Genomic DNA, 230,686 nt, shown 5'->3' with positions numbered 1-230,686 from the left:
TGCTTGCGGCTCGCGTAGTCGATGTAGGCCACGTGCACCTGGGTCAGCACCGCCATGTTCAGCGCCAGCCTCTGCTCGCGCGCCAGGTCGTACTGCGCCTTGGCCGCCGCCTTGATATGCCTGGCGCTGAGCAGGTTGAGCAGGTTCCAGCTGACCTGCAGACCGGCGTCGCGCCACTCGTTGTTGACCAGGAAATGGTTGCTGTCGTAATGCGCACCGGCCGATAGCTCGATGCCGGGCAGCAGCTTGGCCATGGCCTTGTGCGTCTCGTTCAGGCCGATGCGCTCGTTGTAGCTCGCCTCGATCAGCTCGGGGCGGTTGAGCAATGCGGTCTCTTCCATCTTCTCAGGCGCGATCGCAAGTCGGGGCTCGGCGAAGCCGTCCGGCGGTGCCAGCTCGAACTGCCTGCCAGGCTCGAGGTTCATGATGGAGGCAAGCTTGGGCTTGGCCTGGGCCAATTCGTCGCGAATCGATTCCAGTTGCAGCACCAGGCTGAGCAGCTCGCGCTGGTAGCCCAGCGATTGCAGCGGGTCCTTCAGGCCCTGTTTTTCGATCGCCTGCGAATCGCCCAACGCCTGCTGCGCCTGCGTGAGCAGCGGCTCGATCTGCGCCTGCAGCTTCTGTGCGCCGGCGGCCTGCCAGTACGCCTCGCGGGTCTGCTGCATCAGCAGCTGTACCACCTTGCGCCGGCGCTGTTGCGCGGCCAGCACGCGGTCGGCCTGCTGGCGGGCGCCGTAGTAGCTCACGCCGAAGTCCAGCACGTTCCAGGACATGCCGAGGTCGGCACGCCGCGCGTTCTGCTCGCTGGAGGTCGAGGGCACCAGCGACTGCTGGCCGGTGACAATGTCCTGAGAGGAAGAGGCGAGCACGTTGTCGCGCGTGGTGTAGCCGGCCGCTGCGGTGAGTTGCGGCAGCAGGTCGAAACTGGACAGGTCCAGCTGCTGTTGCGCCAGTGCCTCTTCCATCATCTTCACGCGATGGTCGAGGTTGTACTTGAGCGCGCGCGCCATCGCCTCGTCCAGCGTGATCGGGCCGCTCACCGGGGTCTGACCGTTGAACATCACCTGGCTGTCAGCCGCCAACGTGGCACGGCGCTGCTCGAGCGTAAGCGGCCGCGGATGGACGGCACACCCGGCGAGGATCAGGGTGCCGAGCGCGGCGGCGAGCGCTTTCTTGGGAAACACCAGGGTCGAGGGCAAGGCGGAGCTCTCCTTAGCGGAAGGAATGGAGGCGTTTTGGTAGGAAGGGGTAGGGATCACGGATGCGTCTTCGCGGAAGCGGCATGGCGCTGGGCTATTGCCAGCTGGCGCAGCAAGGCGGCATGGTCGCCGCCATGGCGGTGGATACCGAACTGCAGGGCCAGCGCGGGCTTGGCCGCGGCTGCCGGCCGGGCATCATGCGATACCTGGACGGTTTTGGTTGCGGACAGCTGCAGTGGCACGTCGTGCACCTGGCCGTGGCTGTCGCGGACGATGAGCACCAGCGCCAGCGTGCCGTCGAAATCGCGCGGCGGCGTGCCCGCCAGCGTGCCGGCCACCGGGTCGAACACGAGCCACGGGGGCAGGGGGCGGCCATCGACCGCGCTTACCTGCAGGATGTTCAGGCCGGGAAGCGGCACGCTGAAGGCCGTGTTCGCCTCGATCGGCAGCAGGCCTTGCCAGTCGAGCTCGGCCCACTGGGCGCTGTCCGGCATGGCCTGCGGCCGGGTCGCCAGGATGGCCAACCCGTCGCGCAATGCGCCGCCGGCCGATAGCGACTGATCGATGCTGCGCGGCGGCGCCGCATCGCCGTAGTAGATCGTTGGCAGGTCCACTGGCGACACCGTCGTCAGCACAGAGACGGCCTGGTCGTGTGCAGGTGCGTTCGTCGTCGGCATCGGCGTCACTGGCGGCAGCACGGTCGGGCTGACGCCGCCGACCACGTAGGCAGGTCCCTGGGCGCCGGCAGTCAACGCGTTGCCGGCCGTATCGGTGATTCCGCTGCCGTCGGCGACCAGGCCGAGCTGGAGATTGCCGGTACCGCTCACGCTGCCCAGGTGCACCGTATAGGTATGGCCGCCCACGCGGGTCACGCCGGCGACGACGGCATGCGCGTTGCCCGTGGTGGCGAGCGTGAAGTCCGAGGCGTCCACGCCGCTGACGTCCTCGTCGAAGGTCACCGTGTAGTCCAGGCCCTGCCGGCCGGTGCTGGGGCTGGCATCGGTGCGATCGATCGCGGCGACCTGCGGCGCCCGGGTGTCGACGGCATAGGTGTTCGACGCCGTTGCGCCGCGGCCTGCGTTGCCGGCGGCGTCGGCCACGCGGGTCAGGTCCAGCGTGATCGCGTTGCTCGCAGCGGTGACATCGGCCGCCGGCGTGAAGGTCGCCGCCCAGGTAAGTCCGCCGTCGGAGGAAACCAGACCGCTCAGGCTGCCGTTGGCGACGGTGAAGTCGTCGATGGTCAGACCGTGGACCGCCTCGCTGAAGGTGATCGTGACCTGGCTCGTCTCGCCCGCCTTCAATGCGGTGTCGGCCACCACGATGCTGGCCGTCGGCGCCAGGGCATCGACGCGCACACCGGCGGTGGAAGCCACGCCATGAAGCGTGTCGACCTCGGCATTGCCCACCGCATCGTGGATGCCGCCGCCGTTGACCTGGATCGCTCCGGCCAGGGTGATGCCATCCGGGTCGGCCTGGCCGTCGGCGACGGTGTAGCGGAACAGCAGGGCGGTAGTGCCGCTGCCCGAGACGTAGTCCGCGTACACCGTTCCGCCGGTGGCCAGGGTCACGGCGATGCGCGGCGTGCCGCCGCTGGTATCCACCGTCACCGCCTCGCTGTAGTTGACCGTGAAATCGAGCGCCTGGCCGGCGACGTAGGTCCCGTTGGCCGGAGCGCCCACGGAGACGACGGCAGGCGCGACGCCGTCCACCACGATGGCGTGCTGCCCGGCGATGGAGGCGCCGCTGCCGGTGGCCGGCAGGGTCAGCGCCGCGTCGATACCCTGCGCGCTGCGGATGTTGCCGCCATCGAGCGAGAGCGCCGCGGTCGAGGCATAGTCCAGATCGGCGTTGACATCGCCTGCCTGCACGACATAGGCGAAGGTCAGCGTAGTGCCGCCTGAACCGGAGACGTAGACCGCGTCGTGGTCGACGCCGCCGGTTTCCATCTGCAGCATCGGCGAGCCGCCAGAGGTGTCCACCGTGACCGTCTGGTCGAAGGAGACCGTAAGGTAGATCGTGTCGCCGGCCTTGTAGCTGCCATCAGGTGTCGTGCTGCTGACGTTCGTGACCTTTGGCAGCCCCAGCAGGTCGACCGTGTCGGTGGCCACCGCGCTGGTCTTCGTGCCGTCGCTCGTGGCGAAGGCGATCGTACGGTTGCCGTAGCTGGTGCTGGTGCTGGAGAACGCCACCGCCGACAGCGCGTCGGACCACTGCGCATCCGTCGCCGTCGCGCCGGCCGAGGTCAGCGTCAGCACGCCCGTCGCCGCGTTGTACGAACCGACGATGTTGCCGAACGTGGCCGAGCTCGTGTTGACGAACGTCAGCGTATCGCCGCTGTGGAAGCCGCCCGCGATCGATACCGTCCCGCTCGACTGCGTCGTGTTGTCGAGGTCGGTGACGGAGATGCCGCCGTCGATCATTGTCGCTGGCGCGCCCGCCACGTAGTTCGTCGTGCCGCCCGTCACGGTCACGATAGGCGTTTGGTCGGTGTCGGTCACCGTCACCGTGCGCGTGGCCGTATTGCTCGTGACGGCCGCTGCATCCACTGCCGCAAAGCTGATCGTGCGCGTCGCCGTGCTCGGCGTCACTGCCGTGTCGGTGTACGTGACCGCGTCGAGCGCCGCCTGCCATTGCGCAAGCGTCGCGGCGTTGCCCGAGGACGTGAGCGTCAACACGCCCGTGGCCGCGTTGTACGACGCGGCGATATTGCCGTACGTCGCCGCACTCGTGTTCGTGAACGCGAGCACGTCTTCGCCCGAGTGGAAGTTGCCCGTGATCGCAACGGTCGCCGTGGACAGCGTGGGCGCGGCGCCGTCGGACAGCGTCAGCCCCGAATCGATCGCGACGGGTGTCGATGCCGCGTTGTCCCCCGCCACGAACGCCGCCGACCCAGAATCGGTCGCGATCGTCGGTGGGCCGAGCACGCTGACGGTGTCGGTTGCCACGGCGCTCGTCTTCGTGCCGTCGCTGGTCGCAAAAGAAATCGTGCGGTTGCCCGGCGTGGCGCTCGATCCTGCCGAGAAGGTCACCGCCGACAACGCGTGCGACCACTGCGCGTCCGTGGCCGTAGCGCCCGGCGAGGTGAGCGTCAATACACCCGTGGCCGAGTTGTAGGAGCCGAGGATGTTGCCGAACGTCGTCGAGTTCGAGTTGGCGAAAGTCAGTACGTCCCCGCTGTGAAAGCCGCCAGTGATCGAGGCCGTGCCGCTCGATTGCGTCGTGTTGTCGAGGTCGCTGACTGAAATCCCGCCGTCGATCGTTGCCGCCGAGGCACCCCCGACATAGTTCGTCGTGCCGCCCGTCGTCGTTACGATCGGCGTTTGATCGGTGTCCGTTACCGTCACCGTGCGGGTGGCCGTGGTGCTCGTATTGCCCGCCCCATCCACGGCCGAAAAGCTGATCGTACGCGTCGCGTTGTTCGGCGTTACCGCCGTGTCCGTATAGGTCACTGACCGCAACGCGCTCTGCCATTGCGCGAGCGTCGCCGTGCTGCCCGAAGACGTGAGCGTCATCACGCCCGTCACCGCATTGTACGAAGCGGTGATGTTGCCCATGGTCGCGCCGTCGTTCGTGAACGACAGCACATCCTGGCCGCTCACGAAGCCGCCCGTGATAGCCACTGTCGTCGACCCGAACGTCACTGCACTTCCGTCGGTCACCGTCAAGCCTGAGTCGATCGCCACCGGCGTGGATGTCGCGTTGTCGCCTGCGACGAACGCAGCCGATCCCGCATCGGTCGTGATGACCGGCGGCGCCGTCATACTGACCGTGTCCGTCACTTGCGTGCTGTTCTTCGTGCCGTCGTTCACCTGGAACAAGATGGTGCGGATGCCGTACGACGTGCTGGTGCTCGAGAATGTCACGGAACTCAACGCGCTGGCCCACTGCGCGTTCGTGGCGGTGCCGCCGATGGAAGTCAGTAGCAGCACGCCCGTTCCGGCGCTGTACGACGCCTGGATGTTGCCCATCGTCGTGCCGTCGTTCGTGAAACTCAGCACGTCCCCGCTCTGGAAACCCGTCCCGACCGCGACGGTCGCCGACGTTTGCGTCGAGTTGTCCAAATCGCTCACGGTGACATGGCCGTCGATCGTCACGCCAGGCGACGCGCCGACATAGTTCGTCGTGCCGCCCGTCGTCGTCAAAATCGGCGTTTGATCAGTGTCGGTGACCGTCACCGTGCGCGTGGCCGTGGCGCTCGTGTTGCCCGCCCCATCGACGGCCGAGAAGCTGATCGTGCGCGTCGCGTTGTTCGGCGTGACCAGGGAATCCGTATAGGTCACGGAGCGCAATGCACTCTGCCATTGCGCCAGCGTTGCCGTCGCGCCCGATGAAGTCAGCGTCATCACACCCGTCGCCGAGTTGTACGACGCCGTGATGTTGCCCATCGTCGAGCCATCGTTCGCGAACGCGAGCACGTCTTGGCCGCTGTGGAAACCACCGGTGATCGCCACCGTCGTCGACCCGAGCGTCGTCGCGCTGCCGTCGGTCACCGTCAAGCCCGAGTCGATCGCCACCGGCGTCGACGTCGCGTTGTCGCCCGCGACGAATGCTGCCGACCCCGAGTCGGTCGTGATGACCGGCGGCGCCGTCATGTTCACCGTATCGGTCGCCGCTGCGCTCGTCTTCGTACCGTCGCTCGTGGCAAACGAGATCGTCCGGCTGCCGTACGTCGTACTCGTGCTGGAAAACGTAACGGCCTTGAGCGCGGCAGCCCACTGCGCCGTATCGGCCGTAGCCCCGGCAGACGTCAAGGTCAGCACGCCCGTCGCCGCGTTGTACGAGGCCGTGATGTTGCCCATCGTCGAGCCGTCATTGGTGAAACTCAGCGTGTCGCCGCTGTGGAACCCCGCCGAGACCGACACCGTGCCCGACGATTGCGTCGTATTGTCCAAGTCGCTGACCGAGATGCCGCCATCGATCCTCACGGCCGAGGACGCGCCCACATAGCTCGTCGTACCTCCCGTCGCCGTCACGATCGGCGTTTGATCGGTCACTGTCACGGTTACGTCGCGCGTGACCGTGCTGCTCGTGTTGCCGGCGCTGTCCACGGCCGAGAAGCTCACGGTGCGCGTGAGCGCATTCGGCGTCACCGCCACGTCGGTGTATTTGATCGAATCGAGCGCGCTGCGCCATTGCGCGAGCGTGGCCGTCGAGCCGGCCGACGTGAGCGTCAATGCGCCGGTGATCTGATTGAACGAGCCGGCCGTGATGTTACCCATCGTCGAACCGTCGTTCGTGAACTGCAGGAAATCCTCGCCGCTCGTGAAGTTGCCCGAAATGGTGACGGTCGCCGATGACAGCATGCCGGTGGCGGTATCGCTCACCGTCAACCCCGGATCGACCACGACCGGCGCCGACGGGGCGTTGTCGCCGGACACGAACGACGCCGCGCCCGAATCCACCGTCAGTCGAAGCGGGTTCACGACGTTGATCGTATCGGTCGCAGCCGCGCTGGTCTTCGTGCCGTCGCTGGTCGCGAACGAAATCGTGCGGCTGCCGTAGGTCGTGCTCGTGCTGGAAAACGTGACCGCCTTCAACGCGTCGGCCCATTGCGCGTCGGTGGCGGTCGCGCCCGCCGAGGTCAGCGTCAACACGCCCGTCGCCGCGTTGTACGAGCCCGCGATGTTGCCCATGGTCGCGCCGTCGTTCGTGAAGCCCAGAGAATCGCCGCTATGGAAACCGCCCGAAACCGACACCGTTCCCGATGACTGCGTCGTATTGTCGGAATCGCTGACGGTAATCGCGCTATCGATCCTGACCGCCGCGGCACCGTCGCTGTAGGTCGTCGTGCCGCCCGACGTCGTGACGATCGGCGTTTGATCGGTTGCCGTGACGGTGACGTTCTTCGTGGTGGTGTTGCTCGATGAATAGTAGGCGTCGGTCGTCAAGGTGAAACTGACGGTGCGCGTCGCCGTACTCGGCGATACCGCCGTATCGGTATAGGTCACCGCCCGGAACGCGCTCTGCCACTGCGCGATCGTCGCGGTGCCGCTTGCCGATGTCAGCGTCAATACGCCGCTGCCGCTGCTGTAGGTGGCTGAAATGTCACCGTACACCGAGGAGCTGGTATTGCTGAACGCCAGCACGTCCTGGCCGCTCGAAAAGTTGCCTGTGATGCGGACCGTGCCTTGCTTTGCCGTGTTCGCATCGCCATCGGTCAAGGTGAATCCGCTGTCGACCGCGACGCGCGTGGAGGTCGCATTGTCCGCTTCGACGAAAGAAGTGCTGCCGCCGCTCGCGGTCACGACCGGCGGCGACGACAGGTCGACATAGGTGAAGTTGTTCAACGTCGGCGTCAGAAAAGCCGAGTCGACCTCGCGGATTCTCAGGCTCTTGATGCCCGCAAACGCCGAGTTGCCCGACACATCGACATGAAACACAGAGTTGCCGCTCGTCGCAGTGTCGAGCGTCAGCGTGCCGACTACCGTTCCAGCGCCATTGAGGGCCTCGACCGCCACACGAGAGGGCAGGTTGATGTCGATGTCGAAGCTCTGGACGGCCATGTTATGGCCGTCGGCCAGCGTCATTGTCATTGAATTCAGCGACGTGCCTTGCACGTTGCCGAACAGCACCCCGTCGCCTGGGCCGGTGCTCAACGGCGGAGGTCCGAACTGATTGACGGTCGTGCTGTCGACGGCGAACTCGGCGGCCTGATCCAACGCGTACGTCATGCCGTCGAGCGTGAACGAGGTAACGCCCGCCGCCCCGCCGGGCGTGTCATAGCCGATCTGGCTGTCGTACGTTTCGTTGGTGACGGCCAGCAATGCGCCGTATTGCTGCTCCGCGGCGTGCGAAAAGACCACCGACGTATGCACGGCGCCCGCATCGTATTCGAGCGACCAATCGCCGCCGAGCGCCGCCGCACCGGTGGCATCGGTCGATGCCGCCACGTTCAATCCGGAGATCGAGGCAATTTGCTGCACGAGCGCCTTGCCGTCGGCGCTTTCGGCGACATTGCAGCCGTAGATCAGGAAATCGCCACCCGCCTTCATCGCACCGCCGATCTGCACGAAATCGGCGCTGTACGCCGAGAAGTCGGCTTCGTTAATCCACGTGCTGCCGACCTGGAACTCGCCCGTGGCCCCGTGCGACACGAGGTGGATGGCGCTCACGCCAGGATGTGCCTGCAGGTACTGCTCGATCTGCAGGAGCCCGTTTTTCGTCGAGTCGAGCAAGACGTACTGCCCGCCAGCGGGCAAGCCGGCGACGAGCGACCGGAGATCGGCGACATTGGAATTGATAAAGACGACTTGCTTGTCCGTCGCTTGAGCGGCGGTATCGCGGGAACCGTCCAAGGCACGCGGCTGCGGGCCGGTAACGCGAGCCAGGGTTTCGCCGGAGAACTTCAGGTCCCCATGACCCGCTTGGACGTGGGTGCTCGTTGGGGCGGCATCGCGCTCGGTGAGTTCGGCCAGCGGGCCGACATAGGCCAGCCCCTTGCCGGGAGCACCCGTATCGCTGACGTAGATCTGGATGTTTCCGCCGGGCTTGAGGTCGGCCCCCATGCGCTGGATCTCGGCAACATGCGTGCGCAGATTGGCCGCTGAAAGGTAGGTGTTGCCCAGCCACAGGTCACCGTCGTGGCCGTGGGCGAGGATCTGCACCGAATCGGCACCCGGATGCGCGTCGAGGTAACCGCGCATCTGCGCCAGGCCGTCGTCGCCCTGTAAATAGACCACCTCAGTTCCGGCTCGGGCGTGGGCGAGCAAGGCGGCGGCGTCCCGGACGCGCGCGTCGACGAACAACACGTTGCGAGAGGGAGTGCCGCCGGCGGGTTCGTGGTCGGCGAGCCTGGCGTACGGCGTCACGCCATCCGCCCATACCGCCGCGGGACGATGCGCCGCTGCGTGCGTCGCGTCGCCATGCACGGCCGGACCGGCATGCGCAGCCGGCTCTGGCCGGAGCGTGACCGCCCCGGCGACGGCCGCACCGTCGAACATGACGCGCGCCTCCAAGGCCATGACCAGCGGCCGGCGCGCAGGCAGGGCAGGGACGCCCACGACCGGAGAGGGGGACTTGCCCCGAGTGAACCACGCCATCTCTGTTTTTCCCCTGTCGCGTCCGAAAACGACTCTTTAGGTCAATCCGTTTGCATCGACTGCGTCATACCCAGGTTCCACCCCTCACGCCGACGCGTCCGTCGACACGCCCAGCGGGGCGCGCCAAACACTCACCGTGTCCGCCCGCCAGCACAGATGCCACGCCTCAGGCGCGCATCGAACGCCGGCGTAGCATGGCCTGTAGCAAGAATCGTGCTCGATCGTCAGGGAGCCAGCTTGAGTACCAGGGTAGAGCTCTTTCAGTGCCGACCATGCGACCCCCTGCCACGCTGTTTCGCGGGCCCCCAGGGACGACCGTCCGGCTGCATGCGATGTTGCGCGATTTCATCTTTTTTGAACAGCAGGCCCGCCGCCAAGGGGCGGCCGGCAGCCATACGGCCAGACGCTAGAACCGCTTGCCGACAGACCGAGCGATCACCCGGGACGGAAGCGCAGATTCTTGCGCATTGGAGTCGGCCGCAAGGTCGCGCTCGGTGGCGGCGAACGCGGGGCAACGCGTTAGGTCTCGCGGTGTGGGTTGGGGAAATGGCCCAGTTATCGGGGTTGGCCGCATGCAGGCTGCAGGGACTCAGTGACAGGGCGCTCGCCCCTAATAGTCGCCCTCGCAGATCTCGCTTCCGGCAGGCGTCTTGCCGAGTCCTGGCCAGGCCCGCGGTTTGAGGTGTGCGTCGATCGGCACGTTAAGGGTCCAGTCCAGCGGGGGATCCTTGCCGGCCCGGTAGTCCTGCCAGGGTGTGGGGATCGCCACGTCTGGCCGGATCAGGTTCTCTGCGCCCGCCGTGAAGCGATACAGGCGGGTGGAGTAGCGCGCCACCCATTTCGAGTGGGGCAGCACCATCTCGCGTGCTTCCTGATAGCTGTTGGGTTTCTCGCCGATGGGATCGCCAACGAGGATGGCGTGGGTGAGCTGGCGGAAGTGCACGGCGTTCGCCATCGCAGCGGAGAACGAGCGCGGCCCGATCAGCACGAACAGGTGACCGTCCTGATTGATTGCCGGCCGCGCGCGGATCGGATCGACCAGGTACTTCAACCCCAAGCAGAAGTCACCGCCGTCGTTGCGGCGAAAGTCGACGATCAGTCGCTGTGGATGCGCACGGTCGATCTGCGCGAGCATGCGCGGCGCATCCGTCGCCAGCGTCCTGTACGAGCGGAAGTTGCAGTACATCGCTTGCTGCGCCGGCAGTTCGGTGCAGGCCAGGGCGAGGTCGGGGTGCTGCAGGGACAACGGTGGCGCAGCGGGCAGCTCGTGCCAGGTGGTCGGTGCCGGCCCGGCGGGCAGACGGATCTCCCGGCGCGTGCCGTCGTCCGCCTGCAGGGTGTAGCGGGCCACGGCGCGGTCGGTGATCAGGCGCAGGCCGTGCAGAATCAGCCCGTTGACCAGCAGGTTGGTCGCACGGACGTCACGCAGGGGCTGCGTCTCACCGGCGGGCGTCAGGCTCAGCAGCTGGCGCTGCGCTTCGGCGATCGGCGTGTCACCCACCTTGACCAGCCGCGCTCCCAGCATCGCGGCTGGGGCGCTGCCAGGCGGCGCGGCGATCAGGCGGTAATCGGTGCCGAAGCGGAAAAAGCGCAGCGGGAAGGTCGGCGCATCCTTGGGGATGCGGATGTAGGTGTGCCCGTCCCCGATCGCGTTCTCGATACGGTCCATGCCGACGAAGATCTGGTCGGGATCGAGCGCGGGCAGGCGCCGGTCAAGGTCCGTCACCTCGCGCTCGAACTGCTGCCGCGAGAGGCGCCAGAAGGGTGCGACGTGGCGCTTGGGAAGCTCGGTGGCCAGGTAACGCAGATCCGCGCGCCACTGCGCGGTGATAGGCGTCGGAGCAGCCGCTGCGGCGTCGTGCGCAAGCAGCGAGCCGGCGGCGAAGAGCAGGGCGAGCAGGCTCGCCAACGTCGCGCGAGTCCGAGGGACGCACGCAGGAGAGGAGATGCTCATGGGGACGTTGCGGGTGGCCATTGTTGCCTCATGGTCGAATCGGATGCTGCCTGTAGGGCCGAGCGTTCCGGCGTCGCTCTAGGTACGCAGCATGTGGCTGCGCAGGCCGCGCGGACGCCACTTCAGGTTCACACCGAGCGTCCCCAACACGATCAACGCGACGCCTGCCAGCTGTATCGGCACCAGTCGGTGTCCGTACAGCCAATAATCCAGCAGCAGCGCCACCAGCGGGTACACGAACGCCACCACGACGATGGTCACCAGGGGCAGGCGCGGGTAGGTGGAATAGAACAGCACGTAGACGATGCCGCTGTGGATCACGCCCAGGCCGATCAACCACATCCACTGCAGTCCCCAATGAAACACGCCGGCGTTGCTGAAGCCGCCCAGCATCAGCACGCCTACCCAGCACTGGATCAGCACCAGCGCCAGCGGGCGCTGCTTGCCCACCTGGCGCGAGATCAGCAATGAGGCGCTCCAGAGCAAGGCCGCGAGCAAGGCCAGGCCAACGCCGATCAACTGGGCCGTGTCGGCATGGCGGTAGATGCCGGCGGGGTCGCTGGTGCAGACCACGCCGACGAAGCCGAGCAGGGTCCAGGCAAGGTCTACCGGTTGCGTGCGCTCGCCCTGAACCAGCGCCGCCAGGATCAGCGTGATGAACGGGAAGCAGTGATAGACCATGGTCGCCAGGCCGATCGACGAGCGCGCCATGCCGGCGAACAGCGCCACCCAGTTGAGCACCAGCAGCACACCGCTGAGCACGGCTCCGCGCAGCAGCGTGCGGTCCTGCAACAGGCCGCGCAGGTGCCCGCGCGCCGCGGCCCAGCCGAGCAGGAACAGCCCGCCGAACAGGCAGCGGTAGAACACGGCGGTAACCGCGTCCTGCCCGCTTTCATGCACGAACACGCCTACCGAGCCGATCAGCACTTCCGCGAACAGCAACTGGAGCAGCGCGCTGCGCGTGCCAGGGCGCTCGGTCGGGGGGCTCATGCGGTTTTTCTCGAGGGTAGGGATGGCCAGCGTAGGGCGGTCGCCGACAGGGATACAGATTCAGATAGACTCGAATTCGACAAGTACAGATGGATCGGACCCATGCTGCTTTACGAACGCGTTGCCGCGACCTTGCGTGCTCAGATCACGCGGGGCACCTTGCGTGCCGGCGAGCGCCTCCCGTCGGTCCGGCAGCTGGCCCAGGGGCATGGCGTGAGCACCGCCACGGCGGTGCAGACGTATCTGCAGCTGGAGCGCGAGGGGCTGGCGGTGGCGCGGCCGCGTTCGGGCTTCTTCGTGCGCGCCGCCACGCCAGCGGCGCCGGCGGCACGACTGCCAAGGCGGCGTGCGCCGGGCGAGGTCGACAATCCGGCGTTGCGCAGCGTGATGGAGCTGCTCGCCCGCAGCGACCTGCTGCCGCTGCACAGCGCCACCCCCGCGCCCGACCTGTTGCCGCGCGCCGCGCTGACCGGATCGCTATCGCGCTGCCTGCGTCGCACGTCCGCGGCCGCGCTCGATTACGCGCCGCCGCAAGGGCACTTCGCGCTGCGGCGCCTGCTCGCGCAGCGTTATGCGCAGGTGGGCGCGGAAGTATCGGCGGAGGAGATCGTGCTCACCGGCGGGGCGATGGAGGCGATAAACCTGTCGCTGCGTGCGGTCACCTCGCCGGGTGACGTGGTGATCGTGGAGACACCGACCTATCACGGCATCCTGCAGGCGGTCGCGGCGATGCGCCTGAAGGTGCTGGAGGTGCCCACACGCCCTGGTCAGGGCATCGACGTGGCGCGCTTGGAGCAGCTGCTGCAGCAGACCGCAGTGCGAGCGGCCGTCCTGGTGCCCAACTTCAACAATCCGCTGGGCAGCCTGACCTGTGATGCCGACAAGCGGGCCCTGGTGGAAAGCTGCGACCGGCACGGCACGGTGATCATCGAGGACGACATCTACGGCGACCTGGCCTGGTCCGGGCAACGCCCGTCGCCGCTGCGCCGCTGGGATGACGGCAGCACGGTAATCAGCTGCGGCTCGTTCTCCAAGGTGCTGGCGCCGGGCCTGCGCCTGGGCTGGGTGGCGGGCGGGCAGTGGAGTGAGGTGCTGGCGCGCGCCAAGTTCTTCACCACCGTCGGCGGCAACAGCCTCACCCAGCTGGCGATCGCCGATTACCTGCAGCGTCACGACCTTGAGCGGCACCTGCGCCGGCTGCGCCGCACCCTGGCCGACAACGGCCAGCGCCTGCACGACGCCATTGCGCGTTACTGGCCGGCGGAGACCCGGGTGAGCGAGCCGCAAGGCGGCCTCTCGCTCTGGGTGGAGCTGCCCGGGGGCGCCGACAGTCGTGTGCTGTTCGAGCAGGCGCTGAACAGGGGCATCGGCACATCGCCGGGTGTGCTGTTTTCCAGCCACGGCGACTACGTCGACTGCCTGCGGCTCAGCTGTGGCCTGGTATGGGACGAGCGCATGGATCACGCGATGCGGGAGCTTGGCAAGATGGCGGCAGCGAGCTCCAACTGCCCTTCGCTTTAGTACGTTCCACTTGGTAACGTGGTCTGGAAGCACATGACCGCCCGACCTTCTATCTGCACGGAGGCGGGTGACCCAGATTCAGCGCTCACAGTGACATCCATCCAACCGCCGCGCCCGTTGGCCGCGGCCTGGCGCGCCCTGTAACGTACGAAGCCACTTTCGACGGCAAGCAGGCTGTGTCTGACCAGGTAAGCCCCGAGCGGCCCGTTTGCGTTGCCTGTCACAGGGTCTTCCGCGATGCCGATAGCAGGAGCAAACATTCGACCCCACGTATAGGCCTCGTCATCTCCTGGCGTATCTAGGGTAAACGCGAAATACCCTTTGGTCCCAGCCGCTTCTGACAGTGCAGTAAGTCGTCCGAGATCGGGAGCCAGCTGTTGCAGAGTCTTGCGCTCGCGCAGGCCGATCAGAAGCTTCCCATGTCCAGTACTGACAAATTGCAACGGGCATCGGGGGTCGACCGCACCGAAGTCCACACCGAGCGCGTCCAACACATCGCGGGCGACATCTGGCGGCAGCGGGGAAGTGAAGACCGGTTGGTTCTGTTCGATCGTGACAAGGTAGTCGTTGTCGGTCTCGCTGACGCGAACGCGCTGGACGCCCGCACCCGTAAGCTGTCGATAGCTACCGGTCGGGCGACCCTCCAGCGCCATGACGTAATGTGCGGCGAGCGTTGCGTGCCCACAGACCGGGACTTCGCTCGTGGGCGTGAAGAACCGCACGTGTAGATCGTGGTCATCGGAAGTCGGCTTGAGAACGAAGGCAGTTTCGGAATTGTTGAGCTCGCGAGCGATCTCTTGCATATGCGGCACGCTCAAACCATCCGCGTTGGCGACCACCCCCGCCGGATTGCCCTGGTAACGAGTGGTGGTGAAAGCGTCGATTTGGTACACCCGGAGGTCCATCAGGATTTCTCGTCGAAGACAGCTTTCAATGTCAAGAGCGCAGATCGGATGGATGGGCCGCTGGCATAAAACGTCAACTGCAGGATTGCTTCGACCAGCTGCTCCTTCGTGGCCCCCAGTCTGCGGGCCGCCTCCGCATGCGCGCGTAACTGCAAAGGAGCATGCCCAAGCGTCGTGCATGCTGCCACGAGGAGAAGTTCCCGGGTTAGCAGGTCCAAACCGGGGCGAGCAAGTATTCCGCCGAGCGCCCACTCGATGGTCATGTCCACAAAGGCGGGGGCGATGTCCTGCATTTCGGCGGCCAGCGCTGAAGCGGCGTCTTGGCCGTGAAGTTGCGCGAGCAGTTCTTCACCTCGCTTGGCTGAGCCTAGCGGGTTGTCGTGCGCCGCGTGTCCACTCACGGTGGGCTGTCCGGGGGGTGATTCATTCATGGTGATGCCCTTTTCTATCGGCTGAACGGGTCAACACTCGCTCGGCCGGCATCGCTTGGGTTACGCCGCGCGGACATTCGATCCTGCCTGCATCTGTATCTCCATGCTCATCCTGCCGCCGCCAACTGACCAGTCGGAAAAATCGTTCTCGACGAGGTAGATGAAAACATCTTCCGGGCGAATGTCGGCAGCCCGACCGAGGTGTAATGTGATGTTTTCGTAGAGGTTGCGCTTCATCGCGTCACTGCGCCCGCGGCGCAGAGTGATCTGCACGACCACCATTTGATCGGAGCGCAAGTGGCCCAAGAAGGAACGGTCGAAGTGGAAGTCGCCTGGCTGGTACTCGGACAACAACTGGAAGAAGTCGTCCTCGGGAATGGCGATTGTCGCCACCATCGCCGCGTGTACTGCACGCGCAATGGAAGCCTTTTGCATCTGCGGAGTTCCCGCGGGAATGGCGACGCGAGTAAAAGGCATAGGAGGTTCCTTGGAGAAGGCCTGGGGGCGAAGAGCAAGCAAGCGTTCGGGTGCCGCAGCCGTCCGAGGCGAGCAGGGCTGCAGCCTATGCGCTTGCATCGTTTCGGATAACTACCAAAACCGCTGAAAGACCTTAAACAGGTGATTTGCAATGGGTGATCGTGTCGCCGAAGTGGGGCTCTTCCTTCGGGTGCTTGACCTAGGTTCCATAAGCGCCGCAGCCCGAAGTCTGGACATCTCGGTGGTCGTGGCGAGCCAGCGCCTCAAACGGCTCGAGCGCGAACTGGGCGTGCGGCTGCTGCACCGAACCACGCGACGACTTCACCCGACACCCGAAGGTATCCTGCTGGCCGAGAAAGGGCGCGCGCTCATCGAAGAGCTCGACTCGTTGACTGAAGGGCTGCGGAGCGCGGCCGGCGAGGTTTCGGGCACGTTGCGAGTGACCGCTCCGGCGACATTCGGGCGCCAGCATGTTTCACCCCTGTTGCCGCAGTTCCTTGCTGCCCATCCGAAGTTACGCTTGAGCATTGACCTGACCGACCAAGTGGTCGATCTAGTGAGTGCTGGTTACGATCTCGCCATACGATTCGGTGGGCTCGTCGATTCTTCGCTAGTGGCGCGAAAGTTGGCCACAAATCGCCGGATACTTTGCGCTTCGCCGGGATACCTGCGTGTTCATGGAGCGCCACAAACTCCGGCGGAACTTGCTAATCACGCCTGCATTTTACTGTCGGGCGCTCGAGGGAGGCGCGATGTCTGGTGTTTACGCGACCGTCAGGGCAAGGAAACGGTCGTGCACGTCTCCGGGCGAATTGAAAGCAACTATAACGAGGTGATCCGCGATGCCGTCCTGGCGGGGCTTGGTATTGCCTTGCATTCGATGTGGCACGTCTACGACGATTTGCTCGCCGGGCGCATGCAGCGCGTGCTGCCGGAGTACGAAGTTCCCGCCAGCGAAATCTACGCCGTCAAGCCGGGGCGGGGCCAAGTTCCACCTCGCGTCCGCGCATTTGAGGACTTCCTCATCAAGCACTTCGGCCACGAGCCCTCGTGGGACCGCGTGGACGGGGCTTGATACACACGAAGCGGGGGCTCTTTGCCACCAAGCCGCTGGCAAGAATTAGACCTGGGGCCTGACCACCTGAGGAAGGCGGCTGGGTTGTGCGGTTTGAAATGAAGCCCCCGGATGGAGTTGCGCGGGGGATGAGTGCCGCGCCGCGGAGGCGCCAGCCGGCCCAGGGGCCTTCAAGGTCGATCCTGCATTCTGTACGTGCGTGGATCTTGCCCGCGATCTCATGCAGGGTTACGCAGCGTTCGCTCGGAGCTAAGAATTCTTGAGTGTCGTCGTCGTACTGCCAGTTCAGACGCCGCTTTGGCACGCGAGCTCTTCCTGGAATCGGCGAAAGTCGTAGGTGGTTGGCTTCATAAGGCGGCGGGCTAGGCGATGGATCTTGCATTGAGCAAGGTGAGAAGAACGAACAATCTCAAAAGTTGAGCGTCACCGTGACTACGTCGCTGTAGGTCCCTATATACGGATTCTGGCCGGCAGGGACACTGCCATAGACGGCATAGTCGGTATTGGTGCCGGCGCCGCCCACGGTCACGCTGTTGCCGGTGCCGTCGCCCCATACGCTGGCGTGGGCGAGATCGGTGTAGAGGTTGTAGGCCAGTTGGTGAGCGCCGCTCTGCATGATGCGCGAGGCAAAGGTGCCGGCAAGGCCAGGACTCAATACGATGGTATAGGGCGTGCTCACGTCGCAGGTCACGGTGACGTGCCCCACGCTGTCCAGATTTTGGCTGTTCTGGAAATCGTAGCTGCCGAAGTCCACGCCTTGAGTGTTGAGTCCGCATGTGGCGGCGCCCAACGGTGCAACTGCCATCATGGCAATCATTCCGAGAGTCCACGTGGCGGTGCGAGTGGCCCTGAGAGAGGGCTCAATGTAGGTGGAGCATCTCATGGGCGCACGCCTCTGCAGATAAGGGGGCCGATGCGTGGCAGCGGATCATTTGTGGCTGGAAGCGCTGCTGTCATGGTGCAAGATTGGCCGCGCCAGCTCGCGTGCAGCCGGTTGGCGGCACTGAGCCCGGTCAGGTAGGCCTCGCCTTGGAAGCCGACCGGAAAAGGCGTGGGGTTGCCTTCCAGGGTGATGGTAGCGCCTGCGGGGATAAAGCTGCCGTCCTCGAGTTTCACCACGACGATGGCCCCACGCGCCGCTGTTACCGGGAAGGTCAGCGCGACGGCGCTGTGGCTGTACGGCACCGCATCCAGCTGCAGGCCCTGGATGTCTGCATCAAGCGGAAGATCGGCCTGCTCGATGCGGATCGGGTTGCGCTGGTACGGGCGCAGGCGGGGTATCAGCGCATAGCCTTTTTCGTCGGTGACGGCGACTGGCTGGTTGTCCGCGTAGACCCGCACGCCTGAAAAGCCGGGGACCTGCACCACGGCAAAGCTGTCGTCGATATGGCGGCTGGGATAGACGCGATTGGCGAGCAACGCGAGACCACCCCGCACGGAGGCCTGGTAGGCGCGCTGCCCCTGACTCTGCGCCGCGCCGAGGGTGTAGGTGCCCACATCGTTCTGCAAGGCGAGCTCGGCCAGGCTGGGATCGTCGGGGGAAAGGCCCGCCTGCAGGCGCCATCCGGCACCGCTGCCTGCAGGTAGATTGTGCTGGTATTGCAGGGCGCCGCCGGACGATCCGGCGTGCACCTGGCCATTGAGGCTCACGCTGTCGGTCGGGCCCAGCGGTGCAGTGAACGTCATCGACACCAGGGTGGAACCGTCGCCGCCAAGAAAGCGCAGCGCCGAGAGACTCATATAGCCAAGTCGACCCAATGCACGACTGTAGCTTGCGCCAAGTAACTCGACGTCTTCGCGCTCGCGGTAGGCCTGGTGCGTGTAGCTCATTCCGAACGAACCGAACCGGGGCGCACCCACGCTGAAGTAGGCGGACGACATTTGCTGGGGCGGACATGCCGGGGCCTCGTATCCCAGTTGCGTGAAGCCCGGCGTGGTGACCTGTGAGCGCGCGCCCCAGCTGAAGTAAGCCGATTGGCGCTGGAAACCCAATTCCATCAGGCCACCCCGCCCGTCCTGGTCGTGGCTACCTGCTGCCGAGAAGCTCAATACACCAAGGTTTCCGATCAGCAGTTCTCCGCTCAGGCCTAACGTCTGCTGGTCCGGCAGCCACTCGGCATGCGCTTCTCCGGTGAAGTGACTGGACAGACCGCGTCGTTCGGTCGCCACCGCCATCGGCTTGCCGTAGTCGTTGCTCGATACGCCGTAGTTCCTCCGCTCGAAGCCCAACTCATAGGAATAGTCGCGAAGCCCTTTGGCGAGGATGCCACTGCTTGCGTAGAACGGCTGCGAGACCACCTGCTCACGCCCCAACAGATCGCGTACGACCATGCGAACTTCGCCGGCACCCGTGACGACCGGAAGATCCTGGATGGTGAAAGGGCCGCTAGGCACTTCGCGTCGCAGGCGCAGCGCGTCATTCACGTAGTAGTCCACAGTGGAGGGAGCTGCCGCGACGCCATCCACCGTCGGCAGCGGGAACGTGACGAAGGTCGGCCGCGTGGAAAAATTGGTTGCCCATTGCACGCCCCCCATACGCACCGCCCGTCCCCATGCGCTGCCACTGCTGATCGTATCGCCCAGGCGCAGGGAGGCCATGCGGTCCGGTTGGTCGCGGGTGAAGCTGGTATCCAGCCGGATCGTCTGCGAGAGGCTGCCGCCCTGGCGTGACAGTATGGTGTTGGTGCCGCTACCCCAGCGTCCGAATACGCCGGTATCGAGCGCTGCGCTGGTCGAAGTGGGGCCGTGGTCTTCGCGGCCAGCGAAAACGTCGTAGTTGAGGTAGGCGCCCGGGGGAGAGGGAGTCGGCTGATCGCTACCGAGGGACATGCCGCTCAGATGGTTCTCGGCGAGCAACGTGGCCGGGACACTGACCGACAGCAGGCCAAGGGATTCGTCGACGTGATAGGTCAGCCCCTTGACTTCGGAAAGCGGGCAATAGCTGATCCCGCCATGTTCTATCTTCTTGCCGCACGTGACATTCAGGCGCCACCGCTGCAGGTCATCGGGCTGCACGAAAATCGCGCCATCGTTTCCCTTCAGGACCATTGTGGTGTCCTGCGGCGTGCCGTTGACGTGCACTTCGAACCATGCCTCGGCCAGGCCCGCCGGCGTCTGCCCGGGAGAAGGCACGGGGGAGGGGGCGGGAGTGGCCGGCGCCGGCGCAGCCTTCACGACCTCGGTGGACTGCGGCGGCACTTTCGTCGGCGGTGCTGCGGGCAGCGCCTGCTCAGGGAATACGTCGATTACGAGACGTTGGCCATGGCCAGCGCCGGGCGCCAGGTAGAAGAGCTGCGGCTCGACGGAGGCCGGGGCAAGCAATTGCATCCGCGTGCCCGATGCGTCGCGCTCGATCCGCACTGTCGTCAGATAGGGATTGGGTCGGATCTTTCCGGGCAGGTCGAGCAGCGCCTGGTCCAGCCGCACGTCGCCCAGTTCAATCGATAGCGCCCCCGGCGCGGTGGGGCGCACCACGCGGGCCGTTATGGGGCGATCGGATTCGAGCACCAACCGCACACGGTCGGCGGCGATACCCACCCGGGTGTCCAGGATACGCGCGCTGCGGCCATCTCCTTGCTCCGCAAGCGGCGCCAATGTGTCGGAGGCCAGGGCGATTCGTGCTGGGATCGACGCGACGGACGCCGGATTGGCAGTCCGCCTGGTTTCCGGGTCGGCGGGGAACACATCCAGCACTAACCGGTCGCCAAAGCCGTCATCCGCCTTCAGGTTGAACAGCCGCGTGCGCACGGCCCCTCGCGTGGGCAGCACCAGCCGTACACCGTTCGCGCTTTTCTCGACGGAGGCGCCGAGCAGAAAAGGGTTGTTCGCGCCGATGGCGCGCGCCAACCCGGCGAGCACGCGGCCGGTGTCGACGCTGTCGAGTTTTATCTGAAGCGAGCCGCCGCTTCCTTCATCGGTCATGTGCGCCCGGATAGGCTGATCCGACTCGATCACCACGCGCGTATGGCTCGGATCCATGCCGACACGCACGGCCCGTACGTGCACCGCAGCCAGCAGCGGTCCCGGCGATGCAGCCAACAGTAATAAGGTGGCGCAGGCCGCATGGCGGTAGAGCCGGGCGGGACTACGGCTGGAAGGAGCATCCGCTGGTAACGACGAAAGCCCGGGGGCGCGTGATGCGCCTCGCGATGCCTGGAGCGACAACACGCACCGCCTTGCGCTCCTGCCGTTGGCGGATCGTCGTCGCACGTGGGTTATGGGCCGGAGACCGCCACGTCGGTTTGCAGGGCCTGGTTGTCGGAGTCCATTGCCAGCTCGAGGTGGTCACCCTCGGCCACTGCCGTATCCACCACCCATTCGTGGTTGCTGCCGGCCAAGATGTACACGGCCTTATCCGACATCGGCAAGCGCTTGCCGCCTTCGCCGGACAGCACGAGATGGCTCAGGTGCGCATGCTTGGTGCCGCTGTTGTCGGCGGTGATCTTCAGATGGCCCGCATCGATGCGAGTGGCGCGCCAGTGCAGGTTCGCCGCGATCGCCGCAGAGGGTTGGACGAACACTGGCAGGCTGATCTGCAGCACCACGTGCAGCCCCTGGAATCCGGGTCGCGGCGCCGGCGGCACTTCGCGCAGGAACAGCCGGTAGGTACGCTCCTGCTGTGCATCCGGCGCTCGCCGGGAACCGACGCGTATGACCTGAGAGCCACCGGCAGGAACACTGAAAATCGGCGGCGTCGCAAGGATGTCCTCCGCCGGGGCGAACACGTCCTTGCCGCCGGACTGCGACCAGACCATCACCTGGAGCTGGATGGTGGCCGCAGCGGCACCGGTGTTGCGTACCGTCAAAGCGGCGACCCTTTGGTCGGCAGACAGCGTCGCGCTCACGGGGCCAACCTGGAAGCCGGCCCAGGCGTGACCGACGGCGAGAAAAAGAAACGCCAGGCCGCAAGCGGCCTGGCGTACGAGTGAACGCTTCATGTCAGAAGGTGACGGTCGCAACGACGGTATCCGAGTAGCTGCCGGAGGGGACATTCTGCCCCGCGGTAATGAGTCCGTACACCGTGGTGCTCACGACAGTGCCCGTACCGGTCACGGGGGCGCCGGTGCCGGCGGTGTTTCCCCACACGGTGGAGCGGCCCGAATCGGAATACAGCTGGTAAGAAAGATAATCCGAGGCACCGCTCAGCATGCGCCGAACCGGTGCAGCGTCGCTCGACCCTGTATCGGCGTTGGCGCCCTGGCCGAGCGTGACCGTCACGGAGGCACCATTGGTGCAGGTGGTGTCGATGGTGCCCTGGCCGGTCAGGTCGGTGCTTGCGTTGGTGACGACCGGATCGTATGCGCCGAAGGCGAGGCCGCCACTGGCGTCGATCGTGCAGGTGGCGGTCACGCTGGCGGACACCGGTAGGTCGGAGGTAGCAGTAGCGGCATAGGCAGTACCACCCAGCGACGAAAGCGCAATGAGCACAGCGGCGGCCAAGGCGGACTTGAAGATCTTATTCATTGGGACTGTTTTCCTGAAAAGCGCGCGAAGGCGCGGGCAATGTTTGTCGACGAGCAAAAGGTTTTGCACGATGCGCCCCCTTGTTTGTTCGCTCGATGCAGACAAGGCAATGGCTGTGCCAGCAGTCCGGTACCTATGTGTAAAACGCACCCAAACCATGAGCAGTTGTGATCGACCTCACATCTCCTGACGAAATGCGCAGGCCGATCACTCGATCAACCGACGCCGATATGTTGACGTCTGGAACAACAAATTGACGGTTTGGACACGTCCCGCTTTAAGAAAACGTCCATACGTGATGGCCGTCACATTTACTCCGTGTGACGATCGTCACGCTTTTCCACGTATTCGATGCATCTATCGATGCCTGACTCAGCCCCGACCGCTTGAGGTGCCTTCGACGCCGCAGCGGGGCTGCTTGCGCCCTCAAGCCGTTGGCGCGAGTGCCGACACGGGAGCACAGCGTGGCGTTCCGTGTTTGCACGGCGGTCTGGCACGCCTCTTGCGCGCGAGTATGGGCGCCGCGTTCCTTTCGATACTCTCGGCCACGCTAAACCATGTCACTTGCCGCAACACCGCTGGACGCCCAAGTCATCCTCGACTCCCTGCCGTTGTCCGTGATCTTGCTCGACCAGGAGGGCAGGGTTCGCCATGCCAATGCGGCCGCCCGCCGGCTTGCCTCGGTGGTGAGTGCGGGCGTGACCGAGGGACTACTCAGCCTAGTGGAGGGACCGCCGCCCGAGGTTCGGGCGAGACCGCAGGCCGCCGGCGATGGGTGGGAAGACCGCAGAGCGTGCGCGCTCGAGGGCGGCGGTTCGCTGGGGATCGTACGCCAGTGGAGGCCCTGTGCCGATGGATCGGAATTGACCAGCGTAACGATTCGTCCGGCCAGTGCGGTCCAGCCGCCGGGAGCGATGGCCGGTCCAGAACAGGAAAAGCAGTTGCTGGAACGGCAGAGCCTCGTTCACGCCGAAAAACTCGCCACCGTGGGACAGCTGGCCGCCGGCATGGCTCACGAGATCAACAATCCCATCTGCTACGTGCAGTCCAACCTGGGATCGTTGCAGGACTACGTCAACAAGCTCTTCGGCTTGGTCGAAGTGTGCGAGGAAATCATCCGAGAGGAAGGCAGCACGACTGCGGGCAAGCTGACCACACTGGATGCGCGCAAGCAGGCCATCGACTTTCCGATGATCGTGGAAGACCTGCCGCTGCTCCTGGCCGAATCGCGGGAAGGCGTGGAACGTATCCGCCAGATCGTGCAGAACCTGCGCGATTTTTCCCGCATCGATGCCACCGAAGGGTTTCGGCTCTTCGACATACACCGGGCCATCGAGACGACGCTTGGCATCGTGCGCAGCCTGAGTGGAAACTCGATCGGTTTCGCGACCTATTTCGAAGAACTGCCCCTGGTGGAGTGCAACCCGACGGAATTGAACCAGGTGCTGATGAACATCCTGGTCAATGGCACCCAGGCCGTTGGACAGAACGGCCTGATCGAGATCCACACTGGCAGGGGGCCGCACCACGTGTGGATCGAGATCAAGGACAACGGTTGCGGCATCGAGGAGCACGTCCTGCCACGGATCTTCGAGCCGTTCTTTACCACCAAGGAGGTCGGCCGTGGCACCGGTCTTGGACTTTCCATCAGCTACGGCATCATCAAGAAACACGGCGGCGACCTGACGGTTCGCTCGCGCGTCGGCGCAGGGACCGTTTTCCTGATCACGCTCCCGGTCAAGCAGGCCAGGGGCAATCCAGCGTTCACCGAGTGAGAACATGACCTACAAATTGCTGCTCCTGGATGACGAACCGGCGATCCTCAGCGCGCTCTCACGCGTAATCAACCGTATCGGCGCGGAGCGACTCGGCGCTCCCTGCCGCATCAGCGCGTACACCGACGCCTCGCTGGCGCTGACCAGTCTGCAGAGCGAGCCTTACGATCTGGTCATCACAGATTTCCGCATGCCGGCCATGAGTGGCTTGGACTTCTTGCGCGAGGCGATCCGATACCAGCCGGACATCGCTCGCATCATCATCAGCGGTCATGCTGATTTGCCCACGATGGTGGCGGCGATCAACGACACTCAGGTCTTTCGCTTCGTCGGCAAACCCTGGGACGACAACGAACTGCAGCTTGCGGTGATCCAGGCGCTGCACGTCTATACGCTAAGCCGCGAGAACCAGCGGCTGGCGGATCTGGTACGTGTCCAGCAGGGCACCATCTCGCGCCAGGAAGCCGAACTGCGCCAACTGGAGTCCGAGTGCCCCGGCATCACTCGGGTGGAGCGCGACGAACGTGGCGCGATCTACCTGGACGAGGACAATCTCTAGTGCGTTGCGCGCACCGGAACTCATGACGAGCGCTGGCCACCTGCATGGCTCGCCGCGTTACCCTGAGGTTCGCGGCGGGCCGCGGAAACGGCATCGCGGATCACCCTGCGAAGATCGTCGTCGACCCACGGTTTGGTGAGGAAGCGGTACACGGCTCCTCCGTTGATGGCCTCGGTGACCGCGCCGATATCCGCGTAGCCGCTGAGGATCATGCGAATCGTGCGCGGATGGGTTTCCTTCACCTTGCCGAGGAATTCGGTCCCACGACCCTCGGGCATCCGATGGTCGGAGACCACCACGTCGACCGCCGCGTTACCAAGGATCTCGAACGCTTGCAGGAACGTCCCGGCGGTGTGGATCGTGTACCCGTCGCGGCGGAGCAACCGAGCGAGGGCGCGCAGGACGTTCTGCTCGTCGTCCACCAGCAGGATCGAGCCGGCGTCGCCCCGGTGGGCACCATCGGCGTTCTGCAGCGACGGATTGCGCAGCCGCGCAAGCATGCCTTCCGCACCGACCGGCTCGCCCAGATGATTTCCTTGCGCGAATTCGCAGCCGTTGCGTTCGAGGAACCCCAGTTGCAACGCCGTTTCCACGCCTTCAGCGACCACAGTGCAACCGAATTCGTGCGCCAGCCCGATGATCGCGCGGCAGATACGGGCTGCCCCGATGTCATTGGGCACCGCGGATACGAAGGTGCGGTCTATCTTGAGCCGGTTGACCGGAAAACGCTGCATCAGGCCGAGACTGGAATGCCCGATGCCGAAGTCGTCCATCGAAAGGCTCACGCCGATCTTGCGCAGTTCGCGCATGAGCGATGCGACATGGTCGGGATCACCCATGATCGCCTTCTCGGTCAATTCCAGTTCCAGGTAGCGTGGCGGCAGGCGTGCGCCGTCCAGGGCGCGGCTCACGTCTTCGATGACCTGCTGCCCGCGCATCTGCAGACCCGATACGTTGACCGAAAGGACGAAATCGCCGACGCCGCAATCGAGCCAGCGGCGCGCCTGCTGGCAGGCCTGTACCAGCACCCACTGGCCGATGTCCGAGATCAGTCCCAGGTCCTCGGCCAGGGGAATGAAGCGGTCCGGCGTCACCAGCCCGAGCTGCGGGCTGCGCCAGCGCACCAACGCCTCCATGCCGGTGATCTCCCGCTTGGCCGCATTCACCACCGGCTGGTAGGCAAGTTCGAGCTCGCCACGCGCCACCGCGCCCCGCAGGTGCGCGCCCATATCCATGCGGTCCTTGAGCAGCTTGCGCTGGCGCGTATTGAACACGTGCACGCGATTGCCACCGCGCTCCTTGGCGGTACGCGCGGCCAGCGCCGATTGCTGCAGCAGATCCTCCGCACTGGCCGCGGTGTCGGGGAAGCAGGCGATGCCGATGCTCGCGCCAAGGCGCACTTGGACGGTGCCCAGCGACATGGGTTGCTTCAGTTCGTCGAGCAACTGCTGGCCTACCTCGAGCATGTCCGCGTCGCCGGTGGCATCGATGCCACCGACGATGAACTCGTCGCCGGCGATCCTGCTCACCAGGGCAACGTCCCGCCCGCCGTCGACCAGGCGATCGGCGATCTGTCGCAGCAGCCGGTCGCCCGCCTCGAAGCCGTCTGTCTCGTTGAAGGCGCCGAATTTGTCGATGTCGACGTAACAGACGAACAACCGGTGGCACTGGGTGACGGCGCGCACCAGTTTCGCGGCAAGGTTGTCCTTGACCTGCCCGGGACGCAGCAGGCCCGATACCGCGTCATGGCTGGCAAGAAACGCACGCGCCTGCTCGGCGGCGACACCTTCGGTCACGTCATGGACGGTAACGATGGCCCGCGCGAGCCGATCGTCCGCATCGGCCACGGGGTGCGCCACCAGCTTGCACCAGCGAAGCTTGCCATCGAGGTCGATGGGGCCGGTGCACTCGACCACTTCACCGCCGCGAAGGTCGGCCTCGATGTCATCGAGCCACGGCGGCTGACCCAGTGCACGGTGCCAGCTGACACCCTCCACCGTGTCAGCGCTGCGGCCGAAGAACCGCTCGTATGCCGGATTGACCCGGGAGATGCACAGGCCGGCCGACGCGACCTCGAGCACGATCACGGGTGCATCGACGCATGCGTAGCACAGTTCGAACAAGGGGTCGCTGGTTGTTCTCGTCATCGGCACTTTGGCGACCGGACCTTTGTGGTATATCGGCGCGCTTGGGGCGAGCTTGAGGGAGGGGCAGGGCGCCGCGCCGTGGTCCACGCATGTCCCCGGCGCAGCTGTTCAAGTCTTCATCAGACCGTGCCGATATTGTGTGCAAGCTATCAAGCTCTGCCGCTTCGTGTGAAAAAGCAGATGCCCCACGCCGGCATGCGTGCCCATCCTCCTGCCACGGCTATCTATGCTTCACCCGATCCCGATGCCCCCTGACGTGGGGGGAGAACAGGGTGCCCTGGCACCACTCGAGCGATTTGCACTGCAGCGTCTGAATACGCCCTGCCTGGTGGTGGATTGGGAGGGCACGCGTGTCGCCGTGCTGGGTGATGCGGTGGCGGCCGGGGTTTTGCCCGCGCCGGGTGTGGAAGAGGTCGCGCGCTGGGTCGGCCGCCCGCTGTCGATGCCGGACGGTACCGTGGCAGGACGGCTGTGGGCGCCGCAGGGCGCCGACAAGTCCGGCCTGCGCGAAGTGGCGGACCTGTTCGCCCAGGCACTCGCCATGAGGGCGGAGCGGGAGCTGCTCGCGCGGAAACTGCGTCGTGTGGAGCGCGCCGTGCGCGCGGCCAACGTGGGCCTGTGGGAATGGGACGTGCGCAGCGGCCGTGCCTATTCGGAAAACGACTGGCCCTCGTTGCTGGGCTATGGGCCCGGCGACGTGGAGATGAGCTACGCCGGCTGGGCATCGCTGGTGCATCCGGATGATCTGCCAGGCGCCGAGGCCGCCTTGCAGGCATTCCTCGTTGCGGCCGAGCCGATGCGGCTGCGGATCGAATACCGCCTGCGCCATCGATCGGGGGAGTGGCGCTGGACGCTCTCGCTCGGCGACGTGATCCAGCGCTGTGCGGACGGCAGCCCGCACATGGTGGCCGGAACCCACCAGGACATCCACGTGCAGAAAGCCTCGCGCCTTGCACTGAGCGAGAGCGAGGCCTATGCACGAAGCTTGTTCGATTCGAGCCCGGACTCGATCACCGTGGTCGGTCTGGACGGCACGATCCAGGACGTCTCACCCAGTGGCCTCAGGCTACAGGGCACCAAGACACGCGAAGAGGTGATCGGTACGGACTGGCTCGGACGTTGGTTGCCGTCCTACCGCGGGCTGGCCGAGCAGGCGCTTTCCCGTGTCGCCGAAGGGGACGCCAGCCGGTTCCGTGGCGCAGCGATCATCGCCGGCGAACAGCGCTGGCGCGACGTGTATGCCGCTCCCTTGCGCGATGCGGACGGTTCGATCCGGCGCGCACTCGTGACCTCGCGCGACATCAGCGAGCAAGTGTGGACGGAAGAAGAACTGCGCCGCCTCACCAGCAGCATGGGGGAACTGGTGCAGCGGCAGACCGCCGAGATCCGCGACAACGAAGCGCGGTTGCGCTCGATCCTGTCCAATCTCGATGGCATGGCCTACCGCTGGCAGGCGATCGAGGGGCGACCGGTTCATTTCGTCAGCGACGGTGCCCGGCAGTTGCTGGGCATCGAAGCGGGGACGATTCTCTCGGCCGACGAGGTCCTCCAGCGCTTCGTGCACGAGGAGGACCGCGCACGCGTGAACGCTGCCTGGGCAGCGGTGTCCGAAGCGGGCGTGCACCAGCACGAATTCCGCATCGTCGTTGCCAAGGGACGCCATCGCTGGATCCACGAACGCCTGTGCGTGGTCCGCGCGGGGGGCCGGAACACCGACTGCGTGGACGCCATGCTCACCGATGTGACCGAGCGGCGCGACATGCTGCGCTCGCTCACGCTGGCCAACCATACCCTGGAGGAGTCGCTGGTTTCGGTGTTCTGGCTGGACGAACACGGTCATGGCCTGCGCGCCAACCGGGCCACCGCCCGGCTGCTCGGCTATAGCAACCAGCAGCTCGAACAACTGGACCTCACGCGCATCCATCCCGGTCTCGGCGGCGAGCGCTGGGGTCAGCTGCGGCAGGTGATCCAGACCCAAGGACCGCAACAATTGCACGTGAAGCTGCGGCGCAGCGACGGCCGTGAGCTGCCGGTGTTCGTGTTTCTCACGTCGGTTCAGTTCGAAGGCCGCGAAATCTACGTCGGCTTTGCGAGCGACGAATCGCGCCGGATCGAGGATCAGCAGGCGCGCCGTGACAGCGACCTGCTCAGCCGCGCGGCGCTGGGCGCACTGTCGTCGCGCATTGCGATCCTCGATCGCACGGGCAAGGTGCTGGCGACCAACCGTGCATGGGAGCAGGGCAATCCGGCGACCCGCGACCGGCCTCGAGCCGTGGTGGGATCCAACTGGCTGGAAAAGATCTCGTTGTCGACCCACCCCGAGGCGCCGGTCATCCACGCGGGCCTGTGCGCCGTGGTCCAAGAACAGGCGGAGACCTTCGAGCGCGAGTACGTCTATACCGGGGGAGACGACCCGAACCCGCTCTGGATGCAGATGCGGGCGACTCGGTTCGGCAGCGGCAGCGACCTGCGCATGGTCGTGGCCATCGAGGACATCTCCCGGCACAAACAGATCCAGTTCGCGCTCGATCGCAGCCGGCGCCTGTTCGAAACATTGTGCATGGCCGCGCCGGTGGTGATCTTCCAGGCCGATGGGGAAGGGGCGTGCCGTTACATCAGCAGCCACTGGGACATTCTCACCGGAAGGCACGCCTCGGACGATCTCGGCTACGGCTGGCTGCACGCGATCCATCCGGAAGACGCCCCGCCGTTTCGCCAAGCGTGGGTTCGCACGCGCGAGGGCAGCGACAGCTTTGTTGCCGAATGCCGATTGCACCATGCGGATGGAAGCGAAATCCAGGCGCTGATCCAGGCCGTGAGGCTGCGTTCGTCCGCCGAGCAGGATGATGAACCGGGCTGGGTGGGAACCATTACCGACCTTACCCGGGTCAAGGCTGCGACGCGCGAACTGGCCTGCGTGGAGCAACGGCAGCGCGAAGTGTTGCAATCGTTGCCGGCATTCGTCTACGTGTTGCGGCCCACGGCCGATTGCGCGATCGAGCCGGTGTGGCTGTCTTCCAAGGTGGACCCCTTCGGCCACCGCTTCGAGGACGAGCTTCCCAGCAGCACGTGGTGGGCCGAGCACGTGCACCCGGACGATGCCGAGCGCGTGCTTGCCGAGTTCAACGGCAAATTGGATACGCACGATCGCTGGTCCTACGAATACCGCCTGCGCCGCGCTGACGGCAGCTATGCCTGGGTCGCCGACCACCTGCACGCCATCCGCGACGAGGGCGGTGGCCTGGTCGAGCTGATCGGCAGCATCATCGATGTCAGCGACCGCTATGCCGCCGAAGCGGCTTTCCGCGAGAGCGAGGCGCGGCTGCGCGTCACCTTCGAACAGGCGGCGGTGGGCATGGCCCATCTCGAAGGCGGCCTGGCCCTGCTTCCCAATCGCCGGCTGCTGGAGATGGTCGGCCATGCCGGCAGCGACCATGCCCCTCGGGCCTGGTCCGATTGGACCCATCCCGAAGACAGGCAGCGGGACGAGGCACTGCTGAGGCGGTTGCTGCAGAGGGAAGCCGCGGCCGGGTCGCTGGACAAGCGGATGCTGCGGGCGGACGGCAGCGACTTCTGGGTGCACGTGACCTACTCGGTGATCGATGTCGAGGGCGAGAACGCGCCGCGCATCTTCACGGTCGTCGAGGACACCTCGGAACGACGCCGCATCCAGGGCGCGGCCAACCAGGCGTTGAGCACCCTGGATGCCATCGAGGAGGCGACGTTCAGTTTCGATCCCGACACGCTTCAGATCTTCTACGTGAACGAGGGGGCGTCCCGCCAGAGCGCCTACACGCGCACAGAGCTGCTTTCGATGACCCTGCTCGACCTGCAGGATCCCCACATGCGCCCGCGAGTGATGGCGCTGCTTACATCGGCCGCGGCGCGGCCGGACAAAGGACACCGGCTCGAGACCGAGCTGGCGTGCCGGGACGGTTCGCAGTTGCCGGTGGAAATGGCGGTGCAACACATCCATCCTGCAGGCCAGCCTCCGTTCTACGTAGCCGTGACGCGCGACATCACCGAGCGCCGCGACGCGCACCTGCGGCTGGAGCAGCTCAATGCGGAGCTGGAAGAGCGCGTCGAACAACGCACGGATGCTCTTTACGCGACCAATCTCCTCCTGCGCAACAAGGAAGAACAGATCCGCGCGATCGTCGAGAACATTCCCAGTTGCGTGATCACGATTGATCGCGACGGGATCATTACGAGCGCGAACGCCGCGGTGACGCCAGTCTTCGGCATGCCGGTAAACGCTGCCGTGGGCCGCGACCTCAGGGAACTGATACCGGGTCTTTTCGAGCAGATATTCCGGGCCGACCTGTGGAAGGACGGTGCCGACCACGGCGCCGGCGAATCGCTGCTTCTGAAAGGATCCTTTGAGGGCGTGGCAGCCGACGGCGACCCACGTTCGCTGGAAGTGTCGGTGAGCTTCTACCAGTTGCATGGCGAGCCCCAGTACGCAGCAATCATCCGCGACGTACGCGAGGAGCTGGCGGCCAAGCACGAGTTGATGCGAGCGCGGACGGAAGCGGAGCAGGCCAGCCGCGCGAAGTCCGCGTTCCTCGCGACCATGAGCCACGAGATCCGCACGCCGATGAACGGCGTGCTGGGCATGTCCGAATTGTTGTTGCAGAGCCCCCTGCCGCGCAGCGACCGCGAGATGGTCGAAACCATCCAGCAGTCAGCGTCGACGCTGCTGGACCTGCTCGACGACATCCTCGACTTCTCCAAGATCGAGGCGGGCAAGCTCGATCTTGAAATCCAGCCGGTCGAACTTGAGCGCATGGTTGAAGCCGTCTGTGCCACGCATGCGGCAGTCGCCGACGTCAAAGGCGTAGAGATGCGCGCGTACGTCTCGCCCTCGGTACCGCGGACCATCGAGGCGGACCCGATCCGCGTCCGGCAAATCCTGCACAATTTGGTGGGTAACGCGATCAAGTTCTCCGCCGGGCGCAAGGGCATCACCGGCCGAATGGCGTTGCGCGTCGATGCGCGTCCCTGCCAGGGCCAAAGCCTGGAGGTGACCATCGAGATCCGGGACAACGGCATCGGTATGACCCAAGAGGTCCTCGGCCGGGTGTTCAGCCCGTTTACCCAGGGCGAGGGCACCACGACCCGCCGTTTCGGCGGCACGGGGCTGGGACTTTCGATCTGCAAACGCCTGGTGGAACTAATGGAGGGTGAGATCGTCTGCCACAGCCTCCCGGATGAAGGCACTGTGTTCACTCTTACGTTCCGCTTCCACAAGGGGGCGTGGACGCCAACCGAGCTACCGGCCGACAGCGTGCGCTCGCTGCATGCATTGGTGGTCTCGGACGACCAGGCATTCCTGGCGGACGCGTCTACTTGCCTGCAGGCGTTACAGGTGCCTTACCAGGTCTTCGGCCGGGGCGAAGACATGGCGCGCTGGCTGGGGAGTGAACTCGACGCGGGCGTCACGCCCAACGCAGGCAAGCCTTTCGTGCTCGCCGGGCCCGGTGCGGAGGATTGGCGACAGCTCCGGCGCATGACCGATGCGGCCTGCGACCAGCAGGTGCCGATGGTGGCCTGGTTTCCCGGCCAGCTCCAGGCAGCCGGGGCGGTCGACGCCGGGGTCGTTCCACTCAGCCGCACGGTGCTGAGCGCGTTCGGCCTCGAGCAGGCGATGGCAACCATCCTGGGGCAACGGCCGGTCGAAGCTCCCGCTCCAGCCGCCATGCAGGCTTTCTTCGTGAGCGAGGGCGTGCGCCTGCTGATCGCTGAGGACCACGAAATCAATCAGCGGGTCATCCAGCGCCAGCTGCATCGCCTGGGCGTCCGCGGGGAAATTACCGCTGACGGCGAGCAGGCGCTGAACGCGTGGCGCAGGGGAGGCTACGATGCAGTCCTGGCCGATCTCCACATGCCGCACATGGACGGCTATACGCTAGCCCGCACGATCCGCGAGGAAGAAGCCCGCAGGGGTCTGCCGCGGATTCCGATCATTGCCTTCACTGCGAATGCCATCATCGGCGACGAGGTCCGGTGCTACGAGGCGGGTATGGACGACGTGGTCACCAAGCCGGTCGAATTGAATCGGCTGCGGGAGGTGCTCAACCGGTGGCTGCTCTCGTCACCGCCGATGTGTAAGGAAAGCCGTTCAGCCGACCCCGTGGAAGCTGCCGCCGACGCGCTTTCGCCGTCCCGGCATGTGGACATTCGCGTGTTGCAGCAACTGGTGGGAGACGAGCCCGAGGTAGTCGCCGACTTCCTCAACGAGTTCCAGCAGGGCGCTACGCGCCTGATGCTCTCACTGCATGCGGCGGTGACCACCGAGAGCTGGCGTGATGCCATGAGCATCGCCCATCGTCTGAAGTCGTCGGCCCGCTCGGTCGGCGCTGGGCGGATGGGCGATCTTTGCGAACAGATGGAGCAGCTGTGCGCAGATGCCGAAGCCGAAAAGAAGCAGGCCTCCGCTCTTCTGATCGACTTGCAGGAAGAGTGGCAGCTCGTCGACAACGAAATCACCAGAGCGCCGATCGGACGACATGACGCCTAATCCAAACGCCCACCAGGTTCTCGTCGTCGACGACGACGCCTTCAGCCGCAAGTTGCTGTTGGATGCGCTTCAGCGCCATGGCTTCGTCGCCAAGGGGCTGGCGCACGCGCGTGATGCGCTTTCAGAAGCATTGGGTGGGCACGCGCCCGATTTCATCCTTTGCGACCTCGCCATGCCCGAGATGGATGGCATCCAGTTCATCGAGGCTCTTGGAACGGCGCGCTGGAAGGGAGGCCTGGTGCTGGTCACCGGCGAGGGGGCGCGCCTGTTGCAAGCAGCCACCAAGCTCGCCCGCGCGTTGCGACTCAATGTCCTCGGGAGCCTGCCCAAGCCGGTCGATCCACGCAAGCTCGCAGAACTGCTTGCGGATCATCGGCACGCCCCGGCCAGGCCAGCCCAGCACGCCGGGGTAATGGTGGCCAACAAGTACAGCGAGACCGAACTGAGTCGGGCGATCGAGCACGGGCAGATGATCTTGCACTACCAGCCGCAGGTCCGGATGGCCGATGGCGAGCCCTCGGGAATGGAATGCCTGGTTCGCTGGCGGCACCCCGAGGAGGGCCTGGTGTATCCCGAGCGTTTCGTTTCGCTGGTGGAGGATTACGGGCTGATCGATGCGCTTACCGACCGTGTGATCCTGCTTGCAACCGAACAGCTCCGGTCCTGGCGCCAGCAGGGCATCAAGCTGCCGCTTGCGATCAACCTGTCGATGGATACGCTGCAAAATCCCACCGTCGTCGAACGGCTGCAGGAGCTCGTGGAAGCAAGCGGGTTGACGGCGTCGGACATCGTCTGGGAGGTGACCGAAAGCCGCATCATGCGAGACCTGACGGCCACCCTGACTGCGCTCAGCAGGCTGCACCTGAAGAAATTCGCGATTTCGATCGACGACTTCGGGGTGGGGCATTCCTCTCTCGCACAATTGCGCGACCTGCCGTTTGCCGAGTTGAAGATCGACCGCAGTTTCGTCCACGGTGCCTACGCGGATCAGGTGCACGGGGCGATCGTGGAAGCCAGCGCGCGCATGGCGGCCAGCCTGGGCATGATCTGCGTCGCCGAGGGCGTGGAGTCGCCCGAGGACTGGGCGTTCGTCCGCAAGGCCGGCTGCACCCATGCGCAAGGGTGGGCCATCGCACGGCCTTTGCCCTCTGCGGCCATCTCGTCCTGGCTGGAGCGCTGGCCGGTCGACTTCCAGGCGCTCAACCATGCAGCAAGAACACGCGCATGAGCGGCATCGATGTCAATGGCAAGATCTTGGTCGCTTCCGACCAGAGGGGCGAGGCGGAGGCCCTGCAGGCCCAATTGGCCACCGACTATTCCAACATCTCGGTGTCCTACGACCCCGAGCGCTACGTGGAGGACTTCGAGCGCCTTCGACCGGACGTGCTGTTGCTCGTCTTCAACAGGATCGAGGACGCCCAGAGCTATTACCTGGGCCTGTACCGCTTCGGCTCCGCCGCTCAGCAGCACAGCCATCGCACCATCGTGTTCTGCGGCAAGGAACAGGTGAAAAAGGCCTTCGACCTGTGTCGCAAGCAGTACTTCGACGACTACGTCCTGTTCTGGCCGACCCCGTATGACGGCAGCCGTCTGCCGATGTCGATCCACGTGGCATTGCGCGAGCTCAAGCAGGCCCGTGGCCTGTCCTTCAACGAGCGGCAGCTGGGCGACTACGCGCGCAAGCTCGACGATTTCGGACGTACGCTGGACCGACGTCTGGCGGAAGGCGGCATGCAGGCCGAGTCGGCCGCTGCGCAGCTGGCACGCAACGGGGAGCGGCTCGGCGAGGCGATCACCCATCTGCGTGACCGACTTGCCCACGGCGGCCTGGACGATGCGGTCGCGGTGCGCGACGCACAGAAGCTTGAGAAGGAATTCGGTGCCCTGGTCGAACAGATCGGGCCGTTGGTCGAGTCGGGTCGGGTCGCTACCGAACCGCTGCGCCAGTGGGCGAGCGAGCTGCAGCGCGAATCCTCGGCACAACTGGAGCAGGCACGCTCGCTCCTGAAGGTATTGGGTGGGTCGGTGGCCCGACGGGTACTGGTGGTCGACGACGACGAATTCAGCCAGAAAGTGGTTGCAAGGATCCTTGAACGGGAAGGCTACGAAGTGATATTCGCCGGGTCCGGAACGGAGGCACTGAACCTTTTACGGAAGGTGAAGCCCTCGGTGATCCTGATGGATTACATGCTTCCGGACCAGGACGGCGTAGAGACGACGCGGAAGCTGAAGCAGACCGACTCGAGCGATATTCCGGTGATCATGCTCACGGGGCAGAGCAGTCGTGACACCCTCATCCGGAGCTTGGCCGCCGGTGCCGTCGATTTCGTCACCAAGCCTATCAGTCCCCAGGTGTTGCTCGCCAAGGTCGGCAAATACCTGGAGCTGTGAGGACGCCAACCGCAGTCGAAATCAGAAGATGTGACGTTCATCGCAAATTTGGGGAAGGGACGGGCGAAAGTGCGCGCAGGTAGGCAAAACTTGGGCGCCGGTTGCCTCGGCCGGGCTGATGCCTACCGGTAGACACGCAATTGGGACATGTAATGGGGTTGGGTTCTTTCGGTCAGGGCGGACTGTTCGCATGATGACCCTGTCGGTATTGGTGTTCGAGCTGGATTCGTACCGCCTGGGTCTGCCGTTGGCGGCGGTCGAGCGTGTAGAGCACGCATGCGAAGTGACGCCCTTGCCCGGAGCGCCGGCAGCCGTGCCCGGCGTGATCAACTTGCAGGGGCGTATCGCCGCCGTCGTCGACCTGCGACGCCGCTTGGGCCTCGTGCCGCGCCCGGTAGTTCCTTCGGACGCGTTCATCGTGCTGCAGCTGCCGCAACACCTGTTCGCGCTGCCGGCGGACGAAGTCGAAGGCGTGCAGGAAGTCGATCTGAAACACCTGGTACCGGCCGACACCCTCGTCGGCGGCCTCGCCAAAGTCCAGGGGGTGGTGAAAACCGCGCAGGGATTGCTTCTGATCGAGGATCCGCAGCAGTTCCTCGATGTGCACGACATGCGCGCGCTGGATGATGCTCTGGACGCGCAAACAGACAGGGGATCGACGTGAGCATCCCCTGGGACAGTGTCAGCGATGCCGTGGAACGCGTCTTCGGGTTGCATCTGCGGGAAGGGCGGCTGCCGGATCTGAAGCGCGCGTTGAAGGGCGCCGCGGCCGAGCTCGGCCATCCCGACTCCTCGGCGTGTGCCCAGCTTCTGCTCTGCAGGGACCTCGATGCAACCAGCACGGAAGTCCTGGCCAGTCATCTCACCATCGGCGAAACCTATTTCTTCCGCGACAGCGACGCGTTCACTGCGCTGTCCACGCGGATTCTCCCCGAGCTGATCGCAGCCCGCCGACGCGCGGGGGACCTGCGTCTGCGCATCTGGAGTGCAGCCTGCTGCACGGGTGAGGAAACATATTCCGTCGCCATTCTGCTCAATCAGCTGCTGCCCGATATTGCCAACTGGCAGGTGACCTTGCTCGGCACCGACGTCAATCCGCGGTTCCTGCGCAAGGCGTCCGAGGGCGTATACGGCCAGTGGTCGTTCCGCACCGTCGCGGAGGATGTGCGCGAACGCTATTTCCGCCGACTGGCGGGCGGCCGGTATGCGCTGCTGCCGGCGATCCGCCGCATGGCGACCTTCCAGGTGATGAACCTGGTCGACGAAAGCACACAGACCAACGTGCACCACGGCGCCTTCGACCTGATTCTTTGCCGCAATGTGTTGATGTACTTCACGCACGCGCAGGCGACGAAAGTGGTTGGCAACCTGCACCGCGCGCTGCATCACGACGGCTGGCTAGCGGTCGCGCCATGCGAGGCTTCACAGTCGCTGTTCAACCGATTCCAGCCGGTACACTGCAACGGCGCCATCTTTTACCGAAAGAACCGCCTGCCACCGCAATCGGAACTGCGGCCGCCAGTTGCTGGCAGCAGTTCTGTCCGAGCGGTCCGATCAGCGGCCGTCGCGAACTCGCCTCTCTGCAAAGATTCGCCGGCGCCCGCACTGCAGCGGCCGCCGGCCTCCGTGGGGCCGACCACGAAGAGCCCTGATGCGGGACTGACCGCGCAGGCCTTGGCGGCGCACGCGCGGGAGCTGGCCGACCAGCGCCGCATGAGCGAAGCACTGACGTGGTGCGATCGGTGGATCGACGCCGAGAAGCTCGATCCGGATGCGCATTACCTGCGCGGCATGATTCTCGCCGAAAACGGCGACGTGCCGGCAGCGTGCGCCGCCTTCGAGCGCAGCCTGTTCATCGCGCCCGATGGTGTGATGGCCAGCCTCGCGCTGGCTGGTCTGGAACGCGACCGCGGGCGTGAGGGTAGGGCGGCCCGGCTCTATCGCAATATTCTGACGATGCTCGATCCGCTGCCGCCTGACGCGGGCATCGAGCACGCCGAGGGTGTTACGGCACGGCAACTGGCCGCGCTGGTCAGGGATCTTCTCAAGGGGAAACAGGCGTGAATCCGCTCGAAAAACCCGACGCCGCTGCTCGCGCCGTGTTGCGCACCCGTGCGCAGCAACTAGCGCGCGTGCCAGCCAGCCAGCCCACGGATGCCACGGTCGACGTGCTCGAGTTCGGCCTGGCGTCGGAACGCTATGCGCTTCTGGCCAGCAAGGTGCACGACGTGCAGCCGCTCAGGGAACTCACTCCGCTGCCCTGTACGCCGCCGTTCCTGCGCGGCCTGGTCAACATCCGGGGGCGGCTGGTTCCCGTGATCGATCTGAAGAAATTCTTCGAACTGCCTGAGCGTGGCATCACCGACCTGCACAGGGTGTTGCTCTTGCGCAACGCCGAGGTCGAGATCGGCCTGTTGGCCGATACCATCGAAGGCGTCTTCGCCCTAGGTACACACGACATCCAGCCGCCACCGGCCACGCTCGCGGGCATCGCGGCCGAATACATCACGGGCGTGACGGCGGAGCGTCTGGTCGTACTGGACGCCGACGCCATCCTGGGCGATCCGCGTCTGGTCATCGAGGAGGAGGTCATTTCATGAACGACGGGCGCCACGTGAGGGGACTGCCATGAGCTGGTTCAACAATCTCAAGACCGGTACGAAGCTGGTACTCGGCCTCGGGCTGATGGTGGTGTTGCTGGCGGTGATGTGGGTCACCGCGCAACGTGCCATGGCGGCGATCGTGCAGAGCCGTGCCGTCGCGGTCGAGGCGACCTCGCTCGAAGCGTCGCTCAATGCCGACCGCGCGGTCGTCCTGACGCTGATTTCGGCAGGGGACGCGGCCATGCGCGACAGCCTGTTCGACGAGGCTGCGGCGAACGGGCGTGAGGCGACCGCCAATCTGGCCGACATGCGGGCGATCGCGCAGAGCGAGCCCGACTTGCGCAACCTGATCGATCAGTTTGCCGAACAGTACCGGGCGTATGCGCAGGTCCGTGACGGCCAGACCCTGGCGCTGCTGCGCAAGGGCCAAGTCGATGCGGCGCGCGGCGTCTCGCTGGGCGAGCAGAACCGTCGCTACCTTGCCTTGCGACCCCTCGCACACAGCCTGTCCGATCAAGCGTTGGCGATCGGCACGGGCCAGGCCAAGAACGCGCGCACCACTTTCGTCGTGGTGGGCGTGTTGGCGGTGATCGTCGCCCTGTTGACCGGCTGGTTGCTGACCCGGGCAATCTCCGACCCCCTCCGCTCGCTGACTGCGGCCGCCGAGCGCATTGCGGTCGGCGACTTGCCACCAGAGGAAACCGTACTCGTCCGCGGCGACGAAGTGGGCGCGCTTCACCAGGCCTTCGCCCGCATGGGGCGCACGTTGCGGCAGATGGCCACGGTGGCCGGCAGCATTGCCGAGGGCGACCTGCGTGTGCGGGTCGAACCCCAATCGGAACGCGACGTGCTAGGCAAGGCGTTTGCCCTGATGGTGGAGAATCTGCGAGGGCTCACGCGCGAGTTGCACGAGGGCATCAGCGTGCTGAGCACTTCGGCGACCGAAATCTCCACGTCGACCAGCGAGCTTGCGGCGAGCGCCACGCAGACCGCCGCGGCCATCAGCGAGACCACCACTACTGTGGAAGAGGTGCGGCAGACGGCCCAGATGTCCAGCGAGAAGGCGCGCGCGGTCTCCGATTCGGCGCTGCGAGTTGCTTCCGTCTCGGAAGAGGGACGCAAGGCCACGGATGACGCTGCGGCGGGCATAGCACGCATCCAGCAGCAAATGGAACTGATCGCCGAAAGCATGGTGCGTCTGAGCGAGCAGAGCCAGGCGGTCGGCCAGATCGTGGCCACCGTCGAGGACTTGAGCGGCCAATCCAAACTGTTGGCGGTGAACGCATCGATCGAGGCGGCCAAGGCCGGCGAACACGGCAAGGGTTTCGCAGTCGTTGCGCAGGAGGTCAAGAGCTTGGCCGAGCAATCCCGCCAAGCCACCGCACAGGTACGCAGCATCCTGGGCGACATCCAGCAGGCCACAAGTGCGGCGGTGCTGGCGACCGAGCAGGGCAGCCACGCTGTCGCCGAAGGCGTCAGGCAGTCCACGCAGGCAGGGCACTCCATCCAGGCGCTGGCCGGTAGCGTCGGTGAAGCATCGCAGGCGGCGGTGCAGATCGCGGCGTCGAGCCAGCAGCAGCTGGTCGGCGTGGACCAGGTGGCCACGGCCATGGAGAGCATCAAGCTGGCCAGCGCCCAGAACGTGGACAGCGCCAAACAGATGGAATCGGCGGCGCACGGGCTCAAGCTGCTGGGCGAGAAGCTCAGGCAGATCGCCGTGGGTTATCGCGTGTAACGATGAGTCGACACGAGGCCGAGTTCCTGCAACGCCTGCGCGCCGCCTTCCTGGTGGAGGCGCGCGACCACCTGCTCGCCATCGGCACAGGCCTGCTGGCGCTGGAGAAGGGCGCTTCGCTCGCCGAGCGCGGTACCCAGCTCGAGGTCGTGTTCCGTCATACACACAGCCTGAAGGGAGCGGCCCGTGCGGCCAGCTTTCCGCGCATCGAATCGATCTGCCAGGCGGTGGAGGAGATCTTCGCAATCTGCAAGCGGCGCGGCCGGGTGTTGTTGGCTCCCCATTTCGATGTATTGCATCGGGCCTTCGACCTGGTGGGTAGCTATGTCGACGCTGGCGGCCACCTGGAACCGGGCGCGTCCCCTGATGCGGGGACAGCGGTGCTGGGCGAGCTTCAGGCGATTATCCGTGGCGATCCGGGCGTCGAGTCGGCGACACCGCCTCTCTTGCCCGCGAGCGGGGACCTGCCGCCTGCTGGCGAAGCCCTAGTCACGTCTGAAAGCCATGGTGGCATTCGTGGACCCCGGCCTGCGATAACCGAGACCGTCCGTGTCCAGACCCCGCGCCTGGATCGCGTGCTGCTGGCGGCCGAGGAGCTGTTGACCGTCAAGCAGGCCCAAGGCGAACTGGCCGACGAGCTGCAACAGCTGGAAGCGCGCTTCGGCGTTTGGTCCAAGCGATGGCTGGCGGCGCAGCCTGCGCTACGCCAGCTGCGCGGCCTGGCCACAGCGCAGGAGGCAGTTGCCGCAGCACCGGCAGCCCGGACCTTGGAATTCCTCGAATGGAGCTATGGCTACGTGCGCTCGCTGGAAAGCGCCGTGCGTGCGCTTGCGCGCTCGGCCGCACGCGGCGGTCATCTTGCGAGCCGCCAGATCGACGAGTTGTTGGAGGACTCCAAATCGCTGCTGATGTTGCCTTTCTCGGCGCTGACCGAGACCCTCCCCAAGCTGGTGCGCGATCTGGCGCGGGATCAAGGGAAAAAGGTCGACCTGGAGGTGTCCGGCGAGAACGTGCAACTGGACAAGCGGATGGTCGAACTGCTGCGTGACCCGCTGATACATCTGGTGCGAAACGCGCTGGATCACGGGATTGAGCCGCCGGCCCGCCGCAAGGCCGCCGGCAAGGCCGACCGGGCCACCCTGACGATCCGGGCGCGACTGCTGCACGGCAACCAAGTCGGCATCGAGGTCGTCGACGACGGTGCCGGACTGGATCCGCAGCGTCTTCGTCAGGCGGCCGTCCGGTCGGGCGTGGTGAGCGAGGATTCCGCCGGCCAGCTGGATGAGGGCCAGGTGCTGGAGCTGGCATTCCGCTCCGACGTCTCCACCAGCCCGATCATTACCGAGATATCGGGGCGCGGTCTCGGCCTGGCGATCGTGCGCGAACAGGTGGAGAAACTGGGTGGCCGGATTGAAGTGGAAAACCGGGCACCGCATGGCGCGTGTTTCTCGATCGTGCTTCCGCAAAGCATGACGACCCTGCGCGGCTTGTTCGTGGAAGCAGGCGGTCAGGTGTTCGTCATCCCCAGCGCCCACGTGGAAAGGGTGACACGGGTTCTGCCTGCCGGCCTGAAGACCGTCGGCCGACACGAAACGGTAACCATCGACGGCCAGGTCGTGCCGGTGGCACGCCTTCACCAACTGCTGGAAATTCCTGCCAGCGCACCACCGGGGGCGCTATTGCCGGCCGTGCTGGTCGGAGGCGGGCAGCAACGCCTGGCGCTGCTCGTCGAAGAGGTCCTGCATGACGAGGAAGTGCTGGTCAAGCGCCTGCAAAGGCCGCTCGTGCGCATCCGCAACGTGGCGGGAGCGACCGTGCAGGCCTCGGGCAAGCCGATCCCCATCCTCAACGTGGCCGATCTGATCAAGTCGGCCAGGGGAAACGGCCGGCAGGAAACACGAGTGGCAGTTGCCGGGGCGGAAGGCCGGGCGCTCGCGTTACGGGTGCTGCTTGCCGAGGATTCCATCACCTCGCGGCTGCTGCTCAAGGGCATCCTGGAGTCGGCCGGCTGCGAGGTGAAGGCTGTGGCCGACGGTGTCGAGGCGTTTACCGCGTTGCGCAGCGAAGCGTTCGATCTGCTGGTCTCCGACATCGAGATGCCACGGCTGAACGGTTTCGACCTCACCGCGCGTGTTCGCGCCGACCGCAAGCTGGCGGACCTGCCGGTGGTCCTCGTGACTGCACTTTCCCGGCGCGAGGACCGAGAGCGGGGTATCGACGTGGGGGCGAACGCATACATCGCCAAGGGGAGCTTTGACCAGCGCGAACTGCTGGAAGCCGTACGCCGGCTCGCCGTCACGCGAGAGCCGACGTGAGCCCAGGACCTATTCGCGTCCTGATCGTGGACGATTCACAAGTCACCCGGATGCTGTTGGCGCACCTGATCGAACAGGATCCCTCGTTGCAGGTCGCCGGCGCGGTGGGTCGTGGCGACCAGGCCGTCGCCTTCGTGCAGGCCAGCCCGCCGGACGTCGTGCTGATGGATATCCACATGGACGGCATGGACGGCTTCGAGGCAACGCGCACCATCATGGAGAGCCGCCCCGTCCCCATCGTGATGTGTTCGGCGGTCACGGACGTGCATGCCGTGGCAACCGCCTTCCGTGTCTACGAGGCGGGGGCGGTCGCTCTGGTGGAGAAGCCAGTGGGCAGCGAACATCCCGACCACGCCCGCCTTGCGAGGGAACTACTGCAGACCCTGCGCCTGATGTCCGAGGTCAAGGTGGTCCGACGTTGGGCGCGCAAGCCGCTGTCCAAGCCAACTCTGCAACCGCCGGCGCCTTCATACGGCATCGAGTTCGTGGCTGTCGGTGCCTCGACCGGCGGTCCCCCCGCGTTGCAGACGCTCCTGGGCGGATTGGACAAGGACTTCCCGGTTCCCATCGTCGTGGTCCAGCACATCAGCGCCGGGTTCCTGCCCGGCCTGTCCGAGTGGCTGGGGCAGACCACCGCCTTGCAGGTGCAGATCGCCGCCCACGGGATCGAAGCGCGTCCAGGGCATGTCTATCTCGCGCCCGATGACGCTCACCTCGCCGTGGGCGAGAAGCGCAGCCTGCGGCTGGAGCGCGGCGTTCCAGAAAACGGCCTTCGGCCCGCCGTCGACCATCTGTTCCATTCCGTCGCAAGATGTTGCGGACACCACGCAGTAGGTATTCTCCTGACGGGCATGGGCAGAGACGGCGCAAGGGGGCTGCAGGCGATGCACGAATTGGGCGCGACCACGCTCGTGCAAGATAAGGCCAGCTCGGTGGTGTTCGGAATGCCGGGTGAAGCAGTGGCTCTGGGGGCCGCAAGCCAGGTACTGCCGTTGGACCGGATCGCCGACGCGCTGCTGCGCGTAGTCAAACCACACTCCGAGTCCAGGGCGACATCGTGAACAACAGTCAGATGGGCCGTGAGGCCGTCCAGATCCTCGTTGCCGAGGACAGTTCCACGCAAGCATTGAGCCTGCAGTATCTGCTGGAACAGCAGGGGTACGGCGTCACTGTATGCGAGAACGGCCGCTTGGCGCTGGCCGAGGCAAAACGACGCAAGCCGACCTTGGTCATCAGCGACATCGTCATGCCGGAGATGGACGGTTACAGCCTGTGTCGTGCGTTCAAATCCGATGTCGATCTGAACGATGTCCCGTTCCTGCTGGTGACCACGCTCAGCGATCCGGAGGACGTGCTGCGCGGACTCGAGGCAGGCGCCGACAGCTTCATCCTGAAGCCTTATGACGATCCGTTCCTGCTCAATCGCGTGAGCTTTGTCCTACTGCACCAGCGTATGCGACAGACCGACCGCGCCGAAATGGGCGTAGAGATCACTTTCAAGGGACGCAGGCATTTCATCACCTCAGATCGACTGCAAATCCTCAACCTCCTGCTATCCACCTACGAGGCTGCCATCCAGCGCAACGACGAACTGCGTCGGTCGGAAGAGGAGCTACGCGAGGCCAACAACGCGTTGAGCGCGGCCAACGCGCGACTGGAGGAGGAGATCCGCCAGCGCCAGACGGTGGAACGCCAGCTGGCGGCTGCCAAGCAGCAGGCCGAGGCGGCCAACGAGGCGAAGTCCGCCTTCCTGGCAACCATGAGCCACGAAATACGCACGCCGATGAACGGCATCGTCGGCATGGTGGACGTGCTCGCGCACGGGCAGCTGTCCGAATACCAGGCCGACGCGCTGCGTACGATCAAGGATTCGGCGTTCGCCTTGCTGCACCTGATCGACGACCTGCTCGACTTTTCCAAGATCGAAGCCGGCAAGCTGGAGCTGGAACGCACGGTGGTAAGTCTCTCAGAAGTAGCCGAAGGCGTATGCGACACCCTCAGTGCGCTCGCCGACCGCAAAGGCGTGGACCTGTTCGTATTCGTTTCGCCAGACGGTCCGTCGCAGGTTCTGAGCGATCCGGTGCGCCTGCGCCAGATTCTCTACAACCTGGTAGGAAACGCCATCAAGTTCAGCGCCGATCGCCCCGAGCAGCGAGGTCGCGTCGAGGTCCGCGTCGAGTTGGCGAGCGAGGATCCGCTGCAGGTCGCGTTCATCGTCAGCGACAACGGGATCGGTATCTCGCCGGAAGCGCGTGCGCATCTGTTCGAATCGTTCCGCCAGGCGGAAATTTCCACCACGCGACGTTTCGGGGGCACCGGGCTGGGCCTGGCCATCTGCAAGCGCCTGGTCGACCTGATGCATGGCACGATCCAGGTCGAGAGCACGCTGGGTTCCGGCACGATATTCACCGTGAAGGTGCCTCTGGAGCCGGCCGCGGACGCGGGCGCACTGGCGCTGCCGAACCTGTCCGGCGTGGACTACGTCGTCGTTGGTGGATCGAACGCGCGTGCGCACGACCTGTGCGCCTACCTGGGGCATGCAGGAGCGCGGGTGATCCTGGCTGCCGATCCTGACGAGGCCGTGAGCTTGTGCATGAGGATGGCCGCGCCGATCGTGGTGCATGGTGGCATCGACGAATCGCGGCGGAACGAATGGATGGCGCGCTTCGATGCCTTGCCGCACGTGCGTCATCTGCTGGTATCGAGGGGACGTCGCCGCGTGGGAAGGTTGACGGGCGCCGGTGTGATAACCGTGGACGGCAACTCGTTGCGTCGGCGCTCGCTGCTCAACGCGGCTGCAGCAGCTGCGGGGCTGGCCTCGCCTGCAACGGAACAATGGCGCTCGGCCAGTCAGCCCGAGCTCGAGGTGACCGCGCCGACCATTGCCCAGGCGCGCGCACGCGGCCAACTCATCCTCGTCGCGGAGGACGACAGTACCAACCAGAAAGTGTTGCTGCGGCAGCTCAATCTGTTGGGCTACGCAGCCGAGCTGGCCAGCAATGGCGAAGAGGCTCTTAGCCTGTGGCGCCGCGGCAGCTATGCGATGCTGCTGACAGACCTGCACATGCCCAAGATGGATGGCTACGCCTTGACTGCGGCCATCCGTCGCGAGGAGGCGGGGCAGGGGCACTTCCCCATCGTTGCGTTGACGGCAAACGCGCTTCGCGGTGAAGCAAACCAGGCATTCGCAGTCGGCATGGACGATTACCTGACCAAGCCGCTTCAGCTACCTGCATTGCGTGACGCGTTGCAGAAGTGGTTGCCACAGGGACGTGGCGAAGACGTGCCCGCGGACCACCCACAGTCGTCAGCCACGCCCGCGCACGCCCGCGAAGTGCTCAATCTCAATGTGCTCAAGGGGTTCATCGGCGACGACCCCGTGCCGTTGCGGATGCTACTGGAAGACTTTCACGCCGCCTTGCTGGCGGGAGCCGCCAGCATCCGTGCGGCGGCGACAACGGGGGACTACAGCGAGGTGGCCGCACTTGCGCATCGCCTGAAGTCCTCCTCGCGCAGCGTCGGCGCGATGGCGCTTGGTGATGCCTGCGCAGAACTGGAAAATGGCTGCCGCCTTGGCGATAGCGCCATTGCCTCGGCTGCGGTTGGCAGCTTCGAGACCGCTGTCGAAAACTTGTTGCCCCAGCTGCAAGAGCACTTGAAAAAGGACGATTGAAGGTCTGACGACGCGAGCGGAAGCGAACACCACTTGCCTGGAAGGGACACCGATGAAAATCCTCCTGATCGATGACGATCCGTTCGTCCTGAAGTTGCTCTCGATCCAGTTGCGTGCCTTCGGCCTGGAACGCCGCGGCTTTGTCGATGTCGTTTGTAGCGAGAGTGGGCGGGCCGGCCTTGACCTGCTGGAGCAGGATCCGCGAGTCAAGCTGGTGTTCTGCGACCTACAGATGCCAGAAATGGATGGCGTGGAATTTGTCCGCCACCTCGTTCGACTGGGCTACGCCGGCGGCTTGGTTCTTATCAGTGGAGAGACGCCTCGCACACGGCAGGCGGTTGAGCAGTTGGCTCGTGCCCATGGACTCAACGTGAGTGGCACGCTGGGCAAGCCGGTCAGCTCGGAGTCGCTGCTGGAGGTGCTCGATGCAAGCATTCCGGCAGGCAAACCGCCGCATACGGCCCAGCCGACGCCCGCCTACACCCCGGCGGATCTGCAGCTCGCCATTCAACACGGCGAACTGCTGAACCATTACCAGCCGAAGGTGGATCTGGCGACGGGTAGGGTGATTGGGGTGGAAGCCCTGGTGCGATGGCAACACCCGCAGGACGGCCTGGTGATGCCCCACCACTTCGTACCGATGTCGGAGGAACATGGTCTCGTCGGCTACCTGGGCGTCGAGGTGATGCGGGAAGCATTGCGCGACCTCCGTCGCTGGCTTGATGCCGGACATCAGCTGGACATGGCGGTCAATGTCTCTCTCGGAAGCGTTTCGTCGCTCGACTACCCCGACTTCCTCGCCGAACAGGCTCACGCTGCTGGGATACCGCTGCATCGTCTCATCCTCGAAATCACCGAAAGCCGCCTGATGGACAACCCGCAGGTGCAACTCGATGTGCTTACCCGGCTTAGGCTCAAGCAGGTAAAGCTTTCGATCGATGATTTCGGCACGGGTTACTCCGGCCTTGCGCAGCTATGCGACCTCCCATTTGACGAACTCAAGATCGATCGTGGCTTCGTACACGGATCGAGCAGGAACCCAGCTCTCCGGGCCATCCTCGACGCAAGTCTCGGTCTGGCTCGCGAACTCGGCTTGCGCACCGTCGCGGAAGGTGTAGAAACCCAGGAAGACTGGCAGCTTCTCCAAGCTTCAGGCTGCGACATGGCGCAGGGTTACTTCATAGCCAAACCCATGCCAGGGTCACACATGGACGACTGGCTCGCGGCCTGGGAAGCCCGACGGCGCATGCTGGTAGGTGAAACCCTTTCCTCGGGCCAAAGTTAAATCGGTCGGTGAAACAACCGCTGCGGGCTCGCTGCCACAAACGCCTTACGAGGGCTTCAAGGAAAAGCACTTCGAAGCTGCGGATCCGGAAGGGGCGTCAAACGGCGCACGGGCGACCAACCCTGTCGCTGTGGCCCGAACCACGGGTGCGCGATGCAGCGCCGCCGAGTGATTAGGCCAAGTTATCGCAAGTAGAAATCCCATAGGGCAGGAGCCGATCGAGGAGACCATGGCATGCCGCGCGGAATCACCCAGGACCAGGTCAACACCGCTGCCGATGCCATCCTCGGCGCCGGCGAGAATCCGACCGTCGAAAAAGTGCGCACTGAGCTCGGGACTGGCTCGCCCAACACGGTGACGCGCATGCTCGACGTGTGGCGTAGCCACCTCGGCGAACGATTGCGCCAGCTCAGTGCCTTGCCGGATCTGCCGACGCCGGTGGGGCAGGCGATGATGACGTTGTGGCAGCTGGCCACCGAGCACGCGAGCCAAGCGATCGCCGGGCGCTTTGCCGAGGAGCGGGCGGCGCTGGAGACCGCCCGGAGCGCCTTGGCCACCGAACGCCAAGACTGGACCACCCGCCTGGAGGCGACAGAGACTGATCGGGCTGTTGCCCAGGCGGCCAAGGATCTAGCCGAGCACGCCTGTGCCACCCTGGATGCGCAACTGCAGGACAGTCACGCCCTTCGAACCGACCTCGTCCGACAACGGGATCGCCTGCAGGCGCAGTGCGATCAGCTGGCGACAGAGGTCCAAGGGTTGCGAGCTCAATTTGCGGAGCAACAGCAGGCCGCAGCCGAGGGGCGCGCACGCCAGGAGGCATATGTGCGCAACCTCGAGGACCGTGCCCACCAGGAAGTCGATCGGCTTCGACAGGATGCCAAGCAGTGGCAGCAACGGTTGGAGGCCACCGAACGGACGCATCGGGACGCCGAGACGACCCTCAAGAACGAGCTTGGCGCGGTGCGCGACCAGCTGCGCAGCGCCGAAAAGGAGATCGCACGCCATGTCGGACAGATCGCGGGGTTAGAGAAGGCCCTAAGCAAACAGGCTCAACCGAAACCCAAGAAGGCACGCCAGCCCGGCCGCTCCCAACGAACAGCAGGCGCCAAGAAGGAGCGGACCTAAATTTTGGCAAGCAGACCGGCGGAAACCTCCTCATCGTACGAGCGCCCCACGCCGAGCCCCATGGAGAGCCTGCGATTCAAGCGGGCTAAATCACAGGATTAGTTGGGGAACCTGCTGTCAACAGATGACGCGGTTACATGGGGTGACGCGCTTAAGTAGCCAGGTGACACGGTTAAGGGGACGACGACACGGGCGGTGTCGTTGCCCAGTTAATTATGTCCAGTCAGCGTTACATAGCTAAAACAGCTATTTAGAACACTATGCTGTCCGTCGGAGTTATGCAGCCCGACAAAACCGGACACGATTAAGCGGCTAAAACGTAAACGTTGACATATTAAAGCGGGCGTCCTCAGCAGCACACGGTGCATTGCAGAACATCGATCTCGTTCCTCACAAGGGGGGGCGATTCTGCGCATGCGGCTTCTCACCGCTGCCACCTCCCTCCATCCACTACTAAAAGCGCGTCCTTGGTAGAGCCGCAGGGCCTGCCAAGGACTAGCTCGCGGCTAACTGGCTCGTTCTGACGCCTGGCGGGCGGACCCAGTGCAATTTCCCATGACTAAATGACCATTATCGGGCGCCCAAGATCATCATATTGGGCGCCCAATTATGATTTTTTGGGCAGCGCTTATAGTTAAGCGCGCAGAAAAAGTCTCTTCTGCCTAACCCTGGTTATTGAACGAGGATATTTTTTATAGTCTCATCAAGCTCGCTGGCCCTCGCGCGCCGGGCGATGGCCTGTGCTCGTTTGAGGCGACGCATGCCCGGGAATGAGCCCGCAGCCGGTGGTCAGAGCTAAGGGACAGGATCACTGCGTGTGTCAGACAGGCACGCGCTTCCCGGTGCGATGACCAGGCCCGAAGGCCCGTGGAACTCTGCCCCCAGGGGTTAACCCATTCGGAGGAGACTCAGCCATGACTTAGCCCCTAGACCGACGGTTTTACGGGCTTTGAAATAGAAGAAGGTCCCGCACGCCAATGCGAGACCTTCCATGTAAGGCGGTTTAGAGTAGGCCGCGCATCTATCTTCAAAGCTCCCAAGGTGCATGTCAAGCCAGCGCGGCTGTTTGCTCAGCCTGCGACGGGCGGCATGTCCGACGGTCCGGCCCTGTGGGGCCGCGACGAGCCCGTGAAGCCACGGGCTCGGGGAGATCGCTATGAGTAAATACGTACCCGGCAGCCGCTGGCTGCTCAATGACCGTCTCGTCGAGGTAGACGGTCCTCTTTCGCTCAACCAGGTTCAAGTTCGCGACATAGAAACCGGGCTCTTGCAGTCCGCGGCTCACGCCGAGCTGACACTGGAGCCCACGGAGAAGACGAAGGGGCAGCTGACGAACATCATGAAGGCGGAATGGGACCGTGCGCTTGCCATGGCGCGGGCCTTTGCACCCCATACCGCGTCGGCCTCCCTTCCCCAGGACGTCACCAGGGAAGTGGCCGAGCGGTTCGGTTTTTCCGAGCGTCAGGTGCGACGCTACCGAAAGAGATACCAGGTAGTGCCACTGGTCACCACGCTCGTTCGCGCATGTGGGGGGCGACCGCGAGGGGCGCACCTGCTTGAGCCTCGAGTGGAGGCCCTGATCCTGCATGTGATCAACAAACATTATGCCTGCAGGGAACGCGCCTCCAAGCAAGAGATCTGCGAGCGAGTGCGGCTTCTGTGCATACGCTTGAAGTGGGCGCCACCCAATGCCAAGACCATTAAGGCGCGTATCCAAGAGCAGGAGGGGTATCCGCTAGCGCGCAAGCAGCTCGGCCCCAAGAGTGCTCGCCAGCGCTTCGAGCCCCGTCCCGGCAAACTCGTTGTTGAAACCGCGCTCGCTCTGGTTCAGATCGACCATACGCTGGCCGACTTGGAATTGATCGACGCCGTGGACCCTTCGCGCGTGATCGGTCGGCCTTGGTTGACTCTGGCCATTGATGTCGCCACCCGAGTTGTCCTGGGCTACTACCTAAGCATGGATGCGCCCTCGGCCGTCTCAGTGGCCATGTGCATTGCGCACGCGATGCAACCTAAGCCTGAGGATCGTCTTTCGCCGGGTCGCTGGCCGATGTATGGCAAACCGGTGTGCATCCTGGTCGACAACGGCAAGGATTTCCGCAGCCAAGCCCTGCAGCGTGGCTGTGAGCAGCACGGTATCGAGTTGCGTTGGCGCCCGGTGCGTACACCGCACTATGGCGCCCACATTGAGCGGCTGATGGGCACCTTCATGCGCATGGTCCACACGCTGCCGGGGACCACCTTTAGCAACGTCAAAGCCCGCGGCGACTATCCCAGCGAGGCAAAGGCCTGCTACACCTTGGAAGACTTTCGGGGTTGGCTGGTGGAGCGTATTTGTCATACCTATCACGTCAGTCGCCACCGGACGCTTGGTGAGCCGCCGTTGATTGCATGGGAGCGGTCCTTCAGGAATGAAGACGGGACTTTCAGAACACCACCGTTGCCCGCGGGCGCGGACACGCTCCGGTCGGACTTTTATCCGTTCGAGTACCGCCGTATGCAGCGCACCGGCGTGCAGTTTCGATGCTCGCGCTATTGGAACGACGCACTGGCCCCGTTCGTCCATCCCGAGCGGCAGCTGGCAGTCCATTACCATCCCAACGACGCTTCGAGGGTATGGGTTCGCACGGAGGAGGGCGCCCTGATTGAGGCGTTGCCTGTTGCCGGTCGTGCGGTGGCAGAGCAGCGACAGGTCACACTCAGTGCCCAAGACATGGAGCGGCTCGATGCGTTGAAGGCGGAAGGCTATGCAGAGAGCGACGCGATCAAGGAGAGGGCACAAGGCCGAGCACGTCAGCGGTCTTCGTCGAATCCTCAGAAGCGCAAGGCAGCTGGTGCCGGCGCCAGGCCTTCATCGACACGCGAGCGTCCCAAGCCGCCGCTCAACCGCGCCTCGATTAGCGTGGAGGTGCTCGACGTATGAGCACTTACTCTCACCTAACCGAACTGGCGCGACAACAACTTGAGCTACCGGACAACAAGCGCGTCGAGACGCTTTTCCACGGGCGCTTCATTGCTCACGAGCGGGTCGCGGAAATCATCCACCATTGCGAGCACCTGATGCACAAACCCCGCGGGACACGGCCGGTGGGGCTATTGGTCTTCGGGCCCAATGGCTCTGGCAAGACTGCACTAGGGGATGCGCTTCAGCGCCGTAACGCCTCGTCAGGGGCCACCCTCAACCAACCCGCGACACAGCCCACACTTTGCTTTTCCATGAGTGGTGCCCGTGAGGCAAGGGAGGTCTATACGCGCTTGTTGTTGGCCCTCAGATGTCCTCACATCCGAACGCTCACGGGCGATCAGCGGCGAGAGATGGGGCTGACATTGGCCAAAGCGGCTGACCTGCGTTTGCTCATCGTCGACGAAATCCAGGATGTGCTTCTGACGACACCGCGTCAGCAGGCGCTCGCGTTATTGGCTGTCAAAGACATCATGAATTCCCTCAAGGTGCCAGTACTCGCGTTGGGCACCGAAGACGCCCGGATATCGCTCGAGGCGGATCAACATCTCAAAGCACGGTTCAAGATGCACAAGTTGCCCATCTGGCAGTGCGACGAGTACCTAGGGAATTTCCTTTCTCTCTACGAAGCCACCCTTGCCCTAAAGAAGCCCTCGCACCTTTGCGGTCACCTGATGATGAAGCTCATCGTGAAGGAGACCGGGGGCCAACTGACGGAGATCGTCGAGCGCCTCCAGTATGCGGCGGCGCTTGCCGTTGAAAGCGGTCAGGAACGCATCACCCAAGAGCTCTTCCGCGAGGCCGAATTTGCGATCCCCAAGACCGACTTGTCGGAGTGCCAAGGATGAACCGGGGGCACCACACACCGGAAGGTGCGGACACCCGCTGGTGGATCGCGGGGCCGGGGCAGGATGAGTCCTTACGCTCTATCGTGGAGCGCGCCGAGCGCTTGTATGGTGGGCCAGGTGACGCCTTTCGACGTCGACTTAAGCCTCGCGCGACAGTGCCCGAGCGCGAAACCGACTTAGACTCGCTTTCCTCTCGGGAACTTTGGGTCCTGGCTCATACTGTGGGCGTTGCGCCGAGCGACCTTTTTGCTCACCGCTTGGCCGATAGCCCTTGGCTACTGCATGCGTTGCAGCGCCGGGCCTATTGTCCGGTTTGCTGGAAAGAGGACCACCGTGCAGGTCGCCCACCGGGATTTCGGCGCACTTGGGCTGGCGTGTTTGTCTTGAGGTGTCCCGACCATGACGTGTCGCTGCATTGGCACGCGCCTCATCAAAGCATCGACCTTGCCCTGAACGTGCCGTTGCGTCCGCGGGGCAGACGGGCTGCTCGCTTGGTTCGCTTGATCGACGAATTTGCCCGTCGTTTCGAACGCGCCCTGCGCGGGTCAGAGCCTTGGCCGCCTCGTTGGCACGGAAACCCCTCCACGGCGCGAGCGTTGCTTATGCGTTGCGCGGCCAACCTCGGCCGTGTTCCCGAGTTGCCACCGTTTTCCAGCGTGCGCGGGCCACCGGTGCTTGGGGGCTTTGTAAGTGTGCCGACCCGCCGAGTGGAGCCGTTGGGTGACTCGCCTTGGGAGTGTGTGCGCGCTATGGGGCTGCCGGCTTGGCGGCGGGCGGCACTGTGGATGGTCGCGTCTTACGTGGTTCCCGCACTCAAGGACACGGATCGGCCGGAAGGACTACCTGCCCGGCCCTTCGCGGCCATTGATGCGCAATGGGCGGGGATGGAACCGCATGCGAGAGGTTTGCGCAGAACGCGGCGTTATCGGGAGGCACTGCAAGCGGCCTGTCGACGTTTCGAGGAAATGGAAGGAGGCCCACCTTAGATAGGCCCAAGATGCCAACACACTGCTCTTAAGAAATTGCCGCCCTCGCCGATAGGAAGGAAGCGCTGCGTCAAGGACGATTGGCATGATCGAACAACTCAGTACCCTACCGGCGTGGGTGCCTGCGATCTTGAAGCTCGCAGGCATCTTGAGTGTCCTAGTTTGGTTGCGCGTACGTAGCGGTTCCGACCATGTATTGCGGAGCCGCGTGTGGTCCCTCGTGCAAGGCCGACCCCAAGCGGGTGATCCAGTTATCCAAGGCTTCCTCGCGCAACGCAGCACGTTGATGCAGTTCAGGGTCGTTACCGGTGTACGTGTCCCGACAGTGGTACATACCCATCGATTGCTGGCCTGGCTCGACGAGCACGAAGAGGAGGTGGGTGAGGTCGCCCGTTGTGGTGATCACTTCGACGTTCGGTTACCCGGGCTAGTGCCTCGACTACCCTCCAAAGCATGGCTGGTCTTTGTGACGCTGGTTTTTCTCGCGTGTGCCGGCATCACCATGCTGGCAGGCCTGACTATGCTGTCCGACCGGGGGCTCGTCAGCGTGCGAGGTGGAAGCGGGGCGATGATCTGGCTGGCAACCAGCGATGCGAGCCGGTGGGGTAGCTTCGAGCACTTCGGGCCGGCCGACTGCGATCAGCGCGCTCCTACGGCCATCGGCGCCCGTGTTGGCCTGCCAGCGAACGAAGTGGCTACTGTGTGCCGCTGGTTTACCGATCGCAACGTGCCCCGGCAAATCCGCGCCACGGTCCGTCAACAACGGACCGCGTTGCTCATTATCATCGCGCTCGCCTTGGGTTACGGTGTACCGGCCTTCAGCGCATCCACCACCGCGAGGGCTGCCAGAGCCATGCGGGCACGGTTGGATCGGCGGCGCGCCTCAAGCTCGGCCCCTATGGAAGAACAGCGCACCCTGGAACCGGCGGGGGTGTCGACCGGCGTCTCGGTTGAGGTTGGAGTAACGGGCTCATGAGGACAAAACACGTGCACGCTTGCCTTGCTGGGCAAGGCCATGTTTGATCTCCCCGTGCAGCTAGGCGAGAACGAGGTGCAGGGCGCGATCCGCGCCTCGCTGGAAGTGTATGCCGAGCGCCGTGGCATCACCGCCCAATTTTTCGAGCCTTACGCCAACCAGCAGGGAGGCGGTCCGGGCCGCTTCGCAGCTGACCTGGTGGGCGTGTTGGACAACGCACGCATCCTCATGCTCGAGATCAAGGCTCTCGATGTACCGCACTACACGCTCGTGCGCTTCAACGCTTCCCAGCACGCCACCTGCCTCGCGCTGGAAGATGCGGGATTGCCCCTCGCCTATGCCTTCAATGGAACCGAGCATCTAACCTATTACGATCGACTTCGAGCGCAAAGTTGGCCCTTCGACACGTTAGCGGCTATCCACCGAGCGCTACCTTCGCAGTTGCCCGGCCGCGTTCCCGCTCGGTCGCATCCGTCGCTCCTCCACTGGCTGGAGTCCGGGCAGGGGACGAATGTTGCCAGCGAACTGGGCGGGTTGCTCGGCGCTGGCGTCACCCGGCCCCGCGCCTGGACGAACGCCGCCCTGACACTTGTCTACTCCACGGCCGCGGACAAGCTATTGAGCTTTGGGCCCAACGATGCAGAGGGGCTCGTCAGCTCACTGTGGTCACTCGCCGAGGCGAACGAGCACTACCAGTCGCTGCTGCTGCCCTTATTCGAGAAATTCGAAAACACGCTCGCGGTTTCGCCCGTGGAGGATGACGCTGATACGGACTCGCCCTTCAGTCCACCACGGCCGCGCGGGCCACGTCCGTAGTCCTTGTAACCCAAGGCACATCGGGTAGAGCAGGCCGCCAGTCCTGTACCGTTCCCGTGACCGATGCGTTCGCGTGGGGATCCAAGCAGGGGGGGTAATTCTGCGCAGGTCCAAGCGTCATAGGACGCTTCTTCTGCTGCGCGGGGCAGTGGATCGCGCTAGGCTGCAGTGCCTGAGAAAGACCACAGCCACCGGCAGGCTCCCTATGACACCCACCGACCCGTTCGCCTGGCTGGATGATGCGTTGCGTCAGGAGATCTTGGCTGCACTGCATCCGGGCGAGTCCTTGCAATCCTTCGTTACCGCCGCCGCGCAGCGGCAGCTCGCGCATCGGCGATGTCGTCGCGAATTCCTGAGCCGAGCCATAGCCTCCAGTGCCAATGCCCAACAAAGCGGGCATTACATTCCTGCCGGCGACGTCCTAGCTCGGCTGGAGGGCATTCTGCAGTCGGCAGCCAATCCTTTGCGGCCTGAGCGGTGACTCCCACGCTGCAAGACTTCGCGGAAGCCGCCAAGCGCAGTGCCGCTGCGGAGCAGCAGTTCCTGACCGCGTTGCTGGACGCAACGGTCTATGTCCACGTTCCGGCCACGCCGCCTCCCTCAGGACGCCTGCAGCTTCTCCAGTTCACCCGTCCGGACAATGGGCAGATGGTGTTGCCCTTCTTCAGCGACCAAGCCAAGGCCCAGCTTGCGGGCTTGGGGCAGGTCGGGGTGCAGGCACTACCCGCGCGCCAGCTCCTGGAGCTGACCCGGGGCGCCACTCTCATGCTCAATCCCACCGACGAGGGCTACGTCCTCTATCCGGAGGAAATCGCAGCGTTGCTGGCCGGGCAACCCATCGGCAGTTTCACCACCGAGCACACGACCGAGGATGAGAGAGTGGGCATCGCTACTCCCAGCGTGCCCACCGAAGCATTGCGCACCGTGCTCGCCGCTTACTGCGCGACGGAGCCGCTGATTACGGCCGGCTACTTGGTCCAAGTGCACCGCGGGTCCAACTTGGAGGAGGCGTCACTGCTGGTGGACCTGGTCGTTCCCCAAGCGGCGGCGGAGCGTGTGACACGGGCATGCATTGCGGCCGTGCAGCCCGTCGTCTTCTCGCTCGCGCTACCACTTCTCTTGACGTGCCACGACCTCGAGGAGCCGCTTTGTTATGAGGGCTCAGCTTGCTTTTACCGCGCAGAGTAGGTGTGGCGTTCGTAGGAGCACCCCGAACGTCAGGCGTCCCCTCGCGGTGGTGGCCGACAAGTTGGGTAGCGAACCGCGGCCGTGGTTTGTGACGGCCCCGCTCTGGCGGGGCCGTTTTCTTTTGGTCGCGCCCCTCTCAGGGCTAGGCTGGGTGGTCGAGAGCCCGGATGAGCTCCTCGAAAGCGCGTTCACCCCAGCCGGTGAGAACGTCATGGAGTGCAGCGCTTAGGTGTGAGCGCGGCAATGCCCGAATGCGGCTGTACTGGGTATCCCATCCTTTGGCGATGGCAATCTCGCCGCGTTCGCGGGTTCGCTTGAGCATCATCGCTGTGACCTGTGCTCGCGAGACCGGAAATTTCGTACGGTAGTCGTTCGCCGATTGGACGCCACTGTAGATGTAATACCAGCATTTGCCGACGGAGCAATGCTCGAGCAACTCCCTAAAAAGAGCACGTGCGTCAGTCGCATTGGGAGGGTCGAGATTTCGTTCGTCAGCCAGGTGCTCCATATACGCAACACATTCTTCAACCGCGAGATCTCTCGATAGCGTTTCCGCGTGGGAGTTCCAATGAGCCGGCCAATCGCCTCGAGCCAGATCCCTGAGGTCTCGCTGGAGGGCAAGCGTGTGAGGCGACACTAACCAGTGCACGCGCCCAAGGTGATAGCGGAGGGTCCCCCCATCCACCACAAAGGCACTCTGGGGCGTGCAGTCTGCGATTCGGATGATGCCTTTCCTGACCAAGCCGAACAGTGCCGAGCAAAAGCGGTCGGTCGGCTCGAAGGGGATTGAGCTGTTGTCAAACGGCGTCAACGTCCATGTGGAATGGTCCAATTCACTGGCGCGCAGCAAAGCAAGAAGGCAAGCGGCTTCCACCAGGGAAAGTTCCGCAGCACTGAACGGGTGTTGGCCAAGCGGAGGGAAGGCCGATAGTTCTCGACGAACAAAAGCTTGCTTGTCGGTGGCGGCCTGCTGTTGCTTGGCCCGCGTGAGAGCGGCTCGTACGTGGTCGCGGGTCTTGCTCCATTCCTCGCTCTCACCGGCACGCTCTTCGAGTGCGGGCAGCATGGCCTCGATGGCCTCTGGGTTGGCTCGGGCAGCGTGGACCAGGGCCAGGTTCCAGTAGGCAGACCGATGATCAGGATTCTCATCGAGAACCGCTTCATACATGGCCCGCGCTTGCTCATAGTCCCCCAGCTCGTGGCGTGCAAGGGCACCATAGAAAAGTGCGCTTTCGTCGTTTTCCGTACGCGCCGCAACGAAGTCGGCAAAGCGCTTGAGCTCCCCGTAGCACTTTTTCCCGTACAGAACGGTAGCCAACTTTCCAAGCAACAGTTTTCCGTTGCCGGGCTGTTCGGAGTCACCCGAGGCAAACCCTTCGGCAATCCCTTCCATCAATTCGCTCAGTTGCTCAGCACTGAGCTTGTCGAAATCAAACTCATCCAGTTCCGCGTACGCGCCTGCCGTTCGCTCGGCATAAAGGCAGTGCTGAGCGAGCGCCTCGCCGGCGCCGTAGAAGTCAGCTTCCTCGGAGGTCATCAGAACGCTGGCGACCGTCCCGGCCGCCCAATCGGGTGCAAGGCTGGACCCGAAGGCGGCGATGACTTCTCGGGCGTCCGCGTCGGCATCGTTCACAAAAATGATGGTGCGCAACGCGTTGAGTAGCTCCCAATGAACGCGGTCATTCGTCGACAGAGAGTTTGCCACCAGCGGATCGAGATATCCGGCGCCAAAGTCGGCTTCGTGAGTCAAACGACTTAGCCACATCATTTCGTGTGTTGGGGAGTACTCCGTTGCGCTTCCGTCCGACCAGTAGGCTTCGATCAGCCAACTGACCGACCTGCGAATGGCGTCCTGATCTTTGAGGTGGACCGCAAGTGCCAAGTGCAGTTTGGCAGCAAAGAGAACTAGCCTTTGGGTGTCATGCCGCGGCTCGTCAGCAAGTGAGCGCAGCTGATCGGCCACCCTGCCGACAGATTGGAGCGCAAGAGCTGCGGTGTCGGGGGCGCCCGCCACGGCACGGCGAAAATCCACATAGGCCCGCAATAGCGTCAGGCCCATCGCGAAGGTGGGATCGTCCTCCCGGCACAGCTTGCCGTCGAAGACATCCAAGGCGGCATGGGCGCGGTCGTAACGGAATAGTGCGATTGCTGTCTCGAACGCCTCTTCGACGTAGTCATCCCAAGGCTCTTCGGGCATTTCATCGAACATCGTATCCAGCGCGGCCGCTTCCGGTCGGCCCAATGTGCGCAAAAGCAGGACGCGCCACAGAAGCATGGCGGGAGACTTGTATAGACCTAGCGCTCGCTCAGCCACGGCGAGCGCAGCTTCGCGGTCGTTGTGCCAATCGTTGAGGTCTTTGTAGGCAAAAAAGGCAAGCAACGCCGGCTCGTCGGCCTGGAGCGCACGCTTCACGAGCTGAGACACCTGTTCGCTGCGGGCTCGCGCCTCCACTCCTTTCGGTCCGAAGCCGCCACGCAACTTCGGACGCCCCCAACCGCCTGCGACAACCACGGCAAGCATCGCCAGTTCCGACGAACTCGAGCCGCACGTTTCCGGCGTTAGCAGGCCTTCGGCCTCATCGAACTGATCCAAGGCCGCCAGACACCACCCCCGTTTTGCGCGGACGTGGTCGGTGCATGGTGAACAGGCTGCGTAGGCCTCTGCCGCCGCTTCGAATTCGCCGCGGGAGAAGTAGTGATCCCCTTGTTCCTCGGGTGTACCGCTTTTCTCACCCATCGGGCGTCGGCGGCGCCACGCATCGAGGCAGGCTTGCAGCGAATAATCCGTCACGTCGAAGGCCATCCAGGTCGAGGTTCGGGCGGTTATCACCCCCGACGCCTCCCAGAGGAACGGGGCAACCACCGCACCCGATCATATCCCTCGCCGTAGGGGCGGTGCCGGCCCGAGCGCTGCTCTTGGGGTGCCAGGAGTGAAAGCAGCCGTTGCACCTCAATCCAGGCTAAACGGACCTGTACGTCCCTTTGGTCGTGGCGCGCCCGTTCACATTTTTCGGTTTGGGCTTCCTTGCAGGCGCCTTTCTTGCGGGGGCGGGAAGCACTTCACACGCGACAATGAGACGTTCGGCGTAGAAGAACGCCGCTTGCCGTACCCTGCCCTGGGTGAAATACAGCAGCCAGAGGAGGGCCATGCACACCGCGGTGAGCACAGTCGCCACTTCCCCGGCGCTCAGAACGGATTCCAGATCGGGAGCCGCAGCGACGCGCTGTTCGAATGCCACAAGACCGTGCCGAAGGAAGGTCCAAGCAATGACGGCGCCGCAGATTCCTAACCCGAGCCACCTCAGCCCGTAACCATTACGGCGGTACCCGTAGTTGACGTTGGCGCCGAACAAAAGAGCGAACTTCTTCTTATCTCGCGTCGCCTCTCTCAACCAGGTGCAGCCAGCCGTATACACCTCATCGGCAGCGGCCGGGTTGGCCCGCTCGTCTGCTGCCGACGGGAAGTCGGTTTTGATCTTTTTCGCCAGAAACGCGTGGTAGCGGCCTTTGGTCACCGCGTCGAACACGTCGTTGCGGTGGCGCAACACCTGGGTGCTTGGCGGACCGCCCCAACGCGCCGACAACTTTTTTTCCTTCGCCTTGCCCAGGCTCCGCGCCACATCAGCGAGCAGGTACATGACGCCCACGGTGACCGCGAGGCTGGCCAGGCTCCAAAGGCTCCAAAGCTGGCTTGAATACAGGGCAACGGCCATGACCATGGCGGGCGCCAGGCATAGGAACGCCGGCGACAGACGTGCCTGGCGCTCGTAGGGATCGAGCACCAGGGCGGCTTTGGTCATCCAATTGCTGGGCAGGCGAGGGGTCATTCGTCACCCTCCTGAGCGAAGGGCACGTAGCTGAGCGCACCGTAGCCCTCACGAGGAGGCATGCCCACACGAAATCGTATGCGGGTGCCCTTCGTTTGCGCGACTTGGAAGCCGCGACGGATGAAGGCGTTGGTCACGGAGCGCTTCGGATGCTTGGGTGCCTTCTTGGACGCGGACACGAAGGCCATGCGGGTGGGCCGGTTAGTCTCAGGCACAGGGCAGCCAACAATGCGGTTGAGTACCTCGGTCGACACGTTATGGCGGCCACCATGGTGGGGGATCTGGACAAACGTAAGTTGCGCCGGCAACTGGATACCTTGCGCTGCCGCGAAATCCGCAGCGGCCGCGAGTGATGCCACCCCCGCGTCTCCGGTCAGTAGGTAACCCCGGCGGTCGTAGTGCGCGTAGAGAATGGCGCTGCTCTCGTTTTCTGCGCTCGTGCTGACGTTGCTTGGCAGGTACTCCGATTCCCAGGCGCTGTTCTGGTCTTCCATGGTGATGCGTTCGGCCGTTTCCAGCACGCTTTCCACCTTAAGTTGGGGCGTCTTTTCAAACGCCGGCACCAGCTCATGGATGTAGCGGGTCCTGCCAGGCGATAGCACCTGAAAGATGCCCACCGTGGTGCCCGCGAACGGCTCATACACGGGAATGTTCCGCTTGAGCGCGGCGTGCTCCAAGCGGTACGCCGCGCTCATTTTCTTCTGCAGGCGTTCTCGCAGGCTGGTGTCGGTCATGCGTCCATCGTGGAAGTACTGCCGAATCTGCGTGGAGTACTCCCAAGGGCGATGCATCCACACCTCGCCCACGGAGAGGTTCTCCACGAGGTGGACAAGCCCTGCGGCGTGATCATTGTCCGGATGGGAATTGACCAGGTAGTCGATGTGGTCGGTGCCGTAGTACGTGCCGATGTGCTCAGCCAGCTTGCGGCCGTACTCCGCCGTGCCGCCGTCGTAGACCAGGACACGGTGCGTATCCCCCTCGCGCCACCGCATCGCGATCGCGTCGCCGCAATGCTCGCCGTCGCCGACGGGCAGGAAATCAATTTCGAAAGCGTAAGTCATCGTCCCATCTCATACTTGCTGCTGTAGAGGCGAGCGCCTCTGAACCGGCAAGACGTCTCACGGAGACCTTGCCCACGAAAGAGCTTTTAGACATCGCACGGGCAGGGCATCAGAGCACTTGGCCCAGGGCGACACTGACCTCGCCATGCGCGCCAGCGATCACCATGACTGAGGGCACGCCATCGGCCGCTAGCGCGCAGGCGAGCTGGCCGAGCAGTTCGGCGTCGGTGGTACTTGGGGTAGCTCCAACCCCTGGGGGATGGGAGTGCCATTCGCCCACGTAGTCGACCTGCCCCTGGGTGCGGTTAAGGCAGGCCTGGCGTGTTTGAACGACCCCTTGCGTGCCACGAATGAAATCGTGACGGGTGGCCTGGCTGTCGCTGGGCGCAGGGCAGGCCTCGACCAAGTGGATGGTGTGAAGCTTGTGATCGACCACGCCCAACAGGATGCCTCCTGTTTCGTGCGGAAGGGCGCCTTTGCGCATAGACGCAAGATCCGATTCCAAGCCCACATCCCAATAGATCGTCCATCCACCCAGCACCTGCTGGCGTCCCTCGAACACGGGCGCCTGGTGGAATGCCACCGCGCCGGTGTTCGGGTCTGCCGTCCACACGTGGATGGTGGCCGCGTCGTTGGCTACCGAGCGCTGTATTGCCTGATCCAGCAAGGCCGCGTGCAAGACGATCTGCGCGGCCGAGATCACGAATGAGCGATCACGGCACCCCGCTCCTACACGCACCGCGCCCTGGAGTTGCAGATGCTCGGCGCCCCAGGGTTCGCGTAGCACGGCGCGGTAATACTGCGCCTCCAGGGCCGCCATACGGGTGGCACGGAAGCGATCCTCAAGCAGCAAGGCCGATCCCCGCCCCGAGGGCGTGAGGAAGACCGAAGCAGTACGTGGCAGGTCGGTGGCTGACCAATCCCGTGGCACGTCCAGTGTGGTGGTGGCATCCACGAGCAAATCGGCCCCTGCGAGGACACGCTGCAAGGCCGCATTGTCTTGCGCGTTGGCGCTCGCCTGAATGGCTTCGGTGTCACAAGGCTCCCCAAGGATGTCCTGCGTTAGGGCTTTGACCACGGCGACTTTGGGCAACCCGATGTGCGGGTCTCTGGCGAGGTGGCGCACCACGTTATGAGGCTCGACGATGTCAGGGTCGACCAGGTGCCAGCGCCCCCATCCTTCACGCGCCCAGAGGTCCGCCAACGCACTCCCCAAGGCCCCAAGGCCGGCCAGCACTCCTCGCGGCCCCTCGTCCAAGCTGGCCAAGCCGGACAACAGGCGGGCCGTACAGGTATCGACGCGGTAACGGATATGGATTGGATCCAGGGCGAGCGATCGCCATGCCTCGTCCCTGGTCGCCGGCTCTTGGAGCTCGGAATGCATCGTCGCGAACGCAAACGCCGCTCCTCCGGGCTGCACCTGATGCAGGACACCCAAGCGAAGCCCCAACCCGGCGATATCGCCTTGAAGCAGGAAGCCGACAACATCAACACGCTCAACATCTCCCGCCCGTAGCCGGGGCACACGCACGAGCAGCAGTACATGTGCGTTTGCGTACTCCCTGGCGGGAGTGAGTCCGTCCTTGGCTGCCTGCCGGATGGCATCCGCCAGGGCAGGAAACAATGACGAGTCAGCTTGTTCCAGCCGCGCCTGCAGTTCGCCCAGAGAACGGGGTGGGGACTGGATCGGCGGGTGCGCAACACCCGGGACCTCGCAGAGCAGCGGTACGAACGCAAGCCCCGGCGAGGAAGGTCCATGGTCCGAGCCAAACGACCCGATTAGGGTCGTGTGCGGTGGCCCTTGGTGGGCTAGGCGCAACCGCAGGCATGGGTCGGGAAGGGCGGTGACGCTGCGGAAGACCGCAGGCAGAACCAGGTGGACACCGGCGTCGTAAAACAACTGTTCCAGTGCTTGATCGTCGGCATGAAGGGAGCCATCGGCCGTTCGCTCAAGCCACTGCAGCATTCGGGTCAGAAACTTGCCCGCCGTCCAGGAGCGCTCGAGCGCGGACCATGGCTGGTCATATAGGCACAAGGAGCGAGGCTCGTCCGCAGCGACCGAATGTTGATGCAAGGTTTCGGGAAAGTCGCGGCGTAGCGCACGCACTTCGAACGGCATCGCGGCCGCCGGTCTGTACACCAAGGCGAGCCGTTCGCGGCGCAAGATGCCGACCGTGTTTCCGGGCGCTACCGTGCCATCGCCCGCGTCCACCACGATAGCTAGACCTGGGGGATCGCCCGGCACGCGCCGCAGCTCGACCATCTCCACATCGGGATGCTCGGTACAGGCGCGCACCAGCGCCTCGAGGGGCGGCTCTAACAACTGATCCGAGGCCGCTCCCGGGATCAGCTCGCCCCACTCAACGAAGCCCATGCGTCCCCGCTCGCGGAGCCGCCGCGGCGGCCACGGCGGCTACGCCCCGCGCACGTGCGGTCTTCTTCTTCGCGCCCGCCGCCGTGATTTCGATCTCCAAGGGCTCGGGGGCAGACCTATTGGGCTCTTCCCCGGTGCACAGGAACAGGCCGCCCGGGCGGGACAGGATGGACTGATATTCATGCTTAGCACGGATGCAGGGCGGGTCGCAATCGTCGTCCTGGATGGGTTTGGAGCTGGCAATGATCAGCGCCCCGAACTTGGCCTGTGCCAGCGCCGAGCGGGCGTCCGGGGCCACCTTCGCCTGTTCGCGCAAGGCTGACCAGCTGTCGTAGGAGAGTGAATGCCATGAACAATGATGGGGCGCCAACAAGACGTCGTAGGCCAGGACCTCCGGAGTGGCCTGATAGCGGCGCCACAGGCGCTCCCAGATGGCCACTTCGGCATCACCGGCGGTGAGGAAGTGGCAGCTATCCTGCCGGAGCAGCGACGACGCCAGCCGCATGTTGAGCACGGTGCTGGAGTGGTTCTTCGAGAGGAGCGCTTCGTCGTCCTCCGGCTGCCGGGGCAGCGGGCCGAGCAAGTGGGCCTGAAAATAGCTGTTGGCCCGCCCGTTGATCGCGCTGAAGGTGTTGCCCGTCCGTACGAGAATCGCCGTCAGCGCATCGGTCTTGCCGTTTTCGTCCTCGCCCAGGATCAACACCCGCTCGCCATCGATCAGCGGCAGCCCCTCTTTGAAACGCTGGACACGGCGCTTGGCTTCCCGGTTGAAGGCCTTGGCGTCCTCGCACAACGTGTGCGTTCGCGAGGCGCGCCGGAAGACCATCGGCGATGACCAGATCTCGCGAATGACGATTTTCTTCAGATGATCGGGCGCCTTATCGTCGGGGTAATCCGCGATCGGACCCAGGTGGAAGTGGTTCTGCAGCCCGGTGCAGTGGTCCTTGTCCGGGTGACTGAGCAGAAAGGCGTCCACATACGGTCGGCCGCGGTCATCACGCGGGAGCCGTGCGCGTAGATCCGCCGCCACGTCGCGGATGGGGTCGTCCGGATCATCCGCGGCGCCGCGGATGTTCACGTCGATCAGGATGTGGGTGGCCGGCTCATCGGCGAGGCGGACCAGCGCCATGTCGCCACAGCCGACGGGGAAAAAGGTGATCATGGCGCTCATTGGTGATCCTTCCGGCAGGCAGGCCCTAGGGTGTACGTTCAGTATACAGCTAATTTCTATACGCGTATAGTTACTATGCGTGAAATCACGTTCACACGGTAAGCGCATGAAACACAAAGAGATCGACAAGCCGACCGCCCGCAGGGGACGCTGGGGTCAGGACAGGCGCTTGGAGTTCATCGATCACCGGCTTACCTGGGAGGGGCGTCTGAACCGGACTGCCCTGACCGATTTCTTCGGGATCTCCATTCCCCAGGCATCGCTGGATCTGGCGCGCTACATGGAACTGGCCCCGGGCAACACCGAGTACGACTTGTCCCAAAAGACCTACGTGGCGTTGCCGACCTTTCGGCCGCTTTTTGTCGACGCGAGCAGCGGGCGCTACCTGGCCGAACTCTATGCTCTGACGACCGGCGTCTTGTTGCCCGACGTCAGCTTTATCGGCACGGCGCCCCCAGCCGATGTGGTGCGGCACCCGACCCGAACGGTGGCCGCACCGCATCTGCGGCTCGCGCTGACGGCCATACGAGAGGGACGCCAACTAGTGATCGGCTACCAAGCCGTCAGCCGGCCGGAACCGACTGAACGGATCGTCAGTCCCACGGCTTTTGCTTACGACGGCTATCGGTGGCACATGCGTGGGTACTGTCACTTGCGCAACGCGTATCGGGATTTTGTGTTTGCTCGCATCCTGAGCATGGTGATTGGGGACCGATCGGACCGAACCCTCGCCCACGATGAAGCCTGGCATCGCATGCTGGATGTGGTGATTGCGCCGCACCCCGCGTTGGCCGAAGGTCCCCGCCGTGCCATTGCGTTGGACTACGGCATGGAAAACAACCAGCTTACAGTTCCCACGCGCCAGGCCCTGGCCTACTACCTTCTCAAGCGCCTGGGCCTGGCCACGCCATCGGCGCTACCTGCCACGGAGCAGCAGATCGTGTTGGTGAATCGCGAGGCCCTTGTTCCCTATCTGCCTCAATTGACTCACGACGCCGACGTATCCCATGCAGCGCCCCACCCATAGGCATCGTGTCGCAAGGCCGCCTGGTCGCACACCGCGAGTAGTAGCTGGAAGAGCGCCAACGGCACACCCCTACGGTGACAGATGGCAGCGGTGTTTGGTTGATGAAGGTACATCCCGCAAAGCGGAGGGAATGCTCAAGCGGATCCCTTCGGACGTGTTGGCAGGAGAGCGAGTTTGGCCGTAATGATTCCCAACTGTGGACCGGCTCCCAAGGCCAGTCACGCGGAACAGGAGGTCTATCACCTCATCAGAAAGCAGTTGGACGACGACTTCACGGTCATCCACAGCCTCCCGTGGCTGAGCGCCGCAGTCCGAGAGATTAGCGGCGTCAAAGCGGTCACCGGCGAAATCGACTTTCTGGTGGTGCACGCGGCGCTGGGCGTACTCGCGATTGAGGTGAAGGGCGGCGCGCACAGCGTGCAGGGTGTGGCCTTCGTGCACATCGAATCGGGGACACAAACCCGCGCGCTCGAGCAAGTACGAGCCAGTACGCATGGGCTGGCGAGGTGGCTGGGAGGTCGGCCTGGCATCTACCTGCGGATCGGTTACGCGCTGGCGTTTCCGCACAGCGACTTCGAGGGTCAGGTGACGAGTCCGGGGCTAACCGATCTCAGCGTTGAGCCCCCGCAAACGATCGTAATCGACCGACCCGACTTGCCACAGATTGGTCGGCGGATCGTGGAGATCATGACCTATTGGCGCGGGGCACTGCGCAATCCGCCGTTGGGCGAGGCGCGGATGCGTGCACTGGTCAGCGCCATATGCCCCGCCTTCGATGGCACCCCGTCGTGGGGCGCGCGGGTGGTTTGGGATGACAAAACGTGGCTGCGTCTGACCCCCGAGCAGTCCTCCGTGATTGACGACATTGTGGTCGGCCGCTCGATGGTGATCACAGGATGGCCAGGCACAGGAAAAACCCTCCTGCTGATGGGTAGCGCCAGGCGTCTGCTCCAGAACGGCCAACGGGTGTTGGTCCTAACCTTCAATACGCTTCTTGCGCAGTTCATTCAGAGGCAGCTCGGACGTCATAAGCGGCTCAAGGTGGCCACTTGGCACGCGTTCTGCGGATCTGCTGCTGGGAGACCAAAAGGGGGAGGGGAACGGGACACAGGCTGGCTGGAGCAGGGCTGTGTGGAAGATATTCAGCACGCTGCCTCGCAAGGGGAGCTCGAACCCTTCGATACCATCCTGATCGACGAAGCGCAAACGTTCCGGCTGGCTTGGATTCAATGGTTGAGCACCTGGCACGCTGATCGCCAATTGGTGGCGTGCTGCGACGAAACGCAAGTGTTTGCCTTCGAGGAAGAGCGCGTTTCCCTCGCGCAACTTTGCCGATCCCTCGGCGTGCCGAAACCGTTTGGTCTCACGATTGCCCTGCGCGCACCTGGCGCCGTTTACCGACGGCTTAGAGGGGTTAGACGGCCGGATTACCAGCTCACCACGCCGCGTGACATTGAGGCGGACACCTTGCAAGAGGTGTTAGTTGTGGGCATGCCCGAGGCCTTGCACCGAACCTTGGACATGCTTGCTGAGAAGGGAGTGCCGGAGTCGGAGATTGTGGTGTTGGAAAAATACGGGTGGATTGCATCGAACGATGAAGCCGCACCGGTTCGCTTCTACTCGGTCTCCCGCTTCCGTGGGTTGGAAGCGCCGGTCGTGATCGTGCTGCATGCCGAGCAGATGGACGATGCGGAACTCTTTTGTGCGTATTCCCGCGCTACGACGCTGTGCATCGCGCTCTATGACGCCGAGGTGTTGGGCGTGAAGGGAGCCGACGGCGTGGACAGCCTTTTCCAGCAAACGCTATTGGCCATGCCAGGCAACAGCGCGCAAGCCGAAGCGGCGCGTCTGGAGGCCCACACCGGCGAAATCCTTCGAGGACACTTCGAACTACAGTGGCTCGGCCTCCTAAGCGCTCAGATCGCGTGGTTACCGGAATGGGGGGCTTGGCTGCTTGTCGCGCAGGGGGATTTGTCCCAGTTTTGGATCGACTATTTGGCATCCCACTACCCATGGCCCATCTACTACTGGATCGGGGCTTCCTTGCGCGACATTTGGATGGCATCGCCTGTGCGCGACGTCGCACGGGAGAGCCCGGGTGGCTCACCGCACCGAGTGCGGTTGTGTCAGCGCTGCTCGTTTATCACGCCCCAACGCCTCAACCCACTGTCAAGTGAAGAGTGCTGGGAATGTTCTTTATGCAGTCGAAATCACGCAGCGCCAGTCCCACTGCCTAATCAAACTGTCCTTGAGCTGCGAAGGGTCGATCCCCTCGTGATGGCGGACGATCCAAAAGCACTGAGCGAGGTCGAAAAAAAGTCGCTCCCGCTATCCCTCGCAGCCGGGGCCGCGTGGTCGTTTGCTGCGCGCAGCGCCCACCACGACCTGGCAGGCCTTGGACAGATCGGTGGAGGGCGCGTCTCGTATCACGCGGCTGTCGGTTTCATGTACTCGTGGATCAACCTGTGGCCTCCCCATCGGAAATTAGAGGTTCGACGTATCGCCGCAGACCTCTATGCGCGCTACTTGCCGCCAAAGGGCTTGACGCTAGAACAATGGCAGCGCGATTTTGCGGCCGCGTTCGGCGTGGCGTACAAACGGGGACATTTGAGCAAGGTGGTGAAGGGGATCTATGCCATCACACCGAGGTAAGCAGAAGTTCCCGATCAAATCGAGAGTTGTGAGCACGCCGGTACATCGATTGCCCATGCCCGGTCCACCGCCTGGTGGACGCTTGGGAAGAAGCTCATCTGCGCTGGAAGCGCGCTCCGCAAGCTGGGACCCGTTGGTCAGATCCATTGCCGGCTACACACCCTCGTCGGGCACCAAGGGCCCCTTGTAGCGCTGCGCCATGTCGACCACCGCGTCAAGCACGCGCTGCGGCTTGGCGCGCCCGCTAATTCTTTTTAAGACCTCGTGTTGGACATAAAACCTGGAGCGCATTTGGGGGTTGTTGAGGTTTTCCAGTCCTTCCCGTGAGCACGTGCGTAGTGACTCCACCACGGCGGCTTCCAGTGCGCTGTTGGTGAGCTCGATTTCCGCAGCCAAGTGCTCGTGGCACCGTCCGTCGATGATCTCGTCGATCACGCTGGCGTGCCATACCGTGCCGATTTGCGGATCGCGATCGTTTCGCACGCCCATCCTGCCCACATAGATGCCTGCCAGAATGGCGGCCTCGCGATCAAGGTGCATGGTCATGCCCCCAATGCGTACCACGCCCTTTGCGTTGTAGTACACGACCGGTGCTCCAGACATGCCGCTTTGCGAGGCGCTGTCGATGAGGAATTTGCGCTCACCGTTCCAACCGGCCTGGACGGAAGATGCAACCGTCGCCCGCTTCCATACCGGCTCGGCCAGATGGCTCTGAATGTTGAGCGGGTAACCGGGGATAAACAGTTCCTCGGTCACGTCTACGTCGTTGATCCACGCCGTGGCTACGTGATCCGGCACCAAATATCTCTGCACCGGACAGATTTCAGCCGCTGGTCCGCTGGCGGCAGCGAGGCGGATACCCTCGCGCATCACCTCTCCGTTCGACAACACCCCCTCCAACGAATGCTCGGCGGCAGGGTCAAAAGGAATGGCGACCACATCGACCCGTGGCCAGTTCACCGGATGTATATAAAAGAGCGCCTTCTCTTCATCCGCCAACGGCAGGGTCAAGGGAAGGCGGCCGCTCCCCATGCCCGGCCATACCGCCACGATGCTCGCGACAATATTGTCCGGTATGGCTAGGTGTTTGTTTAAGGGACGCAAGGTCTCCGAATGGAGGCCGGTGACGTTGTGCCAAGCGGTGATAATGAAAAACTGGCCGAGGCGTTCGTACAACAAACCGGTACCATAAGACAGCACGGTATCACCGAATCGCATGACCAGGTGCACGATTGAATTGCTGACAGCGGCCATCGGGCTTCCTTGGACATCAAAGAGGGGACAGCGCGCGCTACCGGCACGCCGGGGTGCAGATGGCGCGGCGGTACTGGAACATCATTCGCCGTCCTCCAGCATCCGGGCGGCGGGATTGCTGGCTACGCCGCCGGCCTGGAAGTAACCCACAACGCTGGCCACCGACCGGTGTTCGGTCATCGCCATCAGCGCGGGTAGGGCGATCCCTTGGCGCCCGCCTTCGGTGACAAAGCCCGAGCGCAGGCTGTGCCCAGCAAAGTCACCCTCCAGCCCGGCTTGACGCGCCCGCCGCTGCACGATGGTGGCCACCGCCTTGGGCGAGAGGCCCGGCCCGATCCGGCTGCCCCACAGCCGCCGAAAGATCGGCCCCTCGGTCAGCCCGCTGGCGGTGAGCCAGGCGGTGAGCGCGGCGGCCGCCACGCCCAGGAGCGGCTTGTCCGGCGTCGAGGTGGCGCTCGGACCGGCCTGCTGGGTCTTGCTGTGCTCCAGCCGGTAGACGTAACCGCCCTCGGGCAGCGCCCGCAGATCGCCCAGATCCGCCGCGGCAATCTCGCTGCGCCGTCGCCCGCCGCTGGCAAAACCGAAGTAGAGCAGGGCGCGATCGCGCAAGCCCTCGAGCGAGCTATCGCAGGTGGCCACCAAGGCGGCCAGCTCGGTCTTGGTAATCGCGGTCTTCTTGCGCGGTCGTTCGCCGCGCTTGACCGCGGCGCGGCGCCCCCGGGCCAGCAGGTGGCGTACCGCCGACGCCTCGCACGGGTTGGCCAGTTTCTTCAGCTGATGGGCTGTCGAGAGCACGGCGATCCGGTGCACCACCGTGCTGAGCTTGAACGGCCCGGGACGCTGCTTGAGCTTGGCCGCGACCAGTTGAGTGTCCAGCGCGGCGGGCAACTCCCAGCTCAGCCCCGCCTTGCCGCGCCGGGCCAGGTGGTCGACCAGGAATTGCACCACGGTGGCCTCGGGCAGCGGCAAGACAAACGGCTCACCGTAGCGGCCCTGGAACCAGGCGGCCCAGTAGCGCAGGGCGGTGGCGTAGCTGCGCTGGGTGTTGGCGGCAGCCGCTTCGGCCAGGAGCTCGCGCACCGCGGCGGCGGCCTGCTCGGCGAGCACGGCCGGCTGCAGCGCGGGCAGCGTGTCGGGGACAGGTACCACCGCGTTTGATTTCATATGTACTATGTACGAAATAACACGAAATAGGGCTTCTAGTGCCGATAACTATCCCTTATCGGCCGTAGAAAGCCAAGCGGGTAGGGCACCGATCGAGGAGACATATCCCATGCCCAAAGGCATCACCCAAGACCAAGTCAACGCCGCCGCCGACGCGCTGGTGGCCGCCGGCGAGAAACCCACCGTCGAACGGGTGCGCCAGTACCTGGGCACTGGCTCGCCCAATACCGTCACACGCATGCTTGAGGCCTGGCGCGGCACCTTGGCGCAACGGCTAAAGGAGGTGCTCACGCTCCCGGAGGTACCGGCGGAGGTCGGGGAGGCGGCCGTCGCGCTCTGGCGCGTAGCGTTGGCTCACGCCGAGACCCATGCCCAGGCGGGTTGGACGCAAGCCCACGCCGACTTGACCGCGGCCCGGGAAGCGCTCGCGCAGGAACGCGCAGCGTGGGACGCCCAGCTGCAGGCCGCAGCCGCCGAGCTGGCTCAGGCCCGCGCCGCCCGTGACCTGGCCGAACACGCCTGTGCCACCCTGGATGCTCAATTGCAGGACAGCCACGCAATGCGAGCCGATCTGGTGCAACAACGCGACCGACTGCAGGCGGCGTGCGACGCTCAGGCGAGCGAGATTAAAGCGCTGCGCACGCAGCTGGACGAGCACCAGGTGTCGCTCCAGGCAGAACGAGCGCGCCAAGAGGCCTACGTGCGTGGCGTCGAAGACCACGCGCATCAGGAGATCGACCGCGCTCGACAAGACGCCAAGCACTGGCGCCAACAGTACGAGACGTCCGACCACTCCCATCGCGACGCGGTGGCGGCGCTGCAGACGCAGCGCGATGGGTTGCGCGAGCAGTTGCGTCAGGTCGAGCAGGATCTTGCCGGGTATATAGGCCAGGTGACTGCTTTGGAAAAGGCCCTCACCAAGGCCCGAACCGCAGCAAGGCCGGCCATCGCTGGCCGTCGCAAGGCAGCCACGGATGCCAAGGCGCGGCCCGGCCGCTCGAAACCACGAACCCGATGAGCACCGGAATCTAAGGCGTGCAATGGTGGACACGTTTATGCGGTGGACCTGGTTAAGCGGTGGACCTAGTTAACTGGTCGGCCACCTGACACAGATACGACCGAGATTGTTCGCCACATCGAGCAAATAGCTACTGATCACGGACCGAGATCAAGCCCTAAGCGTCAATTGAAGAAATACATGACACGGTTACGCGGGTGGACAGGGTTAGCTGGTCGGTGGACATGGTTAAGTGGGCGACGACAGCCATGCCAAGGGCCAGAAGCAGCAACAAGTGCGCATAATGTCTATTATGTCAAATCACACGCGGTGGGCGCGAAGCCTTCACTCCTCCGCTGGGTAGCGGCTACGAGTCGGGGACGCACCGAGGTGCCAAGACTGCCACCAGCGGCCCTTGCAAACGCAACTCGTCGCCAAGGAGCGGCTGCGTTCCGTGGCTCACGGATTGAGAGTAACGCCCGCCCCGCCCTCGATAACTTCAAGACTTTCCGCACCGACCTCGTGTTTCCCTGCTGTAGCCAACGCCGCGCCAAAACACGAGCGTGCTCCCGCGTCCACTACATCATGGGGCCGACAACTGTTCGCGTGCATAGCGTGCAGGCGGCATGCCGACGTGGCGGCTGAAGGCAACGCTGAAGGTACTCGCTGAGCCGTAGCCAACACGCCGGGCGACGTCCGCGATAGCGACGCCCTGGTTGCGCAGCAGCTTCTTGGCCAATGCCATCCGCCAGGCCAGCAGGTACTCCATGGGCGTCACTCCTACGGCGCGGTTGAAACGCTCGAAGAACGCCGAGCGCGAAAGCGCTGCCTCCTTCGCCAGGTGCGCCACCGTCCATGGGCGCATTGGCATTTCATGCATGCGTCTTATCGCGACAGCGAGGCGTGCGTCGGCCAGGCCGCGCAGCAATCCGGGCGACGCAGCGGTCCCCGCGGTGGATCGCAGCGCTTCGATCAGCAGCACTTCCAGCAGGCGTGTAAGGATCAACTCGCGGGCGGGCCGTTGTCCGCGCGATTCCTCGTTCACGAATTGCACCAGCGTGGCGAGCCGATGCTCGCCGCGCACGTGCACCAGCTGCGGCAACAGCGAAACCAGCATGTCAGCATCCGGCGAGCCGAAGGCGCAGTAGCCGACCATCATGCGCACCTGCGGCGCCCCTTCGAGCGTGCCGAGGCGGAATTCACCGTTGGGATGGACAAAGGGTGGCGCCTCCGGGCCGTCATCCGGCGGGTCGATGCTCGAGGTCGCGAAGTTATGCGCGGCGGGGATCAGCACGAAATCGTCAGCTTGGAGCACCAGCGGTTCGTGCCCTTCCACGGCAAGCCGGCAGGAGCCTTCAAGTACCACGCAATAGAACGGCCGCCCAAGCTCGGTGCGGCGCACCCGCCACCGGCCAGCACCGTTGACCACCTTGGAAAAAGCGGCTTCGGGCTGAAGCAGCGTGACGACTTCGGAGAGTGGATCGGCCACGATTGGACTATAGCTAATAAAATATGGACCTTCTATGGTAGATGATCCTGGGGCCGGCGCCTATCGTGGACACGTCACCCCGCCACCCCACGCAGGACCTTTATGAAAACCGTACTGATTACCGGTTGTTCGTCCGGCTTTGGCCTTGAGATCGCCAAGGATTTCCTCGGCCGCGGCTGGCAAGTCATCGCCACCATGCGCACGCCGCGCGAAGACGTGTTGCCGCGCTCCAAGCGCCTGCGCGTGCTGCCGCTCGACGTGACCGACCCGCGGAGCATTCGCGCTCTCATCGATGCAGCTGGTCCCATCGACGCGCTCGTGAACAATGCCGGCATCGGCTTGCTCAATGCGCTGGAAGGCACCTCGATGGATGCCGCTCGCGACGTGTTCGAAACCAACACCCTGGGCACCATCGCGATGACCCAGGCGGTATTGCCGCAATTCCGCCAGCGTAGGGGCGGCGTGATCGTCAACGTCACCTCCTCAGTTACGCTGAAGCCGCTGCACCTCCTGTCCGTCTATACCGCCAGCAAGGCGGCCGTGAACGCGTTCACCGAATCGCTGGCGCTCGAGTTGGAACCGTTCAACGTTCGGGTCCGGCTGGTGCTGCCGGGGAGAGCACCGGAAACCCGTTTCGGCGAGAACGCCCGATCCCGCGTGCAAGGTGGCTTCCCCGAGGCATACAGCGGGCTGGTGCAGAAGGTTTTCGAAAGCTGGTCGCAATCGACCGATCCGGTGACGCACACCTCCGACGTGACCGAGGCGGTGTGGTGGGCAGTCAACGATCCAGCGAGCCCGGTACGCCTGCCGGCGGGCGCCGATGCCGTGGCCTTGGCCGCGGCGTGAGGTCTCGCCCGAAGCGACAACAAGGACGTGCTTGCCGTGTTCCCGCACAGGCAAGCACGTCGCATAGGCATCGCGCGCTTCGGCGGATGCACTGGTATTCGTTTCGCTGGGTATGGCGGTCTTTGCTGCCTAGGTGACAGCGCCCGATACCGTCCGTTGGAGCACGTGCCACGGTCGAGCTGAGCGACGCGCGCCGGCAGCGGCCTCAGCATCTCTCCGTTTCCTGCGCGGCAGATTTCAGTACGCCGCGTCGCGCTGCGAGGCAATTGTCGGGACCGGCATATTTGCGGTCAATCGGTCGCACACGGTATCCACGTCGCCCTCGGCGAGCAGGTCGTAGGCCGAGCGTCCGCCGAAGGCGCGCTGGTGCATGCACATCCAGCGCGCAGCGCGCTGGCGATCGCCGATGGACTGGATCACCAAGTGCGCGATGGCGGCATGCTGCTCCTCCAGCACGCTGAAAGCGCGCTGGACGGCGGCGTCGCGGACGCGATCCAGCCCTCGCAGTTCCTCGCTCACGTTGCGCAGGCTGTCGCTGGCCTTCGACGAACGGACGGCCTGTCTCATTGCAGCGTCCTCCGCTCGGAGCGGTCGATTTCGATGGCCGCACGGAGGAAGGCGAGCACCGCATGTACCCTGCCCTCCTTCACCAGTTCCGCCGCGGTGAGCCCGTCCAGCACGGCGAGGGGCACGCTGCGGTACCAGACCATGGCCTCCACCGGATCGGGTTCCAGCGCCGCGGCCATCCGCAGCACGGCCAGTGCCGCCGTCCTCGCGTCGTCCACCGGCGAGATAACACGCTGGTGCGGCGTTGCCGGCTGCGCTTTCGCCGCCAGCCGTACCAGAGATGTTGATCGCATGGGACACCTCCTGCGAATCGCTTTGGAGTAACGGTAGTCAGTACGGACGAGAGCCGATCTTGGATGCCCGTTCCCGCTTGCCTTCAGGCCGGCATCTTGCGGAAGGCGATGGCGAAACGGTTCCAGCCGTTGATGGCGACGATCAGCAGCGTCAGGTCGGTGATCTCCTCCGGCGAGAAATGGCCGTGCACGGAAGACCACACGCTGTCCGGCACGTGTTCCTGGCTGACCAGGGTCACCGCCTCTGTCCACTCCAGCGCGGCACGCTCGCGCTCGCTGAAGAACGGCGCCTCGCGCCAGGCGCTCAGTGTGGCCAGGCGGCGCTCGTTCTCGCCGGCCTTGCGGGCGTCGGCCGAATGCATGTCAAGGCAGAACGCGCAGCCGTTGATCTGCGAGGCGCGCAGGCGTACCAGTTCGATCAGGGGCTTTTCGAGCGAGCTTTTGGCAATGCGCTGTTCGAGCGCCACCATTGCCTTGATGGCATCGGGGCCGGCTTTGTAGAAGTCCAGTCGTGCAGTCATGGGTCGTTCTCCGGTGAGGGGCATGGTCGCCATGCCGTTAGGGGGAAGTCTCGGCGGCCCCGCCACTCACTTGGGACTGCGAGGCGACGGCGCTGGCGCCGGGGACTTCGAGCAGCGAAAGCAGGCGATCGATCGGAAGCGCGTGCGGTGAAGGATCGCGCCGGGTGGCAACGTCGAGCGACGTAGCCACGCGTTCGTGCATGGCTCGGCCGCCCGCGGTCAGGCTCAGGGTGGCGCGGCGGCGGTCGTGTTCGTGCCTCGTGCTGCCGAGCAGCCCGCGCTTGATCAGGCGCGTGGTGGCGCGCGACAGCGAGCCGGGATCGCGCGCGAGTCGACGCGCGACGTGCGTTAGCGGGGCATCACCGGCGGCCAGCTCGCAGACGATCAGCCACTCGGCCAGGGCCAGCTCCTCGTGCACCAGCACGCGGTCGATCGACTGGGACAGTTCCTTGTGCAACCGCTCCAGCAGCAACAGCGCCAGGCGCACCCGCGCCGCGGATACGCCAGCGTCGGCCCCGGGCCGTACTGCGTTCATCGGAAGACCCGCTGCAGCAGCGTCACGCCCACGCCGAGCACACCCAGCACGGCCACCGCGGCAAAATGGTCGATGTTCGCCAGCATGGCCGACTGCTGCGCCAGCATCTGTGCGACGCGCGCGGCGGCGATGGGTGTCGCCTGCGCCGGGCCGACCAGGTGCGCCAGGCTGTCGCGCAGCGGGCCGAACACGGCCTCGTAGGCCGGGCTGCCGGGCTGGACGCGGTTGTCGAGCACGGCGTAATGCACCGCCGTGCGCCACTGCTGCCCCAGCGTGGCGAGCGCGACGCCCAGCGCGATGCCCGCCTGGGCCAGCATGTTCTTGAGCTGCTGGGCGTTGGAAAAGGCCGGCTCATCCTGGTCGACTTCGCGGAAGGACTGCATCGCCGCCACCGGCAACACGGTGAGCAGGAACACGCTGTAGCACGCCAGCGCGGGCAGCACGTCGCGCCACAGGTCGGCGCCGGTGTTGATGCGCGCCAGCGCAAAGCCGAACAGCGCCAGCGCGGCGAACCCGGTGGCCAGGTACTTGCGTGGCGCCGGATGGCGCGGCAACAGCGAGGTCACCACCGTGAACGTCAGCACCGCCACCAGCAAGCCGATCGCTTCGATGGCGCCCACGGTGTGCCAGCCGAAGCCGAGCGTGCGCTGGAGCATCACCGGGATCACGTAGTTATTGGCGCCGAGCATCAGGTAGCCGAAGTTGAACAGCGCCAGGCCGGCCAGGTAGCGCACGTGAAGCAGCTGGCGCACGCGCAGCAGCGACCGGCGACCCCGCTGCTGCAGCCAGGCGTAGCCGAGCAGCGCGGCACCGCCAAGCACCGCCAGCAGGAGCAGTAACCCCGCATCGCTGAAAAAGTCGTAGTAGAAGCGCTGCAGCGCATAAAGCAGTGCGAAGCTGCCGGCCACCAGCAACAGCTGGTGCCAGGCACGCGGCACGTGCGTCCCTTTCGGATCGAGCGGAATGGGCGAGAGCGTGATGCCGGCCAGCACGAAGGCCAGCCCGCCCAGGCCGGCAATGATCCAGTAGATCGCGCTCCAGCTGTCCGCCGCCACCGCCTCGGCGGCAATCCATGGACCGGCGGCGATGCTCAGCGCCAGGCTGGTGCCCAGCGCGCGGATGCCGGCGAATCGGCGCGGGCCGGCCAGCAGGTGGTGGATGATCATGCGCGCGGAGGTGAACAGGGCGCCGCCGCCGATCGCCATCACTACGCGCCCGCACAGGAACGAACCGAAGTTGGTGCTGGTGGCACACAGCACCGAACCCAGCAGCGAGATGGCGGTGGCGCAGCGGATGAACCGGCGCCCGCCCAGGCGCTCGACGAACCAGCGCTGCATCGAGATCACCAGGATCGCCACGCTCGCATACACCGCGGCGACCAGGCTGAAATCCTCCGGGCTCATGCCCAGCTCGCCCATGATCGGGCCGGCCGCGAAGGCAGTCATGCTCAGCTGCAGGAACTCGATCGCGGTCAGCGCCGCGATGGTCACGCACAGCATGCGTTCGGAGGCCAGCTTGTTCACTTCGACACCTAGCGGTTCGCCTGGATGACCTGTTGCACCAGCGCGTCGGCATCGGCCAGCTGATGGGCGAACACGTCGGTGTGATAGCCGTGCGCCGGCGTGCCGGTCGAGGCCAGTCGCTCGCCGTTGCGCTCGCGGGTGTCCACCGTCACGCGCATCGACAGGCCCAGCTGCAGGGGATGGGCCGCGACCTGGCGTGGATCGAGCGCGATGCGGATCGGCACGCGCTGCACCACCTTGATCCAGTTGCCGGTGGCGTTCTGCGCGGGCAGCAGCGAGAACGCGCTGCCGGTCCCTGCGTCCTGACCGACCACGGAGCCGTGATAGATGACCTCGCCGCCATACACGTCGGCGGTCAGCGTCACCGGCTGGCCGATGCGCAGGTGGCGCAGCTGCGATTCCTTGAAGTTGGCCTCGACCCAGAGGTGGTCCAGCGGCACCACCGACATCAGTGGTACGCCCGGGGCGATCTTCTGGCCGAGCTGCACGTGCCGCCCGGCAACCATGCCGCTAACCGGCGCCGGGACGTCCGTGCGATACGCCGCGACGTAGGCGTCGCGCAGTTGCGAAGCGGCCGCCAGCACGTCCGGCTGGGTGGCGATCGAGGCACGGTCGACCAGCGCGCGGCTGCCGGCCAGTTGCTCGCGGGCGGCGTCGCGGGCAGCCGTGGCGGCACGCACCGCCTGCTCGGCATGGCGCACTTCCTCGCCGGAAATGGCGCCGCTGGCGAGCAGTTCATGGCGGTGCGCGAGATCGGCCCTGGCGCGCGCCAGGTCGACCTCGCGCATGGCGAGGTTGGCCTGGGTCTGGCCGACGGCGGCGTATTGGGCACGCACCTGGCGGACGGTGCGGGCGAGCTGGGCCTTGGCCCGGGCGAGCGCAAGCCGCGCGTCCGTGTCGTCGAGCAGCACGAGCGGATGGCCGGCGCGGACAAAGTCGGTGTCGTCCGCGCGGATCGCGGTGACCACGCCGCTGACCTGGGCGGTCACGCTGACGACGTTGCCGTCGACGTAGGCGTCCTCGGTGGATTCGCGAAACTGCCCGACGGTCAACCAGTAGACCGCCAGCGCGACGGCAGCGGCCAGGCCCAGCACGCCGAGTGCGACCCGGCCGAGCAGCGCTGAACGCGGCGGCGGGCCGCCGGGAGGAAGGGTGGCGTCTTGCGATTTCATGGTGTGGCACTCCGCGTGAGCGATGCCTGGGCGGTCGCGGCCGGTTCGTAGCCGCCGCCCAAGGCCTGGACGAGATTGAGGCGAAGCTCGCGTTGCCGCGCCTGCGAGGCGATGACCGCCTGCTGCTGCGCCAGCACCTGGCCTTCGGCGCTGAGCACCTGCAGATAACTGGCCAATCCGGCGCGGTAGCGGGCCTGCGCAAGCGCATAGGCATGCCGGCTCAGGACCAGCGCCTGCGCTTCTTCGCGCTGCCGCTCGTCGAGCCAGCGCAGCGAGACGAGCTGGTCGACCACCTCGTGCACGGCGGCCAGCACGGCGGCGTTGTAGCCCTCGACCGTGGCGTCGTAGGCGGCCTGGTGCAGCGCCAGGTTTCCGCGCAGGCGGCCGCCGTCGAAGATCGGCAAGGAGATCGCCGGGGCGACGCCCAGCACGCGGCTGCCGGCGGACAGGAAATCGGCGAAGCCCAGCCGCTGCAGGCCAACGAAGGCGTTGAGGCTGATGTCCGGATAGAAGCGCGCCTTGGCGACCTTGATGTCATGCCCGGCCGCCTCGACGCGCCAGCGTTGCGCCACCACGTCAGGGCGGCGGCCGACCAGCGCGATCGGCAGGTCGGCGGGCAAGGCGATCTGCCCAACCGGCGCCAGCCGCGGCCGTGAGATCGCCAAGCTCGCATCCGGCCCCTGCCCCTCCAGGGCGGCGATCTGGTTACCGATGCGTGCGATTGCTTCGTTGGCCGCGCTGATCTGCTCGCTTGCTGCGGGCAGCGCCGCTTCGGCCTGGGTGAGCTCGAGCGAGGAGTCGAGCTGCGCGGCGACGCGCCTGCGGGTCAGCTCCAGCGTGTGCTGGCGTTGCGCGAGCGTGGCCTGCGCCAGGTCGCGTTGCGCGTAGGCTGCGTCGAGCCGCAGGTAGGCGCGCACCAGCGACGTGGTAAGCATCAGCCGGGCCGCCTGCAGGTCCACCTGCGCGGCATGCGCGCGGTCCAGTGCGGCTTCCACGGCGGCGTGGTTCTTGCCCCAGAAGTCCAGCTCGTAGCTTGCACCCAGCGAGACGTCGTTGACGGTCTGCCACGAGCCGGCGATGGGCGGCGGCACGGTGCCGTGCTCGCTGAAGCGCTCGCGCGTGCTGCGGAGGCTGGCATTGACCTGCGGTTCCAGCGAGGCACCGGCGACGTCGGCGACGGCCTCGGCCGCGCGCAACCGCGCCTCGGCGATGCGCAGCCGCGGCTGCCCCGCCAACGCGCGACCGACCATCCGGTCGAGCTGCGCATCACCGTAGTCGCGCCACCAGTCCCGCCGCGGCCAGGCGGCCTCCGACAGCGCGACTCCCGCCAGGCTGCGTCCCGAAGCAGCAATCGCCTGGGGATCGCCCATGCGTGCGTGGGTATGCAAGCCGGCCATGCTCGCGCAACCGGACACGAACAGCCCGGTCGCAAGAAGCGGCGCCAGCAGGCGGGCTCTCGCGGGAAAGAATTTGAAGCGGACGGAAGCGGTCATCTCAGCACCTGAATGGCTTCGGTCGCAAAATCGGCCTAGGCAGATATATGGTCGTGCAAGGCAACGGATTTCGATTGCGCGAAACAGCTGCGTTTTGTGCAAACCTGTCAGGAAGTGCGGGCGGCGTTGGCAAGCAGCTGCTCCAGCGCGAGCTTCAGCGCCGCGGCCTGCGCCTCGTCGAAGCCGGCCAGGAGCCGCTTGAAGACCGTCTGCACGCGGCGCTTGGCCTGGGGAAACAGCGCCTTGCTCTCGGGGGTGAGCTCGAGCAGGAAGCTGCGCCGGTCTTCCGGATTGGCCACCCGGCGGACCAACCCCTTCTTCTCGATGCGATCGAGCAGGCGGGTCATGGCGCCGGAGTCGTAGCCGAGCAGGCGGCAGAATTCGCCGATCGTGCGGCCCTTGCCCAGCGCGATGCTGTTGAACACCACGAACTGCGCGGCGGTGATGTCCAGCGGCTGCAGCTCCGCTTCGATCGAGCTCCAGATCGTGCTGCGCACGGCGCTCACCAGGAAGCCGAGCTCGCCGCCGCTGAGCGTGTCGATGGTGTCGGGCTTGGTCTTCTTCACGGCAGTGCGCCTTCTGGCCTGGTTGCCGTGCAATGTATCTGCCTAGTCAGAATTTGCCAACGGCAGAATTATCCCGGTGACCGTACCGGACCGTTCCCCCGCGGAACTTTTGCGGATTCAGGGCGTGCTGCCGGTCGCTGCGCCAGGGCATGCCGGCGGCCCCGAGGGCAACGGCTGGTAGGCCGCCATGTTCCGTTCCAGCGATTGCTCGGCCGTCTCCCACAGCAGGCCCCTGCCCGCGCAATCGGCGCCGAAGTCGAACAGCCGGCGCATGCTTGCCGGGCGGAAGTCGACGAAGCTCTCGTACGGATAGGCCGGCGGAATCTCGGTCAGGTGCAGCTGCATGTGCCGGCTGCGCGAGTAGATCACCGCCAGCAGCAGCGCGTCGCGCGACTTGTAGGTGAAGTCGGCGGAGAACGCGCGCGCCAGCATGCCGATGGTATTGACCGGCGTGCGGCGCGGGGCCGAGGCCAACTTGCCGTTGATGACCACGTACAGGTTGGCGCGCGGAAGCGCGGGCGCGGGCCGGGGAAGCAGTTGCGCCGTCAGGGGCGCGGCGAACAGCGACGTGGTCACGCCGCCGTCGACGTGCATTTCCTGGTAACGGTGGCCGCCCTCCTCCACCGGGATCAGCACGGGCGGGAAGACCCCCGGCACGCTGGCCGATGCGACCAGCACGTCGCGAAAGAGTTGGCGCGCCCGTTCGCCTCCGTGCGCCGCGATCGCCCCCATGTTCCACAACACGGTTTCCTGCTTGTCCAGGTCGGTCGTCGCCACGAACAGCAGGCGGCCCTTGGCGTACTCGTGCGCGACGGCCCCGATCATCGACGGCGTGACATAGCGGTCCACCAGCTTGAACAGCGTGCTGCCGCCGGGCCGTCCCAGCGGAAGCAGCAGACGCCTGAGCACCGCCCAGGTCTTCGAGTGGATCAGTTGCAAGCCGTTGGTACCCTCGAATGCCGATGCCAGCACGGCATCCCACGAGGGCCCCAGGTATGCAAACGGAGCGATGAGCGCGCCGGCGCTGACCCCGGTGACGACTTCGAACTGCGGGCGCCGGTTGGCGCGGGAGAGGCCCACCAGCGCCCCCGCACCGAAGGATCCGCCTGACCCGCCGCCCGACAGCACCAGGTAGTCGATCGTGCCGTCGGTGGCAGCCTCGCCGATACGACCGAACAGCCGGGGCGCCCGTGCATCGAAGGTCGCGCGGTCGGTGGTCACCAACCGGACCTCGGGGCCGAATCCCTCAGGCGCCGCATGGTCTATCAGGTCGGGAGGCGGTGGCCTTCGTGGTGCCACGGAGCAACCGGCCAGGATAGCGAGGCAAATGAAAATGCTTGCAGCGCGGCACCGAGTCATTGTGGTCGTCCGACGAGCACGCTAGCCGGAGAGTGTACGGCCGGCGAAATCCAGCCGCCATGGTTGCCAGGCCTTGGAGATGCACAGCCAAGCGCGCCGGGCGCGTCGCCTATCCCGGCATGACCTGGCATCCACGTGGCAAGGCGTTAGGATGGATTGAATCGATCCAAACCAGGAGGCTCTCCATGCCGTCGCTCGCTCGCCGATGTGCGCTGTGCTTCGCCCTCGCCTTCCCTGCCCTGGCCGCGCACGCGGCGCAGGTCCCTTGGTGGAAGCACGCCGTGATCTACGAGATCTACCCGCGCAGCTTCGGCGACAGCAATGGTGACGGCGTGGGCGATCTTCGCGGCATCGCGCAGCATCTGGACCACCTGCAGAAGCTCGGCGTCGACGCCATCTGGATCGCGCCGATGTATCCCTCGCCACAAGTGGATTTCGGCTACGACATCGCCGACTACCGCCGGGTCGATCCCCAGTACGGGTCGCTGGCCGACTTCGACGCTCTGCTGCGGGACGCCGGCAAGCACCACATCCGGGTGATCCTGGACATGGTGCTCAACCACACCTCGGACAAACACGCCTGGTTCGTCGAATCGGCGAGTTCACGCGACAATCCGAAGGCCGACTGGTACGTCTGGAACGACGGCGTCGATGCGGACGGACCGGCCGTCACACCCTTCCAGAAGCGCTTCGAACACGACGGCAAGGTGCCGCCGAACAACTGGGAATCGGTGTTCGGCGGTTCGGCGTGGGAGTGGGTGCCGGCCCGCAGGCAGTTCTACTACCACCGCTTCTACCGCCAGCAGCCAGACCTCAACTGGCGCAATCCGGCGGTCGAGAAGGCCATGTTCGATGCGATGCGCTTCTGGCTGGACCGGGGCGTGGCCGGCTTCCGGCTCGACGCGATTTCGACCTTGTTCGAGAATCCCCAGCTTCGCAATGACCCCGAGCGCCCCGGCACCAACGCCCAGGGCGACCCGAACCTGCATTCGCAATTCAGCGACAACCTGCCCGAGGTACACGACGTGATCCGTCGCATGCGCGCCATGGTGGACACCTACCCGGGCGACCGTGTGCTGATCGGCGAGACCTACACGGCGGACGTCGCCGACCTGGATTCCTGGTACGGCGGCACTCGCCACGACCAGCTGCAGCTGCCGATGGACATGTTGGTCGGCTTCGGCTGGGGCGCCAAGTTCGACGCCGGATGGTTCCGCAAGACGCTGGAGGACGCGCAGACCGTGCCCGGGCAGCCGCTGATCGTCTTCGATAACCACGACAACCCGCGTTCGATCGACCGCTTCGGCGATGGCAGCCACGACGTGCAGCGGGCCAAGGCGATCGCGACGCTGTTGCTGACGACGCGCGCCACCGCCCTCACCTACTACGGCGCACCGATCGGCATGACCACCGCCACGCCGACGCGCAAGGAGGACGTGCGCGACCCGATCGGCATCACCGGCTGGCCGAAGGAAAAGGGCCGGGACGGCGAGCGCACGCCGATGCAGTGGACGCCGGGACCGCAGGCGGGTTTCTCGACCGACCCGCACACCTGGCTGCCGGTCAATTCCAACCACGTCACGGTCAATGTGCAGACCGAATCCGCCGAGCCTGATTCGCTGCTCAGCTGGTACCGCACGCTGATTGCCGTGCGGCGCGCGAATCCGGCGCTGCGCGACGGCCGCATGACGTTCCTCGACCGCGATGATCCGAACGTACTGGTCTATCGGCGTGACGGTGCTGCTCCGGTCACCGTGCTGGTCAACTTCAGCGGTCAGCCGCAGCGTGTGAAGACGGACCTCGTCCGGGGGGCCATACGCACGCTGGCTGCGACGGATCCGGCCCTCGCCAAGGCGACGACGCTGGATGGCGCGACGCTGCCGCCGTATGGAACCTGGATTGTCGAGCCGACGAAGTAGCGGCAAACCACGCAGACCACGCTGGCCAACGCTCGCCAGGGGCGCTTCTGACGCAGGGGCGCGAAGGCCGCGCCCTTGGGTGCAACAGCGGCCTGGGGCTGTGCGGGGCGTCCGTTGTCCGGACGCCCCCTAGACGATCGGCACCTGGCTGACGTTGTTCTTCGGGTCCATCCAGAACGCCTCGTTCACGAAGCGGGCGAAGATCTCGCGCGGCAGTATGGAGGTGCGCTCGATCGGCTCGATCTTTGGCCGCACGGTGTGCAGCCCTGGCATGCCGACGCGGGCGTCGAACTCGTCGGCGTTGTACGCGATGTGGTCGAAGTCGTGCTCGAACCAGGGCTCGCCGATGAACTGGTAGACCGCGCGCATGGCGGCCGAAGGGTTGCGCACCAGGCTTTCGTAGGTGAGCACCAATAGACGGCCCGGCGCGTACTGGCCGTAGAACGCATCCTTGGTGGCCTGGAAGGCAAAACCCACCATGCCGCGCGGGTCGGTCAGCGCCTCGACGCGGGAGTACACGGTGGTGTTGGTATCGAAGCGGAACACCTTGCTGACGCTCACCGGTTGCCGGCGCACCAGCCGTTCCATGCTGTCCAGCACCCAGGACAGCTGGCGCACGCAGGCGATGACCTTCGCCTCCGGCAACAGTGTGTCGAGCAGCTGCATGCGGCTGCACCACAGCCGGCTGGTGTCGAACACGACGCCGGCGTCCGCCTGCCCTGCGTAGAAGCTTTCGACCAGGCCCCGCAGCATGGCCACGCGCTGCTCGTCGGAGACGTCGAACGAAAAGTCGTTCTTGCTGCTTGCCTCCGCCATCACGGCGCCCATGATGTCGGCGAGCGGGCTGGTCATGCCCGCGCGAAATCGCGGATTCTGGTTGAGGATGGCCGCCAGCAGCGTGCTGCCTGAGCGTGGCAGCCCGGAAATGAAGTGGAATTTGCGGGCCGGCTTCGCGACGTCGTGTGCGGCAGACATGCACTCTCCTCGGGGTCGGTAGTGTGGATGGCGCAGGCGCCCCTGTCGGGGTACCGCGGGATGGTACGCGACGCAGACTACGCGGCCGGCGCCGTGGAGGCGCGGATGCGCATCTGGTAGTCGACCTCGACCATCCGGGCCTCGCCCTTGTTCAGCACGCGAAGCAGCAGTTCCTGGGTGGCGCGGCGTCCCATTTCGCGCACGGGCTGGTGGACGGTGGTGAGCGGCGGCCACACCTGGGTCGCCATGGTCGTGTCGTCGAAGCCGCAGATCGAGATGTCGCGGGGAATCGACACGCCCGCTTCCGCGGCGGCCCAGATCGCGCCCACGGCCATGTCGTCGTCGCCCGCGAAAATGGCGGTCGGCCGCTGCGGCAGCGCCAGCAACTGCCGCATGGCCGCGACGCCGGACTCGAAGGAAAACCGGCCCTGGACCATGTACGCCGGATCCTCCTTCAGCCCGGCGCGCCCAAGGCCGTCGCGGTAGCCCGCCAGGCGCCAGATGCCGGCGCCGTGTTCGAGGTCGCCGATGATGTGGGCGATGCGGCGATGGCCGAGCGACACGAGGTGTTCGACCATCGCCGCGGCGGCCTCGCGTTCGCGCAGCATCACGCCGATGCAGGCCTCGGGGTGGCGCGGCGCGATCGAGGCGAACGGCACGTCCTGCTTGCGCAGGCACTCGAGCAGCTGGGCGTGATCGGTGAGCGGCGGCGTCAGGATCACGCCATCGGGCCGGTGCCGCGACAGGATGTCCTCGACCCGCTCGACGAAGTCCGGCGCGGTGGAGACCAGCGGCTGCACCATCATGCTGTAGTGCTGCGCCTCGCATGCCTCCTGCACGCCGGCCTGCACTTCCATGATGTAGCTGGGCGAACGGTTGTCGTACAGCAGGCCGATCATGAAAGAGCGATTGGCCGCCAGGCTGCGCGCCGAGGTGAGCGGCCGATAGTTGAGCGCGGCGACCGCGGCCACGACGCGCTGGCGCATGGACTGGCTGACGTTCGGATCGTTGTTGAGCACCCGCGAGATGGTCTTCTTCGACGTGCCCACGGTACGGGCGACGTCGCTGATGGTCACGCGTGTCATGGATGCCTGGCCTGGTTCAAAGGGTGTTTTCCTGTGGGGCGACGGTCGGCTTCCGGATGGCGGCCGGAACGCTTCGGGTCGAGACGTTCCATCCGCTCACTTCCACGACCGGTGTGCCGGCCCCCTGCCCGGCGAAACGCGCAGTCAGGGTGAGCGATTGGCCGGGCCACAGCGTAACGTCGTTGTCGCTCCACAGGATCGGCAGTACGGGCTTGCCATGTGCCGACTGCCTGACCGAAACGTGCTGGAACAATGCCACGGCCTTCGAGGACGACGGGACCGTCAGCGTGACCGCGACCATGTCGTCGTCACCGAGGTGTTGCAGCGTCGCGCGGATCTCGCTCGTCGCGGTCGGTAGCGACTGCAAGGCGGTCAGGTCCGCATATTGCGTCACGGGCGTGAGGTACCAGTTCGAATGCGCCCAGTCGAGCTTGTCCGGCTGCGTGGGCAGCCAATACACGTTGCGGCTGATCGCCTTGCCATCGGCGGAGGCCAGCTCGAGCTCGATGAAATAGGTACGCGACAGGCCCGCTGGCGTCGGCAAGGTCGCCAGCTGCCGCGTGCCGTTGCCGGCGAGATCGATGTCCTGCAGGCGCCGTTCGTAACGCACGCTGCCGTCCAGGTTGCGCATGCGGATGGTCGCCTGAAGGCCATGCCGGTCGGTGAGCGTCTGGTTGACCAGCACGATCGCGTGCGTGTCGTAGGCGTACTGGATGTGCAAAGGCTCGTTGGCCTTCTTGGCACCGAAGTACGCGCCGGCCGGGTTCAGGAAGTAGTCGTACAGGTGCCAGTGCAGCGAAGGCCAGGCGTTGTTGAGCATCCAGTAGATCACGCCTGTCGAAGGCCTGGCCGCGTCCCTGTGCGCGTTGTAGGCCTCGAACTGCGCGCGGACGTTGTCGTAGTTCTCCAGCTGCGCCTTGGCCACGTAGTCGGCAAGGTTCCGCAGCGCGCCATAGCGCTTGACCAGCGCCGTGTGGAACGGCTCGATGCTGGCGAACGTCGACCAGTCCGCGGAGGCGTGGTACTGGCGCAGCTTCGGGTACTTCCAGAGCGCCTCGAGCTCCTGCGGCGACAGCATGCGGGTCAGGTCTTCCAGCCGGGGGATGTCCGCTCCTGCGCTGGTTTCGGAATTGAAGCCGAACGCGCCGCCCTGCTTGTCGGCGTACCAGTAAGCGGGCGGAACCCATGCGTAGGGACCGGTCATCTTCATGCCGGAAGGTCCGGTCTCGGCCGTGGCCTGGTCGACGGCTGCCGCGATGATCGGCAGATTCCAGTGCGCGGCCTTCAGCGTATCGACGTACATCCTGGCCAGAGCCGGCGGCGGTGCGTTGTCGCTGCCGATCAGGAAGCCGATCACGGACGGGTGGTTGCGCAGCAGGCGCGCCTCGCTCGCCATGGAGGCCTGGGCCACCTGCTCGTCCGCCGCGTCCCATGGCCCGCCGCCCGTCTTCGCCGCGGACTCCCATTTGTCGCAGCACTCCCAGCCGGCCAGGATCATGATGCCTTCGCGGTCGGCGAGCTCGTAGAAGTGCGAGGTCTCCAGCTTGCCTTCGCTGCGGATGGTGTTGAGCCCGAGGTTGCGGACGTAGCTGAATTCGGCCTGCATGCGCGCGGGGTCGTCCCGCAGGAACATGTCCGGCGCCCATCCCGCGCCGCGGATCAGCACCGGCTTGCCGTTGATGGAGAACTGGCGATAGCCCTGGCTGGTGAGCCTGGAACTGACGCTGCGGATACCGAAGGTCGTGCCGGCCTTGTCCGAGGTCGAGCCATCGACGGTGGCGGTCATCTGCAGGGAATACAGCGGGTGAGCGCCCATGCCGGCGGGCCACCAGACCTTTGGATGGTCCAGATCCAGGCCGGCGTCGGTCCTGGGCGAAAACGACAGGGTCTGCGTCTGGCCCGGAGCGAGGTGGATCGTCTGCCGCAGTGCTACGCCGGCCACCTCACCCGTGATCGTGGCCTCATGCGCCACCGTGTCGAGGTTGCGGGCCTCCACCTCGACCGTCAGTGCGGCGTGCGCGAGATCGGGCAGCGACAGCGCCGAGGTCACATGCGGAAAACGCAGCTGGACGGGGCCGGTCTGCACGATGTCCACGCCCCGCCACGGGCCCATGTTGTTGTCCGGCGGCGTCGGGTTCCAGTCGACCCAGCCGATCGACAGGCTCCTTCGCGGGTCGGCCGGGTGCACGCGCAGCGCGAGGATGTTGCTGCCCGCGTGCACCCAGCGGGTCACGTCGAGCTCATGCACGGGATAGGCGCCGGCAACGCTTGCCCGGTCGGCGACCAGGTGCCCGTTCACCCATACGTCGGCGCTGGCGATGATGCCGTTGGTGCGCAGCAGCGTGTGGAGTCCTCGCGTGCCTCCGGCAAGGGTGAACTCGGTGCGGTACCACCAGGGGTTCACGAACAAGGTGCCGCTGCCGTCGGGCACCTGCACTGCCCTCAGGTTGTCGCTGTAGAACACGTCTTCCCTGTAGGCGCCGTTCTCCAGCAGTCCTGCCATCACCGTGGCGCGACCGCTCACCGGGTACCAGTCGTGGGTGGAAAAGTCCGCGGAGGAAATCGTGTTGCCGTCCTGCTGGGCCTTGTCGCTCGACTGGATCTGCCACCGCGCGACGGCGGTCGTGGAGCCGGCGCCGCCAGCCACCCGGGTAGGCGCATAGGGGGCTGCGGCACGTGCGGGCGACGCGGCAGCCGAGGCGGCCAGCGTCATCAAGGCGATGAGGGCAAGAATGCGCATGGCGTCAGTCACTCCCCAGATAGGCTTCGCCGATTTCCACGGGCGCGAACGGCCACGACCGGTTGACCCTGGCCCAGATCGCGAACACCACCAGGCCGGCCACGATCCACGCACCGGACAGGACCAGCGCCGTCGCGGACGCCGACACGTAGACGTAGATCCAGCCCAGTAGCGCGATCACGCAAGGTACCGGGTAAAGCCATTGCCGGTAGGGCCGTGGCAGCTCCGGCTGGCGCCGCCGCAGCACCACCAGCGCGGCGATCTGCGCGATGGACTGCACGATGATCGTCGCGGCCAGCAGCATGTTGATGACCTCGGTCAGGTCGAAGAACGTGCCGATCGCCGTCACCACGCCCATGGTGAGCAAGGCCACGTGCGGAAAGCCGTGCTTCGCGTGAAGCTTGCCGAACACGGACAGGAACACCTTGTCGTGTGCCGCCTGGAACGGCACGCGCGAGCCGCCCAGCAGACCGGCGAACACCGAGGCGAACGCGGTCACGATGATGAGGATGGTCATGACCGCAGCGGCCATGTGCCCCCAGCTGTGCTCCACCACCATCGACGCCACCGATCTGGACTGGGCGATCTGCTGCCACGGCGCCACGCCGAGCACGCTGATGTTGAGGATGAGGTAGACGAACATCATCGCGATCACCGAGATGATGATCGAGCCGGGCATGGTGCGGCCCGGGTCGCGCAGCTCGTCGCCCATGTAGGCGGTGGTGAAGTAACCGAGGTAATCGTAGATGCCAATGATGAGCCCGGCGCCCAGGCCGACGAAGAAGTGCGGGCCGAACGCGCCGGGCGGATAGGTGAAGGCGTATTCGGGATGGAAATCCCAGAACCCCGCCGCCGAAACGCCGACGACCGAGAACAACATGATCACCCACAGCGCGAGGGTGATCACCCGGATCGATTCGATCCGCCGGTACAGAAGCAGGGTGACCAGGCCGGTCGCCGCCAGGCCGATCAGATGCACCGGCCACCAACCCAGGCGCGGGAAGAAAAAGCCCAGGTACTCGACCATGCCGATGATGCCGGTCGACATCAGCAAGGGGATCGTCAGCAGCACGGTCCAGATGAACAGGAACGGCATCAGTTTGCCGGTGCGGTACTGGAAGGCTTCGCGCAGATAGACGTAGGTGCCGCCGGCGCCGGGCATGGCTGCACCCAGCTCCGCCCAGACCATGCCGTCGGCCACCGCCAGGATGGCGCCGGCGATCCAGCCCACCACCGCCTGCGGCCCGCCCATCACGGCGACCATGATCGGGATGGTGATGAACGGCCCGATGCCGCACATCTGCGTCATGTTGATCGCGGTGCCCGAGAACAGTCCGATGGAGCGGCGGAAATGCCCGTCGCGGGTGGAGGGTGTGGCTTGGGGATCTCGCATGTCAGCCCTGTCGTTGTCGGATGCAAACGGGTAAAGCGTGTCACTGCTTCTGCGACGTGTTGTCCGCATCCGCGGCGTGCGTCAGTGTCGGTCGCCGATGGCGGCGCAGCCGGCGTGCAAGCGCAGCAGCATGGGCGAAGCGGTTTTCCGTGCCGGTAGGCCGGGCGCCGCGTCGCGCCCGGCCCGATGTACGCCTGTTCCCCTCACCACTGGCCGCGGATGCCGACCATGAACATGCGCTCGGAGAAATTCGAGTGTGCCGGCTGGTCGGGCCACACCAGGTAGTAACGCTGGTATTCGTTGGTGAGGTTGGTGCCGTCGACGAACAGCTCGGCATGCTTGTCGAACTTGTATGAGATCGACGCGTCCAGGTACTTCTGCGGCGCCTCGTACATCTCCATCCCGGTGATGCCGCCCACGTCCTCCGATACCGCACGCTTCGAGCGGTAGTTGTAGGCGAGGCGCGCCTGGAACCGGTCGTTCTGGAACCACAGGATGAGGTTGCCGGACTTGGTCGAATTGTCCTGGAACGGGATCTTGTGCCCGGCCAGGTCGGTGGCTCCCGAGTCGCTCGGCGCGTAGGTGGCGTTGATCTCCATGCCGGTCTTGGAAAGGATGCCGGGCAGGAACGTGAACCCCTGGCGGTAATCGAACTCCGCGCCATGGATGCTGTTGCCGGTGCCCTGCACGGGTTCGGTGATGGTGACGCAGCGATTGCGCACGACGCCATCCTCGTCCGGCAGCGTGCAGTCGATGACGCTGCCGCTCTTGATGAAGCTCTGCACGTTGATGCGGAACAGCGCCAGGCTGACCATGCTGGTGGGGTTGATGTACCACTCCAGTGAGGCGTTGTAGTTCTTCGATCGCCACGGGTCGAGGTTGGGGTTGCCGTTCGAATTGCCCGCCGCGACGCGGAAGAGCGGGCCCTGCGGGGTCTCCACCAGCGAGTAGTTGAGCTCCAGTCCACCGCCCCAGGTGCTCAGGTCCAGCGGCATCATGTTCTTCGAAAATGCCATGCGGAACTTCAGATCGTCGGTGACGTCCAGCGCGAAGTTCGCCGCCGGCAGGTAGTCCTTGTAGCTGCGCTGCGTGATCTGGTTGCCGGCGTCGGCAGGCTCGGTGCCGTAGGCGCCCGGATCGCCGCTGAGGTGCTGGGTGACGCCCAGGTTGGTGCGGATCACGCGCAGGCCGACGTTGGCGCTGTAGGGCATGTTTCCGATGTTGCCGTCCAGGTCGGCCTGGAGGTATGCCGAGGTCTCCTTGATCCCCACGGCCCAGGTGGTGCCCGGCTCGCCCTGCCGCACCGTATCCGGATAGAGCGATTTCCAGTACGCCTCGGGGTTGTCCATGGCGTGCGGATCGACCGCCCAGAAGGTGATCCCGGAACCGAGCAGGTTGCTGTATTGCTTCCAGTGGCTGGACAACGGCGCGGCCGTCTTGGGCATCGGCAGTGCCGACAGCGGACCTGCACGGAAATAGCCCAGCGCATTGCCGGCGGTGCACGAACCGCTGTTCAGGACCACGTCGGCAGCCACGTAACGCACCAGGCATCCGTTCGGATCGCTGGCCCCCATGCCGGCATACACGGGGGTGACGAACGTATAGCCGACGTTGTCGGCGTGGCGGATGCTGTTGCGCGCGCCGAAGTCGAGCCTGAAGCCGGTGCCGAAGTCGTAGTGCCCGTCGAAGCGAAAGATATTGAGCCCGACCTTGCGGTCGTAGTCGCCGGCCGATTCGAGCGTCTTCATCGTCCAGCCGTTGGGGTCGGCGAACTGGCTGGCGAGCGAGGCGGGCATGCTGACCGAGAGGTAGCGCCCCCGCAGGTCGGCGACGATCGGTACCGTGTTCTGGACAAGCCCGTTGGCGTTGAAGACGCGGTTTCCGCCCAGTTCGTCGGGATAGATGTAGGTGCCGGGCGGCACGGCATCCTCGGGAACGCCGTCCTTGAGCACATTGCCCCACAGCTCGCCGTTGGAATTGGAGATGTTGAGGTCGGTCTCCATGTTGGACTGGCGCGCGGTGTCATGGATGCCGCGCACGCTGGCGGTGAAGGGGCCGCCGTTGTCGAAATCGAGCTGTGCGTTGAAGTTCTTCGCGGTGGACTCTTTCCTGGTGATCTGCGAGAACGATTCGACGTCGCCGGGCCATTTTTCGTAGACCCCGGTGGTAAACAGGTGCATGCCGTCCCAGCCCGGCTCGGGCGTGCCATAGGAACCGGGGACGGTGCTGCCGGTGTCGCGCGACTGGACGGGCACATAGGTGGCGCCCTGCCAGTTGGTGGAGTTGATCTGGATGCCGGCGGTCCGGTCGAACTCGTTCTGGTGCGCGTAGAAGTAATCGCTGGTGAAGGTGAAGCCGCCGCCCAGGTCCATCTGGAACGAGGCGTTGCCGGACTTGCGCTTGCGCTGCGTGGTGATGTCGTAGAGGCCGATGTTCTGGCTGCCCATGAATACGCCATTGGACTTGCCATCGCCATTGACGTCGACGCTGCCGTCGGGGTTCTGCACGATCTGCGAGGGGATCGGCGCGCCGTTCCACGGCGTCAGGAAGCCGTTGTAGCCGCCCGCGCTGGCGGCGTTCTCACCGTTGAGGACCACGCCGTACTGGTCGAGGCCCTCGTTCGAGTTGTAGCGCGTGGTGTCGGAATAGTCGGCCGATACCAGCAGGCCCCAGCGGCCATCGTCGTTGTAGGAAATGAGTCCGTTGGCCTCCGGCCCCCACTTGCTGCTGGTCCGGCCGCGCTCACCGTTGGCCGAGTAGCTGTAGGTGAACCCGCTCGGCAGGTCCCAGGGGCGATAGGTGTGCAGGTCGAGCGCACCGCTGATGCCGCCGTCGGTCGTGCTGGCGGTGGGCGACTTGATGACGTCCACGCCGTGGAACAACGTCGCCGGCAGCATGGCGAAGTCCGGTTGCTGCGAGTCGATCTGGTCGGCCGTGATGAACGCTTCGCCGTTCAGCATGGTGCCGACCTCAGGCAGGCCGCGCACGTCCACCGTGGTGCCCACGCCGGCGTCGCGGTTGACCTGCACGCCGGTGACGCGTTGCAGCGCGTCGGTGATGGTCACGTCCGGCAGCTGGCCGATGCTCTCGGCCGTGATGCTGTCCTGGATGTTCGGCGCCAGGCGCTTCAGTTCGATCGCGCGCATCTGCGAAGCGCGCACGCCGACGACGTTGACGGTGGACAGGGTGACCGCCTGTTTGTCGGCCTTGGCATTGCCCTGCCCGGCCTTGGCTTTGGTCGTGCCGGGCGGCGGTGTCGCCGGGGTGTCTTGCGGCGCGGCGGCCTGTGGCTCCTGGGTGTTCACCGGGGCACCTGGCGATGCCACCGCCGAAGTCGCCACGACGGCAAACAACGACATCGATATGGCAAATGACAAGGGATGCTTGCGATGTACGGTGGACATGAGCTTTGCCTCTTGGTTGATGTCTGCCGGGCCGTGGTGCCCTGCGATGCTTCAACACGGGTATTTGCGCGACGCCCGTGCCATGGCACGTCGCTGCAATGCCGATCCCGATGCTTCCAGTCGTGGCGCCGTGCGCCCAGACCCCTTCCACTTCATGTTTCCCTGCGGAACGCGCGACCCGCGCACCGCCCCTTGCCACTTGCCTTGCCCGCTTCGGCGGTGGTCACCCTGCCGCGCTGGCATATCTGGCCACGCCAGGCACGCCACGCCTGAGATACCAGCGCGCCGCCCCCAACACACCCTTGCGTCCGTGTTCCGTGACCCACACCGGAACGCGTGACAACAGCGCGCGCACGCTGCGCCCATGCAGGAAACGCTCTTCGAAGGCGCTGCGCTCGAGCAACGCGAACATGGAGTACAGGAACCCACCGGCCAGATACACGCTGCCCACGGTGACGAAGGCCATGGCCAGGCTCCCGGTGAAACTGCCCAGCGAAGCGCAGAAGATCTCCACCGCTTCCACCGCCTGTGCGTCGCTGCACGCCGACGCGGCCGCGGTGACGGCCTCGGGCGTGCCGAGCCGCGGTGTTTCCCCGCGCAACGTGCACAGGACCGCGTACAACGCCAGCAGGCCCGGGCCCGAGACAATGCGCTCATACGCCACGTAGCCACCGTTCGGAGCCAGGTGGGCCAGGACCTCGCGCTCGCGGACCGAATGGGGCGCGTAATCCATTTGCCCGGCTTCCGTCGTCAATACGCGACCTCCCGAGGTGCCGGGCCATCGCACGGCGGCGCCGAGACCGGTTCCCGGACCGATCACCAGGATCGAACCGTCGGGACGGATGTCAGGTCCGCACAGGCGACGGGTGCCCTGGGCCGACCCATCGTCGAGCGCATATCCCAGCGCCTCCAGATCGTTGAGAAAGGCGACTTCGTCCAGCGCCATCGCCTTGCGCACCTGCGCAAGATGGATCGGCCAGGCGGAGTTGTCGTTCAGGACCTCGTCGCCCACGAGCTGGCCGGCGCAGGCCAGCACGCAATGCCGCACGGTAGTCCGCACGTCGCTGGCGACGAACGATTGCAGCAGTTCCGCCAGGCCCGGGAAGTCCGCGCAGGCGAGCTTGCGATAGGCGAGCAATTCGACCTGGTGCCCATCGTCCTTCGAGACCTGCACCAACCCGACGCGGGCATACGTGCCGCCGACGTCCGCCGCCAGAAACAGCGTCGCCGGGATGCTTCCAGGTCGATCCAGATGGCCTGTTGCCGCGTTCACCGTGCCTCCCCGCACCGGAACGGACATCAGAGTGCGAGCCGATGTCACCGGTGTCAACTTGCAGGGCAGCAAGCAGAAAACAGACTCAAATAAAGCACACAATATATTGATATGGAAAGGATTTACAATGTTTCGAAGGTCAAGCATGCAATCCGTCATGCCGCACTGCATCAATCGCCGCTTGCGATCAAATGACCGCGCAGCGGAAGGGGATGCAGCCCCCCAGTGGGCTACCCGCGCTTGTCAGCGTCCGGCGGTTTGGCCACGGGCAGGCGCCAGCCGTAGCGGATCGCCATGAAGCGCAGGCCGAAGCAGAGTCCTGCGCCAAGCAGCGTGGTCGCCGTCGGCGGCATGTGCAGCATGCTGCCCAGCACGACCACCGCCGCACCGGCGAGCGCGGCCACGGCGTACAGGTCCGCCCGCAGGACGGTCGGAATCTGCGAGACCAGCACATCCCGCAGCATGCCGCCCCCGATCCCCGTCAGCATGCCCAGCAACGCCGCCATGCCGGGATGGAGGTTGAAAGCCAGCGCCTTCTGCGCTCCGGATACGGCGAAGAGCGCCAGCCCGGCGGCGTCGGAAATCTGCACCGGATTGCGCATGCGCTCGATGTCCGCGTAGCGAAAGAACGTCAGCAACCCGGCCAGCAGGGAGACCCCGAGATAACGCCAATCCTGGATGGCCGCCGGCGGTGTGGCACCAATGAGCAGGTCGCGGGCGATGCCGCCGGCGCTGCTTGCCGCGAACGACAGCACCAGGACGCCGAACAGATCCAGCCCGCGCCTGACGGCAACCAGCGCGCCGCTGAGCGCAAATACGAACGTCCCGAATAGATCGAGCACGAGCAGGAGCGTGTGGAGTGCCCGCGTCGTATCGATCATCTGTCCGCCCTGCCCCGCGCTCATTTCGCCCGCTGCAGCTTAAAGCAGGCGTGCTGCAGTCGGAGCCGGGACTCAACGCCTACGGCAAGGCGGACCGGGCACGCGGCCTGGGCCGTGGCCTGTCCGACGCGTCGCTGGGCTTGCGCCTGCGTTACGAGTTGCGTCGCGAAGTGGCACCCTGCGTGGAATGGCAATGGACCCATCGCTTCGATCGTACGGCCGACCCGTTCACGCCCGCGGGGGAGGACCCGTTCGAATGGCGGTGGGTGGCTGGCGTGCGGATCCGGCTCTGGGCGTGATGTTTCCACAGGCCCGACGCATCCGGTGCGATCATGCGGCGCAGGGGTGGCTCGCATGCGAGCCACCGCGTCCATGATCCACAGCAGGCCTGCGAGCACCCGATGAATCGACCTGCATCCGCCGGACTGCTCGGCGACACCGTCGCACGCGACTACGGATGGAAACTGCGCCTGTTCAACGCCTTTGCCGAAGCGGAACTCCGCCAGACCATCGCCGGCCTGCAACTGCAGCCTGGCTCGCGCGTACTGGATGCCGGCTGCGGTACCGGCGAGGCGCTGGGCTGGCTCGCGGCGGCGGTCGGCAGCGACGGGATGGTCGTCGGCATCGACCTGGCGCGCGCCCACATGGTCGCTTCGCGTGCCAATGCGCCCGCGGGCGCGCTGGTGATGCAGGCGAACCTGACGCAATTGCCGCTGGCACCCGCGAGCATCGACCTGGTCTGGTCGGTCAACACGATCAACCATCTGCGCGATCCGGTCGCCAGCCTGCAGGACCTGGCCGCCCTGCTCCGTCCCGGCGGACGCATCGCTCTGGGCCAGAGCTCGCTGCTGCCGGACATGTACTTCGCCTGGGACGCACGACTGGAACGCCTGGTCAACGAGGCCGTGCGCCAGTACTACCGCGACCGCTACCAGGTGAGCGAGCGCGAGCTGGCCGGCATCCGATCCCTGGTCGGTCGGCTGCGCCAGGCCGGATTGCGCAACGTCACCGCACGTACTTTCACGATCGAGCGGGTGGCGCCGCTGGGCCGCGCGGACCACGACTATCTTCTCCAGGTCATCTTCCGCGGCACCTGGGGAGAGCGGTTGCGGCCCTACCTGGACGCCGACGACTACGAGGCGCTGGTTCGGTTGTGCGATCCGGGTGACCCGGGCTTCGCGCTGCGGCGGCCCGACTTCCATTTCCTGCAGAGCTTTACGCTGGCGGTTGGCGAAGTCCGCAGCAACGAGCGCAGTGCAGTCGTGTCCTGAACAGCGGCCTGCCGGCGCGGCTGTCCAGGCTGTGTTGTTAAAGGTGCGGCAGCTTTCCTTTCGCGCGCTGTAGACGGCGGCAAAAAGAAACTACATCCAGTTGTTTCGGAAAGCCTTTCGCCCATGACCATGAACGTCCGCAGCCCCTCCGTCATCCGCCAACATCCCGGTTTCATCCGCGACCGCGACTGGACGATCAACGGCCCCGCCATTGGCCCCGAACAGACGCCGCGCTGGCCGACCGACCAGGACGCGCCGCTCGACCGTCGCCACAGCGACATCGAATGGCCGACCGAGGATCGCCGTGCGCCGCGTGTGCCGGTGCCGCCCCCCCAACGGGAGGAAGAAGACGACTTCCCCTGGATCTCGCCCACGCAGCCGGCGACCTGCTGGCTGATCTGAGCGGACCCTGCCGCCGACCCAAGGCGCGGCGACCGCCGCGCCTTTGCATGTCCGTCGCCGCGGCCGCAGGTCGACCGGCGGGATTGCCTGCCCGTAGACCAGACGCACGCGACGTTGAGCGAGGCACGCCGCAACGCTAGGCTGCGCGGATGTCCCTGAGCCTGCACGGCGGCGCAGCCCGCCTTCCATCGCACGCGGCCGTCCGGCCGTGAGCATCGCCCTGGTGCTGTTCCGGCGCGACCTGCGCCTGGCGGACAACCCCGCCCTGAGTGCTGCCTGCGCATCGCACGAGCGCGTGCTGCCGGTGTACGTCCACGCGCCCGAAGAGGAAGGTGACTTCCCGCCCGGCGCCGCCAGCCGGTGGTGGCTGCACCATTCGTTGACCGCGCTGGACCGTTCGCTGCGCGATCGGCAGGCCGGGCTGCACGTCGTCCGCGGTCCCACGCTCGAGGCGTTGCTTTCGCTGGTGGCTGGCAGTGGCGCCAGCGCGGTGTACTGGAACCGGCTGTACGAACCGGCCGCCATCGCACGGGACACCCGCCTGAAGTCCGCCCTGCAGGCCCAGGGCATCGAAGTACACAGCCACAATGCCGCGCTTTGGTGCGAGCCCTGGCGCATCGCCACCCGGCAGGGCGAACCCTACCGTGTCTTCACGCCTTACTGGCGCACGCTGCGTCCCCAGCTGGCGGCCGATGCACCCCTGCCCGCGCCAGCCCTCGGCGGATGGAGCGAACTGCCTGGCACGCTGCCGCTTGCCGCGCTGGGACTGCTGCCGGACCGGCCATGGGATAACGGCCTGGCCGCGACATGGACCCCAGGCGAGGCCGGTGCCGGCGAACTGCTGGACGTCTTCGCCGACGATGCGTTGGCGCACTACGCGCAGGGGCGCGACCTGCCGGCGCGGCACGGCACTTCGCGGATGTCGCCTCACCTGCACTTCGGCGAGATCTCGCCGCGCCAGATCCATCACGCGCTGGAGCGGCACAACCAGTCCGCCAGCGCGCGCGCCGACCTGGAGCCCTACCTGCGCGAGCTGGGCTGGCGCGAGTTCGCCCATCACCTGCTCTTCCACTTTCCCGACACGCCCACCACGAACTTCAATCCGCGCATCGGGGACCAGCTCTGGGTCGCACCGGACGAAGCCGCACTCGCGCGATGGCAGCGCGGGCGTACCGGCATCCCGCTGGTCGATGCGGGGATGCGCGAGTTGTGGCAGACGGGCTGGATGCACAACCGCGTGCGCATGATCGTGGCCAGCTTCCTGACCAAGAACCTGCGCCAGCACTGGCGCCACGGCGCCCGCTGGTTCTGGGACACGCTGGTGGACGCGGACCTCGCCAACAACACGATGGGCTGGCAATGGGTGGCCGGTTGCGGCGCCGACGCGGCGCCCTATTTCCGCGTATTCAACCCGGTCACCCAGGCGTTGCGCTTCGATCCGCAGGCTCGCTACCTTTCCCGCTGGCTGCCGGAACTGGCCGATGCACCGCCCGCGCTGCAACACGAACCTTGGAAAGACCCCGCATTGCTCAAGCGCAGCGGGTACCCCGCGCCGATGGTCGATCTTGGCCAGTCACGCCAACATGCGCTGGCGGCCTATCAGCGACTCAAGGGCTGAGCACAGGGCTCACTCAGCCCAGCGCCAGCGGGTTGAGTTGCCATACGCGCCAGTTCAGCGCAGCGGCGAAACTCACCCAGCCCAGGTACGGCAGCAGCAACGCGCCGGCGACCGGCCGCGCGCGCCAGAAGACCCGCACCGTCGCGACCAGTAGCAACCACAGCACGACGATGTCGGCGAAGGCTGCTCCGCCCAGGTGCCAGCCGAAGAACAACCAGCTCCAGCCGGCGTTGGCCGCCAGTTGCGCCACGAACAGCCCGAGCGCGACGCGCCGGCGCGACCAGCCGCCCGCGCGCCAGACCTGCCAGGCAGCCAGACCCATCAGCGCGTAAAGCAGCGTCCACACCGGCCCGAACACCGCCGCGGGCGGCGCCCACGGCGGTTGCGCCAGCTGCCCGTAGAACGCGCGCGCCTGGATCGACGCCAGCGCGCCCACGGCAGCCGCGGCGAAGCTGAGCAGCCACCAGCCGGCGAGGCCGAGCCAGGGTTGCATGGGTCTGGTCGATGGCATGGTCGATCCTCCTGTGTACATCGGACGTGGGGGCGCGAGGCGTGGCTCGGTCACGCTACTGGCCTACGGAGTTCGCCGCCAAACGGATCACGCCCTGCCCCATCTCTATCCTGGCCTGGTGCATCCGTTCGCGGCGCCTCCGCGTAGAGGACGCGTCCGGCCAGGCGGGTGCTTGCGCCTGCGAGGCCGCCATCCTGCCCAGAGCGAGAGCCGCCATGAAGCCACGTCTGCTGTATTGCCTGCTGATCGCAGCGGGCCTGCCCTCGTGCGGGCACACCACGCAACCGCCGATCACAACGGTCGCCCACGTCGACGTGTCGCGCTACATGGGCCGCTGGTACGTGATTGCGGCTATCCCCACGCGACCGGAACGCCACAGCTACAACGCGGTGGAACTGTACCGGCGCATGCCCGACGGCACGATCTGCACCCACTACGTCTACCGCAAGGGCGGCCACGCCGGAGCGGTCGATACGATCGGCTCCACCGCCACGGTGGACCCGGGCCCCAGCCGCGCGCGCTGGCACGTGCACTTCGCCTGGTTCTTCAAGACCCAGTATCTGGTGGCGTGGCTAGCACCGGACTATGGGCAGGTCATCGTCGCGCGCGACAAGCGCGATTACCTCTGGTACATGGCGCGCACGCCGCAGGTGCCGGCCACGGATTACCAGGCGATGCTCACGCGCGTGGCGGCACTGGGCTACGACCCCGGGCTGGTGGTGAAGGTCCCGCAGCAGTGGCCGGATCCGGGTCTGGAGCAAGTCATCTCGGGCATCGATTGCCAGTAGCCCCCGTGGACCGGACGCCGCGGGCGACCACTGGGTTGCTCGCGGCTTTTTTTTGCATCGTGACCGAACCGGTGCCCGGCAGCGGGCACGCAATGCTCTGCTCGCGTGGGGTGTCAGAGCCCGAAAAGTGGCTGCAAGGCCCGCGCGAACCAGCCGTCGAAGCGCAGCGTTGCATCCAGCCCGGCCACGCAGATGCAGGCGACCCCCGCTGCAGTGACCGGCTGGTGTTCGATGCCGTCGTCCAGGTCCGCCATGTCGCCGGCGGCGAAATGGCCCAGCTGGTCGTCGTAGGCGCCCCGCAGGATCTGCGTGAGCTCGCTGCCGTTGTGGCCATGCACCGGCATGCTCTTGCCCGGGGCGATACGCAGCATCAGCAGGTTGCCTTCGCTGACCCTGGCGCGGATGCAATGCACGCCGGGCGCGAGCCAGCGCCAGCGCAGCGTGCGCAGCGAGAGTCCGAAGTACGGTTGCAGCGGCAGCGGCAAAGCGTCGGGATCATCCGCGACGGTGGTCGGCGGGAACATCGAGGCGCCGGCCGGTGCGGGCGGCTCGTCGAGGCGGGCCAGGATCGCCTCGCGCGCCTGCTGCGCGGGCAGTTCGCCGCGCTGCATGTCGACCAGCCCGCCGCCGATACGCTCGGCCAGCCGCAACTGGCGGCGGCAGGCACTGCACACGCTCAGGTGTGCCGCGGCCACCACCGCCAGTGCGGTGGGCAGCGCGCCAGCGGCGTAGCTGAGCAGGGTTGCCTCGCCCAGGTGGTGGCGTGGATTCATCGTTCGCATCGGAGCTCGTTCTGCAGCGTGAGGAAGGCGCGGCGCAAGTGGGATTTGACGGTACCCAGCGGCATGGCCAGTTCGCTGGCGATCGCCTGGTGACTTTTAGCTTCGAAATAGGACATGCGGATCAGCCTGGCCTGCACCGCCGGCAACTGGGCGATGGCCCGGTGGATGTTGGCTTCCTCCGACAACGACTCGGTACCGGGGCGTTCGCCGGCGTCGGCCGGTCCGTCCAGGTCCATCTCCTCCAGGTACTCCTGGGTCTGGCTCCAGACCGGCTCCTTGCGCACGCGGTCGATGTACAGGTTGCGGGCGATCCGGAACAGCCAGGTGCTCAGGCTGCTGCGTTCGGCATCGTATTGCCCGGCGCGCTGCCAGACGCGCAGCAGCGCCTCCTGCGCGAGTTCCTCCGCCAGCCCGGCGTTGCCGCCGAGGCCCAGCAGGTAGCGGCGCACGCGTGGCGAGAAGTGGTCGTAGATGCGCAGGAAACAGTCTCGGTCCTGGCGGCAAGCGACAGCCTCCACCAGCGCGGCCCATTCGTGTCGTGCGGCGTCGGGGGGTTTGTGCAAGCTTCTCGCAGCCTCGAAAGGCGCCACCTTCGTGGTGGAGCGGTCGGAGTCCATCATAGCCAGGGCAGCCAGGGGTGACGGTCACCTGTACGTGGCCGGCGGGCAAATGGATGCAACCCACTGCGTGGGGCATCGATCGCCGGCCAGCGCGGCAGGGCCGGGTCAGGAAGCCAGCGGCTCGAGTACGGCGACCGGCAGGGGAGCCAGCCAGGCGGCCGCCGCCAGCGTGTCGCCGATACCAGCCTCGCGTCCGTCGAACACGCTGCGATAGCGCCCGGGCGTGAGTCCGCCCACGCGCACCTCGGCAGGTAGCAACGCGGCCATGGCGGCATCGTCCCAGCGCGGTTCGCGCGCATCGAGCAGCACAGCTGCAGTGTGGCGCAAGGCCAGCACGACGATCGCGCGACCGTCGAGCCTGCGCTCGAACGCCAGCAGCCGGTTACCAGCTTCGGAGCCGTCCGCCTCCACCGGCAGTTGCCGATAACCGCCCTGGGCGAACACCGCTGGATGGCGCGCGCGCAACTGCAGCAACGCCTGGAGCAGGCGCTGCTTGAGCGCGCCGTCGCGCCAGCGGCGCAGCAGTTCGTCGCAGCTGGCATCCAGGGCCAGTGCGTCGCGAAGGGCCGCAAAGTCGACCGGCTGGCGATTGTCCGGATCGACCAGGCTGAAGTCCCAGAAGCCGGTGCCCTGATAGGTGTCGGGCACCCCCGGCGTGGTCAGCCGCAGCGTGGTCTGCACCAGGCTGTTGGCCGCGCCCGCGGCGGCGATGCGCTGCACGAACGCATGCAGTTCGGTGGCAAAACCGTTGGCCGGCGCCAGCAGTGCGGCGAGGAAGCACTCGCAGGCATTCTCGTACGGCTCGTTCGGGCGGCTCCAGCGCGAGCGGCGTTTGGCTTCGCGCAGCGCCTTGCGCTGCCATTGCGCGACACGCTCGCGGAAGTTGGCCAGCCCGTCCTGGTCGTCCGGCGCGAGCATCAGTGGCCAGGCACCGACCAGGCTCTGGTAAAGCATGTACTCGTCGGCCGGTGAGGGTGCCATGGCGCCATCGATCGCGGTGCGAAGGCCGGCGTTGCGTTCGCGCCAGCGTTCGACGGTGGCGGCCCAGCGCGGCGCCACCGCCGCCTGCGACAGCACCGCCAGCCGTGCGCGCGCATCCTCGCCGCGCTTGTGATCGTGGGTGGCGGTGGCCAGCAGGTTGTGCGGATAGTCGCGCGCGCGTTCGGCGCACAGCGCATGGAAGGCGGGAATGTCCAGCGCCAGGTGACCCGGATCGGCGCCTACTTCGTTGCGCGACAGCAACCGGCCGTAGCGGTAGCAGGCGGTATCTTCCACCGCCTTGGCGGCCATCGGCGAGGTGGCTTGCTGGAAGATGCGCATCGCCCGCTCGCGCGCCTGTCGCACCCGGCCCGGTGGCAGGCCGCGCGGCGCCTGGCCGCCGAGCCAGGCGGCCACCTCGGCCAGCAGCTCGCGGTCCTCGATGCGCACGTGGCGGCGCGCACGAGCATAGGCCAGCTGGAACACGGCCTCGTCGATCGCGTCGCGGCCTAGGCCACCGGCGTAGGTGCGGTAGACCGGGAAGTGCACCAACAACTCGACCAGCACGCGGCGGATCGCCGGCAGGCTGACGTCGCGGGTGGACACGTCGGCACGGGCGGCATCGAACAGGGCGCGGGCCGTGCGGTCCAGTTCCGCCTCGAAGCTGTCGACCAGGATCTGCTGGCGCGCGGCGCGCGCCACGGCGGCGAAATCGGCAGGCTCGCCGCTGATCGCCTGCCACAGCTCGGTGAGCATGCCCTCGCCGGCATGGTCGTGCAGCAGCGCGCAGGCCTGGTCCATGAACTCGTAGCCGGTGGTGCCGTCCATGCGCCAGGCCGGACGCAGGCGCTCGCCTTCGGCGAGGATCTTCTCCACTACTACGTAGGCCGGGCCGCGCGGCGCGCCTGCGGGGCGTTGGCGCTGCAGCCGGCGCAGGCGATGGCGCAGCTGGCGGCAATAGCGGTGCGGGTCGGCCAGGCCGTCGACGTGGTCGATCCGCAGGCCGTCGATCAGTCCTTCCGCGTAGAGCCGGAACACCAGTGCGTGGCTGTCCTCGAACACGCGCGTGCGGTCCTGGCGCAGGCCGGCCAGCTCGTTGATGTCGAAGAAGCGGCGGTAGTCGATCACGTCGTTGGCGAGCTTCCACAGCACCAGGCGGTAATGCTGTTGCTCCAGCAGCGCATGCAACGCATGGAAGCCGGACTCGCGCGTGGCGTCGTGCGCGGCCAGCACACCGGAGGGCTCCCCTGCCCGGCGCAGCACCGCCTCGGTGGATGGCGCGAGCGGCAGCGCGTTGTCGTGCACGCGCAGCACGAAATCCTGCCCTTCCCGCGCCAGGCGCACGTCGCCGTCGCGCAGCGCCTGTGCGTAGGGCTTGCCCAGGATGGGCAACAGCACGTGGCCGCGTACCAGCGGATCGGCACTGCGCCAGTCGACGTCGAAATAGCCGGAGTAGGCACTGTCGCGGCCGTGGCGCAGCACGTCCATCCACCATGCATTGCCGGGGCCGGCGAACATGTGGTTCGGCACGATGTCCAGCACCAGCCCCATGCCACGCGTGCGGAGTCTTTCAACCAGCCGGTGCAGGGCCGGCTCGCCGCCGAGCTCTGGGTTGATGCGGTGGTAGTCGATCACGTCGTAGCCGTGGCTTGAGCCAGGGCGTGCGGCGAACAGCGGCGAGGCATAGAGATGGCTTATGCCGAGATCGGCGTAGTAGTCGACCTGGCTCGCCGCGTCGTCCAGGGTGAAGCCCGCATGCAACTGCAGGCGCGCGAGCGCGCGCGGCGGCATGGCGGCGGTCGATGGCTCGCTCATGGGCGGGCCCTTCGACTTCGCTTCGCTACGCTCAGGGCGAACGGATATCCAGGTACAGCGGTTTGAGCCCGCGCGTACTGAAGCCCTCTCCCCTCCGGGGAGAGGGTTGGGTGAGGGGCTGGGGCTCGCGGGGATGGCTGTTTTGGCGAGGCCTCGTGTGTCGTTCTTTTGGGGTCCTTGCGCGACTTGGCTCTTCTGCAAAGAGCTTCCGATCGCCTGTCGGCGCCCGGGTCACTTTTCTTTGCTGGCCCAGAGAAAAGTAACCAAAAGAAACGGCCTGACTCAGCCCGGGGCGGGTAAAAAGCTAGGTGCCATTGCGCCTTGCCGAACGAGTCTCTTGCTCTTAGAGGGGCTGCAGCCGCGATACCGCGGGCGCCCGGGAGCAGAGGCAAGGGAGGCATGTGGCCTCGTGTGGGAGCGCTGCGCGCCGGGACGTGCGGGGGCCGATGCCTGCAGGCACGCCACGCTCTGCTCCCTCTCCCCTCCCGGGAGAGGGTTGGGGTGAGGGGCGGGACTCGCCGGAAAGGCTGTGAGCCTCTTTCTGTCGAAGGACCGGCAAGAACCGGCAACCACCCGCTCATGGCGCGTTGCGCGCCGCCGCGACGGCGCCGCAGCAGGCCTGCGCCACCGGTCCGTCGAACAGCATGGACGCGCTCTCGGGCAACCGCCGGCGCCAGTTCGGATGCACCGCATCGGTCGGTCCGGGCAGGTTCGGCTGCTCCGGCAGCGCCAACAGATCCTCCGCCGGGATCACCACCAGCGGGGTGGGCGCGCGCGCCACGTGGCCGGCCGCGGCGATGGCGATGGGCAGAACATCCTCCGGCGTGGGCGGACGGTTTTCATCGGGGATGACGCCGGCATCCGCGGCCGCGCCCGAGGCGCACAACGCACGCCACAGGCGGCCGCGGTCGATCGCTCGCCCGGCGATCTCGTCCACGCCCGGCTCGGCCAGGCCGGCGCGCGCACGCCACTCGATGTCGCGCCCGCTCCACCAGCCGGCCACCGTCGCCACGTCGTGCGTGGACGTGGTCGCCATCGCCTCGGCCGACCAGTGCATCGGCGCGATGAACCCGCGATCGGCTGCGCGCTCGAACCACAGCACGCGGATGCCAAGCACGCCCTCCGCGCCGATGCGTTGGCGGAAGTCGGCCGGCACGGTGCCGAGGTCCTCGCCGATGACCACCGCGCGGTTGCGGTGCGATTCGATCGCCAGCAACCGCAGCAGATCCTCGAACGGATATCGCACGTAGGCACCCTCGGTGGCGCCGAAGCCGTGCGGCACCAGCCACAGACGCTTCAGGCCGAGCACGTGGTCGATGCGCACGCCGCCGGCATGCGCCAGCGCGGCGCGCAGCATGCCGAGGTAGCCCGCGTAGCCGCTGCGCTTCAGGCCCGTCGGCGAAAAGGTGGTCAGGCCCCAGTCCTGCCCGTTGCGGTTGAGCAGGTCCGGCGGGGCGCCTACCGACAGGCCGTGCAGCAGTTCTCCCTGGTGGCTCCAGGCCTGGCTTCCCCCCGGATCGGTGCCGACCGCAAGGTCCGAGACCAGGCCGATCGCCATGCCCGATTCGCGCGCCGTGCGGTGGGCATCTGCCAGGCCGCGCGTGGCCAGCCATTGCAGGAATGCATGGAAGGCCACCTCGCGGCCATGCTCGCGTGCGAAGGCGGCGACCGCAGGGCTGGTCGGGTCATGGAATTCGGCCGGCCAGGCCTGCCAGCCGCCGGGTACGTCGTGCGCGCGAAAATGCACCTGCAGCGCCTCGAACCGCGCATGGCGTTCGAGCGGCTCGCCCTGTTCGCGGCGGAAGGCGCCCAAGGCCTGGGTGAGCTTCGAATCGGCCGAGGACCATTCGAACAGCGTGCGCAACAGCGTTATCCGCGCTCGCCCGGCACGCGGCCAGTCGATCAGCTCCAGCCACTCCAGTTCGGCCAGTTCCTGGCGCAGGTTGTGCGCGTCGGTCACCGTGCGCAGCGCGGAGGCACCGCCCACCCGGCCGGGGTCGGCGTAGAGCGGATTGAGGAACAAGCGGCTCGAGGGCGCGTAGGGGCTGTAGCGTTCGGGCGCGGCGGCGAACAGCGCATGCACCGGGCTGATCGCCAGCGCGTCGGCGCCGCGCGCCGCGGCAGCGCGGGCGCAGTGCTCCAGTGCGGTGAAGTCCCCGATGCCGCCGTCGCCGGGACGGCGCAGGCTCGGCAGCTGCACCGCCACGCCCCAGGGGCGATGCGCGCCGCTGATGTCGCCCACGCCGAAGGCGCGTGCCGGAGCGACGGCGAGCGTGCAGGCGTCGTTGCCGAGCAGGAGCCGGTAGTAGCCCGGTGCGTCCGGCGCTCGCAGCGTGCGCTCGTCCGCAGGCGCGGTGCCCTCGACCACCGTCGCGCCCTGCTCGTCCTCGATGCGGTAGCGGCGCGGTTCCGATGCAGCGGGCGACGGGAATGGGCTGCCTGCGTCGGCCACCAGCAGCCGCGGCAACTGCGTGCCTTCGCGCTCGCGGCGCAGGCGCTCCAGGCTGGCATCGATGTCGCCGTCGTTCGCACACGGCAGGCCGAGTGCATCGAGCACCGCGCGCAAGGTGGGCGGGGCCACTTCCTGCGGGCGGTCGTTGGCATCGCGCCAGTGCACGTCCACGCCAGCCTGCTCGGCCAGTTCGGCGAGGCGGGCGTCGAGGTCGCTCATGCCGTGCCTCGATAGGCGAAAGCCCTTCGTTGCAGGATCGCGCCGAGGCGCTCGCGCGCCGTTGCCTGCGCAGGACGGTTGGCGAAGCGGTATCCATGGGCACGAAAGAGCACGCCCGTCTCTGCCGCACGCAAACGCGCAGGAGGGGATGCATCACGGCGCTCGGTGAAGCTCATGCCGAAGGTTCCAGGCAGACCAGGGTGCAGGTGGGTGCAAGGCGGCCCTCGGCCAAGGCGGCGATCGCCGACGCCTCGCCGTGCAACCATCGCGCATCAGCCGTTGCCCTGGCGTCGACGGCAGCCGTGTTCCGGCCAAGGTTGCAGTACACGTGCAGGCGTGCATCGCCCAGCTGCCAGCGTGCATCCAGTGCCCGTGCGCCGAGCGCCCGCGCACCCAGCGGCCGCGCCTGCTGCAGACGCGGCAGAAGGTATTGCCTGCGCTGCGACAGCAGCAGGCGGATCAGGGTCAGGCGTGCGATGCCCGCGGGAGTGGCCGCCTCGTGCGGATCGGGACGCGAGCGCTCGAAACTGGACCGCGCGTTCGGGTCGGGCACGTCGGCCTTGCCGTGGCCTTCGAACTCGGCGAACTCCTTGCGCCGTCCCTCGCGCACGGCGGTGCGCAGTGCCTCGTTCTGGTGATCGGCAAAGAACAGGAACGGCGCGCGGCTGCCCCACTCCTCGCCCATGAACAGCATCGGCACGGTCGGCGTGAGCAACAGCAGCGCGTAGGCCGCTTCGAGCAACTTCGGATCGGCGAGCACGGTCAGTCGCTCGCCCAGCGCGCGGTTGCCGACCTGGTCGTGGTTCTGCAGGAAGTCGACGAAGCACAGGGGACTCAGCCCTGCGCTGGGCTCACCGCGCGGCGTGCCGCGCATCGGCTCGCCCTGCCAGGCAAAGCCTTCGGCCAGGCAGCGCACGAGCTTGCCGATGGGGTCTTCGGCATAGGCGCCGTAGTAGCCCGCGGTCTCGCCCGTCAGCAGCACGTGCAGCGCGTTGTGGAAATCGTCGTTCCACTGCGCGTCGAAACGGTCCGGTCCCAGCAGATGCGCCTGGTTGGCTTCGTTCTCGAGCAGCAGGTGCAGCTGGCGCTCCCCCGCGGCCGCACGCACACGGGCGGCGAGCGAGAGCAGCCAGGACGGGTCGTGCAAGGCGTGCACCGCATCCAGCCGCAGGCCGTCGAAGCGATACTCCTGCAGCCAGTACAACGCGTTGTGCACGAAGAAGTCGCCCACCGGCGGCCGCGCCACGTCGATCGCCGCGCCCCAGGGCGTCGGCGGCCCGTCGGAGCGGAAGAACGGCGAAGCGTATTCGCCCAGGTAATTGCCGTCCGGGCCGAAGTGGTTGTAGACCACGTCCAGGATCATCATCAGCCCCAGCCCGTGTGCCGCGTCGACGAGTGCCTTGAGCTCCTCGGGCGTACCGTAGGCGCCCGCCGGAGCGAACGGCAGTACGCCGTCGTAGCCCCAGTTTCGCCGGCCGGGGAACTGCGCGACGGGCATCAGCTCGATTGCCGTGACGCCCAGCGCATGCAGCCCTGGCAGCATCGACTGCACGCCGCGGAAGCCGCCGCAGGCACCCACGTGCAACTCGTAGACCACCGCCTCGCGCCACGGACGGCCTTTCCAGAGGGCATGCTGCCAGTCGTAAGCGGCGGGATCGACCACCAGGCTGGCGCCGTGCACGTCGCCGGCCTGCTGCAGCCGTGACGCCGGATCGGGTACGGAAAGCCCGTCGCGCAGGATGTACCGGTACGGAGTCCCCGCCGGCGCCTCATGGACGCACTGGTGCCAGCCGTCGCCCAGCGCACGCATCGCATGCCTTGCGCCTTCGCCGATCTCCAGTTGCACGCGGGCGGCATCGGGCGCCCACAGCCGGAAGCGCGTGTTTCCGTCGCCTTGCAGTTCGGCGCCGTAGGGCATCGCGTGACGAAAATGCCCGCTCATGCACCATCCTGCCGCGGTGCGGCCGAAAGCAGCGCCACGCTCCAGCCCTTGAGCTCGAGCGAGTCGTCCTCGACGTTTCGCTCCGGCGCCTCGGGGTTGCCGCTGTCGATGCGCAGGCGCCAGGGCAGTTTCGGCTCGGGCAGCGTGAAGCCGTGCGGCTCGCCGGTGCCGTTGACCAGCAGCAGGGTCACGTCGATGTGGCGCCGGCCCTTCGGCAGCGCGCGGCGCAGCATGAGCAGGCGACCCTGGGCATCGTTCCAGTCGCTCTGGCGCATCGCCGCCCCGCGCTCGTTGAACCAGGCGACGGGCGCCAGGCCCGGCAACAGGTCGGGCCCGCCATGCATGAAGCTGTCGGCGCGCAGGGTCGGATGCTGCTCGCGAAGCCGAATCAGGCGCGCGACGTAGTCGATCAGCACGCGGCCGCCGTCGGATTGGGCCAGCTTCCAGTCGAACCAGGAAATCTCGTCGTCCTGGCAGTAGGCGTTGTTGTTGCCCTGCTGCGTGCGACCGAACTCGTCGCCGCCGAGCAGCATCGGCGTGCCGTGGGAAAACAGCAGCGTGGCGAGCATCGCGCGCTTGGCACAGCCGCGGGCGTCGAGGATTCCCGCGTCGTCGGTCGGGCCCTCGGCACCGTGGTTGTTGCTCTCGTTGTCGTTGGCACCGTCGCGGTTGTCTTCGCCGTTGGCCTGGTTGTGCTTTTGCTCGTAGCTGACCAGGTCCTGCAGGGTGAAGCCGTCGTGCGCGGTGACGAAGTTCACCGAGGCCCACGGCCGCCGGTACTGGTGGTCGAACAGCTCGGCCGAGCCCTGCAGCCGTCCGGCCAGTGCACCACGCAGTCCGGCATCGCCCTTCCAGAAGCGGCGCACGTCGTCGCGGAACTGGCCGTTCCATTCGGCGAAGCCGGGTGGGTGGTTGCCGAGCTGGTAGCCGCCGGGGCCGACGTCCCAGGGCTCGGAGATGAGCTTGACGTCGTTGAGCACCGGGTCCTGGCGCATGGCGTCGAACAGCCCGCAGTGTGGATCGAAGCCGTTGGCCTCGCGGCCCAGCGTCACACCCAGGTCGAAGCGGAAGCCGTCGACGTGGAAGGCCTGCACCCAGTAGCGCAGCGAATCCATCACCAGCTGCAGCACGCGCGGGTGCGAGGTGTTCACCGTATTGCCGGTGCCGGTGTCGTTGATGCAGTGGCGCGGGTTGTCGGGCAGCAGCCGGTAGTAGCTGGCATTGTCCAGGCCGCGGAAGGAGAGCGTGGGGCCGAGCTCGCTGCCCTCGCCGGTGTGGTTGTAGACCACGTCCAGGATCACCTCGATGCCGGCCGCGTGCAGCGCCTGCACGGCAGCGCGGATCTCGTTGAGCGCGCCCTCGGCAAGGTAGGCGGGCTCCGGCGCGAAGAACGCCAGCGTGTTGTAGCCCCAATAGTTGCGCAGCTTCATCTCGGCCAGGCGCCGGTCCTGCACGAAGGCGTGGATCGGCAGCAGCTCGATGGCCGTGATGCCGAGATGCACCAGGTGGTCGATCACGTAGGGATCGGCCAGCGCCAGGAAGGTGCCGCGCTCGTGTGGGCGGATGCGCTTGAGCGTGCGGGTCAGGCCCTTCAGGTGGGCCTCGTAGACGACCGTCTTCGGCCATGGCGTGCGCGGGCGCCGAATGCGGTTTCCCCAGTGCATCGGCTCGTCGACCACCACTGCCTTGGGCATGGCCGCGGCGCTGTCGCGGCGGTCGAAGGACAGGTCCGCACGCGGCGAGGACACGCGGTAGCCGTGCAACACGTCCGACCAGCGCAACTGCCCGGCGAGCTGGCGCGCGTAGGGGTCCAGCAAAAGCTTGTTGGGGTTGAAGCGATGGCCCTGTTCCGGCTCGTAAGGGCCATGGGCGCGGTAGCCGTAGAGTTGCCCGCCGCGCAGGCGCGGCAGGTAGCCATGCCAGACCTCGTCGGTGCATTCGGGCAGGTCGTAGCGGGCGATCTCGCGGCGGCCGGAGGGATCGAACAGGCACAACTCGATGCGCTCGGCATGCGCGGAGAACACCGCGAAATTGGTGCCCACTCCGTCGCAGGTGGCCCCCAGCGGATAAGGGCAGCCCGACTGCATGCGTTCGGGGAGGGTGGGCATCAGCAAACTTCCTTCGCCGGGCACGTGCGTGCATGCCGGGCCGGTGAGCAGGTCGGCGTGCGCGAAGTGGTTTGCCCCACGCCAGCCAGGGGACGAAGCACCGGCAACCGCGAATTCGGCGGGCCGCCACAGGCGAGCATGGAATCATTCCCACTCATGCACGTTCCGCCAGGTAGATCACCGTGGCCAGCGGCGGCAGCGTGAGCGCCACCGACCAGGGCTGACCATGGACAGGGGCCGGATCGGCCTGTGCCTCGCCCTGCCCTACGCCCGAACCGCCGTAGCCGGCGTCGTCGGTATTGATCGCCAGCTGCCAGCGCCCCTCGCGCGGCACGCCGATGCGGTAATCGTAGAGAGGCGTGGGCGTGAGGTTGCTCACCACCAGCACCGGTCGTGCGCCTTCGGCGAAGCGCAGCCAGGCGAACACGCTGTTGTTCGCGTCGTCGCCGATCGCCCAGCGGAAACCGCGTGGGTCGCCGTCCCAGGCATGCAGCGCCGGTTCGCGCGTGAGCAGGTGGTTGAGGTCGCGCAGCAGTTGCTGCACGCCGCGGTGGCGCGGGTCGTCGAGCAGTTCCCAAGGCAGCTGCGCATCGTGGTTCCACTCGGTGGGCTGGGCCAGCTCCGCGCCGGCGAACAACAGCTTCTTGCCCGGATGCGCCCACATGAAGCCGTAGTAGGCGCGCAGGTTCGCGAGGCGCTGCCAGTCGTCGCCCGGCATGCGGCCGAGCAGCGAGCGCTTGCCGTGCACCACCTCGTCGTGCGAGAGCGGGAGCACGTAGTGCTCGGAATAGGCGTAGACCATCGAGAAGGTCATCTCGTGGTGATGCCAGCGCCGGTGGATCGGATCGCGCGACATGTACTCGAGCGTGTCGTGCATCCAGCCCATGTTCCATTTGTAGTCGAAGCCCAGGCCGCCTTCGGTCGGCGCGCGCGTGACGCCTGGCCACGCGGTCGATTCCTCGGCGATGGTCAGCACGCCCGGGTGGCGCTGGTGCACCACGGTATTGAAGCGCTTGAGGAAGGCGATCGACTCGAGGTTCTCGCGTCCGCCGTGGACGTTCGGCACCCATTCGCCGTGCTTGCGGCTGTAGTCGCGGTAGAGCATGGAAGCGACCGCGTCCACGCGCAGTCCGTCGATGTGGAAGCGCTCCAGCCAGGCCAGCGCGCTGCCGATCAAAAAGCCGGAAACCTCGTTGCGCCCCAGGTTGTAGATCAGCGTATTCCAGTCCTGGTGGAAGCCTTCGCGCGGGTCGGCGTGTTCGTACAGCGCGGTGCCGTCGAAGTGCGCCAGGCCGTGCGGGTCGGCCGGGAAGTGCGCCGGCACCCAGTCGACGATGACGCCCAGTCCTGCTTCGTGGCAGCGGTCCACGAACCGTGCGAACGCCTCGGGCGGGCCGAAGCGCGCGGTCGGCGCGTACTGGCCCAGCGGCTGGTAGCCCCACGAACCACCGAACGGATGTTCGGCGATCGGCAGCAGCTCGAGGTGGGTGAAGCCCATGCCGACCAGGTAAGGGATCAGGCGCTCGGCCAGCGCTTCCCAACCCGGCGACTGGCCGTGTTCGTCGCGCCACCACGAACCGGCGTGCAGCTCGTAGATGGACAGTGGAGCATCGAGCCGCTGGCGCGTGGCGCGCTCGGCCATCCAGGCGTGGTCGGTCCAGCGCAACGGTGCGTCCGAGGCCACGACCGAGGCGGTCGCCGGCGGTGCCTCGGCCGCCAGCGCCACCGGGTCAGCCTTCTGCTGCACCGAAAAGTCGGCGCCGAGGATCTCGTACTTGTAGCGGGCGCCGGGCATCAGGCCCGGTACGAACAGCTCCCACACGCCGTACGGCAGGCGCAGGCGCATCGGGTGGCGGCGGCCGTCCCAATGGTCGAAGTCGCCGACCACGCTGACCCGCCGCGCGTTCGGCGCCCACACCGCAAAGCGGACGCCTGGTATGCCATCCAGTTCGACCGGGTGGGCACCTAGCTGCCGGTGCACCTGCGGATGCTGACCCTGCGCCAGCAGCTCCAGGTCGTGCTCGGCAAGCAGCGCGCCGAAGGCATAGGGATCGTCGAGCTCCTGCACCGCTGTGGGCCAGTGCACGCGCAGCCGGTAGCTGCCCTCGCCCGGCACGACACCGGCGAACAGGCCCTCGGCCACCGGTTCGAGCGGCGCCAGTATCCGGCCCAGCGCGTCGACCGCCTCGACACGCTGGGCGCCCGGTTGCAACGTGCGCACCACGCGCCGACCATCGGCGCGGTGCGGTCCGAGCACGGCGAACGGGTCGCCGTGGCGTGCCTGCAACAGCGCCTGCGCTGCACCCGGGTCGAGCCAGTGCCCGTTCACGTGCCCGCTCCTCCGATGGCAGCCTCGTCGGCCAGGCGCAACAGGCCCTGCAGCGGCACGCTGAGCCAGCCCGGCCGGTTGGCCGCCTCGTAGGCGATTTCGTAGGCGGCCTTGTCGAGCAGGAACAGCTGCAGCATCGGTCCCAGCGCCGGGGCGCTGATCCAGCGCACCGGCGCACGCTCCAGCACGGCGACATAGGCCCCCAGGAAGACCTCCGACGCGCGCAGGCGGAAACGCTCCAGGAACGGTGCAAACAGAGGGTCTTCGATCGGCGCCACGCCGTCTTCGCCGCGCAGGGCGACGGCGGCGACGTAGTCCAGCGAGCGCAGGAAGCCGGCCACGTCGCGCAGGGGCGTGGTCTTGATGCGGCGTTCTTCCAGCGGTCGGGCCGGTTCGCCTTCGAAATCGATCAGCCAGGCATCGCCCTGCACCACCAGCACCTGGCCCAGGTGGAAGTCGCCATGCACGCGCGTGCGCAGCGCACCTTCGCCCTGCCGGGCCAGGCTTTCGATGCGCTGCTCCAGTGCAGGCCGGCGCTGCAGCAGGCGCTCGCGCTGCTCGCGCAGCGCGGCGTCAACGGAATCCAGCGAAGCCAGCGCTTCGGCGGCGCGCTGCAACTGCGCGCGCGCGTCGGCCGCCCAGCTGCCCACGTCCGTGTCGCCGGCGGTTACCGGTTGGAACGCCTCATCCTCGCTCGGCTGTGCGAGCACCGCGTGCAGCTCGCCCAGCCGCGTGCCAACGGCAGCGGCGAAGCTGTCGTAGTCGGCCAGGATTTCGGCGCGTTCGGCATCGTCCGCGGCATGGCTGAATTCGTCCCAGGTGCGCAGCAGGTAGTCGAGCGTCCAGCGCCAGGCGTCGCCCTGGTTGCGTACGAAGCCCTGCAGCACGGCCAGCGCGGAAGGTACGCCATCGGCACCCACGTGCAGCACCTCGCCGAGCAGCGGCGGCGTGTTGGCGTAGCCCACGCGGGTCAGGTGCCGCCCCATCTCCAGTTCCGGATTGATGCCATGGGCGATGTGCCGGTAGAGCTTGAGCATGCCGCGCTCGTGCACGATCACCGAGCTGTTCGACTGCTCGGCGGAAAGCCAGCGGTTCTCGGCATCGGTCGGGAAGTCCAGCGCATCGAACGCCTGCGTGGCGGTGAAGCGGATCACCCCGCCCCGCTTCAGCGGCAGTTCCAGGCGCTGGCGCAATCCGCGCAGCAGGCCCGAAACGAAAGCATCCAGCACGAAGCCGTCGGTGAGGTAGCCCACGCGGCGGCCCCGGCGCACGCGCGCCAGGGCGAGCTGCTGCGCGCGGGCGGGCGGGTTCTCGTCTTCCCAGATGATGCCCAGCGGCAGGCAGTAGCGCTCGATGCCGCCATCGTTGAGCGTAGCGATGATCTCGGTGATCACCAGGTCCTCGCCCCGGTCGGGCCAGGGCTGGCCATACATCATGCTGAGCGATGCGATGCCGCGGTCCTTGGCGCCGAACCAGCGGCGCAGCCCGAGGTATGGCGGGAGCACGTCGCGCTCCAGCGCACCCCGGTGATGCGCCATCACCGGTCCCTCGACCAGCGGCCCACGCAGCACCAGCGTCTCGAAATCGGGCATCGGCTCGGCCGGTACCTGGTGCCACGGCGGCATCTGCGCGTTGGCGCACAACTGGAAACCGTAGAAGCCGAACGGCGGCAGGGTCAACAGGTACGGCAGGCGGCCGATCGGCGGGAAGGTGCTCCCACCGACGATCTCCACCGGCACGCGGCCCTCGAACGCGGCCAGGTCCAGCTCCACCGCCTGCAGCGTGCGCGACATGTTGGCCACGCACAGCACCTGCTCGTCCTCGTACTCACGCAGGTAGGCGAGGATCTTGCGATTGCCGGGATAGAGGAACCGGATGCTGCCCCGGCCGAATGCCTTGTAGCGCTTGCGCACGGCCAGCACGCGGCGGGTCCAGTTGAGCAGCGAATGCGGGTCGCGCGCCTGCGCCTCGGCATTGACGGCCTGATACCCGTACAGCGGATCCATGATAGGCGGCAGCACCAGCCGCGCGGGGTCGGCGCGCGAAAAGCCGCCGTTGCGGTCGATCGACCATTGCATCGGCGTGCGCACGCCGTCGCGGTCGCCCAGGTGGATGTTGTCGCCCATGCCCAGCTCGTCGCCGTAGTACAGGACCGGCGTGCCGGGCATGGTCATCAACAGCGAGTTCATCAGTTCGATACGGCGGCGGTCGCGCTCCATCAGCGGCGCGAGGCGCCGCCGGATACCGAGGTTGATGCGAGCGCGCTGGTCGCTGGCGTAGGTTTGCCAGAGGTAGTCGCGCTCGGTGTCGGTGACCATCTCGAGCGTCAGCTCGTCGTGGTTGCGCAGGAAGATCGCCCACTGGCAGTTGTCCGGAATCGCCGGCGTCTGGCGCATGATGTCGGTGATCGGGAAGCGGTCCTCGCGCGCGATCGCCATGTACATGCGCGGCATCAACGGAAAGTGGAACGCCATGTGGCATTCGTCGCCGTTGCCGAAGTAGTCCTGCGTGTCCTCGGGCCACTGGTTGGCCTCGGCCAGCAGCATGCGGTCGGGATAGTGCTCGTCGATCTCCTTGCGGATGAGCTTGAGGATGTCGTGCGTCTCGGGCAGGTTCTCGTTGTTGGTGCCCTCGCGTTCGATCAGGTATGGCACGGCGTCCAGCCGCAGGCCATCGACGCCGAGGTCCAGCCAGAAACGCATCACGCCCAGCACGGCCTTGATCACCGCCGGGTTGTCGAAGTTGAGGTCCGGCTGGTGCGAGAAGAAGCGATGCCAGAAGTACTGGCCGGCGACCGCGTCCCAGGTCCAGTTCGACTTTTCGGTGTCCAGGAAGATGATGCGCGTGCCCGGATAGGCCTGGTCGGTGTCCGACCACACGTAGAAGTTGCGAGCCGCCGAGCCGGGCCTGGCCAGCCGCGCGCGCTGGAACCACGGATGCTGGTCGGAGGTGTGGTTGATCACCAGCTCGGTGATCACGCGCAGGCCGCGCGCATGCGCCGCGGCGATGAAGCGCTTGGCATCGCCGAGCTTGCCGTAGTCCGGATGCACGGCCTTGTACTCGGAGATGTCGTAGCCGTCGTCACGGCGCGGGCTCGGATAGAACGGCAGCAGCCAGAGCGTGTTCACGCCCAGCTCGGCGATGTAGTCGAGCTTGTCGATCAGCCCCTGGAAATCGCCCACGCCGTCGTCGTTGGAATCGAAGAACGACTTGACGTGGACCTGATAGATGATCGCGTCCTTGTACCAGAGCGGGTCGCTGGTAAAGCTGCGCCTTGCGGTATTGAGGTGCGCGCTCATGCGTGGCTCCTTCCGTGCCTTGCAGGTGCGGTTGCGGGAGCGTGCTCCGGACGGGACATGTCAGGCCTCCACCCGCCAGATCGCGTACGGCATGCCCTGCCCCAGCCATACATGCTGGCGCCTGCCGCGCCAGGTCAGCGTGGCGTCGTGCAGCAGGTCCTCGACGGTCAGTGGCGCGTCCTCGGCCACGCTCCAGTCGTCGAGCGGCAGGTGCAGGTCGGCTGCCTGCGCATGGTGGGGATCGAGGTTGATCGCCACCAGTACGCGGTCGCGCCCGCCGGGCGCGGTCTTCTCGAAGAACAGCACCTGTTCGTTGTCGGCGCGAAGAAAACGCACGTTCAAGTGGCTCTGCAACGCCGGCTGCTCGCGGCGGATCGCGTTCAGCTGGGTGATCTCGGCAATGATGTTGCCCGGCGTGTTCCAATCGCGCGGCTTGATCTCGTACTTCTCCGAGTCGAGGTATTCCTCCTTGCCCGGGATCGGCACGGCCTCGCACAGCTCGAATCCGGAGTACATGCCCCACAGGCCGGAGAGCATGGTCGCCAGCGCGGCGCGGATCAGGAAGCCGGTGCGGCCGGACTGCTGCAGGAAATACGGATTGATGTCCGGCGTGTTGACGAAGAAGTTGGGGCGGAAGAAATCGCGCGGCGGCCCCTGCGTCAGCTCGATGAGGTAGTCGGTGAATTCCTGCTTGGTGTGCCGCCAGGTGAAATAGGTATAGGACTGGCTGAAACCGAGCTTGGCCAGGCGGTACATCGGCTTGGGCCGGGTGAACGCCTCGGACAGGAACAACGCGTCCGGATATTCGCTGCGCACGCGCGCGATCATCCATTCCCAGAACGGGAATGGCTTGGTGTGCGGGTTGTCCACGCGGAAGGTGCGCACACCCTCACCCGCCCAGTACAGCACCACGTCACACAGCGCCTGCCACAGCGACGGGATGGCACCTTCCTCGTAGAAATCGACGTTGACGATGTCCTGGTATTTCTTCGGCGGGTTCTCCGCATAGCGCAGGCTGCCGTCGGGGCGCCAGTCGAACCATTCGGGATGCTCGGCGAGCCAGGGATGATCCGGCGAACACTGGATGGCGAAGTCCAGCGCCAGCTCCAGGCCCTGCGCGCGGGCCGCGTCGCGCAGGGCGCGGAAGTCTTCGATGCTTCCCAGCTCCGGGTGGATCGCCGTGTGGCCGCCCTCGGCCGATCCGATCGCGTACGGACTGCCGGGGTCGTGTTCATCAGGCGTCAGCGTATTGTTGCGGCCCTTGCGAAAGGCGCGGCCGATCGGATGGATCGGCGGGAAATACAGCACGTCGAAGCCCATCTCGCGGATCGCGGGCAAGCGTCCGATGACATCGCCGAACGTGCCGTGGCGTTCGGGGTGTTCGGTGATCGAGCGCGGAAACAGCTCGTACCAGCTGGCGAACTGCGCGGCACGGCGGTCCACCTCCAGCCGCAGCGGCGGATGCTCCACTGCGAATGCACGCAAGTCGCCCTCGGCCATTGCCTTGGCGGTGGCTTGGTCGATCAGCAGTCGGTAGCGCTTTTCATCGTCCTCGGCCTTGGCCAGGGCGCTGGCCAGCGCACGCAGCGCTTTGCGCCTGGCCGGGGAAGTGCCTGCGGCGGTCTGCTCGACCAGGTGCTGGCCTTCGCGCATCTCCAGCGCGATCGGTACGCCGGCGTCATGCTTGGCGACGATTTCGTGGCGATAGCTGGCGTACGCGTCGCGCCAGGCCTGCACGGTGTACTCGTGGCGGCCCATGCGGGTGGGGGTGAAGCGGCCCCGATAGCGGTCGTTGCCGAGCGGCTCCATGCGCAGCTCGTGCCACTGCTTCTCGTCCAGCGCGCGCCAGCGCAAGGCCACGGCGAGCTTGTCGTGGCCGTCCATGAAGACGTCGGCCTCCACCGTGACCACGTCACCGACGACGCGCTTGATTGCGAAGCGGCCGTCGTCAACGCACGGCGTGACGGCCTCGATGGCGATGCGTGGCGCCTGCGTCGCCGCGGCCAGCGCCTGCTTGTGGGCGGCCGCGCCGGTGCGCGTGGCAATCGGGCGGGTCTGCGTGCCCTCGAGGATGCGTACCTCGCCCGCGGCCAGCACGATGGATCCGGCAACAGGCGCGCCGTCGGGCGCGGTCCAGTCGCCGTAAGTGCAGGTAGCGCCGCCGGCGATGGCGCCCGGATCGACCGCCGTGGCGGTGTCCAGCCGGGCATTGAGGAGCGCCACCCACGCACGTTCGGCCTGGCGGCGCAGCACGCCAACCCAGGCATCGTCGATGTGGATGGCCACCGGTTGCCTCGACTGCGCACCGAGGCCGCGCAGCCAGTCATTGATGGCGCGGATATCGACCGTCAGGTCCACGCCCCGCGCCTCGTCGCGTTCGAAGCCGGCCGGCATCAGCCAGCCGCTGGCGCAGCACCCTGCAAACCACGCGGCGCGGCGCCGGTGCTGGGCCAGTTCGCGCCCGCCAAAGCCGCGGTCGGCGGCAGGGTCGCCGAAAGGCGCCGCCGCGCAGGCGAGCGGCGGCGCGACCTCGGCCAGGCGGCGCAGCTCGCGCGCCAGCCAGCCAGCGCGGAAATCCCACCACTCGGCCGAGCAGAAGGCGAAGTCGAAGCCGATGCCGGCGAGCGGTGCCAGCTCGGCTGGCGACAATCCCTGCGTCCAGCCGAGCAACAGTGCGCGTGGCGCCTTTGCGTGCAGGCCGTCGATCAGGTGCGCCCACCATGCCGCCGGCGCGGCATCCAGCGACAGCAGCCGCAGCCCGGCCAGACCGGCCTGCAGCGCATCGCGCAGACGTTCGCACCACCACGCCAGCGCCTCCGGTGCGACCCCGTCGTCATGCAGGCGCCAGCGCACCCCGGCCTCGGCCGCAGGGCGTCGCGGGTCGGGCAGCGACGCCAGGTCCGGCAGCGCCTGGAACCACTCCGGATGCTCGGCCCGGAGGGGCGCATCCGCCGGCAACGGCAGCGCCACGTCCACGTCGAGCAGCAGGCCCAGGCCGTGGTCATGGCAGATGCGTGACATGGTGCCGACCGCATCGACGCCTTCGTCGAGCAGCGTCGCGGGCGCGAGCACGTGGCTGAAGCCGAGCTCGGCCGCACGCTCGAACCAGGACGTGCGCATGCCGGCGTCTGGCCTGGCGGGCAGGCTGAGGATACGGGGCGGCGCGGCCGCATGTACCGCCATGGAGTCTCCCGGGAGCAAAGATGATGGGGGCGCGGTACCGGACCGGCGCTTGCGTTGGCGAGCGGTGCCAGAGCTGGCGGGCACGTCCGCTGTCCCGTTGCGCCGCGCCATCAGTCGCTGCGTCGGCGGCTGGCGCCACGCGGCTTGGCTGAATGGCTGGCCTGCGGCCGGTTGGTGTATTGGCGTACCGCCTGCGTGCTGGTGCCGACCGCGGCGATCGCCTCGCGCAGGTCACGTTCGGAGATGCGCAGCTGCTTGGACCAGTACCGCATCGCGAACGGATCTCTGTCGTTGATCGTGCTCAGGGTCCGGTCGGACTGGCTCATCACATCACCCGTGGCCGCGCGGACTGCGGCAGCCCGGCCATCTTCGTGGGGGGGCATTGAAGGCGCCGTCACGGAAAGATGAGACAGTCGTAAAGCGCGCTTCACAGTTCGCTTCGAGCGCGCGATGCGGGCGGCGCTGCTGCGCAGTCGGGCGCGGGGAAGTCATACTTCGCCCATGCAGCCCGCCACTCCGCTCGCCCGCTTCATCGACACCCACCCGCGCCTGTTCGTGCTCACCGGTGCCGGGTGCAGCACCGACTCCGGCATTCCCGACTATCGCGACGCGGACGGCGGCTGGAAGCGCACGCCGCCGGTGACTTTTCAGGCGTTCATGGGGGGAGAGCGCACGCGCAGGCGCTATTGGGCGCGGAGCCTGGTCGGCTGGCGGCATTTCGGCCAGGCCCGGCCCAACGGCACTCACCACGCGCTGCAGCGGCTCGAAGCGAGCGGCCGACTCGCCCTGCTCGTGACGCAGAACGTGGACGGCCTGCACCAGCGCGCCGGCAGTCGCCAGGTGATCGACCTGCACGGACGGCTGGACCAGGTGCGTTGTATGGATTGCGAGCGGCGTTTTCCACGCGACGCGTTCCAGCATGAACTCGAACGCCTCAACCCCGCGTGGGTCGCGCTGGATGCGACCGAGGCCCCCGATGGCGACGCCGACCTGGAAGCGGCGCACTTCGATGACTTCGCCGTTCCGCCCTGTCCGGCCTGTGGCGGCGTGCTCAAGCCCGACGTGGTGTTCTTCGGCGAGAACGTGCCACGTGGGCGCGTGATGGACGCGATGCAGGCATTGGAGGCGGCCGACGCGATGCTGGTGGCCGGATCCTCGTTGATGGTCTTTTCCGGCTACCGCTTCGTGCACGCCGCGGCGCGCGCCGGCAAGCCGGTGGCGGCTGTGAACCTGGGACGTACGCGGGCCGATCCGTTGCTCAGCCTGAAGGTGGAGCAGCCGTGTGCGGAGGCGCTGGCGTTTCTATTGGCGTGAGGTTTCCGGCCGTCCGACTTCGGCCTTCGCTCAGGGCGACCGTCAAGGGCAAGGCGCAGCCGGGCCATCAACGCCGCGAGCGGAAAAACTCCCGCAACATCTCGCCGGACTCGGCGGCCAGCAATCCACCCTGCACCAGCACGCGGTGGTTGTGGCGGTCGGACACCAGCGTGTCGAACACGCTGCCGGCCGCACCGGTCTTCGGATCGGTCGCCGCGTAGACCACCCGCCCGATCCGCGCGTGGACGAGCGCCATCGCGCACATCGCACACGGCTCCAGGGTCACATACAGCGTGGCACCGACGATACGATGATTGGCCATCTTCTGGCCGGCGGCGCGCAAGGCCATGATTTCCGCGTGCGCCGTCGGATCGTGCAGGGTGATGTTGCGGTTCCAGCCCAGCCCCACGATCTGGCCCTCGTGCACCAGCACGGCGCCCACCGGCACCTCGTTCTCCGCATCGCGCGCGTGCGCGGCCAGCTGCAAGGCACGGCGCATGTGCTGGATGTCCTCGTCGGTGAAGGACACGGGCGGCAGTTCGCTGCTCATCGGAAACCGCGGCGCGCGCGCCTCATTCCCACTCGATCGTCGCCGGCGGCTTGCCGCTGATGTCGTAGACGACGCGGGAAACGCCGCGCAGCTCGTTGATGATGCGATTGGAGACCTTGCCGAGGAACTCGTACGGCAGGTGCGCCCAGTGCGCGGTCATGAAGTCGATGGTCTCCACCGCACGCAGCGCGATCACCCATTCATAGGCGCGCGCATCGCCGACCACGCCGACCGACTTTACCGGCAGGAAAACGGCGAAGGCCTGGCTGGTCTTGTCGTACAGGTCGGCCTTGCGCAACTCGTCGATGAAGATCGCATCGGCGCGCGCCAGCAGTTGGGCGTATTCGCGCTTCACTTCACCCAGGATGCGCACGCCCAGCCCGGGGCCCGGGAACGGATGGCGGTAGACCATCTCGCGCGGCAGGCCGAGCGCGACGCCGATGCGGCGCACCTCGTCCTTGAACAGCTCGCGCAGCGGCTCGACCAGGCCGAGCTTCATGTCCTCGGGCAGGCCGCCGACGTTGTGGTGGCTCTTGATCACGTGCGCCTTGCCGGTCGTGCTGCCGGCCGATTCGATCACGTCGGGGTAGATGGTGCCCTGCGCCAGCCACTTCACCTGGCCATGGCCGGCGGCGGTGACCTTGGCCGATTCCTCGTCGAAGATCTCCACGAACAGGCGGCCGATGATCTTGCGCTTGGCCTCCGGGTCGGCCACGCCGTCGAGCGCCTCGAAATAGCGGTCGGCCGCGTCCACGCGAATCACCTTGACGCCCATGTGCTCGGCCATGGTCGCCATCACCTGATCGCCTTCCTTGAAGCGCAACAGGCCGGTGTCGACGAACACGCAGGTGAGCTGGTCGCCGATCGCCTTGTGCAGGAGCGCGGCGACGACCGAGGAATCCACGCCCCCGGAAAGGCCGAGCAGCACGTGGTCGCTGCCGACCCTTTCGCGCACGCGATCGATCTGGTCCTCGATGATGTTGTCGGCGGTCCACAGCGTGGCGCACCCGCAGATGTCGACCACGAAGCGCTTGAGCAACGCACTGCCCTGCTTCGTGTGGGTGACCTCCGGATGGAACTGCACGCCGTACCAGCGCTTGTCCTCGTTCTCCATCACCGCGACCGGAATGCGGTCGGTGGTGCCGGTGATGGCGAAGCCCGGCGGCGCCTGGCTGACGTGGTCACCGTGGCTCATCCAGACATCGAGCCTGTGCATGCTGGCATGATCGCTGAGGCCTTCGAACAACCGGCTGTTGTCTGCGATGTCGACCTGCGCATGGCCGAACTCGCGCTGGTCGGCCGCCTCGGTAGCGCCGCCCAGCTGCGCGGCCAGCGTCTGCATGCCGTAGCAGATGCCGAGGATCGGCAGGCCGGAGTCGAATACTTCCTGCGGCGCCTTGGGCGCGCCAGCCAACGTGGTCGATTCGGGGCCACCGGACAGGATGATGCCCTTGGCGCCGAAGCCTGCGATCTGTGCCGGATCGTGGTCCCAGGCCCAGATCTCGCAGTAGACGCCGAGCTCGCGCACGCGGCGGGCGATCAGCTGCGTGTACTGCGCGCCGAAATCGAGGATGAGGATCTTGTGGGAATGGATGTTCTGCATCGGACCGTGCTCTGTGGCTGGCGTCCAGAAACGGGCGGCGTCATTCCCCGGGAACGGAATATCCGTGGATGCGGCAGCGCTGCGGCCGCTGGCATGACGCCATAAGAAGTCGGGGCCCGCGATGGGCCCCGTGTGTCACGAGTTCAGCCGGTAGTTCGGCGCTTCCTTGGTGATCTGGATGTCGTGCGGGTGCGCCTCGGTTACACCGGCGGAGGTCACCTTCACGAACTGCGCGTTCTGGCGGACATCCTCGACCGTGGCGGCGCCGAGGTAACCCATCGAGGCGCGCAGCCCGCCGATCAGCTGGTGGATGATGTTGCGCAGCGGGCCGCGGTAAGGCACGCGGCCTTCGATGCCCTCGGGCACCAGCTTGTCCGCGTCGGCCTCGTCCTGGAAGTAGCGGTCCTTCGAACCCAGCGTCATCGCGCCGAGCGAGCCCATGCCGCGGTAGCTCTTGTAGGAGCGGCCCTGGAACAGCTCGACCTCGCCAGGCGATTCCTCCGTCCCGGCAAACATCGAACCCAGCATCACGGTGGACGCGCCGGCGGCCAACGCCTTCGGAATATCACCCGAATAGCGGATGCCGCCGTCGGCGATCAGCGGGATCTCGTCCTTGAGCGCGGTGGCAACCAGGTCGATCGCAGTGATCTGCGGCACGCCGACGCCGGCGACCACGCGGGTGGTGCAGATCGAGCCCGGGCCCACGCCGACCTTGACCGCGTCCACGCCGGCGTCGAGCAGCGCTCGCGCCGCCTCGCCGGTGACGATGTTGCCGGCGATCACCTGCACCTGCGGATAGCGTTTCTTGACCCAGCCGGCGCGCTCGATCACGCCCTGCGAATGGCCGTGCGCGGTGTCGACCACCAGCACGTCCACGCCGGCCTCGACCAGCGCCTCGATGCGCTGCTCGGTGTCGCCGCCCACGCCGACCGCGGCGCCGACCAGCAGGCGCTCGTGCGCGTCCTTGGCGGCGTGCGGGTTGTCGCGTGCCTTCTGGATGTCCTTCACGGTGATCAGGCCGCGCAGCTGGAAGTCGTCGTTGACCACCAGCACCTTCTCGATGCGGAACTTGTGCAGCAACTGCAGCACTTCGTCCTGGCTGGCGCCTTCGCGCACGGTGACCAGCTTGTCCTGGCGCGTCATGATGTTGCGCACCGGATCCTCGAGCTTGCGCTCGAAGCGCAGGTCGCGGCTGGTGACGATGCCGACCAGCTTCTCGCCGTCGACCACCGGCACGCCGGAGATGTTGTGCGCGCGGGTCAGCTGCAGCACTTCGCGGATGGACGTGTTGGGTCCGACACTGATCGGGCTGCGGATCACGCCCGCCTCGAATTTCTTCACCAGCCGCACTTCGGCGGCCTGCTGAGCGGCGGTCATGTTCTTGTGGATGATGCCGATGCCGCCTTGCTGCGCCATGGTGATGGCCAGTCGCGCCTCGGTCACGGTGTCCATGGCGGCGGACACGATCGGAATGTTCAGACGCAGGTTGCGGGTGAGCCGCGTGGAGGTGTCGACGTCGCGTGGGAGAACGGCCGAATGGGCCGGAACGAGGTACACGTCGTCGTAGGTCAGGGCCTCGGCGAGGATGCGCATGCGAAAAGTCCCGCTGCAAAGAGGGGATTATACGCGTGTGGCTGTGGCGGTCGCCAGATGGCGGACATGTGCGCGGTTGCGGCAAGCCTTCCCCTATCCAACATTTGGGGCACCTTCGCCGTAAACGCAGGGAGGATCAAAGGCCCGCAGGTCCGGGTCAAAAACGGGAAAGGACGAAAGGCCGGCAAGGTGCCGACTGGCGGATGGGTGCGATCCTGCCGGACGCCTACCGCGCCTCAGCCGCCTCCAGCGTGTTCTCGATCAGCGTCGCCACCGTCATCGGGCCGACGCCGCCCGGCACCGGCGTAATCCAGCTGGCGCGCTCGGCCGCAGGAGCGAACTCGACGTCGCCGACCAGCCGACCGTCGTCGAGCCGGTTGATGCCGACGTCGATCACCACTGCGCCGTGCTTGATCCATTCACCCTTCACCAGCCCCGGCCGGCCGACCGCGACGATCACGATGTCCGCCTGGCGCACGAACGATTCCAGGTCACGCGTGAAACGGTGGCAGCAGGTGGTGGTGCAGCCGGCGATCAGCAGTTCCAGCGCCAGCGGACGGCCGACGTGGTTGGACACCCCGACCACCACCGCGTGCTGGCCGCGCACCGGCCGGTCGGTGTGCCCCAGCAGGGTCATCACGCCCTTGGGCGTGCAGGGGCGAAGCCCGAAGCGGCGCAACGCCAGGCGGCCGACGTTCACTGCCTGGAAACCGTCCACGTCCTTGCCGGCGTCGATGCGGTCGACCAGCGCGTCCTCGTCGATGTGCGGCGGCAGCGGTGACTGCACCAGGATGCCGTGTACGGCCGGGTCGGCGTTGAGCTGGTCGATCAGCGCGAACAGTTCGGCCTGCGTGGTGGTGGCGGGAAGGTCGTAATCGAACGAGCGGAAGCCGACCTGGTGGCAGGCTTTGCGCTTGTTGCGAACATACACCGACGAGGCGGCGTCCTCGCCCACCAGGACGACGGCCAGGCCCGGTTCGGGCAGGCCCTGCGCCTTGCGCTCGGCGACGCGCCGGGCCACCCGCTCGAGCAGTTCCTGCGCAATGCGTTTGCCGTCGAGGATGCGTGCGGTCATCGGTGCGTGCCTGCTCTGCGAAGGCGCTTATTATCCCGGGGCTGTCCGATGCGCACAAACGGAACCGCCATGCCTGTCCCGCCAGACCTTGAAATTGCCGAAGGGCCTCTGCTCTTGCGCGGTTGGCGCGAGGACGATGCGCCGGCTTTGCACGAGGCGATCCACGAGTCGCTTGAGAGCATCGGGCGCTGGCTGCCCTGGTGCCATGCCGGCTATGACCTGGACGAGGCACGGGCCTGGGTCCGGCGTTGCCGCGAGGGTTGGGCGGCAGAGGAGCATTTCGCGTTCGGCGTGTTCGCACGCGACACCGGCGCCTTGCTCGGCAGCGTGGGCCTGAACCAGCGCAACCGCATGCACCGTAGTGCCGCGCTCGGCTTGGGTCCGCCGGACGCGGCAGGGCCAGGGCATCGCCGCGCAGGCAGCGAACATGGTCGCGCGCTTCGGATTCGGGACGCTTGGGCTGGCGCGCATCGAAATCGTGGCCCTGCCGGACAACAGCGCGAGCCGGCGTACGGCGGAGCGGGCAGGCGCGCGATTCGAGACGGTCGCAAGGCATCGTCTATGGGTGCGCGACGAGGCCAGGGACGCTGCCGTGTATGCGCTGGTGCCCGGGGACGTGATGCAACCCTAGGCTTGCGCGTTGCAGGGCCGCACGGTGGGCTCGAACAACACGCGATCCATTTTCGTGGGATGCGCGAGAGCCGGACAGGCTACTTCTTGCGCCGCTTCATCTCGCGGATCATGCGCTGGCGCTTGCGCTGCTGGCCTTCGGTGAGCACGTTCCTGCGGCCGGCGAACGGGTTGTCGCCGTCGCGGAAATCGATCCGGATCGGCGTGCCTTCCATTTTGTAGCGCTTGCGGAAGAAGTTCTCGAGGTAGCGGCGGTACGCCGGCGCGATGTGCTTGGTGCGGCTGCCGTGGATCACGATGGTCGGCGGATTGGAGCCGCCCGGATGCGCGAAGCGCAGCTTGGGCGCGTGACCACGGACCAGTGGCGGCTGGTAGGCCTCGTAGGCCTTCTCCAAGGTGCGGGTGAGGTCGGACGAGCCCAGTTCCAGCGTGGCCGAGGCATGGGCACGCACTACGGCGCGCATCAGCTCGCGTAACCCCGAACCATGCAGCGCGGAGATGAATACGGTCTTGGCCCAGTCGACGAACACCAGCTTGCGTTCGAGCGTGCGCTGGCACTGCTCCCGCTGGTAGGCGTCCATGCCGTCCCACTTGTTGACGGCGATGACGAGCGCTCGGCCCTCTTCCACCGCGTGGCCGATCAGGGTGAGATCCTGGTCGGCGAGGTTCTCGCGCGCATCGACCATCAGCACGACAACCTGCGAGGCCGCCATTGACTGCAGCGTCTTGATGACGCTGAACTTCTCCACGCCCTCGTCGATACGCGCGCGGCGCCGTACGCCGGCGGTATCGATCAGCGTGTAGCGCTTGCCATCGCGCTCCAGCGGCACGCGGATCGGGTCGCGCGTGGTGCCGGCGACGTCGGAGACGATCAGCCGGTTCTCGCCGAGCAGGCGGTTGATCAGGGTGGACTTGCCAGCATTCGGGCGGCCGACGATGGCGACGCGGATGCTGTCGTCCTCGACGTGCGGCTGCGATTCGTCCTCGTCCGGCGGCAGCAACGGCAGCGCCGCGGCGATCAGGTCGTCCGTGCCGCGGTTGTGCGCGGCCGACAGCGGCAGCATCGCGGCGATGCCGAAACGGGCGAACTCACCGAGGGCGTCCTGCTCCTCCAGGCCATCGGTCTTGTTGACCGCCAGAAGGATCGGCTTGCCGCTACGGCGCAGCTCGCCAAGAATGCCCTGGTCCTGCGGCAGCAGGCCGTCGCGCGCGTCGACCACGAACACCAGCACCTGCGCCTCTTCGATCGCCAGGCGTACCTGCTGCGCGGTGAGGGCGTCGATGCCTTCCTCGACGCCGGAGAGGCCGCCGGTATCGACCACCACGAACGGGCGCGGGCCCAGGTGGCACACGCCGTAGTGGCGATCGCGGGTCACCCCCGGCATGTCGGCCACCAGGGCGTCGCGGCTGCGCGTCAGTGCGTTGAAGAGGGTCGATTTACCGACGTTGGGACGACCGACCAGGGCGACGACGGGCAGCATGACGGGACATCTTTCCTTGAGCGGCGGCGGTCAGCGCGCGCCGCCGAGGCGGTAGGCGCCGATGTGGCCTTCCACGTCCTCGACGTACACGATGTCGCCCACCACCAGCGGTTGGGCGCGGATGGCATGCTTGGAAAGGCGCTCGCGTGCGGCCAGTGCGCCGTCGCCGGTCTGCAGCCAGTGCACGTAGCCTTCGATGTCGCCAGCCACCACGTAGTCACCCTGCACCGCCGGACCGGTCAGCCAGCGGTACTTGAGCTTGTCGTTCTTCCACATCTCCGCGCCGCTGCTCTTGTCGAATGCCCACACCTGCGAATCCTCGTCCGCGGCGTAGATCGCGTTGCCCTTCGCGGCGAGCGAGGTGTAGGTGGAGAACGGATGTGTCCACAGCGGACGGCCGGTGGGACCGTCGATGCCGACCAGGTTGCCATGGTAGGCGGCACCGTAGAGCGTGCGGCCGTCGAGCAGGATCGCGCCGTCGGCATCGTCCAGGCGCTCGATCTCGGTGCGGCCTTCGCCGTTGGCGAGCTTCTGCTCCCACAGCTTCTCGCCGTTGTCCAGGCGCAGCGCGACCAGCTTGCCGCCGTCGCTGCCGAAGAACACCACGCCGTTGGCGACCAGCAGCGGGCCGTTGCCGCGCAGGCTGAGCACGGGCACTTCGCTCTGGTCATACACCCAGCGGCGCTCGCCGCTGGCTGCATCCAGGCCGTAGACGCGGCCGTCGCCGGTACGCACCACCACCAGGTCGCCCACGATCACCGGCGAGGCGAGTACCTCGGACTTGATCGTGGCTTCCCAGCGCGGGCTGCCGTCCTTCGCGTTGACGCCATAGACGTGGCCGTCGAGCGTGCCCACGGCGAGCAGATCGCCGCTGACCGCCGGGCCGCCGGCGTAGGAGGCGTCCTTGCGCTTCTTGTCGCCCCAGCCGAACCAGCCGTGGGTACGCGAGCTCTTGGACCAGACCGTCTTGCCGGTGGCGGCATCGAGCGCGACCAGCTTGCCGTCGTTGCTGTCGGCGTAGAGCACGCCGTCGACCACCGTCGGGCGCAGGCGCACGCCCGTATCCTCGGCACCGTCGCCGATGCTCTCACGCCACAACCGGGTGACCTGCACGGTGGGCTTGAAGTCCTTGGCCAGCGGCGTCGGCGGCTGGACGTTTTCCTTCTTGGCGTTGTGACAACCGGCCAGCGCGACCAGACCGACCAGCGCCACCATCATCGCCCGCTTCATGCCGAATACCTTCATGCGCCCTGCTTCCCGGCCACGGCCAGATCGTCGAGTTTGAGTTGCAAGGCAGCGCGCTGCGGCGCGTCTTCACCCATCGCGGCCAGCGCCGCCCGGTAGGCCTTGCGCGCGTCATCCGCGCGACCAAGCTTGACCAGCGCATCGCCTCGTAGTTCCTGGCGCAGCGCCTCATAGCCCTTGGCGGTGACGCCATCGAGCGTGGCCAGCGCGTCGTTGGCCTTGTCGGCGGCCATCTGCACCTTCGCCGTGCGCAATTCGATCAGCGGCTTGAGCGGGTTGTCGCCGACGTGGTCGCGCGCCCACTGCAGCGAGGCCAGCGCCTTGTCCAGCTGCTTGTCCTCGACCTGGCGTTGCGCGCTGTCGCTGGCGGCGAGCACGGCGTAGGTCGACTTGGCGTAGTCCTTTTCCAGGCGATCGACCAGCTGTTCGGCATCGCTGGTCTTGCCGGCAGCCAGCGCGGTCTGCAGTTGCTGGTAGAGGTTGGAGGCCTCCATCTCGCGCGTGGCCTGGTGGCTGCGCCATTGCTGCCAGCCGAAGATCGCGACCAGCCCGATCACGATGCCGATCACGATGGACAGGCCGTTCTGGCGCAGCCATTGCTGCACGCGCTCACCCTGTTCGTAATCGTCGTATGCGTCGAATGCCATGCAGTTGTCCGTCAAAAGCGCGCGCCGCGACGGCGTGGGCCGACCCGGCGCGGGGCAAAAAGTGGATTGGGAAAGGCCATGACCGCACATGTGCGGCGGTCAATGGGCAAGCATAACCGAAGCACCGCGGCCGCGGGCAGTTCCAGGGACGCCAAACTCTTGCCCAGGGAGCCATGGGACGATCTGCACGCGCCCTGCGAGAGGCGCCCGTACGGGGGCCTCTCGCAGGGCGATCAGGCGCCGCTGGGCGCGGGCTTGCCGTCCTGCACGCGGAAACGAGCGACGTTGGCGCGGCGGTAGGCATCCAATGCCAGGGGCTGGCCATCGATGCTGACCTGCGCGCCACCGGCGTTGCCGATGCGCACGTCCAGCGGCTGCGCGCTGTTCCAGGTCTTGGTGCTGCCAGCTGGCAGCAGCCCGTACTCCAGGCGCGAACCGTCGGCCGCGACCACCTCGACCCAACTGGCCTGGTCGAGCGTAAGGCTGACGCTGTGTTCGCCAGGCGCTGCGACGACCGGAGCCGGCGCCGCAGCCGCGGTTTCCGGCTTGGCGGCGGTCAGGCTGCCGCTTTCCAGGCCGGGAAACGGTGCCATCGACGCCATCAGCGGCTGCTCGTCGGCGGGCGCTGCAGCCACGGCCTTGTTCGAAGGCTGCTTCAACGTCGCGGCCGCGGTTTGGGTTTGGCTGACGGTCCGCGCCGGCGCATCCTGCTGGGCGACCGGGGTTGCATCCAGGGGAGAAAGATGGCTGAGGTCGCGATCCAGCGTGCCGCGCACGCCGAGCCAGACCATCGGCACCACGATCACCGCAGTCAGCACCACGTAGGTCGCGGCAGTGGCGTAGCGCTCGAGCAGGTAACGCGAATGCGACATGCCGCCGGTGGCCACCAGCGTGGGCGCGGTGCGCTTCAGGCTCGCCAGCTCGGTCTGGATGACATCTTCGTCGATGCCCAGGTGGCGCGCGTACTTGGTGATGTAGCTGGCCAGGTAGACGGCGTAGTCGATGCCCTCGCGCTGGTCGCTCTCCAGCTGGCGCAACACGCGTGCCGGCAGCTTGAGCACGTGGGCGCAGGCATCGAGGTCCAGGCCGCGTGCCTCGCGGGCGGCGCGCAGGCGGTTGCCGAAGCTGGCGGATTCGTTCGACGGGCCATCCGTGATCGCCGAGATGGCGAACAGATCAATCGCGCGATGGCCGGGATTGGGCTGCTGGAAGGTCATGGGCTAGCGGGTGCGTCGAGGGCGTGGGCCTGCTCCGAGTCCGGGAACTGGCTTTGCAGTCGCCTGAGGTAGGTTTGGGCAGCATCCGTATTGCCCAGACGGGTTTCGATGTCGTGGCCGAGCTTGAGCGCAACGGCGCTAGGCTGTCCGAGCGCGTCGAAGCGCTGCATGAATGCCCGGGCGCGGAAGGCGTCGTTGTTCAGGTAGAGCGTCTTGGCCAGGTGAAGCAGCGCGTCGCCGTTGTTGGGATTGGCCACCAGCGCCTTGCGTAGGCTGGCTTCGGCGCCGGCGCGGTCGTTCATGCGCAGTTGACAGATGCCCTCGTTGGTCAGGGCGACGTCGGGCGTCGAATAGAACGGATCCTTCAAGGCCTTCTGGAAGTAACCAATGGCCTCGGCGCCCTTGCCGATCTGGCACAGGAAGGTGCCCAGGTTGTTGTTCGGCGCACCCTTGTCAGGTTCGAGCTGGACCGCGCGGCGGTAATGCTGCTCGGCCTGCTCGGGCCGGTTGATGCGCTCGTCCAGCACGGCCATGACCGTGTGCGCCGGCGCGTAGTTGTCGTCGAACTGCAGCGCCCTCTTGAGTTTCTCCATGGCGGTCTGCAGGTCACCGTTGGCCATGTACTGCTGGCCAAGCTCGGTATGGATGCGGGCGGCGTCCTCCGCCTCCTGGCTCTTGCTGGTATGCGGCAGCTTGCCGCCCAGCCCGCTGGTATCGGTGCTCGTGGTAACGCATCCGGCCAGCGCAAGCGCCACGGCCGCTCCCATCCAGCGCTCAAGACGCATGCGCGACCCCTTGTCCCTGATCAAGGCGTTTGCGGAACTCGGCCTGCCGGCGCGTGCGATCCAGTACCTGGCCCTTCAGCTGGCCGCAGGCGGCATCGATGTCGTCGCCGCGCGTGCGGCGCAGCATGGTCAGCACGTTCGCATTGAGCAGCAGGGTCTGGAACGCGCGGATGGTCTCGGCGTCCGAGCGCTCGAAACGCGTGCCCGGGAAAGGATTGAACGGGATCAGGTTCACCTTGGCACTGCCGGTGGGCAGCTTGCGCATCAGCTTGATCAGCTGTTTCGCATGCTCGGGCTGGTCGTTCACGCCCTTCATCAGCGTGTATTCGAAGGTGATCGACGTGCGCGGCCGACGCTCGATCCAGCGATGGCACGCGCCCATCAGCTCGGCGATCGGATAGCGCTTGTTGAGCGGCACCAGTTCGGTCCGCAGTTCGTCGTTGGCCGCGTGCAGCGACACAGCCAGCGAGACGTCGATGGTCTGGGAGAGCTTGTCGATCATCGGCACCAGGCCGGCAGTCGAAAGCGTCACGCGCTTGGACGCCAGGCCGAAGCCCAGGTCGTCGCGCATCAGGCTCATCGCCGTGACCACGTTGTCGAAGTTCAGCAGCGGCTCGCCCATGCCCATCATCACCACGTTGGTGATGCGGCGGTTCTGGTGCGTGACGTTGCCCAGGTGCTTGGCCGCCACCCACATCTGCCCGATCACTTCGGACGCGGCGAGGTTGCGGTTGAAGCCCTGCGTGGCGGTCGAGCAGAACTGGCAATTGAGGCCGCAGCCGACCTGCGAGGACACACACAACGTGCCGCGGGTCGGCTCGGGAATGTAGACCGCCTCGATGGCGTTGCCGCCGTCCATGCCGAGCAGCCACTTGTGGGTGCCGTCGGCGGCGGCCTTGTCGAACAGCGTCTTGGGCGGACCGACGTAGCACGAGGCCTCGAGCTTGGCGCGCAGCGCCTTGCCCACGTCGGTCATCCTGCCGAAGTCGTCTTCGAGGTGGTGGTAGATCCACTTCATCACCTGCTCGGCGCGATAGGGCTTCTCGCCGAGCTGCGCGAAGAAATCACGCAGCCCCTGGCGATCGAAGTCCAGCAGGTTGACCTTGTCGCTTGCGGCTGTCGGGTCGATGGGAGTGGAAGCTACCTGGTTCATCTTGGAATGTGCGGCCATGGCTGGCCGCTTCTTTGACCTTCGCGCTCAAGCCGAGCGCATGGGTTACCTCGGGGAGACTTCCGTCTCCGCGAAGAAGTAGGCGATCTCCACCCTGGCGGTCTCGGCGGCATCGGAGCCGTGCACCGCGTTGGCGTCGATCGAATCGGCGAAGTCGGCGCGGATCGTGCCCGGCGCGGCGTCCTTCGGGTTGGTGGCGCCCATCAGCTCGCGGTTCTTCGCGATGGCGCTCTCACCCTGCAGCACCTGGATCATCACCGGGCCGGAGATCATGAACTCGACCAACGCGCCGAAGAACGGGCGGTCCTTGTGCACCGCATAGAAGCCTTCGGCCTCCTTGCGGGACAGCTGCTTCATCTTCGCGGCGATGACCTTCAGGCCGGCCTGCTCGAAACGGGCGTAGATCTGGCCGATCACGTTCTTGGCAACGGCATCGGGCTTGATGATGGAAAGGGTGCGCTCCAGCGCCATGGTCGGTCTGCTCCGGAAAACTGGTATCTGAGTGGGCTATCGGCCGTCTTGCCGATCAATGTAGGACCAAATCCGACACGAAATGCGGATTTAGCTCACGAAAGTTTGACAGATTCTAGCCTGATCGCAAGCGGCCCCGACGTGAATGCGAACGGCCGTTTGACGGCCCGGAAGGCCCGCGCGTATGCTCAAACGATCGTTTGATTCCCTGCCGACGAGCGAGCCCCACGCGTGAACAGTTCCGCCTCGACCAAGGAACGCATCCTCACCGCTGCCGAACTGCTGTTCGCCCAGCGCGGCTTCGATGGCGCGTCGCTGCGCCAACTGACGGCCGCTGCGGGGGTCAACCTGGCGGCCGTGAACTACCACTTCGGTTCCAAGGACAAGCTGGTCGAAGAGGTGTTCCGGCGCCGCCTGGACACCCTGAACGCACACCGACTTGCGGCGTTGTCGAAGGTCTCCGGCCGGGCCGACACTACCCTCGATGACGTGCTGGACGCCTTCATCCGCCCTGCCCTGGCGTTGTCCAGCGACGGCAGCGGTTCGCTCTTCATGCGCGTGCTGGCGCGTGCGTTCGCCGAACACGACGACCACCTGCGCCAGTTCCTGTCGGAGAACTACGGCCACGTCATGCGCCAGTTCACCGCCGAGTTCGCCCGGTTGCTGCCTCGCCTGAGCCGCGAGGAGTTGTACTGGCGCATCGACCTGGTCACCGGCGCGCTGACCCATGCCATGTCCGGCTTCGGCATGATCCAGCGCAAGAGCGACGTCAGCGAGGCCAGCCATCGCGAGCAGACCGTCGCGCATTTGATCCGCTTCGCCGCCGCTGGCTTGAGTCACCCCTGACCTTTTCGCCTCTGGTCGGCCCACGGCCGACTGCCTGGCCTTTTCGTTCTAGCTGTCCGCATCCCCTGGAGAAGCCAATGCCCGCAACACTCCGCATCCGCAAGGCCGCCGTGCTGGGCGCCGGCGTCATGGGCGCGCAGATCGCCGCGCACCTGACCAACGCCGGCGTCGAAACCGTGCTGTTCGACCTGCCTGCCAAGGAAGGACCCAAGAGCGGCATCGCCCTGAAGGCCATCGAGAATCTCAAGAAGCTCTCGCCCGCACCGCTGGCGGACAAGAACCTGGCATCGGCGATCATCCCGGCCAACTACGACCAGGATCTCGATCACCTAAAGGAAGTCGACCTGGTCATCGAGGCGATCGCCGAGCGGATGGACTGGAAGCTCGACCTCTACAGGAAGATCGCCGCGCGCCTGTCCAGGACCGCGATCATCGCCTCCAATACCTCCGGCCTGTCGATCAGTAGGCTGGCCGAAGCGCTGCCGGAGGAAATGCGCCATCGCTTCTGCGGCGTGCACTTCTTCAACCCGCCGCGCTACATGCACCTGGTCGAGCTGATCCCGACCAGGCTCACCGACGCCGCCGTGGTCGAGGGCCTGGAAGCCTTCCTCGCCACGACGGTCGGCAAGGGTGTCGTCATCGCCAAGGACACGCCCAACTTCATCGGCAACCGCATCGGCGTGTTCTCGATGCTGGCGACCATGCACCACACCGAACAGTTCAAGCTCGGCTTCGATACCGTCGACGCGCTGACCGGTCCGGCCATCGGCCGTCCCAAGAGCGCCACCTACCGTACCGCCGACGTGGTGGGTCTGGACACCATGGCGCACGTGATCAAGACCATGGGCGACACCCTGGCCGACGATCCCTGGCACAAGTACTTCAAGACGCCCGCCGTGCTGCAGGGCCTGATCGATGCCGGCGCACTCGGCCAGAAGACCGGCGCCGGCTTCTACAAGAAGATCGGCAAGGACATCCTCGTCCTCGATCCGGCCAAGCGCGACTACGTGCCGTCCGAGCAGAATGCGTCGGACGAAGTGGCCGCGATCCTCGCGATCAAGGATCCGGCCGAGAAGTTCGCCAAGCTGCGCGCCTCGGACGACCCGCAGGCGCAGTTCCTGTGGGCGATCTTCCGCGACCTGTTCCACTACACCGCCTACCACCTGGCCGACATCGCCGATACCGCGCGCGACGTCGACTTCGCCATCCGCTGGGGCTACGGTTGGAAGCTTGGCCCTTTCGAGACCTGGCAGGCCGCCGGCTGGCAGCAGGTCGCCGGCTGGATCGCCGAGGACATACAGGCCGGCAAGTCGATGAGCGATGCCCCGCTACCCGCGTGGATCACCGACGGACGCAACGGCGTGCACGGCAAGGACGGCTCCTGGTCCGCGGCTTCGGGCAGCTACAAGCCGCGCTCGCAGCAACCGGTCTACGCACGCCAGCTGTTCCCCGACGCGATCCTGGGCGAGAAGTTCGACCAGGGCACCACCGTGTGGGAGAACGACGGCGTGCGCCTGTGGACGCTGGGCAACGACGGCGTGGGCATCCTCTCGTTCAAGACCAAGATGAACACGGTCAACGACCAGGTGCTCGACGGCGTCCAGCACGCCATCGGCGTCGCCGAGGAAAAACTCAAGGCCGTGGTGATCTGGCAGACCGGCGAGCCATTCTCCGCCGGCGCGGATCTGAAGGGCGCGCTGGGTCTGCTGAAGGACGGCAAGTTCGACGCGTTCGAATCGATGGTCTCCAACTTCCAGCGCACCAGCATGCGCATCGAGCATTCGCTGGTGCCGGTGGTTGCCGCCGTGCGCGGCCTGTGCCTGGGCGGCGGCTGCGAGTTCCAGATGCACTCGGCGCGTACCGTGGCCGCGCTGGAGAGCTACATCGGCCTGGTCGAGGCCGGCGTCGGCCTGCTGCCGGCCGGCGGCGGCTTGAAGGAGCTGGCGGTGCGTGCCGCCAACGCCAACCCGGCCGATCCGTTCGAGTCGCTCAAGAAGGTGTTCGAGACGGTGGCGATGGCCAAGGTCTCCGGCAGTGCGCTGGAAGCGAAGCAGCTCGGCCTGTTGCGCGAGAGCGACGTGGTGGTGTTCAACGCCTACGAGCTGCTCTACGTCGCGAAGCAGGTTGCTTCGGCGCTGGCCGAAAGCGGCTGGCGCCCGCCCCTGCCCGCCCGCGCGATCCCCGTCGCCGGCGACACCGGCACGGCTACCTTCAAGGCCTCGCTGGTCAACATGCAGGCTGGCTACTTCATCTCCGAGCACGACGCGACCATCGCCACGGCCATCGCCGACACGCTGTGCGGCGGTGGCATCGAACGGGGCTCGCTGGTCGACGAAGCCTGGTTGCTCAAGCTCGAGCGCAAGCACTTCGTCGAGCTGGCGAAAACCGAAAAGACCCAGGCCCGCATCGCCCACACCATGACCACCGGCAAGCCGCTGCGCAACTGATCGCCCCTCACTCGATCCGCACCGACTGCCCTCGACGCAACCACAACGCGTCGCCGCTCAATCAGCGCGACGCGACGGAGCAAAACGATGACCAAGCAAATCCAGGACGCCTACATCGTCGCCGCCACCCGCACGCCGGTGGGCAAGGCGCCGCGTGGCGTGTTCAGGAACACCCGCCCGGACGACATGCTCGCCCACGTGATCCGCGCCGTGATGGCGCAGGCGCCGGGCATCGACCCGCACCGCATCGGCGATGCGGTGATCGGCTGCGCCATGCCCGAGGCCGAGCAAGGCATGAACGTGGCGCGCATCGGCGTGCTGCTGGCCGGCCTGCCGCATACCGTGCCGGGCGTGACCATCAACCGTTTCTGCTCGTCGGGCCTGCAGGCCGTCGCCTACGCCGCCGACGCGATCCGCCTGGGCGAGGCCGACCTGATGATCGCCGGCGGCACCGAGAGCATGAGCATGGTGCCGATGATGGGCCACAAGGTTGCGATGAACCCGGCCATCTTCGACAACGAGCACATCGGCATCGCCTACGGCATGGGCATCACCGCCGAGAACGTCGCCAAGCAGTGGAAGGTCAGCCGCGAGGAGCAGGATGCCTTCGCTGCGCGCAGCCACGAACGGGCGCTCGCCGCCCAGGCGGCCGGCGAGTTCAAGGATGAGATCACCCCGTTCCAGCTCGACGACCACTACCCTGACCTCGCCAACGACTCCATCATCACCGACAACCGCGTGATCAGCCAGGACGAGGGCCCGCGCCCGGGCAGCACGCCGGAGGTGCTGGCCAGGTTGAAGCCCGTGTTCCGCAACGGCCAGTTCGGCGGCAGCGTCACTGCCGGCAACTCCAGCCAGATGTCCGATGGCGCGGGCGCCGTGCTGATCGCCAGCGAAAAGGCCATCAAGGAATACAACCTGCAGCCGCTGGCCCGCTTCGTCGGTTTCGCGGTCGCCGGCGTGCCACCCGAAGTCATGGGCATCGGTCCGAAGGAAGCCATCCCGCTGGCCCTGAAGCGCACCGGCATCAGCCGCGACCAGCTCGACTGGATCGAACTCAACGAGGCCTTCGCCGCTCAGGCGCTGGCCGTGATGAAGGATCTCGAGCTCGACCCCGCCAAGGTCAACCCGCTGGGCGGTGCCATCGCGCTTGGCCACCCGCTCGGCGCCACCGGTGCGGTTCGCGTGGCCACGCTGGTGCACGGTTTGCGCCGGCACAAGCAGAAATACGGCATGGTGACGATGTGCATCGGCACCGGCATGGGCGCGGCAGGGATCTTCGAAGCGCTCTGAGTTTTTCCAACGGCGCGTTGGGGCGTCGCTCCAAAGAAAAAGGCCAGCGCCTGGGCGCTGGCCTTTTCCGTGTTGGCCGGTCAGCGACCGGCCATGGGCGTCAGTTCGTGCCCGCGGCGGAAGCGGCGCCGTCGAAATTCACCTGGATGCCGCGCCCCACGACCACCGGCACGTTCAGGTGCTTGGCGACGGGCTGGCCGTTTTCCGACAGCGTCACCGAGTACACGCCGACCGGAAGCGACTTGATCATGTAGCGACCCTTGGCATCGACCTGGACCTCACGCTGCGAACCGTTGGTCATGCTCTTGGCAAGCACGCTGTCGCCAGCCGGTGCCTTGCCGAACACCTCGCCGGAGGTGGACTGCGCGTAAACCGCAGAGGTACCCGCCAGGCCGCAAACCGCAAGGGCGACAGCCAGCGCGAACGACCGCGCGGAAAGCACACGGCGAACCGAACCCGCATGAATCGAGTGGATGGTCTTCATGGATTTTCCTTCTTCATTTCGATGTGGGGGAGCCATGGGCCTGCCAGGGGTTTGGCATGCGCCCACGGGTCGTGCCGATGGCGCTGCCCGCCGTCACATGGACACCGGAAAAGACGCCACCCGCGGCCGCTCGAGTGGTGCTGGGGATCACCCTTCGTGCGGACGTGCGCAGCCTATCCGATGCGCGGGGCACCGCCGAAGGGTAAGAAGTCACGCCTGGGTGATTCGGCAGGCTGCAACCCTGCCGCACGAGAATGCGCGGCCGGCCGCGGAGGCGCTTGCGCGGTCCCTCGCCGACGCATCCAGAAAAGCGGAGCGTGCGACGGCGAGAGCGCAGCCGGCCCCAAGCGTCCCTCGCCCGCCCTGGCGGGACCTGGAACAGCCCCGCGCCAGGCGCTCGCTTCAGGCAGGCACCGGAGGCGGCGGCGGGCCTCCCCGCGGCAACCTCCGGCCAGAGCGATTCCTCGCTAGTTCGCCGCGACCTCCCTGCACCGCGCACCGGCGCAACCCAGATCGACCCTTGATCCGCGGTCGACATAGATCTGCACACTGGGATGCCTGGCAAGCGGCTGGCCGTTGTCGAGCACCGTGACGGTGTAGACGCCTACCGGCAGCCAGGTCGCCAGGTAGCGGCCTTCGTCATTGACCGGGAAGCTGCGCTGGATCGCGTACTCGTCGCTGCCGATCACCACGGTGGAACCGGGCGGCGCGTGCCCGAAGATCCGGCCCGTGGTTTCCGCCGCCTGCACTGCGAAGGAGCCCGCTGCTGCGCAGGCGCCAACCACCGCCATCACTGCCATGGTCCGTATCACGGAGCGCCGCGGCGCGCACGCCTGGTTTGAGAACAATGCGTTCATGGGGATACCTGCTTTTCATCGACGTGGGAGGCCCATGAGCGGCCAGGGGTTTGGCACGAAGCTCATGAGTTTTCGGACGGTCGCCTGCCAAGCGCATGGTTGATCGCCTGGAACAGGCACCGCCCACGGCCATCCGATCGCTGAAAAGCCATCCCTCAGATGGCGCGGGCAGCGTACTGCTTCCATGGCCGCCCGCCAGGGTCGTAGGTCATGCGCGCGATGGAGCGCCATGGCCCCGCTGATGCATGGGGCGACGGCGGTCGGGGCCGGTCACCACGCGCGGCCATGGCCGACCGGGGCAGGCGACGAAGCCTCGCCTTCAACGAAAAAGGCCCCGCAGTGCGGGGCCTCGTTCTACCTTCCTGGCTGGCGGATCAGCCGGCGTGCTTGTCCAGCCATGCATCGATTTCCGACAGCCGATCCTGGCGGATCATCATGCGGTACTTGATGTTGGCGACCGCCTGCTCGGCCACGCGGCGGGAGGTCGGCGCGATGTACTTCTGCGCGAAGTCCTGGATCTTCTGGATCATCTCCGGCTTGGTCGAGCTGGCGCCGATCGAGGGGTAGTAGCGGGTCGCCGACTGGGCGTCGACCAGCTTGTCCACCTGGCCCTTGTGCGCCACCGCGAAGTCGAACGCCATCTCCGGATGGTGGTAGCCCACCGCGCGGATCATGCCGGCACTGTTGGTGGCGCCCGGCTCGTCGGTGAGCGCCAGGTTCAGCGCACGCTGTGCCAGCGCATCGTTCTCGGGTATCGAGAGCATGCTGTAGAGCTGGTCCTTGATCAGCGGCGTGGTCTCGGCCTTGGCCTGGGCGTGCAGCTGGTCCCAGGTCGTCTCGTCGGCATGCTGGGCGACGATCGCGGTGACCGTCTTGCGCAGTGCCACCGGCAGTGCGTTCGGGTCCGTCTTCTGCGCGGCGAAGCGGCGGCGCGCCTCGTTGATCACCTGCTTGTCACCCAGGTCCGCCATCACGCCGATCAGTTCCTGGCGCAGGTTGGCCGTCGGCACGCTCTCTCCCGTCTTGGCCTCCCAGCCGATCTTGGCGAACACGGGCTGCAACTGGCCCAGCGCGAACGTGCGCAGGCGCTGCTGGCGGGCCTGGTCGCCGCGGTAGTAGTCGTCCAGCGCCGACAGGTAGCCGGCCACCTCGGACCACACCTGCGGATCGGCGTTGGCCGGGGTCGCGGTGATCAGCGCCAGCACGTTGGAGACCGGTTCGTTGCCGGCCATGCCCAGCGCCCAGGTATCGCCAAGCAGGCCGAGCTGGTCGAGCGGCGCCAGCTTGGCGAACTGCCCCTTCAGCGCGTCGAAGTTGTTCTGCGCGTACAGCGTGCGGTAGTAGCCGGTCTGGCCGGCGTTGACCAGCACCGGACCGCAGCCCGGCACGCTCATCGTCGCCTTGCCGTCGACCACCGTGCGCACTTCCTTGCCGTCCACCGTCTTGGCGATCACCGGCACGTGCCAATGCAGCGGGGTCTTGTTCGGGCGGTCGCGGGTGAACTCACCTTGGCGCAGCGCGATCTCCGTCTTGCCGTTGGAGCAGGCCGCAGCGCGCACCTCGATCATCGGAATGCCCGGCTGCAGCGTGAAGTCGTGCGCGATCTGCATGATCGGCTTGCCGGCCGCGGCCTGCACCGACTTCCACAGGTCGTCCGACACCGTGTTGCCGTGCTCGTGCGCCTTGATGTAGTTGCGCACGCCGGTACGCCAGGCGTTCTCGCCCACGTAGCCTTCCAGCATGTGGATCACCGCCTCGCCCTTGGAATAGGTGATCGCATCGAACGCCTGGCTGGCCTGCTCCACCGTCTCCACGTGCTGCACGATCGGGTGCGTGGTGACCACCGAGTCCTGCCCCATCGCGCCCTCGCGCACGGCCACGGCGTCCAGATCGGTATGCCATTCCGGATGCAGCTTATGCGTGGTGCGCGCGGCCATCCAGGAGGCGAAGCCTTCGTTGAGCCACAGGTCGTCCCACCAGCTCATGGTCACCAGGTCACCGAACCACTGGTGCGCCATCTCGTGCGCCGCGACGTTGAACGCGCGCTGCTTGTCCAGCTGGGTGGAGATCTGCGGGTTCAGCAGCAGCGAATACTCGAAGGTGAAGATCGCACCCCAGTTCTCCATCGCCGAGAAGAACTGGCTGCGGCCCGGTGCGGCGATGTTGTCCAGCTTGGGCAGCGGGTACGGCACGCCGAAGTAGTCGTTGTATTCCTTCAGCACCTGCTTGGAGGAATCCAGCGCGAACTTCGCCTGGTCGACCATGCCCTTCTGCGTGATCACGCCGATCTCGGTGCCCTGGGCGTTGAGCGTGGCGCGCTCGAAGTCACCCAGGCCGAAGAACAGCAAATAGGTGGACATCTTCGGCGACTGGCCGAAGTGCACCTCGGTCAGGCCGTTGCCCAGGTCCTTCTTCGAGGCGATCGGCATGTTGCTCACCGCCATCTCGTCCGTCGGGACGGTAGCCGTCAGCGCAAAGGTCGCCTTGTAGTTGGGCTCGTCCCAGGACGGGATGAAGCGGCGCGCGTCGGAGTTTTCGAACTGCGTGTACAGCGCGCGCTTCTTGCCGGCCTTGGTGTCGTAGTCCAGCGCGAAGAAGCCATTGGCCTGCGTGCCGATCTTGCCGGTGTAGATCATCGCCAGGCGGTAGGTGCCGGCGGGAATCGGGTGGTCGAAGGTGAAGGTGGCGGTCTGCGCCTTCTCATCGACCGCAATCTTCGGCGCCGCGAACGCCATCTTGCCCTTCTCCGCCGTCAGCGACGCCTTGGAGAAGGTCAGGCCCGCCGCATTGAGCGTGATCGAGGAGGTCGGCTTGGTCACCGCCAGCGTGATCGTCACCTGCCCATCGAACGACAGCTTGTCCGCATGCGGCGTCACCGCCACGTCGTAATGCGACGGCACCACGCCGCGCGGCAACTGCGTCGTGACCAGCCGCGCCTCGGAAGCCGAAGCGGCGCCCAGCGGGGCCATGGTGAGCCCGGCCAGGGCCAGGCAGATTGCGGTGGAGAGGTGACGGCGCATAGGGGTCCTTGTGGGATGAGCGGAACGTGGGCTGTGCAGGCGGCGCCACGGGGTGACGAACGGCACAGAGCCGCGCGAGTGTTGCCTGAGCGGGCCGTGGCGGGATACGGCCGGAAGTCATGGGGTCACGCTGGGCCGCTTCCCGGCCCCGCGCTATTGCTCGTACGGGCACCCAACCAGATGGGCCAGGGGATCGTGAACGCGGAAATTCAAGCCTTACAGGTTGCTTTGCGGGCATTCGCCCGGGAGCTTACGCTGCCATTTTAATGGAGCGGGATGACCACCGACAAACAGCTAGCTGGGGATCTTCGAGGGAGGCGCGCGCATACCGTGAAGAGCAAAGGCGGCTCATACAAAAGGGGGATTTTAGGGGTGCTCAGCAAATGGACATCCAAGACCTTCATTCTAAGTTCGGAAACAAGTACGACGGAGCTATCCAGCAAATGTTGGACTACACAAAGAGCCTAGGACATTAAAATGAAGTACGTTATTGTTCCCTTGTTAGGATTGTCAGTGATAAGTCTAGGGGCGAGTTCAGAAGTCGTTCGAAAATCTTTTGGGGGAAATTACAAAACATTTTTCAAGACGCCCCGTTCCAAGGTTGCGAGTGATTATTACGCTGATCTTGGGCTTTTTTTTATTACGATAGCCAATTGCGTATCGAGGCGATAGAGTTAGCCGCCCCTGCGCGTCCAATTTTCGAGGGCGTCAGCCTACTAGAAACAAGCTTTTCCGAGGCATGCGACGTATTGAAGGCTAAGGACCCTCAGGTAGAAATGGATGATGATGGTGCGACGTCCCGAAGGTTGGGTGTGAGCATCTACGCTCCAGCCAGTGCTGATGATTCGGAGCGGCAGGGTGAGAGTGTATTGGTCTTCGGCGAGGGGTATTTTGACTAGCCTCTATATGATGAACAACTAAACGGGACGGAGGCAGTTAAACTCCCACGCGCTCAGTGCCGGGGTCTCCCACCGGGGCGGACCTCTGCGGCTCGACCAAGGGTGATTGCAACCATGCGCTGGAAACGATCGTAGCCCAGCGCTTTCTCTTGGTGCGCGTAAGCCCGGAGTTGCGCGAGCTCTTCGTGCCGCATGCCGGCATCCAGCCAGGCGCGGTAGCAGCGAGCTCTTTCGCCCGGATCATTACCGAGCGCGAGATAAAGCGGGTGCGGGGTGATCAGGGATCATTGACCCGGGCCAGATGCATACGAACGCTGGATCAGCGGTAGTCTTCGGGCCTTTTCACCAGCGCAGCGCGTACCGGGTTCAATTCGATGTGGCGCATGACGTTGAGCAGATAACGGTCTGGCTGGACGAGGCACGACTTGAAACACCCTTGCCACAGTCCGCCGCAGCGCCGATGCCTCAGTTTGAACCTTCGACATAGCACTGGCCGAGGCGTCGCATGGCCCTCGAAAGGCCATCGGCCGATAGCCCGTCGACCAGGAGGTGGACGTGTTTGTCCATGAGCACGAAGGGAACAAGGGGATCAGGTTCGTTTTGTTGAGCGAACGCTACTGAAAGCGGGGGGACGTCGGCCCGGCCTAACTCCGGTTGCATGGCCGCTTCTGGCCGGAAGCGGACGGGGGCTTCCCGTTCGGTTCGCACACCTCACGGCGCCGCGGCTCGAACAGGCGCTCGACGTCGCGGCGGCTTGACGGCGCCCTGTGCCCGAACTGCAGCTGGGCCTGCTCTCAAGCTCCGCCGGGTGCAATCCGCGGGACCGCCTCAGGCAGTCCAAGCTGCTGTAGTAAACGCAGCCCCTTCGGGGTCACGAAGTGGTCACATGCGACCGCGCACCGTCCATTTACCCCTTCGTGCTGCTCGCTTTCTCGCCCTCCCTCCGACTTGCGAATGGCGTGGTCAGTAACGTGGTCATTGGTTGCCGAAAACGAAGGCCGACCGTTGCCGGCGAACGAAAATCAGTTACGCAACCGCAGATCGAAGTGCCGACAAAAAAACACATCGGTGATGCATCGAAAACCCATGGTGGAACGCAAATGGCTAACGAATGGTGCCGCAAAAACGACGACGGGGATCCATCCGACAAACACACCGCGGCTACGCTAGCGGCGGCACTGATCGCTCGTGGCTCTGCGCTTCCTTCCGCCACCAACGCGGCAATGGCCCATCAGGCCGTCGACTTGTACCGCACGTTGCTGAGTCAATTGAGCGGTCGGGACGGGCACGCAGAACGCATCCCTGCACGAGCCGGACAATCGGTCTCGGCTGCGGAACAAGAAGAGATGGACATCTTGGGCGTAACCCGAGTCGACTCCGCCAAGTTCTGCTACGGCGAATACCGCTACGACAATCTGAGCGACGCCCTCCGTTACGCACGGGCCAAATCGGGGACTTGAACGCGAAGTCGCCTCAGAGGCATCACCATGCGCTCGGCCTATGTCGCCGAACAGCGAGTAGCAAGGATGTCCACCTCGGCGCACGCATCCCCTTTCGACCTGAGCACGCTTCGCCGTCCTTTTCAATCCATTCGGCGAAGGCGCGGTAGACAGGTCATGCATCCGATTCCTCAGTCGGCAGCGTGATGGCGAACCGGGTGCCGTCGGACTGGTTCGACGTCACCTGGATGCCACCGCCGTGCCCTTCGGCAATCTTGCGAGCAATGAACAGCCCCAGGCCCAGGCTGGTGGGTGGACGGGTGACGTGGTCTTCCTCCGTCAGTTGCACCAGCGGCTGGAAGATAGACTCCAGTGCCTGCGGGGGTATCGGTTCGCCTTTGTTGGTGACGCTCACCACATGGTCGCTGAATCGGGTGCCGGCCTCGACGAGAACCGGACAGCCTTCCGTGCCATGGCGCGCCGCGTTGACCAGTAGGTTGAGGAACATCTGGTACAGGCGCCCCCGATCGTAGCGGCCAAGCAGCGTAGCGGGCGCGTGCAGCTGGAAACGGGCGCCCGGATAGGTGGCGGCCGCATCGGCGATGGCGTCGTTGAGCGGTGCCAGCAGATCGCACGGCACTGGATGCTGGGGTATGTCTCCGCCGAGCTGGGTGCTGGCAAAACCCATCAGGTCGTTGATCATGTCCGACATGATCCGGCTGGCACGGGTCACGGTGAATGCCACCGTGGCGAGGCGTTCAGGCGGCAGTGCCGGTCCCGCAAGCATGTCGCCGGCCAGGGCGATGCTGGCCAGCGGAGAGCGCAGGTCGTGGCCGAGCACGGCCAGGAACAGGTCCCGCGTTTCACCCGTGTGCTTGACCCAACCGATGATCGATTCGGCCAACGCCTGGTCGATGCCCTCGTTGAAACGGATGACCTCGTGCAGTGCGTCGGCATCGGCAGTTTCGAGATAGGGTTCCCACAGCCGCAGCACGGTGGCCCTTAGCGAACGGAACTCCGCGCTCACCTGCAACAGGGTGTACTTATGCAACTGCCGGCCTTTTCCGTGTTCAGTTGCCGCGCGTCCCTCATGGCCCGATGCTCCATGCCCCTCGGACTTGCGCTGTTGCTCGCGGTCCGTTTGCCTGGTCTCCATGTCGGCGGCGATTTCCATCAGCATCTCCCGCGCATGGTCCCGCAGTTCCTCGTGGGAAAGCAGGTGCGGATGGGGGCTATTGTCCCGCGCGAAGGTCTCCCACTGCGCAAGGATGGCCTCGATGTGGCACTGGATGAAGGTCGACAGTTTCAAGGTATGCCCTCGCAGTATCTGGATACGGGACGGCGAGCGGCTCATGCCATCCTGTTTGACCCTCCGCTAACGACGCTGGCGAAGGGGCGGGCAACAGGTAGCTTACGCCGCGGTGCGGTGCGAAGCAGCGCCGGATCGACAGCGCGCAACGCACGCCGGCCGATCGTGCTTTTCCTATGGAACGGAACGAGTGTCGGATAGGGGGGCGTCGCATGCACGCCAGAGGCGTCCACGGCGATCCAGACCACGGCGCGCCGACCGTGAAGTAGAGCGGAAGGCTGCGCAACCCCGCCCACGCCAGCGCGCGTATCGCCACCAGGCCAAGCGCGGCCAGCGCAAGCGGTGGCCAGGCGATCGCTTGGCTGTAGCCGATCGCGACCACTACACCGCGCCGATGTCGTCGACGCTCGCGAGCGAGAGCATGAAGACACGCAGCCGCTTGGGGATGCGCTCGCGAGCAACGCCAGGCAACCGCTCACGAACGCGGTGTCCGTGGCCATGACGGTACCCCAGCCTGCAGCCCCGGGACGGCCCGATTGCAGCAGCAGGTAGAGACCGTCAGGTACCAGCATGCCGCCCAATGCGCCGGCGATCGACAAGGCAGCCACGCGAGGTTTGCGCAGCTCGCCAAGCACCAGCTCGCGTTTCAGCTCCAGTGCCACGAGGAAGAAGAACAGGGTCATCAGCGCGTCATCGATCCAGCCACGGAGCGGGCGGATCAGTTCGATGGCACCCCATCGCAGGCCCATCGACGTTGCCCAGAACGCTTCGACATGTCGTGCCGCGGGCGAGTTGGACAGCACCAGGGCGGCGACGGTGGCGAGCAGCAACATGGCGCCGGCGCCGGCTTCCACGCGCATGAAACGCGAGAACGGGTGAGTCAGCCAGTCGATCCATTCCTTCGGCAATCGGATCGGCATCGTCGGCCGGTGCTTCTCGTTCACATGCGTGGCTCCCATCGGCTGTCACCCGAGCGCCGGGGCCTGCCCAACCGCAGCAGGTTCGCGCGTAGCTGAACTGGCTGGATGGGAGCCGCCGGTCTCGGTGGAACCGCATCCGCCCGCCATATTCGAACCCCAAGGGTGACGCCAGAGGAAAAAGGACTTCACGCGCCCTTGGCTTCAGCCTTCGCTGTCACGCGCTACATAGGGATCGTTTCCTGCGGGGTGACCGACGATGCCGGACCTTCTTTCCTTCGCGGCACGCGGACTGACGGGGGCCTCATGGGGTGTCTGGACCCTGTACTTCCTTGTCACCACGCAGGGAACCATCGTCGCGGTGACCCTCTATCTACACCGCAGCCAGGCACATCGCGGCGTGCAGTTCCATCCCGCCGTCGCGCACCTTTTCCGCGCCTGGTGCTGGTTGTCCACCGGTATGGTGACGCGGCAGTGGGTTGCCGTGCACCGCAAGCATCACGCCCGCTGCGAGACGGCCGAGGACCCGCATAGCCCGCAGGTCCACGGCATTCGCACCGTCCTGTGGCGCGGGGTCGACTTGTACAAGGCCGCGGCTGGCAACGAGGCCGACCTGGCGACTTACGGGATGGGTACGCCCAAGGATTGGATCGAACGCCACCTGTACGAACGATGGTCGTGGCTGGGACCGACGCTCCTGGCGGCGATCAGCATCGTCCTGTTCGGCGTGGTCGGCCTGGCACTGTGGGCATTACAGATGGCCTGGATACCCTTCTGGGCCGCCGGCGTGATCAACGGCCTCGGTCATTGGTGGGGCTACCGCAACTTCGAAACGCCCGATACGTCCGCCAACCTGATGCCGTGGGGCCTGCTGATCGGCGGCGAGGAGCTGCACAACAACCACCACGCGTTCCCGGCGTCGGCCAGGTTCGCCCAGCAGCGCTTCGAGCTCGACGGTGGCTGGCTGGTCATCTGCCTGTTGCGCCGCCTGGGGCTGGCGAAGGTGCGGCGAGTCGCGTCCGGACTCGGCTACCGTGCCCACATCCAGGAGCCGGACGAAGAAACCCTGCGCGCGCTGCTGCTGCAACATGCGCGGATCCTGCACGAATACGCTTCCGGTGTGATCGCACCGGTCCTCGCGCAGCGGCCTGTTGGTAGACGACACCTGCGGCGTCTGCGGCGGGCCTTGGCCAGCGGCGGGCGCTGGCTGGATCCTGCCACGCGCTCCGAGCTTGCCGCCGTGGTGCGTACGCGACGCTATCTGTCCGACGTGTGTGACTTCCGCGACCGGCTGGTCGCCCTCACTGCGCGCAACCGAAGGGATATGTCCACGCTTGCCGAGGAACTGAGGCGATGGTGCGCCGACGCGGAGACCAGCGGCATCCGTGTCCTGGTCGATTTCGCCGCGCGATTGAAGGGCTGCCGCGTGGTGGAGCAAGGGTAAACGCGCACAAGGGCCAGCTTGCGCCTTGTCCGCGACGTACGACGTCTCGCTGATGCGGCCCGTCTCGACCAAAACGTAACCTCGCAAGGAGCATGGTAAATGTCCTGGCGCCTGTATGCGCCGCGGCCAGAGGGCCGCATCATGCAAAGCTATCAATTCCCTTTACCTGGCGCGCATGGCTCGCTGGTCGCGTTTCTTTTGAAACTCGTTCGGAAGGCGGGCCTGGCGGCGCCGGCCCGTGCAGATCGTCACCGGACAAGCCGACGTCACCGGATGATGCTCGCGGTGGATCAACGCCGCGCCTGCACGCGAGCGCCGGGCAGCCACTCGCCCGAGTTCAGCCCTCCTGCGGTCGCAGCCAGGTCCAAGCCAACCTATTTCGGGGCGTTTTGTGCATACCTCGTGTCCTCGAAGAACGGCCGTCATGAGCAGCTCGCAGGGCAACGGGGTGAACGGCGAGGACGTGCCATGCTCATCGCCACCCACCTCCTGAATGCCCAGCGCCATCTTGGAAGAGAACAGCAGCATCGCGAGCGCGTCCGCAATGGCGGACTTGGTGATGGCGATGCAACGGCAAAGGTCAGAGCGCGCCAACGGCAGATCGCCCTCTTGCGGCACCTCGGCCAGACCGTCGAATAGAGGTGGCCGTCGACGCGTGCCTGACCCTTGGGCTGGGTCGGTCAATCGGGTGTTCCCTGGTGTCGCCGCTTAACCGAAACGAGGGCGAGTGACCCCGGTGCCGGACGTCGACGGAGCGATGACTAAATCATGGGCCGGTTGCGGGTGCCCATCGCTAATGTTGAACGGTTTTCGTACTCAAAGGCCACTCTCATGAATGCCGTCAACCAGATCAATTCGCTGTACTTCTTTCCACACAAGCTCAGCTTTTCCCCTGTCGCCGCCGATGCTGCCACTGGCAGATATGGTGGCTGGTTGCCTCCGGATCATGGATCGGTCACGCGGCGATGGGAGCAACCCGCGAGCGCGTTCCTCCTGCCCGTGCAGGGGATTTCCCGATCCGAGCCGCTTCAGTCTGACCGTGAAGCGACGGGATTCGATCGCGTGGACGACGCAACGCCGATCGACCCCCCATCAAGCGAACGTTAGCCACAACTCTGCCCAGGCACCGATGGCGTTGGCCGCGCCTCCGCTGGTCGTTTCGGCTAAGGACATGCACGAGCACACCACCACAGGCAGATCTCATGGTTGATATATCCGGCAGGACCGCCAACGGCTATACGTACGACGGCATATACCAGAACGCCGGCCCCAATCGGATCACGTGGACCGCCACGTATCGGCGCAACGGTGTCTTCTTCGGTATGCGGCACGGCCGCGTCGACGGACTCCACGACCTTCCGCCCAAGGAGATCGACGAGGTCGTGAGGGACGATATCTCCCAAACCTGGGCCGGTTGAGCCGGCCCAGATGCTTGCCTCGAGGTGATCGCCCGGAGGTGAACGCGGGGGTGAGGCACCGGCGTTTCTAGGGAGAGTCAATCGGACGCCAGGCGGCCCATGCCATGTTCGCTACTGGCCAGTCGCGTTCATGCCTCGGTCTGCTCGGCGAGCTCGAACGCATCTTCGCCAGGAGGGAAATTCTGGTCTATCCCATTATTTCGAACTGGACCGGTCGATTTGTCTTCCACTGCAGAACGATCGCTCGGCTCGACACGAACGTGCCTTGAACGACATCACGGACGTGTAGGCTGACGAGATCATAACGCGAAGCTTCGAATCGATCGCCAGGTTGCGCAGTGCCAGATTGCGGACGGTGCCAAACAACTGGAGCCGCATCCGTATGGACCAAAGCTCGCGGAGCCTGGGAGTCTCTTCTGCCCGACCAGCTTGCCTTTGTTCCAGGATGCTTCGTGTTGGATGGTCTTCATGGTTGAACCCTCATACGGAGTGTTCGACCGTGCTTCGACTGGTGGCTAGGACTCGCGACGAAACCGTTTTTTCTGATAACGCCTGATGAAAGCGGACTCGCCCCCTTTGCGACGAGCTTCTCGTTACTCCCGACGTCGCCTTCACCCCAGCACCGAACGCCATTCGGCAATCGCCAAGGTGCGGCGCTGCTGCAATCCCTCTTGCGCGTGCTTTCGGCCGCGACGGAGGTGCCCGGCAACCGTGACATCGAGGATGTTGGATGCACAACGACCCATGCCGACTTGTTCTCCACAAGACCGCGCTGGACCTTGTCGGCGAGGAACGGACCGAGGCGGTCACGTCCTGCTTGGTATTTGTGTCGGCGTGGCGGTTGCCGGTGGCTCGCTTGCCGGGGGTTAACCAGCATCGCTGATCCGTCCTCCCGAACGCCGGCCGCCAGGCGTTTCACAGTGTCGTCACAACCTCGCTATTCCCACGGCAAGGCGGTTATCCGATCATGTGTGATTCTGTGCACACAACGAAAGGGACCAGGGGCATGGCCGAATTGCGGCAGCGCACGCTCGACGTGCTAGGCAAGAACCAGAAGTGGCTGCTGGACGAGTGGAACCGCGACCTGTCCGGCAGCGGCGTGGGGAACGACAATCGCATCGGCAAGGACGAGCTCGGGCAGCAGACGGCCGAATTCCTCGACCTGATGATCCGCGGCGCCACCCAGGGTGGCGGTACCGGCATTGGCACGGCCGCGTGGGGCGATGTCCGCGCGTTCCTCGAAGCGCTGTCCCGCTCACGCGCGCTGCAGGGTTTCGATTCCCTGCAGACGGCCAACTTCATCTTCTCCATCAAGCGGCCGCTGTTCGCGCTGCTCCAGCGCGAGTTGGGGGACGAACCGGCACTGCTGGCCGAACAACTGTGGGCGATCTCCGAGATCCTCGATTCGCTCGGCATGCATACGGTCAACTCGTTCCAGAAGTCTCGCGAAGACGTCATCCGCCGCCAGCAGGAAGAGCTGCTGGAGCTTTCCACCCCGGTGATCAAGCTGTGGGATGGCGTGCTGGCGTTGCCGATGATCGGCACGCTCGATTCGCAGCGCACGCAGGTGGTGATGGAGTCGCTGCTCCAGCGCATCGTGGAGACCGGTGCCGAAATCGCCATCATCGACATCACCGGCGTGCCGACGGTGGATACCCTGGTCGCCCAGCACCTGCTCAAGACGGTGACGGCGATCCGCCTGATGGGCGCGGACTGCATCATCAGCGGCGTGCGGCCGCAGATCGCGCAGACCATCGTTCACCTGGGGCTGGACCTGCAGGGCATCGTGACCAAGGCCAACCTGGCCGATGCGCTGGCCATGGCCCTGCGCCGCAACGGCCTGAGCGTGGTCAAGGGCTGATCGATGGATCGCATTCCGATCCTGCGCATGGGCGAGTTCCTGCTGGTCACCATCCAGGTGGACATGCATGACCAGCTTGCGCTCGCCCTCCAGGACGACCTGTCCGAACGCATCAGCAAGACCGCCGCACGCGGGGTGCTGATCGACATCTCGGCGCTCGACATGGTCGATTCCTTCATCGGCCGGATGATCGGCACTATTTCTGCGCAGTCGCGCATCATGGATGCCCACACGGTGGTGGTCGGTATGCAGCCGGAGGTTGCCATCACCCTGGTGGAGCTGGGTCTCACGCTCCCTGGCGTCAGCACCGCCCTCGACGTCGAGCGGGGCATGAAGCTGCTGCGCCAGCGCGTGGCTTCCGAATGAACGTTCGCACCCACGGCAGCATGCCGGTTCGCCGGGAACAGGACGTCGTGCTGGCCCGCCAGGCCGTGCGCAAGCTCGCGGTGGACTGCGGCATGCGCCTGGTGGACCAGACCAAGATGGTCACCGCCGCCAGCGAGCTGGCGCGCAACACCGTGGTCTACGGCGGCGGCGGCGACATGGACTGGGAGCTGCTGGAAGACGGCGCGCGCACCGGGCTGCGCCTGGTCTTCCGGGACGAGGGGCCCGGCATCGCCGATACCGCGTTGGCCATGACCGACGGCTGGACTTCCGGCAGCGGCCTGGGCCTCGGCCTGACCGGCGCCAGGCGGCTGGTGAGCGAGTTCGAGCTGGACAGCGCGCCGGGCAAGGGCACCCGCGTCAGCATCACGCGATGGACGTAGCAGGGACGGGCAGCCCGACCCTGGTACTGCCGCTGGACGACGCCAGCCAGGTCGGACACGCCCGGCGCACCACACTGCAGACAGCGCAGCGCATCGGCTTCGACGAAACCGATGCCGGTCGGGCGGCGCTGGTCGCCACCGAACTTTCCAGCAACGTGCTCAAGCACGCGATGCGCGGCGAGCTGCATCTGCAGGTCGTGCCTGGTCGCGACGGGCCGGGGCTGGAAATAGTCGCGGTGGACCGCGGTCCGGGCTTCGACGTTGCTGCCTGCTTGGTCGATGGCTACTCCAGCCGCGGCAGCCAGGGCATCGGACTGGGCGCGCTCGTGCGCCAGGCGCAGGTGTTCGATGCCCACGCCGATGCACGCGGTGCGGTCGTGTTGGCCCGCCTCTTTCCGCGCCAGCACACCCGGCGGCAGGATCTTCGCTTCGGCATCAGCCATCATGCGCTGCACGGCGAGCCCGCCAGCGGCGATACCTGGCGGCTGGCGATCGACGGCGCTCGCCTGAGCGCGCTAGTGATCGACGGCCTCGGTCACGGCGTGGCCGCGGCAGAGGCGGCCAAGGCTGGTGCCGCCGCGTTCGTCCGGGAGCCGTTCGACGCACCCGAAACGATCCTGGCCCGGGCGCATGCGGGCATGGCGAGCACGCGCGGCGGTGCGTTCGCCATCTGCCAGTACGACGGAGCGGGTACGCTGCGTTTCCTCGGCATCGGCAACATTGCCGGCAGCCTGGTCGGCGCGGAGCAATCGCGCGGACTGGCGTCGCACCCGGGCATCGTGGGCGGCCAGTTCCGCAAGCCGACCGTGTTCAGCTACCCGGCCTCGTCCGGCCAGTTGCTGATCATGCACTCCGACGGCCTGCAGGCGCGGTGGCGGCTGGGCGACTATGCCGGGCTGTGGCGGCGCCACCCCGGGGTGGTCGCGGCCGTGCTCAATCGTGACTACTGCCGCGGGCGTGACGATACGACCGTCCTGGTGGCCTCCATGGAGACTCCGCGTGAGTGAGCAACGCCAGCAAGACACCAGCCCGGCCCAGGAACTGGAACGGCTGCGTGCGGAGGCCGACTCCCTGCGCGCCGAGCTAGAAGAGACCAACCAGGGCGTGCTCGCGCTCTATGCGGAGCTCGACAGCCAGGCCGAGGAACTGCGCCAGGCATCCGACCTGAAGAGCCGGTTCCTGTCCTACATGAGCCATGAATTCCGCACGCCGCTGGGCTCCATCCTGAGTGTCGCTCGCCTGCTCACCGACGAGCTCGACGGGCCGCTGAACGGCGAGCAGCACAAGCAGGTGCAGTTCGTGCAGGTAGCCGCGAGCGAGCTCAGCGCGATGGTCGACGACTTGCTGGACCTGGCCAAGATCGAGGCTGGTCGCATCACGATCGCGCCGGCATGGTTCCACATGGTCGATCTGTTCGCTGCGCTGCGGGGGATGTTCCGGCCGATCGCGATTTCCTCGACCGTGGACCTGGTATTCGAGGAGCCCAGGGACATCCCCAAGCTGTACACCGACGACAAGAAGCTGGCGCAGATCCTGCGCAACTTCATCGCCAACGCGCTGAAGTTCACCACCCAGGGCGAGGTCCGTGTCTCGGCCCGCGTGGAGAACGCGACCGAGGTGAGATTCTCGGTCAGGGACACCGGCATCGGCATTCCCAAGACGCTGCATTCCACCCTGTTCGAGGATTTCGCGCAGGTCGACTCGCCCCTTCAGCAGCGCCTGCGCGGAACCGGACTGGGTCTGTCCCTGTGCAAGCGTTTCAGTCACCTGCTCGGCGGACGCGTCGGGCTGGAAAGCAGCCCCGGTCAGGGATCGACCTTCTACGTGGTGATTCCGGCCATCCTTCCCGAGGAACTCGCCGATGGCGCATGAGACCCGCCTGCTGATCGTCGACGACAACGTCGCCACCCGCTACGCCATAAAGCGCGTGCTCGAGCACCGGGGCCACCGCGTGCTGGAAGCGGGCACGGGTGCCGAGGGCCTGGCGCTGCTTCGCGAGCAGGTTGTCGATGCGCTCATCCTGGACGTGAACCTGCCCGACATCAGCGGATTCGACGTGGTCCGGCAGCTGCGCGAGACGCCCCGGACGGCCCTGCTGCCAGTGGTGCACGTGTCGGCGGCATCGATCGCCACCGGTGACCTGATCACCGGCCTCAACGCCGGCGCGGATGCCTACCTGATCCATCCGGTCGACCCGGACGTGCTGGCCGCCACGGTCCGCACGCTGCTGCGCGTGCGTGACGCAGAGCAGGCCCTGCGCGAAAGCGAGGCACGCTTCCGCGAGATCTTCGGCGCGGTGGCCGCGCCGGTCGCCGTCGTCGATGCCCGATTGCGCGTGCACGAGAGCAATGCGGCGTTCGCAATGCTGCTACCCGACGCGGCCGACTCATTGCTGCGGAGCGACGAAAGCCCGCAGCGCCAGTCCGGCGAATGGCAGGCGCTGCGCGCCAGTCTCGCCCAGGGAGAGCGCGCGCAGGGGACGTTGGCGATGCAGACCAGCCTGGGTGTGCGCGAGCTGGCGTGGCGCGTCGTGCCGTGGCGGGCGCCCGACCTCGGCGTGGTCCTGGTCGAGGACGTAACCGAACAGCGCGAGCGCGAGCGCCGCCAGCAGGAGGCGCTGAGCCACGCCAACGCGCGGCTCGCCCGGGAGATGGCGGAACACGCCCGCACCGGCGCGCAGTTGCGTCAAGCGCAGAAGATGGACGCGCTCGGCCGCCTCACCGGCGGCATTGCCCACGACTTCAACAATCTGCTGACCGGCATCATCACCGGTATCGAGTTGATCAACCGCCGCGTGGAGGAGGGCCGCACCGACGTGCAGCGCTACACCGACATCGCGCTGGAGTCCGCGCGCCGTGCCGCCTCGCTGACCCATCGACTGCTTGCGTTTGCCCGCCAGCAGCCGCTCGATGCCCAACCGGTGGACGTAAATGAACAGGTGCGCTCGCTCAAGGACATGCTCGCGCGGACGCTCGGCGAGCGCATCACGATCCAGTTCCAGTTGGCCGAAGGCGCGACGACCGCCCGCGTGGACGTCAGCCAGCTGGAGAACGCCGTGCTCAACCTGGTGATCAATGCGCGCGATGCGCTCGAGCAAGGCGGCGTCATCTGCGTGAGTACCGAGCGCGTGCGCATGCAAGACCAGGGCGAGCTCGTGGACGGCGACTACATCGCGCTGCACGTGCGGGACAACGGCTGCGGCATTCCCCAACACGTGGTGGAGCGGGTGTTCGAGCCGTTCTTCACCACCAAGCAGGCCGGCAAGGGCACCGGCCTGGGGCTGTCCATGATCTATGGCTTCACCCGCCAGTCCGGTGGCGACGTGCGCATCACGAGTACCGAGGGCGAGGGCACGGAGGTCACGCTGCTGCTGCCTGCGGAACAGGCCGAGGCGCGACCCGCGAAGGTATTGCCCGAACTCGCCGAGCGCGGCCGCGGCGAATGGGTGTTGCTGGTCGACGACATGCCGACCGTGCGGATGCTGCTGGTCGACCTGCTGACCGAGGCCGGCTATCGCTGCACGCACACGGCAGACGTCGACGAGGCCCAGCGCATCCTACGCAGCGACGCGTCGATCGACCTGCTGGTGACCGACGTCGGGCTACCGGGCATGAACGGTCGCCGCCTGGCGGACATGGCGCGTGGCTGGCGCCCTCGGCTGCCAATCCTGTTCATCACCGGCTACGCGGAGAATGCGCTGGCGCGCGAGGTCTTCCTGGGGCCGGGCATGGACATGATCGTCAAGCCCTTCGAGATCGAGCAACTGCTGGGCAAGGTTCGCGCCTCGCTGGACGCCTGAGGCGCCGCCCCCGATCCGGCGAACGGCTCTGCGCTGCTTGCTTCGTCAGTACTTCCCGAAAGGCATCGACCTGTCAGGCCATCCCCAGTCCAAGTTGGACGAAGTAGCCAGGCAACTCAACGAACGACCACGCAAGACGCTGGGCTTTGAGACACCGATCGAGCGATATCGACAAGCTGTTGCATCGACCGGTTGAAACCGCCGCCGAAAGTGGACCACCAAGTCAGTAGCGAACGGCGTCGGGTTCACTTACTAGCCGCCTGCTGCGCCCGAAGCACCCGCCTCAGCCCAGGATCAAGCACATCCGCCTGCCGCTTGGGTTGCAGCAATGCTCGCTCACCTTCAGCAAGCTGGCAGTTGCGCGAGAGAGTGTCGGCGCCTTCGGTGGTGGTGGCGGATACGTCCTGCAGGTTGACGACGACGGCGAGGGTGTCTCCCAGGAGTTCAAGCGCGAGGCAAACGCGGTCGATGGTTCCCGTGCTGCGATAGCGGCTACCGGCCACCATCACGAGAAGGTTGTTCCGGTCGATCCAGATGCTGGAGCGCACGCCCGGTAACGGACGGACAGCGGCGCGGGCGGCTTCGTGGTCGATGGGACGCGAGGCGTCCGGCAAACGCATGGCCCGGAGCATGTCCTTCTGCATCGCCTGCGTGTGGGCTTGGATGGCGCGCTGGTCGCCCGTGAGCGCGGCAGCATCGATGGCGGCCAGATGGCCGGAAGTCGCCAGTGGATCGACGGGGTGGCCCGCCTGTTTCTGCCGACGTGCGGTGTTTGCGGTGCCTTCCTCTGGCGCCTCGGTGCAACCGGTGAGAGTTGCGCAGGCGACAGCGGCGGCGATAAGCCAGCGCTGCATGGTCATCCTTTCCCCCGAAAGTTGCGGGCAGGATAGCGCTTACGAGTTCATCGGCAACCTCCGTTCTCCCGCTGATGGGTTCGCCGGTCACGCTTCGGTACTGCTCGCAGGGCCGGCAGCTTTGAAAGCGACGAACAATTGTCTTTCAAAGCTACAGGCCGATGGAAAGCGAGCTTTCATTTTTCTTGCAGATGAAAGCGGGTGGGACAAGAAAGCGCCGCAGTGCGGGCTTTCACGTGCCGGGTGGTCGCTGGCCTTCGTGCCACCGGCTCCAGCTCATGCGAGTCTCGCGCACGGCTGCGGTGCTTGTGAGGTTCCCGGTAAACATGTGGCTGGCTTGGTGGTCGTTGCGAGCGGGCCGGTGCCTGCGTTCTCCGCCTCGGCAGTGACACGCGACCGATGGACGGTGGGCATGGATCTACCGCGGTCTGGCACTTGATGCGTTACACCGTGACGGTTGTTGATCTGTATCAACGCCTACTGACCCGTCAATGGGAGCATCCGTTCACCACTGCATCGAGGACCACGACCATGCCTACCTTCATCACCCAGGGCCGCTATACGCCGGACGCCATCCGCAGCATGGTGGGCCATCCGCAGGACCGCTCCAAAGAGGTGGAGAAGCTGTTCGCGGCCACCGGGGGCAAGTTGCTGGGGTACTACATGACCTTCGGCGAGTACGACTTCCTGGTCATTTCCGAGGGGCCGGACGAGGGCGTGGCGATCTCCACCATTGCCGCCGCGGCGGCTGGCGGGGTGACGGACCTCAAGACCGTGATGGCGATTCCTGGGCCGCAGATGGTGGATGCCTTCACCCGGGCCGCGGCCGTCTCCAGTGGCTTCCGTGGCCCCATGCAGGCCGAGCAGCGTCCGATGCAGCAGGCGCACTGATCGTGCGGCCCGGGTTCCTGCCGCGGCCACCGCTGCATGGGCCGTGGTGGCCTCAGCTGCCGATGGGGCGGTCCCCTGTCCCTGCCCCGCCTGCGCCGACCTGCCCGCCCGTGTGCAGCAGCCGCCGCTGGCTGCGCGGACGCCGGCGGCGGCAGTAGCGGGCAATCGGGGGAGCAGTTCCCGCTGGCCCGGTCTGTGCCGGCGGGAGGCCTGCGGAGATCTGCCCACGCCCCCGCTGCACACGGGGGCGTACCTTGCGTCTTCAGTCGATGCACGAGGGCGCCTCAGTGGACGACGGCCAGCGGATCCAGAGCGCACGCCTGCGCGCCAAGGTGACGGGCGCGGACGAGGCGGCACGCTTTATCGCGCCGGGCAGCACGGTGGGCATGAGCGGCTTTACCGGCTCGGGCTACCCGAAGGCGGTGCCGACGGCGCTGGCGGCGCGGATCGAGGCCGAGCATGCGGCCGGGCGGCCGTTCCGGGTGCGGGTGTGGACCGGGGCATCGACCGGGCCGGAGCTGGATGGTGCGCTGGCGCGGGCCGCGGGCATCGAGTTCCGGTTGCCGTACAACTCCGATCCGCTGGTGCGCGAGCAGATCAACGCCGGCCAGATGGAGTACTTCGACCTGCACCTGAGCCAGGTCGCGCCGATGGCCTGGCAGGGGTTTCTGGGCCCCCTGGACACGGCCGTGATCGAGGTCAGCGGGATCACGCCCGACGGTGCGCTGATCCCCTCCTCCTCCGTCGGCAACAACAAGACCTGGATCGACCAGGCGCGCCAGGTGATCGTGGAGGTCAACCGCTGGCAGAGCGCGCACCTGGACGGCATGCACGACATCTACTACGGCACCGCGCTGCCGCCCCACCGCGTGCCGATCCCGATCCTGCGGCCCGGCGACCGCATCGGCGAGCCCTTCCTGCGCTGCGATCCGGACAAGGTAGTGGCGGTGGTGGAGACCGATGCGCCCGACCGCAACCTGCCGTTTCGGGCGCCGGACGAGGCTGCCCGTGCGATCGCCGGGCACCTGCTGGAATTCCTGCGCCACGAGGTGAAGCTCGGTCGCCTGCCGGCGGCCTTGTTGCCGATCCAGTCGGGCGTGGGAAACATTCCCAACGCGGTCCTCGGCGGCCTGCTCGACAGTCCCTTCGAGCGCATGAGCGCCTACACCGAGGTGATCCAGGACGGCATGCTCGATCTGCTCGCGGCCGACCGGCTGTCAGTGATCTCGGCCACCGGCCTCTCGCTCAGCCCGCCCACGGCGGCGGCCTTCAATGCCGACGTGGCGCGCTACCGCGGACGCATCGTGCTGCGCCCGCAGGAGATCAGCAACCATCCGGAGGTGATCCGCCGGCTCGGCTGCCTGGCGATGAACGGCTTGATCGAGGCGGACATCTACGGCGCGGTCAATTCCACCCACGTGATGGGCTCGCGCATCCAGAACGGCATCGGTGGCTCGGGCGACTTCGCGCGCAACGCCTACATCTCGATCTTCATGACGCCCTCCACCGCCAAGGAGGGGCGCATTTCCACGATCGTGCCGCAGGCCAGCCATGTCGACCACATCCCGCAGGACGTGCAGGTGATCGTCACCGAGCAGGGGCTGGCCGATCTGCGCGGCCTGTCGCCCAAGCAGCGCGCGCGGCAGATCATCGAGCGCTGCGCGCATCCCGACTTCCGCCCGGCGCTGGAGGACTATTTCGAGCGCGCCCGCGCGCACGCCTACGGCCAGCAATCGCCGTCGCTGCTGACCGAGGCGCTGTCGTGGCACCAGCGTTACCTCGATACCGGCAGCATGCGGCCCTCGCCCTAGCGCCATCGCCCGCCAGGGCGGCTGCGCCGCCCTCAGGCATCGGGCGCGATCGTCGCGACCGGCTTGATCGGCAGCCGCACCATAACGCCATGCCCGCGCTCGCGGGGCATGCTCTGGACCGTTCCGCCCAGGTGCGAGGCAAGCATTTGCACCAGGCGGGTACCCAGTCCGTCCTGTTTCGCTGGGGGCACGCCCACGCCGTCGTCTTCCACGCTCAGGACCATGCCCTCGTCCGCCGGTTCCAGGGTGATCTGCACGGTGCCGCCCTGCCCTTCCGGAAAGGCGTACTTGAAGGCGTTGGTCACCAGTTCGTTGGCGATCAGCCCGATCGATACGGCCACCGGGGCGTCGACGGCCATGGGGCTCGTCTTGACGCGCACGACGATGGGGCGCACGTCGCGCAGCAGTTCGGCCAGGCCGTGGCCAAGCGCGCGCAGGTAGGCGCCCACTTCCACCTGGCCGTGCTTGCCGGATTTGCGCAGGCGCTCCTGGGCCTGGGCGATCACCCGCACGCGAGCCACCGCCGACTCCAGCGCGTCGCGGGCGATCGGATCGCTTTGGCGCATGGCCTGGATGCCGAGCACCGAGGAAATCATCATCAGGTCGTTGCGGGTCCGGTGGGACAGCTCGTCCAGCAGCAGTGCGGTTTCCGCTTCCGCATCCAGCAGCTTGCAGACCGCCCCGCGCAACGCCTCGATCAGCCACGCGGTGGCGCAGCCGACGGCGACGTACACCGCGACCAGCAGCAATTCGGTCGGTCGCGGCGCGATGCTGTCCCGCAGGAGGCTGATGACGTCGTCGCCGAACACCGCGCTGAGCAGCGTGGCGAAGAGGCCGGCGGGCCGGCCGAAGAACAAGGCCGCCAGGAACACCACGGGCAGGAACGGCAGGTAACGGTGCAGCGCCGGGCGGAAGGTGTACTCGAACGCCAGTACCGCCAGCACCAGCCCCGCCGCCACGATGTATCCCACGGCGGCAGGAGGCCGCTTGCGGGAGAGCACCGTGACGATCAGGTTTTCCATGCCGCCTGCACCCACGTTTGGGATGCAAAGTATGTGATCGGGCGTAGACCTCTGCCTAGGGCGCGTGAACGAACCGTGGGCTTGGCCCGCTGGGTTTCAGCCGGCGCGGACGGCAGTCCGTCGAGGCAGCATCAAATCCGCGCCTCGCGCGTGGCGGTCTCGGCCTTGTGGGCCGGGTTCATCACCGGCACCAGCTCCGCCAGCGCATCGGCGATGTCGGCCTGGCGGAACGGCTTGGCCAGGCGGAACAGTCCATGGGTTTCCTCGGCCTGACCGCTGTAGCCGGTGATCAGCAGCACCGGCAACCGCGGTTGCGAGCGGTGCAGTCGCCGAGCCAGCTCCGCGCCATCCATGCGGGGCATTTTGTAGTCGGTCACCACCACGTCGACGTGCAGGCCCCCCTGCAGCTTTTCCAGCGCTTCGGCGCCGCCGCTGGCCTCGACCACCTCATGGCCGAGTTCGCGCAGCAGCGCGGCCGTGCCGTCACGCACCAGTTGCTCGTCGTCGACCAGCAGCACATCCAGCCGCCGGCCGCCGTCATCGGGCCGAGCCGGATGCACCGCGCGCCGGGCCGACGGCGTGGCGGCCGAAGCCACCGGAAGCCACAACTCCACGCGGGTGCCCTCGCCCGGCGTGCTGGCGATGGCGAAGTGCCCGCCGAGCTGGCCGGCCAGGCCGTGCACCATCGACAGGCCCAGGCCGGTGCCGCGCCCGGTTTCCTTGGTCGAGAAGAAGGGCTCGACGGCGCGTACCAGGGTGTCCTGGTCCATGCCGGTGCCGGTGTCGATCACACAGATGCGCACGTAGTCGCGCATGGGCAGTTCCGGCTCGCCAGGCCCGGGCACCACCACGTCGGCGCCGATGGTGAGCGTGCCGCCACGGGGCATCGCATCGCGGGCGTTGACGCACAGGTTGAGCAACGCCAGTTCCAGCTGGTTGGGATCGGCCAGCGCCTGCGGCAGGTCGGCCCCGAAGGACGTATGCAGCTCGATGGTCGAGCCGACCGAACTGCGGATCAGGTCACGCATGCCCTCCAGCAGCGACACCATGTCCACGGGCTGGGTTTGCAGGCTTTGACGCCGGGCGAAACCCAGCAACCGCTGCACCAGGATCTTGGCGCGTTCGGCCGATTGCAGCGCGCCATCGATCAACCGGCCGGCGCGCGCGTCGGCGTCGGCGTAGCGGCGCTGCAGCAGATCGAGCGCGCCGGTGATCGGCATCAGCAGGTTGTTGAAGTCGTGCGCCACGCCGCCGGTGAGCTGGCCGATGGTCTCCAGCTTCTGCGCCTCGTGCAGCTTGGCCAGGGCCTCCTGGCGAGCCGCGGTTTCCTCGCGTACGCGCTGTTCCAGCGTCGCGGTGAGCACGCGCAGCGACTGTTCGGTCGCCCGCTGCTCGGTCACGTCGGTGTGTACTCCGACCCATTCGCGGATGGCGCCCTCGCGGTCGAAGGCAGGAATCGCCCTGACGCTGAAGATGCGCCAGTGCCCTTCGCGCGTGCGCAGGCGATGTTCGAACTGGTACGCGCGCTTTTCGGCGACGGCGGCGCCCCAGGTGTCCAGCGTCCGCTGCACGTCGTACGGGTGCACTGCCGCGATCCAGCCCCCGTTGGCGTATTCGTCCTGTGACTGCCCCGTCAGCTCGGACCAGCCAGGCTGTTCGCCTACCATTTCGCCCTTGGCGTTGGTACTCCAGAGCACCCCCTGCACCGCCTGGATTGCCGCCCGGAAACGCTGTTCGCTGTCGTGCAGAGCGGCCAGCCGCTCGCGCGCTTCGTACTGCCGGCGCCGTCCGCGCAGGGCTGCCTGCGCCAGGCTGACCAGGGTGGTGGGATGGAACGGCCGCTCCAGGAACGTCACGTTGCCAAGCACGGTGAGCAGGCGCCCCGCGGCTGGATTGCGCTCGATGCCGCCACGGCTGGTGACCAGAATGAACGGGAAATCCGACCACTGCGGCTGTGCCTCCAGCCAGGCGGCGAGCGGGTGCAGGTCGGCCTGGAGCAGGCTTTCCTCGGTCACCAGCGCCGTGCCCGCGCCGGCGGCCATGCCTTCGACCAGCTTCGCCAGCGACGGGCATGACAGCGAGCGCAACCCGGCCTCGGCCAGGATCGCCGCGGCCACCTGGGCGTCTCGCCCAAGCGGCGCCAGAACCAGGATGCGTTCGGAGAGGTGCGGGATCACGACCGGTCCGGTATCAGCTGCTTCTCGAGGTCGGCACCCACGAGCGTGGGCACGCCCCGCAACACGCCCTGGAACTGGGTCAACGGCTCGCCCAGCTGGAAGCCCTGCGCTCCCAGGCGGTATTCGCGGATGGTGTCCTCGTGGGCGCTGGCGCGCTTCTTCACCACCGAGATGGCGCGCCGCACCCGCCCGGCCGCCTCGAAGTAACGAAGCAGCAACACCGTGTCGGCGAGATAGGTGACGTCCACCGGCGACCTCATGTCGCCCACCAGGCCATGCTGGGCCACGGTGAGGAGCGCCGTGACGCCGCGCCGGTTGAGGAACTGCAGCAACTCGTGCATATGAAGCACCAGCGCCTGCTCCTCCGGCATCGCAGCCTGGTAGCCGTTGAGGCTGTCGATCACCACCATGCGCACGCCTGCTTCCACGTGCTCGCGCACGCGGGCGGTGAATTCCCCCGGAGTCATCTGCGCCGCATCGATCTGCTCGACCACCAGCCTGCCCTCGTCGACCAGGCGCTGCATGTCGATGCCCACGCCCAGCGCGCGCTGGAACAGCAGGCCTCGTTCCTCGTCGAAGATGAACATCGCCGCGCGTCCTCCCCGCTGGATTGCGCCGACGAGGAAGGTCAGGCTGAGCAGCGACTTGCCGGTGCCGGCCGGCCCCAGCACCAGTACGCTCGAGCCGCGCTCGATGCCGCCGCCGAGCAGGGCGTCGAGTTCCGGCGTGGGACAGGGCAGGACCTCGTGCTCGAATCGCCCGCCGTGCTCGCCGGCCACCAGCCGCGGATACACATGCACGCCGCCGGTGCGGATCACGAAATCGTGGTAGCCGCCGCGGAAATGCCGTCCGCGGTACTTGAGCACGCGCAGGCGGCGGCGCTCGGCGCCATAGTCGGGCGAGAGCTCTTCCAGCTGGAATGCACCGTGGGCCACGCTGTGGACGGTCTTGTCGGTGCTCTCGCTGGTCATGTCGTCAAGCATCAGTACGGTTGCGTCCGACCGCGAGAAGTAATGCTTGAGTGTGAGGATCTGGCGGCGATAGCGAAGTGAACTCTGGGCCAGCAGGCGGATCTCGGACAGGCTGTCCAGTACCACCCGGTCCGGACGGACGCGCTCGAACGCCTCGAAGATCCGGCTGGTGGTTTCGCCCAGTTCCAAGTCAGAGGAATACAGCAGGCTTTGCTTCTGGGCTTCGTCGAGGAGGTTTTCCGGCGGCACCAGTTCGAAGATGTCCAGGCCGTCCAACGACCATCCGTGCGACGCCGCCGTGGCCCGCAGTTCGTCTTCGGTTTCGGACATCGTGACGTAGAGCCCACGTTCGCCCGCCTCCCGACCGGCCAGCAGGAACTGCAGCCCGACGGTGGTCTTGCCGGTGCCGGGGTGGCCCTCGAGCAGGAACAGCCGACCTCGGGTGAGGCCGCCGTTGAGCACGTCGTCAAGGCCGGCCACACCCGTGGAGGCCTGCTCAGTCAAGGGATCGTTCAAGCCGTGTACCTCGATCAAATTGTCGTGAACATATTTTTCTACCACAGGCTAATCGGCCGCGGCGCGAAGGCCGCTCTGGCGCCCACCGGGCGCCTTCACGCGGCCTTCGCGGACCGCATCCGCCGAAGCCAGCCCTTGTCGATGACGCCGCCGACGCCGCCGTGTACGCCGAACCTTGCAGACCTGGGAACGTCCGAGCAGCACGACGACATGCAGGTACGTGCCGCGCGGGCCAGGGACATGCTTCCGATGGGCAGGAGCCCCTGCCTGGTCCTACGGGCCTCGGCGCGGAGATTGCGGACGGTTCCGGCGGTGCGTGCCGGTCGGCCGCGAGATCACTAGCCACGCCGGCCTAGGCGGCCTCGAACGTTCTGGCCATGATCGCTGGCAGGCTGCCGTTGTCGCGCAGCAGCTTGACCATGTTGTGCCTGCCGCCTGGGATCTCATGCACCGTCACCTGTGCCAGCCCTTCCAGGCGCCGGGCGTGGACGCGGTCCAGCGCGTCGTCGGGGGAATAGAACACCGAGACCCGCATATCCCCACGCGCCTTGGCGAGCGCCGGCCGGACGTCCCAGAACCTCGGCGCGCGCAGGCCCTGCCACCAGACCTTGCCGATCTGCCGTGCCCAGCGCGTGTCCCGGTGGCGCAGGCGCAAGCCGGGGGACACGAAAGTCTGCGGCGCGAAAGCGATGGCGTCGACGCCGCCGAGCATCGCGGCAAAGAGCATGGCGGCGAACCCACCCATGGAGTTGCCCACGAACACCACCCGCTCGGGTTCCAGGCGGGCGATCTGCTCGGCCAGGTAGGCCGCCGTCGACGGGATGTCGTGGCTGATCCCGGGCAAGCCGGCGTGGTACCAGCACTGGCGGAAATCGCGCACGAAGATGCGGCTGGCCTCGAGGATCTTCGAGGCGCTGTAGAACTCGAACGGCGGCATCGCGATGCCCGCGGCGATGCCGCCGAAAAAAATGTAGAGCGCTGGGGCACCCTGGATCAGGTCGAACTCGACGGGAGCGTGGATGCTGGGCGTGCCGCGGGCCACCGTGGATCCCTCACATGGCAGGAAGCGAAGTCAACCGTAAGGGGCGTCGTCAAAAGGTCAAGAAGTTGTGCAACGGCTGCGGCGATGCGTGCGGTGCCCGGATGACGGAGTGCCACTGATCAGCCGCGCCGTACGGGCCTTCGGGCAAGCGGCCCCACCGGCTTCGGCTCAGCCCTCGGGACTACCCGGATCCACTGCAACACCAGCAGCACCAGGGGAAACATCAGTGCGGTCGCCGCCAGGCTCGCGTACTCGAACCGCACACCCTCGATCATGTGCTGCAGCCGCGGCACGCCCTGGCCGTCGAAACCGTACATGAAGCGGTAGAAGACGTTGCCGCCCCAGTGGATGCCGATGCTCATCCAGAGCGCGCCGGTCCTGAGCACGGTCCACGCCAGCGAGAGGCCCAGGATGGCCGAGAACGCCAGGTTGCCCAGGTCGATGCCTTCGTTCCACGAATCGTCCAGCGCGTACGCGATGACGGTAAGTGGCACGTACCAGCGCATCAGTTCGAAACGACGGCAGAAGGCCAGGCCATAACCGCGGATCATCAGGTCGTTGATGGCCGAGGCGAGGAACATCGCGAACAGGGCCTTGCCCAGCAGCGGCAGCGCAAAGGAGGCGTCGCGCCATCCGGCCAGCTCGAACTTGCCCATCGCGAGCAAGAGGAGATTCTTCAGCGCCCAGATGCCGAAGCCTATCCCGAAGCCGACCCACAACCAGCGCATCCACCCGGCAGGCCGTGCCAGGCCCAGCGGCGCCGCGTGGCGCAGCCCCAGGCCATAGCGGCAGAGGACGAACGTCAGGGCAAAGAATCCAGCGACGTAGGCCAGCCAGGCCGTCACCGCGCCACCGGTCAGGCGGGGCACGAGGTTGGCGTACAGATCGAGCGCGGCAAAGCCGAGCAACCAGCCAGCCATGGCAAGCGGTCGTGTCATGAGGTTCGCCCAGGCAGGCCGCCAGATGGCGGCGGCGCATGGTATTACGCCGGCTGCCGCGTCGGGCGATGGCTTCGCATCGCGCGTGCAGCCTGCGAACGCGCGGCATGCGGGGCCATATAAAAAGGGCGCCGCATCCTGGCGGCGCCCCTCGCTTCCTTGCGTTCCCTTCGGTCACTTGTCCGGATCGGCTTCCAAATCGAGACGGCCTGAGGTGCACGGCGCCTCCCTTGCCCAGTGCCCGCGGCCATCGTCATTCGTTCATCACCGCCTCAGTGAAGCGCAGGCGCCGTCAACGCGCGGTAAAAATTCGCGGAGTACCTGTCATCGCAGTCAAGGTCGAGGCCGCCGCGGCGGCGGCCTCGCCGGACACATGCCTCATCTCGATGGGTCCGCTTCGACGTGGAACCCGCCGACCTGGATGACCTGGCCGCGGGTCGGCTGCCGGCGACCGTCCTTGCGCACGAAGGAAATGGTCAGCCGATCGAGCCGCGTCGGCCAGATGCGCTGCAGCGCGTCGGTAATCGGGAACACCAGGCGCGCTCCGCCGCCCTGGTTCGCAGGCATCGCCATGCTCTGCATGTCGTGCATGCCTGCCCCCTTCATGCCCGCCTGCATCTTCGCCACGCTGATCTCGAAGGGGCCGAACGAGCCGAGCAGGTAGGCCTGGGCAGGTGCCCCCGCGGCACCGGGGTCTGGCAGGTTGACGTAGACGTTGTAGAAGTAGCCGCCCTTATCTCCCAGGCTGGTGAGCCGGACGTCGTCCAGCACCACGCGCACGGGGCCGCCTGCCTGGTTCGACGCCGTGGCGGTGCCCGACTCGAGCATGCCCGAGCGCACGCGGTTGGCGTCTTGCGCGGTGAGCGTCACGTCCACGCTGACCGAGCGCTCGTCCAGCGCCAGCGGTCGCGCCACGCCCAAAGGCACGCTCTGGATCGTGGCCGGACGCACCGGCATGGCACCCACCTGGCTGGATGCGGCGCGCGCGATGTAGCCCGTCGGCGGCAGCGTGGTGGGCATGGTCTGGTTGTCGTAGACGTAGCCCAGCTGGGTGGAGGTCGAGGCGGTCCATGCCCGCGGCATGGTCGCGATGGCACTGCCGTATTGGAAGCTGCCGGACCAGTAGGCGTACTTGGTGGCTGGCTGGGTGCGCCCGCCGCCGGCCTTCAGCCATGCCACCCACAGGCGGTCGATGTTGGCGTGGTGCAGCCAGAAGATCGGGTCCCGCGGCGAGATGCGCACCGAGGACATCGCGCCACCGATCAGGTTGTGCACGTTGTTGTGCGGCAAGGGCTCGATCACCGGCTCGAAGGCATTGGGCTTGCCGCGCTGGAAGTTGACGATGGTGCTGGCGAATGCGTCCAGGGTCAGCCCACTGGCGACGTTCGTTCCTACGCGGTCGCTGCGGTACATGGGCAGGGATGGGTCGAGGAATTCGTCGGGAATCGACGGGCTGTCGTAATAGCTCCAGTACGGCAACACCAGGGTCGGGTCGCCCGAGGCCAGGCGCAGCTGGTTCTCGAAGTTGTAGAGGAAGCCGCGATGCCAGGCCAGGAAGTAGGCCTTGCCGTGCGGGCAGTACTGGCTGTGCACGCTCACCCAGTACGACCACGACGCGGGATCGGCGACGTTGGTGTTCGCCTTCATCGACTTGACCGCGCTGCAGAAGGAGGCGAACGAAGGGCCGGTGCGGAATACGTCCCAGCTGGGCCGGATGTTCAAGGTGACCGAGCGGGCCACCCGCGGCAGGAGCGGGACCAGCGCAAGCGAAACCGAAGACTGCAGGAAGCGCCTTCTGGAAATCATGATGCTCTCCGTGGGATCTGGGATCGTTCGATGCGATCGACGCCACTTCCTTGGTTGGCGAAGCCGGTCGTGAGGACGGATCCATGACGCACATACGAACTTCCATGCCTCGGGCGAGGCAGACGAAAACGGTAGCGCGCACCCTCACCACACACGGCCGTTTTGCCTCGCCCGGGCTCCTGCCTTTGCGGCGTCGGAAGTGAATAGCCGCTGGCGTCAATGGACAGTCAAGATCGCTGCCGAAGCTGCTTGGATTGGCGGATTGCATGGCCGCGTCCGGATGCCCGGCATGTGAAATGGCGAGGTTTTTTTTCCATCCGCGGCACTAACCGCTAACATGCCCCGCTTACCCGGCGCGGAACGGCTAGTGAGACCGCTGCACCGGGCCCGATGTGGAGCAAAGCGTGATCGAAAAATTCTCGACCGGCGTAGAGGGACTCGACCAGCTGACCGATGGCGGTTTCCTCCGCGGTTCGGCCTACATCGTCCAGGGGCCACCGGGTGCCGGCAAGACGATCCTGGCCAACCAGTTCTGCTACGCGCACGTCGCGGGGGGCGGGCGGGCGCTCTACATGACGCTGCTGGCCGAGTCGAGCTCGCGCATGCTCGCCTACGTCAGCCAGATGGGCTTCTTCGAGGGCAGCGCGCTGCCCGATGCAATGCAGTACGTCAGTGGCTACGGCGTGCTCGAGCGCGAGGGCCTGCCCGGGCTGCTCAAGCTGGTGCAGCACGAGCTCAAGCGCCATCGCGCCACCGCGATGGTGCTCGACGGCACCTTCGTGGCGCAGTCGGTGGCCTCGGAGCAGGAGTTCCGCGCCTTCATCCACACCCTGCAGGGCGTGGCCGGCATGGCCGGCGCGGTACTGGTGATGCTCACCCACCAGAATCGCGACGCCAGCTGTCCCGAACACACCATGGTCGATGGCTGGATCGAGCTGAGCGACGAGACGACCGGCTTCCGCGCCTACCGCACCATCCAGGTGAGGAAACACCGCGGCGCGGCGATCCTGCCCGGCAAGCACCGCTTCCGTATCACCGGCAATGGCATCGCCGTCTTTCCCCGCGCCGAAAGCACGATGGACGCGGCGGTCCTGCCCAGCGCCCAGGCGCATCGCTCGTCGATCGGTCACCGCGACATCGACGGCCTGCTGCAGGGCGGTCTACCGGGAGGATCGGCCACGTTGCTGGTGGGGCCGACCGGTTCGGGCAAGACCACGCTGGGCATGCATTTCCTGTCGCTGTCGAGCGCGCAGGAACCCGGACTCATGCTCGGCTTCTACGAAACGCCCGCGCATATACGGATGAAGGCGCGCAGCGTCGGCCTGGACCTGGATACCCCGACCGAGGCCGGCACGCTGGACATCCAGTGGCTGCCGCCGGCGGAAAACATCGTCGACGAGATCATCCGCGACGTCGTCAGCCATGCGAAGGCGCGCAAGGTCAAGCGCGTCTTCATCGACGGTCTGGTGGCCATCCGCGACAGCCTGGTGATCACCAGGCGCATGCCCTACGTGATCAACGCGCTCAGCATGCAGCTGGCCGCGCTCGGCGCCACGGTGTTGTACACCTCCGAGATTCCCGAGCTGCAGCTCGACGAGATCCAGCTGCCCAGCGACGAGTTGTCGGCGATGGTCGACAACGTGCTGCTGCTCAGCACGGGCCGGCGTGCGCACGCGTTCCGTCGCTACCTGTCGGTGATCAAGCTGCGCGACAGCAACTTCGACCCGTGTACGCAGGAGTTCCACATCAACGGCAACGGCATCGCGTTCGGGCCCGATCCACGCGTCGGCCCGGCCGGGGATGCGAGCTGATCATGCTTCGCGTCCTTCTGGTCGAAGATGAACCCGATGTCGCCTTGGTGGCCGCCACCGTGCTGGAAGACGCCGGCTACCACGTAACCGTCGCCTCCGATGGCCACGAGGGCCTGGAGATCGCGCTGCAGGAACAGCCCGAGCTGGTGGTCACCGATTTCATGATGCCGCGGCTGGACGGGCTGGAGATGATCGAGCGCCTGCGCCTGGCAGGCTTCGAGCGGCCGATCATCCTCGCCACCGCGATACCCGAAGACCACCTGCCCCACCACCCGGCCTACGACGCCTACCTGGCCAAACCCTACGGCACGCGCGAGCTGCTGGCGCTGGTGGAGGCGTTCCGCACGCAGCTGGGGTTCTGAGCCGGCGCGCCGGCGGTGGCCACTCGGCGCCGGCTCTCTCCCCATGGGGACGGATCCAACCCAGCATCCCGCGCCTCATGCCTGCCTCAGGTTGCTCGTGCCAGGTCCTGATCGGCTCGCGGTACCGCGCTGGCATGGACTCCCTGCACCGCGCGTCCGGATGGATCGGCGCTGCCGGCGAACGACGGATCCCACGCCAGCGCTGCCGGTGAGGAACACGCGATCGACTTGCCACCGGGAACCGTCGCTGCGCAGGCCTCGCCCGGGAAGCACTTCTCGAACAGTGCACGGTAGAGATAGGCCTCCTTGGTCGCGGGCGTGTTGTGCGGCCAGCGCGCCCCGGCGGCGGCGAACTCGCGGTCGCTCACCGCCTGCGCGGCGTGCGCCTTGAGTCCGTCGATCCAGCCGTAGCCGACGCCGTCGCTGAACTGCTCCTTCTGGCGCCACAGGATCGCCTCCGGCAGCGCGCCGTCGAACGCCTCGCGCAGCACCGCCTTCTCGATGCGCCCACCGCCTGCCATCTTGTGCCTGGCATCGAAACCCATCGCGGCGTCGACGAACTCGAGATCCAGGAACGGCACGCGTGCTTCCACGCCCCACGCCATCATCGCCTTGTTGGCGCGCAGGCAGTCGTAGCTGTGCAGCGCGTCGAGCTTGCGCACGGTTTCCTCGTGGAACGCCTCGGCCGAAGGCGCCTTGTGGAAATAGAGATAGCCGCCGAACAGCTCGTCGGAACCTTCGCCGGAGAGCACCATCTTCACGCCCATTGCCTTGATCCGCCGCGCGAGCAGGAACATCGGCGTGGAAGCGCGCACGGTGGTGACGTCGTAGCTTTCGATGTGGCGGATCACTTCCGGCAACGCATCCAGCCCTTCCCAGAAGGTGTAGACGAAGCCGTGGTGCACGGTACCCAGGGCCTCGGCGGCAAGCTGCGCGGCGGCGAGGTCGGGCGAGCCTTCCAGGCCGATCGCGAAGGAGTGCAGGCGTGGCCACCAGGCTTCGCTTTGTCCGCCGTCCTCGATGCGCTCGCGGGCGAAACGCGCGGCGCAGGCGGCGACCAGCGAGGAATCCAGGCCGCCGGAGAGCAGCACGCCGTAAGGCACGTCGGTCATCAGCTGGCGCTGTACCGCCTGTTCCAGCGCCAAGCGCAAGTCCCCTGGTGCCCTGCCCTGCGTGGCGGCGTAGCCGCGCCACGGACGTTCGTAGTAGCGGCGCAGCTCGCCAGTCGCGCTGTCGTAGACATGGCCGGGCGGGAACGCGGCAACGTCGGCGCATACGCCCGAAAGCGCCTTCATTTCCGAGGCGACGCACAGGCGGCCGGCGGTGTCGTGTCCCCAGTAGAGCGGGCACACGCCGAGCGGATCGCGCGCGATCAGGTAGCGCTGCGCGGCGCCGTCCCACAGCGCGAAGGCGAAGATGCCGTTGAGGCGTGCCACCCAGGCGGCGGGCTCGACACCCGCGCGGTGGAGCGCATTGATCACCTCGCAATCGGAACCGGTGGTGAACTCGTAGCCGCTGCCCAGGCGCAGTTCGCCGTGGTTGTAGATCTCGCCGTTGACGGCCAGCGCCAGCGCGCCGTCGCGCGAACACAGCGGCTGCGCGCCACTGGCCGGATCGACGATGGCCAGGCGCTCGTGCACCAGGATCGCGCCGGTATCGACGAACACGCCGGACCAGTCCGGCCCGCGGTGCCGCTGGCGTTGCGACAGTTCCAGCGCCTGCCGGCGCAACGCTGCCAGGTCGTCGCCGGGCGCCAGGTCGAACATGCCGAAGATTGCGCACATGAGTAGTGTCCTTTGTCGTTTTTCCGTGCCCGAAAACGACGAAGGCCCGCACTGGGCGGGCCTTCGTCGCGTAGTTGTTGCTCGAACGTGCGGCTACGCGCCGGCCCCCTTGTGCAGGCGACGATTATTGTTCGAGCGATTGTCCAGGGCCGGCCGCACGCACGCCGCGCAGGGCGCGGTGGCGAAAACGGAGCGGGTGGTCGGCGTGGACATGGCGCGAGTGGAGCAGGTTTCCCTCAGGCGCGCAAGCGCATGTGCGCCGTTCAGGCTTGGTGCTCGCGGAAGGATTCGCTGACCCAGGCCTTGGCCTCGGCCAGCTGTTCGTTGCGGTAGAGGCGGAATTCGCCGGGGACGGTGAAGCCCATCGTGCGCGCGACCAGCCGCAGCCAGTTGACGTCGGTCACCAGCGCGATGCGTTCCCAGCCGCTCCAGTGGCGGAAGCCGAGTTTGGTGTCGTCCCACATCGCGCCAGGTTCGAAGCCGGTGAACTCGTGCCCCACGTGGTAGAGCAGGCGCAGCTTGCGGTTGAGCGCGAACGCGGCCTCCACGTCCGGCACGAACACGTTCTCGTAGTCGGCCGCAGTTACCTTGCCGCGCGCGGTAAAACCCAGCGCGCCGGCTGGCAGGTCGGTCATCTGCTCGATCATGGAGCTGTCTCCGCTTGGTCGGAGCACCATCGAAGCGCGGCGGGCGCGGCTATGCAAGCTTGGGTGCGTGAAAGCTGCGGTGTTGTCGGGTTGTGCAAAGGGGCTGGTGAGGAGCGGTAGGGCCGGAGTGGCGCTTCGCCCGAACCCTCACCCGTCTGTTGGCACCCTCTCCCGGAGGAAGAGGTTCGGACGGGTGGTTCGGGGCACACGCTTCGACTCCGGCGCGATGCGCCCACGCTCGGCCGAGCGGATGGCCTGCGCGAATCGGGCTTGGGCCCTCCTCGGGAGATCGGGCTCGCACGAGCGAGTTGGCGCCGGTCAGGCCGGTTCGAGGTGGCGCAGCAGCAGGCGCACGGTTTCGCGGCCCTGCCATTCGTTGATGGTCAGCTCGAACACCGCGCGCAGACGCGGTGGTGGCGCGGCGGCACGCACGTTGAACATCACTGCCTCGAACACGCCGCCGTCGCGCGGATCGCGCAGGCTCAGGCGCCAGTGGCGCTCGCCCATCACCCGCCACTGCGTGCAATCGAACAGGTTGTCGAACAGCGGCTCGGGGAAGCCCTGGCCCCAGGGTCCGCCATCGCGCAGTTGGCGGGCAAGGTCCAGAGTGAGGGTGCCGGGTGGAAGCTCGCCGTCGGTGTAGAGCACGGCCTGCAGGCGCTCCTCGTCCAGCCATTCGCGCGCGATGGCGTCGAAGGCGGCGGCGAAGCGCGGGTAGTCGCGCGCTTTCAGGCTCAGGCCGGCAGCCATGGCGTGGCCGCCGAACCGCTCGATCAGGCCGGGCATGCGTGCGTCGATGGCGGCCAGCGCGTCGCGCACGTGGAAGCCGGCGATGGAGCGGGCCGAGCCGCGCAGTTCGTCCGGCCGGTCTTCGTCGGCCGGGGCGAAGGCGATCACCGGGCGATGCAGGCGTTCCTTGAGCCGGGACGCGACCAGGCCGACCACGCCGGCATGCCAGGAAGGCTCGTACAGGGTGACGCCGGTGCGCTCGCCCACGCCCTCCAGGCCGATCGCGCCGATCATCGCTTCTGCTTCGGCCACCATGGCGTCCTGCAGGTCGCGGCGTTCCTGGTTGATGGCGCTCAGCCGTTCGGCGAGCTGGCGCGCCTGTGCCGGGTCATCGGCCAGCAGGCATTCGACGCCCAGGCGCATGTCCTCCAGCCGGCCGGCGGCATTGAGGCGCGGGCCGACCGCGTAGCCAAGGTCGCTTGCGCACACGCTCGCCAGGCTGCGCTTGCCGGCTTCCACCAGCGCGGTGATACCCACGCAGGCATGCCCGCTGCGGATGCGTTTGAGGCCTGCTTCGACCAGCACGCGGTTGTTGAAGTCCAGCGGTACCAGATCAGCCACGGTGCCGAGCGCGACCAGGTCGAGCAGGCTGGAAAGGTCGGGGCGGTCGCTCTTGTGAAGAGTGCGGCCATGGATCGCCGCTTTTTGATCTTGGCGATCAGGAAGATCGCACGGATAGAGCCGCGCACGCACCGCCAGCAGCAGGTAGAACATCACGCCCACGCCGGCCAGCGCGCGGCTGGGGAAGGCCTGGTTCATGTGTGCGTCGGCGACGCATTGTGCGCACGCGGGCTCGCCATGCCCGCAGGCGCGCACCTCCAGTACGTTCGGATTGACCAGCGCATCGGCTGCGGGAAGCTGTTCACCGGGCAGGTGGTGGTCGGTGACGATCACGCGGATGCCGCGTGCCTTGGCCGCGGCCACGCCGGCGACGCTGGCCACGCCGTTGTCGACGGTGACGATCAGCTGCGGTGCCGGCTCGAGCGAGTCGACCAGGGCGGGACTGAGCCCGTAGCCGTGCACGAAACGGTTGGGGATCGTGTAGCCGACGCGCCGTGCACCGAGCAGGCGCAGCCCGCGCACGGCGACGGCCGTGCCAGTGGCGCCATCGCAGTCGTAGTCGCCCGCGATGACGATCGACCAGTCACCGGCGATCGCTTCGATCAGCAGCTCGACCGCGCGGTCGAGCCCACCCAGCGCTCGCGGTGCAAGCAGGTGGCGCAACCGATGTTCGGCCTGCGCCGGGTGCAGCACGCCACGTGCGGCGTAGACCTGGCGAAGCACCGGGTGCACGGCCTCGGCCCAGCCTTCGGGCGTGCCCAGCGGCACCCGGCGACGCAACGTCGGGGTCTTCATGCGCGCCTGCCGCGCCAGAAGCGCCACCGATGCCAGGGGTGCAGCGCCCAGCGTTCGCCGCTGGCGAACGTCAGGCGCAGCGGGTGTCGGCGAGCGAAGCTGTCGATCAGCGGCGACCAGGCACGGGCGATCGCCTCGGCCGGCAGGTCCTGCAGGTCGAGCAGCCAGCCGGACGGCAGGTCGCCCGGCCGTCCTTCCGGTTCGTCTGACCGTGCGCGGTGTCCGATACCGGCTCGTGCCGCCAGCGCACGCAGCAGCGGATCGTCGCTCAGCACGCCTTGCAACCCGGTGCGCACTTGCACGGGCAGCACGCCCGCCCCCCATAGCCACAGGCTGTTGACCGGCGGCTTGCCGGCGGCACGGCGCTGTGCGTTCAACGTATGCTGGTGCAGTGCCACCTGAAGTTCGTTCTGCAGGATGCGCCAATGGCGCCCTTCCGGCCCCGGCGGCAAGTGCTGCAGCAGGTCCTCGCCCAGCGCCTGCTCCGGCGCGGGAAAATCCGGCACCACCGCGCCAGGCGGCAGGCGCAGGTGCCAGCGGTCGGGCGTGGTCAGCGCCAGCTGCATGCCCTGCTCTTCCAGCAATGGCACGAGCGGTTCGGCGAGCGCCTCCGCCTCGGCCTGTGACAACCCCATCCGTCCGCAAGCAAGCAGGCGCGCGCCGCTCATGTCCGGCTCGACCCAGGCCGGGTCGGCGCACAACCACAGCGCGTCGCCCGCATCACCTGCGGCCAGCTCGCGGGTGAGTGCGCCGGCAGGCAGCGGTTGCGGAGCGTCGAACCAGGCGGTGAGTCCGGCCAGGTAGCCACGCGGGCCATCGTCCAGCCGGTCCGCACGGGCCAGCAGGCGGCGCAGCGGATGCGCGGGCTCGAAGCGCGCGAGCGCGGGCAGCCACAGTTCCGCGCTCATGCGTTGGCCGCCTCCAGTTGCTCGTAGAGTTCCAGCCACTCGGCCTCGAGCGTTTCCTTCTCGCGGCGCAGGTCAGCCTGGCGCTGGCCGAGTTTCATCAGCTCGGCGGTGGGACCGTTGTAGGTCGCCGGATCGGCCAGCTTCGCCTCGATCGAGGCCAGGTCCGCGTCAATCGCCGCGACGCGCGCTTCGATCTTCCTCACGCGGCTCTTGGCCGCCTTGTCCTGCTCGCGCTGGGCGGCCGCGGCGCGGCGGCGGTCCGCGGCCGAGGCGACCGGTGCGGCCGGTTCGCCGGCCTTCTTTACGGCCGAACCGCGCGAGCGCAGCCAGCGCGCGTAGTCGTCCAGGTCGCCGTCGAACGGCTCGACCGCCGCGTCGGCCACGCGCCAGAAGCTGTCGCAGACCAGGCCGAGCAAGTGGCGATCGTGGGACACCAGCACCAGCGCGCCATCGAAATCGGCCAGCGCGTCGGCCAGGGCCTCGCGCATGTCCAGGTCGAGATGGTTGGTCGGCTCATCCAGCAACAGCAGGTTGGGCTTGTCCCAGGCGATCAGTGCCAGCGCAAGGCGCGCCCGCTCGCCGCCGGAGAAGCCGTCGACCGGTTCGAAGGCGCGGTCGCCGGCAAAGTTCCAGCCGCCGAGGAAGTCACGCAGGACCTGCGCGGCCACGCCAGGGGCCTTGTCCTGCAGGTGGTCGAAGGGACTGGCGCCTTCGCGCAGGCTTTCGACCGTGTGCTGGGCGAAGTAGCCGATCTTCAGGTCCTTGTGCGCCTTGCGCTCGCCGGCCAGGGGCGGCAGTTCGCCGACCAGGGTCTTGACCAGGGTGGACTTGCCGGCGCCGTTGGGACCGAGCAGGCCAATGCGTTCGCCGGCTTCGAGGCGGAAGCGGACGTCCCTGAGGACGACCGCTTCGTGGCGACAACCCTCGCCCGCCAGGGCGGCGTTCGCCCCCTCTCCCCCTCGGGGAAGGTATTGGGGTGACGGGTCAAGGCTTGCCTCGAGCTCCATCGAAGCCTGCTCTGATCCAACATCCTCGCCAGCCCCGCCCTTCACCCCAGCCCTCTCCGGGTAGCCCGCGGCCACCTCTTCCAACTGCAGCATCGAATCGGGCAGACGCTCCGGCACGGCAAACTGGAACCGGAACGGCCGTTCCGCACGCACCGCCTCGGTACCGGCCAGCTTCTCCAGCCGCTTCATGCGCGACTGCGCCTGCTTGGCCTTGCTGGCCTTGGCCTTGAAGCGGTCGACGAAAGACTGCAGGTGCGCGCGCTCGGCCTGCTCGCGGTCGTGCGCGATCTGCTGCTGGCGCAGTTGCTCGGCGCGCAGGCGCTCGAAGGCGCTGTAGTTGCCGGTGTACAGCCTTGCCCCGCCTTCGTGCAGGTGCAGCGTGTGCGAGGTGACCGCGTCGAGGAACTCGCGGTCGTGCGAAATCACCAGCAAGGTGCCCTGGTAGCGGCGCAGCCACTCTTCCAGCCACAGCACCGCGTCGAGGTCGAGGTGGTTGGTCGGCTCGTCCAGCAGCAACAGATCGGACGGAGCCATCAGCGCGCGGGCCAGGTTCAGGCGCACGCGCCAGCCGCCGGAGAACTCCTTCACCGCGCGCTCGTGGGTTTCCGGCGCGAAGCCGAGGCCGTGCAGCAGGCGGCCGGCGCGGGCGCGGGCGTCGTAGCCGTGCAGTTCCTCGATGCGGTGGTGGGCCCGGGCCATCGCTTCGGCGTCGCCGCGCGCCTGGGCGTCGGCCTCTTCGCGCAATGCGGCAGCGACCTCTGCATCGCCGCCGAGCACGTAGTCCAGCGCGGCGTCGGGCAGCGCAGGCGTCTCCTGTGCCACCGAGGCCAGGCGCATCCTCGCCGGCATATCCAGTTCACCGGCGTCGGACTCCAGCCGGCCCTGCAGCGCGGCGAACAGGCTGGACTTGCCGCAGCCATTGCGGCCGATCACGCCCAGCCGCCAGCCGCTCTGGATGGTCAGATCGATATCGGACAGCAGCAGGCGGCTGCCCCGGCGCAGGGCGAAATGGCGGAACGAGATCATCGGGAGAACATGTGCGGGGCGACCCGACATGATAGCCGGGCTGGAATGCCTAGCCCATCGCAGAGGCCACGGAACGCCGTGGCGCCCCCGCTGCACATCTGCTACAACGGCGCCGCACAGGACCTTTGCGGAGAGGGGAATCATGGTCAAGTTCACTGGCGGTCTGGCGATGCTCGCCGCGATCGCGTTCGGCGCACCGATGGCCGCGCACGCGGGCGACAGCCTGCTGATCCACCGCGTGCAGCAGGAACAGGGCATGAACCTGCCCACCCGCGGCATGACCATGGCCCAGGTCGAGAAGCGCTTCGGCGCGCCGCAGCGCAAGCTGCAACCGCGCGGCGGCGACACGCGCAAGCACCCGGTGATCAACCGCTGGGACTACAGCACCTTCATCGTCTACTTCGAGCACGACCACGTGATCCATTCGGTGCTCAACACGCCGGCGGGCAACAACCACAATCCCGCGACGACGCAGTAACCGGTCGCCCGACAAGGCAGAATCGATTCCCGCGAACGCGGGAATCTCTTTTTTTGGCCTCACCACGTTCGCTCCCCCGCTCATCTACACTTCGCCGTTTCCAACCGACGCGAGTGCCGCGATGACCTCTTCCCCCGACCTGCGCCTGCCAGCCGAATGGGAACCGCAGGACGCGGTGCTGATTGCCTGGCCACATGAGGGTACCGACTGGGCCGCGCGCCTGGCCGAAGTGGAAACCACCTACACCGCGCTGGCCGCCGCCGTCGTGCGCTTCCAGCCGCTGGTCGTGATCGTCGCCGACGAAGGCGTGCGCACCGATGCCGAGCGCGCGCTGCGCGGTGCCGGCATGAGCCTCGATCGCGTCCGCTTCGTCGAACTCCCGTACGACGACACCTGGCTGCGCGATTCGGGCCCGATCACGCTGGTCTCGGCCGAGGGATTCCAGCTCACCGATTTCCGCTTCACCGGTTGGGGCGGCAAGTTCGGCGCCGAGCAGGACGATGCACTGGTCGCAGGCCTGGTCGCCGCCGGCGTGTTCGGCCCGGCGGCGCACGAGCGCGTGGACTGGGCGCTGGAAGGCGGCGGTATCGAAAGCGATGGCGGCACCACCGTGCTGACCACCTGGCGTTGCCTGCACCAGCGGCATCCGGAGCAGTCGCGCGAGGCGATGGACGCGATCCTGCGCGAGAGCCTGCATGCCCGGCGCGTGCTGTGGCTGGACCACGGCTACCTCGAGGGCGACGACACCGACGCGCATATCGATACCCTCGCCCGCTTCGCGCCGGGCGAGCGCATCGTGTTCCAGGCTTGCGACGATCCCAGCGATCCGCACCATGCGGAGCTGGCCCGCATGGCTGCCGAACTGACCGTCCTGCGCACGCCCGATGGCAAGCCCTATCGCCTCTCGCCGCTGCCCTGGGCACAACCGGTCATGGACGAAGGGCGCCGGCTGGCAGCCTCATACGCCAATTACCTGGTGGTCAACGGCGCCGTGCTCGTGCCCGCTTATGGCGACGCGGCGGACGACGAGGCCGCACGCATCATCGGCGTCGCCTATCCCGGCCGCGAGGTCGTGCAGGTGCCCTGCCGCCCGCTGATCTGGCAGAACGGCAGCCTGCATTGCATCACCATGCAGTTGCCGGCCGGCCTGCTGGGCTGAACCCGCATCGCCCGCGAACACTTTGGCGACAACCGCACTGCCGCGCTCCGCTAGACTGGCTGTCTCGACGGAACACACGCAAGAGACAGGCATGACTGGCACGACACTCAAGGTGGCACTGCTGCAGGAAACCCACCGCGGCAGCCGCGACGCCAACCTCGATGCAATCGAAACGGGCCTGCGCGAAGCCGCGGCGGCCGGCGCGCAGCTGGTGCTGCTGCAGGAGCTGCACAACGGTCCGTACTTCTGCCAGCGCGAATGCGTGGACGAGTTCGAACTGGCCGAATCCATTCCCGGGCCGGGTACCGGCCGCATCGGCAAGCTCGCGGCGGAGCTGAAGCTCGTGGTCGTCGCCTCGATCTTCGAGAAGCGCGCCGCCGGCCTGTACCACAATACCGCGGTGGTGTTCGACCGCTCCGCGGCGATCGCCGGCAAGTACCGCAAGATGCACATCCCGGACGACCCGGCGTTCTACGAGAAGTTCTATTTCACTCCGGGCGACATGGGCTTCGAGCCGATCGACACCTCGGTCGGCCGCCTCGGCGTGCTGGTGTGCTGGGACCAGTGGTATCCGGAAGCCGCACGGCTGATGGCGCTGGCGGGCGCGCAACTGCTGCTCTACCCCACGGCGATCGGCTGGGATCCGAACGACGATCAGGCCGAGAAGGACCGCCAGCGCGAGGCCTGGGTGACCGTGCAGCGCGGGCACGCCGTGGCCAATGGCCTGCCGTTGCTGGCCTGCAACCGTACCGGCTACGAGGCCGACCCGTCCGGCGTCGGCGCCGGCATCCAGTTCTGGGGCACCAGTTTCGTCGCCGGGCCACAGGGCGAATTTCTCGCCAAGGCCGGCACCGAGGGGCGCCAGTTGCTGGTGGTCGAGGTCGACCTCGATCGCAGCGAGCACGTGCGGCGGATCTGGCCGTTCCTGCGCGACCGGAGGATCGACGCCTACGGCGACCTGCTCAAGCGCTATCGCGATTGAGCCCAGGCGGAACGCCCGCATCTTGAGGCGGACCACCTTCGCACCTCCCAGCCACCGGTACCCGCATGAGCTCTCCCCAGATTGACGTCGCCCTGCCCGGCGCCCTGCTCGACCAGCCCCTGGAGCGCGTCAGCCGCGATGGGGTGGAGTACGTGGTGCTCGGGACGGCGCACGTCTCGCGTGCCAGCGTGGCGGCGGTCGAGGCGCTGGTGGCCAACGAGGCGTTCGACGCAATCGCGGTGGAGTTGTGCCCGAGCCGCGCCGAAGGCATGCGCAACCCCGATGCCTTCAAGCAGATGGACCTGTTCCAGGTGATCCGCCAGGGCAAGGTCGGCATGGTGGCAGCCAGCCTGGTGCTTTCCTCATTCCAGCAGCGGCTGGCCGCGCAGTACGGCATCCAGCCCGGCGCCGAGATGAAGGCAGCGATGGACGGCGCCGAACGCGCCAACCTGCCGGTTTGGCTGATCGATCGCGAGGTCGGTACCACGCTCAAGCGCGCCTGGCGCAGCGTCGGCACGTGGGCGCGCTTCGGCCTGCTCGGCGGCCTGATCGCCAGCGTGTTCGAGCGCGAGCAGGTCGACGAGAAAGAGATCGAAAAGCTCAAGGAAGGCGACCTGCTGGAAAGCGCCTTCGGCGAGTTCGCGCAGACTTCCGCCCCGCTCTACGATAGCCTGATCGGCGAGCGCGACGAATACATGGCCGCCCGCCTGCGCGAGTTGGCACAGGGCGCGCCAGCGGTGCGCCGGGTGCTGGTGGTGATCGGCGCGGGGCACCTCAAGGGCCTGTGCGCACACCTGCGCCAGCAGCAGGAGCCGCCGGCCCGGCGCATCGCCGAACTGGCGCAGCTGCCGCCGAAGGCGCGCTGGCCGAAGTGGCTGGCGCTGGGGCTGGTGCTGCTGGTGTTCGCCGCGATCGCCTATGCATTCCACCGCAACCCCACGCTCGGTGCACTGGCGCTGCGCAACTGGGTGCTGTTCACCGGCGGCTGCGCCGCGCTGGGCGCACTGGCGGCAGGCGGGCATCCGCTGAGCATCCTGGCGGCGTTCGTCGCCGCGCCGATCAAGCCGTTCCGGCCGGGCATACCGGCCGGCGGCATCAGCGCGATGGCCGAAGCCTGGATCCGCCGCCCGCGCGTGGCCGACTTCGAGACGCTGCGCGACGACATCGGCGACTGGAAGGGCTGGTGGAAGAACCGCGTCGCGCGCACCCTGCTCAACTTCATCCTGGTCAGCGCCGGCACCGTGATCGGCGAGTACGCCGCCGGCATCCAGATCTTCAAGAGCCTGTTCTGACCTTCCGTTGCCGGCGCGTGCCGCGCGCCGTCCAGGCGCCTGATTTCCATCAGGGCAGTGCGTCAAGTTGTCCGTCGCGTGAAGCAGACACTATACTTCCGCGACTTTGCACCCCTGACCACAAGCGTGGGAACGATCTAGATGACTCGACTGCAACTGCTCGGCCTGACCGTGGCCGCAGCCCTACTCGCCGCCGGCAACGCGCATGCGGCAGGCGACAAGGCCAACGGCCGCAAGCTGGTCTACACCTGCAACGGTTGCCACGGTATCGACGGCTATACCAATGCCTACCCGGACTATCCCGTGCCCCGGATCGCCGGGCAGAACGAGCAGTACATCATTAACGCCCTGCACGGCTACAAGAGCGGCGACCGCACGCATCCGACGATGATGGCGCAGGCGCAGAGCCTGTCCGACCAGGACATCGAAGACATCGCTGCCTACCTCTCCAGCCTCGCCAAGTAAGTTTCGAAGGAATCCCGCATGAAGCGTGCGCTTAACCTGCTCATCTTCGGCGCCGTACTGGCGTTGTCCTCCACCGCGCTGCTGGCCGAAGGCAACATCGACAACGGCAAGACCAAGGCTGCGGCCTGCTTCGCATGCCATGGCGCCGACGGCAACGCGGTCGATCCGCAGTACCCGCGCCTGGCCGGCCAGTACAACCTGTACCTGCAGCAGGCGCTGCACGAATACAAGGACGGCCGCCGCAACAATCCGATCATGAAGGGCTTCGTCGCCACCCTGTCCGACCAGGACATCGAGGACGTCGCCGCCTACTTCTCCAGCCTGCCGAGCAAGTTGCACACGCTGGATGGGCATATCCAGGGCGACAAGTAAGGCCCTGCTCGTATCGAATAAAGCAAAAGGCCCGCCTCGGCGGGCCTTTTTCGTTTGCCCCTCTCCCTCCGCGGAGAGGGTTGGGTGATGGGCCAAGGCTGGCGGGGAAGGCTCTCCGGGCCAGGCTTTTGGTGCCACAGAGTCGCGGGCCCCGCCCCTCACAGGGGAGATGGCGCAAGCCTCATCTCATCGCCGAACTGCCGGCCTTTTCCTTGTAGTAAGGATTCCGCCCGCCGCTGTGGTCGGTCGCATCGCGCACTGCGGTGATTTCGGGCACACGTTCGCGCAGGGTCTTCTCCACGCCGTTCTTCAGCGTCACGTCCACCATGCTGCAGCCGTGGCAGCCACCACCGAACTGCAGCAGGACCGCGCCGTCCGAGGAGACCTCGAGCAGGCTCACCCGGCCGCCGTGCGAGGCGATCCGTGGGTTGATCTCCGCCTCCAGCACGTAGCGCACCCGCTCGATCAGGCCCGCGTCTGCCCCGGGGATCTCGCCCTTGATCCGCGGCGCGCGGATATTGAGCTGTCCGCCGGTCGGGTTGGGTTCGTAGTCGATGCTGGCACCCTCCAGCCAGCGTGCGCCTGTACCTTCCAGGTAGAAGTTGAAGCCTTCGCACTCGATCAGCCATTCATTGCCGGCCAGGTCGCGCGGCTCGCAGAACTCCAGCTCGCAGTTGGCGGCCGGCGTGCCCGGCGCGGTCACGCGCAGCAGGATGCCCAGTTCATCGCCCTGCTGGGCGAGCAGGCGGCGGAAATGCTGCTGTGCGCGGTCGGAAATATCGATCATCGAACGGATTCTCCAGCGCCGGTGGGGACGGCCGGCGGAAACAGCACCATTTTAGTCCTGTTTTGCATGAATGTCCGGCTTTGACTTTTGCGCCCGCAACTTTGAGGCTTCGCGTTTTCCATGGCCGGAGCACGCAATGAATCGAAACGATCTCTCGACCCAGCATTGCCAGCCCCGCAAGGGCAAGGAACATGCACTGGGAGAAACCCAGGTGCGGGAACTGCTGGCGCTACTCCCCGGCTGGGAGTCCAGCGCCGATGGCAAGTCGATCGTGAAGGACTTCCACTTCGAGGACTTCCATCGCACCCTCGGCTTCATCAACGCCGTCGGCTTCATGGCCAACCGCGAAGATCACCATCCCGACCTGCAAGCCGGCTACGGGCATTGCCAGGTGCTGTGGTCCACCCACGACGTGGGCGGCCTGTCGCTGAACGACTTTATTTGCGCGGCCCGGGTCGAGGCGCTGCTGGCCTGAGCCACCGATTGCTTTTTCCCTTGTCGCCAAGCGCATCGAGGAAGTTCTTCAAGTCGTCCGGCAGCGGCGCGGAGAAGCTGTAAGCACGCCCTTCCAACTCGAACCCCATGTGCGCCGCGTGCAGGAACAGCCGCTGCAGCCCCTTGTCCTTGAAGCGTTTGTTGGCTTCGCGGTCGCCGTATTTGGTGTCGCCGGCCAGCGGGTGGCCGACATGGGCGGCATGCACGCGGATCTGGTGGGTGCGGCCCGTCCCCAGCGTCGCCTGCATCAGGCGGGCGCCGGTGTACTGTTCCATTTCGCGGAAAAACGTGAGTGATGGCTTGCCGTTATCGGATACTTTTACCATTCGTTCTCCGCCCTGGAGCACGAACTTCTGTAGCGGCGCATTGACGTCGAAACGCGCCTTCGGCGGGTGGCCGACCATCAGGCAGAGGTACTGCTTGGTCACCTCGCCGGCCCGGATCGCCGCCTGCAGCCCGGTCAGCCCGGCCCGGGTCTTGGCGAACACCAGCACCCCGCTCGTATCGCGGTCCAGACGGTGCACCAGTTCCAGGTGCTGTTCCGGTCGGGCGGCGCGCAGCAGCTCGATGGCTCCATGGCTGATGCCCGAGCCGCCGTGGCTGGCGATACCGGACGGCTTGTCGATGGCCAGGAAGTGCTTGTCCTCGAAAATCACCGCCTCGGCGACCCGGGCCACCATTTCGGGAGCGGGCCCGCGATCGGGCGCCCGCTCGGCTGTACGCACCGGCGGAATGCGCAGCGTATCGCCCGCACTGAGACGGGTGTCCGGCTTGGCCCGTTTGCCGTTCACGCGCACCTGCCCGGTGCGCAACAGCCGGTAGATCATGCTCTTGGGCACGCCCTTGAGCAGGGTCGCCAGGGCATTGTCGATCCGCTGGCCGTCGCGCTCGGGGCCGATATCGACTTGACGCACACCTTGAGGTGCGTCATGGGAAGTTGCCGTCTGCATTGAAAAAAACCTGGGGTAATAGGATACTCGGCAGGCGCTTTATGTCCCCCCATCGAGTTCGATTGTGGCGGGGACGCCCGTCCGCGACGTCGGCGAGGATTGCGCCGGTGGCCACCCCGGCAGCCGGCCGTAAACTCCCTTCTCATCGTAACGGTTCGGGATGCCGTTGTCCGCCGCCAGGGGGTGGCGACACGGCAAGGGCGCGTGCCACGAATCACCCCGGTGTCGGATGATGCCGGTTTTATTTGCCGCCACCCGCAGCGGCGCGATCCCGGCAGGCAGCCTGAGTTAGGCGCCACCGTGGCACGCGACGCGCGGCCAGGCCGAAGGAAAAACTACAATGAAGCGCATGTTGATCAACGCAACTCAGCGTGAAGAGTTGCGCGTGGCCATCGTCGATGGCCAGACGCTGTACGACCTCGATATCGAGATCCCCTCCCGCGAACAGAAAAAAGCCAACATCTACAAGGGCCGCATCACCCGCGTCGAGCAATCGCTCGAAGCCTGTTTCGTGGACTACGGCGCCGAGCGCCACGGTTTCCTTCCGCTGAAGGAGATCGCCGACCAGTACTTCACGCCCGGCCTCAATCCCAACAAGTCCAGCATCCGCGAGCTGCTCAAGGAAGGCCAGGAGCTGGTCGTCCAGGTCGAGAAGGAGGAGCGCGGCAACAAGGGCGCCGCGCTGACCACCTTCATCAGCCTGGCCGGCCGCTACATGGTGCTGATGCCGAACAACCCGAAGGCCGGCGGCGTCTCGCGCCGGATCGAGGGCGAGGACCGCCAGGCGCTGAAGGAAGCGCTCGATCACCTTACGGTACCCGACGACGTCGGCCTGATCGTGCGTACCGCCGGCATGGGCCGCGACGCCGAAGAGCTGCAGTGGGACCTGGACTATCTTCTGACCCTGTGGCGCTCGATCTCCGAGGCGGCGGCCAAGCAGAGGGCGCCGTTCCTGATCTACCAAGAGTCCAAGCTGTTCATCCGCGCCCTGCGGGACTACCTGCGTGGCGACATCGGCGAGATCCTGATCGACGAGGAGTCGCTCTACAACGACGCGCGCGAGTTCATGCAGCAGGTCATGCCGACCTCCCTGCGCAAGCTCAAGCTGTACAAGGACGACACCCCGCTCTTTTCGCGCTATCAGATCGAGACGCAGATCGAGAGCGCGTTCGACCGCCAGGTGCGCCTGCCGTCGGGCGGCTCGATCGTCATCGACCAGACTGAAGCGCTGACCGCGATCGACATCAACTCATCCAAGGCCACCAAGGGCTCGGACATCGAGGATACGGCGTTCAACACCAACTGCGAGGCGGCGGTCGAGATCGCCCGCCAGTTGCGCATCCGCGACGCCGGCGGCCTGATCGTCATCGACTTCATCGACATGGACAGCCCGCGCCATCAGCGCGAGGTCGAGGAAAAGCTCAAGGATGCGCTCAAGCTCGACCGGGCCCGCGTGCAGGTCGGCCGCATCAGTCGCTTCGGCCTGCTGGAGATGTCGCGCCAGCGCCTGCGCCCGAGCCTGGGCGAAGCGACCCAGATCGTTTGCCCGCGCTGCGAGGGCCACGGCCACATCCGCGGCATCGAATCGCTTGCGCTCTCGACCCTGCGCCTGATCGAAGAGCACGCCATGAAGGACAACACCGGCCAGGTGCTGGTGCAGGCCCCGCCGGCGGTGGCCAACTTCATGCTCAACGAGAAGCGCGCCAGCGTGGTCGAGATCGAGCTGCGCAACAAGGTGCACGTGGTCATCGTCGCCGACGACAAGCTCGAAACGCCGCACATCGAGATCCAGCGCATCCGCGAAGTGGATATGGGCGAGCACAGCAAGCCCAGCTACGAGCGCCTGACCGCGGTCGAGGCCGCGCCGGTGCCGAAGATGGGCCAGACCCTGGGCAGCTCCGAGCAGCCGGCCGTCAGCGGCATCGTGCCCGCCACGCCGGCTCCGGTCCGCGAGGAAGCGCCGGCCCCGGCGGCTGCTGCACCCGCCGCACCGCGCCCGCGCCCGGCAAGCGCGCCCGCGCCACAGGGTGGCGTGATCGCACGTTTGCTTGGCTGGTTCCGTGGCACCGGCGAACCGGCCGCCACAGCGCCTGCCGAACGCAAGCAGCCGGCACAGCCGGCCGGCCGCCAGGGGCGCCGCGACGAGCGTGGCCGCCCGCAGCAGCAAGGCCAGAACGCCCAGCGCACGGCCCGCCGCGAGCAGGGACCATCGCAGCAGCCGAAGGGTGCCTCGGGCAAGAACAACAACCCGCGCCAGCGGGGCAACGAGGCCGGTTCGCGCCAATCCCAACCCCAGCCGCAGCAGGCCAAGGAGCAGCAACCACGCCAGCCCAAGCCCGCGCCGTCGGCTCCCAGCGAGAGCCCGGAGCAGCGCAAGCAGGCGCCCAGGCCGGAACGTGCGCCGCGTCCACCCCAGGAGGAACAGCCTGCCGTAGTGCAGGCTGCCGAACCGGCCAAGGACCTCGAGACACTGGCCGCCATCCAGGCCGAAACCGGCGCGCCCCCAGCGGAGGCCAAGTCCGAAGCCGAAGGCGGCCAGCCCCGTCGTCGCCGTGGCCGCCGCGGTGGCCGTCGCCGTCGTCGCCACGAGGATGGCACGCCGGTCGAAGGCACCGCTTCCGACCAGATCGACGAACTCGACGACGAGGATCGCGAGGGCGCCGAGTCCGATGCCGCGTCGGACAAGGCTGCACCCAGCGCGCCTGTCCCCCCGGCGGCCGTGGCCGTCACGGCAGTTGCACCCTCGAAGGAAGGACAGCTACAGGCCCATTCGACCGACGCGCTGGTCGAGGCCACGCCTGGCGCGTCCGACCTGCCGGAAGCAGTGACCCCCGCTCCGGTGGCAACCGCGTTCAATCTTCCGCCGTTGCCGCCGATTCCCGCAGCCACCGAGGCCGGCCAGGGATCTGCCGCGCCAGCGCCCGCCGCTGCGGAAAATCTGGAACTGACCATCGAGAGGTCCCCGGCTTCGACTCCCACGCCGGCGCCGGTCGATGGATCGCCCGCACCGATCACCACCGCCGACGCCCAGGTTCGATCGGAGGCATCTGCCCCTGCGGACGCGGAGTCGGAACATCCGGCACCGATCGCAGCGCCACTGCCCATGCCCAAGCAGGGCGACCTGCTCACTCAGTCGGCGACCCTGCCCGCTGCCGCCCCGTCCACGGCAGCGGAGCCTGCGCCGCCGAGCGACGAGCATCCACCCAAGGATGCGGCACAAGGCTGACACCAGCCTTCCATGAGCAAAAAAGCCGGACATATGTCCGGCTTTTTTTGTGTTCAGGCAGCGCCGGATTTTGGAACAGAACGCTGGCTGACACACACGACACATCGCTGACTTTCGCGGAAAGAAGCCCGTGCTTACTTACGCAGCTGCAAAAGCTGGTCGCTCCGGCATGGGCCAGGAATGACCGCGCAAAAAGACCTTGGGCGCGACCACCGCCGCGCCCAAGGTTCGTCTTGCAATGGATCATCGCGAGCCGGCAAAGCCGACTCGCTACCGCATTAGCGCGAGAGCGAGACGATCATCCGACCTGGTTGGGTGCGTCGAGCAGCCCATGCACGGTCATCAGGTGAGCCAGGCCGATCACATGCTCCACCTGCAGCTTCTCCATCAGGCGCTGCTTGTAGGTGGAGACCGTCTTGGGACTCAGGCTGAGCTGGTCGCCGATCACCGTCAGCGGCTTGCCGCGGACCAGCATCATGGCCACTTCCAGTTCGCGGCTGGAAAGCGCGTCGAAGGGCGACCCGCTGTTGCCGTCGAGCGTGGCCAGGGCCAACTGCTGCGCGACCGCCGGCGCCAGGTAGCGACGCCCACTGGCCACCTGGCGCACCGCCACCAGCAACTCGTCCGCCGAACAGCCCTTGGTGAGGTAACCCAGTGCGCCCGCGTCGAGCAGCCGCTTGGGAAAGCGCGCGTCGTCGACCACGGTGATGATGATGATGTGCGTGTTGAGCTTGGCGCGGATCACCCGCTCGGTCAGCTCGATGCCGCTCATCCCCGGCATGTGCACATCGACCAGCGCCACGTCAGGCGCCAAGGTGCGGATCAGCCGCAATCCCTCTTCCGCCGTCCCTGCTTCTCCCTTGATGCGTACGTCCGGCTGCTGTTGCAGGATCATGCGGAAGCCGGTGCGTACAAGTTCGTGATCGTCCACGAGCACGATGTTGATCACTGCAAGCCCTCCTTGGGAATAGTGAAGGAAAAGTAGGTGGGCGCTCTGCGCAATGCAAGCACTGCACGCGTCTGAAACAAAAAAACCCGCCATAGGGCGGGTTTCTCCGGAAGGGGTGGAAACGCGTCCGCTTCGATATTGGTGCCAAGGGGGGCAGCGAAAAGCCGTCTACTTCGCGGGCTGCTGGCCCTCACGGTGCAGGCTACCCCCAGATATACCCCCGACGCCGAGTTGCCCACTGCCTGAACCTCTGACGCATTTTATTCGGCATCGCTTGGCACGCTGGGCGCTGGCACTTCAGCTGGCAGATCGAGGCTGGGAGGACCTTCGAACTTCGGCATGTCTGCCTGAAACCCTATGGTGGCGCGCATGCGTATCAGCGCCCTGTCAGAGTGATACACGAGCACTTGTGCGTCATGCCACAAGGAGTCGCGAACTTCTGGATCCTGCGAGAAAGCGGAAGCCATGTGCCGGCCTCGTATCCTAGCCAACATACCGAACACCCGATCTGTTGTGGCTGGCGGCGGTGGTGGCGGTGGCAAGACTGTTATGGACGATTCAATGGACGCGGCAATTTTCCTGCTAAGCCCGATGCTGGCCAGGACATTGACTGCCAACTCTCGAGATATGTTTTCGCTTACCACGTTGAGTTCGGCTGCGGCGCGAAATGTGGCCAGCCGAAGATGCTGCCGGAGGTCAAGCTCTGACTTTTGCCCAGGCGCCAACGTGCGAAGTTCATCGAGCAAGTGTTCCCCGGCCTGGCACAGATCCTGGAACACCGGTTCGAGCTGAACGCAGATCCTGTAATCGGCGAGCGCTTGCTGCACGCGTTGATGGGCGTGCCGATGGCGCCGCTCGGCACCGGCGATCAGCACAGCGACGGCCGCGGCGGCCAGAGAACCTATTCCCGAAATCCAGGAGCCTTGGTCGGCCGCCGTGAGGGAAAGCCACCAGTGCAAGCTCGGCCACGAATGCCCCAGCGGAGCAATCTCCATGCATGAGCCCCCTATCCTGTCAGTGCGCCCATCGTCCGCGCGATTCTCGGCGATCGCAAGACAGGGTGACGGATGGCAGCCTCTGACTTGCGGACAGCCACCCGGATAAACGGCGTAGCTCTGCGCTTTTTTGCCTGTTTCCGTAGTCCTGGCGTTTTTCCGTGGGAGGAAAAAAACCCATGCGTGAGGGAACGGTCGGTTTCCGAGGCCAGACCGGCCGGGACTTTGAATGCCCCCCTGGGCCAGAGGGAAGAAAGCCGCCAGAAGGCGGCTCTCGTCTCAGAAGCTAGGGGGTTGGTATATCTCTACCGCGTTGTGTACGAACACCTTCGAGTGCGGCATTTCGCTCTGATCGAACCATTCGCACGTAAGTGTCGTCGGTCCAACCGCGGTGATTGTCATCGCTGGTCCACCGCTTTTGAGTTGAACCACATCGCCTATCTTGAAGTCGCTCATCCCCTGCTCCTTAGGTCGCCTCGATCGGCGAGCCGAGTCTAGGTCAAGGATAAGCAGGCTTAAAGCAAAGCCGGCCCATGAGGGCCGGCTCTGGCGCGATCGCCAGGTACTGGAAAGAGAACCAGCTCGCGCTGCCGGGGTTGTTGCGGACACTCACCGGCTTGTCCGTTGCCCCAGCACGACCTGGGGCAAGGCTGATGCTTATGCCGGCGGGCGCACGCCTTGAATCACGGCGAAGGCCTGGGCGTACATGGCGGCCACGTCGACGCGGGTGTGGCAGATGAAGCCAACCTCGCCCGTCTCCGCGTAGAGCTCCGTGGCGAGCTGGATGCTCACGCCCTCGCGCATGAAGTACACGAATTGCGAGAAGTCGCCGACGTATACCTCTGCACAGTCGGTCGAGGTGCCAACCGTGAGATCGGTCGGAAGCTGCGAGCTCGTGTAGAAGCTCCAGCCCGAAAGCGCTTCGGGTCGGCGCAGCGGCTGACCGGTCGTGTCCTCGAACAGCGCCATGGTCTCTTCCTCGCGCGGCGACATGATCGCGGCGTTCGGCGCGGGGGCGTTGACTTCCTTGATGATGCGCGAGGCGTTGATGAACTTGGCGTAGTTCGTGAGGATTGCGCCGTTCGTGCCCGAGCTGACCAGGTTGACACCGGTGATGTTGCGCAAGCCGCGGATCTCGGGCGCCGTACCGGTGCCCAGCAGGCCCGCGCGGTCCAGCTCCTTGGCGAAGGCGCTCGCAATGACCGTCCGCAGCGTGGGCTCCAGGTTCGGGCTATCGGCCAGCAGCTCGCGCGAGACCTTGAATCGGAACGCCAGGCTGCGTGGGGTGATGGTGATCGACCGAAAGGCCGGATCGCTCTCGGCCACGTTGCCCGATTCGTTGCGCCACGCCGCCGTCGGGATCGAGTCGACGCCCGCGATGTTGAAGCTCTTCGCTTCGGTGTCCAGGACAGCCACGGCCGCGCCGGCCTTGATGAGCGCAGACGCGGGGGTGAGCGCGCTCAGGATGCCCGGCAGGAGCACCGTGGGGACCGTGTAGCCGCCCGACGTGCTGGTGCCCTCGCTCAGTGTGTTGCGCACCGCTTCCGTGCTGCGCATGTTGGCCACGCCGCGCACGAAGTCGGCGAGGCTGATGCCTTCCGACGGGCCAACGCCCAGGCTGGCGGCGATGCTGTGCTCGTTGCGCAGGACGGAGTTGGTCAGCACCTTGCCGACGCGATGGCCGTCAGAATCACGCAGGTCCGGGCCAGCGCCGGCCGACGCGGTGAAGTTGCCATCCCCGAGATCGAGATCCTGCTCGATCAGGTTCGCGATCGAGGAAAGATAGCTCATTGCGTTCATGCGGGCGTCGTACGTCGCCTGATGCTCCGCACTCCAGCGATCGGCAGGCGCATCCCGCACCAGCTTTTGCGTGGACTCGCGCAGCTCGTTGTGCAACTTGCGCACCTCCGTTCGCTTGGCCAGGAGGGACCGACGATCGTTACCCCACGCTTCGTTGTTGAAGTCAAAGCCGCGGCCAAGCTTGCCGATCTCGGCCCTGGCGTCGATGAGGATGGTTGGATCACAAACCACCTCGCGGTGGTACTGCGGGCCGTTGGCAGCGTTGGGGTTCTTGAACTGGGCGAGGATCTGTTCCGCGCGAGTAGCCTTGGGCATGGGTATCTCCGAATAGGTCGATTCGCTCGGAGTGCGCGCGGGCGCACTGCGAGCTGGTTGTCAGCTCGTCAGCGCGCGCTTGGGCGTGGCCCGTGCCGCGGTGAGGTCGATGCTTGCGAGCCGTGGGCTCGGTGCGTCTCGACAGAACGCGAGGTTCCTTGGCGGTCCCGTGCCGTGGGCTTGGGTGCCGTGGATTGGCGAAGCGTACCGGTGCCAGCGGCAAGGTCAATAGTTTCGTGACGTGCCCTACAGGCGCGCTGCCGGCAGACGTCGCCGCAGTACCTGCGCGGCCGTCCTGGGGCGTCGGAATTGATAGCCATCGCGCGGCCGCACTGTTGGCAGAGAACGCGTACCTGGGCCATCACGCGGACTCCAGGTCGCGCTTCAGCTGCTCGCCGGCTGTCGTGAGGACGTAGCGGCCCTCGTGATTGATGCGCCACAGACCACCCCAAGCGCCTTCGACAGCGTTACGCAGGTGCCGCGGCCAGTTTGCATAGGTCTTCGGGCTCTCTTCGTACTTGCGCGAGAACCATTCCCATGCCAGGCCTAAGAACTCCGTGGGGAGCTGCACGCGATCGGCATAGGTCCGGATGGCGATTGCCTCAGGATGGTCTGCCGGAATGAGTGCCTCTCCCTCGACAATGCTCTCTGCCCACTGCTTGAACGTCAGGCGTTCCTGTTTCCCTTTTCCCTTTGAGGGAGTGAGGGCGGAAGCGCTGCTCTCTTGGTCTATATGGTCAAAGTCCCTATGGTCAAAGTCAGTGGAACGTCGTTCCTCACCTTTTGGAACGACGTTCCGCACCTTTGTGTCGTCAGATTCCATACCTTCGCCCAAAGGTGCGGAATCTGCTTCCTCACCTTTCCGCTTAGGTAGGGAAAGACGTTCCGCACCTTCGGGCAACAAGAGCGTCCACATTGTCCACCGCCAGGCTTGACCCTTGCCCTTCATCATCTGGCGCCGAGCGAAGCCCGCTTCCTCAATGGCCGTGAGCGAGGAACGCACAGACCTCGTGGAGAGCCCTGTGGCGACGGCCAGCGCCTCCCCTGAGGGGTGGCAGCGGGTGCCATCGTGATCGGCGTATAGGCTCAAGCAGAGGGCTACATGCCGCTGCGTTGCAGTGAGCGGACAGCTTGCCGAGCAGATGGCGTTGCGCCAGAGAACCACTACGGCACGCCGCTCACCAGCAGATTGCGCTGAGCGCTGGCGCTGAGCGCGCTCCCTATGCGCTCCTTCGCCGTTCGACTGTATCGCTGGACGCATGCTCACCTCACCCTGCAGCCTGCGTCGATCGCTAGACGTCCGAAGGGATCGGGGGGGTAAGGTTCGGCGCGTTGGTGTTGTACGTGTCACCTCGAAGCCCGCCTGCCCGCGGGCTTCGTCGTGTCTGAAGGGTGGTCATCGCTGAACCTCTCCCTGCCGGAGTTCCACCAGGAGGGCGCGCAAGCCCTCGATGGTGTTGGCCGCGTCCGTCAGGTCGCCACGGCGGAACTGCCCCTCTCGCCAGTCCTTGGCGGTGTTAGACAACCGGCCGGCCGCGTCCGCAAAGTCACGGATGATCGTGAAGGCGTCGCGCGTCATGCCAGCACCTCGTCGTACGGAGTTTTGGGGTTATGGCCAGGCGTGCCGGGACCCACGCCGCTGCTGACGGGCGAGTAGTCCTCGGCATTGATGCCGGCGCTGATGACCGCCGAGCCGACGATCATTCGGCCGTAGAGGAGCGGCACAGGGTTGCCCTGAGCCTGGGTGTTCACCGAGCCGGAGAAGACGTAGCTTGGCTCGTTCGCGGGGCTGTCTTTGCCCTTTCCGCCCTTCGGCAAGGGCGTGAGCAACTGCACGATGCCGCCGGCGACCATGGCCCACCCGGCGGTCATCAGGTAAGGCCCCCACGCGGCGCCACCGTAGGCCTGACCAAAGGGCGTGTACGCACCGATAGCGCCGACGATGACCAACACGGCGCCTACTATCACGCTGACCACTCCGCCGCTCTTGCTGCCCGTGATGATCGGAACGATTCGAATGACGTCGTTGCCCACCGGCTCGTGCAGTTGGTCGACCTTCAGATTTTCTTTGCCGCGGAAGACTGCGAAACGGATCCCATGCCTTTCCGCGCCGTAGAGGTAGGCCGCAGCTCCAGGGAACTGGCTGCATAGGTAGCGCACCGCCTCTGCCGGGGTGTTCGTGTCCAACACCGCTCGATGCAAGCGCCCGAACTTGGAGCCCAGCTCGCCGGCCAATTGGATAGTTTTCATGGTCACCGCGGCGCCTCCGTACGATTGGGGCGCAGGCGTGCGGTCGCCTCGACGCGCGCGGACACCTGCTCAGCAGTGGCCCTGTCATTGCCACTCAGCGTGAGCGCACAGCCGGCGCAGATGCCAATGGTCAGGGAGCCCTCGGGGCCCTGCATGGTCATCACGAAGGGCCGTGCGCGTCGGCTGAACACCAGGCGACAACCGTCGCAGTCGTCGAACTGCATGTTGGAAGGCAACGGCGCGCGCTTCATGCGGCCTCCTGCTTGCCCTGGGCTTCGATCCAGGCGCGCACGTCCTCGGCGCGCCAGGCGGTGACGCGCTCAGAGAGCTTGATGGGCTTGGGGAACTTGCCGGCGTTGACCCAGCGCCAGAGGGTCGAGGGGCTGACGGGAACAATGGATCCGACTAGCTGCGCCTGGCGCACGTAACCGGTGGTGGGAATGTCTGTTTGCATGCGGCCTCACTGCGTGTCTGTGAGGCGCATTGCATGGCGATTCCGTGGAAAGGAAGGAGCTACTTTTCCGACTTTTTGTCAGCCAAGATCATGCGAACGTAGCGTTGACTGGCACCTGCCTTTCGCGCAACGGTGGCAACTCTCGCAGCTTCGCCCCCCGTGTATTCGTCTAGGGCTGTGAGGACGGCGGCGCGCTTGGAACCATTGCCGGAACGGACTTGGCGGCTACTCGTTCCACCCTTCCGGCCTCCTGCGAGAACCTTCTTGCCGATGACGATCGCTTGTTGCTGGCTTAGCGCGCCATACAGACCGTTGGATGACTCCCAACAAGCCTGTGCAGCTTCCAACGCGGCAAGCCGGTACCCTTCCAGATACAGGGCATTGGCGCGGTTGAGGCTTTCGCGCACCCGGTCGAGTTGCCACGGGGACACGACAGACGCCGCTCGGGCAAGAAGGCCTTCGATCTTCGAGAAGCTGATCCCTCGCCGGTGAAGTGCCGACGCGGCAAAGGCGCGATCTACCCACGTCGGGAACTCATCGTCGCAAATCTCGGCGAGGCATTTGTCACAGGCGTGCAATCCAAGCTGTGTTTGAGCTTCCAGTGCCGGCACTAGACAGCCGCAGTAGTCACAAGAGCTTTGACCATCCATGCACGTACCTTGCTGCCCCTCATAGGGAGCCATGGCAACGGGTGAAGGTCTCCCGCTTTCGGCTGGCCGGCCTAGCCGTGGCAGAACGAAACCACTAGATGACGCTCGCCAACTTGAGTGCCAGCAGCGCCAGATCAGCGCCGCCGACGAACTTAGAAATGTCTTCGCCATCATCCGCTTTTCGGATGGTGACGCCTTCCCAGGACGCCTCTAGCTTGCTCCTCCCGTTGGCTACCTTTCCGCCATGCGCGTATGCGTCGCGCAGAAGACGCGCCAGTTCTCCGGCCTCTCCGCCCTTCTTCAGGATCGCCGAGTAATGCATTTCGTACAGGTGCACGAACCCAGGCCATAGCGTCATCTCAAGCCACCGCCTCAGCTCGCTTGGCCAGTTAGCCTGTGCGTTGAGATCCCTTCCCCAGTGGAGCGTGAAAACAAAGCCTGCAATGCGGTTCCCATGCAGCACGTCGTCGACAGAACTATGCGACGGCAGCCGGATCGTGTAGTCAAAACCCACGCATGAAAGATTGATATAGTCGCCGGGGTTCACCGGCACACCATGCAGCGATGAAATGGCCATGCTCATGGCCGTTATTGACAGGCATGTGTGCCAGAAGAAGTCGAACGCAGGGTTTGCTCGGTGAAGAACATAGTGTTCGTCCCCGAACGGCTGCTCCATTGACGTGAGAGAGCCTTCCTTCAGCGCAAGATTCAATGGCTTTCCGCTCATTGCTTGAGGCCCTCGAGGTAGTACGCCCACGCCTGCATCACCCTCCGGCGCTCCTCTTGGTCGACCCCGCATACGCCTGCCACCGTTCGCCGCAGGAACGAGAGCTGACGCGCCTTGGTCCTGGCACGCGTCAGCTCTGAGATCTCGCTACGGGAAAGGCACAGGCTCATGTCTTGAGAGCCTTCCCAGCGAGCCAGCCGTCTACCAGGTCGCGCTCCCGAATGCGCTCAGATACCCAGGCTTCTATCTCCGAATCCACCCACAGGCTGCTGGTGCCCAGTTTGACCGGGCGCGGGAACGTGCCGGAAGTGATGCGCTGATAGATGGCTGTGCGGCCAAGGCCGACGCGGCGTTCAACTTCCCGCAATCGCAAGAGACAGGTAGTCATGCCAGTTTGTCGAACGCGGCAAAAAGCGCCTGTTCGGCGTCATTGATGTTCTCCAGGTTGACGCCCAGCGAAACGAGCCACCGCTTCACGCGGACGAATGAAAGCACCTTGCCGCGTGCGGTCGTGATACGAGGTTTCCCACGTCCCGCCGTCATGACTGAACCTCCCCTTCCCTCCCAGCCTCGGCGCGTGCTTTGGCTTCGGAGCCATACTCCCCAAGGAGCGCATGCGCGCGCCAGTTATCCAGCCAGAGAGCCTCGAGGCTCGACTTGGCTGCACGCAGAATGATCCGCTGCGCCGTGTGCAGATCGTCCACCACGTGGTCCGCCCAACGACCGGCGTCCTCACCCGTGGTCACGTCGGAGATGATCGTGCCGACTCCCAACGCGGCACTCAGCGCAGCATAAGTTGCCTCATATGGGTTGATGTCTCCGTAGTGATCGGTGCTCGCGTGCAGGACTACCTTTACACTTTCGTCTGCCATGATCGTTCACCTGTCGAACGTTTGTGGAAGACGGAACCGGGTGTTACGAGCACCCGGTTCCGTCGCTACTCGGGACTATCCCGATTCTGTATGCCGGCGTCGCATCGTGCGCGACTCAGCCGGCCTTGCTCTTGAAGGCGAGAACCTGTCCACCCGCGCGCAGGTTGTCCAGGTAGTCGGCCCACGCCTGCATCATGCGCGTGCGCTCCTCCAAGTACTGCGCAGCGTGGGTGTAGGCCTCGCGCACCTTGTTGCTTTCGGCGTGCGCGAGCTGGCGCTCGATCGCGTCCGGATTCCAGCCCATCTCGTTGAGCCGCGTCGCCGCCATGCTGCGAAAGCCGTGGCCCGTCATCTCGTCGCCCGAGTAGCCCAGCCGGCGCAGCGCGGCATTCACGGTGTTCTCGCTCATCGGGCGGCTGGCCGTACGCAGGCTCGGGAAGACGTAGCGCACGTAGCCGGTGAAGGCGTGTAGGTCCCGCAGGATGGCAACCGCCTGCGTTGAGAGCGGCACCAAGTGGGCGGCCTTCATCTTCATGCGCTCGGCCGGGATGCGCCACATGCCGCCCTCCAGGTCGATCTCCGCCCATTCGGCTTGCCGCAGCTCCCCTGGCCTGACGAACACCAGCGGGGCGAGCCGCAGGGCCGCATGCGTCGCCGGCTGGCCGCTGAAGCCTTCGATCGCGCGCAGAAGCTCCCCCATCCTGGCCGGATCCGTGATCGCGGCATGGTGGCGGTTCCGCGGCGCCTTCAGCGCGCCGCGCAGGGTGGCCGTGGGATCGGTTTCGGCCTTCCCTTCCAGCACGGCATAGCGGAACACCTGCCCGGCCTTGATCTTCGCGCGCCGGGCGGTTTCCAGCTTGCCGCTTTCCTCGATCTTGCGCAGCGCCACCAGCAGCTCGCGCGGGCTGATCTCGGCGATCGGCCGAGAGCCGATCTCGGGGAACAGGAAGCTCTCCATCAGCCATCGCGTCTTGTTGGCCGTAACCTCGGCCACGTCCTGGCGCTCCATCCACTCCCGCGCGACCGCCTCGAAGGTGTCCGCGGCGACGGCTGCAGCCTCGGCCCTCGCCTGCTTGGCCTCCTTGCGCGCAGCGCTGGGATCGATTCCCTTGGCCAGCAGGCGACGGGCGTCTGTGCAGGCGTCGCGGGCGTCGACCAGGGACACTTCGGGGTATGCGCCTAGCGCCAGCAGCTTCTCCTTGCCCGCGATGCGATATTTCCAGCGCCAGAGCTTGGAGCCGGTGGGGTTCAGCAGCAGGTACACGCCGGCGCCGTCAGCGAGCTTGACCGGTTTGGCGTCGGGTTTGGCCTTGCGGATTGCGACGTCCGAGAGGGGCATGGCTGGGGGTATCCGGGCCGGTTACGGGGTCCAAATACCCCCGATACCCCCACATATACCCCCTGCCCGATTGAGCTTGCAAGGGCCGGGATGAGACGTCAAGGCACAAAAAAACCCGCCAAATAGCGGGTTTCTTTGGTATTTCGGGTCTCAGTGGGACTCTCTGAAACCCTCGATTGGTGCCCAAGGGGGGACTCGAACCCCCACGCCTCTCGGCGCTACCACCTCAAGGTAGTGCGTCTACCAATTCCGCCACCTGGGCAGGTGTGTTGCGTGTTACTTCGTCGAGCCCGCCGGCGCGGGGACATCGGACTTCGCGGGAGCGCCAGTGGCCGGCACGTCGCTGTTCGCCCGGGCCGGCGCCTGCGGCACATCGGTGCCGGCCGGAGACGCGGGCTGCGCATTCTGGGCGGGCGCGGGCTTGTTGGCAAGACCGGACATCACGCCGAGGTCGGACTGCGTCGCCTGCGGCGCGCCGTTGCGACTGAGATAGATGCCCATGCCGAGGCTCAGCACGAAGAACAGCGCCGCGAGCACTGCGGTGGCGCGGGTAAGAAAGCTGGCCGAACCACGCGCACCGAACACCGTTGCCGATGCGCCGCCGCCGAAACCGGAGCCTGCGTCGGCGCCGGCGCCGCGCTGCATCAGGATCAGCACGATCATCGCCGCGGCGATCAGGATGTAAAACACGCTGAAGATGACAAACATTCTTTAGGAATCCGTAGGCGCTTCAGTGCGCCGCGGCGCAGATGCCGAGGAAATCGTCTGCGGTGAGCGAAGCACCGCCGATCAGGCCCCCATCCACGTCCGGCTGCGCGAACAATGCCGCGGCATTCGCCGCCTTGACGCTGCCGCCGTAAAGCAGCCGGGTCAGACGGGCAATCATAACATCTTCCCTTTCCAGTTGGCTACGAATGAACGCGTGCGCCTGCTGCGCCTGTTCGGGCGTGGCGGTGCGTCCGGTGCCGATCGCCCACACCGGTTCGTAGGCGATCACGGCGGTGTAGAACGGCGCAATGCCGGAGATGGCGAGCACGGCATCCAACTGGCGGGCGAGCACCGTTTCGGTCTGCCCTGTATCGCGTTCTTCCAGCGTTTCACCGATGCAAAGGACCGGCGTCAGGCCGGCCGCGCAGGCGGCGGCGAACTTGAGCGCCACCAGTTCGTCGCTTTCGTGGTGATACTGGCGGCGCTCGGAGTGGCCGACCAGCGCCCACTGCGCGCCCACGTCCGCCAGCATCGCTGCCGATACCTCGCCGGTGTAGGCGCCCTGCCCCTGATGTGCACTCACATCCTGGCCACCGAAACCGATGCCGCCGGCGCCGTGGCGCGCGGTGAGCGGAGCCAGATAAGGGAACGGCGGGAACACCAGCACGTCGGCATCGTGCGGACGCTGCGCAGCAATTTCGCCGACCAGCGCGTCGGCCATCGAGCGGCTGCCATGCATTTTCCAGTTGCCGGCGATGAGTTTCCTGCGCATGCGAAGCCACCCGGTCAAAACCGCAAGGATAGCGACCGCCCCGCAGGCCGGCAAACGGCTGCTGGCAGGTGTGCTGCGGCTCGGCCATCATGGCCCGCCCTGCCCTTACGGACGTGCCCATGCCTGCCCACCGCCCACTCAGCCTGGTGACCGGCGCCTCGGCCGGGATCGGCGCTGCCTTCGCGCGGGAGCTGGCCGCGCGTGGTCACGACCTGGTGCTGGTCGCACGCCGTGCCGAGCGCCTGCATGCACTGGCCGGGGAGTTGCGCGAGCGCTACGGTGCCTGCGCGCACGTCATCCCTGCGGACCTGGCCGATCCGGCGTCCCCGCGCCGGCTGGCCGACGAGCTGCAGGCGCAGCGGTTGGCGGTGGACTGGCTGGTCAACAACGCCGGCTACGGCGTGCCGGGCACGTTCGAGGCCAGCCAGTGGCAGGTCCACGCGGATTCGCTCCAGGTGCTGGTCACCGCACCGACCGAACTGGCCTGGCGACTGTTGCCCGGCATGCGTGAGCGTGGTTACGGGCGCATCGTCAACGTGGCCTCGCTGGCCGGCCACGTGCCGGGGTCGGCAGGACATACGCTGTATGCCGCCAGCAAGGCCTTTCTCATCAAGTTCTCCCAATCGCTGGCGCTGGAGAACCGGGATCTTGGCGTGCACGTGTGCGCGCTGTGCCCCGGCTTTACCTGGTCGGAGTTCCACGACGTCACGGGCACCCGCGAGCTGGTCGGCAAGCTGCCGCGCTTCATGTGGCAGGACGCGGAAGCAGTGGTGCGCGAGGGCATCGAGGCGGTCGAACGCGGCGAGGCGGTGCATGTCACCGGGCGCGTGAACCGCGCGATCAAGGCGTTGGCCAAGCTCGCCCCCGACCGGCTTGCCTTATGGTTGTCGGCGCGCGAATCGAAACGCTATCGCCAGCTCGATTGATCGCCGGCATCGCCCGACTGCGCTAACGTGGCCGGCCTGTCGCCGCGAGACCGCCATGAGCCTGTTCCCGACCCAGATGCGCCCACTGCCCTACCGCAAACCCACCGAGGGACGCGACTACTGGGTGATCGACGACGCGCTGCCCGATGCCATCGCGGTGCGCGAGCGTTGCCTGGCGAAGACCGACTGGGAGTACGGCTTTCCTACCACCGGCGAAGTCTGGCCGGGCATGCGCGCGCTGCCGGCACTGCAGGTCGACGAACTGGCCTGTATCGAAGCGCACGTGCGCAAGGCCACCGGCGCAAAGAAGCTGTGGGTGGCCGAAACCGAGGCCGGGCAGAAACTCAACCACAACTGCGTGCAGGTGGTGGGCGCGGTCGAGGGAGCGGTCAAACCGCACACCGATTCGCTCAGCCTCTGCCGTTACGCGGCCGTGCTGTACCTCAACCCCACGGTGCCGGACAGCTGCGGCACCAGCTTCTTCCGCCAGCGCATGCCCAACGGCCAGCTCGGCGGAAACATGGTGCCGCCGCCGTATCGCAATCTCGTCGACGCCCTGGGCAATCGCTTCGTGCAACCGAACGCCTTTGCCGAAGACGTGCGCGTGGCACACCGGTTCAACCGCCTGCTGGTCTACAAGGCCAACATCATCCACAGCGCCAGCGCGTACTGGGGCCTGGAGGACATGGCGAGCAAGCGTATGACGGCCGTGTTCTTCTGGATGGCGTAGGCGTCCGCCGAACCGGAGCCTTCGAGGCTCAAGGCGAGCCCCAGCCCCCTCACCCCGACCCTCTCCCCGGATGGGAGAGGGAGCGGATCGCGCTAGATGAGTTTGATCTCGCGCAGGCGTTGCATCAGGTACTCATGCGAGGTCAGCGACGTGTCGTAGCGGCTGGGATTGTCCGGCGTGACGCACTCCGGCAGCGGATCGAGCACCACGTCGGGATTCGGATGCAGGAAGAACGGCACCGAATAGCGCGGCTTGCGCGCGTTCTCGTTCTGCGGATTGACCACGCGGTGCGAGGTCGACGGATACACGTGGTTGGTGAGGCGCTGCAGCATGTCGCCGATGTTCACCACGATCGCATCGCCCTCGGTGGTGATCGGCAGCCACTGGCCCTCGCTCAGTACTTCCAGGCCCTCGGCGCTGGCGCCGACCAGCAGGGTGATGAAGTTGATGTCCTCGTGGGCGCCGGCGCGCACGTTGGGAATGTTCGCCTCGGTGATCGGCGGGTAGTGGATCGGCCGCAGGATCGAGTTGCCCTGGTCGGTCTTGTCCCCGAAGTAGTGCTCGGGCAGGCCGATGTGGAGAGCAAGCCCGCGCAGCACGCGGGTACCGAGCTGGTCCAGCGCCTCGTACAGGCCATAGCCGCAGGGCTTGAACTGCGGCACTTCCTCCGGCCACAGGTTGGGTGGCATCACGTCGGCGAACTTCGAGTCGCGCGGAATCTCGCGGCCGACGTGCCAGAACTCCTTGAGGTCCGGGAAGCGGCTGTCCTTGGCCGTTTCCACCTTGAACGGGGTGTAGCCGCGCGCGCCGCCGGAGCCGGGCACGTGGTACTTCATCTTGGTCTCGGCCGGCAGCGCGAAGAACTGCTCGAAGGCCTGGTAGGCACCATCGATCAGTTCGCGCGGGATGCCGTGCCCGCTGATGCAGCAGAAGCCGAACTGGCGATAGGCGGCGCCCAGTTCGGCAACGAAGGCGTCGCGGTCGGTGTCGTAGCGGCGGATGTCGAGCGTGGGGACTTGCTTCATGGATTTTCCGTCATGTGCACATGCGCGGCGGATTTTACGGCGTCGGCCAGCCAGCCGGCCAACTGCTGCACTTCGCCCGCATCGGCACCCTCGATGGTGACGCGCACCAACGGCTCGGTGCCCGAGGCACGCAACACCACGCGCCCCCGGCCCTGCAATGTGCGTTCGACCTCGGTCAGTGCGTGGCGCACGGTGCTGCTGGCCAGCGCTTCACGAGCCCCCTGGGCGCGCACGTTGACCATCACCTGCGGCAGCTTCTGCAGACCCCGGCGGGCCAGCGCCAGATCCTGGCCGGAGGCGGACAACGTCTCCAGCACGGCCAGCGCGGCGATGATGCCGTCGCCGGTGGTGGCGCGGTCCAGGCACAGGATGTGGCCGGAAGTTTCGCCGCCGAGCATGCCACCATGGGCCTTGAGCTGCTGCAGCACGTAGCGGTCGCCGACGTTGGCGCGGATCAGCGGCACTTCCAGTTCGGCCAGTGCCTGCTCCAGGCCGTAATTGCTCATCAGCGTGCCGACCACCGGACCGCGCAGGCAGCCGCGCGCGAACAGGCTGCGTGCGAGCACGTAGAGGATATCGTCGCCGTCGGCGATGGTGCCGTTGCGGTCGACCAGAATCACCCGATCACCGTCGCCGTCGAACGCGACGCCGATGTCGGCCCTGTGTGCCAGCACCGCCTGCTGCAAGGCCTGCGGATGGGTCGACCCCACCTCGCGGTTGATGTTGAAGCCGTCCGGGCGGTCGCCGATGGCGATGACGTCCGCGCCGAGCTCGGCGAACACCTTGGGCGCCACCTGGTAGGTCGCGCCATGCGCACAGTCGAGCACGATCTTCGTACCGCGCAGGGTGAACTCTTCCGGCACGGTCGCCTTGCAGTATTCGGCGTAGCGGGCCACCGCATCGGCCACGCGGGTGGCCTTGCCCAGCTGCTCCGAAGAGGCCGTCACGAACTCGGCATCCAGTTCCTCCTCGATCGCCTGTTCGATCTCGTCGGAGAATTTCTCGCCCTGCGCGGAGAAGAACTTGATGCCGTTGTCGGTATGCGGATTGTGCGAGGCGCTGATCACGATGCCGGCCGCCGCGCGCATCGAGCGCGTCAGGAAGGCGACGGCGGGCGTGGGCATCGGACCGAGCAGGCCCACGTCCACGCCAGCGGCCACCAGGCCGGCTTCCAGCGCCGATTCGAACATGTAGCCAGATACGCGCGTGTCCTTGCCGATCAGCACCAGCGGCTTGCGTTGCGAGTCGCGCGCCAGCACCGCGCCGGCCGCGCGGCCCAGGCGCAGCATGAAATCGGCGCTGATCGGCCATTGCCCGACCTGGCCGCGGATACCATCAGTGCCGAAGTATTTGCGTGTGCTCATCATCGATCCTTGCGGTGACGCCACGGGGCGGGCACCACCTGTGTAGCTCAGTCTTCGTCGGGCCAGCGTGGAGCCGGCGGACGCGTGTCACGACGAGGCGCCACGTCGCCTTCGCGTACTGCGCGCCACACTGCCAGCGCATCGACGGTGGCGGCGACATCGTGCACGCGGACCATGCGCGCGCCCCGCTGTACGGCGATCAGCGCCGCGGCAGCGGATCCGGCGGCGCGCGCTTCGCCGGCCGGGCGGCCGGTCAGCGTGCCGATCATCGACTTGCGCGAGAGCCCTACGTAGAGGCCCGCGCCCAGGTCGGCAAAGCGCTCCAGCGCGCGCAGCAGCGCCAGGTTGTGTTCCAGCGTCTTGCCGAAGCCGAAACCGGGGTCGACCAGCACTCGGCGCTTGTCGATGCCGCTCAGTTCGCAGGCGAACAGGCGGTCGGCGAGGAAACGGTGAACCTCGCCGACCACGTCGTCGTAGCACGGCTGTTCCTGCATGCTGCGTGGCTCGCCCTGCATGTGCATGAGGCACACCGGCACACACAGCTCGGCGACGGCCTCCAGCGCACCTTCGCGGCGCAACGCGTAGACGTCGTTCACCATGCCGGCGCCGGCGGCGACCGCGGCCCGCATCACCTCCGGCTTGGACGTGTCGACGGCGATCGGCAGCATCGTGCGCGCGGCCAGCTGTTCGACCACCGGGATCACGCGGCGCAGTTCTTCTTCCACCGGCACCTCGGAGGCGCCGGGTCGGGTCGACTCGCCGCCCACGTCGAGCATGTCGGCGCCCTGCTCCGCCATTGTCAGGCCGTGCGCCACGGCAACGCCGGCATCGGCGAAAGCGCCGCCGTCGGAAAACGAATCGGGCGTCACGTTGAGGATCCCGACCACGCGCGGGCGGTCGAGCACCAACCGGCGGCCGGCGCAATCGAGCACGGTGGCGAAGGGATCCTCGAACATCGGCAATCCTTAGTCCTGCCCGCCCAGTGCGCCCATGTGCAGGCGGTAGTAGCGCAGTTCGTCGATCGAATCGCGGATATCGGAAAGCGCCGTATGCGCCGATTCCTTGCTGAGGCCGCGTGCGATCGCCGGCGACCAGCGCCGCGAAAGCTCCTTGAGCGTGGACACGTCCAGGTTGCGATAGTGGAAATGCCGTTCCAGCCGCGGCATCTGCCGGTGCAGGAAACGCCTGTCCTGGCAGATGGAATTGCCGCACATCGGCGACTTGCCGGCCGGCGCCCAGGTCTTCAGGAATCCCAGCGTGGCCTGCTCGGCCTGGGCGTGGTCGGTGGTCGAATCGAGCACTTGCTGCCACAGGCCCGACTTGCTGTGCTGGTTGCGGTTCCAGCTGTCCATCGCTTCCAGCCGGTCGATCTCGTGGCGGATCGCGAAGACCGGCCCTTCGGCCAGCACGTTCAGATCCCTGTCGGTCACGATGGTGGCGATCTCGAGGATGGAATCGTTGTCCGTATCCAGACCGGTCATCTCCAGATCGATCCAGATCAGATTGTCGTCGTTCGCGTGGCTCATGCATCCTCCTTGGAGCGCGCAGTCTAGCGCAGGCGCCCGCCCGCGGCCGCCGGCCATGCGATGATCGACCCATGCAGACTTTTCTCTGGCATGACTACGAGACCTTCGGCGCGGACACGCGCCGCGACCGGCCGTCGCAGTTCGCGGGCATCCGCACCACCGCGGACTTGGAGATCGTCGGCGAGCCGGTGATGTTCTTCGCGCGTCCGCCGCGCGACATCGCGCCGGACCCGGACGCCTGCCTGATCACCGGCATCACGCCGCAACAGGCCGAGCGCGAGGGTGTGTCCGAAGCCGAATTCGCCGCCCGCGTACACGAGCAGCTGGCCGCGCCCGGTACCTGCGGCGTGGGCTACAACTCGCTGCGCTTCGACGACGAGTTCACCCGGCAACTGCTGTACCGCAACTTCTTCGAGCCGTACGGGCGCGAATGGGAGAACGGCAATTCGCGCTGGGACCTGATCGACCTGGTGCGCATGTGCCAGGCACTGCGGCCCGAGGGCATCGTCTGGCCGATGCGCGAGGACGGCACGCCCAGCTTCAAACTCGAACACCTGGCCGCAGCCAACCGTCTCAGGCAGGAGCGCGCACACGACGCGCTGTCGGACGTGTTCGCGTTGATCGACCTGGCGCGGTTGATCCGTGTGCGCCAGCCACGGCTTTGGGACTGGCATTTCGAGCTGCGCCGCAAGCAGAAGGTGTTCGGCCTGCTCGACGTGGCCGGCATGACGCCGATGGTGCACGTGTCCTCGCGCTACCCGGCCAGCCGGCATTGCCTGGCAGTGATCGCCCCGCTGGCGCCTCATCCGTCGCGCGCCGGCGAAGTGATCGTCTACGACCTGGATACCGATCCGGCGACCTGGCTCGAGCTGGACGAGGACGACATCGCCGACCGCATTTTCACTGCGCGGGCGGATCTGCCCGAGGGGATCGAGCGCATCCCGCTGCGTACCGTGCGAGCCAATCGGGCACCCGCACTGGCGCCGCTGTCCGTGCTGCGCGACGTGGACCACAACCGGCTCAAGCTCGACCTGGATCGTTGCCTGCGCCACCACGCCCTGCTGCGTGCCGCGGAGGATCTGGCGGACAAGCTGCGCCGCGTGTTCGCCCGTGCCGCCGAGGTGGCGTCGCCGGACGATCCGGAGCTCGCCCTCTATGGCGGTTTCCTGCCGGATGCCGACAAGCGCCTGCTGGCCGAGGTCCGCGCCACGCCGCCGGAGCAGTTGGGGCAACGGAGCTTTCCCTTCCGCGACCCGCGCTATCCGGAACTGCTGTTCCGCTACCGCGCCCGCAACTGGCCGCAGTCATTGGACACCGACGAGCAGGCCCGCTGGGACGCCTTCCGCCAGGCGCGCCTGACCCGCCCCACCCCGCTCACGGCGCGCACGCTGGACGATTACTTCGCACGCATCGCTGCCCTCCGGCAGGAGCGACCGGAGAAAACCGCGTTGCTCGACCAGCTCGAGGCCTGGGGCCATGAGCTGGCGCCCTCGCCGGTTCTCGCGCCGGGCTAGGGTTAGGCGCCTGCTTTTGGCAGGCCCCCGAATCCTGTAATCGCCGATAATGGGCGAATGCCCAACGCCTACTTCACTCCCGCCACCTTTCGTTTCCTGCGCTCGCTAGGCCGCAACAACAGCCGCGAGTGGTTCGCCGCGCACAAGGCCGACTACGAGCGCCACGTGCGCGAACCGTTCCTGGCGCTGATCGCCGACATGGCCGCGCCACTGGCGAAGCTCAGCCCGCACTACCGTGCCGACGCTCGCAGGAACGGCGGCTCGCTGTTCCGCATCCACCGCGACACGCGCTTCTCCAACAACAAGCTGCCCTACAAGACCTGGCAGGGCTCGCGGTTCTTCCACGCGCGCCGGCATGAAATCCCGGCGCCGTCCTTCTACCTGCACATCGAGCCGGGCGACTGCTTCGCCGGCGGCGGTATGTGGCATCCGGAGCCGGACACGCTGAAAAACATCCGCGGCTTCCTCGCCGACAACCCGGAAGCCTGGAAGCGCGCCACCCGGGGCAAGGTCTTCAGCGGGCGGATGAGCTTCTGGGGAGAGTCGCTGAGCCGGCCGCCGCGCGGCTTCGATCCGCAGCACGAGCTGATCGAGGATCTAAAGCGCAAGGACTTCGCCGCCGGCGAGAACTTCGGCGACGACTTCGCCTGCTCATCCGAGCTGTTGCCCTGGGCGATCGAAAGCTTCCGGTGCGTGGCGCCAATGATCGACTACCTCTGCGCCGCGCAAGAGCTGGAGTTCTAGCCAGGCCGAGACCGCCGCAGGGTGGGCCTCAGCCCACTGCCACCACTCCAACCGGCGGCTGAAGCCCGCCCTACGCGGCTTGCGCTCGCTGGCGCCGGAGCAGTACCAGCGCCACCGCCATCCCCATCAGCGCGGTCGCCCCGACGTAGTGCGCAGGCGCCAGTGCGCCGAAACGCCCCACCAGCAGCCCGATCAGGGGCGGCGTCAGTCCGCCGAACAGCGCGTAGGCCAGGTTGTACGAAGCCGACAAGCCGGAAAACCGCACGGCCGGTGGGAACGCCAGCACCATCAGCACCGGCACCACACCGGTCACGCCCACGGCAAAGCCGGTCAACGCATAAAGCGCGACGAAATGCGCGCCGCCGCCGGCCAGGTTCAGGTACAGCGCGTACCCGGCCGCAAGCAGTCCCGCCGCGCCGAACAGCAAGGTCCGCGCCGGACCGATCCGGTCGGACAAGGCCCCGTAGGCCAGGCAACCCACGGCCAGCGTGAACGAGGCCACGTTGCTGCCGAGGAACGCCCGTTTCGGTGCGACATGGAACGTCGATTGCACCAGCGCGGGCGTCATCAGGATCAGCACGACGATCGCCGCGGTGAGCATCCAGGTCACCAGCACGGACAACAGCACTGCCGGCCGGTGCCTTGCCGCCACCTGCGCCAGCGGCAGCCCGGCGACCAGTTCGCGCCGCGCATGCATCGCCTCGAACACCGGCGTTTCGCTGAGCCAGCGGCGCAGCCAGACCGCCAGGAAGCCGAACACGCCACCGATCAGGAACGGCAGCCGCCAGCCGTAGTCCAGCAGCGCCTGGGGCGAGAGCGAACGGTTGATACCGGCCGCCAACAGCGAGCCGAGCAGGATGCCCACGGTGAGCCCGGAGGTCAGGCTGGCACAGGCAATGCCGATCCGCCGCGGCGGTACGTGCTCGGCCACGAACACCCACGCCCCCGGCACCTCGCCACCCACCGCGATGCCCTGCACCACCCGCAACAGCAACAGCAGCAGCGGCGCCAGCATCCCCACCTGGGCATAAACCGGCAGCAAGCCGATGCCCAGCGTCGGCAGCGCCATCAGGAACACGCTCAGGGTGAACATCCGCTTGCGCCCGAGCTTGTCGCCGTAATGCGCCATCACGATGCCGCCCAGCGGCCGCGCGAGGTACCCGGCGGCGAAGATGCCGTACACCTTCACCTGTGCCAGCCACGGCACGCTCTCGTGCGGAAAGAACAGCTGGCTGAGCGGAATGGCGAAGAACACGAACACCACGAAATCGTAGAACTCCAGCGCGCCACCGAGCGCGGCCAGCGCCAGGGTGCGCAGGTCGGAGCCGTCCAACGGGCGGTCGGCCGCCATGGGCATCGTCGATGCGTTCATTGCCGCCCCCGCTCTCAGGAACGCCTGGGTTTGAGCAACATGCCCGCACCCAGGGCAACCAGCACCAGCGGCCACCAGGTCGCAAACAGCTCGCTCAGGTGCAGGTCGAATCCGAAATTGCGGAGCAGGAAGAGCACGCCAATGACGATAAGCAGGATGCCGGGCACGCTGGGGCGCATCGGTTCGTTCCGGAGGGCATGGAAGTGGCCACTGTGCGCAAGCCCGGGGCCGTCCGTCAACGACCCGCCCTCACGCCTGGGCAAAGGGAAACGCCAGCACGTCGGCGATCGCGTCGGTGCCGGCCAGGCACATCAGCAGGCGTTCCACGCCCAGCGCCACGCCCGCGCAGTCCGGCATGGCGTCAAGCACCGCCAGCAGCCGCTCGTCGATCGGCACCTCGCGCAGGCCGCGGGCCCGGCGCGTGCCGTTGTCACGCTCGAAGCGCACGCGCTGCTCGGCGGCGTCGTTGAGCTCGTGGTAACCGTTGGCCAGTTCGTGGGGGCCGAGATACAGCTCGAAACGTTCGGCGACCGGCGGATCCTCGTGCCGGATCCTGGCCAGCGCGCACTGGCTGGCCGGATAGTCGTGGACCACCGTGATCCGGTCGCGCGGGAACGTCGGCTGCAGGCGATGGGTGAGGAGCAGGTCCAGCCAGTCGTCGCGGGTCAGGCCTTGCGGGTCGATGTTCGACGCGGCCAGTGGCTGCTGCAGCACCTCGAGCGGTGCGGTCAGCGGATCGATACCCAGCGCATCGAGGAACAGGCCGCGGTAGCTCGCCACCCGCACCTCGGCCTGGCGATCGACCAGCGCCAGCGCTGCCTGCACCAGCGCCACGACCTCCCCTGCCAGTTCGCGGTGGTCCAAGCCGACCCGGTACCACTCGAGCATGGTGAATTCGGGGTTGTGCCGCCCGCCCGCTTCGCCATTGCGAAATACGCGGCCCAACTCGTAGCAGTCACCCACGCCGGCGGCGAGCAGGCGCTTGAGCGGATATTCCGGCGAGGTACGCATCCAGCGCTCGCGGACACCGGCATCGACGTGGCCGCTGAAGATGGTGGTGAAGCTTTCGATGTTCGGGTCGGTGTTGCCGGCGGCGGAAAGGATCGGCGTTTCAACCTCCAGCACCTGCCGCTCGGCGAGGAAGCCGCGGAGCAGGCGATAGAGGTTCGCGCGCAAGCGCAGCGATGCCGGCAGGCCAGGCTGGCTCATCGGTGCCAGGCGCCCCGATGCAGGACCACGCGGCCGCCTTCGGCATCGGTGAAAGTCCGTCCATGGGTCTCCCAGAACGGGTTGCCGTTGCGCACGACGGTGAAACCGGCGGCGAGCATCATCTCGCACCGGCGACTCCAGTCGTCGTGCTCGTCCACATAGAACACCAGCAATTGCTCCTCGTGCGGCACCGGAGGCGGCTCGCCCTTGCGGTCGTGGATGAACTCGAGGTGGTAGGGACCTTGCGGTTGGCCGAGGATGATGCCGTCGAAGCCGGCATGGTCGCGCCACTCGGAAAGCACCTGGAAGCCCAGCGCACGAACATACTGCCCGCCCACCACCTGGACGTCACGGCAAGCCCGGGCGACCCGCAGGACCGGCGGCTTCACGGTGCCGCTCCGTGTTCGGCCAGCAGGGCCAGCAGCTGCGGCTCGTCCCAGACCGGTACGCCCAGTTCCTGCGCTTTGTCCAGCTTGGATCCGGCGGCCTCGCCGGCCACCACGAACGTAGTCTTCTTCGACACCGAGCCTGCCACCTTGGCGCCCAGCGCTTCGAGCCGCTGCTTGGCTTCGTCGCGGCTCAGCGTGGGCAGCGTACCGGTGAGCACCACCGTCTGGCCTTCCAGCGGGGCGGCGCCCGCTTCGACCTGCGGCATGGCGGCGAGCAGGCGCCCGATCGCGGTCTCGGCTTCGCGCAGCGGTGTGGCGTTCGCTTCGTCGGCAAGGAAGGCTTCCAGGTTGGCGGCTGCAGCCTGCGGCAGGCCGGCGGTGATCCAGCGCGCGGGGCCGGCATCGATGAGGCGATCCAGCGTGGGGAAATGTTCCACCAGCTGGCGCGTCCGCTTGGGACCCAGGTCGCGCACGTTCGCGTAGTCGAGCAGTACCGCCAGGTCCAGCCTCTCGCGCAGGCGCGGTGATGGCGGCGCCTCGTCGGTGAAGGTGATGCCGGCGGCCAGCAGGGCATCCACCACGCGCTGGTTGCCCTCCTGCGCGAAGAAGCCGGCGATGGACGAGGCGACCTCCTCGCCGATGTCCGGCAACACCCGCAGCACGGCGGCCGGCATGCCGCGGACGATGTCCAGGCTGCCCAGCCAGGTGGCCAGCGTGCGCGCCGTGCTTTCGCCGATGTGCATGATGCCCAGCGCGAACAGGAAGCGCGGCAGCGTGGTGCGCCGGCTGGCGTCGATGCCCTCGACCAGGTTTTCCGCCCACTTGGTGGCGATCTTGCCGGCCTTGACCGTTTCCGGCGTGGTGCCTTCGCGTTCGTCGATGGCCTGTTTCATGGCCACCAGGCGCTCGACCGTCAGGGCATAGATGTCGGCCGGCGTGCGCACCATGTCCAGTTCCACCAGCGCATCGACCATGCGGATGCCCAGGCCCTCGATGTCCATCGCGCGGCGCGAGGCGAAATGGATCAGCGCCTCCTTGCGTTGCGCCGCGCAGACCAGTCCACCGCTGCAGCGCCAGGCCGCCTCGCCCTCCTCCCGCATCAGCGCCGAGCCGCATACCGGGCAATGCGCCGGCATCGTCCACGGGTGCGTGCCGTGCGGGCGCCGTTCGGCCTGCACGCGCACGACCTCGGGGATGACGTCGCCCGCGCGCCGCACGATCACCGTATCGCCCACGCGCACGTCCAGTCGCGCGATCTGGTCGGCGTTGTGCAGGGTCGCGTTGGTGACGGTGACGCCGCCCACCTGCACCGGCGTGAGGCGGGCCACCGGGGTGGCGGCACCGGTGCGGCCGATCTGGATCTCGATCGCCTCGACCTGCGTGCTCTGCTCCTGCGCCGGGAACTTGTGCGCGATGGCCCAGCGCGGCGCGCGCGAGACGAACCCCATCTCGCGCTGGCCTTCGTAGTCGTCCAGCTTGTAGACCACGCCATCGATGTCGTATGGCAGTTCGTTGCGCTTGGCGCCGATGCGCTTGTAGTAGGCAATCAGGCCCTCGAAACCGCGCGCCACGTCCGCCTCGGGCGACACCGGGAAGCCCCATTTGCGCAGTTTCGCCAGCGTCTGCGAGTGCGTCGCGGGCAGCTCGCCGCCCTCCACCACGCCCACCGCATAGGCAAAGAAACTCAGCCGTCGCTTGGCGGTGACCGCCGGATCGAGCTGGCGCAGCGAACCGGCCGCACCGTTGCGCGGATTGGCCAGTGGCTTCTCGCCGTGGGTGCGGGCGTACTCGTTGAACGTTTCGAAGTCCCTGCGCAGCATGATCACCTCGCCGCGCACCTCCAGCACGTCCGGCCAGCCGGTGCCGCGAAGCCTGAGCGGGATCGCCCTCACCGTGCGCAGGTTGGCGGTGACGTCCTCGCCGGTTTCGCCGTCGCCGCGCGTGGCGCCCTGCACGAACACGCCCTGCTCGTAGCGCAGGCTGATCGCCAGGCCATCCAGCTTGGGTTCCACCGAGAACACCGGCTGGCGCCGGTCCAGCGTCTGTTCCACCCGCCGCTCGAACTCGACGATCTCGCGGAAGCATTCGCGCTCGTTTTCCCCGTCCTGTTCGAAGGCGTTGCCCAGCGAAAGCATCGGCAGCGCGTGACGCACTTCGGCGAAGCCGCCCTGCGCGCGTGCGCCCACGCGGCGGGTAGGCGAATCGGGGCCGGCCAGTTCCGGGTGTGCGTCCTCAAGCGACTCCAGTTCCCGCATCAGTCGGTCGTATTCGGCGTCGGTGATGTCCGGATCGTCGAGTACGTGGTAACGGTAATTGGCCTGCTCGATACGCTCGCGCAGATCGGCGGCGCGCTCGTGGGGGGATGCGTGGGTCGGGTTCATGCGGGCGTCCTCATCACCGCAAGTTTAGCCTCGCATCCTGCCGACGGGCGTCGGGCCGTCGTGCACGGGAGCGCCTGGGCAGGCGCTCAGCGGTGCAGGTCGCCCGCGGCCTCCGGCTGGTAGTTGATCTCCACCACCCGCAGGCGGCGGGGCTGGCCGCCGGGCATCGGCCAGTCGATTTCCTGGCTGCAGGCGAGCCCCAGCAGGGCGCTGCCGACCGGAGCCAGGATCGACACGGTGCCGGGCTTGCCGGCCGCGCCTGGGTAGACCAGCGAAAGGGTGGTCCGCTCGCCGGTGCCTTCCTCGCCGAAGGTGACGGTGGAATTCATGGTGACCACGTCGGCCGGCATGTCATTGGGCTCGCGCACTTCCGCCCGTTCCAGTTCCGAGCGCAGCGGCGCGTGCTGCCGGGCCTCCGTGGCGGGGAGGCGGTCGAGCAGGTTCTCGATGCGTTCCACATCCAGGCGGGACAAGACGATGGTGGGCCGGCTCATTGGTTTTTCTCCATGGGAAAGGCGCCGGACATGCCGGCGCGCGCTTGCTCGGGGAGCGGATGCCTTTGCCGAAAGCGAAGCGAAGGCTCCAGACGGATCTGGCGGCGTCCGGATGAAAAGGCAAGCGTCCTGGACAGAAGCGGGGCACGCGCGCCATACGCTCCTCGACACACCTAGGGCAATGCGGCGCTTATCATGCGCGCCCATGCCGAACGATACCGTCACGCCCGCCCCTGCCCTCGATGTGGCAGCGCCGGCGGACGCGCCCTCGCGCGAACGCTTCCGCGGGCTGATCTGGCTGGTCTCGGCGGCGTTCTTCATGCAGGCGCTGGACTCGACCATCGTCAACACCGCCGTGCCGGCCATGGCCGGCGCGCTGGGCGTCACCCCGCTGGGCATGCGCAGCGCGCTGACCAGCTATGTGCTGACCCTGGCGATCCTGATTCCGGCCAGCCCGTGGCTGTGCGACCGTTTCGGCACGCGGCGGGTGTTCGGCGCGGCGATCGCCGTTTTCGGCCTGGGCTCGCTGTTCTGCGGCATCTCGCAGACGCTGCCGCAGCTGGTCGCCGCACGCGTGCTGCAGGGTGTCGGCGGCGCGGCGCTGATGCCGGTCGGCCGCTACGTACTGGTGCGCAGCATCGCCAAGCGCGAGTTCGTGGCGGTGATGAGCACGGTCGCGACGTTCGGCTTGCTCGGCTCGGTGCTGGGGCCGCTGATGGGCGGCGCGCTAGTGGAATTCACCTCGTGGCGGCTGATCTTTCTGATCAACGTGCCGGTGGGCATCGCCGGGATGTGGATGAACAGGCAGGACATGCCCGACTACCGGATGCGGCACGCCAACCGCTTCGATCTGCTTGGCTTCCTGCTGTTCGGCGCCGCCTCGGCGCTGCTGCTGACCGCCTCGGAACTGGTCGGCGCCGAGCACGTGGCGTGGGGGCGCATCGGCGAGTGCACCGCGCTGGCGCTGCTGGTCGGCGTGATCTACGTCTGGCACAGCCGGCGCACCGCGTTCCCGGTGGCCGACCTCTCGCTGCTGAAGGTCCGCAGCGTGTGGGTGGCGCTGGCCGGCAACCTGTTCACCCGACTGGGCATCTCCGGCATGTTCCTGTTGCTGGTGCTGTTCCTGCAGGTCGGCTGCGGCTGGTCGCCGCTGCTGGCCGGCCTGATGATGGTGCCGCAGGCGCTGGGCTCGATCAGCGCCAAGTGGCTGATCAACCGCGTGCTGGCGTGGCTGGGCTATCGCCGGCTGCTGATCTCCAACACGCTGATCGTGGCCGTGCTGCTGGCCTCTTTCGCCGCCTTCGGGCGGCATACGCCGATGTGGCTGATCGCGGTGATGGTGTTCCTCTACGGCAGCTTCGCCGGCCTCCAATACACTGCGATGAACACGCTGGTCTACCACGACCTGGACATCAAGCACGCCTCGATGGCCTCCTCGATGGCCTCCACCGCGCAATACCTGTCGATGAGTTTCGGCATCGCGCTGGCGACACTGTTGATGGAATCGCTGCTGCAGGGCCACGCGCATTCGGACTACGTGGCCGCGTTCCGCTGGACCGTGCTGATCCTGGCGGCGATCACCGCCTCGGCCAGCCGCGTGTTCGGCCGGCTCAAGGTCGACCGGCCGGTGCGGCAGGAGGCCGCGGCCTGATCCTGGCACTGCCGGAATGGGCAGCGCACGGGCGCCTGGCTGATAGGCTTGGCGGGCGTTCCCCGGGAAGCCATCGATGCGTTCGTTCCTCCTACTTGCCGCCCTGGCGTGCGGCTTTCCGGCCTCGGCCGCTGCAGCCGAGGCCGGCACGAACTTCCGTCTGACCGGCCACCCGGTCGGCACCCTGGCACTGGCCCTGTTCGTGCTCGCCTACGTCGCGGTGGTGCTGGAGGAACGCATCCGGATCGCCAAGTCCAAGCCGGTGATGCTTGCCGCCGCGCTGATCTGGGGCCTGATCGCGTGGCAGACCCGCGGCGGCAGCGGCGGATCCGCCGCCGCGAGCGATGCGTTCCAGGCAATGTTCCTCGAATACTCGGAGATCTTTTTCTTCCTGGTCGTGGCGATGACGTACGTCACCGCGATGGCCGAACGCAACGTCTTCGAAGCGTTGCGTGCGCAGCTCACGCAGCGCCGGCTGGGCTACCGGGCGCTGTTCTGGATCACCGGCACCCTTGCCTTCTGCATCTCGCCGGTGCTGGACAACCTCACCACGGCGCTGGTGATGTCGGCGGTGGTGATGGCGGTGGGCGGCGGGCAGCCTCGCTTCGCCACGCTGGCACTGATCAACCTGGTGGTGGCGGCCAATGCCGGCGGTGCGTGGAGCGCGTTCGGCGACATCACCACGCTGATGGTGTGGCAGGCACACAAGGCCGGGTTCTTCGACTTCTTCCGCCTGTTCATGCCGGCACTGGCGAACTGGCTGGTGCCGGCCGTCGCGATGCATTTCGCGCTGCCGAAGGGAGCGCCCGAATCGATTCCCGGCAAGGTGCGCGTCAGGCCCGGCGGCATCGGCATCTGCCTGACCTTCGCGCTGACCATCGCGATCACCGTGGTCGGCAAGCAATGGCTGGGCATGCCGGCCGCGTACGGCATGCTCACCGGCCTGGCATTGCTCAACCTGCTGGCCACGCGCATCGACCGCAGCCAGCGCCGCTATGCGCTGGCGCAGGGTGTCGAACAGGAGCCGTATTCGATCTTCCGCATCATCGCCAACGCGGAGTGGGACACGCTGCTGTTCTTCTATGGCGTGTTCGGCTGCGTCGGCGGGCTGGCCGCGCTGGGTTACCTGGAGCTTGCCTCGCATACGTTCTACGGTGCGCTCGGCCCGACGATCGCCAACACCGCCATGGGCGTGCTTTCGGCGGTGATCGACAACATCCCGATCATGTACGCGGTGCTGCAGATGAATCCGCCGATGGACCCGTCGCAATGGCTGCTGGTCACGCTCACGGCCGGCGTCGGCGGCAGCCTGCTTTCGGTTGGCTCGGCCGCCGGCGTGGCGCTGATGGGTGCCTCCGGCGGGCGCTATACCTTCATGCGGCACCTGCGCTGGAGCTGGGCGATCGCGCTGGGCTACCTGGCGAGCATCGCCCTGCACCTGGCCCTCAACGGCAACTGAGGGATCCTGGGCCTCCCGCTGCGCTGGCGCAGACCGGAGGCCGCTCGCGCACAACCGAAGGAAACCATGCATCACGCGAACGACATCCTGCTGAGCCTGTTCCTGGTCTTCGTCGCCGCGCAGGTCGGCGCCGAGGTCGCCCAGCGCCTCAGGCTCCCCGGCGTGGTCGGCGAGATCGCCGCCGGCTGCGCGATCGGCCCGTCCCTGCTCGGCTGGCTCCGGCCGGAACAGATCCTGCCTGGCACGCCGCTGGACGTGCTGGCCGAGATCGGCGTGGTGCTGCTGCTGTTCTCGGTCGGGCTGGAGACCCGGCTGGACGATCTGAAGAAGGTCGGCAAGGTGGCCTTTCTGGTCGGCGTCCTCGGCGTGCTGATTCCCTTCGCCATGGGCAGCGTATGGGCACACGGCAGCGGCTTCGCCTGGGGCAAGTCGATGTTCATCGCGGCCGCCTTCGTCGCCACCTCCGCGGGCATCACCGCGCGCGTGCTGCAGGAGCTGGGCGCACTGCAGCGGGTGGAGAGCAAGGTGATCCTCGGCGCGGCGGTGATCGACGACATTCTCGCCATGCTGCTGCTGGGCGTGGTGGTGTCACTCCAGGGCGGCGGGGGATTCGACCTGGCGAACCTGCTGGTGGTGCTGGGCAGTGCGGTCGGCTTCATCGCGCTGGTCGGGTTGGGCGGCGCGCGGGTGATGCGCTGGAACTCGACCTGGCTGGAGAAGCCGCACAGCGCGCATTCGCCGCTGGCGATCGTGCTGGCCATCTGCCTGGGCCTGGCCTGGTTGTCCACCCTGCTCGGCCTGGCCGCGATCATCGGCGCCTTCCTGGCCGGCATGATCGCCTCCGAAACCCGCCAGCAGCACACGCTTGAACAGCAGACGCAGCCGCTGCTGGCGCTGCTGACGCCGTTCTTCTTCGTCATCACCGGCAGCAAGATCGACCTGGCGCAGCTCGCCGGCGGCCAGGCCTTGCTGATGCTGGCGGTCGTCACCGCCATCGCCATCGTTTCCAAGCTCGCCGGCGGCTGGCTGGGCTCGCTGGCGCTGGGCCGGCGCAGCGCGGCCATCGTCGGCTTCGGCATGGTGCCGCGCGGCGAGGTCGGCGTGGTGGTCGCGAGCCTGGGCCTGGCCGCCGGCGTGTTCAGCGACCGCGTCTACGCGATCATCGTGGCGATGTCGCTGCTCACCGCGATGGTCACCCCGCCGATCCTGGCCTGGCTGCTCAGGCGCCATCCGGTCCAGCTGGAAACCTCCGTCGATTGACCATGGCTCCGAAAACCGGGGCCGGTCAGGCAGGCGTCGCCTTGACGCCCGATTGAAACCCGATCGGCCACATTCGCCTTCCCATCCGGCAGGAGGAGTCGCCATGAAAGCCACCCTCGTCCCCCTGGCAGCGGCCCTGGCGCTCGCCACCGCACCCATGGCCCAGGCGCAATCGAGCTACCCGCAGGGCGGCGTGCTGGTCCGCTCCGACGGCATCTACCTGCGCTGCGACCAGTGCGGCACCGTGCAGAGCATCGAGCATACGGTCACCCAGGGCAGCGGGCACGGCACCGCGGGGGCCGTCATCGGCGCCATCGCCGGCGGCGTGCTCGGCAACCAGGTCGGCAAGGGCAAGGGCCGCAAGCTCGCCACCGTCGGCGGCGCGGTCGGCGGCGGCTTTGCCGGCCACGCCATCGGCAACCGCAGCGGCAACGGCAACGACGCCTGGCTCGTCCACCTGAAGATGGGCAACGGCACGATCACGTCCGTGCAGGTCAACGACGCCACCGGCATCCGCGAGGGCGACATCGTGCAGGTGGATGCCAACGGCAACATCACGCGGGTGAGATAGCCTCCCCCCGGCCCGCGCGCCGATCAGCCTGCCCGCAGTTCGATGGCCGGATGGCGGCGCGCCAGCATCCGCTGCATGCGCCCGATATAGGCCTGTCGCAATCGCACCGCCCGCTCGGCGTCCGAGTCGTCCAGCTGCTCGGACCGCACGCGGTCGCGATGCTCGATCTCCAGCGCCAGCAAGCGATAGGCCAGCGCCATCCTCTTCTGGATCTGTTCCTCAGTGGCCATGGTGGTGCTCCCAGCGGCCCGCGGGGGACCCATGCTACGCCGTATTTGTGACAGGTGGCGGTCGCACTTGCGATCGGTGCGGTCTGTCGGGAATGCCCGGCGCCTGGTCGGCGTGGAGGCCGTGGCCTCCCTGCGGGATGCAGGGAGACCACGCGCATCGTCGGTCACGACGGCGTCGCCGTCCGCGGTCATGTCAGGCGGCCGCCTCGAACCACAGCCGCTCGATCGTCATCGCATCGGCAGCCTGGGGCCGGCCCGCATCGACACGCACGAAGCTGAGCGTCAAGGCATCCAGCGGCGCGGGCCAGATCCGGCTCAGGACGTCCAGCGCGGGGAGGGTGATCCTTGCCGGTCCCTGCATGGCCATGTGGCCGCCGGCCCCCATCGCCATCGCCTTCGCGTGGCGCGCGACACTGACCTCAAAGGGCCCCAGTGTGCCGACCAGGTAGGTCTGTTCCGGCTGGGCCAAGCCCCCGGACGGGAGATTGAGGAGCAGCTTGTAGAAATAACCGCCTCGCGTCCCTGCTCCGGTTACGTCCACACCATCGAGCACGATCTGCAGCGCGCTGCCGGAAGTCGCCTGCGGCGCCCGGGTCACCAGGCTGCGCACGCGGTCGCGTCCGTCGGCAGACAGCGGAATCCGGATACGCGTCGATCGCGGGCCCAGGGCCAGACCGCCCACGCCGCCCAACGATGGACCCTGGGCCGGCAGCGGCTGGGCGAAGGCATCCTGTATGGCGGGAAGTTGGGCCGATGCGGCCGCCTGCATGCCGTACCCGTACCCACCGGTGGGGAGGGTCGAGTTGTCGTAGCGATAGCCGAGGTTGCTCGGCGCGTAGGTGGTGAGCCGGGCCACGCCGCTCACGGCCGCGCCGTAGTTGAACGAGCCCGACCAGTAGCTCGAGGTCTTGGACGGCATGTGCCGGCCTGCGCCCGCGCGCACCCAGGCATCCCAGAGGCGATCGATATTGGCGTGGTGCAACCAGAAGATCGGGTCGCGCGGGGATATGGCGACGTTGTCCATGGCTCCGCCGATCAGATTGTGCACGGGGTTGTGCGGAGCGGTCTCGACGGCCGGCTCGAAGGCGTAAGGATAACCCCGGGGAAGATTGATCAGGCTGTTTCCGAATGGGGTCATGCTCAGCGCGCCACTGACGTCCTTGCCCGTGCGACCGGCCAGGTAGAGCGGCGAGCTCGGATCCTGGAATTCGGTGGGCAGGATGGGATCGTAGTAGTAGTCCCAATAGGGCAGCACCAGCGAACTGCTTCCCGCGGCCTTGCGCAACTGCGCCTCGAAACGCGCCAGGAAGCCGCGATGCCAGGCGAGGAAGTAGGGTTTGTGATGGGGGCAGAAGGTTCCATGCACGCTCGTCCAGTAAGCCCAGCTCGCGGGGCTGGTCGAGTTTTTGTTGGCGCGCATCGCGCCCACTGCCCGAAGGAAGGCCGGATACGAGGTGCTCTTGCGAAAAGTCGGCCACGACGGCCGCGTGTGCAAGCTCGTCGCACCGATCGTGTCGTGGGGAAGCATGGGTACCAGCGCCAGGGCCGCCGTAGCCTGCAGGAATTGTCTCCGGGTGATCATCGCGTCCTCCATTTCGAATGCTTGGCTACCGGCACGCTGTCGCCCGTAGCCCTTGGTATTGCCCGCGCGCATCAGGCGCGCATGGGGAACCTAGAGCGATGGAAGTGCCTGGGTTTGACGTACATCAACCGCGCGAGGCAGCTGCGACCCAGAGACGTGAAGGGGCTCAACCGCAGGTTGCAGACGGGCACCGCCGCAGCCGGCCGGCCCGAGGCTGGCTACGGACGCGGCTTGACACGGCGAGGCCGTGCCACCTGCATGAAGCGCCGCTTGAGCACCTGCACGAGCAGCAGGTAACTGCACGCCGCGATCACCAGGAACGCGAAGAAGGCCGGCGGCAGCGGCACGAAACCGAACACGCCGGCCAGCGGCGTCCACGGCAGCGCCAGGCCCACCGCGACCACCGCCACCACGCTTGCCACCAGCGGCACGGCCGGGCGGCTGCGCAGGGGATTGCCGTGCGTGCGGATGACGAACACCACCAGTGTCTGCGTGGCCAGCGATTCGATGAACCAGCCGGTGTGGAAGGTCTCGGCCGTGGCGTGCAGCCAATGAATCAGCACGTAGAAGGTCAGCAGGTCGTAGAGAGAACTGACCGGCCCGATGCCGACCATGAAGCGACGGATCAGCGGCACGCTCCAGCGCTGCGGGCCCCGCAGTTGCGCCGCATCCACGTTGTCCGACGGGATCGTGGTCTGCGCGAGGTCGTACAGGAAATTGTTCAGCAGTATCTGCGCCGGCAGCATCGGCAGGAACGGAAGCACCAACGCGCCCACGACCATGCTGAACATGTTGCCGAAGTTGGAGCTGGTGCCCATGAACAGGTACTTCATGACGTTGGCGAAGGCGCGTCGTCCCTCGAGCACTCCGGCGTGGAGGACTTCCAGGTTGCCTTCTCGCAGCAGTATGTCGGCGCTGTCCCGGGCGATATCCGCGGCATGGGCAACCGAGATGCCGACGTCCGCCGCGTGCAGCGAGGGTGCGTCGTTGACCCCGTCGCCCAGGAACCCGACCACCTCGCCGCGGGCCTTGAGCGCCATCACGATGCGGTACTTCTGCTCCGGCGTGACCAGCGCGAAGACCTGCGTGCGCGCCGCCAGCAACCCCAGCGCGGTCTCGCTCATGCCGCGCAGCTCCTCACCCGTCACCACCCGGCCCGGATCGAGGCCGGCCTGCTCGCAGGTGTAGCGCGCCACACGCGGGTTGTCCCCAGTGAGCACCTTCAAGGGAATGCCGTCCGAGGCCAGTGCGTGCACGGCCTTCGCCACGCCGGGCATGAGCGGATCGACGAACGAGACAAAGCCGGCCAGCGCCATGCCCGCCTCGTCCGAGGCGGTATAACGTGCTTGCGTCTCGACCGGCCGCCAGGCGATCGCGAGCACGCGCAGGCCGCGCTCCCCCATCGCTTCGTACGTGCGCTGGCACTCGGCCCGGCGCGGCGGGTCGAACGGGACCATGTCGTCGCCCGACTCGCATTGCGAGCAGGCCGGCAGGACCGACTCGGGCGCCCCCTTGGCGATCAGCCATCGCTCGCCGCCCCGCTGGACGACCACGCTCATGCGGCGCCGTTCGAAATCGAGCGGGATTTCGTCCAGCTTGCTCCAGCCTTCCGAAGACGCGGCACAGTCGCGCAGGATCGCCGCATCGAGCGGGCTGCGGGTGCCTGTCTCGAACGCGGCGTTGAGCACCGCAAGCTGCGAGGTCCTGGCCGAGGATCGCCCCGATGCATCCCAGGTGCCGTCGACCGCGGTATCGCCGCGGGTAAGTGTGCCGGTCTTGTCGCTCAACAGCACCGTCATGCTGCCGAAGTCCTCGATCGCGGCAAGGTGGCGCACGATCACCCGGCGGCGTGCCATGCGCACGGCGCCACGGGCCAGCGTGACGGTGGTGATCATCGGCATGAACTCCGGCGTCAGGCCGACCGCGAGCGCCAGCGCGAACAGCAAGGTCTCGAGCGGCGGGCGATGCAGCACCACGCCGACCAGCAACACCAGCAGCACGAGCATCACCACCGTGCGCATGATCAGGCCGGCGAAATCCTTCAGGCCGCGCTCGAACTCGGTCAACGGCGGTCGCTCGTCCAGGCGCGCGGCCACCTCGCCGAAGGCCGTCGCCGCGCCCGTAGCCTCCACCTCGGCCACCGCCGTGCCGGCCACCACGGACGAGCCGAGGAATACCCTGCCCTTCGCCTCGGGCCCGGTGCGGGCATCGGCGGACGCAGGTTCCTTCTCGACCGGCAGGGATTCGCCGGTCAGCGCCGCCTGCTGGACATGGAAGTCCCGAGCATCGAGCAGGCGTGCGTCGGCCGGTATGCGATCGCCGGCCGACAGCCGGATCAGGTCACCGGGCACCAGCTCGCGCCGCGGCCGGTCCTGCCAGCGACCGTCGCGGCAGACCGTCGCCATCGGCGTGATCTCCTCGCGCAGACGCTCGGCGGCGCGCTGCGAGCGGAACCCGAGCGTGGCGTTGAGCACGAGGCTCAGCAGCACGATCACCGCGATGATCATTGCGCCCAGCACGTCGCCCAACACGCCGGAGGTCGCCGCCGCCGCGATCAGGATCGCCACCAGCGGATTGGCCAAAGCGGCGGCCACCAGGGCCAGGATGCCCGACCCGCCACGACGGAGTTCGTTTGCGCCGTAACGCGCCCGGCGGCGGGCTGCCTCGGCCTCGGACAAGCCGGCGCATGAGGCTTCGGCGCGCCCTCCCGACGTAGGCAGCGGACCGTCGGCAAGGGAGGTTGGCGAATCCATGCCGGCACCATGCACGGCCACGCCGAAGCGCCGTTGACCACGGTCAATTCCGGCCGATGCCACCCTGCTTTGATGCAACTCAAGCTACAGGGGCGACGGTCGTGGTGGCATGGGCGCCTGCCCGCCTGCGCCGGTCGTTCCATGGACCATCACCTGCCTGCATCACGCCAATGGCCCTCGCCGCCGACGAATGGCGAGCGACCGGCGGCCACGCTGCAATGGACCGGCTGGTTGCTGGGCGTGCTGGCTCTGGCAGCACTGGCCGGCGTGGTCCTGCGCCGCGTCGAGGTGGAACGCTTCCTCGACCTGCTCCGCTCGCTCGCACCGGCCTGGCTTGCCCTGGCCGTGTTCCTGCAGATCACCACCTATGCCTGCGTCGCCACGGCCTGGTGGCTGGGGCTGGATCGTGCCGGTGCACAGCGCCCCTGGAGCTCGCTCATCGGGCTTTCCGTGGCCAAGCTGTTCGTGGACCAGTCCGTGCCGACGGGCGGTATCGGCGGCACGGCCTTCCTGGTCGGCGTACTGGCCCGCCGGCGCGTACCGCGGCCGGCATGCATGGCGGCGCTGATGACCAACTTCATCGGCTTCTACGGTGCCTACCTGCTTTCCGCAGTGACGGGCATGGGGCTGTTGTGGCTTCACCACGAGGCACGTCCCTGGATGGCAACCGTGACCGGCCTTTTCGTCTTGGTGGCCGTGTCGGTACCGTTGGCCCTGTTCGTGTTGCATCGGTTCGGCCGCCGGGCACCCCGCTGGATGGAGCGCCTGCCGGGCGTAACCTCGCTGGCGGAGGCCGCCGCGGAAGCCCCGGTCGCTCACCTGCTGCATCGCAAGCGGCTGCTCGCCGCCACGGCTGCGCTCAACCTCCTCGTCATTGCCGCGGATGCGGCGACACTGTGGACCATGCTCCACGCGCTTGGGCTGCAGGTCTCCTACGGCGTGGTCTATCCCAGTTTCCTGCTGGCCATGATGGTGGCGACGGTGAGTCCGATCCCGATGGGCCTGGGTACCTTCGAAGCGGCCTGCGTTGCCGCACTTTCGACGCAAGGGCTGCCCATCGAAGGCGCGCTGGCGGGAACCTTGCTGTTGCGCGGCTGCACCACCTGGCTGCCGATGCTGCCGGGGCTGTGGCTCGCGCGCCATGCCTTGCGCGACCCGCACGGGCAGACTTGACCCACGTCAAGGGGTGGCACGGGGGCAGTGGCAGCGTGGGCGCATCGGAGATTCCCCCGCATGGCACACACGCTAGCCCTCCAGCCCACAGCGTCCCGCGGGGTCGCTGCAAGCAATGCCGAAGTCGGCGGAGTCTTCGATGAGATCGCCGACTGGCTGGAACTGGACGGCGCCAATCCGTTCCGCGTGCGCGCCTACCGCAACGCTGCACGCACCGTGGGCGGCTGGCCGCAACCACTGGTTACGTGGCGCGATCCAGCGCATCGGTTGGCCGACCTGCCGGGCATAGGCAATGACCTCGCAGGCAAGATCGAGGAAATCCTGGCGACGGGTTCGTGCCATCTGCTGCGCGAGCTGCGGCGGACCCACCCCAGAGGCCTGACCGCCCTGCTCAGATTGCCGGGGCTCGGCCCGCGACGTGCCCAGCGGTTGCACGACGAGCTGGGCATCACTTCGGTCGCGGGGCTGTTGCGTGCCGCACGTGCCGGGCGCATCCAGACCATCAAGGGTTTCGGCAAGGACACCGAGCGACACCTTCTGGAGGCGGCCGTTCAGTCCCTCGGAACGGTCCATCGCTGGAAGCTTTCAGACGCCCTGCAGCAGGCCGAGGCGCTGGCTTCCTACGTGCAGGGTGCGCCGGAGCCAGCCCGGGTGGTGCTTGCCGGCAGCCTGCGCCGCTGGCGCGAAACGGTCGGCGACGTGGACGTGCTCGTGGCGACCGGCCATGGAAGCGCACTGTCCAGGCGCTTTCTCTCCTACCCGATGGTGCACCGCGTCCTCGCGCAGGGAGCCACCCGGTCAAGCGTCGTGTTGCGCAGCGGGCTGCAGGTGGATCTGCGGGTGGTGCGCCCGGCGAGCCTCGGCGCCGCCCTGGTCTACTTCACCGGCTCGAAGGCGCACAACCTCGCGCTGCGCGGGCTGGCGCACAAGCGCGGCATGAAGGTCAACGAGTACGGTGTCTACCACGGCAGCCGTCGCATTGCGGGGCTTACCGAAGCCTCAGTCTATGCGTGCATCGACCTGCCACCCATCCCGCCGGAACTGCGCGAGAACCTCGGCGAGATCGAAGCTGCCGCCGCCGGAACCCTGCCCTCGCTGATCGAGCTGAAGGACGTGCGCGGCGACCTGCACAGCCACACCGAGGCCAGCGACGGTCGTGCCGACCTGGAAACGATGGCGCGCGCCGCCGCCGCCGCCGCCGCGGGGCTTGAGTACCTGGCGATCACCGACCATTCGCACGGTCTCGCCGTCGCGCGTGGCCTGGACCGCCGCCGGTTGCTGGCACAGATCGAGGCGATCGACCGCTTCAACGAAACCCATGTCGCACCGGTGCTGCTCAAGGGCATCGAAGTGGACATCCTCGAGGATGGCCGCCTGGATCTCCCGGACGACCTGCTGGCCCGCCTGGACCTGGTGGTCGGCGCGGTACACAGCCACTTCGACCTCTCGCGGGAGCGCCAGATCACGCGCCTGCTGCGTGCGATGGATCATCGCTGCTTCAGCATCCTGGCCCACCCCACCGGGCGCCTGATCGAGGAACGTGCCCCCTACGCTGTGGACATCGAGCGCATCGTGCGCCACGCACGTGAACGCGGCTGCTTTCTGGAGGCCAACGCGCACCCGGACCGGCTGGATCTGGACGACGTGCATTGCCGGCTGGCGAAGGCCGCCGGCGTGCCGCTGGCCATCGGCAGCGACGCGCACGACGCCGGCGGCTTGGCCGCGCTGCGCTTCGGCATCGGTCAGCTGCGCCGCGGCTGGATCGAGGCCAAAGACGTGATCAACACGCTGCCGTTGCCCGCATTGAGGGCCCGCCTGGCAACCACCATGGGCGCCTAGCGCGCCTGCGCATCGGGCATGTCCGGTCGCTCGCTGTCGGCGTCCGGCTCGCCACAATGCTCGAGGATGGGCGCTCGCGTTTCGGCCGCAAGCCGCAATGCCTCCGGCCACGTGTCGGGGCTGCGGCGGGGATGTATCGCCGCGGCGATCGTGACATCGACCGTGCCCGGATGCGGCAGCCATTCGTCGTCGCGCAGCACGGCGCGGGTTCCGCGCAAGGCGACGGGAATCACCGGCATGCCCGCCTCGACGGCCGCGACGAAGGCGCCCAGGCGGAAGTGCACCAGTCCCGGCATGCTGCGGAAGGTGCCTTCGGGAAAGAAGAGCACGTCGCCCGTGCCGCGGCTGACCTGCTGCAGGGCTCGTGCGTGCGTGTGGGGATCGGAGCGCGCCACGAACACCACGCCGAGCCGGCGCAGCATCCAGCCCACCAGCGGCAGCGACGCCAGTTCCCGTTTGGCGACGAACGCCACGGGTCTGGGGAGCGCGCAAACCAGCGCCAGCGCGTCGGCATAGCTGGCGTGGTTGCTGACGAAGATGCATGGACCCTCCGGCAAGGCTTCGACCAGGTGCATTCGAACCCGGATGCCTGCGGCGGCTGCCACCGCCCCCAGCAGCCGGCGTGCGGCCCACCACCGCGATGCCGCGGGCATCGGCAAGGCAAGCCAGGCCAGCATGGGGACGACCGCCAGGCCCAGCAGCAGCCATGCGTAAGCGGCGTAGGCGAGCATGCCGGCGTGGCCGGTCACGCGCCGCAGCCGATCCCATTGGGATCGCACCACCACGGCCAGCAGGCGCCACCGGTCCGGCGTATCGAGCCGGCCGCCTTCGAACGCGGTGCGGCACGCGGACCGGCGCAGTTTGCCGCTCGATGTCTTCAGTATGGCGCCCGGCGCGGCAAGCACGACCTCGTCGGCCGGTGCTCCCGTGCAGGCGTGGACGGCCGCGTTGACGGCACGCTGGAGTTGCTGCCGCCGTGCCGCCTCGGTCACCCGCGTTTCGGCGACGACAACCAGGCGTTCCGTGCCTTGTTTGCGGGTGCCGAAGGCCGCTACGCGGCCACGCCGTATGCCCGGCACCTCGCCGACCGCCTGCTCGATGCCCTGGGGATGCAGATGCTGGCCGGCGCGGATGACCAGGTCCTTGGCGCGACCGGTAAGGTACAGCTCGCCCTGCCGCACGAAGCCCAGGTCGCCGGTATCCAGCCAGCCATCGTGGAACAGCTCCCGCGTGAGCTGCGGCTGGTGGAAATAGCCTGCCGTTGCGGAGGGTCCGCGAAACTGGATGCGCCCCTGCCGGCCTTCGGACAATTCGTGGTCGTAATCGTCGACGATGCGCACTTCGTGTGCCGGCAAGGGGACGCCGCAGGAGACAAATCGCAGTGACGGTGTCTCCTCGTCATCTGCCACCACCGCCTCGCCGTGGCGAAGGAAGCGGTCCTGCCGCACGCGCAACACGCGGATGCCCCGCCCCGCAGGCGGAAAGGTCAGGCCGAGGCTGTTTTCGGCCAGCCCGTAGACGGGAAGCAGGGCCGCGGGCGCGAGCCCGGCTCGGGCGAAGCGTGCAGTGAAGCGCTCCAGCGTGTCGGGGAACACCGGCTCGGCACCGCAGAAGCAGATGCGCAGCCGGTGCAGATCCAGGTCGTCGAGCGCGTGATCCTCGATCCGGTGCAGGCACAGCTCGTAGGCAAAGTTCGGAGCCGCCGACAGGGTGGCGCCGAAGCGGTCGATCGCGCGCAGCCACTGTTCGGGGTGCAGCAGGAACGCCTGCGGCGGCATCAGGACCAGCGGAATGCCGAAATACAGGCTGCCCAGCCACGCGCCGATCAGCCCCATGTCATGGTAGAGCGGCAACCAGCTGACGAAGACGTCCCTGGCCGATGCGCCCACCTGGCGCCCCATGGTGCGGATATTGGCGAGCAGGTTGTCGTGGCTGAGCATCACGCCCTTCGGATCGGCGGTGCTGCCGGAGGTGTACTGCAGCATCGCCAGGTGGTCGCCGCGCCGCGGCGCGGGTTCCGACAGGGGCTCGTGCCCACGCAACGAGGCGACCGCAAGCAGCCGTTCCACGCCGCCGGCCAGGGTCCCGATCGCATGGCGGTGCGCGAAAAGCGCCGGCGCGACGAGCATCAACCGCGCCCCGCAATTGCGCAGGATGCCGGTCTGGCGGCCCCAGTAGTCGCCAAGCTCGCCAGGCCGCAGCGGCGGGTACAACGGCACGGGTACGCCGCCGGCAAGCATCACCGCGAAAAAGGCGATCAGCAGGTCCGGGTGCGTGGGGAACATCAGCGCCACCGGTTCGCCATCACGCAGGCCTTCCCGCTGCAGGCCGCCCGCCACCTCGCTGGCCGCGGCGTAGAGCCCTGCGTAGGTCAGCTCGATCCCGTCGGCTTCACCGCCGGTGAAGTGCACGTGCACCCGGTCCGGATGCCGCTGCGCATGCCAGGCCAGCACCTCTGGCAGCGTCCGCGCGTCTTCGGGCGTTGCCAGCACGACCTGGCTCGCCAGCGCTGCGGCAGGGCCGGGATGGCTGGCCGCCCACGAGGGCGACGCCGCCAGGACGCGCAGCAGGTCGGCAGGCGTGCGTGCCTCGACGGCGCGTGTTTCGGCCACCGAGACGTGCAGGCGCTTCTCCAGCCGCATCAGCAGTTCCATCCGCGACAGGCTGTCCAGGCCCAGATCGCGGTCCAGCCGCGCACCCATCCATACGGCTGGCATGTTCGCGTCCCTGGGGTGCAGTTCGCGCAGCAACCTGCCGATTTCATCGAGCAGGACGTCGCTACCGGGAATCGATGCGTCGTTCATCCGGCTTGCCTCTCATGGCGGGCACGACGGGGCGCGTACTCGCGCGAAGACGCGGGCGCGCCCGGCGCCGGGGCCGGTCAGCGAAATCTGTCGGTCTGGGCGTTTTCCAACGTGGCGCCGTCGTTGGCGTCGATCTCCACCTGGCGCTCTTCCATCTGGCGGTTCCTGATGATGAACGAGTAGCGCAGCCCACTGCCGCCCGGCTTGGGCTCGATCCGCTGATAGATGATGTCGCCGTCGAACACCCTGAGCGCCAGCGCCCGCGCCTGCTCGGGCTGGATCCGCGCTTGCTTGAGGTACTTCGCTCCCCTCAGTTCCTTGTCGATGGACTTCGTCCAATGGCCGGTCGGCGCGCCTGCCTGCGACACGTCCCGTGTCATTCCGCACGCAGCGCCGGTTCCCGCACATACGGCCAGCAGGATTCGCGCGCAAAGCAGTGGGGACCGGGCATACATTCCATCCTCGCTTGGCCGCAGGCAGGCCGGTGATGCAGGGGTTCGGCGCGACCTGCAACAACGCTAGGACCTAACGTGGCCTGCCATTTGACCTGGATCAGTCGATTGGCTCGGACCACCGGATCGGCGCGGGCAGCATGCAGCGGAACAGGGCGTCCGCCGCCGGGTTGACCAGGGTCAACTCGCATCCGCGCCCACGGCAGCAGGCTCCCGCGCAAGCGGGAGGAACCGGCCATGCAAGTCCACAAGCTATGCACCCACCAGGTAGTTTCGGTCAGCCCTGCCGCTTCCGTGACCGAGGCCGCGCGATTGATGCGCCAACGGCACGTGGGCATGCTCGTGGTGGTCGAGCAGCCCAATGGCGAGCGCATCCCCGTCGGCGTCCTGACCGACCGCGACATCGTCATACAGGTGGTCGCGCCCGAAGTGCCTTGCGCGCAGTTGCGGGTCGATGAGGTGATGACCCGCGACCCGGCGACCTGCTCGCACGACGAGCTGCTGCTCGACGCGGTGGCGCGCATGCGTACGCACGGCGTGCGCCGCCTGCCGGTGCTCAACGCCAAGGGCGGCCTGTGCGGCCTGCTGAGCCTGGACGACATCTACGGCGCGCTGGGTGTCTACCTGCAGGAGATGAGCCGCGCGCTGGTGCGCGGGCAGGTGCGTGAAATGGAAGCGCGTCCGTGAGCCCCGACGCGCCGGTCGCAACCGCCACGGCCGCGCCAGCGTTCGTGGCGGCCATCGGCCCTTACCTGCCGCGCACGCACATTGCCTACTTCTCGATGGAGATCGCGCTCGAGCCGCGCATGCACACCTATGCCGGTGGCCTGGGCGTGCTGGCGGGCGACACCGCGCGCGCGGCCGCGGACCTGGAACTGCCGATGGTGTTCGTCACCCTCATGTCCAGGCAGGGCTACCTGCGCCAGTCGTTCGACGCGCAGGGCAACCAGTTCGAATCGGCCGACCCGTGGGTGCCCGAAGCCTTCGTCCATCCGCTGCGCGCCAAGGTGGCCGTACTCATCGAGTGCCGGGAAGTCTGGGTGCGCCCGTGGCTGTACCGGC

Annotated in this window: 181 protein-coding genes, 1 tRNA gene and 2 pseudogenes (2 of these 184 cut by a window edge); 73 read left to right on the top strand and 111 right to left on the bottom strand. The window is 66.6% G+C overall.

What is annotated here, in order from left to right:
- The 4 genes from BMZ38_RS07820 to BMZ38_RS07805 form a co-directional block, all read right to left on the bottom strand.
- A protein-coding gene (locus tag BMZ38_RS07820) for a TolC family protein (protein ID WP_091336096.1) crosses the window boundary here: on the bottom strand, positions 1 to 1,199 show its 5' portion. Its footprint begins 301 nt before the window's first position; the window shows 1,199 of its 1,500 coding nt (coding positions 1–1,199); it begins with the start codon at positions 1,197 to 1,199; the stop codon falls past the left edge of the window.
- 56 nt (positions 1,200 to 1,255) lie between these two features.
- The gene (locus BMZ38_RS07815; RefSeq protein ID WP_175483709.1) at positions 1,256 to 9,139 is read right to left on the bottom strand and encodes a DUF4347 domain-containing protein; all 7,884 of its coding nucleotides are present in this window, start codon (positions 9,137 to 9,139) and stop codon (positions 1,256 to 1,258) included.
- A gap of 709 nt (positions 9,140 to 9,848) precedes the next feature.
- On the bottom strand, positions 9,849 to 11,147 hold the full coding sequence (locus tag BMZ38_RS07810; protein ID WP_091336092.1) for a S41 family peptidase: 1,299 nt from the start codon (positions 11,145 to 11,147) through the stop codon (positions 9,849 to 9,851).
- 123 nt (positions 11,148 to 11,270) lie between these two features.
- Entirely contained in the window at positions 11,271 to 12,182 is a 912-nt protein-coding gene (locus BMZ38_RS07805) for a DMT family transporter (protein ID WP_091336089.1), read from the bottom strand.
- Between the two features lie 102 nt (positions 12,183 to 12,284).
- Here BMZ38_RS07805 and BMZ38_RS07800 point away from each other — a divergent pair, with 102 nt between their 5' ends.
- Positions 12,285 to 13,703 carry an aminotransferase-like domain-containing protein gene (locus BMZ38_RS07800; RefSeq protein ID WP_091336087.1) on the top strand — a complete coding sequence of 473 codons (1,419 nt, stop codon included), beginning with the start codon at positions 12,285 to 12,287 and terminating at the stop codon, positions 13,701 to 13,703.
- Here the strand turns inward: BMZ38_RS07800 and BMZ38_RS07795 are convergent.
- From BMZ38_RS07795 to BMZ38_RS07785, 3 genes are read right to left on the bottom strand one after another with little or no spacing between them, the layout of a single operon-like run.
- Positions 13,700 to 14,596: a PhzF family phenazine biosynthesis isomerase gene (locus tag BMZ38_RS07795; RefSeq protein WP_217638734.1), complete on the bottom strand. Its 897-nt coding sequence runs from the start codon at positions 14,594 to 14,596 to the stop codon at positions 13,700 to 13,702. The genes BMZ38_RS07800 and BMZ38_RS07795 overlap by 4 nt on opposite strands.
- 11 nt (positions 14,597 to 14,607) lie before the next feature.
- Positions 14,608 to 15,039 carry a carboxymuconolactone decarboxylase family protein gene (locus tag BMZ38_RS07790; protein WP_091336085.1) on the bottom strand — a complete coding sequence of 144 codons (432 nt, stop codon included), beginning with the start codon at positions 15,037 to 15,039 and terminating at the stop codon, positions 14,608 to 14,610.
- A 60-nt stretch (positions 15,040 to 15,099) separates the two neighbouring features.
- Positions 15,100 to 15,516, bottom strand: coding sequence for a tautomerase family protein (locus BMZ38_RS07785; protein ID WP_091336083.1), 417 nt, complete (start codon positions 15,514 to 15,516; stop codon positions 15,100 to 15,102).
- A 151-nt stretch (positions 15,517 to 15,667) separates the two neighbouring features.
- Here BMZ38_RS07785 and BMZ38_RS07780 point away from each other — a divergent pair, with 151 nt between their 5' ends.
- A complete protein-coding gene (locus BMZ38_RS07780) occupies positions 15,668 to 16,591 on the top strand; it encodes a LysR family transcriptional regulator (RefSeq protein WP_091336081.1) in 924 nt (307 codons plus the stop codon).
- 409 nt (positions 16,592 to 17,000) lie between these two features.
- Here BMZ38_RS07780 and BMZ38_RS07775 read toward each other — a convergent pair whose 3' ends face one another.
- The 4 genes from BMZ38_RS07775 to BMZ38_RS07760 all read right to left on the bottom strand — a co-directional run bounded on the left by BMZ38_RS07775 (position 17,001) and on the right by BMZ38_RS07760 (position 22,054).
- Complete coding sequence (locus BMZ38_RS07775; protein ID WP_175483710.1) at positions 17,001 to 17,399, bottom strand: Csu type fimbrial protein; 399 nt, start codon at positions 17,397 to 17,399, stop codon at positions 17,001 to 17,003.
- 71 nt (positions 17,400 to 17,470) lie between these two features.
- On the bottom strand, positions 17,471 to 20,107 hold the full coding sequence (locus BMZ38_RS07770; RefSeq protein ID WP_425477768.1) for a fimbria/pilus outer membrane usher protein: 2,637 nt from the start codon (positions 20,105 to 20,107) through the stop codon (positions 17,471 to 17,473).
- A 698-nt stretch (positions 20,108 to 20,805) separates the two neighbouring features.
- On the bottom strand, positions 20,806 to 21,528 hold the full coding sequence (locus BMZ38_RS07765; RefSeq protein WP_281243885.1) for a fimbrial biogenesis chaperone: 723 nt from the start codon (positions 21,526 to 21,528) through the stop codon (positions 20,806 to 20,808).
- A 1-nt stretch (position 21,529) separates the two neighbouring features.
- Positions 21,530 to 22,054, bottom strand: a complete 525-nt coding sequence (locus BMZ38_RS07760) for a Csu type fimbrial protein (RefSeq protein ID WP_091336074.1) — start codon at positions 22,052 to 22,054, stop codon at positions 21,530 to 21,532.
- A 557-nt stretch (positions 22,055 to 22,611) separates the two neighbouring features.
- Here BMZ38_RS07760 and BMZ38_RS07755 point away from each other — a divergent pair.
- Together BMZ38_RS07755 and BMZ38_RS07750 are read left to right on the top strand one after the other, a co-directional pair.
- Complete coding sequence (locus BMZ38_RS07755) at positions 22,612 to 23,829, top strand: ATP-binding protein (protein WP_091336072.1); 1,218 nt, start codon at positions 22,612 to 22,614, stop codon at positions 23,827 to 23,829.
- Between the two features lie 4 nt (positions 23,830 to 23,833).
- On the top strand, positions 23,834 to 24,388 hold the full coding sequence (locus BMZ38_RS07750) for a response regulator (RefSeq protein WP_091336070.1): 555 nt from the start codon (positions 23,834 to 23,836) through the stop codon (positions 24,386 to 24,388).
- Between the two features lie 20 nt (positions 24,389 to 24,408).
- Here the strand turns inward: BMZ38_RS07750 and BMZ38_RS07745 are convergent, their stop codons facing one another.
- Positions 24,409 to 26,535 carry an EAL domain-containing protein gene (locus tag BMZ38_RS07745; protein WP_091336068.1) on the bottom strand — a complete coding sequence of 709 codons (2,127 nt, stop codon included), beginning with the start codon at positions 26,533 to 26,535 and terminating at the stop codon, positions 24,409 to 24,411.
- 199 nt (positions 26,536 to 26,734) lie between these two features.
- Here BMZ38_RS07745 and BMZ38_RS07740 point away from each other — a divergent pair, with 199 nt between their 5' ends.
- From BMZ38_RS07740 to BMZ38_RS07650, 19 genes are all read left to right on the top strand, one after another.
- Positions 26,735 to 33,055 (top strand): PAS domain S-box protein, encoded by a 6,321-nt coding sequence (locus BMZ38_RS07740; protein WP_175484748.1) that lies wholly within the window; start codon positions 26,735 to 26,737, stop codon positions 33,053 to 33,055.
- Entirely contained in the window at positions 33,045 to 34,283 is a 1,239-nt protein-coding gene (locus BMZ38_RS07735; protein WP_091336064.1) for an EAL domain-containing response regulator, read from the top strand. The genes BMZ38_RS07740 and BMZ38_RS07735 overlap by 11 nt, the downstream gene beginning before the upstream one ends.
- The gene (locus tag BMZ38_RS07730; protein WP_091336063.1) at positions 34,280 to 35,446 is read left to right on the top strand and encodes a response regulator; all 1,167 of its coding nucleotides are present in this window, start codon (positions 34,280 to 34,282) and stop codon (positions 35,444 to 35,446) included. Before BMZ38_RS07735 ends, BMZ38_RS07730 begins: the two co-directional genes overlap by 4 nt.
- Positions 35,447 to 35,636: 190 nt before the next feature.
- The gene (locus BMZ38_RS07725; protein WP_175483714.1) at positions 35,637 to 36,110 is read left to right on the top strand and encodes a chemotaxis protein CheW; all 474 of its coding nucleotides are present in this window, start codon (positions 35,637 to 35,639) and stop codon (positions 36,108 to 36,110) included.
- Positions 36,107 to 37,510, top strand: coding sequence for a CheR family methyltransferase (locus BMZ38_RS07720; protein ID WP_175483715.1), 1,404 nt, complete (start codon positions 36,107 to 36,109; stop codon positions 37,508 to 37,510). The genes BMZ38_RS07725 and BMZ38_RS07720 overlap by 4 nt, the downstream gene beginning before the upstream one ends.
- Positions 37,507 to 38,046, top strand: a complete 540-nt coding sequence (locus BMZ38_RS07715; protein WP_091336057.1) for a chemotaxis protein CheW — start codon at positions 37,507 to 37,509, stop codon at positions 38,044 to 38,046. The genes BMZ38_RS07720 and BMZ38_RS07715 overlap by 4 nt, the downstream gene beginning before the upstream one ends.
- A 28-nt stretch (positions 38,047 to 38,074) precedes the next feature.
- Positions 38,075 to 39,784, top strand: a complete 1,710-nt coding sequence (locus tag BMZ38_RS07710; protein WP_091336055.1) for a methyl-accepting chemotaxis protein — start codon at positions 38,075 to 38,077, stop codon at positions 39,782 to 39,784.
- A 2-nt stretch (positions 39,785 to 39,786) separates the two neighbouring features.
- Complete coding sequence (locus BMZ38_RS07705; RefSeq protein WP_091336054.1) at positions 39,787 to 42,099, top strand: hybrid sensor histidine kinase/response regulator; 2,313 nt, start codon at positions 39,787 to 39,789, stop codon at positions 42,097 to 42,099.
- Positions 42,096 to 43,160 (top strand): chemotaxis-specific protein-glutamate methyltransferase CheB, encoded by a 1,065-nt coding sequence (cheB, locus tag BMZ38_RS07700; RefSeq protein ID WP_091336052.1) that lies wholly within the window; start codon positions 42,096 to 42,098, stop codon positions 43,158 to 43,160. The genes BMZ38_RS07705 and cheB overlap by 4 nt, the downstream gene beginning before the upstream one ends.
- A complete protein-coding gene (locus BMZ38_RS07695) occupies positions 43,157 to 45,772 on the top strand; it encodes a response regulator (RefSeq protein WP_091336050.1) in 2,616 nt (871 codons plus the stop codon). The genes cheB and BMZ38_RS07695 overlap by 4 nt, the downstream gene beginning before the upstream one ends.
- 52 nt (positions 45,773 to 45,824) lie before the next feature.
- Positions 45,825 to 47,057 (top strand): EAL domain-containing response regulator, encoded by a 1,233-nt coding sequence (locus tag BMZ38_RS07690; protein ID WP_091336048.1) that lies wholly within the window; start codon positions 45,825 to 45,827, stop codon positions 47,055 to 47,057.
- Between the two features lie 234 nt (positions 47,058 to 47,291).
- Complete coding sequence (locus BMZ38_RS07685; RefSeq protein ID WP_091336046.1) at positions 47,292 to 48,185, top strand: DNA-binding protein; 894 nt, start codon at positions 47,292 to 47,294, stop codon at positions 48,183 to 48,185.
- A gap of 1,156 nt (positions 48,186 to 49,341) precedes the next feature.
- Positions 49,342 to 51,108 carry a Mu transposase C-terminal domain-containing protein gene (locus BMZ38_RS07680; protein WP_091336044.1) on the top strand — a complete coding sequence of 589 codons (1,767 nt, stop codon included), beginning with the start codon at positions 49,342 to 49,344 and terminating at the stop codon, positions 51,106 to 51,108.
- Positions 51,105 to 51,995 carry a TniB family NTP-binding protein gene (locus BMZ38_RS07675; RefSeq protein WP_091336041.1) on the top strand — a complete coding sequence of 297 codons (891 nt, stop codon included), beginning with the start codon at positions 51,105 to 51,107 and terminating at the stop codon, positions 51,993 to 51,995. Before BMZ38_RS07680 ends, BMZ38_RS07675 begins: the two co-directional genes overlap by 4 nt.
- Positions 51,992 to 52,981 carry a TniQ family protein gene (locus BMZ38_RS18190; RefSeq protein ID WP_091336039.1) on the top strand — a complete coding sequence of 330 codons (990 nt, stop codon included), beginning with the start codon at positions 51,992 to 51,994 and terminating at the stop codon, positions 52,979 to 52,981. The genes BMZ38_RS07675 and BMZ38_RS18190 overlap by 4 nt, the downstream gene beginning before the upstream one ends.
- 85 nt (positions 52,982 to 53,066) lie before the next feature.
- Positions 53,067 to 53,957 (top strand): DUF6216 family protein, encoded by an 891-nt coding sequence (locus BMZ38_RS17545; RefSeq protein ID WP_139202407.1) that lies wholly within the window; start codon positions 53,067 to 53,069, stop codon positions 53,955 to 53,957.
- Between the two features lie 39 nt (positions 53,958 to 53,996).
- Positions 53,997 to 54,773, top strand: coding sequence for a hypothetical protein (locus BMZ38_RS07655; protein ID WP_091462050.1), 777 nt, complete (start codon positions 53,997 to 53,999; stop codon positions 54,771 to 54,773).
- A 205-nt stretch (positions 54,774 to 54,978) separates the two neighbouring features.
- Positions 54,979 to 55,254, top strand: coding sequence for a YlcI/YnfO family protein (locus tag BMZ38_RS17540; protein WP_139202408.1), 276 nt, complete (start codon positions 54,979 to 54,981; stop codon positions 55,252 to 55,254).
- Entirely contained in the window at positions 55,251 to 55,961 is a 711-nt protein-coding gene (locus tag BMZ38_RS07650) for an SseB family protein (protein WP_091336032.1), read from the top strand. The genes BMZ38_RS17540 and BMZ38_RS07650 overlap by 4 nt, the downstream gene beginning before the upstream one ends.
- 142 nt (positions 55,962 to 56,103) lie before the next feature.
- Here the strand turns inward: BMZ38_RS07650 and BMZ38_RS07645 are convergent, their stop codons facing one another.
- The 5 genes from BMZ38_RS07645 to mblB all read right to left on the bottom strand — a co-directional run bounded on the left by BMZ38_RS07645 (position 56,104) and on the right by mblB (position 64,394).
- Positions 56,104 to 58,698 carry a tetratricopeptide repeat protein gene (locus BMZ38_RS07645; protein WP_139202409.1) on the bottom strand — a complete coding sequence of 865 codons (2,595 nt, stop codon included), beginning with the start codon at positions 58,696 to 58,698 and terminating at the stop codon, positions 56,104 to 56,106.
- Between the two features lie 223 nt (positions 58,699 to 58,921).
- The gene (locus BMZ38_RS07640) at positions 58,922 to 59,788 is read right to left on the bottom strand and encodes a hypothetical protein (RefSeq protein WP_175483716.1); all 867 of its coding nucleotides are present in this window, start codon (positions 59,786 to 59,788) and stop codon (positions 58,922 to 58,924) included.
- Positions 59,785 to 60,849, bottom strand: coding sequence for a ComEC/Rec2 family competence protein (locus tag BMZ38_RS07635; protein ID WP_091336028.1), 1,065 nt, complete (start codon positions 60,847 to 60,849; stop codon positions 59,785 to 59,787). Before BMZ38_RS07635 ends, BMZ38_RS07640 begins: the two co-directional genes overlap by 4 nt.
- 109 nt (positions 60,850 to 60,958) lie before the next feature.
- Positions 60,959 to 63,223 carry an anti-phage 6A-MBL system cap2_3 protein gene (cap2-3, locus tag BMZ38_RS07630; protein WP_091336026.1) on the bottom strand — a complete coding sequence of 755 codons (2,265 nt, stop codon included), beginning with the start codon at positions 63,221 to 63,223 and terminating at the stop codon, positions 60,959 to 60,961.
- Positions 63,210 to 64,394 (bottom strand): anti-phage 6A-MBL system MBL-fold protein, encoded by a 1,185-nt coding sequence (gene mblB / locus BMZ38_RS07625; RefSeq protein ID WP_091336024.1) that lies wholly within the window; start codon positions 64,392 to 64,394, stop codon positions 63,210 to 63,212. The genes cap2-3 and mblB overlap by 14 nt, the downstream gene beginning before the upstream one ends.
- Before the next feature lie 106 nt (positions 64,395 to 64,500).
- Between mblB and BMZ38_RS07620 the strand changes: the two genes are divergently transcribed.
- A complete protein-coding gene (locus BMZ38_RS07620; RefSeq protein ID WP_091336022.1) occupies positions 64,501 to 65,421 on the top strand; it encodes a helix-turn-helix transcriptional regulator in 921 nt (306 codons plus the stop codon).
- A gap of 183 nt (positions 65,422 to 65,604) precedes the next feature.
- Positions 65,605 to 68,073, top strand: a complete 2,469-nt coding sequence (locus BMZ38_RS07615; protein WP_091336020.1) for a nuclease-related domain-containing DEAD/DEAH box helicase — start codon at positions 65,605 to 65,607, stop codon at positions 68,071 to 68,073.
- 153 nt (positions 68,074 to 68,226) lie between these two features.
- Here BMZ38_RS07615 and BMZ38_RS07610 read toward each other — a convergent pair whose 3' ends face one another.
- Positions 68,227 to 69,327 (bottom strand): hypothetical protein, encoded by a 1,101-nt coding sequence (locus BMZ38_RS07610; RefSeq protein WP_091336017.1) that lies wholly within the window; start codon positions 69,325 to 69,327, stop codon positions 68,227 to 68,229.
- An 81-nt stretch (positions 69,328 to 69,408) separates the two neighbouring features.
- Positions 69,409 to 70,491 carry a site-specific integrase gene (locus tag BMZ38_RS07605; protein ID WP_091336016.1) on the bottom strand — a complete coding sequence of 361 codons (1,083 nt, stop codon included), beginning with the start codon at positions 70,489 to 70,491 and terminating at the stop codon, positions 69,409 to 69,411.
- 109 nt (positions 70,492 to 70,600) lie between these two features.
- Between BMZ38_RS07605 and BMZ38_RS07600 the strand changes: the two genes are divergently transcribed.
- Complete coding sequence (locus BMZ38_RS07600; protein WP_091336014.1) at positions 70,601 to 71,509, top strand: DNA-binding protein; 909 nt, start codon at positions 70,601 to 70,603, stop codon at positions 71,507 to 71,509.
- Between the two features lie 562 nt (positions 71,510 to 72,071).
- Here the strand turns inward: BMZ38_RS07600 and BMZ38_RS07595 are convergent.
- On the bottom strand, positions 72,072 to 72,977 hold the full coding sequence (locus tag BMZ38_RS07595; RefSeq protein ID WP_091336011.1) for an AraC family transcriptional regulator: 906 nt from the start codon (positions 72,975 to 72,977) through the stop codon (positions 72,072 to 72,074).
- 102 nt (positions 72,978 to 73,079) lie between these two features.
- Between BMZ38_RS07595 and BMZ38_RS07590 the strand changes: the two genes are divergently transcribed.
- Positions 73,080 to 73,823 carry an SDR family oxidoreductase gene (locus BMZ38_RS07590; RefSeq protein ID WP_091336009.1) on the top strand — a complete coding sequence of 248 codons (744 nt, stop codon included), beginning with the start codon at positions 73,080 to 73,082 and terminating at the stop codon, positions 73,821 to 73,823.
- Between the two features lie 237 nt (positions 73,824 to 74,060).
- Here BMZ38_RS07590 and BMZ38_RS07585 read toward each other — a convergent pair whose 3' ends face one another.
- The 9 genes from BMZ38_RS07585 to BMZ38_RS07545 all read right to left on the bottom strand — a co-directional run bounded on the left by BMZ38_RS07585 (position 74,061) and on the right by BMZ38_RS07545 (position 81,714).
- Positions 74,061 to 74,390 (bottom strand): MbcA/ParS/Xre antitoxin family protein, encoded by a 330-nt coding sequence (locus tag BMZ38_RS07585; RefSeq protein ID WP_091336007.1) that lies wholly within the window; start codon positions 74,388 to 74,390, stop codon positions 74,061 to 74,063.
- Positions 74,387 to 74,683, bottom strand: a complete 297-nt coding sequence (locus BMZ38_RS07580) for a hypothetical protein (protein ID WP_091336005.1) — start codon at positions 74,681 to 74,683, stop codon at positions 74,387 to 74,389. Before BMZ38_RS07580 ends, BMZ38_RS07585 begins: the two co-directional genes overlap by 4 nt.
- An 83-nt stretch (positions 74,684 to 74,766) precedes the next feature.
- Positions 74,767 to 75,204 carry a carboxymuconolactone decarboxylase family protein gene (locus BMZ38_RS07575; RefSeq protein WP_091336003.1) on the bottom strand — a complete coding sequence of 146 codons (438 nt, stop codon included), beginning with the start codon at positions 75,202 to 75,204 and terminating at the stop codon, positions 74,767 to 74,769.
- A 37-nt stretch (positions 75,205 to 75,241) separates the two neighbouring features.
- Positions 75,242 to 75,739 carry a MarR family winged helix-turn-helix transcriptional regulator gene (locus BMZ38_RS07570; RefSeq protein WP_091336002.1) on the bottom strand — a complete coding sequence of 166 codons (498 nt, stop codon included), beginning with the start codon at positions 75,737 to 75,739 and terminating at the stop codon, positions 75,242 to 75,244.
- Positions 75,736 to 77,262 (bottom strand): MFS transporter, encoded by a 1,527-nt coding sequence (locus BMZ38_RS07565; protein ID WP_245747216.1) that lies wholly within the window; start codon positions 77,260 to 77,262, stop codon positions 75,736 to 75,738. The genes BMZ38_RS07570 and BMZ38_RS07565 overlap by 4 nt, the downstream gene beginning before the upstream one ends.
- 8 nt (positions 77,263 to 77,270) lie before the next feature.
- The gene (locus BMZ38_RS07560; protein ID WP_091336000.1) at positions 77,271 to 78,434 is read right to left on the bottom strand and encodes an HlyD/EmrA/EmrK family protein; all 1,164 of its coding nucleotides are present in this window, start codon (positions 78,432 to 78,434) and stop codon (positions 77,271 to 77,273) included.
- The gene (locus BMZ38_RS07555) at positions 78,431 to 79,927 is read right to left on the bottom strand and encodes an efflux transporter outer membrane subunit (protein WP_091335998.1); all 1,497 of its coding nucleotides are present in this window, start codon (positions 79,925 to 79,927) and stop codon (positions 78,431 to 78,433) included. The genes BMZ38_RS07560 and BMZ38_RS07555 overlap by 4 nt, the downstream gene beginning before the upstream one ends.
- A 107-nt stretch (positions 79,928 to 80,034) precedes the next feature.
- Complete coding sequence (locus BMZ38_RS07550) at positions 80,035 to 80,493, bottom strand: MarR family winged helix-turn-helix transcriptional regulator (protein WP_091335994.1); 459 nt, start codon at positions 80,491 to 80,493, stop codon at positions 80,035 to 80,037.
- 117 nt (positions 80,494 to 80,610) lie between these two features.
- Entirely contained in the window at positions 80,611 to 81,714 is a 1,104-nt protein-coding gene (locus tag BMZ38_RS07545; RefSeq protein ID WP_245747217.1) for a patatin-like phospholipase family protein, read from the bottom strand.
- 323 nt (positions 81,715 to 82,037) lie between these two features.
- On the opposite strand from BMZ38_RS07545, the gene BMZ38_RS07540 reads away from it, so the two are divergent.
- Positions 82,038 to 83,771, top strand: a complete 1,734-nt coding sequence (locus BMZ38_RS07540; protein WP_091335990.1) for an alpha-glucosidase — start codon at positions 82,038 to 82,040, stop codon at positions 83,769 to 83,771.
- Positions 83,772 to 83,900: 129 nt separating this feature from the next.
- On the opposite strand, the gene BMZ38_RS07535 is transcribed toward BMZ38_RS07540, so the two are convergent.
- The 7 genes from BMZ38_RS07535 to BMZ38_RS07505 all read right to left on the bottom strand — a co-directional run bounded on the left by BMZ38_RS07535 (position 83,901) and on the right by BMZ38_RS07505 (position 95,522).
- Positions 83,901 to 84,746, bottom strand: a complete 846-nt coding sequence (locus BMZ38_RS07535; protein WP_091335988.1) for a sulfotransferase family protein — start codon at positions 84,744 to 84,746, stop codon at positions 83,901 to 83,903.
- Positions 84,747 to 84,823: 77 nt separating this feature from the next.
- Positions 84,824 to 85,831: a LacI family DNA-binding transcriptional regulator gene (locus BMZ38_RS07530; RefSeq protein ID WP_091335986.1), complete on the bottom strand. Its 1,008-nt coding sequence runs from the start codon at positions 85,829 to 85,831 to the stop codon at positions 84,824 to 84,826.
- A gap of 16 nt (positions 85,832 to 85,847) precedes the next feature.
- On the bottom strand, positions 85,848 to 88,571 hold the full coding sequence (locus BMZ38_RS07525; protein ID WP_091335984.1) for a glycoside hydrolase family 2 protein: 2,724 nt from the start codon (positions 88,569 to 88,571) through the stop codon (positions 85,848 to 85,850).
- Between the two features lie 4 nt (positions 88,572 to 88,575).
- Entirely contained in the window at positions 88,576 to 89,964 is a 1,389-nt protein-coding gene (locus BMZ38_RS07520; RefSeq protein WP_091335982.1) for an APC family permease, read from the bottom strand.
- 203 nt (positions 89,965 to 90,167) lie between these two features.
- A complete protein-coding gene (locus BMZ38_RS07515; protein ID WP_091335980.1) occupies positions 90,168 to 93,368 on the bottom strand; it encodes a TonB-dependent receptor in 3,201 nt (1,066 codons plus the stop codon).
- 223 nt (positions 93,369 to 93,591) lie between these two features.
- A complete protein-coding gene (locus tag BMZ38_RS07510; protein ID WP_245747218.1) occupies positions 93,592 to 94,788 on the bottom strand; it encodes a glucokinase in 1,197 nt (398 codons plus the stop codon).
- Positions 94,789 to 94,871: 83 nt separating this feature from the next.
- Positions 94,872 to 95,522 carry a trimeric intracellular cation channel family protein gene (locus BMZ38_RS07505; protein ID WP_091335976.1) on the bottom strand — a complete coding sequence of 217 codons (651 nt, stop codon included), beginning with the start codon at positions 95,520 to 95,522 and terminating at the stop codon, positions 94,872 to 94,874.
- 50 nt (positions 95,523 to 95,572) lie between these two features.
- Here BMZ38_RS07505 and BMZ38_RS18070 point away from each other — a divergent pair, with 50 nt between their 5' ends.
- The 4 genes from BMZ38_RS18070 (at position 95,573) to BMZ38_RS07485 (ending at position 98,813) form a co-directional block, all read left to right on the top strand.
- Positions 95,573 to 95,821 (top strand): copper resistance protein B, encoded by a 249-nt coding sequence (locus tag BMZ38_RS18070; RefSeq protein ID WP_281243886.1) that lies wholly within the window; start codon positions 95,573 to 95,575, stop codon positions 95,819 to 95,821.
- 102 nt (positions 95,822 to 95,923) lie between these two features.
- Positions 95,924 to 96,793 (top strand): class I SAM-dependent methyltransferase, encoded by an 870-nt coding sequence (locus BMZ38_RS07495; protein ID WP_175483717.1) that lies wholly within the window; start codon positions 95,924 to 95,926, stop codon positions 96,791 to 96,793.
- 123 nt (positions 96,794 to 96,916) lie between these two features.
- A complete protein-coding gene (locus BMZ38_RS07490; RefSeq protein WP_091335972.1) occupies positions 96,917 to 97,195 on the top strand; it encodes a hypothetical protein in 279 nt (92 codons plus the stop codon).
- Between the two features lie 208 nt (positions 97,196 to 97,403).
- The gene (locus tag BMZ38_RS07485; RefSeq protein ID WP_091335970.1) at positions 97,404 to 98,813 is read left to right on the top strand and encodes a cryptochrome/photolyase family protein; all 1,410 of its coding nucleotides are present in this window, start codon (positions 97,404 to 97,406) and stop codon (positions 98,811 to 98,813) included.
- Between the two features lie 13 nt (positions 98,814 to 98,826).
- Here the strand turns inward: BMZ38_RS07485 and BMZ38_RS07480 are convergent, their stop codons facing one another.
- On the bottom strand, positions 98,827 to 99,324 hold the full coding sequence (locus BMZ38_RS07480) for a TspO/MBR family protein (protein WP_245747219.1): 498 nt from the start codon (positions 99,322 to 99,324) through the stop codon (positions 98,827 to 98,829).
- 215 nt (positions 99,325 to 99,539) lie between these two features.
- On the opposite strand from BMZ38_RS07480, the gene BMZ38_RS07475 reads away from it, so the two are divergent.
- Positions 99,540 to 100,112: a lipocalin family protein gene (locus tag BMZ38_RS07475; RefSeq protein ID WP_091335966.1), complete on the top strand. Its 573-nt coding sequence runs from the start codon at positions 99,540 to 99,542 to the stop codon at positions 100,110 to 100,112.
- Between the two features lie 113 nt (positions 100,113 to 100,225).
- On the opposite strand, the gene BMZ38_RS07470 is transcribed toward BMZ38_RS07475, so the two are convergent.
- The 11 genes from BMZ38_RS07470 to BMZ38_RS07425 all read right to left on the bottom strand — a co-directional run bounded on the left by BMZ38_RS07470 (position 100,226) and on the right by BMZ38_RS07425 (position 120,165).
- Positions 100,226 to 100,885 (bottom strand): ChrR family anti-sigma-E factor, encoded by a 660-nt coding sequence (locus BMZ38_RS07470; protein ID WP_091335964.1) that lies wholly within the window; start codon positions 100,883 to 100,885, stop codon positions 100,226 to 100,228.
- Positions 100,882 to 101,514: a sigma-70 family RNA polymerase sigma factor gene (locus BMZ38_RS07465; RefSeq protein WP_425431868.1), complete on the bottom strand. Its 633-nt coding sequence runs from the start codon at positions 101,512 to 101,514 to the stop codon at positions 100,882 to 100,884. Before BMZ38_RS07465 ends, BMZ38_RS07470 begins: the two co-directional genes overlap by 4 nt.
- 105 nt (positions 101,515 to 101,619) lie before the next feature.
- Positions 101,620 to 104,307, bottom strand: coding sequence for a malto-oligosyltrehalose synthase (gene treY, locus BMZ38_RS07460; RefSeq protein ID WP_245747220.1), 2,688 nt, complete (start codon positions 104,305 to 104,307; stop codon positions 101,620 to 101,622).
- A gap of 577 nt (positions 104,308 to 104,884) precedes the next feature.
- The gene (gene malQ / locus BMZ38_RS07455; RefSeq protein ID WP_091335962.1) at positions 104,885 to 106,978 is read right to left on the bottom strand and encodes a 4-alpha-glucanotransferase; all 2,094 of its coding nucleotides are present in this window, start codon (positions 106,976 to 106,978) and stop codon (positions 104,885 to 104,887) included.
- Positions 106,975 to 107,154: a hypothetical protein gene (locus BMZ38_RS17535; RefSeq protein ID WP_139202410.1), complete on the bottom strand. Its 180-nt coding sequence runs from the start codon at positions 107,152 to 107,154 to the stop codon at positions 106,975 to 106,977. Before BMZ38_RS17535 ends, malQ begins: the two co-directional genes overlap by 4 nt.
- The gene (gene treZ, locus BMZ38_RS07450; protein WP_091335960.1) at positions 107,151 to 108,920 is read right to left on the bottom strand and encodes a malto-oligosyltrehalose trehalohydrolase; all 1,770 of its coding nucleotides are present in this window, start codon (positions 108,918 to 108,920) and stop codon (positions 107,151 to 107,153) included. The genes BMZ38_RS17535 and treZ overlap by 4 nt, the downstream gene beginning before the upstream one ends.
- Positions 108,917 to 111,028 carry a glycogen debranching protein GlgX gene (glgX, locus tag BMZ38_RS07445; RefSeq protein WP_091335958.1) on the bottom strand — a complete coding sequence of 704 codons (2,112 nt, stop codon included), beginning with the start codon at positions 111,026 to 111,028 and terminating at the stop codon, positions 108,917 to 108,919. The genes treZ and glgX overlap by 4 nt, the downstream gene beginning before the upstream one ends.
- Before the next feature lie 154 nt (positions 111,029 to 111,182).
- Positions 111,183 to 113,357, bottom strand: coding sequence for a 1,4-alpha-glucan branching protein GlgB (glgB, locus tag BMZ38_RS07440; RefSeq protein ID WP_091335956.1), 2,175 nt, complete (start codon positions 113,355 to 113,357; stop codon positions 111,183 to 111,185).
- Positions 113,354 to 116,656, bottom strand: a complete 3,303-nt coding sequence (treS, locus tag BMZ38_RS07435; RefSeq protein ID WP_091335954.1) for a maltose alpha-D-glucosyltransferase — start codon at positions 116,654 to 116,656, stop codon at positions 113,354 to 113,356. Before treS ends, glgB begins: the two co-directional genes overlap by 4 nt.
- Positions 116,657 to 116,716: 60 nt before the next feature.
- The gene (locus BMZ38_RS07430) at positions 116,717 to 119,839 is read right to left on the bottom strand and encodes an alpha-1,4-glucan--maltose-1-phosphate maltosyltransferase (RefSeq protein ID WP_091335952.1); all 3,123 of its coding nucleotides are present in this window, start codon (positions 119,837 to 119,839) and stop codon (positions 116,717 to 116,719) included.
- A gap of 110 nt (positions 119,840 to 119,949) precedes the next feature.
- The gene (locus BMZ38_RS07425; protein ID WP_175483718.1) at positions 119,950 to 120,165 is read right to left on the bottom strand and encodes a DUF3606 domain-containing protein; all 216 of its coding nucleotides are present in this window, start codon (positions 120,163 to 120,165) and stop codon (positions 119,950 to 119,952) included.
- Positions 120,166 to 120,340: 175 nt separating this feature from the next.
- On the opposite strand from BMZ38_RS07425, the gene BMZ38_RS07420 reads away from it, so the two are divergent.
- Positions 120,341 to 121,153, top strand: a complete 813-nt coding sequence (locus BMZ38_RS07420) for an NAD-dependent protein deacetylase (RefSeq protein WP_091335949.1) — start codon at positions 120,341 to 120,343, stop codon at positions 121,151 to 121,153.
- A 67-nt stretch (positions 121,154 to 121,220) separates the two neighbouring features.
- Here the strand turns inward: BMZ38_RS07420 and tadA are convergent, their stop codons facing one another.
- From tadA to folD, 4 genes are all read right to left on the bottom strand, one after another.
- A complete protein-coding gene (gene tadA, locus BMZ38_RS07415) occupies positions 121,221 to 121,703 on the bottom strand; it encodes a tRNA adenosine(34) deaminase TadA (RefSeq protein WP_091335948.1) in 483 nt (160 codons plus the stop codon).
- A 22-nt stretch (positions 121,704 to 121,725) separates the two neighbouring features.
- Positions 121,726 to 123,306, bottom strand: a complete 1,581-nt coding sequence (gene guaA / locus BMZ38_RS07410; protein ID WP_091335946.1) for a glutamine-hydrolyzing GMP synthase — start codon at positions 123,304 to 123,306, stop codon at positions 121,726 to 121,728.
- A 135-nt stretch (positions 123,307 to 123,441) separates the two neighbouring features.
- Positions 123,442 to 124,899: an IMP dehydrogenase gene (guaB, locus tag BMZ38_RS07405; RefSeq protein ID WP_091335944.1), complete on the bottom strand. Its 1,458-nt coding sequence runs from the start codon at positions 124,897 to 124,899 to the stop codon at positions 123,442 to 123,444.
- Between the two features lie 226 nt (positions 124,900 to 125,125).
- Complete coding sequence (gene folD, locus BMZ38_RS07400; RefSeq protein WP_091335943.1) at positions 125,126 to 125,974, bottom strand: bifunctional methylenetetrahydrofolate dehydrogenase/methenyltetrahydrofolate cyclohydrolase FolD; 849 nt, start codon at positions 125,972 to 125,974, stop codon at positions 125,126 to 125,128.
- Positions 125,975 to 126,022: 48 nt separating this feature from the next.
- Here folD and BMZ38_RS07395 point away from each other — a divergent pair.
- Positions 126,023 to 126,605 (top strand): annotated as a pseudogene (locus tag BMZ38_RS07395) (GNAT family N-acetyltransferase).
- Between the two features lie 79 nt (positions 126,606 to 126,684).
- Here the strand turns inward: BMZ38_RS07395 and der are convergent.
- The 7 genes from der to ndk form a co-directional block, all read right to left on the bottom strand.
- On the bottom strand, positions 126,685 to 128,085 hold the full coding sequence (gene der / locus BMZ38_RS07390) for a ribosome biogenesis GTPase Der (protein WP_091335941.1): 1,401 nt from the start codon (positions 128,083 to 128,085) through the stop codon (positions 126,685 to 126,687).
- A gap of 30 nt (positions 128,086 to 128,115) precedes the next feature.
- Positions 128,116 to 129,330 (bottom strand): outer membrane protein assembly factor BamB, encoded by a 1,215-nt coding sequence (gene bamB, locus BMZ38_RS07385; protein WP_091335939.1) that lies wholly within the window; start codon positions 129,328 to 129,330, stop codon positions 128,116 to 128,118.
- Entirely contained in the window at positions 129,327 to 129,977 is a 651-nt protein-coding gene (locus BMZ38_RS07380) for a YfgM family protein (protein ID WP_091335938.1), read from the bottom strand. The genes bamB and BMZ38_RS07380 overlap by 4 nt, the downstream gene beginning before the upstream one ends.
- Before the next feature lie 233 nt (positions 129,978 to 130,210).
- A complete protein-coding gene (locus tag BMZ38_RS07375) occupies positions 130,211 to 131,194 on the bottom strand; it encodes a helix-turn-helix domain-containing protein (protein ID WP_091335936.1) in 984 nt (327 codons plus the stop codon).
- A complete protein-coding gene (gene pilW / locus BMZ38_RS07370) occupies positions 131,191 to 131,979 on the bottom strand; it encodes a type IV pilus biogenesis/stability protein PilW (RefSeq protein ID WP_091335934.1) in 789 nt (262 codons plus the stop codon). Before pilW ends, BMZ38_RS07375 begins: the two co-directional genes overlap by 4 nt.
- Positions 131,969 to 133,132, bottom strand: coding sequence for a dual-specificity RNA methyltransferase RlmN (rlmN, locus tag BMZ38_RS07365; protein WP_091336541.1), 1,164 nt, complete (start codon positions 133,130 to 133,132; stop codon positions 131,969 to 131,971). The genes pilW and rlmN overlap by 11 nt, the downstream gene beginning before the upstream one ends.
- Before the next feature lie 63 nt (positions 133,133 to 133,195).
- The gene (gene ndk, locus BMZ38_RS07360; protein ID WP_091335932.1) at positions 133,196 to 133,621 is read right to left on the bottom strand and encodes a nucleoside-diphosphate kinase; all 426 of its coding nucleotides are present in this window, start codon (positions 133,619 to 133,621) and stop codon (positions 133,196 to 133,198) included.
- A gap of 231 nt (positions 133,622 to 133,852) precedes the next feature.
- Here ndk and BMZ38_RS07355 point away from each other — a divergent pair, with 231 nt between their 5' ends.
- From BMZ38_RS07355 to BMZ38_RS07345, 3 genes are all read left to right on the top strand, one after another.
- The gene (locus BMZ38_RS07355; protein ID WP_091335930.1) at positions 133,853 to 134,467 is read left to right on the top strand and encodes a TetR/AcrR family transcriptional regulator; all 615 of its coding nucleotides are present in this window, start codon (positions 133,853 to 133,855) and stop codon (positions 134,465 to 134,467) included.
- Between the two features lie 77 nt (positions 134,468 to 134,544).
- Positions 134,545 to 136,914 carry a 3-hydroxyacyl-CoA dehydrogenase/enoyl-CoA hydratase family protein gene (locus BMZ38_RS07350; protein ID WP_091335928.1) on the top strand — a complete coding sequence of 790 codons (2,370 nt, stop codon included), beginning with the start codon at positions 134,545 to 134,547 and terminating at the stop codon, positions 136,912 to 136,914.
- 87 nt (positions 136,915 to 137,001) lie between these two features.
- Positions 137,002 to 138,207, top strand: a complete 1,206-nt coding sequence (locus BMZ38_RS07345; protein ID WP_091335927.1) for an acetyl-CoA C-acyltransferase — start codon at positions 137,002 to 137,004, stop codon at positions 138,205 to 138,207.
- Positions 138,208 to 138,307: 100 nt separating this feature from the next.
- On the opposite strand, the gene BMZ38_RS07340 is transcribed toward BMZ38_RS07345, so the two are convergent.
- The 3 genes from BMZ38_RS07340 to BMZ38_RS07330 form a co-directional block, all read right to left on the bottom strand.
- Positions 138,308 to 138,691 carry a carboxypeptidase-like regulatory domain-containing protein gene (locus tag BMZ38_RS07340; RefSeq protein WP_139202411.1) on the bottom strand — a complete coding sequence of 128 codons (384 nt, stop codon included), beginning with the start codon at positions 138,689 to 138,691 and terminating at the stop codon, positions 138,308 to 138,310.
- A 467-nt stretch (positions 138,692 to 139,158) separates the two neighbouring features.
- A complete protein-coding gene (locus BMZ38_RS07335) occupies positions 139,159 to 139,548 on the bottom strand; it encodes a carboxypeptidase-like regulatory domain-containing protein (RefSeq protein WP_245747221.1) in 390 nt (129 codons plus the stop codon).
- Positions 139,549 to 139,922: 374 nt separating this feature from the next.
- Positions 139,923 to 142,568 carry a M1 family metallopeptidase gene (locus BMZ38_RS07330; protein ID WP_091335924.1) on the bottom strand — a complete coding sequence of 882 codons (2,646 nt, stop codon included), beginning with the start codon at positions 142,566 to 142,568 and terminating at the stop codon, positions 139,923 to 139,925.
- Between the two features lie 1,858 nt (positions 142,569 to 144,426).
- On the opposite strand from BMZ38_RS07330, the gene BMZ38_RS17530 reads away from it, so the two are divergent.
- Positions 144,427 to 144,927 carry a hypothetical protein gene (locus BMZ38_RS17530; RefSeq protein WP_139202412.1) on the top strand — a complete coding sequence of 167 codons (501 nt, stop codon included), beginning with the start codon at positions 144,427 to 144,429 and terminating at the stop codon, positions 144,925 to 144,927.
- 154 nt (positions 144,928 to 145,081) lie between these two features.
- On the opposite strand, the gene BMZ38_RS07325 is transcribed toward BMZ38_RS17530, so the two are convergent.
- Positions 145,082 to 146,215, bottom strand: coding sequence for a sensor histidine kinase (locus tag BMZ38_RS07325; protein ID WP_175483719.1), 1,134 nt, complete (start codon positions 146,213 to 146,215; stop codon positions 145,082 to 145,084).
- 41 nt (positions 146,216 to 146,256) lie between these two features.
- Positions 146,257 to 147,159: a Na+/H+ antiporter NhaA gene (locus BMZ38_RS07320; protein ID WP_217638735.1), complete on the bottom strand. Its 903-nt coding sequence runs from the start codon at positions 147,157 to 147,159 to the stop codon at positions 146,257 to 146,259.
- A 232-nt stretch (positions 147,160 to 147,391) separates the two neighbouring features.
- Here BMZ38_RS07320 and BMZ38_RS07315 point away from each other — a divergent pair, with 232 nt between their 5' ends.
- The 10 genes and pseudogenes from BMZ38_RS07315 to BMZ38_RS17515 all read left to right on the top strand — a co-directional run.
- Positions 147,392 to 148,576, top strand: coding sequence for a DesA family fatty acid desaturase (locus BMZ38_RS07315; RefSeq protein ID WP_091335920.1), 1,185 nt, complete (start codon positions 147,392 to 147,394; stop codon positions 148,574 to 148,576).
- Positions 148,577 to 148,675: 99 nt separating this feature from the next.
- On the top strand, positions 148,676 to 149,215 hold the full coding sequence (locus BMZ38_RS17525) for a hypothetical protein (RefSeq protein ID WP_139202413.1): 540 nt from the start codon (positions 148,676 to 148,678) through the stop codon (positions 149,213 to 149,215).
- 192 nt (positions 149,216 to 149,407) lie between these two features.
- A complete protein-coding gene (locus tag BMZ38_RS17520; RefSeq protein WP_139202414.1) occupies positions 149,408 to 149,683 on the top strand; it encodes a hypothetical protein in 276 nt (91 codons plus the stop codon).
- A gap of 1,317 nt (positions 149,684 to 151,000) precedes the next feature.
- The gene (locus BMZ38_RS07300) at positions 151,001 to 151,855 is read left to right on the top strand and encodes an STAS domain-containing protein (RefSeq protein WP_091335917.1); all 855 of its coding nucleotides are present in this window, start codon (positions 151,001 to 151,003) and stop codon (positions 151,853 to 151,855) included.
- Positions 151,856 to 151,858: 3 nt separating this feature from the next.
- A complete protein-coding gene (locus BMZ38_RS07295) occupies positions 151,859 to 152,221 on the top strand; it encodes an STAS domain-containing protein (protein ID WP_091335915.1) in 363 nt (120 codons plus the stop codon).
- Positions 152,218 to 152,622 (top strand): ATP-binding protein, encoded by a 405-nt coding sequence (locus tag BMZ38_RS07290; RefSeq protein ID WP_091335913.1) that lies wholly within the window; start codon positions 152,218 to 152,220, stop codon positions 152,620 to 152,622. Before BMZ38_RS07295 ends, BMZ38_RS07290 begins: the two co-directional genes overlap by 4 nt.
- Positions 152,613 to 153,629 (top strand): ATP-binding protein, encoded by a 1,017-nt coding sequence (locus BMZ38_RS07285; protein ID WP_091335911.1) that lies wholly within the window; start codon positions 152,613 to 152,615, stop codon positions 153,627 to 153,629. Before BMZ38_RS07290 ends, BMZ38_RS07285 begins: the two co-directional genes overlap by 10 nt.
- On the top strand, positions 153,622 to 154,494 hold the full coding sequence (locus tag BMZ38_RS07280) for a sensor histidine kinase (RefSeq protein ID WP_245747222.1): 873 nt from the start codon (positions 153,622 to 153,624) through the stop codon (positions 154,492 to 154,494). Before BMZ38_RS07285 ends, BMZ38_RS07280 begins: the two co-directional genes overlap by 8 nt.
- Entirely contained in the window at positions 154,484 to 156,421 is a 1,938-nt protein-coding gene (locus BMZ38_RS07275) for a response regulator (RefSeq protein WP_091335908.1), read from the top strand. Before BMZ38_RS07280 ends, BMZ38_RS07275 begins: the two co-directional genes overlap by 11 nt.
- A 37-nt stretch (positions 156,422 to 156,458) precedes the next feature.
- Positions 156,459 to 156,617, top strand: a pseudogene (locus BMZ38_RS17515) (IS30 family transposase); the annotation flags it as partial.
- 49 nt (positions 156,618 to 156,666) lie between these two features.
- Here the strand turns inward: BMZ38_RS17515 and BMZ38_RS07270 are convergent.
- Complete coding sequence (locus BMZ38_RS07270) at positions 156,667 to 157,275, bottom strand: hypothetical protein (RefSeq protein WP_245747223.1); 609 nt, start codon at positions 157,273 to 157,275, stop codon at positions 156,667 to 156,669.
- 531 nt (positions 157,276 to 157,806) lie between these two features.
- On the opposite strand from BMZ38_RS07270, the gene BMZ38_RS07265 reads away from it, so the two are divergent.
- Together BMZ38_RS07265 and scpC are read left to right on the top strand one after the other, a co-directional pair.
- Positions 157,807 to 158,166, top strand: coding sequence for a GYD domain-containing protein (locus BMZ38_RS07265; protein ID WP_175483720.1), 360 nt, complete (start codon positions 157,807 to 157,809; stop codon positions 158,164 to 158,166).
- A 269-nt stretch (positions 158,167 to 158,435) separates the two neighbouring features.
- Entirely contained in the window at positions 158,436 to 159,977 is a 1,542-nt protein-coding gene (scpC, locus tag BMZ38_RS07260) for a succinyl-CoA:acetate CoA-transferase ScpC (protein WP_091335903.1), read from the top strand.
- A gap of 32 nt (positions 159,978 to 160,009) precedes the next feature.
- On the opposite strand, the gene BMZ38_RS07255 is transcribed toward scpC, so the two are convergent.
- The 6 genes from BMZ38_RS07255 to BMZ38_RS07225 all read right to left on the bottom strand — a co-directional run bounded on the left by BMZ38_RS07255 (position 160,010) and on the right by BMZ38_RS07225 (position 168,449).
- Positions 160,010 to 160,999: a sensor histidine kinase gene (locus tag BMZ38_RS07255; protein WP_091335901.1), complete on the bottom strand. Its 990-nt coding sequence runs from the start codon at positions 160,997 to 160,999 to the stop codon at positions 160,010 to 160,012.
- A 131-nt stretch (positions 161,000 to 161,130) separates the two neighbouring features.
- Entirely contained in the window at positions 161,131 to 163,176 is a 2,046-nt protein-coding gene (locus BMZ38_RS07250) for a hybrid sensor histidine kinase/response regulator (RefSeq protein ID WP_091335899.1), read from the bottom strand.
- A complete protein-coding gene (locus BMZ38_RS07245) occupies positions 163,173 to 164,663 on the bottom strand; it encodes an ATPase domain-containing protein (RefSeq protein WP_217638736.1) in 1,491 nt (496 codons plus the stop codon). The genes BMZ38_RS07250 and BMZ38_RS07245 overlap by 4 nt, the downstream gene beginning before the upstream one ends.
- A gap of 352 nt (positions 164,664 to 165,015) precedes the next feature.
- Positions 165,016 to 165,705 (bottom strand): alpha/beta fold hydrolase, encoded by a 690-nt coding sequence (locus tag BMZ38_RS07235; protein ID WP_091335893.1) that lies wholly within the window; start codon positions 165,703 to 165,705, stop codon positions 165,016 to 165,018.
- 119 nt (positions 165,706 to 165,824) lie between these two features.
- Positions 165,825 to 166,643, bottom strand: coding sequence for a CPBP family glutamic-type intramembrane protease (locus BMZ38_RS07230; protein ID WP_175483721.1), 819 nt, complete (start codon positions 166,641 to 166,643; stop codon positions 165,825 to 165,827).
- A 378-nt stretch (positions 166,644 to 167,021) separates the two neighbouring features.
- The gene (locus tag BMZ38_RS07225; RefSeq protein WP_091335891.1) at positions 167,022 to 168,449 is read right to left on the bottom strand and encodes a tyrosinase family protein; all 1,428 of its coding nucleotides are present in this window, start codon (positions 168,447 to 168,449) and stop codon (positions 167,022 to 167,024) included.
- A gap of 404 nt (positions 168,450 to 168,853) precedes the next feature.
- On the opposite strand from BMZ38_RS07225, the gene BMZ38_RS07220 reads away from it, so the two are divergent.
- Positions 168,854 to 170,260, top strand: coding sequence for an RAD55 family ATPase (locus tag BMZ38_RS07220; RefSeq protein WP_175483722.1), 1,407 nt, complete (start codon positions 168,854 to 168,856; stop codon positions 170,258 to 170,260).
- 2 nt (positions 170,261 to 170,262) lie between these two features.
- Complete coding sequence (locus tag BMZ38_RS07215; RefSeq protein ID WP_091335887.1) at positions 170,263 to 170,622, top strand: response regulator transcription factor; 360 nt, start codon at positions 170,263 to 170,265, stop codon at positions 170,620 to 170,622.
- 86 nt (positions 170,623 to 170,708) lie between these two features.
- Here BMZ38_RS07215 and asnB read toward each other — a convergent pair whose 3' ends face one another.
- The 5 genes from asnB to BMZ38_RS07190 all read right to left on the bottom strand — a co-directional run bounded on the left by asnB (position 170,709) and on the right by BMZ38_RS07190 (position 178,139).
- Positions 170,709 to 172,406 (bottom strand): asparagine synthase B, encoded by a 1,698-nt coding sequence (gene asnB / locus BMZ38_RS07210; RefSeq protein WP_091335885.1) that lies wholly within the window; start codon positions 172,404 to 172,406, stop codon positions 170,709 to 170,711.
- Between the two features lie 263 nt (positions 172,407 to 172,669).
- On the bottom strand, positions 172,670 to 173,053 hold the full coding sequence (locus tag BMZ38_RS07205; protein WP_091335883.1) for a SpoIIAA family protein: 384 nt from the start codon (positions 173,051 to 173,053) through the stop codon (positions 172,670 to 172,672).
- A 318-nt stretch (positions 173,054 to 173,371) separates the two neighbouring features.
- Positions 173,372 to 175,198, bottom strand: coding sequence for a single-stranded-DNA-specific exonuclease RecJ (gene recJ, locus BMZ38_RS07200; protein WP_091336539.1), 1,827 nt, complete (start codon positions 175,196 to 175,198; stop codon positions 173,372 to 173,374).
- Positions 175,195 to 176,106, bottom strand: coding sequence for a phosphoglycerate mutase (locus tag BMZ38_RS07195; protein ID WP_091335882.1), 912 nt, complete (start codon positions 176,104 to 176,106; stop codon positions 175,195 to 175,197). Before BMZ38_RS07195 ends, recJ begins: the two co-directional genes overlap by 4 nt.
- Positions 176,103 to 178,139, bottom strand: coding sequence for an ABC-F family ATP-binding cassette domain-containing protein (locus tag BMZ38_RS07190; RefSeq protein ID WP_091335880.1), 2,037 nt, complete (start codon positions 178,137 to 178,139; stop codon positions 176,103 to 176,105). The genes BMZ38_RS07195 and BMZ38_RS07190 overlap by 4 nt, the downstream gene beginning before the upstream one ends.
- 142 nt (positions 178,140 to 178,281) lie before the next feature.
- Between BMZ38_RS07190 and BMZ38_RS07185 the strand changes: the two genes are divergently transcribed.
- From BMZ38_RS07185 to BMZ38_RS07160, 6 genes are all read left to right on the top strand, one after another.
- Entirely contained in the window at positions 178,282 to 178,617 is a 336-nt protein-coding gene (locus BMZ38_RS07185; protein ID WP_091335878.1) for a hypothetical protein, read from the top strand.
- 121 nt (positions 178,618 to 178,738) lie between these two features.
- Positions 178,739 to 179,776 carry an agmatine deiminase family protein gene (locus BMZ38_RS07180; protein WP_091335876.1) on the top strand — a complete coding sequence of 346 codons (1,038 nt, stop codon included), beginning with the start codon at positions 178,739 to 178,741 and terminating at the stop codon, positions 179,774 to 179,776.
- 91 nt (positions 179,777 to 179,867) lie between these two features.
- Positions 179,868 to 180,758: a carbon-nitrogen hydrolase gene (locus tag BMZ38_RS07175; protein WP_091335875.1), complete on the top strand. Its 891-nt coding sequence runs from the start codon at positions 179,868 to 179,870 to the stop codon at positions 180,756 to 180,758.
- 65 nt (positions 180,759 to 180,823) lie between these two features.
- Entirely contained in the window at positions 180,824 to 182,050 is a 1,227-nt protein-coding gene (locus BMZ38_RS07170; RefSeq protein WP_091335873.1) for a TraB/GumN family protein, read from the top strand.
- Positions 182,051 to 182,191: 141 nt separating this feature from the next.
- The gene (locus BMZ38_RS07165) at positions 182,192 to 182,515 is read left to right on the top strand and encodes a c-type cytochrome (protein ID WP_091335871.1); all 324 of its coding nucleotides are present in this window, start codon (positions 182,192 to 182,194) and stop codon (positions 182,513 to 182,515) included.
- 18 nt (positions 182,516 to 182,533) lie between these two features.
- Positions 182,534 to 182,887 carry a c-type cytochrome gene (locus tag BMZ38_RS07160; protein ID WP_091335869.1) on the top strand — a complete coding sequence of 118 codons (354 nt, stop codon included), beginning with the start codon at positions 182,534 to 182,536 and terminating at the stop codon, positions 182,885 to 182,887.
- Between the two features lie 181 nt (positions 182,888 to 183,068).
- Here BMZ38_RS07160 and BMZ38_RS07155 read toward each other — a convergent pair whose 3' ends face one another.
- Positions 183,069 to 183,674: an NfuA family Fe-S biogenesis protein gene (locus BMZ38_RS07155; RefSeq protein WP_091335867.1), complete on the bottom strand. Its 606-nt coding sequence runs from the start codon at positions 183,672 to 183,674 to the stop codon at positions 183,069 to 183,071.
- 136 nt (positions 183,675 to 183,810) lie between these two features.
- On the opposite strand from BMZ38_RS07155, the gene BMZ38_RS07150 reads away from it, so the two are divergent.
- The gene (locus BMZ38_RS07150) at positions 183,811 to 184,149 is read left to right on the top strand and encodes a 4a-hydroxytetrahydrobiopterin dehydratase (RefSeq protein WP_091335865.1); all 339 of its coding nucleotides are present in this window, start codon (positions 183,811 to 183,813) and stop codon (positions 184,147 to 184,149) included.
- On the opposite strand, the gene BMZ38_RS07145 is transcribed toward BMZ38_RS07150, so the two are convergent.
- Positions 184,112 to 185,119 carry an RluA family pseudouridine synthase gene (locus BMZ38_RS07145; RefSeq protein WP_091335863.1) on the bottom strand — a complete coding sequence of 336 codons (1,008 nt, stop codon included), beginning with the start codon at positions 185,117 to 185,119 and terminating at the stop codon, positions 184,112 to 184,114. The genes BMZ38_RS07150 and BMZ38_RS07145 overlap by 38 nt on opposite strands.
- A gap of 340 nt (positions 185,120 to 185,459) precedes the next feature.
- On the opposite strand from BMZ38_RS07145, the gene BMZ38_RS07140 reads away from it, so the two are divergent.
- Entirely contained in the window at positions 185,460 to 188,345 is a 2,886-nt protein-coding gene (locus BMZ38_RS07140) for an Rne/Rng family ribonuclease (protein ID WP_091335861.1), read from the top strand.
- Positions 188,346 to 188,643: 298 nt separating this feature from the next.
- Here the strand turns inward: BMZ38_RS07140 and BMZ38_RS07135 are convergent, their stop codons facing one another.
- From BMZ38_RS07135 to tpiA, 18 genes are all read right to left on the bottom strand, one after another.
- The gene (locus BMZ38_RS07135; protein WP_091335859.1) at positions 188,644 to 189,294 is read right to left on the bottom strand and encodes a response regulator; all 651 of its coding nucleotides are present in this window, start codon (positions 189,292 to 189,294) and stop codon (positions 188,644 to 188,646) included.
- A gap of 260 nt (positions 189,295 to 189,554) precedes the next feature.
- Positions 189,555 to 190,289: a hypothetical protein gene (locus tag BMZ38_RS07130; RefSeq protein ID WP_091335858.1), complete on the bottom strand. Its 735-nt coding sequence runs from the start codon at positions 190,287 to 190,289 to the stop codon at positions 189,555 to 189,557.
- 279 nt (positions 190,290 to 190,568) lie between these two features.
- A complete protein-coding gene (locus BMZ38_RS07125) occupies positions 190,569 to 190,745 on the bottom strand; it encodes a YodC family protein (protein ID WP_091335856.1) in 177 nt (58 codons plus the stop codon).
- 201 nt (positions 190,746 to 190,946) lie between these two features.
- Positions 190,947 to 192,404, bottom strand: a complete 1,458-nt coding sequence (locus BMZ38_RS07120) for a phage major capsid protein (protein WP_091335854.1) — start codon at positions 192,402 to 192,404, stop codon at positions 190,947 to 190,949.
- A 361-nt stretch (positions 192,405 to 192,765) separates the two neighbouring features.
- Positions 192,766 to 193,665 carry a helix-turn-helix domain-containing protein gene (locus BMZ38_RS07115; protein WP_342707640.1) on the bottom strand — a complete coding sequence of 300 codons (900 nt, stop codon included), beginning with the start codon at positions 193,663 to 193,665 and terminating at the stop codon, positions 192,766 to 192,768.
- A 135-nt stretch (positions 193,666 to 193,800) separates the two neighbouring features.
- Positions 193,801 to 193,983 (bottom strand): hypothetical protein, encoded by a 183-nt coding sequence (locus BMZ38_RS07110; RefSeq protein WP_091335850.1) that lies wholly within the window; start codon positions 193,981 to 193,983, stop codon positions 193,801 to 193,803.
- Positions 193,980 to 194,654: a tail assembly protein gene (locus BMZ38_RS07105; RefSeq protein WP_091335848.1), complete on the bottom strand. Its 675-nt coding sequence runs from the start codon at positions 194,652 to 194,654 to the stop codon at positions 193,980 to 193,982. Before BMZ38_RS07105 ends, BMZ38_RS07110 begins: the two co-directional genes overlap by 4 nt.
- Before the next feature lie 2 nt (positions 194,655 to 194,656).
- Positions 194,657 to 194,905: a hypothetical protein gene (locus BMZ38_RS07100; RefSeq protein ID WP_091335846.1), complete on the bottom strand. Its 249-nt coding sequence runs from the start codon at positions 194,903 to 194,905 to the stop codon at positions 194,657 to 194,659.
- Positions 194,902 to 195,108, bottom strand: coding sequence for a helix-turn-helix transcriptional regulator (locus BMZ38_RS07095; RefSeq protein ID WP_091335844.1), 207 nt, complete (start codon positions 195,106 to 195,108; stop codon positions 194,902 to 194,904). Before BMZ38_RS07095 ends, BMZ38_RS07100 begins: the two co-directional genes overlap by 4 nt.
- A 59-nt stretch (positions 195,109 to 195,167) precedes the next feature.
- Entirely contained in the window at positions 195,168 to 195,758 is a 591-nt protein-coding gene (locus tag BMZ38_RS17510) for a hypothetical protein (RefSeq protein ID WP_139202416.1), read from the bottom strand.
- A gap of 94 nt (positions 195,759 to 195,852) precedes the next feature.
- On the bottom strand, positions 195,853 to 196,470 hold the full coding sequence (locus BMZ38_RS07090; RefSeq protein ID WP_175484747.1) for a hypothetical protein: 618 nt from the start codon (positions 196,468 to 196,470) through the stop codon (positions 195,853 to 195,855).
- 181 nt (positions 196,471 to 196,651) lie between these two features.
- On the bottom strand, positions 196,652 to 196,873 hold the full coding sequence (locus BMZ38_RS07085; protein WP_091335840.1) for a helix-turn-helix transcriptional regulator: 222 nt from the start codon (positions 196,871 to 196,873) through the stop codon (positions 196,652 to 196,654).
- The gene (locus tag BMZ38_RS17740; RefSeq protein WP_175483723.1) at positions 196,870 to 197,028 is read right to left on the bottom strand and encodes a hypothetical protein; all 159 of its coding nucleotides are present in this window, start codon (positions 197,026 to 197,028) and stop codon (positions 196,870 to 196,872) included. The genes BMZ38_RS07085 and BMZ38_RS17740 overlap by 4 nt, the downstream gene beginning before the upstream one ends.
- Positions 197,025 to 197,357: a hypothetical protein gene (locus BMZ38_RS07080; protein ID WP_091335838.1), complete on the bottom strand. Its 333-nt coding sequence runs from the start codon at positions 197,355 to 197,357 to the stop codon at positions 197,025 to 197,027. Before BMZ38_RS07080 ends, BMZ38_RS17740 begins: the two co-directional genes overlap by 4 nt.
- A 115-nt stretch (positions 197,358 to 197,472) precedes the next feature.
- Complete coding sequence (locus tag BMZ38_RS07075; RefSeq protein ID WP_091335836.1) at positions 197,473 to 198,696, bottom strand: tyrosine-type recombinase/integrase; 1,224 nt, start codon at positions 198,694 to 198,696, stop codon at positions 197,473 to 197,475.
- A 177-nt stretch (positions 198,697 to 198,873) separates the two neighbouring features.
- Positions 198,874 to 198,958, bottom strand: a tRNA-Leu gene (locus BMZ38_RS07070).
- Positions 198,959 to 198,972: 14 nt separating this feature from the next.
- Positions 198,973 to 199,404 carry a preprotein translocase subunit SecG gene (gene secG / locus BMZ38_RS07065; RefSeq protein ID WP_091335834.1) on the bottom strand — a complete coding sequence of 144 codons (432 nt, stop codon included), beginning with the start codon at positions 199,402 to 199,404 and terminating at the stop codon, positions 198,973 to 198,975.
- Between the two features lie 22 nt (positions 199,405 to 199,426).
- Positions 199,427 to 200,176, bottom strand: a complete 750-nt coding sequence (tpiA, locus tag BMZ38_RS07060; protein ID WP_091335832.1) for a triose-phosphate isomerase — start codon at positions 200,174 to 200,176, stop codon at positions 199,427 to 199,429.
- Positions 200,177 to 200,295: 119 nt separating this feature from the next.
- On the opposite strand from tpiA, the gene BMZ38_RS07055 reads away from it, so the two are divergent.
- A complete protein-coding gene (locus BMZ38_RS07055; RefSeq protein WP_091335830.1) occupies positions 200,296 to 201,102 on the top strand; it encodes an SDR family NAD(P)-dependent oxidoreductase in 807 nt (268 codons plus the stop codon).
- 55 nt (positions 201,103 to 201,157) lie between these two features.
- Positions 201,158 to 201,832, top strand: a complete 675-nt coding sequence (locus BMZ38_RS07050; RefSeq protein ID WP_091335829.1) for a DUF6445 family protein — start codon at positions 201,158 to 201,160, stop codon at positions 201,830 to 201,832.
- A gap of 92 nt (positions 201,833 to 201,924) precedes the next feature.
- On the opposite strand, the gene BMZ38_RS07045 is transcribed toward BMZ38_RS07050, so the two are convergent.
- Genes BMZ38_RS07045 through orn form a run of 4 tightly spaced genes read right to left on the bottom strand, consistent with a single transcriptional unit; the run spans position 201,925 to position 205,747 of the window.
- Positions 201,925 to 202,857 (bottom strand): isopenicillin N synthase family dioxygenase, encoded by a 933-nt coding sequence (locus BMZ38_RS07045; RefSeq protein WP_091335827.1) that lies wholly within the window; start codon positions 202,855 to 202,857, stop codon positions 201,925 to 201,927.
- Positions 202,854 to 204,221 carry a phosphoglucosamine mutase gene (glmM, locus tag BMZ38_RS07040; RefSeq protein WP_091335825.1) on the bottom strand — a complete coding sequence of 456 codons (1,368 nt, stop codon included), beginning with the start codon at positions 204,219 to 204,221 and terminating at the stop codon, positions 202,854 to 202,856. The genes BMZ38_RS07045 and glmM overlap by 4 nt, the downstream gene beginning before the upstream one ends.
- Before the next feature lie 47 nt (positions 204,222 to 204,268).
- Entirely contained in the window at positions 204,269 to 205,177 is a 909-nt protein-coding gene (folP, locus tag BMZ38_RS07035) for a dihydropteroate synthase (RefSeq protein WP_091335823.1), read from the bottom strand.
- A gap of 9 nt (positions 205,178 to 205,186) precedes the next feature.
- Positions 205,187 to 205,747, bottom strand: coding sequence for an oligoribonuclease (gene orn / locus BMZ38_RS07030; protein ID WP_091335822.1), 561 nt, complete (start codon positions 205,745 to 205,747; stop codon positions 205,187 to 205,189).
- 71 nt (positions 205,748 to 205,818) lie between these two features.
- On the opposite strand from orn, the gene sbcB reads away from it, so the two are divergent.
- Complete coding sequence (gene sbcB / locus BMZ38_RS07025; protein ID WP_091335820.1) at positions 205,819 to 207,261, top strand: exodeoxyribonuclease I; 1,443 nt, start codon at positions 205,819 to 205,821, stop codon at positions 207,259 to 207,261.
- A 57-nt stretch (positions 207,262 to 207,318) separates the two neighbouring features.
- Positions 207,319 to 208,005, top strand: a complete 687-nt coding sequence (locus BMZ38_RS07020) for a DUF2461 domain-containing protein (RefSeq protein WP_091335818.1) — start codon at positions 207,319 to 207,321, stop codon at positions 208,003 to 208,005.
- A gap of 70 nt (positions 208,006 to 208,075) precedes the next feature.
- Here the strand turns inward: BMZ38_RS07020 and BMZ38_RS07015 are convergent, their stop codons facing one another.
- From BMZ38_RS07015 to rnk, 6 genes are all read right to left on the bottom strand, one after another.
- The gene (locus BMZ38_RS07015) at positions 208,076 to 209,377 is read right to left on the bottom strand and encodes an MFS transporter (protein WP_217638737.1); all 1,302 of its coding nucleotides are present in this window, start codon (positions 209,375 to 209,377) and stop codon (positions 208,076 to 208,078) included.
- Positions 209,378 to 209,391: 14 nt separating this feature from the next.
- Positions 209,392 to 209,556, bottom strand: a complete 165-nt coding sequence (locus BMZ38_RS17735; RefSeq protein WP_175483724.1) for a LiaI-LiaF-like domain-containing protein — start codon at positions 209,554 to 209,556, stop codon at positions 209,392 to 209,394.
- Positions 209,557 to 209,626: 70 nt separating this feature from the next.
- Positions 209,627 to 210,586, bottom strand: coding sequence for an EF-P lysine aminoacylase EpmA (gene epmA / locus BMZ38_RS07010; protein ID WP_091335816.1), 960 nt, complete (start codon positions 210,584 to 210,586; stop codon positions 209,627 to 209,629).
- Positions 210,583 to 210,975, bottom strand: coding sequence for a VOC family protein (locus tag BMZ38_RS07005; protein ID WP_091335815.1), 393 nt, complete (start codon positions 210,973 to 210,975; stop codon positions 210,583 to 210,585). Before BMZ38_RS07005 ends, epmA begins: the two co-directional genes overlap by 4 nt.
- Positions 210,972 to 213,356, bottom strand: coding sequence for an NAD-dependent DNA ligase LigA (gene ligA / locus BMZ38_RS07000; RefSeq protein ID WP_091335813.1), 2,385 nt, complete (start codon positions 213,354 to 213,356; stop codon positions 210,972 to 210,974). The genes BMZ38_RS07005 and ligA overlap by 4 nt, the downstream gene beginning before the upstream one ends.
- An 86-nt stretch (positions 213,357 to 213,442) precedes the next feature.
- Positions 213,443 to 213,850, bottom strand: coding sequence for a nucleoside diphosphate kinase regulator (gene rnk / locus BMZ38_RS06995; protein ID WP_091335811.1), 408 nt, complete (start codon positions 213,848 to 213,850; stop codon positions 213,443 to 213,445).
- A gap of 205 nt (positions 213,851 to 214,055) precedes the next feature.
- On the opposite strand from rnk, the gene BMZ38_RS06990 reads away from it, so the two are divergent.
- The 4 genes from BMZ38_RS06990 to BMZ38_RS06975 all read left to right on the top strand — a co-directional run bounded on the left by BMZ38_RS06990 (position 214,056) and on the right by BMZ38_RS06975 (position 218,791).
- Positions 214,056 to 215,501 (top strand): MFS transporter, encoded by a 1,446-nt coding sequence (locus tag BMZ38_RS06990; RefSeq protein ID WP_091335809.1) that lies wholly within the window; start codon positions 214,056 to 214,058, stop codon positions 215,499 to 215,501.
- Positions 215,502 to 215,577: 76 nt separating this feature from the next.
- A complete protein-coding gene (gene nhaD, locus BMZ38_RS06985; RefSeq protein WP_091335808.1) occupies positions 215,578 to 216,960 on the top strand; it encodes a sodium:proton antiporter NhaD in 1,383 nt (460 codons plus the stop codon).
- Positions 216,961 to 217,026: 66 nt separating this feature from the next.
- On the top strand, positions 217,027 to 218,220 hold the full coding sequence (locus BMZ38_RS06980) for a cation:proton antiporter (RefSeq protein WP_091335806.1): 1,194 nt from the start codon (positions 217,027 to 217,029) through the stop codon (positions 218,218 to 218,220).
- A 103-nt stretch (positions 218,221 to 218,323) separates the two neighbouring features.
- Positions 218,324 to 218,791: a glycine zipper 2TM domain-containing protein gene (locus tag BMZ38_RS06975; RefSeq protein ID WP_091335804.1), complete on the top strand. Its 468-nt coding sequence runs from the start codon at positions 218,324 to 218,326 to the stop codon at positions 218,789 to 218,791.
- 23 nt (positions 218,792 to 218,814) lie between these two features.
- On the opposite strand, the gene BMZ38_RS06970 is transcribed toward BMZ38_RS06975, so the two are convergent.
- The 3 genes from BMZ38_RS06970 to mgtA form a co-directional block, all read right to left on the bottom strand.
- Entirely contained in the window at positions 218,815 to 219,021 is a 207-nt protein-coding gene (locus tag BMZ38_RS06970; RefSeq protein ID WP_091335802.1) for a hypothetical protein, read from the bottom strand.
- A gap of 193 nt (positions 219,022 to 219,214) precedes the next feature.
- Positions 219,215 to 220,675 carry a tyrosinase family protein gene (locus BMZ38_RS06965; protein WP_091335800.1) on the bottom strand — a complete coding sequence of 487 codons (1,461 nt, stop codon included), beginning with the start codon at positions 220,673 to 220,675 and terminating at the stop codon, positions 219,215 to 219,217.
- Between the two features lie 146 nt (positions 220,676 to 220,821).
- Positions 220,822 to 223,356 (bottom strand): magnesium-translocating P-type ATPase, encoded by a 2,535-nt coding sequence (gene mgtA, locus BMZ38_RS06960; RefSeq protein ID WP_091336536.1) that lies wholly within the window; start codon positions 223,354 to 223,356, stop codon positions 220,822 to 220,824.
- A gap of 141 nt (positions 223,357 to 223,497) precedes the next feature.
- On the opposite strand from mgtA, the gene BMZ38_RS06955 reads away from it, so the two are divergent.
- Positions 223,498 to 224,529, top strand: coding sequence for a lysylphosphatidylglycerol synthase transmembrane domain-containing protein (locus BMZ38_RS06955; protein WP_175483725.1), 1,032 nt, complete (start codon positions 223,498 to 223,500; stop codon positions 224,527 to 224,529).
- 60 nt (positions 224,530 to 224,589) lie between these two features.
- Entirely contained in the window at positions 224,590 to 226,368 is a 1,779-nt protein-coding gene (gene polX, locus BMZ38_RS06950) for a DNA polymerase/3'-5' exonuclease PolX (protein ID WP_091335796.1), read from the top strand.
- On the opposite strand, the gene BMZ38_RS06945 is transcribed toward polX, so the two are convergent.
- Positions 226,365 to 229,172 carry an AMP-binding protein gene (locus BMZ38_RS06945; RefSeq protein ID WP_091335794.1) on the bottom strand — a complete coding sequence of 936 codons (2,808 nt, stop codon included), beginning with the start codon at positions 229,170 to 229,172 and terminating at the stop codon, positions 226,365 to 226,367. The genes polX and BMZ38_RS06945 overlap by 4 nt on opposite strands.
- Positions 229,173 to 229,249: 77 nt before the next feature.
- Positions 229,250 to 229,540: a PepSY domain-containing protein gene (locus BMZ38_RS06940; RefSeq protein WP_139202418.1), complete on the bottom strand. Its 291-nt coding sequence runs from the start codon at positions 229,538 to 229,540 to the stop codon at positions 229,250 to 229,252.
- A 321-nt stretch (positions 229,541 to 229,861) separates the two neighbouring features.
- Between BMZ38_RS06940 and BMZ38_RS06935 the strand changes: the two genes are divergently transcribed.
- Positions 229,862 to 230,311: a CBS domain-containing protein gene (locus BMZ38_RS06935; RefSeq protein ID WP_091335789.1), complete on the top strand. Its 450-nt coding sequence runs from the start codon at positions 229,862 to 229,864 to the stop codon at positions 230,309 to 230,311.
- A protein-coding gene (gene glgP / locus BMZ38_RS06930; RefSeq protein ID WP_217638738.1) for an alpha-glucan family phosphorylase crosses the window boundary here: on the top strand, positions 230,308 to 230,686 show its 5' portion. The gene runs 1,433 nt beyond the window's last position; only the first 379 of its 1,812 coding nucleotides appear in the window; the start codon lies at positions 230,308 to 230,310; its stop codon lies beyond the right edge, outside the window. The genes BMZ38_RS06935 and glgP overlap by 4 nt, the downstream gene beginning before the upstream one ends.

The organism is Frateuria terrea, assembly GCF_900115705.1.
GTDB classification, from domain to species: Bacteria; Pseudomonadota; Gammaproteobacteria; order Xanthomonadales; family Rhodanobacteraceae; genus Frateuria_A; species Frateuria_A terrea.
The sequence above is the reverse complement of the archived record's forward strand: the minus strand, read 5'-3'. Positions and strand labels throughout refer to the sequence as shown.

What these genes read in the sequence shown, in the direction of transcription:
- BMZ38_RS07815 (WP_175483709.1), bottom strand. Translation starts at nt 9,139, where the DNA reads ATGTTCGACGGTGCGGCCGTCGCCGGGGCGGTCACGCTCCGGCCAGAG.
- BMZ38_RS07805 (WP_091336089.1), bottom strand. Translation starts at nt 12,182, where the DNA reads ATGAGCCCCCCGACCGAGCGCCCTGGCACGCGCAGCGCGCTGCTCCAG.
- BMZ38_RS07800 (WP_091336087.1), top strand. Translation starts at nt 12,285, where the DNA reads ATGCTGCTTTACGAACGCGTTGCCGCGACCTTGCGTGCTCAGATCACG.
- BMZ38_RS07790 (WP_091336085.1), bottom strand. Translation starts at nt 15,039, where the DNA reads ATGAATGAATCACCCCCCGGACAGCCCACCGTGAGTGGACACGCGGCG.
- BMZ38_RS07785 (WP_091336083.1), bottom strand. Translation starts at nt 15,516, where the DNA reads ATGCCTTTTACTCGCGTCGCCATTCCCGCGGGAACTCCGCAGATGCAA.
- BMZ38_RS07780 (WP_091336081.1), top strand. Translation starts at nt 15,668, where the DNA reads ATGGGTGATCGTGTCGCCGAAGTGGGGCTCTTCCTTCGGGTGCTTGAC.
- BMZ38_RS07775 (WP_175483710.1), bottom strand. Translation starts at nt 17,399, where the DNA reads ATGATGGCAGTTGCACCGTTGGGCGCCGCCACATGCGGACTCAACACT.
- BMZ38_RS07765 (WP_281243885.1), bottom strand. Translation starts at nt 21,528, where the DNA reads ATGAAGCGTTCACTCGTACGCCAGGCCGCTTGCGGCCTGGCGTTTCTT.
- BMZ38_RS07760 (WP_091336074.1), bottom strand. Translation starts at nt 22,054, where the DNA reads ATGAATAAGATCTTCAAGTCCGCCTTGGCCGCCGCTGTGCTCATTGCG.
- BMZ38_RS07755 (WP_091336072.1), top strand. Translation starts at nt 22,612, where the DNA reads ATGTCACTTGCCGCAACACCGCTGGACGCCCAAGTCATCCTCGACTCC.
- BMZ38_RS07750 (WP_091336070.1), top strand. Translation starts at nt 23,834, where the DNA reads ATGACCTACAAATTGCTGCTCCTGGATGACGAACCGGCGATCCTCAGC.
- BMZ38_RS07745 (WP_091336068.1), bottom strand. Translation starts at nt 26,535, where the DNA reads ATGACGAGAACAACCAGCGACCCCTTGTTCGAACTGTGCTACGCATGC.
- BMZ38_RS07735 (WP_091336064.1), top strand. Translation starts at nt 33,045, where the DNA reads ATGACGCCTAATCCAAACGCCCACCAGGTTCTCGTCGTCGACGACGAC.
- BMZ38_RS07730 (WP_091336063.1), top strand. Translation starts at nt 34,280, where the DNA reads ATGAGCGGCATCGATGTCAATGGCAAGATCTTGGTCGCTTCCGACCAG.
- BMZ38_RS07725 (WP_175483714.1), top strand. Translation starts at nt 35,637, where the DNA reads ATGATGACCCTGTCGGTATTGGTGTTCGAGCTGGATTCGTACCGCCTG.
- BMZ38_RS07710 (WP_091336055.1), top strand. Translation starts at nt 38,075, where the DNA reads ATGAGCTGGTTCAACAATCTCAAGACCGGTACGAAGCTGGTACTCGGC.
- BMZ38_RS07705 (WP_091336054.1), top strand. Translation starts at nt 39,787, where the DNA reads ATGAGTCGACACGAGGCCGAGTTCCTGCAACGCCTGCGCGCCGCCTTC.
- BMZ38_RS07690 (WP_091336048.1), top strand. Translation starts at nt 45,825, where the DNA reads ATGAAAATCCTCCTGATCGATGACGATCCGTTCGTCCTGAAGTTGCTC.
- BMZ38_RS07685 (WP_091336046.1), top strand. Translation starts at nt 47,292, where the DNA reads ATGCCGCGCGGAATCACCCAGGACCAGGTCAACACCGCTGCCGATGCC.
- BMZ38_RS07680 (WP_091336044.1), top strand. Translation starts at nt 49,342, where the DNA reads ATGAGTAAATACGTACCCGGCAGCCGCTGGCTGCTCAATGACCGTCTC.
- BMZ38_RS07675 (WP_091336041.1), top strand. Translation starts at nt 51,105, where the DNA reads ATGAGCACTTACTCTCACCTAACCGAACTGGCGCGACAACAACTTGAG.
- BMZ38_RS18190 (WP_091336039.1), top strand. Translation starts at nt 51,992, where the DNA reads ATGAACCGGGGGCACCACACACCGGAAGGTGCGGACACCCGCTGGTGG.
- BMZ38_RS17545 (WP_139202407.1), top strand. Translation starts at nt 53,067, where the DNA reads ATGATCGAACAACTCAGTACCCTACCGGCGTGGGTGCCTGCGATCTTG.
- BMZ38_RS07655 (WP_091462050.1), top strand. Translation starts at nt 53,997, where the DNA reads ATGTTTGATCTCCCCGTGCAGCTAGGCGAGAACGAGGTGCAGGGCGCG.
- BMZ38_RS17540 (WP_139202408.1), top strand. Translation starts at nt 54,979, where the DNA reads ATGACACCCACCGACCCGTTCGCCTGGCTGGATGATGCGTTGCGTCAG.
- BMZ38_RS07645 (WP_139202409.1), bottom strand. Translation starts at nt 58,698, where the DNA reads ATGGGTGAGAAAAGCGGTACACCCGAGGAACAAGGGGATCACTACTTC.
- BMZ38_RS07640 (WP_175483716.1), bottom strand. Translation starts at nt 59,788, where the DNA reads ATGACCCCTCGCCTGCCCAGCAATTGGATGACCAAAGCCGCCCTGGTG.
- BMZ38_RS07635 (WP_091336028.1), bottom strand. Translation starts at nt 60,849, where the DNA reads ATGACTTACGCTTTCGAAATTGATTTCCTGCCCGTCGGCGACGGCGAG.
- cap2-3 (WP_091336026.1), bottom strand. Translation starts at nt 63,223, where the DNA reads ATGGGCTTCGTTGAGTGGGGCGAGCTGATCCCGGGAGCGGCCTCGGAT.
- mblB (WP_091336024.1), bottom strand. Translation starts at nt 64,394, where the DNA reads ATGAGCGCCATGATCACCTTTTTCCCCGTCGGCTGTGGCGACATGGCG.
- BMZ38_RS07620 (WP_091336022.1), top strand. Translation starts at nt 64,501, where the DNA reads ATGAAACACAAAGAGATCGACAAGCCGACCGCCCGCAGGGGACGCTGG.
- BMZ38_RS07615 (WP_091336020.1), top strand. Translation starts at nt 65,605, where the DNA reads ATGATTCCCAACTGTGGACCGGCTCCCAAGGCCAGTCACGCGGAACAG.
- BMZ38_RS07610 (WP_091336017.1), bottom strand. Translation starts at nt 69,327, where the DNA reads ATGGCCGCTGTCAGCAATTCAATCGTGCACCTGGTCATGCGATTCGGT.
- BMZ38_RS07605 (WP_091336016.1), bottom strand. Translation starts at nt 70,491, where the DNA reads ATGAAATCAAACGCGGTGGTACCTGTCCCCGACACGCTGCCCGCGCTG.
- BMZ38_RS07600 (WP_091336014.1), top strand. Translation starts at nt 70,601, where the DNA reads ATGCCCAAAGGCATCACCCAAGACCAAGTCAACGCCGCCGCCGACGCG.
- BMZ38_RS07590 (WP_091336009.1), top strand. Translation starts at nt 73,080, where the DNA reads ATGAAAACCGTACTGATTACCGGTTGTTCGTCCGGCTTTGGCCTTGAG.
- BMZ38_RS07585 (WP_091336007.1), bottom strand. Translation starts at nt 74,390, where the DNA reads ATGAGACAGGCCGTCCGTTCGTCGAAGGCCAGCGACAGCCTGCGCAAC.
- BMZ38_RS07580 (WP_091336005.1), bottom strand. Translation starts at nt 74,683, where the DNA reads ATGCGATCAACATCTCTGGTACGGCTGGCGGCGAAAGCGCAGCCGGCA.
- BMZ38_RS07575 (WP_091336003.1), bottom strand. Translation starts at nt 75,204, where the DNA reads ATGACTGCACGACTGGACTTCTACAAAGCCGGCCCCGATGCCATCAAG.
- BMZ38_RS07570 (WP_091336002.1), bottom strand. Translation starts at nt 75,739, where the DNA reads ATGAACGCAGTACGGCCCGGGGCCGACGCTGGCGTATCCGCGGCGCGG.
- BMZ38_RS07560 (WP_091336000.1), bottom strand. Translation starts at nt 78,434, where the DNA reads ATGAAATCGCAAGACGCCACCCTTCCTCCCGGCGGCCCGCCGCCGCGT.
- BMZ38_RS07555 (WP_091335998.1), bottom strand. Translation starts at nt 79,927, where the DNA reads ATGACCGCTTCCGTCCGCTTCAAATTCTTTCCCGCGAGAGCCCGCCTG.
- BMZ38_RS07540 (WP_091335990.1), top strand. Translation starts at nt 82,038, where the DNA reads ATGCCGTCGCTCGCTCGCCGATGTGCGCTGTGCTTCGCCCTCGCCTTC.
- BMZ38_RS07535 (WP_091335988.1), bottom strand. Translation starts at nt 84,746, where the DNA reads ATGTCTGCCGCACACGACGTCGCGAAGCCGGCCCGCAAATTCCACTTC.
- BMZ38_RS07530 (WP_091335986.1), bottom strand. Translation starts at nt 85,831, where the DNA reads ATGACACGCGTGACCATCAGCGACGTCGCCCGTACCGTGGGCACGTCG.
- BMZ38_RS07525 (WP_091335984.1), bottom strand. Translation starts at nt 88,571, where the DNA reads ATGCGCATTCTTGCCCTCATCGCCTTGATGACGCTGGCCGCCTCGGCT.
- BMZ38_RS07520 (WP_091335982.1), bottom strand. Translation starts at nt 89,964, where the DNA reads ATGCGAGATCCCCAAGCCACACCCTCCACCCGCGACGGGCATTTCCGC.
- BMZ38_RS07515 (WP_091335980.1), bottom strand. Translation starts at nt 93,368, where the DNA reads ATGTCCACCGTACATCGCAAGCATCCCTTGTCATTTGCCATATCGATG.
- BMZ38_RS07510 (WP_245747218.1), bottom strand. Translation starts at nt 94,788, where the DNA reads ATGCTTGACCTTCGAAACATTGTAAATCCTTTCCATATCAATATATTG.
- BMZ38_RS07505 (WP_091335976.1), bottom strand. Translation starts at nt 95,522, where the DNA reads ATGATCGATACGACGCGGGCACTCCACACGCTCCTGCTCGTGCTCGAT.
- BMZ38_RS07495 (WP_175483717.1), top strand. Translation starts at nt 95,924, where the DNA reads ATGAATCGACCTGCATCCGCCGGACTGCTCGGCGACACCGTCGCACGC.
- BMZ38_RS07490 (WP_091335972.1), top strand. Translation starts at nt 96,917, where the DNA reads ATGACCATGAACGTCCGCAGCCCCTCCGTCATCCGCCAACATCCCGGT.
- BMZ38_RS07480 (WP_245747219.1), bottom strand. Translation starts at nt 99,324, where the DNA reads ATGCCATCGACCAGACCCATGCAACCCTGGCTCGGCCTCGCCGGCTGG.
- BMZ38_RS07475 (WP_091335966.1), top strand. Translation starts at nt 99,540, where the DNA reads ATGAAGCCACGTCTGCTGTATTGCCTGCTGATCGCAGCGGGCCTGCCC.
- BMZ38_RS07470 (WP_091335964.1), bottom strand. Translation starts at nt 100,885, where the DNA reads ATGAATCCACGCCACCACCTGGGCGAGGCAACCCTGCTCAGCTACGCC.
- BMZ38_RS07465 (WP_425431868.1), bottom strand. Translation starts at nt 101,514, where the DNA reads ATGATGGACTCCGACCGCTCCACCACGAAGGTGGCGCCTTTCGAGGCT.
- treY (WP_245747220.1), bottom strand. Translation starts at nt 104,307, where the DNA reads ATGAGCGAGCCATCGACCGCCGCCATGCCGCCGCGCGCGCTCGCGCGC.
- malQ (WP_091335962.1), bottom strand. Translation starts at nt 106,978, where the DNA reads ATGAGCGACCTCGACGCCCGCCTCGCCGAACTGGCCGAGCAGGCTGGC.
- BMZ38_RS17535 (WP_139202410.1), bottom strand. Translation starts at nt 107,154, where the DNA reads ATGAGCTTCACCGAGCGCCGTGATGCATCCCCTCCTGCGCGTTTGCGT.
- treZ (WP_091335960.1), bottom strand. Translation starts at nt 108,920, where the DNA reads ATGAGCGGGCATTTTCGTCACGCGATGCCCTACGGCGCCGAACTGCAA.
- glgX (WP_091335958.1), bottom strand. Translation starts at nt 111,028, where the DNA reads ATGCCCACCCTCCCCGAACGCATGCAGTCGGGCTGCCCTTATCCGCTG.
- treS (WP_091335954.1), bottom strand. Translation starts at nt 116,656, where the DNA reads ATGAGCGCGCACCTCAATACCGCAAGGCGCAGCTTTACCAGCGACCCG.
- BMZ38_RS07430 (WP_091335952.1), bottom strand. Translation starts at nt 119,839, where the DNA reads ATGGCGGTACATGCGGCCGCGCCGCCCCGTATCCTCAGCCTGCCCGCC.
- BMZ38_RS07425 (WP_175483718.1), bottom strand. Translation starts at nt 120,165, where the DNA reads ATGAGCCAGTCCGACCGGACCCTGAGCACGATCAACGACAGAGATCCG.
- BMZ38_RS07420 (WP_091335949.1), top strand. Translation starts at nt 120,341, where the DNA reads ATGCAGCCCGCCACTCCGCTCGCCCGCTTCATCGACACCCACCCGCGC.
- tadA (WP_091335948.1), bottom strand. Translation starts at nt 121,703, where the DNA reads ATGAGCAGCGAACTGCCGCCCGTGTCCTTCACCGACGAGGACATCCAG.
- guaA (WP_091335946.1), bottom strand. Translation starts at nt 123,306, where the DNA reads ATGCAGAACATCCATTCCCACAAGATCCTCATCCTCGATTTCGGCGCG.
- guaB (WP_091335944.1), bottom strand. Translation starts at nt 124,899, where the DNA reads ATGCGCATCCTCGCCGAGGCCCTGACCTACGACGACGTGTACCTCGTT.
- folD (WP_091335943.1), bottom strand. Translation starts at nt 125,974, where the DNA reads ATGACCGCACGCATCCTCGACGGCAAACGCATTGCGCAGGAACTGCTC.
- der (WP_091335941.1), bottom strand. Translation starts at nt 128,085, where the DNA reads ATGCTGCCCGTCGTCGCCCTGGTCGGTCGTCCCAACGTCGGTAAATCG.
- bamB (WP_091335939.1), bottom strand. Translation starts at nt 129,330, where the DNA reads ATGAAGGTATTCGGCATGAAGCGGGCGATGATGGTGGCGCTGGTCGGT.
- BMZ38_RS07380 (WP_091335938.1), bottom strand. Translation starts at nt 129,977, where the DNA reads ATGGCATTCGACGCATACGACGATTACGAACAGGGTGAGCGCGTGCAG.
- BMZ38_RS07375 (WP_091335936.1), bottom strand. Translation starts at nt 131,194, where the DNA reads ATGACCTTCCAGCAGCCCAATCCCGGCCATCGCGCGATTGATCTGTTC.
- pilW (WP_091335934.1), bottom strand. Translation starts at nt 131,979, where the DNA reads ATGCGTCTTGAGCGCTGGATGGGAGCGGCCGTGGCGCTTGCGCTGGCC.
- rlmN (WP_091336541.1), bottom strand. Translation starts at nt 133,132, where the DNA reads ATGAACCAGGTAGCTTCCACTCCCATCGACCCGACAGCCGCAAGCGAC.
- ndk (WP_091335932.1), bottom strand. Translation starts at nt 133,621, where the DNA reads ATGGCGCTGGAGCGCACCCTTTCCATCATCAAGCCCGATGCCGTTGCC.
- BMZ38_RS07350 (WP_091335928.1), top strand. Translation starts at nt 134,545, where the DNA reads ATGCCCGCAACACTCCGCATCCGCAAGGCCGCCGTGCTGGGCGCCGGC.
- BMZ38_RS07345 (WP_091335927.1), top strand. Translation starts at nt 137,002, where the DNA reads ATGACCAAGCAAATCCAGGACGCCTACATCGTCGCCGCCACCCGCACG.
- BMZ38_RS07340 (WP_139202411.1), bottom strand. Translation starts at nt 138,691, where the DNA reads ATGAAGACCATCCACTCGATTCATGCGGGTTCGGTTCGCCGTGTGCTT.
- BMZ38_RS07335 (WP_245747221.1), bottom strand. Translation starts at nt 139,548, where the DNA reads ATGAACGCATTGTTCTCAAACCAGGCGTGCGCGCCGCGGCGCTCCGTG.
- BMZ38_RS07330 (WP_091335924.1), bottom strand. Translation starts at nt 142,568, where the DNA reads ATGCGCCGTCACCTCTCCACCGCAATCTGCCTGGCCCTGGCCGGGCTC.
- BMZ38_RS07315 (WP_091335920.1), top strand. Translation starts at nt 147,392, where the DNA reads ATGCCGGACCTTCTTTCCTTCGCGGCACGCGGACTGACGGGGGCCTCA.
- BMZ38_RS17525 (WP_139202413.1), top strand. Translation starts at nt 148,676, where the DNA reads ATGTCCTGGCGCCTGTATGCGCCGCGGCCAGAGGGCCGCATCATGCAA.
- BMZ38_RS17520 (WP_139202414.1), top strand. Translation starts at nt 149,408, where the DNA reads ATGAATGCCGTCAACCAGATCAATTCGCTGTACTTCTTTCCACACAAG.
- BMZ38_RS07300 (WP_091335917.1), top strand. Translation starts at nt 151,001, where the DNA reads ATGGCCGAATTGCGGCAGCGCACGCTCGACGTGCTAGGCAAGAACCAG.
- BMZ38_RS07295 (WP_091335915.1), top strand. Translation starts at nt 151,859, where the DNA reads ATGGATCGCATTCCGATCCTGCGCATGGGCGAGTTCCTGCTGGTCACC.
- BMZ38_RS07290 (WP_091335913.1), top strand. Translation starts at nt 152,218, where the DNA reads ATGAACGTTCGCACCCACGGCAGCATGCCGGTTCGCCGGGAACAGGAC.
- BMZ38_RS07285 (WP_091335911.1), top strand. Translation starts at nt 152,613, where the DNA reads ATGGACGTAGCAGGGACGGGCAGCCCGACCCTGGTACTGCCGCTGGAC.
- BMZ38_RS07275 (WP_091335908.1), top strand. Translation starts at nt 154,484, where the DNA reads ATGGCGCATGAGACCCGCCTGCTGATCGTCGACGACAACGTCGCCACC.
- BMZ38_RS07270 (WP_245747223.1), bottom strand. Translation starts at nt 157,275, where the DNA reads ATGCAGCGCTGGCTTATCGCCGCCGCTGTCGCCTGCGCAACTCTCACC.
- BMZ38_RS07265 (WP_175483720.1), top strand. Translation starts at nt 157,807, where the DNA reads ATGCCTACCTTCATCACCCAGGGCCGCTATACGCCGGACGCCATCCGC.
- scpC (WP_091335903.1), top strand. Translation starts at nt 158,436, where the DNA reads ATGCACGAGGGCGCCTCAGTGGACGACGGCCAGCGGATCCAGAGCGCA.
- BMZ38_RS07255 (WP_091335901.1), bottom strand. Translation starts at nt 160,999, where the DNA reads ATGGAAAACCTGATCGTCACGGTGCTCTCCCGCAAGCGGCCTCCTGCC.
- BMZ38_RS07230 (WP_175483721.1), bottom strand. Translation starts at nt 166,643, where the DNA reads ATGACACGACCGCTTGCCATGGCTGGCTGGTTGCTCGGCTTTGCCGCG.
- BMZ38_RS07225 (WP_091335891.1), bottom strand. Translation starts at nt 168,449, where the DNA reads ATGATTTCCAGAAGGCGCTTCCTGCAGTCTTCGGTTTCGCTTGCGCTG.
- BMZ38_RS07215 (WP_091335887.1), top strand. Translation starts at nt 170,263, where the DNA reads ATGCTTCGCGTCCTTCTGGTCGAAGATGAACCCGATGTCGCCTTGGTG.
- asnB (WP_091335885.1), bottom strand. Translation starts at nt 172,406, where the DNA reads ATGTGCGCAATCTTCGGCATGTTCGACCTGGCGCCCGGCGACGACCTG.
- BMZ38_RS07205 (WP_091335883.1), bottom strand. Translation starts at nt 173,053, where the DNA reads ATGATCGAGCAGATGACCGACCTGCCAGCCGGCGCGCTGGGTTTTACC.
- recJ (WP_091336539.1), bottom strand. Translation starts at nt 175,198, where the DNA reads ATGAAGACCCCGACGTTGCGTCGCCGGGTGCCGCTGGGCACGCCCGAA.
- BMZ38_RS07195 (WP_091335882.1), bottom strand. Translation starts at nt 176,106, where the DNA reads ATGAGCGCGGAACTGTGGCTGCCCGCGCTCGCGCGCTTCGAGCCCGCG.
- BMZ38_RS07190 (WP_091335880.1), bottom strand. Translation starts at nt 178,139, where the DNA reads ATGATCTCGTTCCGCCATTTCGCCCTGCGCCGGGGCAGCCGCCTGCTG.
- BMZ38_RS07185 (WP_091335878.1), top strand. Translation starts at nt 178,282, where the DNA reads ATGGTCAAGTTCACTGGCGGTCTGGCGATGCTCGCCGCGATCGCGTTC.
- BMZ38_RS07180 (WP_091335876.1), top strand. Translation starts at nt 178,739, where the DNA reads ATGACCTCTTCCCCCGACCTGCGCCTGCCAGCCGAATGGGAACCGCAG.
- BMZ38_RS07175 (WP_091335875.1), top strand. Translation starts at nt 179,868, where the DNA reads ATGACTGGCACGACACTCAAGGTGGCACTGCTGCAGGAAACCCACCGC.
- BMZ38_RS07170 (WP_091335873.1), top strand. Translation starts at nt 180,824, where the DNA reads ATGAGCTCTCCCCAGATTGACGTCGCCCTGCCCGGCGCCCTGCTCGAC.
- BMZ38_RS07165 (WP_091335871.1), top strand. Translation starts at nt 182,192, where the DNA reads ATGACTCGACTGCAACTGCTCGGCCTGACCGTGGCCGCAGCCCTACTC.
- BMZ38_RS07160 (WP_091335869.1), top strand. Translation starts at nt 182,534, where the DNA reads ATGAAGCGTGCGCTTAACCTGCTCATCTTCGGCGCCGTACTGGCGTTG.
- BMZ38_RS07155 (WP_091335867.1), bottom strand. Translation starts at nt 183,674, where the DNA reads ATGATCGATATTTCCGACCGCGCACAGCAGCATTTCCGCCGCCTGCTC.
- BMZ38_RS07150 (WP_091335865.1), top strand. Translation starts at nt 183,811, where the DNA reads ATGAATCGAAACGATCTCTCGACCCAGCATTGCCAGCCCCGCAAGGGC.
- BMZ38_RS07145 (WP_091335863.1), bottom strand. Translation starts at nt 185,119, where the DNA reads ATGCAGACGGCAACTTCCCATGACGCACCTCAAGGTGTGCGTCAAGTC.
- BMZ38_RS07140 (WP_091335861.1), top strand. Translation starts at nt 185,460, where the DNA reads ATGAAGCGCATGTTGATCAACGCAACTCAGCGTGAAGAGTTGCGCGTG.
- BMZ38_RS07130 (WP_091335858.1), bottom strand. Translation starts at nt 190,289, where the DNA reads ATGGAGATTGCTCCGCTGGGGCATTCGTGGCCGAGCTTGCACTGGTGG.
- BMZ38_RS07125 (WP_091335856.1), bottom strand. Translation starts at nt 190,745, where the DNA reads ATGAGCGACTTCAAGATAGGCGATGTGGTTCAACTCAAAAGCGGTGGA.
- BMZ38_RS07120 (WP_091335854.1), bottom strand. Translation starts at nt 192,404, where the DNA reads ATGCCCAAGGCTACTCGCGCGGAACAGATCCTCGCCCAGTTCAAGAAC.
- BMZ38_RS07115 (WP_342707640.1), bottom strand. Translation starts at nt 193,665, where the DNA reads ATGCGTCCAGCGATACAGTCGAACGGCGAAGGAGCGCATAGGGAGCGC.
- BMZ38_RS07110 (WP_091335850.1), bottom strand. Translation starts at nt 193,983, where the DNA reads ATGACGCGCGACGCCTTCACGATCATCCGTGACTTTGCGGACGCGGCC.
- BMZ38_RS07105 (WP_091335848.1), bottom strand. Translation starts at nt 194,654, where the DNA reads ATGAAAACTATCCAATTGGCCGGCGAGCTGGGCTCCAAGTTCGGGCGC.
- BMZ38_RS07100 (WP_091335846.1), bottom strand. Translation starts at nt 194,905, where the DNA reads ATGAAGCGCGCGCCGTTGCCTTCCAACATGCAGTTCGACGACTGCGAC.
- BMZ38_RS07095 (WP_091335844.1), bottom strand. Translation starts at nt 195,108, where the DNA reads ATGCAAACAGACATTCCCACCACCGGTTACGTGCGCCAGGCGCAGCTA.
- BMZ38_RS17510 (WP_139202416.1), bottom strand. Translation starts at nt 195,758, where the DNA reads ATGGATGGTCAAAGCTCTTGTGACTACTGCGGCTGTCTAGTGCCGGCA.
- BMZ38_RS07085 (WP_091335840.1), bottom strand. Translation starts at nt 196,873, where the DNA reads ATGACTACCTGTCTCTTGCGATTGCGGGAAGTTGAACGCCGCGTCGGC.
- BMZ38_RS17740 (WP_175483723.1), bottom strand. Translation starts at nt 197,028, where the DNA reads ATGACGGCGGGACGTGGGAAACCTCGTATCACGACCGCACGCGGCAAG.
- BMZ38_RS07080 (WP_091335838.1), bottom strand. Translation starts at nt 197,357, where the DNA reads ATGGCAGACGAAAGTGTAAAGGTAGTCCTGCACGCGAGCACCGATCAC.
- BMZ38_RS07075 (WP_091335836.1), bottom strand. Translation starts at nt 198,696, where the DNA reads ATGCCCCTCTCGGACGTCGCAATCCGCAAGGCCAAACCCGACGCCAAA.
- secG (WP_091335834.1), bottom strand. Translation starts at nt 199,404, where the DNA reads ATGTTTGTCATCTTCAGCGTGTTTTACATCCTGATCGCCGCGGCGATG.
- tpiA (WP_091335832.1), bottom strand. Translation starts at nt 200,176, where the DNA reads ATGCGCAGGAAACTCATCGCCGGCAACTGGAAAATGCATGGCAGCCGC.
- BMZ38_RS07055 (WP_091335830.1), top strand. Translation starts at nt 200,296, where the DNA reads ATGCCTGCCCACCGCCCACTCAGCCTGGTGACCGGCGCCTCGGCCGGG.
- BMZ38_RS07050 (WP_091335829.1), top strand. Translation starts at nt 201,158, where the DNA reads ATGAGCCTGTTCCCGACCCAGATGCGCCCACTGCCCTACCGCAAACCC.
- BMZ38_RS07045 (WP_091335827.1), bottom strand. Translation starts at nt 202,857, where the DNA reads ATGAAGCAAGTCCCCACGCTCGACATCCGCCGCTACGACACCGACCGC.
- glmM (WP_091335825.1), bottom strand. Translation starts at nt 204,221, where the DNA reads ATGAGCACACGCAAATACTTCGGCACTGATGGTATCCGCGGCCAGGTC.
- folP (WP_091335823.1), bottom strand. Translation starts at nt 205,177, where the DNA reads ATGTTCGAGGATCCCTTCGCCACCGTGCTCGATTGCGCCGGCCGCCGG.
- orn (WP_091335822.1), bottom strand. Translation starts at nt 205,747, where the DNA reads ATGAGCCACGCGAACGACGACAATCTGATCTGGATCGATCTGGAGATG.
- sbcB (WP_091335820.1), top strand. Translation starts at nt 205,819, where the DNA reads ATGCAGACTTTTCTCTGGCATGACTACGAGACCTTCGGCGCGGACACG.
- BMZ38_RS07020 (WP_091335818.1), top strand. Translation starts at nt 207,319, where the DNA reads ATGCCCAACGCCTACTTCACTCCCGCCACCTTTCGTTTCCTGCGCTCG.
- BMZ38_RS07015 (WP_217638737.1), bottom strand. Translation starts at nt 209,377, where the DNA reads ATGAACGCATCGACGATGCCCATGGCGGCCGACCGCCCGTTGGACGGC.
- BMZ38_RS17735 (WP_175483724.1), bottom strand. Translation starts at nt 209,556, where the DNA reads ATGCGCCCCAGCGTGCCCGGCATCCTGCTTATCGTCATTGGCGTGCTC.
- epmA (WP_091335816.1), bottom strand. Translation starts at nt 210,586, where the DNA reads ATGAGCCAGCCTGGCCTGCCGGCATCGCTGCGCTTGCGCGCGAACCTC.
- ligA (WP_091335813.1), bottom strand. Translation starts at nt 213,356, where the DNA reads ATGAACCCGACCCACGCATCCCCCCACGAGCGCGCCGCCGATCTGCGC.
- rnk (WP_091335811.1), bottom strand. Translation starts at nt 213,850, where the DNA reads ATGAGCCGGCCCACCATCGTCTTGTCCCGCCTGGATGTGGAACGCATC.
- BMZ38_RS06990 (WP_091335809.1), top strand. Translation starts at nt 214,056, where the DNA reads ATGCCGAACGATACCGTCACGCCCGCCCCTGCCCTCGATGTGGCAGCG.
- nhaD (WP_091335808.1), top strand. Translation starts at nt 215,578, where the DNA reads ATGCGTTCGTTCCTCCTACTTGCCGCCCTGGCGTGCGGCTTTCCGGCC.
- BMZ38_RS06980 (WP_091335806.1), top strand. Translation starts at nt 217,027, where the DNA reads ATGCATCACGCGAACGACATCCTGCTGAGCCTGTTCCTGGTCTTCGTC.
- BMZ38_RS06975 (WP_091335804.1), top strand. Translation starts at nt 218,324, where the DNA reads ATGAAAGCCACCCTCGTCCCCCTGGCAGCGGCCCTGGCGCTCGCCACC.
- BMZ38_RS06970 (WP_091335802.1), bottom strand. Translation starts at nt 219,021, where the DNA reads ATGGCCACTGAGGAACAGATCCAGAAGAGGATGGCGCTGGCCTATCGC.
- BMZ38_RS06965 (WP_091335800.1), bottom strand. Translation starts at nt 220,675, where the DNA reads ATGCGCGCGGGCAATACCAAGGGCTACGGGCGACAGCGTGCCGGTAGC.
- mgtA (WP_091336536.1), bottom strand. Translation starts at nt 223,356, where the DNA reads ATGGATTCGCCAACCTCCCTTGCCGACGGTCCGCTGCCTACGTCGGGA.
- BMZ38_RS06955 (WP_175483725.1), top strand. Translation starts at nt 223,498, where the DNA reads ATGGACCATCACCTGCCTGCATCACGCCAATGGCCCTCGCCGCCGACG.
- polX (WP_091335796.1), top strand. Translation starts at nt 224,590, where the DNA reads ATGGCACACACGCTAGCCCTCCAGCCCACAGCGTCCCGCGGGGTCGCT.
- BMZ38_RS06945 (WP_091335794.1), bottom strand. Translation starts at nt 229,172, where the DNA reads ATGAACGACGCATCGATTCCCGGTAGCGACGTCCTGCTCGATGAAATC.
- BMZ38_RS06935 (WP_091335789.1), top strand. Translation starts at nt 229,862, where the DNA reads ATGCAAGTCCACAAGCTATGCACCCACCAGGTAGTTTCGGTCAGCCCT.